Below are 187,266 nucleotides of genomic sequence, written 5' to 3' on the forward strand. Positions count from 1 at the left end.
CCTTGTTCAGTTTCAATAACTTCGTATGTATTTTCTCGTGACATTCATGTTCTCCTATTTTGAACTTTATAAATTATTTTATTACAAAGCAATGGCTATGCCAAAATCAAAAAAAACAAATAAGATGCTGTTTTTATTATATTAAACTTAAAAAGCACTAAATCTAGCCGCTATAATTTAAACATTTTACTATATAAATTTATAGTTTTTATATATATTTATAAAATGAAATCTAATGTTGTTGTGGGTTTAATTGGACCAACTTTAGACCAAGGTAAAACAGAAAATCGTTGGGACAAATGGCGTCCTACCATTTCTATTGGTCAACATGAAGATTTTCTTGTGCACGAAATACACCTGCTTTATCAAACAAACTACACCGCTCTTAAAGATACCCTTGTCAGTGACCTAAAGCTCATTAGCCCTGAAACTAAAATTATCACCCACCCGATTACTTTTAATGACCCATGGGACTTCCAAGAGGCTTATGCTAGCCTGCATGACTTCTGTTCAAGCTTTACATTTAAACCTGAAACCAACAATTACTATTTGCATATTACTACCGGCACCCATGTCACCCAAATTTGCATGTTTCTACTTACAGAAAGCCATCATTTTCCAGGCAAGCTTTTACAGACTTCTCCACCCAAACAAAAAAAAAGTGGCTCTAACCCTGGCCACTACCACATCATTGACCTAGATCTATCTAAATACGATTCTATTCTTTCTAGACATCTTTTAGAACACGCCAACAGCATTTCTTTTCTTAAAGGCGGCATAGAAACGCAAAATAAAAAGTTTAATACTTTGATTGAACAAATTGAAACCGTTGCTATTCGCTCAAAAGATCCCATATTATTGATGGGTCCAACTGGCTCAGGAAAATCTGAACTGGCTAAGAGAATTTTTCAACTTAAACAAAAAAAGCATCAGCTTTCAGGAAATTTTATTGAGGTCAACTGTGCGACATTGAAAGGCGATTCATCCATGTCTACTTTATTTGGGCATATCAAAGGAGCCTATACTGGTGCAATTCAATCTCGCTCAGGACTCCTACAGTCCGCTGACAAAGGAATTTTATTTTTAGATGAAATTGGTGAGTTAGGATTAGATGAACAAGCCATGTTGCTCAGAGCAATAGAAGATCACACTTTTCTTCCGGTAGGTTCTGATAAAGAATATAAAAGTGACTTTCAACTCATTGCGGGAACAAATAAAGATTTGTTAACGGCAGTACACAATGGCTATTTCCGTGAAGATTTATTGGCTAGAATAAACCTATGGACTTTCTGCCTACCTAGCTTATCACAAAGGCCGGAAGATATAGAACCTAACATTGTTCATGAAATTGATAAATTCTCAAAACGTCATGGTTACAAAATTCAATTTACCCGCGAAGCAAAAGAGAAGTTTTTAAGCTTTTCCACTTCGGAAAAAGCCACATGGAACAACAACTTTCGTGACTTAAATGCTGCTATTACGCGCATGGGAACGCTGGCCAATAACGGAAGAATTCATATTGAAACCGTCAATCAAGAAATCTCACGTCTCACGCAAAGCTGGGGTACAGACCCTACAAAAAACCAGACCTTAAGCTCAGTTCTTTCACAACAATATATAAATCAAATGGACAATTTTGATAAAACACAGCTTAGCCATGTTATTTCTATTTGCAGGCAATCTCAGTCTATATCAGAAGCTGGAAGAAAATTGTTCAATGTATCTAGAACAAAAAAAGCGTCCATCAACGATGCTGATCGACTTAAAAAATATTTAGCAAAATTCAATCTCTCTTGGAAAGACCTTAAGGCTTAATCCATCCACCACCAACAATTTCTTCGCCTTTGTAAAACACTGCCGCTTGTCCAGGTGTAATTGACTCCTGCATTTCATCAAACTCAACTGTCATCATGGACATTGTCTCATCATAGCCTTTAACAATTGCTGTTGCAGGTTCAAAACGACTTCTTATTTTAATCTTGATTTTATCTTCAGCTTGTAAACTTTTGTGAATCCAACTTAAATCGCCAACATGAACATTCTTTTGGAGAAGCATTGATTTTGGCCCCACCAATACATCACCGTTGTTTGAGATTTCAATCACGTATAAGGGTTCAAAGCTTTGCACTCCAAGGCCTTTTCTTTGACCAATGGTAAACTGATGAATACCTGTATGAAAACCTAAAACTTCTCCTTGAGCATTGATAATTTTACCAGGAACTCTTTGTTCATCAGTTATGTTTTTTTCAACAAAGTCTACATAAGACGACTGAACAAAGCATATCTCTTGACTGTCTTTTTTTTCAAAAATATCCAAACCATTTTCTTTAGCTAAGCGTCTGGCCTCTGGCTTGGTCATTTCTCCAAGAGGAAACATGACATGCGCAAGCTCTTCTTGACTTAAACCAAACAAAAAATAGGATTGGTCTTTATTTTTATCAACTCCAGCAAACAGTTGATAATAACCATCATCATGCTGTTTAATTCGAGCATAGTGCCCAGTAGCCAAAAACTCTCCGCCCAGTTCTTTGGTCTTATCCAATAATGCCGCAAATTTTATATCATTGTTACAACGTACACATGGGTTTGGCGTTTGCCCTTGTGCATAGGTTGACACAAAGTTATCAATGACCTCTTTTTTAAAGTCGTCTTGCATATTAAAAACATAATAGGGGATATTCAACTGAACAGCGACTTTTCTGGCATCATACAGATCTTCTGGTGTACAGCAACCATACTTAGCTTCAACATCATAAGACCACAGTTTCATAGAAATACCTATCACTTCATAGCCTTGTTGTTTAAGCAATAAAGCGGCTACAGAGCTATCCACCCCTCCACTCATGGCCACCACCACACGTTTTTTATCCAATTTAGACATGTACCCCCCTCTATCGCGTTTTGCTACGGGAATCAACTGCTCAATTTAGAATTTATTGGTGACTACACCGAATAAAGCTTTTCTCAATGGCTTAAAATCTCCATTGTTTCATCAAGCATTGGATCGTTGACTTTTATTTTAGGATATAACTTTGAGATATCATCATCAGGATCAATTCTTTTTAAGGCATACAAAGTATTTCTTACGGTTCTGACATCTTCTCTACTCTGACTTAACTCAGCCAATGCTGACTTAGCTTTCACATCTTTACAAGAGCCAAGCACATAGGCCAACTCTTCATAGGCTGTCTCTTGTTTCCACGAAGAAACGTCACATAAATGTTTTTCTATTGCTACATACTTGTTGGTTTTCAACAACTTACTTAACAAAATTGCAAAATGCCTTTCCCCACTGAGTATTTTATCACTCAGTTTTTTTGCTATGTGATGACTGTCGCCTTTCACCAATTCATTGGCTGACAAAACTTGGATATCAATACTCTCATCTGAATCTAAAATTTTTAACATAAAACCTTCAACTTTGGGATTCATCACTTTTCCCAAAACCCGAATCAATTCTTTTTTGATTGGAAGATCAACTTCATCAAACTTTTGTATTAACTTATCATTGTACTCTTCATCATATATAAAATCACAGAGACTTTCAGCTGACTTCTGTTGAACAAGAGGATCATAGTCGTCCAAGCCTTCAACAAGGTATTCAGTTTCTTTATAAACCTTCATCTTTTCTTGTAATTTAAGATTGGTTTTCTTTTCTTTTGGTTTTAACAGCTTAAGCATATCTAAACATGGGTCTTGCATTGGAAGCTGCGCACCAAATTTAAACGTATTTTTTACAATTGTTTTGTTTCTGTCATTGTGTCTAGATAACAGGTCTCCCCAGTCTTTAATTGCAGAAGTATTATTGTAAAAAAAAGGACTTAATTGATTATTGTAAGTATAGTGAAAAAACTCATTGTAATGGGTTAACCACTTTGAAACATCGTTTACAGCATCATCTTTTGTTTCATTCAATGCACCACTGAGTTTATTCATATCTTGAAAATGAAATGCCTCTAGAGAATCATACAAAATTTTATAGTCATCTAGATCAAAAAATGTCCATTGCTCCGTTAAACTTACCTGACCATTAAGCTGTAAAATTGCTTTAAAAAGCTTTTCTGAGCGAATAAAATTATCTGCCGTTGCCAAAGAAGCAAAGTATTTGATAACTTGATAATCAAACTCCATATAACCAAGAGAAAAAGGAGAGCTTTCCACGCCTTTTAAAAACCTATTGGCAATCAGTTGATAAACTGTACTCTCTTCTGCATTCTGAAAAACCAACTCTTCAATCTCTTTTAGCAACTGCATCTGGCCTGTATGATATCGCATAGACCTATAGTCTATGCGTTTTCTATACACATCTTCCAAAATCAAACTGTATAAGTCCGCTACTTTTAAACTTGACCAGAAATCATTGGTTAGATTGCGATTGTATGCTAATCCGATTAACTCAACTGCCATTTATATCTCATAGTATATCAAGCCCGTGATCAGACAAGGCATTTTTTATTTTTTCATGTATTTTCTTATACTTTAAACCAAAAGCATCAAAAATAATGATTCTTTCACTACTTGTACTGGCAAACTGGAAAAAAATATCAAAGCGCTCAAGATGACTTAATTGTTCGAACTTATTGGCCCATTCAATAAACGCAACATATTCAGGGTTTTCGCAATAGTCCCAAAAACCAATATTATGTAAACTATCATAATGTTCCAAGCGATATAAATCTGCATGAAACAATGCTGGACCGTTTTTTATATCTTCAAAAAGGTTAAAATAGGTAAATGTTGGACTTTGGATTAAGCTGGCATCTATTCCTAAGGATTGCCCAATAGCCTTAACCAAAGCAGTTTTTCCTACGCCCAAATCTCCGTTTAAAAAGAACACCTGGCCACCTGCTATTTCTTGCGCCAGATGGTTGGCAAATACAGCTGTATCGTGCAGTGTTTTAAGTCTGATTTTATACATCTTAAATTTTATAAGTTTTTCTTATGACTCACCCAAACAAAACCATCCTCATCAATACTAACATCAAAGGTATAAATAAATGCATCTGGAATAACAGGTGAATCCCCCGTTCTTAAATCAAAAGACCAGTTATGCGCAGGACAACTAACACAAAAATCTTTAACGACTCCCTTATCTAAAGGTTCACCTTGGTGAGGACAATCGTTTTCAAGGGCATAAAATTTGTTTTCATACAAACAAACCAAAATATTTTTTTCATTGATTCTGAACTTTTTGGGCTTAGCTTCAGAAAAATCGTCTTTGTGTCCTACTTTTGAAAAGTTATCCATAGATCAAACAACTTAACAGTGTTTTTTATACACATGCAAAACTTTTATAAAAATGCATAAAAATTAACAGACGCATAGCAGTTTGCTATATCTTAACTTATGCGACAATTCATTTTATTCTTTTCCCTTCTTTTCAGTTTAGGATTTTTTATGAACAATCAACAGATACAAGCAAAAACAAAATTGAATATAAAAGATTTAAAGGTTAATTATGAAAAATTTGAGCTAGACAATGGTCTTACTTTACTTGTCCATGAAGATAAAAGCACGCCTTTGGTTGCTGTTAATGTCTGGTACCATGTAGGTTCCAAAAATGAAGTTATTGGTAAAACTGGTTTTGCACATCTATTTGAGCATCTCATGTTTAATGGCAGTGAAAACTTTGACCATGATTATTTTAAAGCAACCGAGCAAGTTGGCGCCACTGAACTCAACGGCACCACTAATACTGATAGAACCAATTATTTTCAAAACGTCCCCAAATCTGCCTTAGATTATATTCTGTGGCTAGAGTCCGACCGTATGGGTCATTTATTGGGAGCTATAGATCAAGCAAAATTAGATGAACAACGTGGTGTTGTACAAAATGAAAAACGTCAAGGTGAAAATCAACCTTACGGAATGGTATATGAACACATTGCAAAAGCTTGCTATCCTAGTCAACACCCCTATTCATGGCGAACAATTGGCTCTATGGAAGATCTTAATGCGGCAAGCTTAGAAGATGTGAGAACTTGGTTTAATACTTATTATGGAGCAGCCAATGTAGTCATTGCTTTAGCTGGAAACATTACTGGTAAAGAAGCGCATGAAAAAATAAAACATTATTTTGGATGGATTCCCTCTGGACCAAGACTTAATAAAATGAAATCTTGGATTGCTCCAATGCAAAATGACAAAGTTGAAATCATTAAAGATCAAGTACCACAAGCACGCCTTTATAAAGTCTGGAATGTCCCTGGGATTGCCCAAGATGGTCTTGAAGAGCTGGATATGCTCAGTGATGTTTTAAGTGTCGGTAAAAACTCTTTGCTGTATGAAAGTCTAGTTGAAAAACAAAAACTTGTTTCTGATGTATACGCAACTGTTTGGCCGCGTGAGCTGGGTGGACATTTTCTTATTGTTGCAACAGCTATAGAGTCTGAGTCATTGCCAAAAATAGAACAAGAGATTGATAAAATTTTAAATGATGTCTTGAATAAAGGTATTAAAAAAGATGTTTTAGAAGCTTACAAAACCAAACGTTTTGCGCAAACAGCTGAACGTTTAGAAAAAATTGGTGGCTGGGGCGGCAAGTCCGATATTTTAGCCTATTACCAAACCTATTACAACACACCCGACGGATTCACACAGAGCCTACAACGTTTTTTTGATTTAAATAGCACTAAAATCAAAAACGTTGGAAACAAGTGGCTGAACCAAGGTTCATATACTTTAAAAGTTTTACCAGAAAAAACCTATTCAAATACAAAAGAGACCGTTGATAGAAAAAACTTGCCCGTTCCACAAAGTTTTCCAGATCTTGAAACACCAAAGCATACTTCTTTTACCTTGAAAAACGGTATTACGGTGACCTATATTTCAAATAAAACAGCACCCTTATTCAGTGTAAAAATTAGATCAGAACAAGGTGCACTTTTTGATCAGAAACTAGGAACCAGCCAGTTATTTGAAGACTTATTAAAAGAGGCACATAATAAATACAATGCCTCACAGCTAAGCTCAAAACTTGACCAACTTGGAACCAGTATCCATGTGGGTAGCGACTTACATCAAGCCAACGTAAGTTATTCAGGTTTAAATGTTAGCTTTGCAGAAACAACTAAAATTGTGCACGAGCTTATTCAAAAGCCAAAATACAATTTAAAAAGTTTTGATAAAGCAAAAAATATTTTAATACAAAACATTAAGCAAAGCTTAAATACCCCCGGCGCAATGGCTTCAAGAACGTTAATGAAGATCGTTTTCAAAGACACCCCTTATGCCCAACCATGGTCTGGAACTGGAACATTAACAACTGTTGATACCATCACCCTTAAAGACATTGAAAAAAAGCATGAAGCAATTTTTAAATCTCCATTACATATCACTGTCAGCTCTTCATTATCTAAAAAAACACTTGAAGACACATTGAATAAGTACTTTGGGAAGATGTCTATTACAAATAAATCACCACAGCTATCCACAGATGGTATAGAAAAAAATCTGCCCAAAAATACGTTGTATTTTATTCATAAAGACAACTCTCAACAAGCCACCATCCAAGCCGCTGCTTTGATCTCTTCTTTTAATCCTGAAATTTCTCCACAATTAAATATTGTCAACAGTATTTTAGGTGGGTCCTTTACATCTAGAATCAATATGAACCTTAGAGAAGACAAACATTGGTCATATGGTGCAAGATCAAAAGTCAGCTATACTGTTGGAAAAAGACCTTTAAAAATCTCAACCAGTGTACAAGTAGATAAAACGGTTGAGTCTATTTTGGAGATTTATCGTGAACTTAAAAACATTACTAGCGTAAAACCTATTAACAATAATGAATTTAAAGCAAAACAAAAAGATGAAGTGTTATCTTTGTTAGCACTGTTTCAAAACAACGATTCAAATGTTGAAATATTTGATGATCTCAACTTTAAAAATTTAGAATATTCTTTTTTTGAAAAATATAGTGCCGCTTTAAAGGATCTTAATATCAAAACAACTCAGACTTTAGCAAAAGAACTGATTAACCCAGACGAGTTTGTTTGGGTTGTTGTTGGAGACAAGTCAATCTTTGATGCTACAAAGAAAAAGTTGCCCTTCAAAGAGGTCATCTACCTTGATAGTGTGGAATAAATAATCAAAACTGAAGTAGTTTTAAATACTGTTGTGTAGACTGCTCTAAACCAACATATATTGCATCAGCAATTAGCGCATGACCAATCTGCATAGACTTAACGGGTAGAGTCCTAAATACTCCAAGATTTTTTTGATTAAGACCATGACCTAAATGGCAACTTAAACCTTTTGAGTGAGCATAATCTACTGCGCCCGCAATTTTTTCAAACTCAGCTTTTTTATTTATTTCATTCACAGCGTCAGCGTAAAAACCAGTATGAATTTCTATCTCTGAAATACCATAATTGATGCATGCATCAATAGATGTTGCGCTAGCATCAATAAATAAAGAAACTTTACAGCCTAATTCTTTAAGTGTTTCAATCCATTTTAATGCATTATAATCCAATTGTTTAATATCTAAACCATGTTCAGTTGTTAATTCTTCACGTTTTTCAGGAACAATCGTAACTGTATGTGGTTTTATATCCTGGGCAATTTTGAACATTTCTTCACGGGCGGCCATTTCAAAATTGAGGGGTATTGATAGAGTCTCGCTTAAATCATAAACATCTTGGTCTTGGATATGCCTTCTATCTTCACGCAAATGACAGGTAATATTATTTGCCCCAGCTTTTTCAATTATTTTAGCCGCCTCCACTGGGCTGGGATAAACTGTACCTCGGGCCTGTCTAAGCGTAGCAACATGGTCAACGTTTACTCCTAAATCTATTTTTTTATCCATGGGAAACTCCCCCCTTCTTTGACGAGCTTTGCATAAAATATTTTAGTTCTTTCCACATAAAAAAATTTAAAAACATAGTTTCAATCAAATTCATTAAGCTATACTTGCAAAGAGCATGAGTTTTTACTGCAATAATAAAATATTACTTATATATTGCACCTACCCAATTTAGATTCAGCATAAGGACTCCCTTATTTAATAGCCTAAATATTTTTTAATTAAACCCACTTAAATCAACTTAACTCACTTTTGGCGCATGAAACAAGCTTTTTGATTTGTTCTTTAAGTACAGTCTCAGAATGTGCTTCAACCATGATTCTTAATTTGTTTTCTGTTCCAGAATAACGAACTAAAACCCTTCCCTGATCATTTAAACTTTGTTCTGCCAATGCAATTGTTTTATTAAGTTCTATACAGGATTCAAGAGGTTTTTTTTGTTGCACTTCAATATTGATCATTTCTTGAGGAAATTTTTTAAATGCTTGCGTAAGTTCTGAAAGTTTTTTCCCAGTTTGACAAAGCACTGCCGCTATATGTAGGGCATTCATAATTCCATCCCCTGTATTGCAATTGGGTAAGTAAATAATATGGCCTGAGGTTTCACCTCCTAGACACCAGTTATTTTCACGCATTTTTTCAACCACATACCTGTCACCAACGTTGGCTCTTAAAAACTGGATATCATGTTGATAACAAAACTTCTCTAATGCCATATTACTCATTAAAGTACCAACAAGACCTTTTGGTTTTTTATTGTTTGCAATCATGCTATTAATCAGAACATAAAGTAAATCATCGCCATCTAAAATCACACCCTTTTCATCACACATGATTAAACGGTCTGCATCTCCATCAAGACAAATGCCAAAATCGGCTTCATGTTCTATAACTGTTTTTTGCATATTTTGCGGATGAACTGCGCCACAATTTTTATTGATATTGGTCCCATTGGGCTTATTTTCAATTACAATACATTGAGCTCCTAACTCTTCAAAGGTGGTTGGTGCAATTTTATATGCCGCTCCATTGGCACAATCAATAACAACTTTATATCCCAACAAATCAAACTCTTTGGGAAAATTGTATTTTAGGTGCGATATATAACGTCCACGGGCATCATCTAACCTATAGGCTCTACCCGAATTGTCTGCCTTAAGAAGTTGGTTAATTTTTGTACTATTTGCAACCATATCTTCAATAAAGGCTTCATCTTCATCACTCAACTTATACCCATCAGGTCCAAATATTTTTATGCCATTATCTTCATAGGAGTTATGAGAAGCTGAAATCATTACTCCAGCTTCAGCGCGCATGGTTTCAGTCAAGTAAGATATAGCAGGCGTTGGCATGGGTCCGACAAGCATTGCTTCTGCACCTGTTGACATCAAACCTGCTGCTATAGCTTGTTCAAACATATAGCTTGATAACCGAGTATCTTTACCAATCAATACTCGCCTTCGTTTTTTTTGTTCAAGCAATAAACCTAAAGCTTGTCCAACTTTAACGACATTATCTGCTGTCATTGGGAAAACATTTGCTCTACCTCTTATACCATCCGTACCAAAAAGTTTTGTCACATCAACTCCATCTGTAGCTTTCAACATAGATAATACTACTTTTATTTTTTAATTCTTTGCACACTAACTGATTCTGGAAAAACTGTATAGCGTACATTTTTAGGCAATCCACTAACAATAGGATTAATTTTAATTGCCGGCTGAAATAAATTTGGTAGCTCTTCAATTTCAACATTAATGTTTTTTTGATCGAGAGAAAGCATATCCCCTGCCATACCTTCTACATTTATTGTCACTGTTTTGGGATTGACACGATACAGCTCTGAATCATACTGAATAGCAACTTTCTTTAATGTTTTGCTTACTGTATTTTCTTTAATCGTTACGCGTAATAAAACCGTATTATGTTGTAATTTTACATTTAAAGAGCTGGTATCAATAGGAACTTCTTGTTCATAATAGGAGCGCATACTTTTTAAATCTATATCAGTTGTATACAGTTTCTTTAATGCCTCCATACTTCTTTGTGTACCTTTAACGGTCATCACTTCTGGATCAAGATCATATGAGGTCATTTCAAAGCCTTCAGGCAATTTACCAATAAACTTAGGTAAAACTGGCAGGGTATTGGTAATGGCTTTATCCAAATCTACACGAATAATTTGTGGCACAATACGATCTATTTTTATTCCGTAAGGCAACTTAAAGTCATCTTCTTGAATCCAAAAAGTATTCAAGCCAATATGACTTTTACTTAAATCAAGACTTAAAGTCCCTAAATACTCTTGATTCATGCTCTCTACACGACTCTTTGGCCCAATAACCTTTACCTTAATTTGTGCATCAACTTCTCTCTCAAGCATAAGATGATTAGGCAAATTAACCAACTCTAGCTCAACATCTAAACTGCGTTGTTGTTTCTGTTCACTTTTTACATATGACCATAAAAGCAAAGCAATCAAAACAGAAAGAATTTTTAAAGCAAACTCCGTATTTAAATTAGCTAAAACTTTTAATAATTTTCTTTTCATGACTTTGTCCTTGAAAGAATATTTTGTGCCAAAAGTTCTTTCAACTTAGTTGCTTCAATACCACTTAACAACTGGCCATCTTTTGCTATCGATATCCACCCCTTCTCTTCAGAGACAACAATAACCAAAGCATCTGTTTCCTCCGTAATACCAACAGCAGCTCTATGCCGCGTACCAAGGTTTTTATTAATCTTACTGGACATCAATAGCGGCAAAAAACATCCTGCTGCTAAAATTTGATCTTGCTTTATAACGATTGCTCCATCATGAATGGGAGATGATGGTAAAAAAATACTTGATATTAACTCTTTAGAAACCAATGCTTCAAGTTTAACTCCAACATCAATGTATTCCATAACATCCGCTTCTTTTTGTACTACAATTAACGCGCCTATTTTCCTATTTGCTAAGGATGTACAGGCTTTAACCAACTCCTCAATCACTCTGGATTCGTTTGCCGTATCTAAAAATGAAAACACAGGAGCCCTTCCAACACGTGTTAACATCCTTCTAATTTCTGCCTGAAATAAAATAATAAGGATAAAGACCAAACTACTAAGAAGATGAGACAAAATCCAATTAAGTGTCTGTAAGTTAAATACTGAAGATAGCCAAAAAACCAACAGCGCTAGGCTGAGGCCAATCAACATATAAATTGCTCTAGTTCCTTTGATAAAACGTAAAAAAGCAAATACAATCAAAGACACTGCAAGAATATCGATCAAATCAATGACAGAATGTATAGACAGGTATTCTGTAACTGAACGCAACAATTCTGTCATTCTACTTCTTTTATATTACTGATTGATTTTATAGGCACCTAAGCATCAGTTTATCAGATGAAAACCGGCCCCAGCAAATAAATTACCATTATTTCTGATGAAATTGTCAGATTTTACTGATTAAGACCAAAACAGTTTATATCAAATGTTTTTACCCAATCTTTTAAAACTTTTTAGCTTTGCGGCAAGTCTCCACCAGTAATTAAAATGTCTAGATCTTCACCTGATAAAGTTTCTCTTTCCAGCAAAACCTTGGCAATCTTATCTAGAGTCCCTCTATTTTTCTGCAAAAGATCTTTTCCTCGTTTGTAGTTTCTATCGATTATTTTCTTAATTTCTGCATCAACCAGCTGAGCTGTTTTTTCACTATAATTGGATTGATGTGCAACTTCTTTTGCCAGAAAAATCTCTTGTTCATTATGCCCAAAAGCTATAGGCCCTAAACTTGAGCTCATCCCCCATTCACAAACCATTCTTCTGGCTAACTCTGTTGCTTTTTCAATATCATTGGATGCCCCATTACACTTGACTTTAAAAACAATCTCTTCTGCCAAGCGACCTCCCATTAAAATTGCTATACTCGATTCCGCTTGATTCTGATTTAAGGTGTATCGATCTTCAATTGGCATTTGGTGAGTTACACCTAAAGCCATTCCCCTTGGAATAATTGTAACTTTATGAACTGGATCTGTTTCTGGTAAAAGTTTAGCAAGCAAGGCATGGCCCGCTTCATGATATGAGGTGAGTTTTTTGTCCTGCTCATTCATGATGGTGGTTTTTCTCTCTTTGCCCAAAATCACTTTGTCTTTTGCTTCTTCAAAGCAATGCTTATTTACAGTCTTTAAACCAAGTCTAGCTGCCATAAGTGCTGCTTCATTAACCAAATTATGTATATCCGCACCTGTAAATCCTGATGTTGCTCTAGCTAGAACATTTAAATCTACATCGTCATTCAATGGCGTACCCTTTGTATGAACTCTAAGAATGCCTTCCCTTCCCCGCAAATCAGGTCTTGATACAACAACCTGACGATCAAAACGGCCCGGTCTTAACAATGCTGGATCAAGAACATCTGGGCGGTTAGTCGCTGCCATCATAATGATTCCATTATTATCTTCAAAACCATCCATTTCTACTAAGAGTTGATTTAGGGTTTGTTCACGCTCGTCATGTCCACCGCCTAAACCAGCACCTCTTTTTCTGCCAACAGCGTCAATTTCATCAACGAATACAATACATGGCGCTGACTTTTTTGCTTGCTCAAAAAGATCTCGTACTCGTGAAGCTCCTACTCCAACAAACATCTCAACAAAATCAGAGCCAGATATGGTTAAAAAAGGAACATGAGCTTCACCTGCCACTGCTTTAGCCAGGAGTGTTTTGCCAGTTCCCGGTGCTCCAACCAACATGACCCCTTTAGGAATCTTTGCTCCCAGAGTTGTATATTTTTTGGGAAATTTAAGAAAATCTATTATTTCTTCAAGCTCTTCCTTTGCTTCTTCAACACCTGCTACATCAGCAAATGTGATTCTACTTTTTTTTGGGTCTGCTATTTTTATTTTTGACTTGCCAAAACTCATTGCTTTACCATTCCCCGCCTGTACTTGTCGGAAGAAAAACAAAAGCAAAATAAAACCCAGTATAAAAGGAATGCTCCACAATAATAAGTTGCGTAAAAAGTCCTGGCGATTCAAAGGTTGTAGTTTTATATCTTCTACTGCATTCTCTTCAAGAAATTGTATTAATTCATCTGCTTCACCAAACCAATGACTGATAAAAACTTTTTTCTCACGATCGGGGGCAATTGTTTCATTTTCTTTTTTTGAAAAAAACTCACCTTTCAGTTTTTCCGGGCCCACCTCAATACTTTTAACATGCCCTGCTCTTACACTTTTTCTAAACTCGCTATAAGTCAGCTCAATAGCTTGTTCACTTGAAGACTTTTCAAAAGATTGAAAAATCAAAAAGAACACCACTGCCAGCAGTAACCATAAAAAAATGCGATTTGATTTCAACTTATACCTCTCACTTTATATATTAAAGGAAGTTGCGCTTTACTACGCACTTTCACAAATAACACAAATAAAAAGAGTATAAAATATAAGCGTCCATTGCGATTAAACCTTTTATACTCTAGACATATGTTACATAATATAACAACAACAGATTACGCAAACTAATCATGTTGAGCAAGCATCATGCTTGATACTTATTTTTTTTTCACACACCCTATATACAGTTTTGTTTGTAAGACAATAACTGCCTTGGCCTTTACGAAACAAATGAAGCATTTTATTCAGCTGATCCCCATTCAATGATTTGTCTTTTTTATTAAAAACATAATTTAAAAAAAACTTAATTTGCAAATCAGAAAACTTTAACAATGGTTCCCTTAAAAACTCTTCTTCTTGCAATGCACTTAATGCAAGCATATGATTTAAATCCATGGCTAGGTACTGTGTCACATCTTTACAGTCTTGCATGAATTCTAAAACATTTGCCTTATATTTATTTCCATACTGTGCACTGAGCAAAGGCAATAAAACATTTCTAATATGGTTTCTTGTAAAATCCGTACTTAAATTACTTGTATCAACATTGAATAACAGTCCATTATCTTTAGCAACACTCAACAAAGTTTGTTTTGATAGATTTAAAAATGGCTTATAAAAACATTTACCCGAGAATTCAGACATACCAGACAAGCCTTGAAAATGAGTCCCTGAAAACAGTCTGATAAAAAAACTTTCAATTTGATCATCTAAATGGTGCCCACTTAAAATGCATTGACTTTGCTCTTCTTTTGCATATTCAAGCAAAGCTTTTTGGCGTAAGGACCTTAACTTTTCTTCTGACAATATTTGACTGGATACATTAAGTTGTTTTACACACAAATCAAGTTTGTAGTTTTGTAACAATACTTGAATAAGTTCTATATCTTTTTTTTCATCAACTTGTTTTCTTTGTTGATGGGCAATGTATATTGGCAAAGGAATCTCAAGTTGTTCTTGCTTTGCTATTTCAGCCAAAACAAAAAACAAAACCATTGAGTCTACCCCTCCTGACACAGCAACAATTTTTTTTTGTTTTAAAATTTTATGCCTATTTAAAAAAGCCTTCACATGCCGATAAACTTGCAAATGCTTTGTAGAACGTTGAACCTGATTATTTTTATTTTTAGTTAACATATGTTTTTAAATTTACAGGTATTAGCTCAACATTTATACTAAAGAATCAACTAAAGCTATGCAGAAAAATCACTCTTTAGATAAGTATTTAACATACCCCAACAAAGGCTAATTATTGTGTTGATTTTATTCAATAAAATTGAAAAACACTTTAGCTTTTGCTACTCTTAATAGTGAACCATGGTAAGAATTGGTCCATAAATTATATTTCTAAAAACATCAATCATGAGGGCATAATGAATATAAAAATAACGTTCACTGGTATTTTACTTGCAACGCTGTTGGTTGCACCTGGAAGCGCTGTTTCACAAACAAAAAACAAAGACACCAATACATCCATTGGCTCGTATAGAAAAGAAGGCATTGATGTCGTACAAAGACGTGTTTTTAGAAAAAAAGGCCGTGCAGAGGTTGGATTTGACTTGGGTATCAATGCGGATAACCAGTTTTTATTTTATGAGTTTGTTCAAATCAGACCAACCTTTCATATTAAAGAAGGCTTAGCCATTGAAGCTTCTTATTCGCGCGTATTCCATCAAGAACGCGCAATCATCAATGATTTACAAAACGTGCCTTGCCCCCCCAACTTGATAGTGACTGACTTAATGATGAACCCTGTTTCAACCTGTGGTGTAGACCTTGACCCCGCTCCAGACCCAGCAAAAAACATTTATTTTGCGAACTTAATTTTTTCTCCAATTTACGGTAAGTTTGCGATTTTCTCAAAAAAAATCTATCACTTTGACTGGTATTTTGTTGCTGGGGCTGGGATGTTTGACAATGAGCGTTCACAACGTTTTGGAATCAATGTTGGTACAGGTTTAAAAATTTTCCTTAATCAATCTACTGCATTAAAACTAGACTTTAGAAACTTTACTGTTCGTGAAGGTGCTCCCTTCAACCAAATTGCAAATAATAGAGTGTATTCTATAGGTTTATCTTTCTTTTTACCATCAACCCCAAAGGACTAATAAATAATGCTTTTGAAAAAAAATAAACTTTATTTTTCACTGATAGGCCTTTCTTTATTAAGCAGTAGCCTTATTTTATCTGCATGTGCTAGCTCTAAGCAAGGTATTGCAGAAATAGGACAGGACAACAAAAAAACTGACTTGGTTGAAAGAAGAATTGACCGTGAGTTAGAAAAAAGAGCCCGTTTGGTTAGAAACAACCCTTTGTATACACGATTGGTTGAGACGCTTAATGAAGGTCGGGTTGAGTATAAAAAGCAAAACTATGAAAAGTCATTTTCAGTGTTTAGCAGCATACTCAACAACTCACGCTTTAAGTCTTTCCCAGAATATGGCTACTCAAAGTATTATATTGCTCAAAGTTTGAGTAACATGGGTGCTTATTACGCTTCATTACTGTATTATGTTGATATTGTTGAAAATGACAAGCTTCGTGTTTACACCCATGAGTCTCTCAGACAATCTATAGCCATAGCACAACATCTTAAAGATGATGAGCTCATCCTATATTTAGCCTCAACGATTAGTGATAAAAAGGTGCCTAAATCTTTAAAAGAAGAGTTTCGTTATTTTGTGGCAAAAGACCTCTACCTGAAAAAAAACTACCGCAGAGCTATTAAACTTTTGTACTCAATATCAAAAAACAATCGCTTGTATCTGGCTTCACGTTATTTGCTGGGTACAATTGCTATAAAAAACAATAGTTATGCAAAAGCTATAGACTTCTATAAAGACATCTCAAATGAGAGAAAAAACAAACTTTACTACGAAGAGACCCGTCTTAAACAACTCGCCAATCTTGCCTTGGGCCGCATATATTATGAGCAACGCAATTATCCTTTGGCTATTGTTTATTATAAAAAAGTTCAAAAAGACAACAACTATTACCCACAAGGTTTGTACGAATCAAGTTGGGCACTATTTAAGATGCGTCAGTTCAATGCCTCTTTATCTGTTTTACATTCTGTTAACTCACCGTTTTATGAGCAAGTTTACTTTTTAAAATCATATCTTTTAAAAGGCGCTATATTCCTTGAACTTTGCTTATATGATGATGCCTTAACCGCTTTGAGTGGCGTAGAAGATGAGTTTAAAGGGATTGCCCGCCAAATTGATAATTTTGCCAAAAGCAATAGATCTCCAAAACTTTATTACAATGCTCTAAGTGGCAAAGAAAGACAAAAATCTGGAAAGATGATTTATCGCTATAGAGATTTATTTAACTTAGCCAGTGCTAACCGCGACTTCTGGGGAATTCATCAGTACATTGAGTCTCTGCAAAAAGAGCGTGAGTTGCTGGGTAAACTGGATCAAAATAATGCAAAAGTGATTACCAACCTTATCACACAGAAGGAACGTGAGCTAACCCAAAGAGCAAGTTGGCTAGCAGGACAAAAACTAAAGCAAACTCGACAATTAATTGAAGACTTTTTTACTTTAAAAGATTTCTTAAGATACGAAATTGTCAGTACTGAAAGAAAAATTTTGCAAACCAGATCATTGAGACTAGCCCCTCCAGTTGACTTGAATGCTAACCTTATTAAACCTAAATTTACCGACAGTCTAAGAGAATCTATGGTTTGGTGGGAATATACGGGTGAATATTGGGCTGACGAAGTGGGCTATTATCTGTATAATCTTAAATCTATATGTAAGGACACAACCTCAGACAAGAAGTAGCTTTGCTACTTATGGAGACCATACTTGAATTTAACAGATTTAAAAAAAATACTTGTTCTTTGTTTAGTTCTTAATTTAATAAGTCCAATTCAACTAGCTTATGCAGTTGAAAAAAAGCCTGAACAAAGAACTGGACAAATATCCAACCCTATTTTTAAAGCCTTTAATATCCCTGACTATAAGGTTGATGCTGCTTTGGCAGAAAAAATTCGTGAAGAGTTGCGCTTGCTAAATCGTCTTGCTAAGCGTAAACAACCCGCCAACCAAACTGCCGAAGTCTATTTTAGAATGGCTGACCTATACTGGCTTTACGAACGTTCTGAGTATTTTAAAAAAATGGATGATTTTGAACGTAAGTATGATCTTTTTCTAAAAAAGAAGATTGCCAAAGAACCGGTTGAACCAAAGTTTTCTGGTGCTCGATCATTTAATCTTTATAAGAGAATTGTAAAAATTGCTCCTAACTATGACCGCTTGGATGAAGTTTTGTTTTTAGCAGGCTTTCATGCCAGTGAGATCAACTCAAAAGATGCCGTAAAATACTTAAACCTGCTCATCAAACGTTTTCCTAAAAGTAAATATTCAACCGGTGCATACATGACACTTGGTGATTATTATTTTAATAATAGAGATTTCAACAAAGCAATCAATGCTTACAGTGTTGTTTTAAAATCAGAAAACCAATTTAATACCAGCGCACTTTATAAGATATCTTGGTGTTACTATAACAAAAGTAACATCAATGGTGCGCTTAAAGTCATGCAGAAAGTTGTCAAAATCTCAAAAGATAAACAAAATGAGATTAACTTACGTCGTGAAGCCTTAAAAGATCTTATTTTATTTTACTCTGACCTTGGTCTAATAGAACCCGCTAGAAAGTACTTTGTATCCATTGGTGAACCAGAGTATGCACGTTTGGTCATTGAGAAGTTAGCCAATATCTACTTTGAAAAATCAGAATACAACAAAGCGGTAAATGCCTTACAAAAACTCATCTCGTTGGATCCTTACCACCCAGATGCTCCAAGGCATCATTCTAAAATTATTGAGTCTTATGAAAAAAGTGAGCAGTTACAGCGTGCCATGCGTGAAATGCAAATCTTCATGCCCCGCTATTTACCCGGCTCTGCTTGGGATAGACAAAATAAAGGCAGAAGCGATGCTTTAGAATATGCTTACAACCGATCTGAAGTGTATGCACGGTTTTTGGCAAAGCATCACCATGAAATGGCTCAGAAAAGCGAAACATCGAATAAAGTTAAAGCCCAAAATTATACGGAACTTGCTCTTAAGTTTTATGACAATTACGTTAAGTGGTTTGAAAATCATAAAAATGGCTATGAAATGCGCTTTTTATACGCCAATCTCTTATTTAAGAACAAAGTCTATGAAAAATCTGCAGAACAGTATGCAGCAATGCTTAAAGCTCAGAAAGAAGGGACAAAGAATCAATTGGCTCTCATTGGTTTAATTGACTCATTAAGCCGATTAGAAGAAGCCTATTATGCTGGTGTTGAAAAAACAATCAAAAACAAGAAAAGTGATACCTATGTAAAAACACCCCTTTCAAATTATGCAAAACGGCTTATCGCGGCAGACACTGCTTACCAAAAACGTTACCCAAAAGATGAACGTGCTTCAAAAGTATACTTTCAGATTGCACAACTGTATTATAATTACAATCAGTTCGATACTTCTCAAAAAATATTTTTTGATGTGATTAGACGTTACCCGGACTCCCCCGCTGCCAATGCATCTAGACATTTGATCTTGGATATTTACAACATCCAAAAGGATTGGGATAATCTTGAAAAATATGCGTCTGAATATCTTGCTGTAAAAAGTTTTGCAACACCAGAAAACAAAAAGCTTATGCTTGAACTGATTCAAGGCTCTATTTTCCAAAAAGCAAAAGGCTTAGAAGAAAAAAGCAAGTTTATTGAGGCAGCGAGAAAATATGAAAGCTTGGCCGATAAATATCCTGAATCAAAATTTGCAGACAAAGCCTTATACAATGCTGCAATTGATTACCTAAACGGCAACGATTCAAATTCAGCATTAAAAACATCTAGACGCTTTTTAAAAGACTATTCAAAATCTCCTTTGGTTCCAAAGATGATTCTTGCTTTAGCAACACACTTTGACAATAAACTAGATTACTTAAATGCCTCCGAACAGTTTGAAATTCTAGCAACTCGGTTTCCACAATCTGAACTTGCTTCAGCAGCTTTATACAATGCTGCCCTCTATAGAGAGCATTTAAAACAATACGATCAATCTCTTAAAAACTATAATCTTTATATCAGTCGATACCCAAAATCTGATGATGTTCATGATGCTTATTTTGCAACAGGTTTGATTTATGAAAAAATCAAAGATTGGAAAAAAGCAAGTGCTGTTTTTTATAACTTCCCAAATCGTTACCCAAAACAAAAAGAAAAATTTGCTGAAGCTTCTTATAGAAGAGGTTTTGCACAAAAAAACATTGGAAACATCAACGCAAGAAACGCTTCATACAATGAAGCTATTAAAAATGCTAAGCGCTATAAATCAGGTATTTCTTATGCTGCAAAAGCTCAATTTGAATTAGTTCAAGAAAAATTTGATGAGTTTAATAGAATTGAATTTAGAATGCCTCAACGTGCTCTAGCGGCTTCAATTGAAAGAAAGGCCAAGTTATTAAAAGAGCTTAAAGATGATTACTTTTCAATCATTGACTTGGGTGATGCTGAAGTTGGTGTAAAGTCTTTGTACCATGTTGGTCTTATCTATCAGAACTTCAGTCTAGCACTGTTTAATGCTCCCGTCCCAAATGGTTTAAGTATGGAACAAGAGCAAATGTATCAAGAAGAATTGCAAAACAGAGCCTTGCCAATTGAGCAAAAAGCAATTGAAGCTTATGAAAAAGCAATAAGTAAGGCCTTTGAACTGAATGTTTATAACGACTGGACTGTTAAGGCTTATGACAACTTAACCCAATATAAACCTGACAAATACCCGCAGCGCCAAGGTGAATCCTATATTCAATGGTTTATCAACGAACCCCTCATTGAATTCAACGCTAAAGCTGGTTTATTAAAGCCTGAAACAAAAAGTATTGTTACTGACAGATCACCATTTTTAGTGCCCGACCAAGCTCGTGCGTCTTCAGCTGAAGCTTTGGCTAGCCAAATCAGAAAAAATGAAGCCGCAATCAATGCCAATCCCAGAGCTGTTAGTGCTTATACACGTTTAGCTGACATTTATCGTTTGCTTGACCTACATTATAAAGCGAAACAAGCTTATGAAAATGCCTCTCTCATCCGCCCTTCTGACCAAGGAATATTGCTAAATTTGGCCTACTCTTCTTTTGAAAGCAATGATAAAAATTCTTTACGTTTGTTTGCTGAAGTTGCACGTCAAAATAAGAACAATTGGACCATTGCCAATAACTTGATTACTGCTCAAAGAAAACTTGGCAACAAAAACCAGGCTCTAAACAATATTCAAGGAATCATGTCAAAAAACAAAACCAATGTTTATGCCATCAATAATCTTGGTTTGTTGTATTATGAAACTGGCAAAAGTGAGTTGGCTGAGTTGACTTTCCAAAAAGCCAAAAAATACAACCCTAAAAATGCCGAAACCTTCAATAACTTGGGCATGGTATACTTAAAAATGGGCTTTTATAATAGTGCTATAAAAGAGTTTAACTCTGCAATTAATCTAGACAAAAACTTAATAGAGCCTGTGATCAACTTAGGTAATATCTATTTAGATCATGCAAACTTTGACGATGCTATTAAAATGTATAAAAAAGCACTCAGTATTGAACCTTTAAATCAGAGCGCCAAGCTTAACCTAGGCGTTGCTTTGATTGCAAAAAATCAAATTGAGGAAGCCAATCAACATTTTATGGATATTAATCAAGTTAACCCTAACTTTGCAGAAAATGCTTTTAATTTAGGTCTGATTAACCATTTAAAGCTTCAAAACAAAGAAGAAGCCATAAAAAACTATAAGCGTTTTATTAATTTAAAAGGAAAAACTATCCCTAAAACACATCCAGTGTATAATATGCTTAGACAGGCGCAATCTATGAAACAACCTAAACCGAATGATTTAGGAGGAGAAAAAAAGTAATGCAAAAAATGTTAAACCCATTATTTTACGCAATTATCATTATTCTTGGTTGTTCTATGGTCCAAAATGCTTTTGCACAAAGCACAGGAGCTAATAAAAAGCCTAAAGTGACCGTTTACAACTTTGATGAAGTTGATATTTTAGGAAATGTAAAAAAGCCTGATGGTGTAACTGTAAAAGAAAGGCCTGAAACATATTTTAAACGTTTGTTAAATCTTGATGAATCATTTATACCCAATATTATTAGATCCGTTGAGGACTTTTAATGAAACCATTAAAACCCAGAAGTAAAAATCAAAGCATTGTTTTTGATGATGAAACCTTAAAAATTAGTTTTAAGGTCGATAAAAATAACTCTAGCCCTATTATTAACTCTGATAAGCTTCGCTTACGTGTTACTGTATTAGCCTTTAATCAAATTATCAATGATACGTTGCTGCAAAAAAATGAACTCCACTATTTTGGTTCTCATAAAAATGCGAGCATTAAGTTACCTTCAGATTATATTAATAAAAAGCTCGATATCTTAAAGCTCAATACAGATGGAACCATAACCTTAAAAATCACTCCTGATGCAAGTGGTTACTTAGAGTATGGCGATCAACTGACCGCAGTTGAAGAACAAGTTGGGATTGAAAAAAAGAATTACAAAGAAGCAACTTTGCCCATCGGCAGCAAAGGGTTTTTGGTATATGACACGATTATAATCTATTTTGAATCTGTCTCACAAGATGAAACTGTTGTTCCTTTTTCATGGAAACAACAACTTAAAGATCCTTATTTCATTAAATGGTTTGCAGTGTCTGCGGCTATCCACTTGCTCATATTTATTTTAGCTTATGTCATGCCAAAACCTGACTTAGAGGATAAAACTGAAAAAATTAGAAAACAATACAAAAAGATTGTTGTTCAGAGTCAAGAAATGAAAAAGTACCAACCTGCTATTGTTCGATCTAAACAGCTTAGAGGTAACGTTGGTAAAGAAGGCAGTGGCGCAAAAGCTGGTGGTCAAGAAGGCCGCAGGGGCCGTGGTGTAAAGGGAAGAAAAGGCCCTAAGACCAATCGTGTTGACGTTAATAAAACTGGGGTTCTCAGCTTCTTTAGTAAGAATGACAACTCTGTTTTAAATGATTTGATTGGCTCTGGTTCTAACATCACTGAATCTATTGATAGATTAGGTAGTAAGGATGCGCGCCAAGGATTGCCTGGAGAAACAACAGTTAGAGAAGGCAAAGGCTTAAGAGGCTCAGCATCTGGTGGTGGAAACAATACTGCAACGATTGGCCAAGGCTTAGGTACCAAAGGTAAAGGTGGCGGCAATAAAAATATGGGCGGTCTTTCTGATTTTGGAACTGGAGACAAGAATGTTTCAGTTTCTGCAAGTATTGATGATGAAGAAGTTTACATTCAAGGTAATATTCCAAAAGAAGTTATTGCAAGAATTATTAGAAACCATTTAGGTCAAATTAGATCTTGTTATGAAAGACAAGTGATTAGACAGCCTGATCTGCGCGGTAAGATTGTTGTAAGATTTGTTATTGGTCTTCAAGGACGTGTGACCAGTACGAGTATTGCTGAAACAGGCATGAACAATGCCGCTGTTGAAGGCTGTATTCAAAGGGTTGTACGTAGAATGCCATTTCCTAAGCCCGGTGGAGGTGTTGTAGAGGTGGTTTATCCATTTACTTTTAACTTAGCAACCTAAGAAAGAAGCAATTATGAGAAGAGTTACAGTTATAAGTCTAATAGTTATGTTCATTGCAACATCACAGTTACCTGCTGAAAACTTATTTGGTGAATTCAGAAGATTACCTGATGAAATAGAAAAAGGCTTTTATATTGGTGCTGATGTTGGAATATCAATTCTTAATGGTGCTGTTGATGGTACAGCTCCTGCAGAAACAACCACCAACCCTGGAACAACGCTTTCATTTAATATGGGTTACGACATTACAAAAAATATTAGCATTGAAAGTCTATTTGGCTTTGCCATTCACGAAGCCTCCCCCCAAGATCCACAATTAGAAGGTGGGGTTAATTTTTTCTCTGGCAACTTACTTTTAAAACTACAAAAACCAATTGGACGTTGGAATCCTTTTGTAGCTGCAGGTGGAGGGGTTGTATTTACTGGGCCTGAGTTTGTTGACGGTGAAAAATACAAAATGAGTATAGCCGGTGCTGCAGGCATAGAGTATTACACTTTATTAAGACACTACTCTTTATACTTTAAGATTAACTACTTTCAGTTTGATTTACCCGTAAACATGATATCCCCTGCTTTTGGTATCAAGTATACATTTTAAAAAGCCAAAAACGATTTAAAACCTTATTATTGTATGCTACTTGATATTATATGCTGTAACATTTATCGTTATTAACAGTTGCTTAAATATCTACACCAAACGTGATGCCGTCTACATAAACGTGACACACTTAAAGAAACAAATACGCACTTAAAAGAAAAGCTAAAACATCAAGAATCAAAGCTTTTCTTTTGAACCCCTGCAAATTTAAACTTATAGCTTGCAGTAAATCCTTCCCACGGTGGCTTTGAATCGGCAATGATATCTTCGGTCCCTTTTTTTAAACATTGATCTAGTTGGCTGGTTTTAAAATGATCAGAGTCTATTCTTTCTCTATTAACCCGTCCAGCATCATTTAAGCTAATTTCTAATGAAATAACGCCAGGTCGCTCAGGGTTTTTTGCATAGTTAACAAAACAATTTTGGACAAATCCTAATTGGTTTTTTATTGAACGTTGATAATTTAGAGCCTCTTTTGCACTATCAACTGAAACTTCTTTGTTTTTGTTTTTGCTAAAAGAAAAAAGAGAACCTTTATGTTTTGGAGGCTCAACATCCACAGACAATGTTGCTTTACTGATAGCCTTAGCAATATTTTTTCTTCTTTGACTTGTATTTTCTGACAAGTTACTCAAACCAGAAAAATCGATTTCCTCATCCACAATGTTTCCTAAAACATCTGCCACTTTAAAGTTGGTGTTTTTTGATGATTTTTGACTTTTATTTGATTTAGCAACAGTGTTTCCTTTAGGTTTTGTTTTGACTTTTTGTTTATTGCTGTTTGTTTGATTTGAATTTTTAACATCAACAGTTGCAGTACTTTCTTCTTGACTATCTGTATCATTGGCTTCCTGCATAACCAGTTGTGACTTTGATGCATTTTTTTGTAAGAATATAAACATGCCATAGGCTAAAACAGCAGAAACACTCACCATAGCCAAGGCCATCAGAAAAATCTTAGTTTTTGATGTTCTTTGTAAAGGTACAACTCGGTCAGGAAAAACCGACATATCGGCTTCTCTGGTGGCATTGGTTCCTCTACTTGACTCTAAGCCAGTTATAATTGTTGGAATATCCAAATCATTATGATCCAAATATTCAATGGATAAGGATACGCCTGAACCATCTTGGCCCAGTGAGGGTTTCTTATTTGGATTTTTTGGCTCTCTTTTTCTTTTACCTGCTGCATCTTTTTGAGTTACGTCAAGGGCAGTTAAAGAGTCTGGGTTGTCTTTATCTGCATCAAAATGTGGTTGGTTGAAGATAAATTCAAAGGGTCCACATATAACTCTATCTTTATGGGTGAGCTTGATTTTTGAGATTCTCTCACGATTAACATAAGTACCATTTCTACTTTTTAAATCCTGTATATAAACAATACCACTATCCAAAACCTCAATAACAAAGTGATGCCTTGATACAAATGTACTTTTAATGACAATTTGATTGGAAGGATCTCTACCTACAAGCGTAGAGCCTTTTTTTAATTGAAAAGTCTCAATAAACTTTCCTTGATTGTAAAGTCGTAAGAATACAGCTTTGCGATCAGCTACAACCGGTGAGATTTTACTTATCTTTGCCAAAAACAGCCCCCAACAAGTCCTAACTTTCTATTTTTACAAAAACAGCGCATATCTTATTAATATTATAACGTAAAATAAAGATTAGCAAAAAGCATTTGGTCTTTTAAACCATTATTTTTAAGCCTTAAACAATCCTGAGCTACACAGGCCGTTTCAAGGTTTATTACCTTGTAGATCTAGTTTTAGAGTTTTTTAAAAAGCATTTTCTCGACAATATACCTATTATTCAATAAAGCAGAACCAATGAACTCAAAGCAAACCTCACCCACTAGCCATGATTATTTTCTTAATCAGCTTCAATCCAATGATATTTTTGCTAAAACACAAAAAAAAGACGCTTCTATCTGGTCAAATGATAAAAAAGTTCAACAATCCATTAAAAACCGTTTGGGATGGACTCAATCTAATCAGTTTATTTCCCAATTCAAAGAAAAAATTAATGATTTTTATGAAAAAATTCAACATTCTGGCTATCGAGACTTTGTTTGGATTGGAATGGGAGGATCAAGTTTATTTGCTAAAACTTTGGCCCATGTTTTTCAGGCTAAACATTTTTATATTATAGACAGTACGGATACTGAACATATTAATGCTTGTTTATCTAAGCTAGACCTTTCTAAAACTTTATTTTTTATCGCTTCTAAGTCTGGAACCACTCTAGAAACACTTTCGGTTTTTCATTACCTTCAACAACTCAATATACCTGACCATCATTTTGTTAGTGTATCCGATGAAAATACAACTTTAAGTCAGCACTTTACTTTAGATGATCACAACTACTACGATCAATTTATCAACCCTAGTGATATTGGTGGACGATTTTCATCCACATCTTACTTTGGCCTTTTGCCCCTTGCATTGATAGATTTTAATGCTTTTCATGACAATGTAAATTGTTTCTTGGAAAGCTCTAACAGTCAAGACTTACAAAAAGGGATTGAGTCTTTTGCTGCAAAAGTTTTTTATTTGTATAAAAACCATGGCTCAAACAAACTTATTTTACATTTTCCAGATCAGCTCTCATATTTTACCCATTGGGTAGAACAATTGGTTGCTGAAAGTACAGGGAAAAATAACCGCGGCTTTATACCTCTTCCATCAGAATATATTGATAATGACCGAGAAGATTATATTCATATTTACAATGCCCAAAGCCAAAACATAACTAAAATTTTTGCTCAAACGCTAAGCTTTCCTATAAATGCTGATAAAAACAATCTTCTACTACAAAGTTATGCTTGGATGCATATTACTGCAATTTTAGGCTACTTTCTGCAACTCAACCCTTTTGATGAACCCAATGTTGCGCTAGCAAAGTCATTTGCACAAGATTATCTTAAACAAGAAAACCTAACACCAGCAGATGTTTTAACTACACTTGATGATAGTTTTTTTGAGCATCTTAACAAACAAAGTAAAAAAAATAATTTTATAGCTGTTTTATTTTTTGGTCATGATGATACAGAACACTTAAAAAAACTATGCAAGCATCTCTCTAAAACTTATCAACAACCCTGTATTCCATACTATGGTCCACAATACCTACACTCCGTTGGTCAATATTTTAAAGGTGGCCATCATGATGTTAGTTTTATTATTGCTTACTGTGAAAACGATGATTTATCTGAAGAACAAAAGCACCTTGAAAAAATAAAGCTCGCGCAATGCTTAGGAGATTATCATGCTTTACAACAACTTAAAAAACCCGTAATTTTTGTTAAACAGGATGAACTATTTAAACTATCATAAACTCTCTTAGTCATGACAGATGAACGTTTAGATAAAATCAAACAGCTTGCAACGCAACGTCAAACTGACCTGGCTGTCTTATTAGAAAATGTGCACGATCCACATAATATTGGTGCGGTTCTTAGAACCTGCGATGCTGCAGGTATTTTTAATGTGTATATTTTAAACACCGATTATCGTTTACCAAAAACCATTGAAGCCTTTAATGAAAAAGCTTCCTCAGGAGCTAGAAAGTGGGTTAAAATTCACTTTTATACTGATTTGAAACAATGTTTTGATGCAATTAAACAGAATTATACAAAACTCTATGCATCTAACCTAAACAATGAATCTTTAGAAGTCTACAATATTGATTTTTCTTCTGAGCCCAGTATTCTTATGTTTGGCAATGAACATGAAGGATTAACCGCCAAAGCCCTAAAACAAAGTACGCATCATTTTCACATACCCCAAGTTGGGATGGTACAAAGCCTAAATATCTCTGTTGCCTGTGCAATCAGTGTTTATGAAGCTGTACGACAAAAAAAAATAAAAGGTCATTATTCAAATAATACGCAAGAGCATATTGATGCAATTGAATCTTACTACCTAAAACAGCATTATAGAAAAAAATAACGTTTTATAAACCTAAACCTTTAAGTTTATCTTTGACCGCGTCTTTTGCCTTCTTTTTAACTTCTTCTTTTTTCTTTTCAACTCGTTTTTCAACTTTTTGTTCTATTTTCTTCTCTGCTTTCTCTGTAACGGACTTTTTAAGATCTCCTTGAGCCAGGCCAATTTTAAGATCGCTCAATGAACCACTAATCTTTATCGGTAGATCCAAACTAGTACTATTTGGGCTCAGCTTAGCTATAGCTGGAGCAATTTTTTCAACATCATTTTTAGGAAGTTTAAGGTTAAAATCATAGTTTACTTTACCACTGAGTGATTGTGTCCCGTTACCTGAAACATCTACGCCTTGACTATTAAAATTCAACTTATTGACTTCAAACATACCTTTATTAAATTTAATGTATTGACTCCAAGATTTAAAATCAATGCTTTTTAAAGAATCTTTCTTGATAAAACTGGCCAATTTTTTCTGAATCGTAGACTGCTTAAGATAACCCTCTACAATTTTAACTGGCCCCTCAAATGAAATAGAATCAATTTCAGGCATAAGTGTTTTAGCGTTTATTGTCCCAGATGAATTGATTTGACTAAATAGTTGTCCACCAACTTTTGTAAGTTTATCTATTTTTATTGGGAAAAAGGTTTTTGCATAATCTAAAAACTCATCAATTTTAACCTGGTCAACATTAACATTGGCTTGGTAAGGAAACTTATCTTTACCAGACACATCAAGTTTAAAGTTGGTTTTTAATAAACCTGAAAAAGCATTTGCGCTGAGGTTTTTTAAGTCTATTGTCCCATTTTGTGTGACCAGTTCTGCATTAACATTTTTAAGATCTAAATCACTGTAGCGTAAAACATTACACATTAAACGACTTGTACCATTAACTTTTTTTATTGGGCTAAAATCAATTGCTTCCGTACTTTCTTCTTCATCATCAGGTAAAAGTTTATCTAAATCCAGTGACTTTGCGTTGACTGTAATATCATAGCCTAAAGAGCCATCAGCTAAAGCATAATTTAATGCATCACGCACATTACCTTTGATTGATAGTTCATCATTATTAAGCTGCATGTTATCAACATCAATTTTTATTAAATTTTTTTCTAACTCCAACTTGGCTTGCACGTTTTTAATTTTATAGTTTTGCATGTCAGGCGAAGTAGATGCATAAGCCACATCAATCAATTGATGCCTACCTGACATCAACGGTGAGTTAATACTTTGGCTTATATTAAATTGCCCGTTGGCTTTTCCAGACAAGGTATGCTCAGGTGGGTACATCTCAATTTGCTTTAACTCATCAAAGTCTAGGTTGTATTGACCAGAAACATTGACTGGGCTTTTATCAATACCATTAAGATAATTGCTAATTTTTGCTTTCATATCAATCATGCTCTTATCTGTTTTAGCTTTTAATGCATGGAGCGTAATAGACTGTTTATCCACATCAAGATCAAGAACAATATCCTTAATCTCTTTACCATAGCGAGCAACACCCTCTGTTAGCTTAAGCTTAGCCATAAAATCTGCTTTGCTGTAATCATCCCCACCAACATAAGAAGCTTCAAACATCAGTTTTCCGTCACTTGATTGCATGGATTGATCACTGAACATTTTTGAGGGTAAGAAAGCTAATATTTGCTTGAGCTGTTCACTTTTTGCATTCAGTTTTATATTATAGTGTGGTTCATTTAGCATATTCAATGTTCCACTCATATCAGCTTTGATAGATTTACTTTCTAAGGCCAACTGTTTTATTGTAGCACTCTGTTTTTTGCTATCGTAAACTATGTCTATATCTAACATTGGCTCTAAACTACGGCCAAAGTAACCATAAGCGGTTTGATAAAGAAGCTCTTTAAACTGAGCTTGACCAGATATTTCAAAAACATTCAGGCCTTGTGTTTTTATTGCATAGATTTGGCGATCTAGTTGTGTTTTAAACAGCGACGAGCCTTCTTCTTGCAATTCTACTTTCATGTTACTTATCTGTACTTTACTAAGTTCAAAATCAATTGCATTATCCTCTATGCTTGGATCTTGTTCTTGACTTTGTTCTGGGCCCTCATAGTTAAAGGCTAAATCATACTTAATCTGTGGTGTGTCCAATATAATTTTTGAAAAAACCACTCTTTTAGAAAATAGGGGTAAAAGTTTTATTTTAAACTTTGCATGATCCAAACTCAAAAAAAGTTTTTCTTTATCCTCAGCTTGTAAAGAGACATTATCAAGTGATACCCCAAACAAAGCTGGACTTATATTTCCTATAGAAAGTTGTAAATGCGTTGCTTCATATACTTGTTGCTCTATTTTAGTGATTAAGCCTTTTTTTGGCATAAACCATAATACCGCATACAGCAGTAAAAAAAAGACCCCTACACCCAAGAAAATTTTTAAACCTATATTTTTTTTCATACCCTGCCTTTAAAAATTAATTTATGCTCGCAAAATTAACTATTAAAAATAATCTGGCTCATTACCAGGCTTCCATTTAATGTTGCAACCTATACTTGGTTTTTGCTCTAAGTTTAATGCTTCACCTGCAATAACAAAATCCAATGCTTGTCTAAGATCTTGGCCAGTAACTTTGACACCATTACCCGGCCGACTATCATCCAACTGACCTCGGTACTGAAGCTTGTGTTGTGCATCAAAAATATAAAAATCCGGTGTACACGCAGCATGTAAAGCTTTTGCAAAACTCTGTTTTTCATCTAACAAAAAAGGAAAAGACCAATTCATTGTTTGATGCAATTTTTTCATATGCTCTGGACCGTCTTGTGGGTAATTTTCAAGGTCATTAGAGTTAATGGCTAAAATTTTTATTGTTTTATCTTGATAGTCATTTTCTAAACGAGAAAACTCATCCCAAACATGCTTTACATAGGGACAATGATTACAAATGAACATAATCAATACATTTTTATCTTTTATATCATCATTGCTTATCCGTTGACCAGAAACCACATCCAATAAATCAAACTTTGGAAGACTTTGTCCCAACCCTATCATTTGTGATGCCCTTAATGCCATAACTAACCTTCTTTCTAAACAAGAAACCTATTTAAAATGTTTCTTATCACATTTAGCTTTTTTAAACTTTGCAAAACTACTCTATTATGAGGGGAAATTTACCCATAAAACACCCTCTCTTCACCTAACTTAAGTACAAAAATAACTGCTAAAGTGTAAGTTATTTTGTACTCTTATTTATAATACGGTAATCAATAGCTATGAGTTTATACAAAGAATGGAATAGAAGACAGTTTTTACAATTTATGGGCAAAAACTCTGCTTTGCTTTCAGGCATAAGTATCCTGTCTTCATCCTGCATGAAATCCTCTGGTGCTGTAACTGATATTTCAATAAAAAGCCTAGCACCTGATTTAAATGATCAAGTCAGTCTTATCAAGGACCTTAACTACTCTGTCTTGGTTTCTTGGAACGACCCTATTGCAAAAGATAAAACCTTTGGTTTTAATTGCGATTACATCAATTATGTTTCACTAAGCAAAGATAATAAAAGTTTATTTTTTATGGTTAACAATGAGTACCCTAATGACAAATATGTCAGCGGCTACTTTGAGGGTAAAAAGACCAAAGCTCAAGCGGACCTAGAGCAACAAAGTGTTGGCTGCTCCTTATTTAAAGCGGATGAAGTCTCCCCTGGAAAATGGCAAGTAGACCAAAACTATAAATACAATCGTCGCATAGATGGACAAACAAAAATCCCCTTTGCCGGTGGAAAAACCATTCATAAAAAAAACTATGCCATTGGAACCTTAGGCAACTGTGCCGGTGGAAAAACTCCTTGGAACAGCTTTTTAACCTGTGAAGAAAACTACCAAGATTATTATGGTGAACGTGATTCAAAAACTGGAAAAATCAACAAAGACAACCCTTATTATGCTACACAGTGGGAAACCATATATGGCTACCCCCCTGAGCACTATGGCTGGGTGGTTGAAATCAATCCTTTAAGCTCTGACCCTGGTAAAAAATTGACCAGTTTGGGTCGTTTTGCGCATGAAAGTGCCACGGTCACTCAAGCCAAAGATGGCCGCTGCATAGTTTATATGGGCGATGATAAAGAAAATGAATTTATCTATAAGTTTATTGCTGATAAAACCAACAGTCTTGAAACCGGTACTTTGTATGTAGCTGACACAAAAAACAATCAATGGCTTCCTTTGACCTTAAACAATAGCAAGCTAAAACAAACCTACAAAAATCAATTGGATATTTTAATTCATACCCGAGAGGCTGCCAGAATGATTGGTGCTACTCCGCAAGATAGACCAGAAGATGTTGAGTTAGATCAAGATGGTAATGTTTATATTGCATTGACAAAAAATGGCCAAACCAACAACCCACACGGTTCAATTCTTAAAATTACTGAGAACAATAATGACCCGCTCTCCTTAAGCTTTAAACATGAAACTTTTATTGCTGGTGGAGAAAAAACAGGTTTTGCTTGCCCAGACAATATTGAGTTTGATCCGAAAGGCAACCTTTGGTTTACAACCGATATTTCTGGTCACAACGTAGGTAAAGGTGCTTATAAAGCCTTTGGTAATAACGGTTTATTTGTAGTTTTAAAAGAAGGTCCGCAAGCAGGCCTGCCCATTCAAGTGGCTTCAGCTCCTATTGATGCTGAATTTACCGGCCCAAAATTTAGTCCAGATGGAAAAACATTGTTTCTTTCTGTGCAACATCCTGGAGAAATGACCCAAGATTTAAGCAAGCCTACCAGCCATTGGCCAGAAGGTGGAGAGGCACATCCAAAACCAAGTGTTATTTGTATCAGTGGGCCATTTTTAAATAAGATCAGTGCCGTTTAATTAACCATTGGCCAAAGCATAGATTTCTAAAACTGCAGATGGAGGTAAATCTTCCTCTAAGGCCAAAGAAGTCTTTAAATCTTCAGCACACTGCTTTAAAGCTTGAATGGTTCTATTTTCTAAATTTAAACCCTCTGAATTTTCATCTAAGAGTGGACCATTTTGTGCTGCGGCAATGGCAAGGTCAATTTGCTCTTTATCCAACTCATGTCTTTTCTTAATTAATTCAACTGAACATTGATCAGAACCAAGAAACCGCATCAACGCTTGGTCTACATTACCATCGGTGATGGATTCAATGGATACTTTAAAATCTTCACTCACCGCTAAAGTTTTTGCCTCTACGCTACTAGCAAATGCTAAAACTGAGCAAAGAACCATTGCAACCATACTTAATTTAATGTTTTGTTTATTGTCGTTGTTTAAAACTTCCTTAATTTTTCTCATGGCCATACTAACTGCATGGGACATGCCAAAAATAACTGCAAATTTAGTCAATATTTTCAAATACTTACATAAAAACCGCAGTGAGCAAAAAAACACCAGCGGACCTCTTAGACACAGACATTAATCTCTTATAAAATGGCAGGTATAGCCTCCTGGATTTTTTTGCAAATAATCTTGATGATAATCCTCAGCAGAATAAAAAGGTTTTTGCTCTATCACTTGAGTTACAATGGGCTTGGACCAAAAACCAGACTGCTCAACTTTAGCAATCACTTCTTGGGCAATCTTTTGTTGGTCTTCATTTTGATAAAAAATTGCTGACCTATACTGACTGCCTATATCATTCCCTTGTTGATTCACTGTGGTTGGATCATGCATTTTAAAGAAAAATTCTAATAGTTCTGCAAAGCCAATTTTGCTGGGATCAAACTCAATTTTAATGGCTTCTGCATGTCCGGTTTCACCGGTCTTAACTTGTTCATACTTAGGGTTGACCAAAGTGCCGCCGGTATATCCTACTTCAGTACTTAGAACGCCATCGAGTTGTCTGATCAGCTCTTCTACCCCCCAAAAACATCCACCTGCTAAAATTGCTGTCTCACTTTTTACTTCTTGCACTGTATCTTCTCCTGAAAATAGAGATTTAAACTCGCCATAACCTTCTTTTTCTAAGTCCTTTATAGGTATAAAACGCAACGCCGCTGAGTTAATACAATAGCGCATGCCTGTTGGTTCTGGGCCATCCAGAAAAACATGCCCTAAATGAGAGTCTGCATATTTAGACCTCACTTCTATTCTTGGCATCATCAGCTTATGATCTTCTTTTTCTACAATATGCTCAGGCTTTAATGCCTGGGTAAAACTAGGCCAGCCACATCCAGCATCATATTTATCCAAGGATGAAAACAAAGGTTCGCCGGAAACAATATCTACATATATGCCGTGTTCTTTATGATCCCAATATTGATTGGTAAAGGGCCTTTCCGTGGCGTCATTTTGGGTTACGTCATAACTCTCTTGATCTAAAATTTCTTTTAAAACATCTTGATTGGGCTTGCTGTATTGCTTTTCACTCATAAAGCCTTCATAGCACTTTCAAATAGAGGACTCAACGGAATCCTTTTTTTATATTGCATGCGGCAATGTTTTGGGTAATCGGTAAAATCATGCTATTTTTAAGATATGACCTTGTTTGAAAAGATTATTGCCAAAGAACTTCCTGCAACCATTCTCTATGAAGATGAGCAATGCATTTGCATCAAAGATATTTCTCCGCAGGCAAAAGTGCATGCCCTGCTCATTCCAAAGCAAGTCATTCCTTCGCTCAATGACTTAACCCAAGATCATCAAAATTTAATTGCGCACCTGATGCTCCAAATCCCTAAAATAGCCTCTGATTTAGGTCTGTCTGAGGCAGGTTATCGAGTGGTCAATAATATTGGTCAGTATGGTAGACAAAGCGTTCAGCATTTACACTTTCATATTCTTGGAGGTGAACAACTCTCAGGAAACTTTGCCTAGGAGATTTGCAGTATGTATAAAGCCAGTTTTCCCCTTAACCGCATGCGCAGACTAAGACATTCTGCCTGGATCCGTGACTTGGTAGCTGAAACATCTTTATCAGCACAAGACTTTATATGGCCCTGCTTTGTTGTGGATGGCACCCATAAGCAAGAAGCCATCAACAGCATGCCCGGTGTTTTTAGGTACAGCATTGATCTCTTGGTTAAAAAAGCCAAAGAAGCGCAGGACTTGGGTATTCCTTGCATTGCTTTATTTCCCAATACAGATCCCAGTTTAAAAACCGATGATGGTATAGAAGCCACCAATCCTGATAATTTAATTTGCAGAGCAGTTGCTGCTGTTAAGGTTACCTGTCCTAACTTGGGTATTATGTGTGATGTGGCCTTAGACCCTTATACAACACATGGTCACGACGGTATCTTAGATGCTCAAGGCAATATTGATAATGATGAAACGGTTGAAATTTTAGCCCAACAAGCGCTGGTGCAAGCACAAGCGGGCTGTGATATTTTAGGTCCTTCGGATATGATGGACGGCAGAATCAAAGCTATTCGCAATGCTTTGGAACATGCTCAATTTCATAACACTTTAATCATGTCTTATGCTGCAAAATATGCTTCTGCTTTTTATGGTCCTTTTAGAGATGCGGTTGGCTCAAAATCCAACTTAAAAACCGATAAACGGACCTACCAACAAAATCCAGCCAATGCCTTAGAAGCTCTGGATGAAGTGGAGCAAGACTTAAAAGAAGGCGCTGATATGGTCATGGTCAAACCAGGCCTTCCTTATTTGGATATTATTCACCGCGTGCAATCCACCTTTAAAGTCCCCACTTTTGCCTATCATGTCAGTGGCGAGTACAGCATGCTTAAAGCCGCGGCTGAAAAAGGTTATTTGGATGACAATGCCTGTATGCTAGAAAGCCTTATTGCCTTAAAAAGAGCGGGTTGCAGCGGCATTCTCACTTATGCAGCTCTAGACATTGCAAAACAACTATAAGTCTATTGTGTTTTGCTTGTAGACATATTGATTAAGAGTTATGGGTTTTACACGCTTCCTCATCCATGAGACTTAGCTGTAAACACACCGCCTCCATGGCAGATATCCACATTTGCACATGTTCTATTTTTTCTTCTTGTCGTAAGCTTTCATGCACCCAAGCATAATCTTGCTCTGGGCAGTCTTGATAGTTGCTACCAATAATATAGTTTTTAGCCATAAGGTAAATGGTGTTTTGTTTTTGTGTATAACTGGAAGATGATGAAAGCTTCTGGGCACTGAGCTCTTGACCAAAATAATCTTTGTAGCGCTCATTGATCCAATACATATTGCCTACAAAACCTAAGACAGCAAGAGAGCTCACTGCTACAACTCCAAACCGGATATAGCGAGCATTATGAGCTTTGATGCTAGATCTCAAATGACCCACCTCATCTGAAATAGCTGCGGATCTTAAATTTGCCTCATCTAAGTTCGCTTTTGCATCTTTCAGTAATTGTTGGAGTCTTTGCGAGTCAGCTTTAATTTTTTGAACTTCAACAGCAAGCTCAGCTTGATTACTAGAAAACAAGTCATTTTCAAGTTGTGTTATTTTTCCAATAACTTCATCTAACTGTACCGTTGATACCTCACGTCCAGCTCTGTTCAAAATATCAATCTGTGTTTCTAGCGCTCTTCTTTGGCGTAATAAATCCCACCAGTTGTGCAAACTTCCCTCATCAATATTTGCCAATTGACGGGTTAACTCATCCAATTGTCTGTGTGGCGGAACCGTTACTCCCTCTGAATTAAAAACCCCATTTAACACAATGCCGGATCTGGCTTGTGTTCTTGCCACCCGCATTTCATTGATTGTACTGGCGGCATTGCTTCTTTGTTGTGCAATTTGCAGATTTAAACGCTGTTGATCACGTAAAAGCGTATTGATTTTACGATTTAATGCCTTCAAAAGCCGTTGATGTTGAACAGCAATGAAGCCACCCACTGTCACAGCACCTGCACCAAAAATTTTCCAACGTGAATTGGCACTGTCTTCAGCATCTTTTATAGCTTGATCCAGTTGTGGACTAACTTTTTCTTTAACATAGTCTAACAACTCAATTTTTTTAAGATTGAGCTGTTCTTGGTCTTGCCCATAAGCAATATTTACAGAAAAAAGTACTAAGCCAACAATCCCTACAATTTGTTTAAATAACATAGTGCGCCATTATTTATCGTTTTAATGGGTATGCTGTCAAGTCATATTACACATAGTAAAATGTATGTTACATTGACTGCGGTTTACTTTCTTTATGTTAATTAGATTCAAGAAGTAATACCTTTAGTAGTTATTAATCTGTAACAAAAACACTTTAATGCGATGCATAAATATGCTATAAACCTCGTACAATGAGATGGACTTTATATATAATTTTATTCTTTTGTTTATTGGGCAATGCCTCTGCACAAAACCCTGATCTTGAATCACTTCCTCCAGAAGTCATTCAAGAGTTTCAGTTTTCTCAACCGGGCATGTACTCTGGCCAAAATCAACAAGAAGAGTACTATATTCATCGGGAACCGCATCGCGATTATCCTGAATATCAACTTTACCTGTTATGCCCATATAAAAAAGTTAAAGGCTCTGAAAACGAATATCTTTTATTTAATAATATGGATATCTACAATCATAGAACACGAACATTCTTTGATCATAATGGTAATATGCGAACCATTGATGCTAAAGGTATTAACTGTATTCATATTATTGGCAATGGCTGGATACTAATTGACCCCAGTGCCTATCCTGTTTTTTCTCAAGATCAAGCACATGGCGCTTTAAGTCTTACAAGCCAAGTTGCCATCAGTATGATTCCTGCCACTTATGTAGGAAGATTAGTCTTTACTGGCGCTCAATATGGTTTTCAAGTTGCTGGTGGTGTTACCTTGGGATCAAATGCTATAACGGTTGGTGCTACTGTGCTTACAGCAGGAACAACTGAATATTTAAGTTTTTTATTGATTGAACAAATCAATGACCTTATGAATCAAGCTTCAGATAGTTTAGACCGGCCATGGTACCAAAGACTGTCTTATCGTTATTTGACCGCTGATGCCGATATCACAGAAGCACCCTATGTTGTGGGTGATGGCATAGAAAAAACTGAGTTTTCAAGCAATGAAAAAGTAACCTTGGGTGATAAGGTCCGGGTTATTGATGTTGCATCAAAATTATATTGTTACTTTAATTCTAAAGATTGCTTGATTGGTCAAAAAAAATACTTGCACAGCACACCCATGAATCAGGAACTATGTAACGGTGAGGCAAACACTTGTGACTTACCTTTTATCAAACTTTGGTTTGATGTTGAGCAATATAACGATGACATGCCCTCTATGGACCCTGAACTACAAAGAAAAATTTCTACTTGCGTGGGTTTAGGGCCATGTATTGGCTATTAAATGTTTTTATACTCCCTTTTCCACGTCTTAAAAATTTAGTCTGGTTTTATCTATCTTGCCTGTGGTACAAGTATGAAAAGGGGGAATGATGAGTTTTACTATCTTTTTACGTATATTATCAGTTGTTATTGTTTTTACAGGAAGCCTCTGTTTCTCGCAAAATAAAGGTACAGTTGGCCCTCCTAAAATCAACGCATTTGATCAATGGGAAGATTATAATCTTGTTTTGCAATTGCCTGAAGAAATCTATGTTTTTGATAATACCACCAACGTTTTTCCATTTGAAGGTGATCCCAACGCATCCGTAACCGTCCCGCAAGGCTTTTTTAGTGTTTTTAATTTAGACCATTTACCTGATAACATTTTATACATTGGCTCACGAGGTGCTTATCCATGCTTAGAAATCACATTGATCAGCGAGTCAAAGACAACTGTTTTAATTTCTCATGTTGACACCCTAAGAGACCCACAAAAAACAGTTGAATTGTTTCTGTCTTATTTTAAAGAAGATCCCATAGCGAGCATAATAATTAACACTCACAGTGGCCGGGGCAAGATACTCCCAAGCTATATTAAGCGACTAAAAAGATACAGCCCAACAAAAATAAGGTTACTCTCTTCGACTTCACTTTACCTAGACCGAGATTTAAACCTATATTTAAGTTTTTTGGTCCCTGCAAAAGGTCATGATATTCCTAGTGAAATTACTTTTATAGAAATACCAAAAAAATAAATTCAGTGTTTTGAGAATAAATAATCTCAACAATTGAGTAACTTATTTTTTATGATTTTTTGTTAACTTTTCTATCATAACAATACAAGCAACAGCTAAAACTGAACAAAACAAAGCAAAAACTCCATGAAAGACTTGATATTTCACAGCTTGCTCTTTACTAATGGGATCAATTCTATAAATAACATCATCCCAATTCTATGCTATAACTTGGAGCTGTAAAAAACATAAAAACAGCTCCAGACAGAAAGAACAATGCTCCGGTAATAAAAATGAATTGATTAAGTTTTTTATTTTTTAACATTTAATACTACTGGGTGCTTACAAAATAATTGGTGCTTCTCTATTTTTATCAAACATGTGAACCGTATCCACCAGTCTAAAAATACGACTTTGATAAGACATCACCAAAGAATGGGTTCTGGCTCCACCACCAAAATAGCGGATACCTGTTAACAAATCACCTGTGGTTACACCGGTACAGGCAAAAACAATATTTTCTCCCGGTGCCAAGTCATGGGTATAAAAAACTTTATCTAAATTGTCATGCCCCATTTTTAATGCTCGCTGCTTTTCTTCATCATTTCTAAAACAAAACTTGGCCTGAATTTCTCCACCCAAACATTTAAGCGCTGCCGCAGCCAACACACCTTCTGGCGCACCTCCTATACCCATGACCGCATGAATATTGGTTCCACGTATGGCACAACTGATGGCTGCCGATAAATCACCATCACCTATCAATTTAATTCTTGCACCGGCTGCACGAACTTGGTTAATAAGCTCTTTGTGTCTAGGCCTATCCAAAATCACCACCGTTAAATCATTGATCTCACGTTTAAGGGCTTTAGCAATTCTACTTAAGTTTTCCTTGGGTTCTAAGTTAATATCCACCTTACCCGCTGAAGTGGGGCCCACGCACAATTTATTCAAATAAGTGTCTGGCGCATGCATCAAACCACCTTTTTCTGACGCCGCCAACACAGTTATAGCGTTGGATTGGCCTGTAGCCACTAAGTTGGTGCCTTCAAGAGGGTCAACAGCAATATCTATTTCTGGCCAATGTAAGCTTTGATTACCTTCTTTGAATCGACCTACTTTTTCACCAATATACAGCATGGGCGCTTTATCACGTTCACCTTCACCAATCACGATAGTGCCACACATATCAATATCATCCATGGTCTTACGCATGGCTTGCGTAGCCAACTGATCGGCCTCATTTCTATCGCCTTTTCCCATCAAACGGGCGCAGGCAATGGCCGCATCTTCTGTGATTCTTATACATTCTGGTGAGAGTGTTTTTTCCATAGTACTCCTTCATTATCCCCAACTTCTCTTGCAGACCAGCTCCATCTTGAGAAACTGTTTTTTCAATTGCTATATTGAAATTTGACATTTATGGCAAAAATCGGCCATAAAAGCTGTGCTTTTTATTATTTTATGAGAAAATTGCATAAAACCGGACGTGTTACGCAATATTTAAGTACACGCACTAAAACAAAGGAATAGATTTTATGGCTAAAAAACTTGTGATTGTTGAGTCTCCTACCAAGGCGAAAACCATTAAAAAATTTCTTCCTAAAGGTTTTAGTGTTGAAGCCAGTTTTGGTCATGTACGCGATCTTCCACAAACCGCGGCAGATGTTCCTGCCAAATATAAAAAAGAACCCTGGTCCAGACTAGGCATTAATATTGAAAATGACTTTGAACCTTTATATGTAACACAAAGAGGTAAAGGCAAGATCATTACCCAATTAAAAAAACTGCTTAAAGAAGCCGATGAACTCTATCTGGCAACCGATGAAGATAGAGAAGGAGAAAGTATTTCATGGCATTTATTACAATTGCTTAAACCCAAAGTCCCTGTTAAACGCATGGTCTTTCATGAAATCACCAAGTCAGCCATTACCCAAGCCTTAGAAGAGTGTAGAGATGTTGATCAACGCTTGGTTTCATCCCAAGAAACCCGTCGTATTTTGGATAGGTTGGTTGGTTTTACTTTATCACCCCTAATCTGGAAAAAAATAGCTTATGGCTTATCTGCTGGGCGTGTGCAATCTGCGGGTTTACGCTTATTGGTAGAGCGTGAACGTGAACGCATGAAGTTTGTTAAAGCTGAATACTGGGATTTAAAAGCTACTTTAAATAAAGATAACATAGATTTTGATGCTCGCTTTATTAGCCATGATGGTAAAAGACTTGCAACAGGCAAAGATTTTGATCCAGAAACAGGAAAGCTCTTTAAAAAAGATGACTTTGTAGTGTTCAATGAAGAGCAAGTCACTAAAATTAAAAATCAACTAGAAAAAGCCACTTGGACAGTGCAAAGTGTTGAGTTTAAAGACTTTACCTCCAATCCCGCAAAACCCTTTATCACCTCAACATTGCAACAAGAATCCAATCGTAAGTTGGGCATGTCCGCCAGACAAACCATGCGCACCGCCCAAGCCCTTTATGAGCAAGGACTTATTACTTATATGCGTACAGATTCACCTACACTTTCTAAGCAAGCCATTGAAGGCGCACGCAAAAGTGTAGAAAGTTTGTATGGTAAAGAATATCTTTCCGCTACAGTAAGACAGTTCAGTGGTAAAAAAGGTGCGCAAGAGGCACACGAAGCCATCCGCCCAGCGGGCAATGAATTTGTTCACCCCAAAGATACCGGTGTATCTGGACAAGAATTGGCATTGTATGACTTAATTTGGAAACGGACCCTTGCCTGCCAAATGGCTGAAGCCAAAAAACGTTCCATGATTGTTAAGTTTGCAGCTGAAGATTCTGTGTTTCAAGCCAGTGGCATGACCATTGTCTTCCCCGGTTTCTTACGCGCTTATGTTGAAGGCAAAGATGATCCTGATGCGGCTCTGGATGACAAAGAAAACTTGCTGCCTGACTTAAAAGAGAATGATACGGTTAAGCTGTCTGAGCTTTTAGTCGATGGTCATGAAACCAAACCTGTGGCAAGGTTTACTGAAGCTTCTTTGGTCCAGCGTTTAGAAAAAGAAGATATTGGCAGACCCTCTACCTATGCTTCCATTATCAGTACCATTTTAGATCGTAATTACGCTCGCAAACAAGGCAACGCTTTAGTCCCTAGTTTTACTGGCTTTGTGGTTATGCAACTCTTAGAAAAACATTTTTCAGAATTGGTTGATTATGGTTTCACTTCAAAGATGGAAGAAACCTTAGATGATATTGCCATTGGTAAGCAAGAATCTTTACCCTATTTAAAATCATTTTATTTGGGCAAAGATGGTCTACAAAAACAAGTTGAACGCAAAGAAGAAGAAATCAATGCCGATGAATCCCGGCAAGTTTATTTGCATGATAAATTTGACACAGAAATCCGCGTGGGTCGCTTTGGTCCCTACTTGATTAAAAAAGGCGATAAGGCTGCTGGCAAAGAAGATGTTCATGCCTCTATTCCTGAAGACATCGCGCCGGCTGACTTAAGTAAAGAAATGGTAGCGGATATCATTGAAGCTTCAGAGCGTGGACCTGAATCCGTTGGTAAGCACCCTGAAACGGGTGAAGATATCTATGTTATGATTGGTCGCTACGGCCCTTATGTTCAATTGGGTGAAATGACAGATGACAACCCCAAACCCAAACGTGCCAGCGTTACCCGTGAATACGATTATAGAAATTTAAGTCTAGAAGATGCGGTTAAGCTTTTGGTTTTACCTTATGAGGTGGGCAAACACCCAGACACAGGTTTACCAATCATTGCCAATAAAGGTCGTTTTGGTCCTTACCTGACGCATAATGAAGAAACGCGTTCCGTTAAAAAAGATGATGACATTTATACTTTAAGCTTAGAGCGTGCCGTTGAAATCTTAGCCGAAGAACGTGTTGGGCGTAGAGGTTCAAAAACCATTAAAGATCTTGGCAAGCACCCAGAAACCAATAAAAAAGTGGTGGTGATGGAAGGTAAATACGGTCCATACATCAAACATGGTAGCAAAAACTTCAAGCTCCCTGAAGATCAAAAAGCTGAAGATGTGACCATGGAAATTGCCGTAAAAATTTTGGAATAGTCCACCGCAGCGGCCTCCCTAGCTCAGTAGGTAGAGCAACTCATTCGTAATGAGTAGGTCGCCAGTTCGATTCTGGCGGGAGGCTCCAATCTAAAGACTTAATATTTTATGCTTAGCTCACGTTACCAAAAGGTAGCCGGTACTATAGTCATTTAATTATAAGTGGTAACAAAGCAGAAAAAAGATTTCTACCAGCTCAAACAGTGGGCAGCTTTGCTGTCCAAAACACCTAAAAGGTGCAACGCTTTCTAAGTCGTTTCACTCCTAAGAAAAGGTATGTCGCTGTACGAAATTCCTTTTTCCTGCTTTGCTTGTTACTGTATGAAATTAAATCACTATATTGATTACTTTTATGGATAGTTTAGTTTAAAAAAGGACTATTTTCACATTCTAATAATTTTTTATATTTAACCAAAAGCTCACTATCAGTAGAAACGAGGTATTCTCTAATCATGACGGTTTCAATTAAATATTGTAACCTTTCCCAAACTACTATTTCACGCTCTTTTTGTTCAATTAAATTCATAGCATTGTTATAGGCTAGGCTAGATGTTTTAATATCTTCAAGAAATTCTTCATCATTTCTTATTCGCTCTGCCAATGCTTCCATATCGTTATTATATTGATTTTGCTGCTCTCTTACTTGATCATTATTAGGCAAAAATCTCATAAAAACATATGGATATTGTTCAAAAACAACCCTTTGCGCATTTACAATTGAAGTATTTAAATTATCTGCCAAAGGTTGTAATTTATCTTCTAACTGCTGATATTCTGCTTCTAATGTCTTTACTGATTGATCTATAAAAAGATAAGGAGTATTTCTCAATTGTCTATTTTCTATATTGAGCCTTTCAACCAAACCATAAAAAGTTTGTTTTTCAATAAAACTCATTTTTTCTAAAAGTATTTCTAAAGAAGTATTTTTTATTTCTGGAGAAATTGTTGCTTTCTTTGATAATAGTTTGTAATCATGCATAAGTTGACTTGATGTTGTAATTGGAATATCAATTGATTGACTGTTAATCGTTACATATGCATGCGCTTCAGGTGTGGAGACCATACCATTACTGTCGAAGTCAGCTTTTTTACTTATAAATGCTTCATGAAAGTAACGCGAATAACCTCTATTTTGTGTTAAGTCGCTGGTACAACCAGCAGCAACCCGAGAAGGTAATTGTGAAAAAAATCCACACCGGTTATGCTCACTTAATTCATACTCCCATATGTCGCCTTTTACATAATTAATTTGCGAAAAACCACCAGAGTAACACTGCACCATCAAAAGTTGAATCTGATGATTTTTTTCAAAGCCATCTAATTTTTCAGTAAATTCTTGAACCGTTATATCAGCCCCTTCCCATAAACTGAGCATATTGGCATCAAAGTTAAGTCGAGATTTTTGATCATCAGAAAATTCAGTTAAATCCTCTTCATCGTATATTGAGCCTTCAACCCCATGCCCAGCATAGTATATTTTGAGGGGACGTTTTGTTTCAGATAAACGTATATTATCTAAGCTTTGATATAAAAATTCAGATGTAGCCGGATAATTAACACTCGGTATTTTATTATGTCGCATTTTACATTCATATAAAGTAATTTGATGCTCTTCAAAACCTAATACATAAGATAAAATAAGATCGAGATCTCTATACTTTTCACTAACATCACATATATTGGTATTATTACCAGAACCATAAAATACAGTTTTTGGTTTAGCACCAATCGCTGCAACCATTTTAATAACATCTTTTTCGATACTCACTTCAGAGTGCAGAGGATGATAACCTCCACCCATTACAATATATTCTTGAGCATAATTTATATTAAATAAAAAAAGAACTAAACAACATAAAACTTTCACCCCCATATGACGCATAACACTATTTTTAGTCAAAAATTTCTTTCCTGTCCACTAAAATAAATAAAAATAGCTATCTAATATTTTGCAAAATTACCTAATATACCCAATCTAAATTGGGTATTATTTTTAATAAACAATGAATAAGCGTGCCCATAATAGCTATTGGTGGGAGGCTCCAGTATAAGGGTTAAGATTTTAGGACTAATTTATAAAAGCTAAAGATTAGCTTTTATATTTGTCTCCTACTATGGAGCTACATGAAAAATTTTTCATTTAAGGCTTCAGCATTCAATTTAATAAATGCATTCAAAAATTTCAACAACTTGATCATGACTTTGATCCAGTTTTTCTTTTTCTAGGATGGGTCTTTTTTTGCTTAATTTATCAAAAAAACTCAATTTTGGTTTGGGATAGTAATGAAAAACATAAAAGAAATATCCATCTGCAATCTCACTCTCTTCACAAGAAATTGAAATACAGTTTAAGGTGTCAATGTTTTCAAATTCAATTGATGGAGAATAATAAATTTTACTTTGATCTTTTGTAGATATGACTTTGTTTAATTCACCCTTCCAATCACAGGTATTAAAAGCTGCGCATACATCACTTGAGCTGACGATACCTTTATCCATAACCTCTTTAATCAGGGGGTCACATACCTTGTAGTTAAACCTAGCTATACCTACCTTATGATTTATAACCTCGAAAAAAATTAATTGGCAACAATATTCACCAAACGTCCTGGAACGTAAATCACTTTACGCACGGTTTTGTCTTGCAGGTTTTTAACGACTTTACCATCTGCTTGTGCTTGTTGTTTAATGAGCTCAGCATCCGTATCTTTTTCCACCATGATGCTGCTTTTCTTTTTACCATTGACTTGAATCACAATCTCAATGGCTTGTGATGCAATCAAGGCTTCATCATAACTAGGCCAGGTTTCTTGACTTAACTCCTTTGTATGGCCCAACATGCTCCATAACTCTTCACATATATGCGGGGCCATGGGGGCTAGCATTCGTAACATAGCATTCGCAACACTTTGTGGCACAACTTTCACTGCAGATAAACTGTTGTTTAACTGAATGATTTGGGCAATGGCCGCATTGTAGCGCATGTTTTCCATGTATTCGCTTACGGTCTTAATGCATTGATGCAATTGTGTTGTAAGTTCTTTGCTAGCTTCTTCTTGTACTACTTTCAACTCACCTGTCTCTTCATTGACCAAATTGCGCCATAATTTTTGCAAGAATCGATGCACCCCAACAATGGCTTCTGTGTCCCATACTTTTGATTGATCCAAAGGACCCAAGTACATTTCATACAATCTAAAGGTATCACAGCCATATTTTTCAATCATTTCATCTGGGCTGATGGAGTTCTTTAGTGACTTGCCCATTTTTCCTAAGTTGCGTTGAACCAACTTGCCTTCATATTGATAATGTCCTGGTTTCACTTCATTAACTTCATGCGCATTCACATAAATACCACGCTCATCTTGATAAGAGTAGGCTTGTATATAACCTTGATTAAAAAGTTTTCCAAACGGTTCTTTGGTTTTAACATGTCCCAAGTCATACAAAACTTTATGCCAAAAACGCGCATACAATAAGTGTAAAACAGCGTGCTCTACCCCACCCACATACAAATCAACGCCATTGTCACCCATCCAATAGTTTTGGGCTTCTTTACTTGCAAATTGTTCTGTGTTTTTTGGATCTAAAAAACGTAGATAGTACCAACAAGAGCCCGCCCATTGCGGCATCGTGTTCAATTCACGTTGGTAATGCACTCCATTTTTTTCAACTTCTTTCCAAGTTTTTTCTGCCCGTGACAATGAAGGTTGTGGTTCCTCATCTGCTGACAAACCACCGGTTGGCCTAAAATCCTCTAAAGGCGGTAAGACCACCGGCAAATCTTGTTTATCAACACCAACGCTTACACCATTGTTTTTGTGTAAGATGGGGAAGGGCTCACCCCAATAACGTTGTCTGCTGAACAACCAGTCTCTTAATTTGTATTGAACTTTTTTAAAACCCAGGTTTTTATTTTCTAAAAAAGTAATTATTTTTTCTTTGGCTGCACTTGAGTCTAAGCCGTTGATATCCAGTTGCTCTGATGCAGAGTTAAATGCTTTATTGTACTCAGAATAACACTCCGTCAATTGAGCACATTGCTCTTGATAGTCTTGAACACTGTTAAGATGATGTTTTTTTAACCATGCCTGATCTGGTTCAACCACAGGCTTGATATCAATGTTATATTGTTTAGCAAAAGCAAAATCTCTTTCATCATGCGCAGGTACTGCCATCACTGCACCCGTACCATAATCCATCAATACATAATTAGCAGTCCAAATGGGGATGTTTTTTCCGCTAATAGGATGCGTTGCATAGGCTCCGGTAAACATTCCTATTTTTTTATCATCTTCATCATAGCCAGTATTGGCTTGCAAGGTTTCACACTCTGCAATGAAACTACTGAGCTGGTCTTGTTTTTCATTGGAAACCAAATCTTTTAATAAAGGATGCTGAGCCGCCAAAACCATAAACGTACAGCCCATCAAGGTGTCTGGCCGCGTGGTAAATACATCTATGCTTTGATCTAAATCTTTTATGGAAAACTTAACTTGGGCACCGGTGCTTTTACCAATCCAATTTTTTTGCATTTCTTTAACCGCAAGTGGCCAATCAACTGCCTCTAAATCCTCAATCAGACGATCGGCATATTTTGTGATTCTTAAAGTCCACTGTTTCAGTGGACGTTTGTAAACCGGATAATTACCCCGCTCAGAACGTCCTTCATTGGTGACCTCTTCATTAGCTAAAACTGTACCCAAATCCGGACACCAGTTGACTGGCACTTCTGCTTGATATGCCAAACGGTATTTAGATAAAATGTTTTCTTGCTCAACTTCACTGAGACTCTCCCAATTGATTTGAAAATCTTGTTTTAAATTTTCAATCAAGAGTTTTATAGGCTTGGCTTTTTGTTCTTGTTCATCAAAGTAACTGTTAAACAGCTGTAAAAAAATCCATTGTGTCCATTTATAATACTCTGGATCTGTGGTTGAGATCTCTCTATCCCAATCATAGCTTAAAGCACAGTCCTTAAGCTGCCTGCGCATATTATCAATATTTTTTTGCGTGGTGACTTCTGGATGAGTACCGGTTTCAATGGCATATTGTTCCGCTGGCAAACCAAAGGCATCAAAGCCCATGGGATGTAAAACATTAAAACCTTGCATACGCTTGTAGCGCGCAACAATATCTGTTGCAATGTAGCCCAAAGGGTGACCAACATGCAAGCCTTTGCCAGAAGGGTACGGAAACATATCCAAGACATAATACTTGGGTTTATTGGCATCAAAGCCGGGATCACCAGGATTAAGGGCTTTAAAAGTCTTGTTTTCTTGCCAGTGCTGCTGCCATTTCTTTTCAATATCCGCAAAGGTGTACATTTTCATAAGTTCCGAGTATACCATTTTTATTAAGAGCTCAAGTTACGCAGCTTTAGACAGGTAAAAATGAAGTTTATAGACGTAATATTAAAAGGAAAAGAAGTTTTATACTGACTTTTCCCCGGGTGTGTGGGCCGTAATAAAGCGGCATAAGTTATACTAGTTTATCGCAAGGCAAAGCCTTACTCTTCACAAGTATAACTTTAAATTTAATGCAAACCGCGTTTTTAGATATTCTTGCGAGGTACGAGCTAGACTATCTTATGCAGGGCTCATTAAAGAAGGGGGGAGAGATCCCCCCTTGCATAACTACTGTGAGAGGAAACCCGATGAAAGCAGAAATAAAAAATATTTTAGATGATTTTGAGTTTATGAGTGACTGGGAAGACAAGTATACCTATATCATTGAACTCGCTAAAAAAATGCCTGCCATTGATGACCAATACAAGACCGATCAATACAAAGTTGAAGGTTGTATGAGCAATGTCTGGCTTGCTATTGATCAAGATAAAACCACATCAGATGCAATATACTTTCATGCAGACAGCGATGCCATTATTGTCAAAGGCTTGGTGGCTTTACTCATGGCCATATACAATGGCCAGTCTCCACAAGACATAGCTCAAACAGATATTGAAAGTATTTTTAAGAAACTGGGTTTAGAAAATCACCTGAGCCCCATACGACGCAATGGCTTTTACTCTATGGTTAAGACCATTGCCAATTATGCTCAACACCAACAGCCATAAATAATACTGCACATGGTGTTAAGAAAAACCTATAGCGTCAGACCAGTTTATTTTGAACTAAAAAATACTTGCATCATCTTTAGAGTCAAAAAACATAAAACCATTAAAAAAAAATTAAGAAATAAAAAAAGCCTCTTACATATTATTTTTTAAATGCATTATAATCTTCAATATTGGCGCAATCTGCTTGGACATCCAGCTCAAAGGTATCAGCAAATCTAGGAACAAGCTGCATTAAACGCTGCATGCCAAAAACGTGATTTTTACCTACAATAACAGAAAGTGTATCAGAAGGTTCAATAGTGTTTTCTTGTATGTATTCATAGATGTTATCAAGAAACATGTAGTTTTTGTTGATTAGGCTGTATTCAATATATTCTTTCATTAATTCTGGATGTATTTGGTTGATAAAGTTAATTTGGTTATTGGTTAAGTTTATTAAGTTATTTTTATAGTCGTTAATTTCTGATTCTTTGGCAATACCGTGTTCTGTTTTTGCTTCTGCAAGCCCTGGGTCATCAACAATAGCCATTACGGCTGCTTTTTTTTCTTGATAGAAATAGTCCAAATAACTGGTCATAGCATCATTGATTGGGTTCAAATTAGCTACAACTGTTAAATTATTATTTTTTAACGCGGTATCAACTGAATTATAAACTGAGATAACTTGCTGTAAATCATGAATCATATGCCTGTCGTTCAAAACAATCGCTGCATATTCTGGGATATAATTTTCATACTTTTCCATCACACCAAACATGCTTTTCATGCTCCTCAAAGCATTTCTTAGACTGACATAAACCTTTTCGTTGTGATGAGGAACAGCATTACCATTGGCATGATAAATCATATTGGCTTGATTTAAGTATGCTATAATCATATGCAAAAAGTAATGTCCGGGTGCATGAATTCTCGGAGACTCTAAGCCAAAAGGATTTAAACTCTGTCCTTCAAAAGCAAGCTGATTTTCTAAACCTAAATAAAAATTATCTTTTAAAACAGTGAATGTCTTTAATTTTTCAGTTTGAGTTGGACAATGACCTATACCGTGCAGTTCTGGATAAACTTTGACTACGATCTTTTGTGCCCAAAGACATGGTAATAATAATAACAAGACTGAACCAAATAAAATACGTTGCATGTTTCCCCCAAAACAAAAGTTAACCAACCAATATAAAATGTCACATAGCATAAAAGTATGAACAGATTCAAGCCTAAATTTAGGCTCTTTAATTGAATTGACCCTATTAAGAGTTAGTACAATAAGCAGGTTTTGATGTTTATCTGCAATTTTGGACCAGACAATAACAACAAAAAAAGGAGTTTTTAAAACTCCCTTTCTCATAACTTAATTAAGAGTATTTTAAATCTAATTCATTTTAGTGAAAAAGATATAATCATTGCTATGAACATAGTCCGCAAGACTACCATTATTAGAAATGATGGGTCTTTCTTCATATCGGCAAACTAAGCTTACATTTTCAGCTTCAAGATTTGCTCCACATTGAAGAATGGATTGTATTCCATTATTATTTCCTACGGCTGGTTCAATATATTTAAATACTGCTGCTCCATTTACAATGCTTAGCTTATCAAAATTTATTTTCATATAGCTTGACTTCAATCTATATCGTACATCTCTTTTCTGCTCATTTTTTATACAAACATTTGCATCATTCAATAATACTTTACTGATTGGATTAACAACATCTTGATAAATGCCAGGAACAACTTCACACTCAGCTTGAGGGTCAATTTCAAACGTGGTTTGTATACCATTTGAAAAGTTTTGCATGGCTACCATGTCATGAGTCACTACTGTATTGGCTTGCCATGTCCCAGTGAGCTCAGAAAAATTCGATTCAGTAATATTAGAATTGATTATCACATCATGAGCAATTTTTTGCAATTCAGGAATTGTACTATGCTTGGTAATTAAACCTTTGCATCCTACACATTCATAAATACTGTGACTGAAACTATTTTTCTGTCCAAAAGCAAACTCTGCATTTATCAATACCAATGCGATGATAACCAAAAAAGATTTTTTTTTCATTTTATTCTCCAAGATAGTAAAATTCTAAAACAAGCTTATTATGTTATAACGTATAGCATAATAGCGCGTTATCTTGTAAACTAAACTATCCCCAATAATCTATTATTTTTTACTTAATATATTTAATTAAATACAAAAAAGCCCTGTGTAAACACAAGGCTTTTTTACATTTATTCAATTTAAATGAATACTCTATGCAATCATCGGTGCAATGACCAAAGATACAATAGACATCAATTTAATCAAGATGTTCATGGATGGGCCACTGGTATCTTTAAATGGATCACCTACAGTATCACCGACAACAGTTGCTTTATGGGCTTCTGAGCCTTTGCTCTCGCCTTCTATTTCACCATTTTCAATGGCTTTTTTAGCATTATCCCAAGCTCCACCACCGTTAGACATAAACAAGGCCATCAACACGCCGGTTACAGTTGCACCGGCTAAAGTACCCCCTAAAGCTTCAGCCCCTAAACCAAAGCCAACAACCACAGGAGAAACCACGGCTACAAGACCAGGGACAATCATTTCTTTAAGTGCTGCACTTGTAGAAATTTCTACGCATCTTGCTGAGTCTGGTTTCACCCCTTCTTTACCTTCAAGCAATCCAGGGATTTCTCTAAACTGACGTCTGATTTCATCCACCATGTATCCAGCAGCTCTACCCACACTTGTCATGGTATAGGCACCCACAAAGAAAGGTAAAACTCCTCCTAGCAATAAGCCAATCACAACTTTAGCATCCGTGATAGCAATAACAATGGCACCTTCACCTCGCATGGCTCTTACATAATCAATGCCTTGGGTGTAGGCTGCAAACAAAGCTAAGGCTGTTAAAGCAGCTGAACCAATGGCAAAACCTTTACCTACGGCTGCTGTTGTATTTCCTAAAGCATCCAAACCATCTGTGATTTTTCTAACTTCTTTACCTAAGCCACTCATTTCTGAAATACCGCCGGCATTATCTGCAATTGGGCCATAAGCATCCACTGACATGGTTACACCCACAGTTGCAAGCATCCCCACTGCAGCTAGAGCAATTCCATATAGACCACCCAAGCTATTGGCAAAAAAGATGGCGATAGCAATTAAGATAATTGGCATCACACAGCTTTCAAGTCCCACTGCAAGACCAGCAATAATATTGGTTGCAGCTCCTGTTTTAGAAGCTTGCGCAATTCTACGTACCGGTGCAGCACTGGTATAATACTCAGTCACCAAACCAATACAAGTTCCAGCTATGGTTCCCACCAAAATTGCATAAAATAAGCCATTGCTGATAGGCAAACAGTTTACTATGAAGTAGCCTGCAATCAAAAATAAGCCTGCTGCAATAAAGGTTGAATAACGCAAGGCTTTGGCTGGATCAGAATTCTTTAATACTTTAATTGAAGCAATACCTACCAAAGAAGACCCTAAACCTGCTAATGCTAACATCAAAGGTAAACCCATCAGTGCGGATCTTAATACGCTTTCTTCAACACTGCTGCCATCTCCTAAGCTAACAAAAGCAGCACCAACAACCGTGGCTCCTAAAGCAATGGTGGCAATGATAGAACCCACATAAGACTCAAAAATATCTGCTCCCATACCAGCCACATCACCCACGTTGTCACCCACGTTATCCGCAATCACTCCAGGGTTTCTTGGATCATCTTCAGGTATGCCTGCTTCAACTTTACCCACAAGGTCAGCACCAACATCTGCGGCTTTGGTATAAATACCACCACCGACTCTTGCAAACAATGCAATAGAGCTGGCACCCATAGAGAAACCATTAATCACTTGTGCTGTTTCAGGACTTCCATACATCCAAAACAAAATACCCACACCCAATAAACCTAAAGATGCAACGGATAGTCCCATGACCGAACCACCTAAGAATGCAACACTTAAGGCAGCTGCTTGACCACTGTCTTTAGCCGCAGCCGTTGTTCTTACGTTGGATTTGGTTGCTGATTTCATACCAAAAAATCCAGCAAAAACTGAACACAGTGCGCCTGCAATAAATGATATGGCTGTGCTTGCGCCCAGCTTCCACGCCATTAATGCAGCAACAACAACGACAAAGCCTGATAAAATTTGATACTCACGTTTTAAAAAAGCCATGGCACCATCTTCAATGGCCAAAGCAATTTCTTTCATACGTTCAGTACCTGCTGATCTGCCTTTGATATTTAAATATATCAGGAAGGCCACAATTAATCCTGCAACACCTGCAATGGGGGTCGCCAATTTCAAAGTTTCCATGTTTTTTAAACTCCTAACCTAAAAAAAATGATGTTCGCAATTTTTGCTTCCATAACGGTGATACATAAAAAAATCAACTATCCATTGAAAATGATTACACAATTTTTGACCATTACTCAGACATTGTATAAAAACAAGACCATGAGAAAGTTTTTATATGTCTGTTTAAGCCTCTTTTTGTCTAGCCATGCTTTTGCACAGTCCCAGACTTCTCAACAGCAATTTAAAAATTTTTCTCACAGCAAAGCTCGTCTGATTACACAACATACAAGCATAGACCCTTTAGATTTACAATCATCAAACTTGGCTTTTCAAATAAAACTAGACCCTCACTGGCATACCTATTGGAAAAACCCCGGAGATTCCGGTGCACCTGTCATTTTAAATTTTAGCAGCAATGCTGAAAACATTCAGTTTGGGGATATTTTATGGCCCAACCCTATTAGAATTGACACTCCCCCACTCACTTCTTACGCCTATGAAAATGAGGTTTCACTCATTATCCCCATTACACTTTCAAAGCCTATTCCATCTGGGCAAACACTAAACATCAGTCTTAAGGCACAGTGGTTGGTCTGTAAAAAAGAGTGTGTTCCTGAGTTTGGACAATTTGAACTGAATATAAACAGCAATCAGGCCACAAAACTGAACTCTACCCCAGATATTGCGCAAGTTTTTAATGCATTTAATAAAACAAAGGCTCAAAACCTTGTTCAAAACTTTGAAATTAAAGATCAAGAGCAAAAAGCCACACTTACTTTTGATATGTCTGGCTTCACAAGCTCAGATAACCCTAATCACTATGACTTTTTTGTAGAACAACCATCAAGCGTATCTTTTGCTAAACCTAAATTCAAACTTGATTCGGATAAAATAAGCATTGAGTTTAAAAAAGTGCAAGCCAAAACTGTTGATCAAATCAAAGGCTTACTACTGGTTGAAGATTCAAAAACACCCAACGCTAGCATGTACTATTCTATTGATACAAGTATCTCTACTTCAGATCAAACAACAACATTCCCATCTATTAAGCGTAATTTAGCTCAACAAACAAAACAAAGTTTATGGCTCATGATACTTTTTGCTTTTATTGGAGGTGCCATCTTAAACCTTATGCCCTGTGTTTTTCCTATCATTTCTTTAAAGCTTATTTCTTTGGTTCATCATCAGCAAAGCTCAAAATATAACATTAGAAAAGACGCAGGACTATTTATTGCAGGATGCATACTATGCTTCCAAATCATTGCTTTAATTATCGTTAGCTTAAAACATATTGGTCTTTCTTTGGGGTGGGGCTTTCAACTGCAATCTCCTTGGTTTATTTTAATTTTATCGTTTGTGTTTTTAGTGCTGTCTCTTAGCTTTATAGACTTGATTCACTTTGAGCTACCCGGTTTATCAAAACTAGATCAGCAGTTAGGTAAGTTTAAAAACTTACAGTCTTTTTATACTGGTTTTTTAGCTGTACTGTTGGCTTCACCTTGCTCAGCTCCTTTTATGGGAGTGTCATTAGGATATGCTCTAACGCAAAGTGTTTTGTACATACTTGTTATTTTTCTTTTTTTAGGTTTAGGCTTTACCCTGCCCTATATATATATTTTTTTATGGCCAAAACATATCCCAACATTACCCAAAAGTGGCCCTTGGTTAACAACATTTAAACATATTTTATTTTTTCCAATGTTAGCCACTTTAATTTGGCTAACTTGGCTCTATGGTCAATTGCAATCTATTCATCATATGTTCTGGTTGTTATTTTCATTGTTGTTTTTTGCTAGCATCATTTTCATATACAAATTCAAGCATACCCTTGCCCGTGGATTTCTATACTTTGTTCTTGCTTTAAATATACTCATCGGTGGTTTTGCTTTTAATAAAAGTTTACCCAGCAAAAGAAATCTGACCACAAAGACTAAAAAAACCGATTCACTATGGTTAAACTTCAGTTCACAAACCTTACAAGATCATCTCAATCAAAATCATAATGTCTTTGTTGATTTCACAGCAGACTGGTGTGTCACCTGTAAAGTAAATGAAAGCATAACCTTTAACAACTCACAAGTTAAAGACTTCATCAAAACCAACAATATAGTAATGATCAAGGCTGACTGGACGCATTACGACCCCATGATAACTGACTTTTTAAAAAACTTTGATAGAGCAAGTGTTCCACTGTATATTTATTATCATCAAGGAAAAGATCCTATTATTTTGCCAGAGATTCTTACACCTAAAGTTTTTATGGACAGACTTGCAAAATAAGATATGACTGATAATAAATTTTTGTAATGTGTCCCTTGTTTATGGTTGGCTTTAGCTAACCATACATTCATTGCTATTTTTTGGAGGATAAAAAACATGTCTATAATTAAAACTACATTTTTTACCATTATAGCTCTTTGTTCATTGAGCTTTGCCGCCAACATTGGACAAGCTGCTCCTGCTTTTTCAGCTAAAGGGAGCGATGGAAAACAGTACAGCTTGGAAACTTTAAAAGGAAAATATGTTGTTTTAGAGTGGTTTAATCCATCTTGTCCTTACGTTAAAAAACATTACGAAAGCAAAAATTTGCCTGATATTCAAAGTGAAGCAAAAAGTAATAAAAAGTATCCTTTGGTTTGGCTAAGCGTAAGTTCTTCTTATCAAGAACATCCTGCCTATTTTAGTGCTGCTGAAGTAAAAAAGCTGCAATCAGATTTTAATTCCAATGCGGATGCATTTATCATTGATGAGACTGGAGAAATTGGAAAAGCCTATGGTGCCACTGCCACGCCTCATATTTTTATTATTGACCCCAATGGTAAACTTATTTACCAAGGCGGTGTAGATGGTGGAAAAAATGCAAATTCTTTAAAACATTCATCTATTGAGTCTGCTGAGCATAAGTACCTTAAAGATGTTTTATTCAATCATATCTTTGAGGGTAAAACCATAAACAGCAGCTTAAGTACTACCAGAGCCATTGGATGTTCTGTAAAATATAAACCTGAAATAAAAAGCTAATCTATTTGTTGCATAGGCCAATTCAATGCATCAATTTACTTTTTTTGCTCCTCTGGTTATTTATTTTTTAATTTTGTTTTCTGGCTTCTTTTTTTTAAAAAGAACAAAAAATATAAGCGATAAAAGTTATTTTCTTGCGGACAGAAGCATCGGTCTCTTGCCATCCGTCTTATCTGTAGTTGCCACTGAAACCTCTGTTGCAACCATTTTAATCTTTCCTGCAGTGGGCATGAGCTCTGGCTACCAATTGGCTTGGTTGGGCATTGGTTATATCATTGGGCGCTGGTTGGTGGCTTACTTTTATCTGCAAAAACTCTATGAACCCCATAAACTCTCAATTTATCAAACCATTTGTGGTGATAATGTCAGTGCAAAAAAAGTCCTCAGTGGTGCCTACTTGCTCGCAAAATTTGTATCCAGTGGTGTACGTTTTTTTATGGCTGGCTATGCCCTTAACCAACTCTTTGACATCCCTGTAAGCACTTGTCTTCTCATTATTACACTTATTGTTGGCCTTTATAGTTTATTAGGCGGTTTACAGGCTGTGGTTTTTACCGATCAAATTCAAGCCTATATCATTCTACTCATGGGGGTCTTTCTCTGTTTTCATTTTATCCAATCTTACTCAATTGAAAACTGGTTAGTAGGTAGCTCATGGATAAACACACAAGCAAATCATAGCAACGCTATGTATTTTATCTCTTTACTGATTGGTGGGATGATTATACCCATTGGCAGTCATGGGGCAGATCAAGATCTCAATCAAAGAGTCTTGGCCGTTAAAAGCTTGTCAGCTGCCAAAAAAGCCATGGTTTTATCTGGTGTAGGAGCAACTGTTGTCATTGTTCTCTATTTAACTGTAGGAATTTTGCTAAAACAAGCTCAAATCAACGGTTTAGATGCCAAATCACCCTTGGTCAGTTATATGATGACCATTAACAATCCCCTATTTCTTGGCTGTTTCGCTGTTTTGGTTTTTGCTGCCGCTATGTCAACTTTGGACTCAGCCATAAACTCTACAGGAGCAATATGGAAGTCTGTTTTTGCCAGCAATTTGTCAGGCAAATACTGGTCATTTTTGTCTTTGGTCTGTTTGTTTGCCTTTGCACTTTTGTTTATTCAAATCAATAAACACGCCAAAGACTTCTTAAGCTTGGCCATGGGGTCAATGAATTACATCAATGGCGGTCTCATAGGGGTACTGAGCTTATATGTCTTTTTAAAACGTCCTGTAAGTACCACAATGATTATTGCCGCCTTATTGGGTGGTTTTTTAAGTACCGTATTTGCTAATTTTTACATCAAGCCAGCTTTAGCCTGGTCTTGGACCATTGTTTTGTCTTCAAGCCTTGCCTTTGCACTTGGCTTTTTATTTGCAAAAAAAACTTAGTGCAAAACTTAAAACAATCCCAGCGACCCTCGCCAATGACACAGTATACGCCGGCGACAGTGCGGTTCTTATGTGCCCAATAAAAACCCTCAAATGACTAAAATAATATTGAAAAAATAAATAAATCCATTAGAAGGGACTCAGAATTATAACTTAATAAAAAAACAGTCTTTATACACTGTTTAATTGCTTTAAAAGTTATGTAAATAGAGAGCTTTATCCTCTCTAGCATGAGGTAGGTATACACAGTGAAAACAATTAAGATCTCAAAAGGTATTAAACTTCCCATCACCGGTGAAGTTGCATCAAATGAAATTTATGACCTTAGTACACATGCAAAAGATTTTGCTATTTTAGGTCCTGACTACAACGGCATGAAGCCTACTATTTTAACAAAAGTTGGCGAAACAGTTAAAGTTGGACAGGTTGTTTTTGAAGACAAAAAAAATCCTGGTGTAGTTTTTACCAGTCCCGTGGCCGGTACAATTAAATCAATCAATCGTGGTGAAAAGCGTACTTTTCAATCCATGGTCATTGAAAAAAACTCTGAGCAAAGTCATGTTGAGTTTGAAAACTATAAAAATAGTTTTTCTAATGGTGATTTTACAGCTCAAGAAATACAAAACTTAATGCAAGAGTCTGGTCTATGGACTGCTTTGAGAACTCGTCCTTATTCTAAAACTCCTCAAATTAATGCCAAACCTAAAGCTTTATTCATTACTGCTATAGACTCAAATCCTTTAGCCCCTTATCCCAATAAAATTATTGCTAAATATCAAAAAGATTTTGACCTTGGTTTAAAAGCAATCAGCTTATTAACACCAAAAGTTTTTCTTTGTGTAGCCAATCAACATGTTCAGTATAATAATCTACCTGACAACTGTGAAGCTTTTTGTTTTGAAGGACCTCATCCATCTGGGCTGGTTGGAACACATATTCACTATTTAGCGCCAGCAGACAAAGACCATGAAGTTTGGCATATAGGTTACCAAGACCTTATTGCTTTAGGAAAACTTCTTGCTACTGGACAATCATGGACACAAAGAGTGATCAGCATTGCCGGCTCAGAAGTTAAAGTTCCTAAGTTAGCATTGGTCACACTTGGGGCCAATATTCTACAAACCGTTGAAGGCAGTATAAAAGATATTTCAAAAACAAGTTTACGTTCTGGTTCAGTTTTTTCTGGTCGTAATCAAGATGAAATTTTTAATTACTTAGGAAGGTATCACTTACAAATCACTGCCTTAAAAGATGATACCCAGAGAGAACTACTAGGATGGCAAGGCCCTGGATTTGATAAGTTTTCAGTTAAAAACTTATTCTTATCAAAAATGATTCCTTTTATTAAATTTCCTTTCAGTAACTCTACGCATGGCAGCCCACGTGCAATTGTGCCTACAGGTGCTTTTGAGAGCGTATTCCCTCTCAATATTTTACCTGTTCCATTATTAAAAGCACTGTGCATGCATGATATTGAAAATGCAGAACAATTGGGTTGTATTGAACTCGATGAAGAAGATCTTGCCTTATGTACTTTTGTTTGTTCAGGTAAAAAAGACTACGGCCCCATGTTAAGAAACATTCTTACAGATTTAGAGAAAGGTTTATAATGAAACTTTTACGCAACAGTTTGGATAAAATTGGTACCCACTTTCATAAAGGTGGGAAATTAGAAAAACTTTACCCTTTGTATGAAGCGCTTGATACTTTCTTGTATACACCAGGAGAAACCACACATGGAAGTGTTCAAGTTAGAGATGCCATGGACCTTAAGCGAGTTATGGGAACCGTTGGCTTGGCTTTGATGCCTTGCATACTGTTTGCTTGTTACAATACTGGCTTGCAAGCCAATTTAGCCATGGAAGCCATGGGCTTAATGGCTAAAAATGACTGGCGTGGATCCATTTTATCTTGTTTTGGTTTAGGTTATGACCCAACAAACATTATTGATTGTTTTGTGCACGGTCTACTCTACTTTGGTCCTATATTTTTAGTCAGTAATATGGCTGGAGGTTTGTGTGAAGCCGTTTTTGCTATCATCAGAAAGCATGAAATCAACGAAGGCTTCTTGGTTACAGGTCTTTTGTATCCTTTAACTCTTCCAGCAACCATTCCTTTGTGGCAAGCTGCTGTTGGAATCATCTTTGCTGTTATTATAGGTAAGGAAGTTTTTGGCGGTACTGGCAAGAATTTTCTTAACCCAGCATTAACTGGTAGGGCATTTTTATATTTTGCCTATCCTGCGCAAATCAGTGGTGATGCGGTTTGGACAGCTGTTGATGGTTTCTCTGGTGCAACTGCTTTAGGTTTAGGAGCCATTGGTGGTTTTGATGCTATTCATGAAAGTGTAAGCTGGATGAATTCATTTTTAGGTCTTATCCAAGGTTCAATGGGAGAAACCTCTGTTGTAGCTGTCTTATTTGGCGCCGGTGTTTTAATCTTCACAGGTGTTGGGTCATGGCGCATCATGCTTTCTACAGTTATTGGTCTGTTGAGTTTTTCAGCTTTATTGTATGGTATTGGCAGTGAAAGCAACCCTATGTTTTCTGTGCCTCCACATTGGCATCTGGTAATTGGCGGCTTTGCATTTGCAACAGTGTTTATGGCAACCGATCCAGTATCAGCCCCTATGAATACGTCAGCCAAGTGGGCTTATGGTTTCCTTATTGGCTTTATGACCGTTCTTATAAGAGTGATTAACCCAGCTTTTCCTGAAGGGGTCATGTTGGCTATTTTATTTGCCAACGTTTTTGCGCCAGTGATGGATTATCTGGTTATTTCAAAAAATATAAAATTACGTCAAAAAAGAAAACAAGACTTATGGAGCGCCCTTGATTCAAGCTCAAAAAGGAGTGCAGCGTGAATAACGATTCAATCAAAAAAACATTAATTGTTTCACTAACTTTATGTATTGTTTGTTCTATCTTAGTATCGGGGTCTGCTGTTTTGTTAAGGGACAAGCAAGAGCGCAACAAAGCCTTAGATAAAAAGAAAAACATTTTGGTTACTGCTGGTTTGGTTGATAAAAATGCTGACCCAGAAACAATCAATTCAGTTTTTAGCAGCTCTATTGAACCCTTGATTTATAACTTTGAAGAACAAAACTTAAGTACAGAAGTACCAGAAGGTTATGATCAAAGAAAAGCCGCCAATGACCCTCAACGTTCAAGCAAAATTGAACAGGATTATGCAAATATAAAAACAAGAGCCAATCAAGGCTTGATTTATTTTGTCAAAAAAGACGGCACTATTAAGCAAGTGATTTTACCTATCCACGGCAAAGGACTTTGGTCTACCCTTTATGGCTTTATTTCACTGGATACAGACCTTAACACCGTCAAAGGTATCTCATTCTATGAACATAAAGAAACACCTGGCTTAGGTGGTGAAGTAGATAATCCGCAATGGCAGGCTAAATGGCAAGGTAAAGTGATTTACAATGAAAATGGTAAGCCTACAATTGAAGTTATTAAAGGTCAGGTAGAAAGTACCACCACCAATGCCAACTATAAAGTAGATGGCTTATCTGGAGCTACCATTACATCCAGAGGTGTAAGCAACATGCTTAAATATTGGTTTGGTGAAGAGGCTTATGGCCCTTTACTAAAAAGTTTAGATCTTAAAAAATTTAATGATCAATCATTAAGTCAAAACAACAGTTCAACCCCAGAGCAAGGAGCAACAGATGTCAACTAAGACAAATGTTAAAAAAATTATTTTAGACCCCTTATTCAACAACAACCCAATCGCATTGCAAATTTTGGGAATTTGTTCTGCTCTTGCGGTTACTACCAAATTGTCAACTACTATTACCATGTGTTTGGCTGTGACTTTTGTTGTTGCCTTTTCCAATGCCAGTGTCAGCTTAATTAGAAACCATATCCCAAGCAATATTCGTATTATTGTTCAGATGACTATTATTGCTTCTTTTGTAATTTTAGTAGACCAGGTTTTAAAAGCGTATGCATACGAAGTAAGCAAGCAAATGTCAGTTTTTGTTGGGTTGATTATCACCAACTGTATTGTGATGGGTAGAGCTGAAGCCTTTGCCATGAAAAATCCAGTTATCCCAAGTTTCTTAGACGGTATTGGTAACGGTTTAGGTTACAGCATTGTCTTACTCTTTGTTGGTTTTTTCAGAGAGCTCCTTGGTTCAGGTGCCATCTTAGGCTATAAAGTCTTACCAGTGGCTTCTGAAGGTGGTTGGTATCAAACCAATGGCTTAATGCTACTTTCACCCAGTGCATTTTTTATTATTGGTGTTTTCATTTGGGTTTTAAGAACCTTTAAAACCGAACAAGTTGAAAGGGATGAATAATCATGGAACATTATTTAAGTTTATTGTTTAAAGCCGTTTTTGTAGAAAACTTGGCACTTGCCTTTTTCTTGGGCATGTGTACTTTTTTGGCGGTTTCAAAAAAAGTGGATACGGCTTTTGGCTTAGGCATTGCGGTGGTTATTGTCCAGACCTTAACTGTTCCCATCAACAACCTATTGTACCAATTTGTTATTAAAGAAGGAGCTTTAGACCGTTTTGGTATTCAAGGTGTTGACCTAAGCTTTTTAGGTCTTATTACATACATTGGTGTTATTGCTGCTGTCGTTCAAGTTTTAGAAATGACTTTGGATAAGTTTTTTCCAGCTTTGTACAATGCTTTAGGTATTTTCTTACCTTTGATTACTGTAAACTGTGCTATTTTAGGGGGCTCTTTGTTCATGGTTGAAAGAGATTACAACTTTGCTGAAAGTGTAACTTATGGCTTAGGATCTGGAATTGGTTGGGGTTTGGCCATTGTAGCCTTAGCTGGAATTCGTGAGAAACTCAGATACAGCGATGTACCTGATGGACTTAAAGGATTAGGAATAACATTCATTACCGTTGGTCTGATGTCATTGGCATTTATGGCTTTTGGTGGAATTCAACTATAAAGATAAGAGGCAATAAACAATGTTAGAAATTATCTTAGGTGTACTTTTTTTTACTGTAATTGTGTTGGTTTTGGTTGCTGGTATTCTGGCAGCCAGAGCAAAGCTGGTGAGTGCAGGCAAAGTTAATATTGTTGTCAATGGTGACTCAGACAATCCTATTCAAGTAAATGCTGGAGGAAAACTGCTTAACGCTTTGGCTGATAAAAAACTTTTTGTTTCTTCGGCCTGCGGTGGGGGCGGAACTTGTGGTCAGTGTACCGTCAAAGTTATAGAAGGCGGTGGAGATATTTTACCTACTGAGCGTACACAGATTAATAGGGCTGAAGCTGCACAAGGCGTGAGACTCTCTTGTCAAGTTGCTGTTAAACAAGACATGAAAATTGAAGTCCCTGATGAAATTTTCTCAGTCAAAAAGTGGAAATGTAAAGTTAAATCCAATCATAATGTTGCTACATTTATTAAAGAATTGGTTTTAGAATTGCCTCCAGGAGAAGACGTTAAATTTAAGGCTGGTGGCTATATCCAAATAGATATTCCAAAACATGATATTAAATTTGATAGCTTCATTGTGGAAGATGAATACAAAGAAGACTGGGATAAATACAATCTTTGGCAATACCGTTCCAACCCTTCAGAAGAAGTTGTAAGAGCATATTCAATGGCCAATTACCCTGAAGAAAAAGGTATCATCATGCTTAACGTAAGGATAGCAACGCCTCCAAGACAAGCACCTGATGCACCTCCTGGCATTGCTTCTTCCTATATTTTTAACCTTAAACCTGGTGATGAGGTTACTATTTCTGGACCCTATGGTGAGTTTTTTGCCAAAGATACAAAAGCTGAAATGATTTTTATTGGTGGTGGTGCTGGCATGGCCCCTATGCGCTCCCATATCTTCGATCAATTTAGACGCATTCATACCGATAGAAAAGTAAGTTTTTGGTATGGAGCAAGAAGTAAACGTGAAATGTTTTACGTAGAAGACTTTGACAGCATAGCCAAAGAAAATGATAATTTTAAATGGCATGTTGCTTTATCTGAGCCTTTGCCTGAAGATAATTGGACAGGTTATACTGGCTTTATTCATAATGTGCTTTATAACGAGTACTTAAAGGATCATGAGGCTCCAGAAGACTGTGAATATTATATTTGCGGTCCGCCCATGATGAATGATGCTGTCTTTAAATTACTTGAAGACTTAGGTGTTGAACCAGAAAACATCTTATTTGACGATTTTGGTGGTTAATATAAAAAGGAGCGCCTTGTGCTCCTTTTTTTATAGAAACGCCCACATAAAAATTATGAGGTAAACATTATGAATCATAAACGCTTACTCAAATTATTTTTTTCATTCTTATTACTCCTTAATTGCTACTCATGTGAGAAAAAAATTTCGCATGCCAAAATTAATGGCAAAACCATGGGCACCACTTACAACATCACCATACCTCAACAAGAAAACATAAAACTTGATCTAAAACATATTCAAACATCTGTTGAAAAAAAATTGATAGCGCTCAATCAAAGTTTATCAACTTATATTGAAAGCTCAGAAATTTCTCAATTTAATCGCTTTAAAGCTGATACTTGGATGAACGTTAGTAAAGACATGTTTTTGGTTAGCCAAAAAGCGCAAGAAATTGCTATTTTAACCGATTACTATTTTGACCCTACCCTTGCTCCTCTTATAAATCTTTGGGGTTTTGGTTATACAGACAGTATTGGCGTTCCCAAACAAAGTGAAATTGATGCACTCCTACCTTTAATTGGTATGGATAAAATTGATATTGCCCAAAACATTGTTTATCAAATGAGAAAAAAATCAGATGATATTCAACTGGACTACTCTGCCATTGCCAAAGGTTATGCTGTTGATCAAATCAGCTTATTGTTACAAGATATGGGGTACAAAAATCACTATGTTGAAATAGGTGGTGAATTGATTGTTAAGGGTTTTAGAGATGCTAAACAACAAGCTTGGAAGATTGCAGTAGAGAATCCTCAAAATAATGAAGTAAGTAAAAGGGCTGTTTTTAAAACGTTAAATTTGTCAGATATGGCCATGGCGACATCTGGTGATTACCGTAATTTTTTTATGCATCAAGGTAAAAAATACAACCATACTTTGATTCCAAGTACAGGTTACCCAAGTCAGCATAAGACAAGGTCTGTAACTGTTCTACATAAAAACTGCATGGATGCAGACGCTTTTGCTACAGGTTTGTTGGCCATGGGATATCCTGAGGCTTTTAAACTAGCTAATAATTTGGGCTTGGCTGCTTTATTTATTGTAGAAAAAGAGTCTGGTAACCTAATGGCTTATACCAGCAATTATTTACTGGAATTAGAAAAGAAAAACGGATAATGATCTAAATTATGACTTACATTTTAGTCAGCATTGTTTTTTTTGGCATGTTTTTTATACTGATGTCATTAGGCTTGTTACAAGGAAAAGCCATCAAAGGCACCTGCGGCGGTCTCAATAAATTCAAAACAGATGATGGCAGAACCATCTGTGAAGCCTGTGCTCCAAAAGAAGTAGAAGAACTTAAACAAAAGATTCTTAGTTCATAGGTTTTGATTTACCTAAATACTTAAACTTTATTTTCTAAAAAAAGAAAGTCTGTATTTAAACTGTATATTGATGTTTGATAATCTTGTTCAGTTAACTTTTCTAACAACCAACACTCTTTTTTAAAATCATTATAAACTTTCCGAAATGGCCCATGCTCAATTTCATCATCTGATTTTATTTTATCCCAGTTTTCAGATTGACTCAAAATGTGCACATAGTCACACGCTTTACCAGCTTCATAAAATATCGCTGCCCAAGCATAACCTTTCTGCTTTGCTTCATAAATATAGTCTTGAGGATTATCTTTTAAATATTTTAAAAATTTTTCAAACTTGGCTTTACTTCCTTTTCTTAAAGGAATTTTGGCTAACCTAAACTGAGAATACATTTTTATATCTTTTTTTATAATGCTTACAGATTGGTTCAAATATAACGACTGTATTGATTCAACATTTATCTAAAAACTCTTCAGAGTTGTAATCAATATAATCTTGTGGAATTTGATCTTTAAAAACTTCAATGGCTTTTTCAACAAGTTCTAATGAAACTGTGTCTGAATATATACTTATGTCTTTTGACTTTTTAGAATCATCTCTGAATATTTCTAAAATCATTTGCTGACCATCCCAAAACTCAATACCAATTCCATCTCTCTCAGATACGTCACTTGCTACAATTATCTTGTATTCTTTATCTCTAATTTTCATATTATCATAATACCTTTAAAAAAGATTATTCATTTTCAATGGATTATTCTTATAGCCTATCAAAAACTTATTTCATTTTTTTATATAACTATTAATTTCTAGTGAGCTCTTGATACATCTTTGCCGTCATCAAGCTGGGACTTTCTGTAACAAAGTCAAAGGTAATAAGCACTTCATCTGATAGGATTTGCTTCAACACCTGCTGTTTTTTTTCTTCTAGGTCATATTCAACATTGCCATAATCTGTACCTTCACGCAAAACAAAGGCTTCAATTAAAGCCATCAAAGTATGCTTAGAAATTTTATCTTTAGGAATTAAAACCGGTTTGGGACTATCCTCATCCAGCTCAACATGAATATTATTGTTTTCCATTACTTATCAAATATCTATTGACCTTAACTTACTGCAGATTATTTTTATGAGAGGTGAAGGCCTTAAGGGCGCTAGCCCGATCAGCCGAGCCTTCATAAAAATAATCAAAACAGTTGGCACAATTCTTAAACTTAAAGATTGTATAGTTATTTAAAATCCAGAAGCTCTACCTCAAAAACCAAGGTTGCATTGGGTGGAATCACTCCGCCAGCACCATGTTCTCCATAAGCCATGGTTGACGGAATGGTCAACTTGCGTTTTTCGCCTTGTTTCATGCCCACAACACCTTTGTCCCAGCCTTCAATAACCTGTCCAGCGCCTAAAGCAAACTCAAACGGTTCACCCCGGTCTACGGATGAATCAAACTTGGTTCCATCAGTCAACCAACCCGTATAATGTACTTTAACCCTAGCACCAGATTCAACTTCTGAACCTGTACCCTCTTGTAATGTTTCTATATTAAGTTCACTCATACAAGCAATTTACGCAATAATCGTATAAAGCACAACAATTTGTGTGCAAAAATCAAGTTTATAGGTATACCATTAAGCTTCATGCTAGATGATGCTCAAAAAATTTTAAAGACCCGCTTTGGTTTTAGTCAATTTAGAAAAGGTCAGGAAGCCATCATAAGCTCAATTTTATCAGGACAAGATACATTAGCCGTTATGCCAACTGGCGGCGGTAAATCTATCTGCTATCAAGTTCCTGCCCTTTACCTAAAGGGTTTAACACTGGTTATTTCACCCTTAATTTCATTGATGCGGGATCAGGTTTCTTTTTTAAATGCAAAAGGTATTGCATCTGGTTTTTTTCATGCCAATCAAACGGCAGTGCAAAAACGTATGATTTTTCAAAACATTCAATACCAACTCAATCATCAAGGATCTTACTTACTTTACGTATCACCTGAACGTATCCAAAATGAATACTTTATGGACTGGCTCAGTACTCAACAACCCAAACTGTTTGCTGTGGATGAAGCGCACTGTGTTTCACAATGGGGACATGACTTTAGAGAGGACTATGCAAGACTCAATGATTTAAGAAAGTTACATTCAAATGTGCCCTTATTAGCCACAACAGCAACAGCTACCCCCATGGTCCTTAATGATATATCTGAGCAATTAGAACTTAGAGAACCACATAAACATATTTATGGCTTTTATCGTCCCAACTTATTTTATCAAGTTGAGTTTTGCAGCACTGAACAGCATAAATATGACTTTATCCAGCAAGCCTTAGAGCAAAATCCAGATGATCGGGTTATCATTTATGTTGGCACTCGAAAACAATGTGAAAGCTTGTACGATCACTTTTTCAGCCAATTTAATAAAATAGCGTATTACCATGCTGGACTTAGTTCAGATCAAAGAGATGATGTACAAAACCGTTATGAATCGGGGCAAATTAGAGTTTTAATTGCCACCAATGCTTTTGGCATGGGCGTGGACACACCCAATGTCAGAAAAATTATTCATTTTCAAATGCCGGGGAATATTGAGTCGTATTATCAAGAAATTGGCCGTGCTGGAAGAGACGGCAAAGAGTCTACGTGTTTATTGTTGTATTCAAAAAAAGATTATGGTTTGCAAACCTTCTTTATTAGACAAAGCAAAGCCAACCCAAAAATTATTCAAAACAAATGGAATGCTCTGGATGCTATGATCAATTATGCAGAAGGTGCTGAATGCCGCCACAGTGAAATTTTAACTTACTTTAAAGATACCCAAAGAGTTGAAAGCTGTGGTCATTGTGATAGCTGTTCTCCTGAGTCTATTCGCAAAGTTCAATTGCCACAAAAAACACCTAAAACAAGACTACGCAAAAACACCCTTGCATCAGAAGCCAAGGTAGTTAAAACCAAAAAGAAAAAAACAGCCCGCAAAAAAAAGAGTGTCCCAGTGGATACTAGACCTCTAGATAACCTAGAGCTTTTGCGTATGAAATATCTTAAACAATGGCGTTATGATTATGCCAAACAAAAAGATATTCCTGCATTTATGGTTTTTAGCAATAAAACTTTGCATGATTTGGCCATGAAAAACCCACAATCCAAAACAGATTTAAAGTATGTGCATGGTTTAGGTAGTTATAAAATTAGGCAGTTTGGTAAAGAGCTGGTTGAAGCTTTGGAAAACTCACCCTAAAAATTGTACTTGCACTGCCACCTGTATATCCGCTATAAGCATTGAATGTATCGGGGAAAGCATTTTATTTTTATTTTGTTATTTTCATGTGTTGCTTTTGCACAAGATTCAAGCTTTAGTACAACTGTCATTGATCTTTTGCACCAGCATCGTTACGTCTTAATTAAAGCCAATCAAACCTATGATTTTCATTTTGATTTTCATACGGGTAAAGACATAGAAACACCTTCAGAGTACAAAATCACCTTTTCAATGGGTTCAAAAACCTTTAAACATGAGCATGGTCATCATTTATCTATTTTTGTGAATGACTTTACATATTATGTTGATAAGTATGACACGGGTATTTTATTAGAGGATGGCGTTATCTACTTTTTAGATGAAAATGGTGAAAAAGAACGCTACATAGATGATAACCCAGAAGAATACAATTACTTGTATAAATACATGCCTATTTTCTCTGATATGGACTTTTATATCAACTGTCCAAACCATCTTAAAGCAGATATTTTAAACTTTATTGAAGGCTTAAATATTAGCTTTAACCAACAAACCATTTATGAAAGTAATCTAAGAAAGTACAGTGATTTTTTTATAGACCTTGGTGTTTTTTTAGACATACTAGAAGCTCAAGACTGTTATGGAGTCTACTCTAATACCTATATAAGCAATAATGGCAAAGATCATTGATCAATATCTTTGTTATATTCTACCAGCAGTGGTAAACAGTAAGAATGAAAACTTGGCAAGATATTCACTCCTATTGGTTTAAAGATTTATCTCTAGAAAAAAACTATCTTAAAGAGCGTGGACAACTCTGGTTTGGGAAAAATCCCAAGGTTGACCGTTATATGCGTAAACAGTTTTTACCTCTATTAAAAGATTTTTCTGCCGGTAGACATTTTACTGAGTGGAAATCCAACCCGCAAAGTTACGTATCTCTTATTGTATTACTGGATCAGTTTTCTAGAAATATCTTTAGAGGTAGTTCTCAAATGTATGCGTATGATCATGCTGCCCTTAACTTGACTTTAGAAGGATTAAAAAAGAGCGTTGATGAAGACTTACACCCTCTAGAAAGAGTGTTTTTTTATTTGCCTTTAGAACATAGTGAAAACTTAAATATCCAACGCTTGAGTGTAAAGATGTTCAAACAATTGATGGAAGAAGATAAAATTTTTACTGAGCACTACATTTACGCTGTTAAACACTATGATATTGTGGCCAAATTTGGGCACTTCCCTCATAGAAATGAAATTTTAAATCGCCCTAGCAGCCCTCAAGAAACTGAATTTCTCAAACAACCTGGAAGTTCTTTTTAAGAGTCGTCTCCGTATAGCTCTTGATCCAATTGCTTGGCATATTTAGCATATTCTTGTGAATTTTTATTAGGCTTATCTTGCTGTTTGTCTTGTTCAGAAACTATTTTTTCTTCAATAAACGGTGCTTGTGCTGCAGACTTTTGTCCCTCTGACAAAGTGGACGTTCTCCATGATAAAATAATTTTATACACCCCAAACATTAACAGTGGCATAAGAATAAAGGGAAGAATCCACAACAAAAGGTTAAAATCTTCTTTTTTGGGACTGCTTAAAATTTTTTCTCCATATTCTGCCTCAAAATAAGCCAAGACCTCAGCATCACTTTTTCCAGCCAAAATCAAAGTTCTAACTTGCTCTCTTACGCCAAAAGCCATACCAGAATTATCCTCAGCCACGGTTTTTGCCCAGCAACAAGGAGCCATCAATAGCTTATCAATAGCTTGCGCACGCTTTTCTTGCTCGGAATTTAACTCAGGAAGCTGGGCCTGCACACAGCTCAACAGAACCATGAAAATACCTATAGAAAGTTTTAAAACACGACCATTCACACTTTATGTATCTCGTATAATCAGCATTTGATCAAATTCTTAAGCAATGTGACTCATATTTACATTCAAAAGCCCAGTATCTATTTTTTCTTGCTGATTGGCTTGATGAACGATATTAAGTTTTTATGCGCAATTATCTTCAACTTATGCAACACATTATGGAAACAGGTGAAGACCGGACAGATAGAACGGGTGTAGGTACTCGCTCATTATTTGGCGCACAATTGCGCTTTGACTTACAAGAAGGGTTTCCTTTGGTGACCACCAAAAAATGTCACCTTAAGTCTATTATTCATGAACTGTTGTGGTTTTTGCAAGGCGATACCAATATTGCTTATTTAAAAGAAAACAAGGTCCGCATATGGGATGAATGGGCTGATGAAAACGGTGACCTTGGCCCAGTATATGGTAAACAGTGGCGCAGTTGGCAAACATCAAACAGTGAGAGTATTGATCAAATCCAAAATTTAATGCACAGCTTAAAAAACAATCCGCATTCTCGTCGGCATATTGTTTCTGCTTGGAATGTGGCTGATGTAGAAAAAATGGCCCTGCCTCCCTGTCACACCATGTTTCAATTTTATGTCTCTTTAAACAAAGATAAACCGCGTTTATCCTGCCAACTGTATCAACGCTCAGCTGATTACTTTTTGGGTGTACCCTTTAATATTGCCAGCTATGCTTTACTCACCATGATGATTGCCAATGTCTTAGATTATGACTACGGTGACTTTGTCCACAGCTTTGGTGATGTGCATCTGTATCAAAATCACTTTGAACAAGTGCAAACCCAATTAAGTCGAGAACCCTTTAGCAAACCAACAATGCATATTAAACGCAAACCCAAAGACATCTTTTCTTACCAATACGACGACTTTGAACTGGTCAACTATGAAGCACATCCTGCAATCAAAGCTGAGGTTGCGGTCTAAATGTTGATCTCAGCCATTGCTGCGTATAGCAAAAACAAAGTCATTGGTAAAAATAACGATATGCCCTGGCATATGCCACAAGAGTTTGCTCACTTTAAACGCACAACCCTGAATCATCATATTTTAATGGGCCGAAAATCTTTAGAAGCCTTGCCCGGTGTTTTACCCAAGCGAACTCATTTGGTCATTTCAAGGCAAGAACCAAGCATGACCCATCCCAATGTATTGTGGTTTAAAAGCATTGAAGCCGCTGTAACACATGCAAAAGATGCGGGTGAAACAGAGCTGTTTATTTGTGGTGGCGCGCAAATCTATGAACAATGCATGCGTATGTGTGATTACCTTTATTTATCTGAAATTGATCTCGATATTCCTGATGGTGATGCTTTTTTTCCTGACTTTGATCAAACACAATGGCAAGTCATTGAAGAAAACCTGCACCCAGCTCTGAGTGAAACAGAACCTGCCTGGGTGTTTAGAAAATTTGCCCGTTTATAAAACAAATTTATAGACTTAAATAAAAATTTGAATGAAGATTTAAAGCATGGGACATCATATCAGTGCGGCATTGCTAAAAGGTGAGTTTGATCAAAATAAAGCTCGTGAATTTGATCTTAACCCCATTCAATTGTCCAAGAGTATCACAATGTTTCCTTTAGAAGCCAACTATTGCGATTTTTGGTCTGAAAAACTGAATATTTTTGGCAGCCCTTCAGAACATACTTACCCTCTTTTAAACAGTAATGTTGTGCACCACATGATGAACACAATTGCCAGTACCCCTACTTTTGCAATCATTGAAACCGATTATTCTGGCGGTGTTGGTGATCAAGCAGCCGCAGTTTATCAAGGGAAAGAAATTCTAATGTCTCCACAAAGAAATAAAAAGAAGGTTATCAATCAAGCCATCAAAAAACTTGGGGTCAGAGTTCCATTCTTCCTGCGTCTTTTTTTTGTAGACGAGTTTCAATTCTTAAAATTAGATCAATACAGAATTTTTGATGAAATGTTTGATAAATACACAACATAAAAAAACTACCCGATCTGACAATTAGGGCAATAAAAACTACTCCGCCCAGATATTCTTAGATTTTCTATTTTACTCTGTTTACAGTTTGGACATAACTCACCAGTTTTTCCATAAACCAAAAACTGATGCTGAAAATAGCCTTGTTCTCCTCCGGCTTTCTTAAAGTCTTTGATAGTAGAGCCCCCTGCTTCAATAGCTTGTAATAAAACGTTTTGAATATGTTTAATCAACTTTTTAAGATTCAATTCACTGACATCTTTAGCCGGTGTTAAAGGATGGATTTCACTTTGAAACAGGGATTCACAGGCATAGATATTCCCTACCCCCACCACACAACGTTGATCCATGATCACAGATTTAATGGCTGCCGTTTTATTCTTGCAGTAGTTTTGTAAATAGTTATGATTGAATTGATCGGATAATGGCTCAGGACCTAGATGCTTTAAAAATTTGTGGTCCAGGATTATATCTTTAGGACAAAGATCAATAAAACCAAAGCGTCTGGGATCATTGTAAATCAAGGTTTGCTCATCAACAAAAGCAATAGCAAAGTGATCATGCTTTTTCATATCATCATTCAATTCTCGCCAAGAACCAGTCATCCCCAAATGACTGATCATGATATGTTGATCAAAGTGCCATAATATATACTTGGCTCTTCTGGAAAAACGCTGCAGCTTTTGGCCTGGCAACGTATCCTTAACTGTTTTTGAGATAGGAAAGCGCAGTTTATCCGTATAGATATGAATATGCTCAACACATGATTGTGGTTTTATTAATTGAGCAAGCCCTTGGCATACGGTTTCAACTTCTGGAAGTTCTGGCATATCAAGCATGCTTTATCTATATTTTTATAGTTAAACAAGGAATAGCTATGAAGAATCTTTACAAATTGCCATGAGCATGGTCTAAGGCAAAACACTGTGTTTATTGACGGCCGAAAAAAACTAAGTAAACAAGAAATACGAGACTTTCCATTTTTACAGTATCCCGGTACCATTCATATTATTCAAGACTATGAGCAGCAAATTGAAGTTTGCCAACACTTAAAAAAACAATCTGTTTTAGGCTTTGATACAGAAACACGACCTAATTTTAGAAAAGGACAAAATAACCCTGTTGCCTTACTTCAACTGGCTACTAAAACAGATGCTTTTTTATTTCAACTCAAACAACAAGCCCTAAGTCCATATTTGTCAGACATCTTAAGCTCAACACAAATTCTTAAGCTGGGTGTGGCTGTACGTGATGATATCATTGCTTTACAAAAACTTAGAGATTTTGAAGCTCAAGGATTTGTAGATTTGTCTGATTTAGCTGAAGAAAAAGGTCTGCAAAACTTTGGTCTTAATGCCTTAAGCGTCATCTTTACAGGTCATCGTTTAAGCAAAAACGCTAAACTTTCTAATTGGGCGGCAAAGACCTTAAAAGACAAACAAATACATTATGCTGCCTGCGATGCTTATGTTTCATTACTGATTCACGAAGGTTTATTAAAACTTTAATCAAGTTAATTTTTTTTATTAAAAACATCTTTTAGTAAACTGCTTAGACAATGGTCTTGCCATTGACCATTAATTTGAAGATAAGCTGGGGCTATTCCATGTACTTCAAAACCAAGTTTTTTTAACAATCTCTCACTTCTTTTATTGTTTGGAATAAAATTAGCTTCTATTCTTCTTATTTTTGTTTCATTAAAAATATAGGCCATAGCCGCTTGCAGGCTTTCATACATATACGCCTGGCCTTGATACTCCTCACCCAACTTATAACCAACCCGACAATTCAAAAAAGGTTCGTATTCAAAATTGTTAAAATGAATGAACCCCATCAAAGCCTGTGTCTTTTTATTTACAATTAATAATGGCAATGCTTTTTTCTCATCATAATCTAAAATATTTTTCTTTATCGCTTGCTGCCAATATGATTTTGTAAAAATACTTTGTGTTCTTTGTGGCTCCCATGGTTTAAGAAATTGTTCATTTTTTTGATAAAATGCAATTATGGGCTCTATATCTTCTTCAGCATATGTTCTTAATAAACATCGTTGGGTACTAATCATTTCAAAACCTTTTCATTGTAAATTCAATTTATTACTTGAATATAATGTTCTTAAAAATTTAATGATCTTTCTTTTTTTACTCTAAGTAAGACAAAAGGGACAATGTTTTACATACATAAAACCAAGCTTGCAAAAAAAAATACTCTGCGTAAATCCCTTATTATTAGGTTTTAAAAGCTATTCTTTTCCGTGGTCTGATCTATCTTATCAAATAAAGCCGCTAACATGGCTTTTCTTTCACTTTCTCCTTGTGGACGAAACGCGCTTTGATAGTTTTTAATTAAGGTCTCATCAACCTCGGCTAAAAACCGAGACGTTGCACAAGGTTTTAGCTTACCTTGCTTTTTTCTTTCTTTAGCACGTGTTAACACTAGATGTTCTTTTGCGCGGGTGATCCCAACATAAAACAAACGGCGTTCTTCACTGATATCTTGTCCCAAACGCTGATGTGGTAAAATTCCTTCTTCTACACCACAGATGATAACAACAGGAAACTCCAAGCCCTTGCATGCATGCAAGGTCATCAATTGAACGTTAGACCCTTCTTTTTCATCTTCTTCAACATCCCCCAAATCCATATTTTCTATAAACTTCAAAAAAGACTGTGCCTGATGACCACTCTTGTGAATATAGGCCCCTAAAACTCTACAAAATGTTAAAACCAAATCCCAGCGTTTTTGTGCCGTATGAATGTCTTTAAATGCCGCCAGAAGCATACGCTTGTACCCCATCTTTTCAAGGATTGAAACCAACTGGTCTTCACATTTTTTTTCATTGCTTAATAAAAGGGTTTTGTATGCTTGTAAACTTTGATGAAAATGCTCTATGGCTTGTTTCGATTTTTCATTGAGTTCATCAATATCGGCTAAACTGGCTTTAAAAAAACTGATCTTATGTTGTTTAGCATACTCAAAAATTGTTTGAATAGTTTTCTCGCCAATTCCTTTATTGGGTGTATGCATGGCTCTTCTTACACTGATTTCATCAGGTCTAAACATGCACTTTAAATAAGCTAAAATATCTTTGATTTCTTTGCGGCTGAAAAAGCCTGTTCCTCCCGTTAACACATAAGGAATTTGCTGCTTTCTTAAAGCTGTTTCTATCATCCCACCTTGGCTATTTGATCTATACAATAAAGCAATATCTTCATTTTTATAGCCTTTGCTTTTAAAATATTCTATTTGATGAACCATGCCTTCAGCTTCATCTATTTCATTAAGATAAAGAAAAACTTCTGGTTCATGCCCTTCATCATCATAGCCAGAGGCTAATAGTTGTTTGCCATGGCGTGTGCTGTTTTTTGCAATAATATGATTGGCCAAATCCAAAATACGCGCTTTAGAGCGATAATTTCTTTCTAAACGCACAACTTTACAATTTTTATATCTTTTTGGAAAATCTAAAATATGTTGAATTTGTGCACCTCGCCAACCATAGATAGACTGATCATCATCGCCAACCACAGTTAAATTTTGATGATGTTGTGCCAAAAGTTTGAGCATCTGCATTTGAATATCGTTGGTATCTTGAAACTCATCTACCATGATTTGTTTGAACTGAGTTTGATACTCATTAAGAATATCTGGCTTTTGTTTAAAAATTTCTATTGGACCAAGAATAAGCCCTTCAAAATCCACCACACCTAAAGACTTGAGCCGATCAAGGTATTTTGGATACAAAGCTTCCGCCATATCCTGATACTCTTGTAAATGACTAGGAAGCGTTTTCCCCGCTCTTAAAGTCTGGATACATGTAAGCAATGTATCCAGATCAAAATTACTTTTTTCACTATCTTTGCTTGTCTTAAGTAACTCTTTAACCACTGATTGCGCATCACTCTGATCAATGACACCAAAACGTTTGGGTAAGTCTAGAGCATCATGGTGTTTTTTAATGACATTTAAACCAAAAGAATGAAATGTTCCCGCATGGATTTGCTGCGCCTGTTTTTTATCTAGCTTTTGAGCAACCCTAAATTTCAGTTCTCTAGCCGCTTTATTGGTAAAGGTTAAGACAAGAATAGCATTGGCTGCAGCAATATTTTCTAAAATAAGGCGTTGTGTACGCTGAACCAAAACAGTGGTTTTTCCACTACCTGCTCCTGCTAAAATAAGAAGCGGCCCATAATTATGTTTTACAGCGGTTATTTGTTCTGGATTAAGTTTTTCAAAATAGCTCTGCATCAATAAGCCTGCCACCATACGTTGAAATCAAAAGTTTTCAAATATTTTTTACACTTAAACTTCTTATGAAAAAGCTTAACCTCTATTTTAGCCAACAAAAAAGGGCCCCTTTAAGGGGCCCTAAATAATTTACGACTTATTAATAATACTAATAACGTCTGTCGCCACCACGGCCTTTAAAACCACCGCCACTTTTTTTATTTTCTTGTTTTGCTTCATTCACTGTTATATTTCTACCGTCTAACTCTTTACCATTTAAAGTGTTAATAACATGAGTGAGATCTTCATTTTCACCAACTTCAACAAAAGCAAAACCTCTAGATCTGCCTGTTTCTCTATCAGTGATAACTTTTGCTGACACTACGCTGATTTCAAAAGATTCAATAAAAGATTGTAGTTCTGCCTCGTTGACATTATAGCTACAATTACCCACAAATATTTTTTTGTTCATTTGTTTTTCTACTTTCCTGTGGCTTTATACATAAGCCTTAATTAAAATTAACCTTAGCTTTGTTGGCTCGGATGAATGATCTATTAATGGATTGAATCAAATAAAAGAACGCTCAAGGTCGAGCTGGCAAATACTAAAAATCCTTTTATCCTGATAGCAAGCATTATGCAAGAATTATATTCACATAAAAAATCCTATAGAGGGCCTTATTAAACTGCTAAATAATCCCTTACCAGCTTATTTTGGAGCCATCCCAAGAAAAGAACAGGCCAGTTTCATTTGGACTTAGTCTGTTAATCAACTGTAGAATATTTTTACCGGCTTGTTCCGGTTGGTGAACGATATAGCTTTTAGCTGCATGCTTGATAAACGCCTTAGATAATTCGGTTTGAGTCGTTCCTGGGTGGATTGCTACAATCATACTGTTTTTATGCAGTCTTTTAAATTCAATTGACAGATTCTTAATGGCCATATTCAAGGCTGCTTTCGATATTCTATAAGCGTACCAGCCTCCTAAACGATTATCAGAGATGCTCCCTACTTTGGCTGAAATTGCAACAAATTTTGGGCTTTCACTCTTAAGTAACAATGATTTTAAGGTTTTTGCCAATAGCAAGGTTGGGATTGTATTGAGTGTAAAACAATGGCTTAATGATTCAGAACTTAACTCCTCAACCTTTCTTTCTGGAAAGGTCACTCCATCATCCAAAACCCCAATACAGTTAATACACAGATCTATTTTTTCTGTTTCAGATACAATACTATCCAATAAATAGCTGTAATTATTACTTTTTATTGCATCAAATACTAGGCATTTTAATTTTTCTGGATACTCTTGTGCCAGAGACAGTAAGTCTTGCGATTTATCCTCGGATCTATAGCTGGCATAAATCATATAATTGGCTTTGTCTTGAAGTAAATTTTTGACAAGCCCAAAACCAATACCTCGATTGGCCCCAATAATTAAAGCAACTTTTGTGTTTTTGTTCATAATGTAACTTTATTTAAAAACCTTTCTGCTTGGTTAAAAATGATCTCTTTTCTTTCATGTTTCATCTTATCTAAAAGTCTAGACATCATACTTAACCTAGGGTTTTGTGAAAAAAAATCTTTATGCTTAGCAATAAAACGCCAATACAAGCCATCGACAATATTACACCAATTACCCTTTTTATAGCCGCTCATTTTAAGCCAATAATTTGAAGAACATATATACGGTTTAGTGGCAAAGACCCCACCATCACTAAATAATGCCATTCCATAAACATTAGGTCCCATAACCCAGTCAGAACTATCAATAAACATTTCCATAAACCATTGATGAGCTTGTTTTGGTTCAATTTCGCATAAAACCATCATATTACCTAAAATCATTAAGCGCTCTATATGATGATTATAGCCTGTTCTTTGGGCTTTATGAATTGCATCGTCTAAAATTGGTATTCCAGTTGTGCCGTTATACCAATCTTTGCTTAATTTTCTATGATGCTGCCAGTAATTATGGTTTTCCTGATATTTTGAGAAGTTTTGATAAATGCCTCTGACAAACTCCCGCCAACCAATAATTTGACGAATGAAGCCCTCAATAGAATTTAAAGGCGTGGCATTTTTCATATGAAAGTCTAAAGTTTTCTCTATCAGTTCTTGCGGTGTGATTAAGCCTAGATTTAATCCTGGAGAAAGAATAGAGTGGAAAAGGTAGTCTCCTCGATCAGAAATAGCATCTTGATATTGACCAAAATCATCTAATTTTTTCTCCAAAAAGTATTGAATATATTGTTCATAGTGATTCTTATCTGTCCCGTATTCAAAGTTCCCATCTAATTGACCTGGATGATTTGAAAAATGTTGCTGGACTAAGTTGATAACCGCATCCACATGCTTGGATTTTTTAATCACAGGAAATGGCTGTGGAATTTTCACTTCTTTTCCTATTTTTTTTCTATTCTCTGTATCAAAGCTCCACTGCTCTCCTTGTGGGTTTTGTTGCTTATCCAGTAAAATATTTAAGTCTCTTCGTTGCTCTTGATAAAATGTTTTCATGAATGGCTTTTTATGTCGCAAAAGATAGCTACTAAACTTATCTCTTGAACAAGAGAACATGGGTGATGGAAGTTGTTGCCAATCTATGGACTTAAGTTGACATAGTTGAGTTATCCTTTTTTCAAAAAATTTATCTTCAATTTCAAAACTGATGATTTGTTTTAAATTTGGAAAGTGTTTCAATAGTCTTTCTTCATAACTTTGACCATCCTTTTGCAAATGGCAATAGGACACTTGATAACCCAATCTTTTAAGTCTATCGTAGTAGCCGCGCATAGCCGCAAGAAACAAAACCAACTTTTTTTTATGGTGTTTCACATAAGTACATAAACCATAGTCTTCTGCCATATAAAATTGATACTCTTTGTATGGTTCAATGTATTGCTCAGGAAACAACTGATTACCCAATATTACAAAAACTTTCTCCATTTGATTGTATTAACCTCACGTTGAAATTTCAAAAAAAGCAAAATTACTGTATATCCATGACATGAACATTATTAAAACAAAAGAAAAAGATTTAGGTGATGGTTTTATTGTTAGAAGAGCCTTGCCCTCCTCAAAAAAACAAATGGTGGGTCCTTTTATTTTTTGGGACCATATGGGACCAGCTGACTTAAAAACCGGAACAGAAATGTTGGTCCGTCAACACCCACATATAGGGATTTCTACACTAACTTATTTATTTTCAGGTTGTATTTTGCATCGAGATTCTTTAAACAATGAATGTTTAATTAAACCTGGTGAAGTCAATTGGATGACAGCTGGCAATGGCATTACTCACAGTGAACGGTCCCAAGAACCAGGGATTTTAGAAGGCATTCAACTCTGGGTTGCCTTACCTCAAGAGCATGAAGAAATGGATGCAAAATTTGAACATTATACTGCTGATGAGTTACCAAAATTTGAAGCTAATGGCATAAATCATACCTTGATTGCCGGTCATTATCAGTCATACACCTCTCCAGTACAAACATTTTCACCCTTGTTTTACATACAAGCTCATGCACAAAGCGGAGCACAGTCTAGCTATAGCTTTGATCCAGAATATGAATCTGCCATCTATGTTGCCAGTGGAAAGTTAAAGCTAAAAGAAGAAACATTATCAGGAGGTGAACTAGCGGTTTTTACTACCAAACAAAAGATTGAACTCAACGTGCATGCTAATACAAATTTCATGATCTTTGGTGGCAAGCCCTTTGCTGAAGGCCGACATATCTGGTGGAACTTTGTGGCCAGCGATCGGGAAAAAATTGAACGTGCAAAGCTGCGCTGGCAAAACGATCAGTTTACAAAAACATTTAATGAACCCAAAGATTTGCGCATTCCTCTACCTGCGCCAAAGTAAGTTTAAAAAATTATCGATTTCTTTTTCTTAAAGGTTTTTTGCTAAATTTTGCACTTTTTTGTCCACGTCTAAAGTTACCTTTTCTTTTAAAGGATCTTTGTGGTTTTTCTTTGGCAAAAGTAAGCGTTTGCATGTTTTTCAGTTCTTCAAACTCAGAAAACTTATATTGAAAACTTTGTTGAAACATCAACGCCACTAAATCTTCTGATTTGAAGTTAGAAAACAGTTGTTTAAACTTAGAAAAAAGTTTTTTATTGTCATCAATAAATGGACTGTTTTGTGAATTTTTTAAGTACTCTTCTATATTTTGTAATGTTTTTTTAAAGTATTCTTGTTTTAAAAGTTCAGTATTAGGAATATCTTTAAGTTCAATTTTATTTTTTGTAATCTTTTCTATACGATTAAACTGCTTGGTATCTCTAAAGTCAACAATGGTATAAGCAACTCCAGTTTGTCCAGCTCGTCCTGTTCTTCCAATTCTATGCGTATAAATCTCAGCATCTTGAGGCAAACCATAATTAAATACATGACTAATGTTGTTGATATCTATACCTCTTGCTGCAACATCTGTACAAACCAACAAGCCTTGCTTTTTTCTTTTAAAACTTTGCATTGATCGTTGGCGCTCTTCTTGACTTTGGTCACCGTTTAGAACATCTACTTTATAACCAAAAGTTTTTAATTTTTCACCTACATCTCGAGTTTCAATTTTTTTATTACAAAAAACAATGCCGTAGACTTCATCCAATTGAATTAAAATACGTAAAAGAGCATCTAAAAAATATTTACTTTCACAAATAAATGCTTGTTGCTTGATGTTATAATAATCCTCTAGTTTTTTCTCTACATTAATTCTGTCATAAGCTTTGAATGTTTTATCAATCAGCTTTAAAATCCCTTTGGGCATGGTTGCCGAAAACATAACCAACTGTCGTTGTTCATTAAATTGTTGTAAAATTTCTACTATATCATCAAAGAAACCCATGTTTAACATTTCGTCGGCTTCATCTAAAACACAGTGGCTGGCATGATCTAAAACCAAAACTCCACGATTGATCAAATCTTTGATTCTCCCTGGGGTACCCACCACAATACTGGGTTTTTCTTTTTTTAAACTGTGTATTTGCTGTTTATAAGGAGATCCTCCGTATACACAACAAGTTTTAATATTTAAATGTTTGGCAAATTTTACGGTTTCTTTTTCTACTTGCTGTGCTAATTCTCTGGTGGGAGCTAAAACCAAAGCCTGTACGTGCTGACTTTTTAAATTAATTTTATTTAAAATTGGAAGCATGAACGCAGCTGTTTTACCAGTGCCTGTTTGAGCTTGACCAATAAAGTCTTTTTCACTCTCTTGTAAAAGCATGGGAATGGCTTTTTCCTGAATTTCTGTTGGGTTTACAAAACCTAAATCCTCAATAGCTTGAACTATTTTTTTTCCTAAACCTAAATCGCTAAACGTTACATTTTTCACTATTAATTATTACCTTTAAATCATACTATATTTGCTATAAAGTAATTACCATACTTTATGCTTTAGCCTAGCTAGGCCAAAATACAAAAATTGAGTTGTTTGCTTAGAATCTTTTCCTACTTTTGGACCCAATAAAGTGCTATTTTATTGCTTTAATTCACCTAAATGGAGCCGTTTACACAACATGACCCAGTCTTATTGTTTTACTCCAAGTAATTTTCAATCAACAAAACATTGTCTTAATAGCATGTATTCTATGTATTAAGCAAGCTCCGTTTTAACCTTGTTTACACCTGTAAAACAAAGTCAACTGAGGACTTTACCTGCCCATTAACTTGAATCTCTATTTTATGTTGACCTGCATAATGCTTTCTAGTTGTAACCGGTTTAAAAGCATGTTTCTTGCTCAGAACCATGCACTCACCTTTAGCCAATTGAGTTTGTTTAAGTTTGAATACTTTAGGAGAACCTTGCCCATTTTTTTTCATATAATGCAAAATATAATCAACCATGATTGGCTGATCGGTCTTACTTTGGTTAATAAGTTCAAAACTTATGGTTAGACTATCTCCTTCATGAATTTTTTTCTTAGATATACTTAATTTTTTAAGGGCAATATCTGCCTTTGGATTAAAACCTAATATTTTTAAGGCTTGTGGGTGACCTTGCTTCACTAAATTTCTCAATGCGCTTTTTATTAACGCTTGCATATTTGTTTTATTGGATTGCCATTTCTCAACGGTATCCAAAAGAAGTTGAGAATCTAAGGCTGCAATATCATTTAGATGATTGGCAACACTCTTTCTAACATAGGGAGATGTATCATTTTTAAGTTGCCAAAGAAGTTTGATGTTTTTTTTAAGATTTTTATTGATGTGAGAAATTTTCATTCCCCAGGGAAGATTGGGCCGCAGACCTTCACTCACCCACCGTCTAACATGTTCATTAGGATCCTTAACCCAATTTTCAAACAAACCATAAACTGTATCTGGATAACGTTCTAAAAATGGTCTCACCCCAAACTCTGAGGTAAACTGTTGTGTTATAAGGTACAATGCTTTCATTGAGTTTATAGGGTCATCAATTCCATAAACCTCAATAAAGTATGTGTAAGGCCATAATAAGAAGCCGTGAATACCAGATGTATTTTTATCTGATTTTACGCTTTTAAGTAAACTGTTAAGTTTTTGCTTATAAGTTCCGGGCAAATTATCTTGCAAAGCATCTGCTATTTGCACAACCCTTTGTTTCATTTCCAGTTGATCTAAATTCAGCAAAGCCTCATCAAGGAACTTTTTTTTATTGAATTTAGCATCTGAAGCATAAATAGCCTCTGAAACAAACCCAATACTTTTTGGATTGTATAGTGTTTTAAAAGGATCCATAATGACAATAAAAGTATATACCCATATTTTCATTCTATTGCCAAGACTTGTTCCATTAAATAATCAGTGATAAAAATAGTTCTATGACCCAAGATGAGTATTACCTAAATATTGCTCAAGCTGTTAAAGCCAAAGCCAATTGCATAGGAAGCAGAGTAGGCGCGGTTTTGGTTTTAGACAATAGAATTATATCAACTGGCTACAATGGAACCGCTGAAGGAACTGTTAATTGCTTGGATGGTGGCTGTGTTCGCTGTAAAAATAGAGATTCCCAATACCCTTCTGGAACAGCTTATGATATTTGCATTTGTGTCCACGCTGAACAAAATGCCATTTTAAGTGCGGCTCGTTTTGGTATTAAAACTGAAAACAGCACCATGTACACCACCATGCAGCCCTGCTTTAATTGTAGTAAAGCCATGCTTCAAGCAAAAGTTACTAAAGTGATCTATGTTGAACCTTGGTCCATACAGAATAAATGGAAAAAAGAAAACCTTGACCTATACCAACAATACATGCAGTTGTTAAATTGTTTTGAGCATGGAGTGCACCAACTTAACTTTTCTAAGCCAGAATCATGATGCATGAAGCTTATGATTTTTTAATTGTTGGGCAAGGCTTGGCAGGAACTATACTAAGCCATACCCTCATAGAAAGAGGGTATTCTGTTAAAATAATTGATAACCAATTTAAAGGCTCTTCTTCTATTGTTGCTGCAGGAATCATTAATCCATTTACTGGTCCAAGATTAAACTTAACTCAGAATTTTTTTGAAAAATTTACCAAAGCAAAAAGCTTTTACCTTGATATAGAGAAAAAACTCGATGTTTCTTTATTTCATTCTATTAGGCAAAAACGTTTTTTATCTACTCCAACTCAATACAAGTATTATTTAAAAAGAGCTCAAGCATTTCCTAAGAGTTTTGAGTTCATTTCAAAAGAAAAAATTCATATTCATGACACCGCTTGCATTAATGTAAAAAGGTTTTTAAAAATGAGCAGGGATCATTTTAATAAGCAATCTATATTGGACAACGAACACTTTAACTATAGCCAACTTCAATTTCATAAAAACAAACTGTCGTATAAAGATAGTTCCTTTAAGTGTCTTATTTTTTGTGAAGGTTATCAAAACATTCATAACCCATTTTTTAAACATGACCTTTTTCAACTTTCTAAAGGAAGCATCATGAACATTGAAGTATTGGGTCTAAAAAAATCACTGTATAATTGGGGACACTGGTTATCACCTGATTTTAATACTTCTTTTCGTTTCTTTTTAGGCTCAAGTTATCACTGGGACATCAATCATGAACCTAAAAGCAGTGAAGAGTATGAAGCATTTATTTCTAAGCTCCCTTTATCTTTAAAAAACAAAACATTTGTTATCAAAGAACATCATACAGGCATTAGGCCAACAACATTAAACAGGCAAACTCTTATTCAAGCTTCTACTCAAGACTCTAGACTTTGGATATTTAATGGCTTTGGCAGTAAAGGTTGCTTAGAGATCCCGCATCATGCAGAAAAATTTGCCAATTCATTTGATAAAAAATAAGCATACTTAAAATGTCTCTCACACAAATATGTCATCAACTGGTACTAAGTCATCAAAGAAAGTTTTTAAACAGTATTGATGCAACCTGTGGAAATGGGCATGATACAAAATTTTTACTGGAAAACACTCAAGCACAAGGTAGAGTCTTTGCCTTTGATGTACAAGAACAGGCCCTTTTAGAAACTCAAAAAAAATGTACCCCAATTTTAGGCAATAAACAGCTGATTTGTTTTCACACATCACATGCGCAGATGTCTAGCTCAATACCAAAAAGTATTCATCAACACATAGATCTTATCATGTTTAATCTGGGTTACTTACCTGGTGGCCAGAATAAACACCTTTGCACTCAAAAGGAAAGCACTTTATCAGCTTTAGAACAATGTCTTTTTTTACTCAAACCTGGTGGTTTAATTTCCATCTTAGCCTACCCAGGACATTCACAGGGAAAAGTTGAAAAAGAAAGTATAGAGAAATGGCTGCATACTCAGCAGATATATACATTTACAGAACACCATCATATTAAAAAAAATACTGCTCCCGTTTTATGGTTATTAAAATTAAATAAATAGTTTATATGTCAAAGGTTTTTCAGACTATTTTGCGTCCTTATGCACAATATACTGGATTCTTTGCCCACAATTATTATCGCTGCATAACAACTCATAAAAGTTTAATAATGAGCCGTCTACTTGATATATTTCCTCTTTATGCTCACTAAGATCTATATGCCCTGATCGCTGAGAGTAATGTGCACTTGCAATTTGAGCATTAATGCTTCCGTAACTGTACTTTGACTGTGGCATTTTCTGTTTTCTATCTAAAGTCATCATTGGAAGTTTTTTTTCGTCCTCTTTACTAGGCTCTACCCAATTGGTTTCAGTGTAGGCATAAACACCCTTAATAAAACTAAATTTTTGAGTAAGCTTTAACTCATCCAATATTATACGACTTGCTTTATGATGCGCATGCGTATGTTGATCTAAACTCATAGTAATAACATAACTTGGTTTATATTTTTCAAATAGAGTGAGTATTTTTTTTTGTATCTGTTGTTTGTTCCAAATTTTTTTGTTTAAAAAAACCTGTCCGTCTCGTATCGGTAACCCACTTTTATCACGCAAAGGCTCATCTTTTTGATTGAATAAAAAATAATTTTGAAACCCATAGTTAGTAGCTGCTTTACTCAATTCATGTTCTCTTATTTTCTTTAATTTTAAACTATCAATATTTTGCCCTTGCCATTCCCCTTTCTTATCAAGAACTTGAAGCTTTCCACCTTCGCCTGAAGTAAGATATAAAGCATAGACAGGAATATTTAAACGCTTTAATTCAAGTAAAAATCCCCCCAACATGGTTTCATCATCAGGATGTGCAAGCACTAAAAAAACTTTTTCTTTATGCTGAACATCACTTTTTATAGATTCAACTTGATGAGCACAGTTAGAAACAAACTGAACAAAAAGCAATACAATTATTAACTTTAGCTTCCTTTGATTATTTAAGAACGGTAATCTTTTTAAGAAATTTTCTTTAGAAAAATACATCTACTAAACCTTTTTAATTCTTATAAATAGGCAGACAACGTTACAATCTATTTTCATCAATGCCCCCTATTTTGAATAATAAATTTTAATTTTTTCCCAAGCTACCCACAGCTCATAATATGCACAGCAGGATTTTGTCAACCATGAATTTATAGGGCAGCGTAAAGATCTATTTGATTTGAATTTGGATCTAACAAACTAGCGTAACGCTGTCCCCAAAAAGCATCCCAAGGCTTTTTAATAGCTACTCCACCACATTCAATCAAATCTGAAAAAATCTGATCAACTTTTTCAGGTTCTTTTAGTTCAAAACACAAGCTTACATTTTGGTTATGTTGCCTTTGCCAAGACGGATAAAGTTGCTTTATTAAATGTTCTGAATCTAACATTACTTTAAAAGCTTTATTATTGTAGGTTTCAAAATGATCTGGGCCACCTATTTGTTTAAAGCTCAAACCCAAATATTCATAAAACTTTATTGTTTGCTCAATGTCTTTACAAACTATTCCAATTGCTGTGATCATTTCACCTTCTAACATACAATCAAGCTATTCTTAAGTATAATCCTAGCACACTTAATTCTTTTTTGGATTTATTGGTTGGTTGCCTTGTAAAATAACATCTCCCAGAATTCTTCTCTATCCTTGGAAGAGTCTCTTGAAACTCTTTCAAACAATGCATGCTTATCTTGAGCATTGGGTGACAACTCCAAACCCCATAAACTTTGTGTAGCGCGTGGCGACATGGCATAACGAACATCCTGTATTGTATAAGGATTTTTATCTGACCAAGACAAATAATCATTGGTAAACCATCGAAAACGCTCAATATCTCTGTCTTGCGTGCTTCCTTTTACCAACCAAGGCAAGTCTTGATATTTTTCAAATTTTTTAATTTTATCACCCTGAAAAATTTGTTGTGTAACCCCAACTCTTACGGCATCCACATAATAGTACCCCTCGTATTCATAAACTGTTCGCCACAATAATAGGTTAGCAAAAGACGGGCTAACCATTATTTTTTCTGCATGATGTTGCCGATCCGCTATTTTACTCTGTAAAAAGTAGCGAGCTCTTTGTGCTTGCAACAAACCAAAGCCAAGATAAACAATAATATAAGCACAGGCCCACTGGGCATATTGTTTTTTCTTTTTTATCAATGTCATTACCATTAATATCAATAGCGGTAAGGTAAACAAAGGATCAATAATTGAAACATTATTCCATGCAACCCTCTGATATGAAAACGGCCAAAACAGTAATGTCCCATAGGTGGTACAAGCATCCAACAAACCATGTGTGGCCCAGCCCACAGTACAAAAAATATAAACTTGTAAAAAACTCAGTTTATTTTTTATAAATATTTTGGCAATCAAGGCACACAATAATCCTCCTATTGGAATAAAAGCCAAAGAATGGGTAAACTGACGATGGTATTCCAAACCTAAAAGTGGATCCTGCGCTGACCTAATTAAAATATCTAAGTCAGGTGCCATCCCCGATAAAAACCCTAGTACGGTTGCCATTTTTATATCTACTTTTTGTTTTGCGGTGCTCTGACTAAAACTTGCCCCTACTACACCCTGAGAAATTGGATCCATGCTGGTGGCATATCAATTTTCATAAAAAAACACTCTCAATTCATTGTAAAATGATATTATTTTTCTTAAAAGCACCTTTACAAGCCATGCATCTATTGTTAGATGTTACAATCATGCATACCAATACACGTTTTTTACTGATGGGTTTTTTAATGTTTTCAAGCCACTTAATTGCCAAATCTAAACCAGACCACCTCAAAACTTTATTGATTGAAACATCTATGGGTAATATTGAAGTAAGTCTTAGTCATAAATCTAAACAAACATCCGAAGCATTTATAAAACTGGTGGAATCTGGGGCATTTAATTTAGATGGCAACTCATTTTATAGGGTTGTCACACCTCAAAATGATACTTACATTGCTTCAGACCAATTAAGAGAAAAAGGCATTGGTGTTATCCAAGGAGGTATTGAATTTGTTGACTCCCAGCTAAAAAGTAAAATATCTGCTCCACAAATAATCAATGACTTTGAAACAACCAAAGAGTCCGGGCTATTGCATAAACCAGGAGCATTTGCCTTGGGTCGATCTTTTCAGGATAGCAGTGCTTCATTAAGCGAGTTTTTTATTGATGTCGAAGGGGACTTAGAAGAACTCAATGCAAACACTGTGCGTTACAAAAATTACGCGCCAAAAGATACTTTAGGTCTACCGGTTATTGGCCATGTTACAAAAGGTATGAAGCTTGTTAAAAAAATTTATGGACTGAATAAAAAGCTTACAGATAAAAATCAAATGCTTAAATGCTTACCAAGTAAAGATAAGCCCTGTGTTGATAAAGACTACAGCGTAAAAATTATTAAAATGTCAATCAAACCTTAATACTTAAACCAAAGAGAGAGAGGACCATCTATGTCTAATGCATTCTATCAAAGCCCTTATCCAATCAATGAACCTGTTCTTGATTATGCTCCTGGGTCTCAAGAAAAAGAAGATTTTTTAGCAACCTTAACCAAGATGAAATCACAGCAAGAAAAAATTTGCATGACTATCAATGGGGAAAAAGTTTCTACATCTAACACCATTGATATGGTTTCACCTTACAATTTAAAGCAAACACTAGGACAGTACTGTAAAGGCAACAAACAACATGTAGAACAAGCTATTGCCGCAGCATTAAGCGCAAAAGAATCTTGGGAATCCATGCCTTGGCAAGACAGAGCGGCCATTTTTTTAAAAGCTGCTGATCTTATCAGTGGCCCTTATAGACATCAAATGAATGCTGCAACCATGCTTTGCCAATCAAAAAACATTTATCAAGCAGAAATTGATGCTGTTGCAGAACTCGCTGACTTCTTACGTTTCAATGTTCACTATATGACTCAAATTTATCAAGATCAACCGCAAAGCAGTGACACTGTCTGGAATCAAATGGAGTATAGACCCTTGGAAGGTTTTGTATTTGCACTTACCCCTTTTAATTTTACAGCCATTGCTGGCAACTTACCCAGCTGTCCAGCCATGTTAGGCAATACGGTAGTTTGGAAACCTGCAGAAAGCCAAATTTACTCTGCAGCTCTCACCATGAAAATCTTTGAAGAAGCGGGTTTACCCAAAGGCGTTATTAATTTAATCTTTGTTGATGGTAAAGATGCAGGAGAGATTATTTTTAATCATACTGACTTTGCTGGCCTTCATTTTACCGGTAGCACTCAAGTCTTCCAAAACTTATGGAAAACCATTGGTAATAACATTCAAACCTATAAAAGCTACCCAAGAATTGTTGGCGAAACCGGCGGAAAAGATTTTGTCATGGTTCATCCCAGTGCTAACCCAGCTCAAGTAACAACAGCCTTATCAAGAGGTGCTTTTGAATTTCAAGGCCAAAAATGTTCTGCAGCGTCACGCGCCTATATACCCGAATCCATGTGGCCTACCGTTAAACAACATTTACTTGCGGATGTTGCATCCATGAAAATGGGATCTCCAGAAGACTTTTCAAACTTCATCAATGCTGTCATAGATGAAAAAGCTTTTGATAAAATAGCTGGCTATATTGATACCATTAAAAAATCTGATGCCGCACAAATCATTGCTGGTGGTGAATACAGTAAGGAAGAAGGTTATTTCATCCAACCTACGGTTGTTGTTGCTCATGACCCACATTTCTTAAGCATGGAAGAAGAAATTTTTGGCCCTGTGCTAACCATCTATGTGTATAAAGATGCTGACTACGATCAAACTTTGCAACTTGTGGATCAAACGTCTCCCTATGCCTTAACAGGAAGTATCTTTGCTAAAGATAGAAGTATAATAGAAAAAAGTAGCAAAGCCCTTAAGTATGCTGCTGGAAATTTTTATATCAATGATAAACCAACGGGTGCTGTGGTTGGGCAACAACCTTTTGGCGGGGCAAGAGGTTCAGGAACCAATGATAAAGCGGGTTCAATTTTAAACCTTTATCGCTGGTTATCGCCCAGAACCATCAAAGAAAGTTTTACTGCTCCTAGCAATTACCGTTATCCATTTTTAGGATAAAAAAACAGACAAAATGAAGGACCTCTAATATAGTGGTCTTTCATTTAATATTATATTATGTCTATACACACTTTTTTTCCAACCTATGTTTACCAGTCTGCTTTGCAAGAAAAGTCCAGTTCTGGCTTGAATAAGTCCTTACTAGAAGAATGTTATCAGATTAAAGACTATGACATTGAAGGGCAAGAATGGTCAAAAAATGCCTATATTGGTGGCTACACCTCTTACTCAAGCATGGACAACTTGCATCAGTTTTCTTCTACATTTCATAACTTAGAAAGTTTAATCAGACCACATGTACAAAAATACTTAAAAAAACTGCATTATGATCTATCTATCAAGCAGTTAGAAATGACGGATTGCTGGATTAATATCATGCCTGCAGGTGTCACCCACAGCCAACATATCCACCCTCTGTCATTAGTTAGTGGGAGCTATTATGTTCAAACACCAAAAAACTCAGCAGCCATCAAGTTTGAAGATCCACGTTTATCAAGAATGATGGCTTGCCCACCAAAAAAGAAAACCTGCCCTAAAAAAGATTTAAATCATATCTCAATAAGCCCAAAAGCAGGAGATCTTATCTTGTTTGAGAGCTGGCTTGGTCATGAAGTACCGGCATCGCATAACACCAAAGACAGGGTAAGCATAAGTTTTAATTATGCTTGGTCGTCATAAACAGTTCACTATATATCTTTATTTCTTACCGTGAGTACTGGACATGGACAGTCTCGTAAGACTTGTTCAGTAACACTACCCAAAAACATTCTTTGTATACCTTTTCTTGCATGCGATGGCATAATCACAAGATCAATATCATTATTTTTTACAAAACTTACAATCTCTTCCGAAATACTCAAGCCTTTACGGACATGGGTAGATATGGTGCTATCGCCTTTCTCATAAAAAAACTCTTTTTTAATCACTTCCATATCTTGTTTGGCCGCTTCAGCTATTTCATCCGATAGATTGGCAGGAATCCCTAGATGTCTACCAGAATACAAATAGGTATCAGAGATGTCCACCACATTCAGCAAATAAAAATTTGACTCTGAAAATTCATGGGTATGCAACAGCTCTTTTAAAAAAAGTTTTGATGTATCGTTAAACTCTATGGGTAATAAAATATTTTTAAAATTCATACAGCCTCCTTTTGCCTGATGGGTAAACCATAGCAAAAAAATAAACTTATACCATGAGATAGATCATGGTTTTGTATATACCCCACTGTTAGAATACTCTGCTTTATAAGCTTATATTTATCAACTCACTAAATAATTATATATTTAATACTCATAAATTAGATTTACAGTAACTCAAGTTGTCGTTTTTTTAAATTTTAAATAAATTGTGTCTACAAAATGATTTAAAAACAGTTAGATAGCTTAATCTTAAAGTTGGCTTGCTTATTGCTTTTATGATAGTCCATGGAAGATTATTTTGGGGGAATAATAATGAATAAGTTCAAACTACTCAGAAGCAAACTGTCTAAGTTTGTTTTTATCATTGTATTAACAGGTTCTGTATTTAATTTTGCAATGGCAAAATCTTATGAAGTCACACATGGTTTACAAGAAGATCTGGGTTCATACCAAATAGAAGATTTGGTTATCGTAGAGGTATCAGAGGGCAAACTTGAAAATGGTTACAATCTTAAAGTTAAAATTCTTCAATCTGAGGCTTCAAGAGATACGATTGCAGCAGCTGCAGTTTTGTCAATGTACGAAAAAACTCAAGAAATGCATGAAAGCCAATTAGAAACCCTAAGCATTTATGAAAATAATCAAACTTATATACTAACTGGCGACCCTGACCCATGGGATCTTTTTTGGAAAGGGTTTAGAGAGCAATGCATTAAAAAATATGGAGAAGAGTTTGCACGCACAATGATTGATAACCTAGTAGCTTTTGGTATTGGCGCTGGTGCAACAGCACTATCAAGTGGCCCCATAGCTATTATTCTTGGCGCAGGAATGATCATTTATCTTGGTAACAGAATCTCTAAGATTGCATATGAAATGTACCAAGACAATTGGGAAAAAGCTGGAGCATTAACTTTTAATTTAGCCAACGAATTGGTTTTTGGTTTAGGTGGCTCCAAATGGGTACAAAGATTAATTAAAAAAAGAAGCACCAGTTTTTTTGGAAAACTTTTTAGAGGAATGCGTCAAGCAGCTGAAGAAGGATTACCCATCCGCCCCCCAAACAATAATTCTGGTAACAACTCTAATAATGGATCAAACCCACAACCAACCAATAGCACCTCACCAAGCCTTGGTGTTCCTCGTGGTACTCCACCAAGCCCAAGTCAACCAGGTGTAACAATAAGGCCTCCGGTTAAAAAGCCTCAACCTGTAGAAAGTGGACCGACAAATCAAGGAAGAGTTCAAACAGCTGAAAATGCTCTAACAGAAGTGGCAGAAGCTCCCATCGTTAGACCCGAACCCTTACCGCCAGTTGAAAAAATTGATGCTTCAACTTTACCCAATCAAGTCAACTCAATTTCATCTAATTCTATAAGCTCAAAACCCATTTTATCTAATGAAGATAAAAGTGCTATAAGCGTAACTACTCTCAGAGCTCCACGCAATGGTTCAAATCAAACAAAACTGTTAGATTTAGAGAACAATGAAATTTTTTATGGTGAAGCCGTTCCTATCTATGACGTGACTGCCAGAAACAATGAAATTTCTGCATACTTACTCTGGAACTACTTTAATCGAAAAGCAATAGCTAAATCTCAAGCCAGAAACGGTTTAAATTTTAAAGTTCTGCCAATATGGGAAACCGATATTTATTTTTATCAACAAAAACTTCCTATGAAAACTCAAGACAATGATCAATCATCTCTCACTCAAGATATATTAGTCTTTGATTGGCTGGTTGGTAACCCTAATAGAGTAGATGGTGAAAATATAGGAATTTCCAAACATTTAAAATATGATGGTCAACGTATTGCCTCAAAGCATGATAGAAGTTTCATTGTGGGGACCAGTCAAGATTGGACCAATTTGATTGGTCAACGCTATGGAGTCTCTTTTTCTTCACCATCTGCAGTATACAATTCTGTTTTAGATAGTGATTTATTATTGCTAATCAAAGAAACTCCCTGGGAAAAAATTCAAAGTCTAGTTTCACCCTATTTAAATAAATCTCAACTCAATGCACTTCAGTCTCGTTACAACTCTATTCAATTTAATGGAAGAGCGCGTTCAAGTCAGTTAGATTTATCCGCAAGCAAGAACACTCCACAAGCACCATTGGGTCCACCAAAAATTACTCAAGATGAAAAAGAAACCTTAGAAAGACACATTCTGGATAGTCAAGAATACGATGACTCAAAGCTTTTACAAAAATTGCTCAGTGGCGAACTTTTAACAATTAAAGAGCGGAGACGTTTATCTAAAATAATATCCGATTTAGTCTATGAATGCCGAACAAATACAGATTTTCAAAACCAAAATAAAGACTTTTGTGCTTATATAAAGCAACTTAGTGAGCAGTTTAGTGATTATACTCTATCCCTACCAGAGATAACAGATGAAGACTTAAGAAATGAATTTGGTGGCTGGCTGATTTCTGACGAGGCGGAATATCAAAAAATTCAAATCTTATTAAACTGGTCTATACCTGGAACCTATTTGATTTGGGGGCATGGAACACCTTATAGAAAAAACACCTTGATTCGGATCAATGGTGAGTGGGTAGATTTTAAAACTGGAAAAGACCTCTACGAATACTTAATTAATCCGGCTAATAATACCGGATATGTTCCTGGTACACCAATCCACTTTGTTGTTTGCCATGGTGGGGTACAAAATACAGGCACACAACCTGTTTTTGCCACTCAATTGGCACAAGCCGCCAATGTTCCGGTCAAACCTTACAGTGGTTTTGTCTACTCAAGTGGAATACGCGGTCAGTTCATTGAACTTGCTCCAGGTGAAACTCCTCCTCCTGGAGTTCCAATCAGAACTTATAATAAGTCAAGTGGAAAACCTATTAATGGCTGGATTAAAGAAATTAGTAGAACATGGGGAGAAATGCCATGGATAGAACCATAAAGAGTATAATAAGCTATTATTGGTAAAGTATTTAAAAAAATGAAAGACTACCCTCTAATAAGCCTAATAATCATTAAACATATTAAAATTATCTTTATTTGTTTTATGAATGTTTAAATTTCCAGATATAACAGATTTATGGCCCTAAAAATTTGATAGGAATTTGTTTTTCAATCTCATCAACGTGTATTTTAACGCTCACTTCAAAGTCTTCCTTGTACATATCTTTATTTAAAATCAAAAACAGGGGTATACGCTTATCTTCATTCTTTTTAAGGGTAATTGATTTAAAGGGCATGATACTTTCAAGTTGTTTTTGCTCTGACTCAACACTAATAGTGTAACGTTGTTCTTGTGCAGATTTATTGATTAAGTGGATTTCAAAAGCATTTCTAATTTGACCTGCATCAAACGTGTAGGGTCTACCACTTAACCTCAATAAGTTTGCCTCAAAATTTTGTCGATTTCTTAAGAAAACAGAAAACACTAAAAAACCAATAAGCAAGAGGACCATATACACATAGATTCTTGGTCGCAGCAGCTTTGTTTTTTCACCATTAAAACCATTGTAGGAATCATAACGAATAAGTCCTTTGAGTTGATTGGTTTTTTCCATGATTTCATCACAAGCATCAATACAATTTGCGCAGCCTATGCACTCCATTTGCATACCTTGGCGTATATCTATTCCCGTAGGGCAAACAACAACGCATCGAGCACAATCTATACATGCGCCTCTATTTTCATCTTTTAGTTTTCCTCTGGGTTCTCCTCTTTTTTCATCGTAACCAATCACAAACGTATCATCATCGGTTAATGCTGATTGTAAACGACCATAAGGACAAATAATTAAACAAAGCTGCTCTCTGAACCAAGCAAAGTTACCATAAAAAATGAAGCTTAAAATTAATCCCCACAAAAACACAGTGGGATGGGTTGAGGGTCCGTGCTGCCATAGCTCTATATAATAACTGTGCGGAACAAAGTAAGATATAAAACCAAAAGCAAATAACAAAGAAACCAAAGCATACAAAAAATATTTAAGCCCTTTCTTCATTATTTTTTCTTTATTCCAAGCTGACTTTTCCAAAATAAGTTGCTGATTTTTTGGACCTTCTATCCAACGTTCAATTTTCCTATAAACGCCTTCTAAAATAACGGTTTGTGGACATAGGTATCCGCACCAGACTCGTCCAAACAAAGCCGTAATAAAAAACAAAGAAAAGGCTAAACCAGTAACGATAAAAAAGATCAGATACACGTCTTGAGCATTAAAAACAAAACCTGCAATATTGAAAACCCGTTGATCCACTTGCAAAAGCAAAAAGCGTTCTCCACCAAATTTAAGCAATGGAATAACAAAGAAAATAACAATGATGAGTGGAAACGTTACATTTTTAAATCGGGTGAAAAAACCTTTAACATCCGCCAACCTTATTTTAGGTCTACTTCCATCTTTTTGAATAGATGATTTATGTGTATATTCTGGCGATTGCATCGCGCACCTTACCTTATATTAAATATTTTTGCTTGCACCTTGTAGTACTAGCCTTTAATAATATCCCCTTGTGGCTCTTTAGCATTATCAGGCTCACTGCCTTCTAAACTAATAATATAAGCTGTAAGCTCATGAATGGTACTTTCTGACAAAACACCTTTCCATGCGGTCATCCCTTTTTCAAGAACACCTTGGTTAATGGTGTGTATAATTTTACTGGGTTCATAACCATGGATCCAAGCTTTATCAGTTAAGTTAGGGCCAATTCCGCCCTCTCCATTTGCACCATGACATACTTGACAGTTGGTTACATAAGCTTCTTTTGCACGAGCTATAACAGCTGAGTCATTGACCATTGCAATAATATCCTCATTACTGACATCCTTTTTAAGGCTATCCATTTTCTGCTCATGTTTTTCCAAAGCTTGGGCGTACTCGGTTTCTTGAGGATCTTTTTCAGTGAACACATAGTATTTGGTCCAATAAACAAAAGAAAAAATAATGGTTAAATAAAATGTTACCAACCACCAATTAGGGAGATTGTTATCATACTCTTCAATCCCATCATAACTGTGACCTTCTATTTTTTTATCTTGTTCATCACTCATTGTTTTAACTCCTCATAAAAAAGGACGGTTGACTCATTGGTCAATTTCTCTTTATTTTTTTTATTGAAAACATAGGCTAAAACACCCAAAAAAACTGCTCCAGTGAACAGTTGCGCAACAAGAGCTAAGTTCAACCAGGCATTTTCTGTTAATATTTCTTTTAACATCCTTTATTGCTCCTTAATGTTTTTTCGGTCAACACCCAGTTTTTGTAAGTATGCAATCAACGCCACAAGCTCAGTATCGGCAGATGTATCAACCTTATCTTGTGCAAGAAGGTCATCAACGATAGACTGGGCTTGTTCAGTTGCTAACTGTTCTGCATTATTGATCATGTCTTGACTGTAATCAACGCCAAGCTTTTTCAAAGTACGCATTTTATAGCTTAGACTGCTATAATCTGCTTTTGAGTGTTCAAGAAACTCATAACTTGGCATATTAGAGCCTGGTGAAGTAGATCTAGGGTTAATCATATGTTTGTAATGCCACAAGTTTGGATATTTTTTCCCAACCCTAGCCAAATCTGGACCAGTTCTCTTTGATCCCCAAAGATGAGGAAAGTCATTGGCAAATTCCCAGGCTTCTGACTTATGACCATAGCGCATACTTTCAGACAGTAAGCTACGGACCATTTGCGTGTGACAGTTATTACAGCCTTCTCGTATATAGATATCTCTACCTACCAGTTCTAGGGGTTGGTATACTGAGGCATTATGTTTCATAGGTACAGCCTTATCCACCATAACTGCAGGAATAATTTGTGCCATTCCGCCAATTAAAACCGCAATCAAGGTAAAAACCGTAAACAATAAGGCTTTACCCTCTAAAGCTCTGTGCCAACTGACTTTTTCTTTTTTAGCACTTAAAAACGTAAAGATGGCAGCCACGGTAAAAACCATAGCCAAGCCTATCCATACAAAATAGTGTAATAAGCTTTTGGTTAGCAATCCAAACATTAAAACCAAGCCCAAAATGACCACCATAGAAATTGGACTGAATACTATTTTTTTCCAGGATAAATCTTCTTCAGCTTTTTCTTCTTCAATAACTTGAATTTTATAGTCAGTAGCTTGCCCTTGTCTGGCTGTCTTGAACAAGTTAATGATCATCATAATAAAGGTAACCAAATACAAGGTACCACCGATCAAGCGCATCATATACATCAAGTGACTTTTGGTAATAGCCTCAAGAAAGTTTGGGTACAACAATGTGCCTTCAGCATTAAGTGCACGCCACATCAAACCTTGTGTTAAGCCACTGGCCCACATTGCGGCCACATAAAGTAGAATACCAAATAAGCCAATCCAGAAATGAAAATTAGCCCAGGATTTAGACCAAAGTTTGGTGCCATACAAACGCGGGATTAACCAATACAACATTCCTGCTGCCATAAAGCCATTCCAGCCCAAAGCTCCACCATGCACGTGACCAATAATCCAGTCTGTACTGTGAACCAAACCATTGAATGATTTAATAGAAAGCATGGGGCCTTCAAAGGTTGCCATTCCATAAAAAGTGATGGCTGCCGCAAAGAATTTGACCACTGGATCTGTTCTGAGTTTATCCCATGCCCCACGCAAAGTTAACAAACCGTTGATCATTCCGCCCCAACTTGGTGCCCATAACATCACACTAAAAATCACACCCAAGCTTTGTGCCCAGCTAGGAAGTGCTGAATATAAAAGGTGATGTGGTCCCGCCCAAATATACATAAAAACCAAGGCCCAAAAGTGAACAATGGATAAGCGATACGAGTACACAGGACGTTCAACAGACTTAGGAACAAAATAGTACATGATGCCCAAAATAGGTGTGGTCAAGAAAAACGCTACTGCATTGTGTCCATACCACCACTGAACCAAAGCATCCTGTACGCCTGAAAAAACAGAGTATGACTTGGTCAAAGAAACCGGCAAACTCATATTGTTAACCAAATACAAAATAGCTACAGTAACAATAGATGCAATATAGAACCAGATTGCCACATAAATATGCTTTTCTCTACGCTTGGCCAAGGTCCAAAAAAAGTTGATGGCAAAAATAACCCAAACAATCACCACCAAAATATCAATGGGCCACTCTAACTCAGCATACTCTTTAGATTGGCTCAAGCCCAAAGGCAAAGTGACCGCTGCTAAAACAATAATCAGTTGCCAACCCCAAAAATGCAGCTTACTCAAAACATCACTGGCCATCCGCGTTTTTAAGAGCCTTTGCATTGAATAATAAATCCCCGCAAACATCATATTACCCACAAAGGCAAAGATAACAGCATTGGTATGCAAAGGTCGTAATCGACCAAAGCTCAGATACGGTCCAAAATTGGTTTGCCAAAAAGCGATTTGCAAAGCCACAATCACTCCAACCAACATCCCCACAGCACCCCAAATCATGGTGGCCCAAGAAAATTGTCTTACAATCGAATCATCAAAATGAATCTCTTTACTGTTCACGCTTTATCTCACTTTCTTCATCATCAAATGGTAACCACACAGAATCATCCATATGCTCGTACTCAGCATTTTTGACAGTGAATACAAAAAAGTAGGCTGCCAGTAAGATGATTGCTATGCCAATTGCGATGAGTAGTATCAATATATTCATAATAAAAAGATGATTTGTATCAGGTTTTTTTGATTTGTTTAGATGAAATCACCAATACTGCAATTGAAAAAGCGGGCATAATGATTGCAGCTTCTAAAGGCCCTATCCATCCTATGGTTGCTAACCATGCCACCAAGACGTTATACACCAAAGCTAAACTATAATTAAAGTAAACTAACTTTTTCCATATTTTTCCGCATTCAAAAAAATCTTTTAGCCACAGTAATGAAAAAGGTTTAAAGCTGAAGCTAGCACTGCTAGCAGCCACCAAGCTTTGCGACAAACTTGCGCCAGAAATATATGCCGCTTGCATGGCTTCAAGATCATTGAGACCATCGCCTAAATACAATGTCTTTTCTTGATTTAAAGTTTGTTTCACCCATGCAAGTTTTTCATGCGGTAAACATTCATATCTAACATTTTCTTCATTGATATGAAGTTTTTTTGCAATTTTTAAAACTGCTGCTTTTTTGTCTCCACTTAAGAGATACAATTTATTTGTTTTTTTTAAGTCTCGTAGCACGGATTCACTATCTTTAAGTAAGACTTCATTGAACCTAAAATCACAACATTTTTTTTGATTTTTCATAAATACAACGGATGGTTCAGTACTGGTTTTATCTTTTCCAAGGTAATAATTTTGCCCTTGAAAAGTAAAAAACAACCCTTCACCAATTTTCTCTGTCACTTTGATATCCAACAATGTTAATTCCTCTTCTAACATACTATTAAAGATCTGCTGACTAAACGGATGTTTACTTTGTGCAACTGCACTGAACAAAACTGTTTTTTCTTCATTGGATAATTGATGGTAAGATAAACTCTTACTGATTTCTTTATTTAAAAAAGTTAATGTGCCGGTTTTATCAAATACTATAGCCGTTATTTTTGCTATTGCACTTAATGTATTGCCGTTTTGTATATATACCCCTTTGTTAAAAAGTTTCTGTTGTAAAATAAATTGTACAATAGGCAAAGTTATTCCAATTGCGCAAGGGCATGTAATTACACTGATGGTTACAGCAGACAAAAAAGCCTGCTCAAAACTATTGTTAATTATGTTGTAGGAAAAGGATATTGCCAGCAGTACCAAAACAAAAACTGTATAGTACTTGGAAAAATCTAAAGAACTGATTTCTCCACCGTATTCAGATTGACCAATTGTAGATGATAAAGTTTTTAACCTAGAACTTTCAAAGTCTTCCAAACTTTCTAAATGCACCATTTGTATACCAATGTATCTTGCTCCAGCATAAACCACATCACCTTTTGATTGATGAACAGCCTCGCTTTCACCACTAATCCACTGGTAATCAAACTCTAAAAGATCAGGGTCAATAACTTTACTTTCTGTTGGAACAATATCACCCGATCTTAAAACCAGTTTATCTCCATTTTTAACATCAGAAAAATCAATGGTATCTAAAGTGTTGTTGGGTAATAACTTTAAAATTTTTAAGCCTTTAAAATTAACAGAATTTAATATGCTTGCTCTGCTTCTCTCTAACCAACGCTCTTGTAAAAACCGTCCCAACAACATCAATGCAATAAACACACTCATGCTATCAAAATATGTTTTCTCTTCATAACCCAAAAGAAATGCCGTCCAAGAGCCAAAAAAGGAAAGTACAATGCCCAAAGTGATTGGGATATCAAAATGAAAAACTTTACTTTTTATTGCACGAAAGGTTTTTTTAAAAAAATAACTCCCCCCAACAAAAAATGAAACCGTTGCAAAACCCATAATTAAAGCTTGCACAAAAGCATACAATATTCCATCTTCTTTATTTAGCCCAGTATAAATGGCAAAATTAAGTCCCATGATGTTTATTGCAAGCAGCGTACAAACACCCAAACGAATCAGTAATGTTTTATTATTATTGGTTGGTCTTTCTTCAAAAGCAATATTATAACCAAGCGATTGAATGGTTTTTAAGAAATCTTTTGTTTTTTCAAAGTCGGGAGCTTGATTGATAATATTTATACTTGAAGCAACTGTATTGATATTCACTTTTAAATCATATTTTTTTGCAACTTTCTTAATCAACCAAACGCATGCTGAACATTGAATGCCTTCTACATGAAAAATCAACCTTTGCTTATGCTTTTCATAAAATGTTCCAAAAGTATCTAAATTATTTTTACGTAAATCATCTTCTGACTGAGGTGAAAGATCACTATTTTTTAATTGGTAAAAGTTTTTTAACCCTAACTCATGGATTAATCCGTACACATGTTCGCAACCAGAACAACAAAAACGATAATCCTGATTTTTTTTTAACTTTACGTTCCTGGGAATACGCAAGCCACAATGCAAACATTGTTCAGTTTGCACTTCAAGCTCTTCATTGTGTTTTTTCAATACTTGTCCCATGCTAAACGTCTTCTAACCTTATTCCAATAAAACAAACCATGAGAAATATCATGTTTTTTTCATAAAACTTGCGTATAAACATCTGCATGGAACACGGAGCACACCATATAACTGAATTAACCACTTACTCTTCTTTTTTTGTATTGGGTTTCTTAACCAGTTTTCATTGCATTGGCATGTGCGGCCCCATAGCCATGCTGTTCATCTCTGACAATGACTCAGCTGTAAAAGAAAGTTTGAAGTATAATTTTTCGCGTTTGATTTCCTATATTGTTGTTGGAACCGCACTTTACTTTATTGGCACTCGTTTTTTAACGCCTCAGGTTAAAAAAATTAGTGCTCTTTTTCTGATCATTGTCATATTAAGCAATAGCCTTTTTAGGCTTTTTTCTGCCCCTTTATTTATTAAAAAACTGTTCATCCAGTTACAAAGCTCGGCCATAAAAGTGTTCCCTAAAAAGCACAAAAGTGTTGGTGTTGGTCTTTTTTCAGGTATTTTTCCCTGTGGCATGCTCTATGCTGCTTATATTGCTGCTTTAACCACACCCAACATTAAAACAGCCCTTATCAGCCTTATTATTTTTGCTCTTGGAACCATGCCCATGCTATTTGGAGTTAATGTTTTAGGGGTAAAACTTTTTAAATCATTGTCTAAAAAAAATCAGCAGTATGTTTACCATACTTTGGCTACCGTATCATTACTGTTCATTTTTATGATGAATTTTATGTATTCGCATAGCAGTAGCCATATGCATTAAACTTCTGCAATCTGTCTTATTTCTTCTATTTTTTTTAGATATATCTTTTTTGAAATCAGATCAATGTGGCCGAAATTCTTAAACTCTGAAAGTGTACGCATAACTGACTCAGGTGTTGTGGAAACCATGGCAGCCATATCTGAACGCGTTAGTTTGATATCTAAAAAAAGACCTTGTTCAGTCTCAGTGCCGTGTGTTGAACTTAATACAAATAATAGTTTTGCTATTCTCTGTTGTACATCTTTATTTTGAATATCGTTAAGTCTATTTTCAAAGTCATGTAGATCTTGTGTCATTTTTTGAATAACTTTCAAAGCAAGATCACTATCATTTTTAATTAAACCTATAATAAATTTTTTATCGACAAAACAAACTTCTGTATCTTGCATGGCAACGGCTGTAACGTTACTGCTTTGCTTTGAAATAATATCATACACCCCAATAGCTTCTCCTGGACTTATGATTTTATACAGGGTTTCTTTACCTTCTGCGCCATTTTTAACCAACTTTACTTGCCCAGAAACAAGACAAAAAACGCCGGGACAATCACTTTCTTCATAAAAAATGGTCTGTCCTTTTTTATAATGATGATTACTCTTATGTAAATCCAGTTGTTGAAGATGTTTTTCAGCTAAATCAGAAAAAATGCCGTTAATTCTAGATGGGCAGGTTAAACAACTTTCCTTATCATGAACATGGCATGCTTTATATGGCTTAATGGTTTCCATAATCTACAAACATGATCTATATCATGTTTGTAGACAAAGACACAAAAAAATTAAATAGAATTAAGTTATTGAAATTATTATTTTTTATTAACAATTAACCCAAGAACAAACCCTATACCAGCGGCAATACCCAATGCTTTTAGGGGTTCTTTTTGAGTACCTTTAATGATATCTTCACTTAAATCTTGAGTTTTTTGATTTACTTTTTTAGCTGTTTCTTCAAACTTTGGTTTTAATTCAGAAATAACATTTCCAAGCTCTTCGTATTCTTTTGAAAATAAGGTTTGTAAATCATCTTTTTGTTCTTGCGCAGCTTGTTTAAGTAAATCAAGTGCTTTTTTTATAGATGAAACATTTTTTGCCATAATTACACCTCTCTAATTGTTGTTGTTTTTATCTGTCTCTATGTAAGACAAAATTTCATTGATTCTAAGTAACTTTATCCAAAACCATTGTGAGCAAATGGCAAAATATGTCAGTATAACCGCTACCATGCTCACCAAAGCCAACCAAAATTGGATACTAGACGTATAAGCAGTTTCATTTGGAAAAATAACCAAAAAATATACCGTACTGTAAACAATGGCCAGGATCATCAGAAAAAATCCACTCAGTGCCCACATAAATATTTTACGAACTTGCATGCCCAACTCTATGTATTTTGCTGCACATTGAACCTGATAACGTTTGGTTTTATAACCAATCACTGGCTTAACAATATATTGAAAAATCATCATTAGCTTATATAAAGAATTTAGTCTCATTTATTTTAACTCCATAGTGTTTCATATTCTTTTTGTAAAAGCTTGCAACCTAACCAAAGACAGTATGTAAATTTGCACAATAAAAAAGTTTACGCTTTATCATTATACCTGATCAGATCAGTAGGAGTAACAACCCCTAAAAGCTTATTACTGCCTCTTTCAACAATAAATACACGCGGATCTCTTGATTGGTCTAGTTTCTCAATCACTGTTCTAGCAGTTTCATCATCAAAAGCAATACATGATTTAAGTTTCATCACTTCATCTACCTTTTTTTGACCATGTTTTTTTTGCAACATCTCTAAATCAAAATAAGAAATCACCCCAAGCAACAAACCATCTTTACCCAAAACTGGATAAACACTATGTTTACTCTGTCTAGCTTTTTGCCAAGCATTAATCACCAATGTTCCAGATTTAATATAATCGATCTGGGTCACCATAATTTTTGCAACCGATGTCATCTCAAAAGGATCAACCTTAAAGTCCATCGCAAAAGGTAGTTTTTTCTGTTGTAAATGTCGTGCATACAAAGAAAACTTACCCAATAAGACCATGGATACCTGATCTGCAACCACACAAGCAAACATTACTGGCAGGATAATGGAGTAGTTTCTTGTCATCTCAAATAAAATAACGATTGAAAAAAATGTCCCCCGTGATGCTGCAGCAAAAAAACTGCCCATCCCCACCAATGCATAAGCTCCATAAGGCATTGTACTGTGGGGAAACAAAGCATGTACAAAAACACCATAAATCCCACCAACCAATGCTCCCATAAATAAAGAAGGTGCAAACACACCCCCTGAGCCCCCGCTACCAAGGGTTAATCCTACCGATAAAATTTTTAATAAGAACAAGGGTAACAATAAATAAATCGCCAATTTTTGTTGAAGAATCGCATTCGCTGCTTCATAGCCGCCGCCATACAACTGCGGAAAAAAATAGGCCATCGCACCAACCAACACACCCCCAACCACAGCTCGCAACCAGGCATTTTTAACCAGCTGTTGAATTTTATTTTCAACCCAATCGATACCATTGACAAATATATATGCTCCTAGCCCTGTTATAATCCCTAGAAATAAATAAAAAATTATTTCCGAATTGGTTCTAAGAGAAAACTCTCGTACTGAAAATGCAGGCTGATCGCCAAGATAATAGCGAGAAATCAAGGTAGCAAAGACAGTAGAAACAACCAGTGGGATAAAAGATTTGGCTCGCCATTCGAGTAAAATTAACTCAATAGCAAAAATCACACCTGCGATGGGTGTATTAAAAGTAGCTGCTATTCCTGCTGACGCACCACAGGCAACCAAAATTTTTAAATTCTCTTGTTTTAAACCTAGACTTTGGCCTAAAAAAGAACCTATAGCAGCGCCAATCTGAACAATAGGGCCTTCTCTTCCTAATCCCCCACCTGCTCCAATCGTTAAACTTGAAGCTAAGGTTTTAACCAAAGCAACTGGCTTACGAATAACACCAGACTTGTGTTGAACTGCTGCAATAACTTCTGGGACGCCATGGCCTCTGGCTTCAGAAGCAAATTTTTCAATTAATGCATGCGATAAAACAAAACCAATCACCGGCAAAAAAATAAACCACACTTCTTTTGTCTGTTCTAAATGATCAATTAAATTAAAGCTGATTTCTTGTCTAAATAAAATATTTTGCACAAAGCCAATCATTGCCCTAAAAGCGATTGCTCCTAAAGCTGACACAACACCAACCAATAAAGCATATATATTTAAACGATAATTAAACTGTTGCCCTATTTTATCCATAAAAAATTTATACCTAGTCCTACTATTCTTTTATTTATTCCTCTAAAACCTTTTCAATCAAACTGGTTCAAACACTTTTTGCAAAAGATTTTTCATTGTTGCTACTTTTTTAAGATAATCTCTTTTTTGCTTTTCTATAACCTTAGGGGATAACTGATTTTTTTCATGAAGAACTTTTAATACCTCATCAATAATTTCCACTCCACTTGATTGGGTATAAAAAAGACTGGTTCTCCGCATCATATAATCTTCAAGGGTTTTACAATGTTCATGTTCAATTGAATAAATCAGTTCTTGAGGATAATAAGAAAATGATTTAATCCAAGGTTTAATATCAATCTGATCTTTAGTATTAAAATAAACTTGTAGTTGTTGCCAAGACTTACCATATCGTTTTAAAAAATCTTCTGCGTGTTCTTTATTTATTCTTAACTTATTTATAAGCTCAGCTTTATTAGTTTGAATAAAATTTTCTAAATCTTCTTTGGGTGAATTTGTTAGTGGTAGTGATTCTGAATCGCATTGTGTATCTTTATTTAAATATTGTAGAATTTCTGCTACAACTTTTTCACCAACTTCTCTAAACACCGTATATTTACCCCCCACAATATTCCACATACCCTCCAAGGTAGGTTCAATTTCATAGCCTCTGGACAATTCTTGACTGCTTTTAGAATTGCGCATCACCAATGGCCGAACACCAGCCATCAAAGCAACTGGCTTTAATTGACTCAAATAATCAGATTTAACATAATGCTGCAGAGCCTGTTTAATATAGTTAACATCATTTTCATTGGCATGAATATCTTCTAAGCTTTGTTGATACTCAGTATCTGTTGTACCCACTAATATTCTATTCTTTTTCCAAGGTAGAATAAAAAAAATCCTTTTTTCATTGGGCACTTCCAACAAAAAAGCTTCTTTTAAACAAATATCTGTTTCAAACAACACATGCACACCCTTGCCAAATTTTACATTATAGCGTGAAATGTGCTTTATTTTTTGATCAATATCATTTACCCATGGTCCAGCTGCATTAACAACTGTTTTTGCTGTTACTGTACTACTGACTCCATTTGATTCAATTTGAAGATAAAAGCAATCATCCTTTTTTTTTACATTCTTTACTTCAGTGTAATTTAAACAATTGAGTCCTTTTTTTTGTGCATCCAATAACCAGTCTAAGCCCAGTCTAAAATCATCGGTTCTCGCGTCATAATAAAAGGCTGCTTTATTAAAGTTCTCTTTAAGGAAGCTATATTTTTTTTGAATACTTTGCCCTTCTTCTACACCAAAAGAACCTATTATTTTCCTGCCTGCCAACATTTTATACATCCACAAACCTAGTCGATAGATAAAAAATGGCCTACTGTTACTGCTGTATCTGGGTATAAAAAACTTAAGTGGATAAACAGCATGCTTGGCACTTTTTAAAATTGTCTTTCTTTCAAAGAGAGCTTCATGAACCAGTTTCAGTTCCAGTGACTCTAAATACCTTAAACCACCGTGAATTAATTTTGAACTTTGACTGCTGGTGGCATTTAAAAAATCTTTCTTTTCACACAGTAAAACTTTTAAGCCTTGCAATACTGCCTCTCTTGCAACGCCAGCTCCTTGAATTCCACCACCAATAATCAATAAATCATAGTCTGTTTCTTGCATGCATAAAATACTTTAATGGCTTTATAGGGCTGGGTACAGTATTTTATCTCTTAAAATAGATTATACTTAGAATTGAGTTTGGATATTTTATTCATTGTAAGCAGAAGAATAATCTAAATATGCCTTAGATTATTTTTTGATGTTAAAAATCTTTGCTATACATTTAAAATGAGCAAAATCAAACGCTACTCTCCTCTGGCGGAAATTCAAAAAGACGCCCATATTCAATCGTTCTCTGATTATCAGAAACTTTACCAACAATCACTCAACAATATAGAAAGTTTCTGGCATGAGCAGGCAAAAAACATTTTCTGGTCTGAGCCTTACCAACAGGTTAAAGCAACCAACTTTAATGATGCTGCAATAGAATGGTTTGTCCAAGGTAAGCTTAATGCTTGTTACAATTGTGTTGACAGGCATGTTGAAGCCGGCTTAGGTCAAAAAACAGCTTTAATATGGGCTAAAGATGAAGCGGGGCAATATGAACATATTAGTTATCAAACCTTACTAGAAAAGGTTAGCCAATTGGCAAACACCCTTAAAGCTCATGGTGTTGAAAAAGGTGACCGTGTCTGTATTTACATGCCCATGGTACCCCACACAATTTTTTCAATGCTGGCTTGCGCCAGAATTGGTGCCATACATTCAGTGGTATTTGCCGGTTTTAGCAGTGAAGCCTTAAAAGACAGAATTATAGATTCTGGTAGCAAAGTCTTGTTAACCGCCAATGAAGGTTTACGAGGCGGGCGCAGTATTGCATTAAAAAACATTGTTGATAAAGCTTTAGAAGGACAAGATATTGTGCAAAGTGTGTTGGTATATCAACACACAACAACAAATGTAAATATGCAAGATGCAAGAGACTATGACTTAAAAGAACAAATGCAAAAACAAAGCACGGACTGTCCTGTTGAATGGGTAGACAGCGAAGATCCTTTGTTTATTTTATATACATCTGGTAGCACTGGTAAACCCAAAGGTCTGTTGCATACAACCGGTGGCTATATGGTATATACCTCAAATACCCATAAATGGGTTTTTGACCATCACCCAAATGATATTTATTTTTGTGCCGCAGATGTCGGTTGGATTACTGGACACTCCTATATTGTCTATGGTCCACTGGCCAATGCCGCAACAAGCGTTATTTTTGAATCCACTCCCGTTTATCCCAATGCAGGTCGTTACTGGCAAATTGTTCAAGACTTGAAGGTTAATATTTTTTATACCGCTCCTACTGCTTTACGAGCTATTGCAGCTGAAGGTAATGCATGGGTTACTGAACATGACCGATCAAGCTTGCGTATCTTGGGCAGCGTAGGAGAACCCATCAATCCAGAAATTTGGAAATGGTATTATGACATTGTCGGTGAAAAACGTTGTGCAATTGTTGATACTTGGTGGCAAACTGAAACCGGTGGTATTCTTATTTCACCCTTACCCGGAGCCACACCAACCAAACCTGGCTGTGCTACTTTACCTTTGTTTGGTATCAAGCCACAAATTCTAGACAATGAGGGCCAAATTATTGTGGGAGAAGGTGAAGGTGCTTTATGCATAGCAGATTCTTGGCCTGGCCAAGCTAGAACTATTTATAAAGACCACAAACGTTTTTATGAAACCTACTTTTCACAACACAAGGGCTATTATTTTACCGGAGATGGCGCAAAAAGAGATGCCGATGGCTATCTCTGGATAACAGGTAGAATGGATGATGTGATCAATGTTTCTGGGCATCGCCTTGGTACTGCTGAAATAGAAAGTGCTATTGTTGAGCACCATGATGTTGCTGAATCTGCTGTTATTGGCATACCCCATGACATCAAGGGTACAACCATATATGCTTATGTTGTCTTAAATCATGAGTTCAGTGAGAGTAATGCTGAACAATGGCCTGATCTTATCAAGAATCAAGTCAAAACCTTGATTGGTTCATTTGCAAGACCTGAACATGTACAAATTTGTAATGCACTACCAAAAACTAGAAGTGGTAAAGTGATGCGTAGAATTTTAAGAAAAATTGCACACAAAGATTTTGATAGTTTGGGAGACACTTCCACGCTAGCCAACCCAGAGTGCGTTGAAAGCTTAATTGAACAACGCAAGCAAATGACTTAACTCGTCATTTGATATACATCAGATAGTAAAGTAGTCCGGCCAATGACCCACCCAAGTGTGCGCCGTGGCCAATACCCAGCCCACCGCCTTTAGTTTGGGCAATTAAACCCCAAACATCAATACCAATAAAAAGCATGGAGCCAATCAAGGCCGGTACAGGTACAATTCCAAACAACAAAATTTTCTCTTTAGGAAACTTTAAAGCAAATAATAAAATGACCCCGGCAATAGCTCCAGAAGCTCCAACAGCAGGTAGCTCTGCTTGGTTCATTAAAAATTTGCTAACAACAGCATGCGCCAAGGAACCAATAATAGCTGCAAAAATATAAAAGCGCCAAAATGATGTTTTTCCAACAATATGTTCTAATACTGGCCCAAAACTATTTAATACAAACATATTAATCAACAAATGCCATAATTCAATATGAGAAAATGCAGAAGTGACTAATGTCCAAAACCTACTTTGACTTAAAGCAAGCCAACTCACGGTAAAGTTTTCAAACATAAACTCTCTGGGCAAGGTCCGCCAGAGTAAAAAAACTATAACATTTAGCGCAATACACAATGGAACAAAACTTTTTATCACAATCCTTACTATGTAACATAAATATAGATAAAAATTAACTTTATGAGCAGTATCAATTGCGCATACCGATTTTAATAAAACTATGATAAAGCAAGCCCGTGACCCATAATATAACAAATATTGATCACAACATTGAGCAAGCATTGTTAGCCTTTAAACAGAAAAAGCTTGTGGCCATCCCCACTGAAACTGTTTATGGCTTGGCGGCACCCATTAATAATGAAGCATTAATTCATAAAATTTTCAGCCTTAAGGAAAGACCCTTTTTTGATCCTTTGATTATTCATGTTGCCTCTATTGAACAAGCCAAAAGCTTAACAACTCAATGGACAGAAACGGCTCAAATGATTGCGCACACCTTTTGGCCAGGTCCTTTGACCATAATTCTGCCCAAAAAAGAACATGTGTCTGATATGATTACTGCCGGTTTACCTACGGTGGGAATCCGCTTTCCAAAACATCCACTAACGCAAAAGCTTATTAAATCATTGGGCGTTCCTTTGGCTGCTCCAAGTGCCAATAAATTCAAACAAACCAGCCCAACCCAAGTAGAACATGTAAAAAAAGCTTTTTTAGAACAAGATGTTTATATTTTAGATGGTGGCCCATGCACAGTAGGTATAGAGTCAACCATAGTTGATTTAAGTCAAACACCCATAAAGATCTTACGGCCAGGGATGCTAAACAAAAAGGACTTTGCGGCCATAGGTATTGATTGTACAGAAATAAAACATACAAGTTCTATTGAAGCACCAGGCATGATGGAAGATCACTACATGCCAAGCAAACCTTTATTTTTAACATCAACTTTTGATTTATCGATTGTAACGAATTTTTTAAACACTAAAAAAATTAAACGTTATGCTGAGTTAAAACTTCCTGATGACCCAATTATGGCAGCACGAAAGCTTTACAGTTTATTGCACCAAGATATTCACCAGGATTCATTTGTCTGCCATATAAAATCTTCTTGGCAAAAAGATCCTCAATGGTTTGGTATCTTAGACCGATTAAAAAAAGCTTCCTCAGCTATTATTGACTAACTGATCTTACCACAAAGAATTCAATATTTTTTTTCTCTCGGTCTGGGGATATTTTTCAATAGCATAGCGCAACATGGTTCTAGGCATAACCTTGTAATGCTTTTTTAAAAATGTGTCTTCTGTTGCTTTTGATTTATTACCAATTTCTCGTAACATCCACCCCACCACTTTATGAATCAAATCATGTTTGTCATTCAATAATATTTCTGCCAAATTTAAAGCATCTTCAAATTGTTTTCTTTGAATAAAGTAATAAGTGGACATCATACTGATTCTCTTGGTCCACAAATCTTTTGACTTTGACCACTTGTACAAAATAGATCTATCTTTTTCAAAAAGATAAGGACCAATAATTTTATGACAGCTGGTATCTACCAAATCCCAGTTATTGATGTTTTTAAAATTATTAATATACATTTTATAAACTTGATCTGGACTGTTTTTATATTGATGAATTAAAATAAATAAAGCCATCAATCTTTTTTCATGCCATTTTGAATCTAAAAGTTTTTGAACAGCACTCAAATCAATATTTTTATATTGTTTGGCAAGCTTTCTAAGAGCAGGAACACGAATACCTAAAAAACAATCACCTTCACCATACTCGCCTTTTGCCGTTTTAAAAAACCTCTGCGCATGTTCAGCGTAAGTTTTATTTTTTAAAGCATTAAGTTCTTTATCAATCGCTAACAAGCTCATTTATTACAACTTAGTTTGATCAATTGCGCCTAGAGCCGTAATACTGGAAAATCCTCCCCAATACATACGCTGCATATCAAAGGGAGCATTATCAAAATCAACATCTTTGAACCGGGGATCTTCCATGGCTTTTTTATTTACCGTATCTCTATCTTCTTTATTTTTGTAAACAGCAAAACCTGTTACCAAAACTTCATCCTCTTTTAAATCAACACTTCTATAATAAGAGGTGACTTCACCTAAATTAACATCGTCAGCCAAAGCTTCTGTGTAAAATAAAGCTCCATGATCTAGCCAAACTTCTGACGATAATTGAGATAGTACTTTGTATTCATCTAAACGATCTTTTTTAACAGGGATAACATAGGCATCAATATAAAACATATGGCTTAAACTCCTTCGCTCTTGGCTTTTTCAAAAACTTCTTGTCCAGTCATATTATAGGTTTCATTGGCAAAATCATAATAGTCGGGTTTATCATCAATAAAAACCTGATGATCAAATTTAAACTCTTGATTTTCAAACAATCCTGCAGGAATATAGTACTGTTGACTCTCTTTTAAACGATAAAATAAACCACTGCCACAAACTTTACAAAAACCTCTTTCTGCCCAATCTGAAGAATTATAAATTCCTACATGCTCTTGACCCGATATTTGAACATCTTGCCCACATTCTACGGCCAACATGGGGCCGCCAGCAACTTTTCTACACATACCACAATGGCAGGCACCAACTGCTGTCTTGGCCTGATTTGCTTGCATTTTTACGGATTGACATAAACAACTGGCAGTATTTTTTGGCATGGTTCTTTTCTCCTTTGTTTTGTTAGTACGTTACATTATGCTGTACTTCTTCGGCAAAGATTTTTTCAGTTATTTTCCAAAATTTATCTTGTTTTCTGGCTATGATAAACGCCGGCATTCTAAACTGTTTTTGTGCAGCAATAACATCTTGAATAGAATTGATATTGATTGGCATTTCTGGTCTTTTCATATGCGAGCGTAAAAAATTAATATGAAACTTCTGAATGCTGGTTCGGTTATTTAAATAATAATACTCAGACAAAGCGTTGGCATCAAAATCATAATATTTAATTTGTAAAAAATCATTGCCATTTTTATCTTTTCTTTCTTGCCATTCAACATGATCTGGAATCAGGACATGGGCTGTTTTAGACAACTTGGCTTGCTTTAGTTTTTCTTCTGCACTCACCAGTTCATGCTGGCAGCTGGTACATGTCCTTGCCGTCAGATCATTTTGTTCACCACATTTGTCACATAGCTTAAATCTAAATCTATAAGCACAGGGTTTGATGGTGTACGATTCATGATCAAACACACCTCCTTTGCATTTTCTACCATAGTGTTCAATCACATAACCTTCATCATCAACAATACCCCAAAAAGTATTTTCAAAAGAACATTGCGGACATTCAACTAAGACAGGTACAGAGTTGGATGTGGTTTTTCTATCACTGATTTGTGGACTGTAAATATCATAACTCATGCCTGTATAGTCCAAAACAAAACAATCTTTTTTATGGTTATCTAAACGCAAACCTCTACCCACAATCTGTTGATACAAACTAATAGACTCAGTGGGCCTTAAAATAGCAATGACATCTACATGCGGAGCATCAAAGCCTGTGGTCAAAACTGATACGTTTACCAGGTACTTAAATTCTTTTTGTTTAAAAGCTTCTATAATTTGATCACGCTCTAAATTTTCTGTTTCTCCAATAATTAAACGTGCTTCACCCGCTGGCAAATATTTAAGAATATCTTTGGCATGCTTAACCGTACTGCTAAAAATCATCACGCCTTGACGATCATATTTTTCAGTAATATCAACAATATTTTTTATGATGAGAGGTGTTAGACTGCGTTGCTGTTTTAACAATTCATCCACTTCTTTGCTTGTATAAAGTTTTCCGGGCTCTGCTAGTTCAGAAAAATCATAGCAAGTAACAGGAATATTTACTTTTACAGGAGGGGTTAAGTACCCATGCTTAATCATATACTGCAATGGAAGCTCAAAAATACAATACTGAAAAAATCTGGGCTCCGTTGTTTTCACCTCACCACTCTCTGCATAATTGTACAACCAACCCAAATCTGTTCTGTAGGGAGTGGCTGTTAAACCTAGAATACATAAATCATTGTTTTTAGATTTCAGTTTTTGAATGACTTTTCCATATTGGGTATCAGAATCAATGTTGACTCGGTGACACTCATCAATCACCAACAAAGTAAAAGCCTCAAAGAAATTGTCCGTTGCATTAGCAACAGACTGAATACTGCCAAAAATAACTTTGTCTTGGCTTTGTTTTTTATTTAAACCTGCAGAGTATACTCCAGCTTTAAGGCCATAGCTTTCAAATTTAGCATGATTCTGCTCAACCAGCTCTTTGACATGCGCCAAAACCAAGACCCTGCCTTTGGCAACACGTGCCAGCTCAGCAATCACCAAACTTTTACCTGCCCCAGTGGGCAAAACAATCAAGGCTGGATCGCGCTTTTTTTGAAAATACCTAATGGTACTCTCAACAGCTTGTTTCTGATACGAGCGCAAAGTATACATAACATTCACTCATAACAAAAAGTGTTTTCAGGCTCCAGATCTTTAATGATTAAAATTTTAAAAATTTTCTATAGACAAAGCATATAAAAAGATCTAGTAGAATTAAAGATTGGGGGAATCATGCGGCAAGTACTTGTTATATTTATTAGTTTAATTTTTTCATCTTACAACACGTTAAAAGCGTCCAACCCCACTTTATATGAACTTAAAGCGGCTTTGGAAAAATTTGAAATCAAGTACAACCCTAGCAACCCAAATGACTTTAAATTTAGGAAAAGTCATGTTAATCGTCTAGATTTTAAGTTGAGTTGGGCTCCTATTTCAGACACTAAGTTTATGGCACTTGAAAATTCATATCTTATTACAGGTAAATATAGAATCCACTTTGTTACAGATCTGAAGTATTTAAGTGAAAGCTTGTATAACCTTAATTATCAACAATATAAATCCTTGGTCAATAACTTACCAACAGACTATGGAATAATATTATTAACTCAGTTTTTTCTGAATGGTTGGCAATCCAATTTTCCAAATTTTTATGAGCAATGTGAGCAAAAAAGAACAGTACAATGCATTGAAACCATTAATAACTTAATTTCTATATCTACAATCTGGAAACAATATTTAAACCTTGATTCGATTTCAGCTTACAATGACAATTTTGAAGAAGTTTCTCAAACCATTGACCAATGGATAGGTACAGAGCGCTACAGTATTTTTCGCTATATTTTTCCATAATAGAGAATATATTGATGGTAACTTAATTTTCTGAAAATTTAAACTTATACCCCACACTACAGCTTAAAACCTTTCTCTTTAAAACTTACTTCATACAAAGCTTTTGCTTTTCATCCAGCTCTGCCCAGCGTTGATACATTGTTTCAACTTCATTCTCTAAAGCATTCAACTGTTTTGACAATTCAATTAATTTCTCAGGGTTACTGACAACGGCTTCACTGGTAATTTCGCGTTTAACTGCTTCGAGCTGCTCTTCTTTTTCCTGAATATGCGACTCAATATGCTCTAGTTCATAACTTTCTTTATAGCTCATTTTTAATACATTTGAGCTTTTCTTTTTTTGGGTTTGTTTTAATTGTTCAAGTTTAGCTTGCTCTTGCTTTTTACGTTCATTCTTCCAATCTTGCCATTGTAAATAAGATTCAAAGCGAATAAGCTCTCCCTCTTCATCATTTAATAAATCGTTTTTTTCTGTAAAGGCTATAATACTGTCACAGACCTGCTCCATGAATAACCTGTCATGTGTTACTAAAATAACTGCCCCGGTATAACTTTTTAAAGCATCTCTTAACACATCCAAGGTTTCTATATCTAAATCATTGGTTGGTTCATCTAAAACAATAATAGGTGATGGTTTGAGCATTAACTTGGCCAGCATCAAGCGTGCCTTTTCTCCTCCAGATAAAGCTTTAACAGGCATATTAAACTGTTCTTTTTTAAAATTAAACCTATTTAAATAGGCGTCAATAAACCAAGGTGTCCCGTTAACAAAAACATGCCCACCTTGGCTGTCTAAATTTTCTATTAAACTTTTTTCTAATTCTAAACCTGCTCTTGCTTGATCTATATAATTGGCAAATAAATTCTCTGCCCTTTCTATATGTCCTGCATCCACATTTTCTTCACCCAACAAACACCGTATCAGAGTGGTTTTACCCACGCCATTTTTGCCTAATAAAGCTATTCTTGAGCCTGCCATTAAATTCAAATCAAAATTTTTAAACAAAGTTTTATCAGCATAAGCTTTTGATATTTTTTTAGCCTCTATAAGTTTTTTAGGTAACTTTTCATTGACGGAAAACTCAATGCTAAGATCACGCTTTTTATTCAGTGCTCTTAAAGCCTCAACTTCAGTTTTTAACTTATAGACATTTTCTATCCGGGCTTTGGCTTTTGTTGTTCTTGCTTTGGCACCTTGTTGCAACCATTCTGTTTCTCGACGCAAAACATTAGCTTGACTTGACTCTAAAGATTCTTGTGTCTGCAATATATTTTCTTTGTGTTGTAAATAATGATCATATGACCCATCAATTTTTAACAAGCCATCTTTATATTTTGGATCTAAATCAAAAATTGTATGACATACATTTTGCAAAAATAAGCGATCATGACTGACACACAGTAAAGTTAAGTTTTTTTGCTGTTCAAGATAATCTTCCAACCACAATAAACTTTCAATATCAAGATGGTTGGTGGGTTCATCTAAGATTAATAAATCTGGTTGTTTCAATAACTCTCTAGCCAATGCTACTCTTTTTTGCTGTCCTCCTGATAGAGTTTTAAGTTCAGCATGCCTATTGAAACTTCCCGTATCAAGACCTAAGCGAGATATGAGCTCTTCTGCCATTGACCGTTGCCGTTTGTCAAAAGCATCCTCTAAAACAGCTAAAAGTTCCTCTTCAATTGTTTCGTGTTTAAATGTAGGGATTTGATCTAAATATCCAAATTTTAAATTTTGTGAATAAATGACTTGGCCAGAGTCAGCTTTCAACTGACCTGCAATAATATTCAATAAGGTCGACTTTCCAGCTCCATTGGGTCCTAATAAACCAATTCTATCTTGAGGTTGAATTGCAAAACTTAAGTCTTTAAAAAGCTTTTTTACGCCATGCGCTTGGCTTAACTGATTAACGCTTAAAAGTGGACTTGACATAATGTTGCTGTAACCTACTTTAAAATAAAAAATAGTCTAGCACAAAAATAATATTCATATTGTTTTAAACAAAGGTTAATCTTAAGCACCAGACATAACTTAATGAACCATATCAATAGTTTTCCAATAACCTCTTTTAAACCTTATGAATAGTATTGCATTAATAATTGTTACGTAAAATAGGACACTGATCCATGACAAAATAAGTGCATTAGAATGACTTTTTAACATATATGTAGGAAAAACCATAAACGGCCATGGAATAATTAAGGCCATTAAAGAAACAAACTTTGTATCTCCTGCCCCTTTCAGAGCAAAAGAAATATTAAGGTACATACTATCTAAAATAGTAAACGCTCCAACAATCATTAATAACGTAGGAACTGTATTGCTCACTTCTAACCATAATACTGGATTGGCTTCGTTTTTAAACCAAGACAAATAAAACTCAGGAAACACAATAAAGCTTAAAGCCACTGTTAAGATGTAAACAAATGATATTTGTACTCCCCCCCAAGTGTATTCTTGAGCTTGTTCTGGTTGTTTCTCTCCCATTTTTTGACCAACCAAAGTCAATACGGCTTGCGCAACCCCCATGGCAGGTAAAACTGCCAATAACATAATAGTAACGGAGATACTTGAACTGGATAAGGCTACATCACCGTTTTTTAAGTTACCCATCATGATTAAAAAGACAGTAAATGCTAAACCTTCTAAAGCCCATTGAAAACCACTAGGAATGCCATAACGAATAAATTTTTTCATCAGCTTTAAGTCAAGTTTGATGGATTGAAAAAGATTGTATCTTTTAACTTTTTTATGGGTTAATAATAAATAGATTCCATAAATCACTGCGCAATATGTTGCCAAGGCTGTGGCATAACCAGCACCGGCTATACCGTAAGCATCAAAACCTAAATTTCCTGAGATTAAGCAATAATCCAGGATAACATTAAATAATAAACCTATAAGGTTGATTCCAATCACTTGTCTGCTTAAGCCTAAACCTGTAAAAAAGCCACTAATGGCCGCAACCAAGGCTGTAGGCAAAGCAGAAAAACTCAATGCATTGTAATAAATGATCTCTAATTTTTGTATGTTATCTGAATGCCCCACAAATTCAAAAAATGGTTTTGAAAAAAAGTTCAAAGCAAAAAACAAAATTCCCCCAATAATACTGATATAAATACTTTGCCATAGACTACTTGCAATTTTATGCTCCTTTTTTGCTCCAAAAAACTGTGCAACAAAGGTAGTCACATAGGCCGCAGTTTGCTGTAATAAAGCCATAGGTACCCAAAAGACCCCCATGACTGCCATGGCAGCACCTAAGGCTTCTGTTGAAAAACCACCTAAAAAAATTCTATCAATGGTTAATTGTAAATTCCAAAAGCTATTGGCAATAATCAATGGCCAAGCAATTGCCCATATTTTTTTATACACTTCTTTTTTCATATTAAAGAATCCAGTTCTAATAAAAAATTAGCTTGTATAGCTATACTATTTAAGTAAAAAAATCTTGTTTTATTAAAAGTTTAAGCGCGACGCCGCTAATCTTGCCTTTTAATCTAAAGAACAGCCATCAGTAGTATATTTAATGATTAAGCGTTAAATCAAAATAATTGCATAATTTTCTTTTGTTACCAAGGTAAAGCTTCACCATTGGCATGCCAAAAAGTACCGGTATCAGCAAAGCTCTTTTCTTCAATCAGTTTTATTAACTGCTGGGCAGATTCAGTTGCACTTATATTTCCAGTATGTTGAGTCATATCTGTTTTAACATAACCGGGATGTAAAATTAGGACTGTTATTTCTTTGTCTTTCGCATCAATACTTAAATTTTTTGCAGCCATATTAACCGCAGCTTTTGACATCCTATATCCATAATTGTTACCAGAACTATTATCCGCAATTGAACCTACTCTGCTACTCAATATTGAAAATTTTGTTCCTTTGTTCATGAATGGTAAAAAACTTTTAAAACTCAAGATTGGTCCAATGGCATTTACGTGGAACTGTTTAAGTAAACCTGTTTCATCCAGTGTTTCTAGACGGTCTCCTTTAAGAATTCCTGACACATGAATCACTTGATCAAAGTGAATGTCTTTTATTGTATTCAATGCATGTTTAGCTGAAGTAAACTCTTGAACATCAAAACCAGTAATGATTTTTTTGGGCTTTACTTGCTCCAAGTCTGCTGATGAACGCCGACAAAAAGCATAGACATTATGTCCTGCTTGTACATACTGTTTAACCAACTCTAAACCAATGCCTCTATTAGACCCAATAATTGCAATGTTCATGTTATCTCCTAAGTCTTCAATTCATTATGATTAATAGACACTATCAGAAAAAGTAATAACATCAATGCTATAGTCTAAAAAAGTTCTAACTTGAGAATCAATTATTCTGAATATTCAAATACTCCAATATCAGGCGCATTGCCTAAAAAATCTAAGCCAACATCAATGCCAGCATCTACTCCCGGACTAATTGCTGAAAGAGCTTTATAGTCAGAATCAATTTGAGGATCACTTCTTATATTATCACTAAATAAAATACTTGGAGCTGGACCAACAAACGCCTGAATATCGTTTCCAGTATTAAAAAGAATATTATTCTTAAACTGAACAATAAAAAAACCTCTTTTTCATCATCCCTGTGTAAGATGAAAAAGAGGCTTTTTTAATTAAGTTTAATTAAAATGAGTAGTTTAATGCCAAGTTAACAAGGTTTAGACTAAGTACCTCTTGATCAAAAAAGTAATTTACATCAAAAGAGTACTTTAATCCCAGGCCCGTATCACCCAATGTGGTCATTAAACCTATCCCCCCTCTTACACCAATATTATTATCAGATGTATTCAATAAAATTGGAAGCCCTAAGTTAACAACAGGTTCAATGGCTCTATTGGAACTAGGATAAAAATTAAGTAACGGCGTTACGTAAAGTGGGTTTTCATCAAAACCTTTATCCTCAACTCCAAATATAGCTTCTATACCCAAGCTCCAGCTTGGATCTGGAAAAATCTCACCCCTTGCGCCAAATAAGGATGCAGTTGAACCTTCTGGTTCACTCAGTTGATAGGGCATCAAAAATACTGCTCCTACTTGAATATCTCTATCATTGTTTTCTACAATATAGGTTTCATTAGCATAGGCAAAAGATATAAAGCCTGTTACCAAAGCTATCATTATTTTTTTCATTGTTTGCTCCTTTTTGTTCTATTGTTGTTCATTGCTTTTAACAACTCTTTCATATCTATACATATCTCTTTTAGCTTTTTATTCACCTGACTAAAGTTAGCTCAATCAAAGCAATCAATTACAATAATTCTTTTTTAGTTTAAATGACTTCAATGTTCTTCAAAATCAAAAAATAATCCCCAACAGGTATAAATTTATAAAATCCAAGCTCCTTAAAATACACTGATTTACTTTTAGCTATATCAAAGGCGACTTGTGTTTTTACAAAAAAAAATCTTAACTTATTGCATTACCAGTTATAGATAACGACAATATAAACTCTTATGTTAAAATCAAACAAAAAAATTTATGTTTACTGTGGTCTATTCTTGTTTTATCGCAAACGACAAGTTCTTTAGTTTATAATATTCTAATTGAATTGCTTACCCCATAGCAATTCTAACAACACAATTTATTCTATTTGTATATGGGGTAGTTATTTGGCAAGTTCTGAAAATGCTTTTTGTGCATCTTTATTACCTATAATCGCAACCCAGTCTCCAACTTGAAAAATTTGATCTATTTCTGGATTTGGAATAGCAACGTTTTTTCTAACAATACTTACAATTGAAGCACCTGTTTTTGAACGCGTTTGTGAGCCACCAATTGTTTGCATTTTGAGCTGACTGGTTTCTTTAATTTGAAACCATTTCAGTGGGAATTGATGCTCAGCGGTTTTAAGTTGTTGTAAAGTTTCGTATTCTCCATTTTTAGTAAAGTAAGGTGAAAATAAATCTTTACGAAGATCTTCTGTATAGGCTTGAATCTCATTCACAGGCATTTCATCTAATAATAATGTTTCTCTAAGCATTTCAAAACTTGCTTCATATTCAGGCAAAACAACATTTTGTACACCCAAGTTTTGAAATGTTGTTAAAGAATATATATCTGAAGCTCTTGCCACAAAAGCTAGGTTTGGATTAATTTGTTTTGATTTTTTAATAATATTGGTGCTGATAACCAAATCAGGACTTGTTACAACCATACTATGCGCTTGACTTACTTTTGAAGAATTGAGCACAACGGTATGATTTGCATCACCATAAATAACGGGGACATTCTTTTTTTTAAGTTCTAAAAAACGATAATGATCATGCTCTATGATAATAAAAGATTTATCAATTTTTTGGAACACTTTTGCCAGGCTAGACCCTACTCTTCCACCACCTACAATCACTGTATGTTTCTTTAAATTAGACTCACTTATATTTGCCATGGATAGTTTTTCATTTTTTACAAAACGTTTTTTAAATGCATAGGCTTTAGGAACCAGTTTTGAAACAAAGGGTGTAATAACCATTGTTATGATTGCAGTATTCAATACCAGCCCATACAAGTCTTGAGAAATTGCGTTACTGGAGACTCCAAGTTGCGCAAGAACAAATGAAAACTCACCTACTTGAAATAACCCTGCTCCAACTGCCATGGGTACAATATTTTTATAACGAAAAATTTTAGCAATGCCTGAAAAAATCAATCCTTTTCCAAAACTAATCACAACAACCAAGAATAAGATTTCTAAATAATGATTGATTACAAAAACGGGGTCCAATAACATTCCAACAGAAGCAAAAAATAATAAACCAAATAAATCACGTAATGGAATAATGTCACTCAATGCTTGGTGACCAAAGTCAGACTCACTCAACACAATTCCAGCAACAAATGCACCAAAAGCAAATGATAGCCCTGCTAGGTGAGTAAGATAGCCAACCCCTAGTCCCAAAGCGGCAATGGCTAACAAAAACAATTCTTTTGACCCTAATTTTGCAATATATGACAAAATCATTGGAAAAACACGTGTCCCCACCACAACCATAGCTGCAATAAATCCAAGTGCTTTTAACAGAGACATCATTAATATTAATACACCCCCAGAAGGATCATTCAATTGTGGAAGAAGAATCATAAGTGGCACAATTGCTAAATCTTGAACAATAAGCATGCCTATCATTACTTTACTTGATAATGTTCCCAACCAGCCTTGATTCATTAAAGTTTTTAACACTACCATGGTACTAGATAGAGAAAGAAGTGATCCTAACCAAATACACTCTTTCCAATCAAGACCAAAATACGCTCCAATTCCATAACCCAATGCAATGGTTAATAACATTTGTATAGGAGTACCTCCTAACGCAACCCATTTCACCGGCTTTAAGTCTTTAAATGAAAACTCTAAACCTAAGGCAAACAATAAAAGTGCTACCCCAATTTCAGCCAACTTTTCAATTTCATGAACATCTGAAACCGTTACTCCGCCTGTATGCGGTCCCAAAAGAATACCTGCCCCAATATATCCAAGAATAATTGGCTGCCCTAAACGTTGCAGAACAATACCCAAAAAAAACGCCGTAATAATTAAGTATATGATGTCAGTAGCAATTCCCATTTGATTTCCTTATGTATATATCACTTAAATTATAAAAAAACGTAGTTATTGTATTTTTAATAAATCATTTATCCCAATATACCCAATCACTTTAAACGCTTGACTTAAATTTAAAAGTAAAAAATCAGTAAAGTTCTAGATAAAAACCATCTTAAACGTTATTTTGTGCTATTGAATATAAAATACCTTAGGAAAGAATTTTTTATGTCTAAGAATATACCACAAGATTTTTTTAATGAAGATATGGCGCAAGCTTATGATGAACGCAATAGTAAGTTAAGCCCAATAAAAGAAGCCTTACACTTTACTGTCCGTTTACTTTTACAAGACCTTCCTAAAGACTCAAAAATTTTATGTGTTGGTGCAGGAACTGGATCTGAAATCATTTGGTTTGCAAAGGTTTTTCCTCAATGGAATTTTGTTGCGCTTGAACCTTCAGAATCAATGTTAAAGGTTTGCAAAAAAAGAATAACCGAAGAAGGTCTTGCCAATCAATGTAAGTTTGTTCATGGATACATTGAAGATCTTCCAAAACAAGAAAAATTTTCTGCCATCTTAAGTCTCTTTGTTGGAGATTTTGTTGAAAATACACAACGGATACATTTTTTTCAAAATATGGCTTCACGCCTACAAAAAGACGGCTATCTTATTCATGCAGAAATCAGCTATGACCTAAATTCACCCCAATTTCCATTGATGCTTGAAAAATGGGAAGAAGTACAAAAACTGATGGGAGCAACCCCAGAAAGTTTAACAAAATTACCCCACCAGCTTAAAGAAGTGTTAACTGTTCTCCCCCCCTCTAAAACTGAAGAGCAAATCAAACAAGCTGGGTTAGATTGTCCAGTACAGTTTTTCCAAACCCTTATGATTTGTGGATGGTTTTGTAAAAAATAGATGTATGATTTTTGTTAATCAAGTTTACTATACAATTTTAACGTTACCATTAAGAAACATATAAATCATTTTGTAGGCCCATATCTGGATTAATTGCATACTGATCTAAGTTGCTTATCCCAGCTTTTGATAAAACATTTTCATCTAAAAACAAATTCCCAGTTGTTTTTTCTGGAGATTGGCAAAAAATCCAATGTGCGGCATCTGCTACAATATCTGTTTTACGGCTACGCTGAATCATTTGATCACCACCCAATAAATTTTGAACAGCTGCCGTTGCAACCAAGGTTTTAGGCCAAAGCCCATTCACTGCAATAGCGTCTTTTTTAAATTCTTCTGATAAACCTAAAGTAAGCATACTTTGACTGTATTTAGAAACTGTATAAATACTATGCTTAGCAAACCATTTAAGATCTAAGTCAATAGGTGGGCATATGTTCAAAATATGCGCATGTTCACTGTTTTTCAGGTAAGGTAAGGCAAATTTAATAAGATGAATTGGCGCATAGGCATTGATTTGGGTCATTAAATCAATTCGTTTGCTCTCAAGTTGATCCAAAGTTTGTAATTGAATGGCTCCAGCATTATTTACCACCATATCTAACTGACCAAAAGTCTTTAGCGTCTTTTCAACTGCAGATGCAAGTTGCTCCGTATCACGAACATCACAAGCTACCGCCAAGGCTTGTCCACCTTCTTTTTCAATGTCTGCAACTGTCTCATGGATTGTCCCAGGTACTTTTGGGTGGGGATTTTCAGTCTTTCCCAAGATAACAACCCGCATTCCAGCTTTAGCCATTCGCAAGGCAATGGCTTTACCAATTCCACGGCTGGCTCCACTAACAATTAAAACTTTATCTTTTAATAGTGTTGTATTCATAAATGAACTATAACAAAACTACTCAAGAATGCTTTAAATAAAAACTAAAATAATTTAAATTCATAGCTTTTGTATTTTATTAAAAGGGTTTTCTAATTATGAAAATTTCCCCTTAACTTTATCTCTATTTAAACCACGTATATATTAACAAAAAAGTGTTTAAGGAAATAAACTGGCAATACACCTGATTTATCAAGAAATAAAAAAACTCATCTCATTTTGCATACCAATAATTTAACATTTCATAGTTTAGTCACATTTATTTCTTTAATGCATTTATACTACACTTTTTTTCATTACTTGGGAATGATGCTGTAATCAGCGCTTTTATAAAATAAAAAATAACCTTTTACAGACTGTCGTATGCTCTTTTGAGCTTTACATTAAATTAAAAAACTTAGTCTTAATCTTTTTGGCAGTAGATCAAAGCAGTGTATGGCTGCATATTGTTAACAGGCGTATCATTGGCCCCATCAAATTGAAGAGAAGCTAGATCTACTGAGCCTTCTTTCATTCTAACTGTCAAAAGACCCATTGCATCTGGTGTATATATAGGAAACCCTGCCGTTCCAAACATTGAGTCAGGAGCCATCTCATCTAAAATCGCATCATTGGTTGTACCTAGTATTGCGCCTGAGCCTGTTACTGGAAGAACAGAACTTGGAAGATTTGTTTCGCTTAGCGTATTACTTTCTACACCATTTTGTTCTTGAAAATTATAATTGTTTAAACCTGCACCTTGGCCAGAACCTATAACAGCTCTTCCACGCATATCCAATGTACTATTATTGCCATCCATCAACACCCAACCATTTGGACATGTTGCCAGATTAAAAGGCATCACAGCCCCAGTGGGAACACCCACTCCATCCAAGTTAACAGAAACTTGTTGTTGTGCATAAGCTGTTTCAACCATAAAGCTCAGAATTGAATCAACACTAATATTTAGCGCATTGCCAAGTTGGTGAAAAACATTCAATGTCACTTGACTGGTGTTTTGATTTTCAATTTGAAATAAGTACCCATTTAAATCTACAGAATTAGCCAACACTCTTTCAATTGTGTCCATGTTAACACCTGTTATAATAATTTGATTATTTTCAATTCTTAGGCCAGAAATTGTGGGTTGCTGTTCATTAACTTCTGATCCATCAAAATCAATAAAGCTCCCACAACTTGCTAAAAGTAGACTTAGGCAAACTATATAAGTTCTTTTTAAAAGATAAAATCTTATTTTTTGCTTCATGTTATACTCCTATAGACTTAAACGGTGTTGCATGATTATGCATGTCTTTTTATTCTATCTTAATTTAACTTTAGTTGCAAAACCCCATTGTTAAAAACACTGTTCAAATACCACAACTAAATTAAACTAAAGTTTACGCAAATCTTATACAAACATGATTTTATCGTTGATAGGTTCTTAAAAATCAACACCTTATATCTATTTTTCATGGCATATAACTTGCTCTTTATATTAACATGCATTTTTATGGATCTAAGCATGTTGCCCAAATCTTATACATGTGTAGTTTGATCCTATTGGCTTTTTTTGCTGCTTGTGGCCAATCTTTTATCATTCAAAGTGAAAATAATCCTATGCCCCCCTTTAATGAGCCAGTTCCAGATCCAACTGAAAACCTAGCCATTGACCCTGATATCCCATTAGCGGAAGGTTACTTTTCTAACTTCCTGCCCATTCCTAGAGAGTATCCAAACAATGAAATAGGAGCTCTTTCTACTGTCAATGATTACCCAATTGGAGGAGGTAGCGGCTATACAATAGGCCCAAAAAAATCAGATGCAGATTTTATTATTTCAGGGGCTGATAGTTTAGCAAAACTAAGAAACACATTAAGCCAAGCTTCTCCCGGTCAAATTGTATGGCTTGAAAAAGATTTTTTAGTAACTGATGGACCTATTGTTATTCCAGACCATGTTATGTTAGCAGGAGATAGAGGACAAAATAGTTCCGGTCCAAAGATAACCTGTGATTATAATCCAGGGGGTAATGATGCTTGCATCCAACTTAAATCTGGAAGTGTAGTAACTGGTTTTAGGGTTTTTGGTACATCTAGCAATCCCAATCAAGAAAGAGAAACCTTATGTGGTGTTGGTCGTGGCAAAGGCTATATTAGCAATATGGAAATAAAAAATTTTCCCGATTCAAGCACCATTTTTTTACGTGGAGAACGCGGTTGGATAGCTTACTCTGACCTTGGTGATCAACATTATGATGCCATTTACAATGGTCCTGATGCTGAGCTAGGTTACTTTTTTAATCTTAAAATAAAGTGGTATTGGAATGCTGTTGCCGTAGGGCAAAACAATACGGGTGCCGGTCAAGGGTTTGTTCTTAAAAGAAGCTTACTGATAAGAGGCAATAGAGACTATGCAGGAGGTGCTGATTATGGCGCAGAAACCCATGAAACTTCAAACTACCATTTAAGCTTAGAACGTAAGGTCATTGTGAAGCATAATACCTTTCAAACCACACCTGATGTAGATATGACATGTATTTCTTTTTATGCAAGCGGCTGCGGTCCTTGGTATGATGTTAAAATTGGAACTGCCAATGTTTCTACCAAAGTTACCGTCACCCACAATTACTTTTCAAGAAATTTCAGCGAATTAGTTGATGGTGGAAACATACACAATGGTTGGAGCTTGGCATACTTTATAGAAGGCAATGGAGATGTCCAAGATACCCTTGAGTACAATTCTTATGCAGATCAACGCTAATAAACTTTAATGGCAGCGAAAACCTTGAATCGCTCCAAAATAAAATCCTTCTTTATAGTCAGCATTATTATTTAAGCCTGCAATTATACTATTGATGGTATCTATTAGACTACGATAGTCCTGAGCATCTTTATGTCCATTATTCAATGCTTTAAAACCAGCATTACACCCGTCAATTTGATCAGTACTAATAAAGCGTTGTTCTAATTGATCATTAACTGTTTGGGTTGAACAGTAGCCATAGGCAAGACAAGGGTTGTATTCTTCTAACTGTTCAGCCAATGCATAACCTTTAATAAACCATTGCTTTAAGCTTGTGTCACTTGAGCCTAATGCATACTCTAAGACCAATTGATCTATATTGCTTTTCTGTCCAGAGTTAGACTGATAATAGTCTTGATAGCCCATCAAAAATCCCTGTTCACATGCATCTTGGTTAAAGTTACTAGGCTGCGCATCTTTTAAATGGGCTTCATCACAAACATATGTTGCCAAATAGTTGATATTAAAAGCAAATGCACTTGATAAGCCCAGTAAACTCACTAACAAAACGTGTTTTATATATGACATAAATCTCCCCTTTAAGACGCGTTTAAACGATTAATACTGTTGAAATAACAAAAAAAATGCTCTGATGCAAAAAATACTTCAGATTATATTTTCATCAATAGGTTAACTCGCTTTGAGCTCATAAGCTTAAAAAACATTTAAAATCCTGAGTATATATAAAGTTATCTATTATTTTAATGCTTAAAATGATTCTTCTTTATACATAAACATCACAATTTTTTTGGATAAGGGCTGACCTTGAATATATTCCTCATGCATACACACCATCGTATGATGTACACTTAGACCACACATAATCGTCATGTTTTTTGGAACATCTAAATCCAATTGATTTAAAATCAGACCAAACACTGATCTAATTTTTACCAATAGCATTGAATGTGCAACCTGAAACCCGTTTCTGTGAGTAATATTGACTCTTCTTCTCGTTCTGGTTTGTAAGAATGTATCATCAAGTCTAATTTCAAGATTGCTTCTATCATCTGATGTTTCATATTTTTTTTCAAAAAGTTGGGATATATTTAAATCTGTTCGTATATGTTCTGCATCATAAAAACTTAGCTTTTCATTATCATAGACATACACTGCCATTAAACCCCAAATCCCCAAGTAGTTGGGATTAGTTTGAAAATAGTCCCAGTCAATTCTTTCTTCCTCAACTTCAGAAGACTCTTCTGCATTGGATAATGCAGTATACTTGGCTCTTAGTAGACTTTGTTCAGCAATTTCAAAATAATTATTCTGAGCATAAATAAAAGATAAAGATAAAATAAAAATATAAAATCCAAAGTATTGTTTCACCCTAAGCCTCATGCCTGAACAAATAGCAAAACATGTGCCATTATTAAAATGGTATTTTGATGGGCTCTAGCCAGTTATGATTGGTCATTGTCCACGTTAAAGAGATATCTTGGTCATATCAAGGATGTAGATGCCGCATTTTCTTTATTGATAAAAAAAACTCTACACCCAAATATTGCCTTTAAGCGTAGAGTTTTTATATTTTTATTTAAGCTTAAGCTCAATAAAACAAAGCCAATTAACGATGGATGTTCTGTTGATTAATCCAGCTGTTAAATTCATTTTCAGCTTCTTCTTTGCTTTTACCATACGTTTCTTGGATTTTACCTACAATTTGATCGTAATTTCCTTCCATTCGATCAATATCATCATGAGAAATTTCTCCCCATTTTTCTCTTACCATTCCTTTTATTTGTTTCCAGTTTCCTTTAATTATATCTTTGTTCATAATATTTCCTTTTTTATTTTGATTAATATTTTTATTACTTACTGCAGGTTAAACGGACGCTTTCAATATCATCCCATACCGGTATTTTTTTAAGCTTTGCAAGCTCCGCATTGGGTTTAATTGTATAATCCAAATCTTTGTAGTCTTCATCACCATAAAGATAGAGTGTTGCTTTTGAGCCAACCTTAACGCTGTCAGGATCACCACCAAGAGTATAAGGCTTAAGGTCAAAATCAACATCCCCCAAAGTATGTTTACCTGCTAAAGTTAAGTTTGCTCCTTTATAGTTGTCTTTATCGTAAAATGTTGCCCAACAATCTTCATCTGTTGCCAAAGCTTGATAAGTATAAACCGTAACAAAGTTTTTTTGCATGATTTTATCTTCAGCCTTTATTGCTCTTTTGGATTTATTCTTATGATTATCTGCAAAAGCATTATGGATGAACAACAGCGGCAGTACCGCAAGACCAATTGTCATCATTTTTTTCATATTAACCTCCTTATGATTAATTAAATTATTAATATGAACTTACTTATTTTTAACACCATTCAAAACTAACCTTCGTTAGGGCAACAATGCTTAGATAATTAAATAAAAAGTATTGAGAAGATAAATAGCTAAACCACTATTATTAAAAACATGAAACTTATATTAAATAAGTATTGCTAACATCGGCCACATCAATTATTTTTGATTTTATATTGATATTAATGTTACTGGATAATTATTAGTTTCATAAATAGAAATAACTTTTTAAATTACTGGGAAATATTATGAAAGTTACTTTAGTTTTTTTTATAATGGCATATACGAATTACACTGTATATGCTCAAAACCAAGACTGTTTTTACTTGTTGATTGCTTCAACAGAACGAGAAATACAAACTGAAAGTACGCAAGGCAGCCAAGATCTAGACTGTGGTTTTAGTCATCATATAAGACCAAGTATCACACACAATGACTATCATGAAACAAAGACAACCAACAACGATACTATTACTTGTTTAAACTATCTCAAACGGAGTACTTTATGGGTGTCAGAAACTCCAGAGTATTTAGATCCACAGGTTAATCAATCTAAAAAAAATTCACAACTCTATTATTCGGGAAAAGTATGCGGAGAACAAATTGAACATGATTTACATACACTTGCTAAGAATGTACAATCATACTCGTTAGATCAGTTTTTACAAACCAACTTTGTATTTTCTCAGAACCACCTTCCTCAAGCTATATACAAAGACAGCGAGCTTTCATGGACTATTCCTAATTTAAATATTCAATGCAATTGCACTATTAAAAGTGTAGGAACGTTGAAATGCAGTATTGAAAGCCTAGATAACTTTAAAGACTAAATTCTTTTTAAATTTTAGAGACAAGACAATCTTCTTAGCTCTCAATCTTTTTATTTGATATTCCAGATTTCATGTGTTGTTACTGGAAGGCTGTTTTCCCGACCCAACTCAAACGAGTGACCTCCTAAAAGATGGATTTGATTTGTATTATTATCTAACAAGCCTCGTAAAAATGCTTTAGACTCGCGCATGTAACGTCCAGTATGAACCCATCCTTTTGCAGGGTTAGCCAAATCAAGTTTGTAAATATGATTGACGTAAAGTGCATCTCGATGCATGCTTTTACCATAAGGAAATACACCTCCAAAAGCATACAATGTGTTGCCTACAACTGCAGCAGTGGGAGAAAATGAACCAAAAGGTAACGGGGGTAAGTTTTCAACTGCCATTGTTTCTGGATCAAATAGATCAACATTGGTCAAAAGTTTACCATCTGCAAAGCCACCAACAAGAATAATTTTATTATTCCAAACAGTAGAAGCAAAACCTCTGCGGTATGGCTTAGGCAATTCAAATATTTCTGTTTCTCCAGTTTCTAAGTCAAAAACTTCTCCATTACCAACGTAACTTCCTTGCATCCATGTCCCAGAAAGCCAACCATATAAAAGATAAACTTTTGATCCAATTTGTGAAGCCGCATACGATGAACGCTTTTCAGCCAAAGGTAAACTTGACCAAGTCTCTGAACTTATGTCATAAACATCTACTGTATCCAAAGAAAACTGATCATTTGCATTGGGAGTATCATCAGGAATTCTCCCTCCCATAGCAAAAAGTTTATTATTATAGAAAAAAAGTTCAAAACCTTGCGCAGCATTAGGGCGTTGTAAGTTTTTAACTGTAAGCCAAGTTCCATCTGCATTTAAAATTTCTGTGCTTGAAACAATGGCATTGGAACTATGATCATGTTGCTTCCCTTGATTTCCACCCATGACGACCCATCCATCTTGAATTTGGGCAAAACCAAAAGATGAGCGTGCTTGAACCATTTCTTTAGAGTTAAATGATTGTTGCATGTTTAAGTCACCACTAAAAGAAGGGACATAATGCACCCCCTCTCCAGCAAAGATTAAGCTGGGAGCATTATAAGCACCCTCAGAAGATAATTTTGCTTCAAAAAGACGAAACTCATGCGAACGCTGTTCTTCATCAGAACTAAATACAATTGATCCATCTGGCTTAAACGTTGGAGCATAGTCAAAACCAGGTTGTTGTGTTATTCTTTGCGGAGGCTCTGAAAGATTAAGCCGATCATACACGTAAATATCATCATTACTCACTGCATTCTCAGTCACTCTACACACAGCTGCAATATATCGATCATCTTTTGAAATTGCAGGTTCAAAGCAGTATCCTTCCTCTGGTGTAATGCTTAACTGCTCTTTTGTATGCCGATCATAAATAACCACACGCTTGTTTCTAGCTCTTTTTGATGACCCTTCACTTTCTGGTTTTCCATAACTTTCATGAAACACAACATAACGTCCATCTGAAGACAATTTTGGAAAATAGGATTTATACTGTGATGGAATAATTTCAATCTTGGCTTGATTATCTTGTCTGTCAATAACTACAATTCGGTTTTCTTTACTCTTGTTTCCATTTCTATCAATGGTTTCTGGCCCCACAGGTCCTGAATAAGTAATATAACGACCATTTCCGGAAAAAGATGCCATTAAGTTAAAACCAGCATTAGACCATTTTTTTTTAACACCTGTCACCAAATTTTTAACCACTATGACATAATGACCATCCGATCTTTTTTCACTATAAATCAACTCTTGACCATCTGAGGATATGCTTGGATAAATTCCCCCTTCTACCAATACTTTGGGTGACTGTTTAGCAGTTTTTTCATAGATATATGCAACAACACTTTCATCATCTTCATTCCCAGTATACTCTTGCCAAGCATACACCATGCGTTGTTGCGAAAAACAAGCTAAAGCCCAAAAGCTTACACTTAAAAAAGTAAAAATTGATAATCTGATTTGTTTCATGGTTTTCCTTTTATAATTTCAATATTGATAATCATTATCAATAATTTTATAAAAGTCAACTCATTTAAAACGATATTTTAATTAAAGAAAAAATCGCTTGTAGTAGTGACTGTTGTCAACGGTATTAAATATAAAATTTTCTTTGATAAGGCTTACTCTCTAAAAATTTTTTCTAATGTTTTGCCTTTGGCAAGCTCATCTATCAATTTATCCAAAAATCTGATTTCACGCATGAGAGAGTCCTCCATCTCTTCTATTCTAACACCACAAATCACACCTTTAATTAAAAGTCTTTTTGGATTAAGTTTTGGGGCATGTTTAATAAAGCTTTCAAAGTTAGTTTCATTGTTAAGATGTTCATTAAGTTCTTTTTTTGTATATCCCATAAGCCAAAACAAAATTTGATCCACCTCTTGTTTTGTACGTCCTTTTTTCTCTGCTTTAGCAACATAATACGGATAAACATTAGCAAATGGCATACTGTAAATTTTATGATTTTTCATAATAGTTCTCTTTTATAATTTTATTATAATCGTATCATTACAAGAAACATAACCATAAATTATTTATGATCTGAAAGTTTTAATAAAAATTGTACACTATAATTATGGAAAGATATATGGCCTTATTAAGAGGGACTAATGTCAGTGGACACAACAAGCTGCCCATGGCTTCTCTCAGCCAGGTTTTAGATTTTTTAAGCTGCGCTAACATATAAACTTATATTCAAAGTGGTAATGTTGTTTTTTTCATATCCTAAAAAAGCTTGAAACAATTGACAGAAAAAATTTAAAAAAAACTAATCATGATCATGGCTTTACACCAGATATTTTTTTATATAGCCGTGATAACTTTTTATAGTTCATCAAAGACGGTCTTTTTCAATATAAAAAATATATTTTATCTCTTAGCTCCTGACGGTATTAAACGCTCAAAGCTGGTACCACAAATTGAAAAAGCTATGGCCGCGCCAGTAACCGGTAGAAACTTTAATACCATTAAAAAATTAAAGTTTTTAATGGATGATTAACGATCTAAAACTCTACTTATATATTGTTTAATCTTTTCTAGAGGGATGTCTAAAGCTGCGTCTCCTACATACCATTCAAGCGTAGAAAACTCAGGAACAGGTGAGGGTTTGATATTTGAAAAACCCCAGATACCCATCTCTTTTGCTACTTCCAACACACGTTTTGATAAATCATTGCTATCACCCTTAATCATAAGATGAAACATATTCACCTGCGGTATTTTAGGGTTAATGGAAATCCCCTCCATTGTTGCTATAACTGCACAAATTTCTTTGGTTTTTTTATAAAAACTTTCAAAACTATGTATTCTTTTTTTTAAGTTATAGCGTGCTGATAAATATAAAGGTGCCGCCGTAATCAAATTACCGCCATGCCTTCTGTTCCAAACCCGCGCTTTTTTAATAAATATGCTGCTTCCGAGTAGTGCGGCACCTGCTATTGCTCCAATCCCCTTATAAAAACTAATATAGACACTATCAAATAAACTGGTTATTTCTTGATAAGTCTTTTGATAATAGGGAGCGCATTCCCAAACTCTTGCACCATCAAGATGAACTTTAATATTTTTAGAGCGAAGATATGAAATTTGTTTCTTTAAATCTTCCCATGAAGGTAATTGGCCTCCTATTTCTCTTTGCGGTAACTCAATAATTACTGCGGCCGGAATTTCTTTTAAATTTTTAAGATCTTCAATATTCATCAACTGATCTTTATGACCAATCAATTCTGCGCTAAGGCCATGCAGTTTTTTATAAGCATGCTGCTCATGCAACTCTAAATGACAGGTTGGATGGAACGCTATACGTGAATTTTTTTCTAAATCTGTCCATATACGCATGGCGATTAACTGTGCCATGGTACCGCTTTGCAGAAACACACAATCTTCAAAACCAAAAATGTTTTTTAATTCATGTTCAAAGGCTTGGAGAGCCTCTCCTTCACCGTAACGATCCGCCTCTTCGTTTGGCGAAGTATGTTCATACATTTCTTCAAAATACTGTTTAGGTTTAAGTGGATAATGGCCATGTAAAAAAAACTGACAGTTATTCTTAATTTTCAAAATCTCATTTTGATTCATGCTTTAAAGACTTACACAAAACAAGAGTAATAATATATAAAAAAGTGGCTCGCTCTACTTTTACTAGTTATAAACTTTTTTTCTAATAATTAAGCTGTAATTATTGGTACGGTTGGTCATAGCATTAATAAAAACTGGCTGGGCACTAATAAAGTTTTTAATCTTTTGTAATTCTGTTAATTTTATATCACCTTGTTCATATTTTCTATCAAGATAAGGTTCATTAAATAGATCATATTTGATTGAGATCCTTGACGGATAGTCAATCATCATTTGCTGATCTACTAGCACATCTCGTGGTAAAATATAGGCTTGATTTAAATATTGCTCAAATGTTTGAGGAACTTCTGACAATTCTGAAATTGATTTTAAATAAATTGGACTCCAGTTTTCACTGACAATGTAATCAAAATTAAACTCTTGCTTTAACTCAGCTATCACCTGTTGAAAAGCAGGGGTAAATTGCCAAATTTTTTTGTTTCTATTTTTAGGATCAATCACTTCTTCTATAATTAATGGCACATCATTAAAACGTATTGTACCCCCAGGTTTTACCAATCTAAGTGCATGTTTCAACATGCTTTTCTGTCCTTCTGATGAAAGGTATTTAAAAATATAATGACCAAAAATAAGCTGAAATCGATCTGTATCTTCAGAAAATTCTTCTAGCTTAGTCACATCCGCATAACGCAAAACATTTTTATGTCGATTACGAAACTTGAGAATACCGGCGCTGTCTTGTCCGCCTTCTGGGATATTTGCCTCACCATAAATCAAGTCTACACCAACAGCTTGTATAGGCTCAACATCAGCATTCAAATATTGCTTAAGTTCTTCATGCAACTGATTCATCCACAATACAATAGCATTACGGCCTTCAGCTAAGCTTAATATTTCTTCACCCCATAAACTTTGATAGTCAATTTGGTATTTTTTCAACAAATCTTTCTTTGGCCCCAATTTTTCTCCGTGATGATCTGATGAAAGCAAAAGTTTATTCCAACCCTGAACAAACCAATAGTGATTCATTCGTGGACTAAGCATATTTTGTAATTGAAGATTATGCAGTGCATGCGGTATTGGATATAAATATTCACCCGTTATTGGAACCTCACTGCCTTCATGATTGGATGCTACAACTACAGAAACTTCATTACCATCTGGTAACTGCATACGATGCAAGATAAGGTTATTCTCTTGCTGTGCACTCGCTTTTTGCAAGAAAACACACATTAATAAAACACTTAGACTTTTAACAATAGTTTTAAAAAATGGAATCGCCATAACAAATCGAGAGTTATAATAAATTGCTACCCATATCAAGATTTAAAAATATGCATACATAGGAGAAGACATAATTATGCAACTTTTTAGTTGCTTATTTATATTAATTTGTAGTATGAGTCATTTCGTACGTAAGCCTATTGAAAATAAGGAGAATCTATGAAAAATGAAATCAAACGGGAAATTATAATCAATGCAAGTCAGGAAAAAGTATATGATGCCATTAGCAACCCCAAAAAAATAACCCAATGGTTCCCAGAAACTTTAGAAGGTAAGTTTGAAGTAGGTGAACAACCCATTTTTGGTTTTGGTGAAGATGGCAAAAATCAAGTGTATATAGAAAGTGCTTCGCCTTATTCTCACTTTTCTTATCGCTGGGTTCCAGGCGCAAATCATTTTTTAGGTGATGTTACTAAGGTAGCAAACACACTGGTAACTTTTAGAATTGAAAGCTTAGGAGGTGACAGATGTAAGGTTATTTTAACTGAAACAGGCTTTAGTCAGTTGCCAAACAATGTAATAGAAAAATCTTTCAAACAAAATTCTGGAGGTTGGGACTTTATGTTAAATCGTTTGGAGCAATTCTTTGACGCAAAGTAATTTAAATGAGTCAAAAATTTATAAAGCCCTTGGAGATCCCGCACGCTTAAAGATGATCCATCGCTTATCCAATGGATCAGCAAAAACCATTGGAGAACTATCAAAAAATTTAAACATGACCCGACAAGGTGCAAGAAAACAACTGCAGGTTCTTGTCCAATCAAATCTTGTAAAGCTAAATAAGTCTGGGAGAGAAACTCATGTCGTTATAAATATAAAGACTTTAGAAAAAGCTAGAACGTTCATATATAATATAGAAAAACAATGGGATGCCCGGCTTAACGCATTAAAGAATTTTGTAGAAGCTGAATTTTAAATAAAGTTAAATGTAATATAGCAATCTCAACGGAGCCTCCTAATTTTATTGACAAATAAGCTATGATATAAAGTTTTGGCTTATCGCTTCAGTATAATAACAATATATTGCATACCCTCATGGTCAAAACTAGTTCTTGGAGGTTCTGGTTTCAAGCTTGCTGCATTAATGCTTTTCAATACGTACCTATAAAGTTGTTGATTGATTTTTACTTTTGACATTCCCCAGTCAGATGAATGTATATGAGGCAATAATGCTGCCAGCTTATCTTCCATACAACTAAAGTGTGCAAGATAAAGCGGCTCTGAAAACTCTATACACTGTTCAAATTGACTCATAAATAATCTTGCAAACTCTGTCTTGATAAATGTATTTACATCTCGTTTAATCAGCAATACTTCAAAATCACCCTGTTTTTGCAGCTCTGTGAATAATTGTAATCTAAAGTTTTTTAGGGCAAATAAACTCGCTGCCATGTTAAAACGAAGCTGTCCTCCAGTTTTTAATAAAGTTGTAGCTTGTGTAACAAAGTTGATTGCTGGCAAATAAGAGTCATAATAATCCACTAAATGGCCAAACAAGAAATGACTTGCTATAAAATCATAGTTTTTCTCTTTTAATCTTACGTCATCTATTAATAACAACTGTGTAGCATCGCCTTGAACTAAATAAGGTTCAAATTGTTTCTCGTGCCATTTAAATAACTGATTTTGAGCCTGAGCTATAAATATTTCCTCATTATCATCATATTCTACAGTGTCTTTAAAATATGAGAGGTCTATGGATAGAATATTATTTTCTTCTGGCTCAAATGTTCTTAATACAAATGGCATAAACTCACTGCTTGATTCACCAACAAATAAAAATCTTTCTTTTTTAAGGTTTTCAAGAACATCAGACATTGAAAAATCATCCAACATATTATTAAGCAAAATGTCATCATCTCCACTTTTCCAAATCTGCTCTACTTTTTCTATATTGGCTTTATTAACAGCAATTTTAATAGCTTCTTGATTAATCCAGGTCAGTTGAAACGGAGTGTTTTCATCATCTAAATTGGTAAATTTTAGCCAATTATCTAATGCCAAATTTGCTAATACATATGGCGTTGCATACTCTGTGGCCCCAGTAATTCTTATGGGAATATCATTGTATGTCATACCTAAAATAGGGAATGAGCCATTTATTTGATGGTAAAACAAATGCTCTTGCCTATAACTTTCAGCTTTAAATGTAACATTGGGTACATGCCCATGTGGAGACTCAAGCTTAAGAGTTTTTTGCGCATAAACAGTACATGAACAAAGAAAAATAAGTACTAAAACTAAACTTTGAATAAATTGCACTACATCCCCTTTCAATGAGAATTCCTTTCTTATTGAAAATATTTTTTTAACGCAAGCAAGAATTTTACTCAATTAAAGACTTTAAAAGATTACAATTGCTTAGAAAACAAAATCTTGGTAAATAACGCATAATATCAAAAATAAACTAAACTTTAATAAAACACAAAAAAGTATTCAGATGACAATGATGTATCATTAACTATCTCAACAAACCTGAAAGCATCTTTATAATGACAAAACATTTACTACAAATCATCCCTGGTTTTATACTGTTATTCAGTTCGGTTGTTTTGGCAAATCAGAAACTAAAAACTCAATGGACTGGTTCAACTCAATGTGAAGTTATTGTAAAAATCAATGCTGATGATGCTTTTGTTGTGGCCGACCTTGCAAAAAGTTTATTAAATCATGGGCTGAGCTATCATCCAAGCAGTAGTTTTTTAACAGAAACAGGGCAAATATTTATAGCAGACAAAAAGGTGTCTACAAAAAATATTCATTTCACTCATCCAAGCTGTATAGCTGAACTTCAAACCCATTGCTTAACTTGGCTTGAAGCCCTAGAATTAAATCTACTCCCTTTCTCTAGCCAAAATCTTATTACAGTTTCAAACCTTTCACTGGTATCATCTTTTACAAAGTTAGACCCAAAAGGTACTGGCTGCTGGCCAATTGATAACAAAGTAGAACCTGAATTTGAACCCGATACTCAACCTATAGGTGACCATGACCCTGACTTTGATGTTCGCAATAATTTTGTACAACCAGAACCTTTACCAGTCATCTTACCTATTCCCACTGGCCCTATGGGAATGCCGCAGACTGTTATTATTCAGCCCGGTTCTAAAGCCTATCCTTTTGCAGCTGAGCTCGCTAGAATTTTGGCTGATCAAGATATTGAACAATGGGTAAAAAACACTATTTTGGCAATCTTAGGTACAGGTACTGTTGCTGCCGTTTTATTAGCTGTTGGAGGTGTGACCAATGGCGGGCTTTCCACATCTCTCTCTTTTGCTCCTCTTATTGCAGCGGGTACAGTTATCATTTGGATTTGTCACATGGGAGGAATTGATGTTGATGAACAAGCCTTAAAACTTAAAAACAATTCAACCAGTTCAATTGACACTTATACAATAGAAAAAGATACTATTTTATACACAGTAAAATGGGATAATAACAAGCTAAGCCTAGAGTTCATAGACAAGCAAAATATAAAAATAATGGATGGTACGCAATGTGTAAAAGCAAGTCACCTCTCTCATCATGGTGACTGTTAATTCATAACTATTAAAATATTTAAAAAGATGTCATTTAAAAAACTCTATTAAATCAATACTCAATATTGATGCGCTGCATTTTTTATGTTATGTCACGGAATAATTATTAAAGGAAACTATGGTATGAAAAATTGGCACATCTTATTAACATTTATTTTAACTATTAAATCCTTATTTGCTACAAATATTCCGTTGCCCAACCCCAGTTTATTTTGGGAAGTTGACTCTAGGTTTCAAGGTGAACACTGTTATAGCAACACTTTTTTTGATGATCGTAGAGGCAATATAAAGACAAGTATTTTAAAATACGGAACTCCACAGCAGCCTCAATATACCTATTTTATTTATGAATTAATTGAAGAAGATGCCGTTTATTGTCCTGAAGATAAACCTCACTATGGACGCTGGAAGTCTTATGACTATCGTTATCCAAATGAATATAAAAGAATCGTCCCTATAACCCCTATTGTAACCAATGTATACCTTACAGAATACTCAAGCCCCTATGCTAGTCTTGAAAAGTCAACTCGATTTAACTTTGTATTTATTCCTCAAGGAGCTACAATCCATATTTATCAAACTGATAGCAAAACCTTGGTTAAACAATTGTATTTTGAACCACAGGTCATTGACTCTGAGGATGAAAATGCATTTGATAAGATAAGCCCCACTTCATTAGATTTCACAGAAGCATGGGAGAGCCTACCGGCTGGGAGATATATCATTGTTTTTCAAAGTGGAAATCAACGCTTTAGCCAACAAATGTTTAAAGTTATTCACTAAAAATACAGACACTTACTGACCACTTAAAACAAAACATTGACACTTTGCATAACTTTTTGCTAGTTATCTGTATTAATGCGGTGCATATTACATTTTAGGCTTGGAATTGTTGTGACTTTGTATACTCTTCTGTGTTTTGCACAACATCAAGAAGCTTTAATTGAAAGAAATATTTTTCAAGATTATAAATCCAATCGTGAATGGCGATCTGATGTTAATCAATTAAAAAAATTATTTTCTTTTTTAAAAGATGATCCTGAACGCAGATCCGAATTAAGTTTTGAAAAAGTTTTAGATACACAATGGCAATACATAGGAACTGTCCAAGAAGTCCCAGACAAACCATCTGGTTCTTTAGATCATCTAAAAATATATATTGAAACATCGCCAATATTTTCTCAGCACTTAACTTTTACCTCTCAACAGTCCAGGTCTTTAGATTTATACTTATACAATGATTGGTCACCTCATAAAATTAAAATAGAAAACATAAGTTTTAGTCCAATCCAATGGATAAATTATCGCGAAGAAGTTGATAATTTTTTATTTGGTTTACTGGGTAACAGTGATGGAATAGATGCAACTTACTCAACGATATCGGGTACATCATTTTTTGTTGATGACCAAGAATCATTCAAAGATCTTTTTGATCTAGAAAAAGAAGAAAACACTTTAAATTACAACTCTACATTTTTTGTCCATAGAGAAGATAATCAGTTCTACCGTATTCAACCAAAAGTTGGCGCATGCTTTCTTGCAATGGAAGATACTTACCTTGTATGCAATACTTTCATAAATATACCTCAAATTAATCGTTATAGCTCAAACCCCATACAAAGTAGACGCAACAGATATCAATACAACTCACTGAATCCATTAGATGGCTTCTACATATTTAAATACATGGTATATAAAAGAGTTTCTGAACCTAACGAAGCTCTTGTAGAAAACAATTAATTTCAAATGTGCTATAATTGTATTTTTATATGGATTCACCTATCTGCTCTATAGTAATGTCAAATCATGTCAGGAAAAGTTGAAACGGTTGATATTGTATTACCTTTGGTTATTTCTGAAGACCAAAATCAATGGAAGACAAGCATAGCAAAAAGACTTAAGGTATCAATAGATGATATCCATGAAATGCGTTTGATTAAGCATTCAATTGATGCTCGCCAAAAAAAAATTAAAATCTCGTTAAGAATTGAAGTTGGTATCAGACAAGCTTTACCTAAACAAGAAGATCTACCTCAATTTAAGCTTAAACCCCTGACTAAAAATAGCAGAACAATTTTAATTATTGGTTTTGGCCCTGCAGGCATGTTTGCTGCACTAGAGGCCATTGAATTAGGTTACAAACCCATTATTTTAGAACGTGGTAAAAATGTCTTTGATCGCAGAATTGATTTACCCAAGGCAACTCGTAAAGGCTATATTGAAGAAGATTCAAATTACAGTTTTGGTGAAGGTGGTGCTGGAACATTTTCTGATGGCAAACTTTATACACGTGCAACTAAAAGAGGCCCGGTTAAAAAAGTTTATGATATCTTAGTTGCTCATGGTGCTCCTCCAAGAATTTTAACCGATGCTCACCCACATGTTGGATCAAACTTATTACCTAAAGTGGTTATGCGTATCAGAGAAAGTATTATTAACGCAGGTGGAGAAATTTACTTTTCTCAAAAGGTGAATGATTTTATCATCCAAAATGAAAAGGTTATTGGAGCTCGAACACAGCAAGGCCAAGAATTTATCTGTGATGCTACAATTTTATGTACTGGCCATTCAGCTCGAGACATTTATGAACTCTTACAGCAAAAAAAAATCATCATCGAAAACAAACCTTTTGCAATTGGTGTTAGAATTGAGCACCCTCAGGCTTTGATTGATAGTATACAGTATCATTACCCACGCGGTGATGTCCGCCCGGAAATGCTACCAGCTGCTCGTTATACTTTAAGTAGCCAAGTTGAAGGACGTGGCGTACATTCATTTTGTATGTGTCCTGGAGGATTCATTGTACCTGCAGCAACACAAAATGATGAAGTAGTGGTTAATGGTATGAGTCTGTCAAAAAGAAACTCACCTTTTGCCAATAGCGGTATTGTTGTCAATGTAGAGGTTGAAGACACCTTAAATGCACAGCAAGAACATGGAGTTTTGGCTGGAGTGTTATTTCAAAAACAAATTGAACAGATAGCCAAAAAAGCTGGTGGAAATGGTCAAGTTGCTCCAGGACAAAGGCTAACAGATTTTTTATCAGGTAAACTTTCCACCAGCTTGCCAAAAACCAGTTATGTTCCTGGTGTACAAACTGCCCGTATTGATCAGCTACTACCTCAATGGATTGTAAAACCCATGAAAACCAGTTTTAAATATTTTGAAAAAAATATGCCGGGCTACATCACTGAAGAGGCGCTATTACTAGGTTTTGAAACCAGAACCAGTTCCCCTGTACGTATTCCCCGTCATAAAGAGACACTAGAACATCTTCAATTAAAAAATCTTTATCCTTGTGGTGAAGGAGCAGGCTATGCCGGAGGTATCGCCAGCGCGGCTATTGATGGAATGCGATGTGCTAAATCTGCCATTTTAAATCAACAAAATAAATAACTTTAAAAGTTATATAAACCAAAACCTTTACTATATTAGACTTAGCTTAAGCTGCCTATATTAACATTTATTTTAAAGGACTTGAAATAGGTGTAAAAAATACACCAAAAAAATAAATATTTTTTATACTATCTTTTTGCTCTAAAAATCATATAGAATCTACTCATGCAGGTGATTAAAAGAACAAAAAAAAATTTTGATGCCGCGCATATTTTTATTGCTATTGTTAAAAAAAATGTCATATTCAAAAAAAGCCAGTGGCTTATAGAAAGAGGTTTAATTAAGTGCAATTAAAAACTAATGCAACCAACCAAAGTAAAAAAAAGGCGGAGCCCCCGTCTGCAGGCCCCATTCCCCTCCAAACTTTTCCCTATTCAAGTTTTGCTTCCGCAAGTTTAGAGACAAAACTTAAGTCTGTTAATCATACAAAAAATACATTCCCTATTCATGCCCAGGCCAATCATTTTCGGAAGCAGTTTTTCCCTGACTGTACAATTCAAGAATGGAATGATTGGAAATGGCAGGTACGTAATAGAGTAAGAAAAATAGACCAACTCGAACACATAATAAATCTTACTGACGATGAAAGAGCCTCCATCATCAGACGAACCGGCAATTTACCCATTGCCATTACTCCGTATTATTTATCTTTATTTGATAGATATAATCCACAACAAGCCATTCGAATGACTCACCTTCCTGTAGAAGGTGAGTTCATCAAAAGTCCTGGAGAAGATCCAGACCCACTGGGTGAAGAGCATGATACTGCTGCACCTGGCTTGGTCCATCGTTATCCTGACCGTGTTTTATTTCTAACCACAGGATTTTGCTCTACTTATTGCCGATATTGCACCCGTTCACGTATGGTAGGTGAGACCAATGGTGTGTACAGTTTTTCTATTAGCAATTGGGAAAAAGCAGCACAGTATATTGAAGCCCATCCAGAAATTCGTGATTGTTTGCTTTCTGGTGGTGATCCTTTAAGTATTGACAATGATAAACTAGAATGGTTGCTAAAAAGATTGCGTTCTATTAAGCACCTAGAGTTTATCCGTATCGGCACAAAAATCCCCATTGTCATGCCTCAGCGAATAACCAAAGATTTGTGTAAAATGCTAAAAAAATACCACCCATTGTGGATGAGTATTCACATGACTCATCCAGATGAACTGACACCAGAAGCCGCGGAGGCATGTTCTCGTTTAGCAGATGCTGGTATCCCCCTGGGTAGTCAAACGGTGTTGCTTAAAAACATCAATGATGATGCTGATGTACTAAAAAAACTTTTTCATGGTGCATTAAAAATGCGTGTTAAACCTTATTACCTCTATCAATGCGACCCTGTTGCAGGTTCAGCACATTTTAGAACCCCAGTAGAAAAAGGTATAGAGATCATTGAAAAATTGCGTGGTCATACCACTGGTTATGCTGTACCACAATTTGTGATTGATGCACCTGGCGGCGGCGGAAAAATCCCACTTATGCCAGAATATATTGTTGGTCGTGACAAAGATGATCTTTTGTTGAGAAACTTTGAAGGTCATATTTATCGTTACCCCGATCCTGGTGGTACAACTGGACAAAATCAACAAAAACTCAAAGAACAATTATCTTGTTCAAGTTTAGGAAATAAAAATGCTTAAAGTAGGTTTTACTTTTGATTTAAAAGACGACTATTTAAAACAAGGTTTTTCACCAGAGCAAGCTGCAGAGTTTGACAGTTTAGAAACCATTCTTTTTCTTGAACAAGCACTCAAAGCCAACAATTACCAAGTTGAAAAAATTGGCGGTGTCAAAAAGTTGGTCAATGCCTTAGCTAAAGGAAAGCGGTGGGATATTGTTTTTAATATTTGTGAAGGTGTAAAAGGTTTTGGCCGTGAAAGTCAAGTACCAGCTTTACTTGAAGCATATAATATTCCATTTGTTTTTTCATCATCAGATGTGATGATGATCACCATGAATAAGTCAATTGCAAAGTTATTGGTAGAGCAACATGGTTTAAAAACACCAAAGTTTGCTGTTATCAATAATCCTAACGATATTCAAAATGTAAACTTACCCTTTCCACTTTTTGTTAAACCTTTAGGAGAAGGCACAGGAAAAGGAATTCATGACAAATCTTTAGTACACAACCAAGTTGATTTAGAAAATGCATGTATGTCTATTTTGAATGAATTTCATCACCCAGCCTTGGTTGAAACATATTTAAGTGGACGTGATTTTACAGTAGGTGTTTTAGGCTCGGGTAAAGAGGCCTATGCATTGGGCGTGATGGAAGTAAAACAAAAATCTGGGAAAAAGCTAATATCACAATGTTATTATAACAAAGAAAACTGTGAAAATGTTTTAGACTACAGTCTAGCTACAGATGACATAGCCAAAAATGTTGCTCAATTGGCTGTTCAATGTTGGCAAGTTCTAGGATGCCATGATGCTGGACGGGTTGATATTCGCTGTGACGATCAAGGAACGCCATACTTTCTTGAAGTTAACCCTATGGCGGGCTTGCACCCTACCCATTCAGATTTGCCTATTTTAGCACATTTAAGTGGTATGAATCATGTTGAATTGATCGGTAAGATCATGAAGTATGCTTTAGCACGCCATAATTTAGACGCAAAAGGGCTAAAAATTATTTCGCACCAACAACAGCTGGCATGAAAATTCTAATTCTTTTCAGCGAAGCGCATACCTCTAACAGGGAAGATCTGCTAGACACCATGCTGCAAGTTAAAGAAATAAAACAAAGTTTGCATGACCTAGGTTACACAATTGATACTTATGCTTTTTCAAGTAGTTTAGGTCAAACGGAAGAGACCTTAAAAAACATAAAACCTGATTGTGTTTTTAATTTGGTTGAAAGTATTGATGGTCGTGATGCCAACTTGCATTGCGCAACCAGTTTATTAGAATTTTTAAATTTACCTTATACAGGTTGCCCAAGTTATGTTCTTTCTCTTTTGAATAGTAAAGTAAGACATAAAAAATGGTTACAACAACTTAATTTGCCAACCCCAGATTTTTTAACGTTTACAGACTTAGTATGTAAAAAACCTATGTTAAAATTGAATCAAAATGATTTATACATGATTAAGTCTGATACTGAGCATGGTTCATTAGGCTTGAATAATGATTCAGTAGTTCAAGGGAAAAATCAAATTTTGCAAATGATAATGCATAAAAAAGAACAATACAAAGGTGATTGGTTCGCTGAAAAATTCATCGTCGGTCGTGAGTTTAATATTTCTATGCTAGAACAAGCTCATACAAGTTCATGTGATGTTCTTCCTATTGCAGAAATGCAATTTGTTGGTTTTCCAGATACCAAACATCATATTGTTGATTATGAAGCAAAGTGGCATGAAAACAGTTGGGTAAGTCAAGCTACACAAAGATCATTTGTATGCACTGAAAAAGATAAAAATCTTTTCACTGAGCTAAAAAAATTATCAAAACAATGTTGGGATAATTTTGCCCTTCGTGGTGCCGCTAGAGTGGATGTTAGAGTTGATGAAGATGGAAAACCTTGGATTTTAGAAATCAACCCTAACCCTTGTTTAACAAAAGATGCTGGTTTTATGGCTGCAGCTCAGCAAATGCGTTTAAATCATAAAGATGTTATAGAACGTTTGATCCAAAAGAGAATTGACTGATGTTTCGTATTCGTCAAATATTGGATGCTTCAGCTCCTGCTAATTCACATATTATCATACAAGTTCAAGATTTATTAAAACAGCAGTTTAGCGCAGTCAAAGATGAAGAAATTAATACTTTGTCTCAAAAATTAAACAACCCATTAAAATATCGCTTTCAAAGTCGCTTATTTGTAGCTGAAAAAAGCCATCGTCCTATTTTAGGTTTTGCATGGATGTTGTATGTTTCTGATTTAAATTTTTGTATTCTTGATTATATTGCATCTGGCAGCAGTAAATCTGGGCAAGGTATAGGAGAAGCTCTCTATGCTAGAGTACAAAAAGAATGTTTAGCTTTGGGTGCCAATGCTCTTTTGTATGAATGTTTGCCTGATGACCCCAAACTTTCTCCTGATCCAAAAATTCGCAAGCAAAATGAAAAACGTTTAGCTTTTTATGAACGCTTTGGAGCTTTTCCAATTATGGGAACCCGCTATGAAACACCTGTTAAAGAAGGTGATTCTGACCCTCCCTACTTACTTATTGATCGGCTTGGGCAAAAAATGCCCACTGATAAAATGTTTCAACGTTATGTACAAAGTTTTTTAGAACGTAAGTACGGTGATCTTTGTTCACCAGATTATATTAAAAAGGTTGTTTCATCTTTCAAAGCTGAAAATATTCACTTACGTAAAGCAAGATATTATAAAAAAGACCGTCCTGCCCTCAACGATTTAAAATTTGATAAAAAGTTATTTTTAATTGCTAATGAAAACCATAATATTCATGATGTGCCCGATCAAGGTTATGTTGAGAGCCCTGTTCGCATTCAAAGCATACTAAAGGAAATGGAAAAACTTTCATTTGTTGAAAAAGTTAACCCACAACATTTTTCAGATAAACACATTACTGCCGTTCACGATACAGATTATGTTTCTTTTTTAAAAAAAAGTTGTATGCGTATCTCTAAAGGTAAATCAGTATATCCCTATGTTTTTCCAATCCGCAATCAATCAAGAAAACCCATTGATACTGCATTATTGGCAGGTTACTATTGTATTGATACATTTACTCCTCTCAACAGCAGCGCATACCTTGCGGCAAGGAGCGCTGTAGATTGTGCGTTAAGTGCAGCGGATATAGTTCTCGATGGCCACAGCATAAGTTATGCTTTGGTTCGCCCTCCAGGCCATCATGCAGAAAAAAAATCTTTTGGTGGTTTTTGTTATTTTGCCAATACTGCCATTGCTGCCCATTATTTATCCAATTATGGAAAAGTAGCCATTTTAGATATTGATTACCATCATGGGAACAGTCAACAAAATATTTTTTATGAACGCAGTGATGTTCTAACCATTTCTTTGCATGGTGACCCAAAAATTGCATACCCTTACTTTACTGGCTTTAAAGATGAAACAGGTGCACTAGAAGGTAAAGGGTATAACATAAACATACCTTTGCCAGAAAAACTGCGTAGAGATGAGTACTTGCTACAACTTAAAAAAACACTGAAAATCATTGATAGTTTCAATCCAGCTTTTTTATTGATTGCTTTAGGCTTAGACACAGCTAAATCAGATCCAACTGGAACATGGTCTTTACTGGCTGAAGATTTTGAAAAATGTGGTGCTCTTATCGGTGCTAAAGGCTATCCTACCGCTGTTATTCAAGAAGGTGGATACCGTACACAAACACTAGGTATCAATGCCAAAAATTTTTTTAAAGGTTTTTATAAGGCGCATCAAATGGCAAAAATAAAACCTACACTGCAGAAACAAACAAAAAAATCATCTTCTAAGCAGCCTAAAGAGATTTTTCGAACACATGTACACTTAGGTGATATTGAAGCCATTAAGACAGTAACGGCTGCTACTCAGGTTTTTTCACAAGAAGAAATACTCACTGCCGGTGAACTTGTTTCTGAAAGCATACATCACGGTGATAAAAAATCAGGTTATTCTTTTATTATTTATGAACAAGACAATAAAGTCTTAGCCTATACCTGCTATGGCCAAATTGCTTTAACTCAAGCAAGCTACGATTTATATTGGATTGTTGTTCATCCCTGTGTTCAAGGTAAAGGGATAGCACAAAAGATTTTACAAAAGACTTGGGATGACGTGAAAGCAAGAGGCGGAACATCTTTGCATGCAGAAACATCTTCACTGCCAACTTACAAAGCTGCACGAAAGTTTTACAAGCGTTTTGGGTTTAAACAAATAGGAGAGTATCAGGATTTCTATAAACCGGGCGATGCAAAAGTAACTTTCATGATAAAGTGTACATAATCACCCAATAACCCCTGCTAAGCTCGCTTTTATTATAGTTATTATAAATTGACTCCTGTCACTTACTGCTAGTTTTTTGTTATTCATTGCTATAAACTATGTTTTTTTGTTAAAGTAAGTGCATGCATTTTTTTATTATATTTATAATATTGCTTTTTCCTTTTATATCTAGCGCCGGATCGGCAAATGCCAATCTTCACTGTATCAGTCCAAATAAAACCAATGAGCTTGAAATCCAAGGCAATATTCCTGGAGATTATGCAGAATTTAAACTAGAAATTACTCAAAAAAAAATAAAGCACATTTTTCTATCTGATTTGGAATCCAATAAAACTTCCAACAACATCTACCTATCAAAAATAACTATAGTCAATTCATTAAAAAACAAAGTCTGGACGCTTGATATTCTTACAAATGACGGGCATAAAAACTTACAGCTTTTTGCTTTACCAGAAACCGTAGACATTCAATGGTTAAAAAATGACGCTTACAAAGCAAAGTTTAAAGCAATGATTATCCGGCATTTTAGTGGAAAACGTCATAAACAAGAACCTTTAGACTGTACCTTAGAACAATATTATTAAAAAAATTTATAAATGTATCTTAAAAATGCCTTTAACGTTTAAGCTACCTTTAGCATTGAATTGTGCGATTATAAAACTTTAAACTTTTTGCATATCCAGCAATCAGATTATAAACTTTCTTCACTCATTTCCAATCTTAGCTAAATGTAAGTTATTAAAATACATTATTTTTCATGCAATTGTGTTTTTAAGCTCTGAAAAAATTTTTTGCTAAATAAATAGCTCAAATACATAAAAAATAAACCATGGATATAAAGTTAATAATTACACTTAAAAACTATCGAATTATACATGGATATAAATTCGTATTATTGGCTATTTTAATTTTTTTATTGCAGGATGCACCTCAGTTATTGTCAGCCATGATGAAAGTTTAGAACAAGAACATTTATTATGTACATAAAACAACAGTGACTTTGAAGCTGTTCCTGTTTTTTCATATACCAATAAAATGAAAACACTCTTAACCGGTTTTGCACTTAATGAAATCGAATTAGCTAAACTATATCAACATCCAGAAAATATTATTGATGAAGAAATCACCAATAATAATGCAAAAATTGTCCAATAAGCTTTAAGATAGATATTCTAAAAACATTAAAATATTTATTATTTTAACTCTAAAAATCATATGACCAAATAGAACTAAAACGCTGGTCTTGACCTCGAAAAATTTTTAAAAAAGCTTCTTGGATGTGACTTGTTATTTTCCCTGAAATCCCAGTTTCAATTTTTCTTCCATCAATAGTTCCAACAGATGCAATTTCTGTTGCAGTGCCCGTTAAAAAAACTTCTTCTGCGCACCAAAGTTGGTCTAAAGTAATATCTTCACAACGAATAGATATACCGCTTTGTTCAAGATAAGTAATTACAGCATCACGGGTAATTCCTGGCAATATAGAATTAGTCCTAGGCGTAAAAACAACATTATTCTTTACCATAAATATATTTTGACCCGATGCCTCTGCAACAAAGCCATTATGATCAAGTAAAAGCGCTTCATCAAAACCTTGACCGACTGCAAGCCCTTTACTGATAGTATTCATTGCATAGTATCCTGAAATTTTGGCTCGAGTAAAAAGAGAATTAGGTAAGGTTCTAATAATGGGTGATGTAATTAAAGAAACTGACTTTTTATCTCCCAAATACTTATCCCAAGTCCAATTTAAAATAACCAATCTAGTCGGTGGGTTCGTTCCTAGACTCAAACCTAGTGGACCACGATCTACAAAAACCGTGGGACGCAAGAAACTTTCAGTAAATTTGTTTGCTTTACATAAATCTATACAATAGTTCATTATCTCTTTTTTAGAATAAGGTGCCAAAAAACCTAAAATTTTACAACTCAGCAACAAACGGTCTATATGATCTTCTAATCTAAAAACGGTTCGTTCATGCCTATCTTTTTGATAAACTCGAATACCTTCAAATGCAGACGTACCATACAAAAATGAATGTGAATAAAAACTCAATTGGGCATCTTCACTAGGTATAACTTGACCATCTAAATGAATAAATTGTCCATATTTTTCAGGCATATTCTATCTCCAACAGTTTTAAAGCACGATCATGATCTTGCTTTAACATATTGGCATCATGATGAGCAAACCAAAATACTGCGGGTATGTTCATCTCAGACACAGTAGGATAAATAAGATCTCCTTGGTTTGGAATACAAACATGCATATCATAACTAGATAAGTGTTTTATTTTCTGCAAGTTTTTTATTCCTTTAAAAACACCTTTCTTTGTAGAATGCAAAAACAATATAGACATCATTTTTTTATACTTAATTGACTGAGGAATATTATTTTTTTCCCCAGAAAACACCTGCAAACATGCCTCTATAGGATTAAAATTGGAGTACTTAGATAACTGCTCAGGAATTTTTGCTCCACAAAATCTGGCTGCAACTTCTATGAGTTTGGGACCATCATTTGTAACTCTTAATTCTAAATGAACAGGTCCAACTTTAATACCAAGGACAGAACAGACTTGTTTAGCATATGATTCTACCTCTTTTGACCAACTAGAAGAGCATTGTAATATATTGTCTGTACAGATATTTTTTTGCTCAAGCATTTTAGACTTAGCTTCGCTCCAAATATCTGTAATATAAGTATCTAAACCATCTCCAAAAAGATTGACTGCATATTGATGCCCACCTATATATTCTTCAATAAGAGAGTGCTGTGTATATCTTCCCCAACAATCAGGAGTATTGACAATTACATCATGTGCTTTTTTTGCTTGATCCATATTTAGACAGGAAAAAACCAAATGAGATCCCCCTCCAGAAGGAGTTTTTAATATGACTGGAAAAGTGAATTCCTCTAAAACTTCAAATAACACTTCATTTTTATGACATAGCACAGAATTTCCAACTTCAAGCCCAGAGTTTCTTAGTAATTTTTTCATTTTATATTTATTACGGCAAGCCTCTGCCTTTTTTGGATCATTAGCCGGTAAGTTCATCATAGAAGCAATATAACTTGCAGATTCTACACCCACTTCTGAACCTGGTATAACAGCTTGAATTTGAAAATTCATTTTCTTCAGTTTGTTAACAATACTATCAGGATAAGTATCAACGAGCACTTCATCAAATAAAGTATGCCGTCTACCCTTTAATATATCATCCGCATACGGAATAAATATTTTCATTTCACCTTTGATACAAGCTTGAGGTAGTGTTATTACAGCAATAACCATTAAACCTTTTTCTTTGGCTATTTTGACTAACGTGTATCCAGTGGAAACAGGATCAACAATAACAATTGCTTTTTTTTTATATTTTTTCATTACTAAAAACTGTAAAAATTTTAACCTGTATATCTAAATTTCAATATTAAATAATTCTTATATAATTTGAGTATCAAGTCTATTTGCGACCTTTTTTCCACATATACACTACAATAAAATAGCTAACCACTTGATTTTCATGGTTCAAATTTGGTGCAAAAATTGCTATAAGACACAATATGTTATTTAATTTAGGGGAAAATCTCATACGTAATATTTGTGTTTTTTGTTTATTATTCTTTGTTCAAACTAGGGCCCAAGACCTTTTTCCAAGAAAAGATAAAGCCAGAGAAAACATAGGAAGGTTTTTTACAAATGTTGATGAACGAACGGTATGGGATATATATAGGGAAAACATTTATTATCAATCACTGGATGAAGTTGATTTTTCTAAGTTAAACATTAATGGACCAAACCCAATTCCTAGAGATTTAGCTCACAATCTTAAGTCTTACCCTCTTAGAGACTCTCAAAAACTAATCTCTCAGCTAAAACAGGGCTTAGAATCTTTAGGGTTAGATGAACAAGATGTCCCTAATATGTCTGCAAAGGAAGCTATAGAAAATAGTATTAAACTTTCTGACAGTCTCTTGGAAATGTATCCAAACAACTTTGACCCAGAAGATGAAGCTCAGTTAGCTCTCTTTTTAAGCAAAGGCCTAGATGAAATTGATTACTATACAAGAAGCATAGAAGAAAAAGTTGAAAACGGGAAAGGTGATTGTGATGATTTTACCAATTTAACGCTGGCCGCATTTCGTTGGTTCAAAAGTTTAAATCCGCAATTAAGTAATATATATGTGAGCGATCAAGAATGTGGTGGAACCATGGTTGGACATGCTTACAATGGTTTTATTTTTCTATTCCAAGATTCCATTGTAGTCTCTTTCCTTGATGCTTGGCTTTTAAATAAAGGCGAGTCGATGTATGGAGCGCGTGGGACAGGTGAGCACGTATCAGATGATGACTTTCAGTTTAAGCTTGATTTTTATACTTCTTTGAATAGTACGCATGGAAAGCACTATTTTCTTAAGCAAAAGCTAGCAAACACACAAAACCAAAACATTAGAAAAGAAGTGCTCATACAGCTCATTGAAATTGCAGGCTACCGTGAGCGATCAGAAGAACTTATCAATTTAATTAACCTATTCAATCAAGAAGAGATGAACAAACTTGAACATTTAAAAGAAAAAGAAATCAATGTGTATCATAAGTGGCGTTATTTAATTGATTTAGAACCAGTGATTTCAAAAAACTTGGCGGCTCAGTATATTGAAAACTTTCCTGAAAACAAATTTGAAATCGCATACATATATGAAATATATCCAGAATTAAAAAGTGATCAGTAATTGATGATGTTAGAAAGAACAATTAAATTATTAGTTAAACACAAGTCTATTACTTTTTTATAAGGTCTATGTTTTTTCTTTAACTGTGATATACGTTTAAGTAATTTATTTTTGGGGGATTATATGAAAATAAAATTATTTCTATTGGTTTTTATCTTTTACTTAGTTCGTGACTTATCACAAGCTCAAGAAAGAGGCCTTATGAGTTCAAGCCATACAGTTTACCAAGAAATGACAAAGTCTAACTTAATAAATAATGAGGAAAAACAAAAAATCATTTGCAACTATGCTTCTTTATATCAGGTTAATCCATTAGGAATTGTTGCTATTCTATGGAAACAGGCAGAGTTTCAAGATGAAGCTGAGTTGGTCATGTCTGACTTAGCAAAGTTACATGCACTAAATCAATCTAGCAATAATGAAATGATAGAACTTTATAAGCAAACCAAGCTAATAGACATTGAATATGAATCACATGGCCTAATGATACCAAGTAGAAACTCTTTTGATGGTATCATTTTTAATTCTATTGGTGCTTCTGAAATAAAAATATATATTGCCATGCGCATGGTAGAAACAAAATGGTTTCAAAATGCAGAAAAATACCTTAATGAAGCCAATGATCCTGACCCACTGTTAATTGTTAATGCTCTGAGAACTTTTGAAGGTAGTGTTGAGTTTATTGCTGCTGCGTTATACTGGATGAAAACTACCTATGCAAATTTAACAAAAATTAAAGATGTAACTCAAAATCTAGGTATGGTTTGGCAACTTCATAAAACAGGAAACTTTAATGCTATAGCAATGAGAAGAAGAACCCATGAGCTATCAGGAAACCCATTACCTATTAGAGTTTCTTCAAATGGACATATCCCAAAAGAAATTCTTAATGCTTTTGACTGTTCATTATTTGAAGAACAATAAATAACTTTCTATTGCTATTTTAATTTTTAATTTCAGTAAACGTATTTTTATTGGTTTCACTTGCATTAAAATCAATTTGTTCATCACTACCCATAGCTTGCAAACTTCCCCGGATTGTTTTTAAGCTATTATTGTTAAATTGTGTAATCATAATGATTCTGAACACTTGCTCAGCATAATCCTGATCAATAACATAGCCTTTATTGATGGGAAGACGATACGGACTGTCACTTTCTAAATAGTAGAAATACAAATTTCCGCTTGTGTCACCAGACTCAGGCATCCAAAATCTTTGTTCCCAACCATATTTTTCAGGCGTTTGCAACTGCTCTATAGTAGACATGCCTGCTAAGCCTTGAGCATAAGCCTTATAACAAATATGTTGTTTATCGTTATTTTCTAAGTGATCATTGCACGCATTTGAACTAGAATAAACCCCACATACTGGAAATAAAGAAGATTGTTTAAACTTACTCTGAGTTTCATCAATTTGATTAATCAAAAATTTTAACGGCAAATCTGAAGGGCATTTAAAGTCAAATAAGTTTGAATTTTCTATATCACTTTCTGAAATATACAACGCTAAACTGTCATTGGGGATACGTGCCCCAAAGCTTATTGTTAAATCCTGCGCAAAAACAGCAAATGAACAAACAAAACCAATAACCAATGATAATTTGAAACACTTCATAATGCTTTGCGTAATACTTGTAAAATAACGAATTGTCAAGGTATGTCATGGCCCATTTAAGTCTTTATCAACTGTATAAAAGTGTTTACTGTACTGACCATGAACGTAATAACTTTCATAATATGAAAAACAATTTTAAAGAAATAGCTTACAACGTAAACCTATGTTAGGCAACCTAAATTGTGTGGACAAAAATTAAATTACACCTGCCTTTCTTAATGTTTGGTACTTTGTTTACCTTTGGCTCTAGCTTTGGACAGACCTTTTTTATCTCACTTTTTATTCCATCTTTCACACAAAGCTTTGAAATCAGCGCTAGCACATTTGCAAATTATTATGGCTTGATTACCCTTGCCAGTGCCACTTTATTGCCAAAGCTAGGTCGTTATATAGATGAATGGGATCTTTTACATTATGCCACTGCTGTTGTTGTTGCTTTAGCATCAGGAATCATTTTACTGACTCAAAGTTACCATTATATACCATTTATTTTAGGTTTATTTTTAATACGTATGTCAGGTCAGGGGCTTATGAGTCATGTAGCTGTTACTGCCAGTTCACGATATTTTCAAAAAAACCGCGGTAAAGCCCTTTCTTTTGTCCTCAGTGGTCATCCAATTGGAGAGGCTCTGCTTCCCATAACCATGGTTTATTTAACCTTGCAGTTCGGTTGGAGACCCGCGTACTTAGCAGCCGCAGGATTTCTTTTGTTTATTTTATTACCCACTGCTTGGTCTTTGGTTAAATCTGCCCCTGATTTTAGAAAACTAAAGTCGGATATTCAAGAACCTATAAAACAAAACCAACCGCAAACAAATCCAAGCTCAAAGCAAACCATAACAAAAAGCTTTTTGCTTGCTATCTTACCATCCTATATTGCTGTTCCTATGTTTATTACCGCTTTATTATTCCATCAAAGCTTCATTGCTAAAAAGCTTGGTGTCAGCTTAAGCTTTTTTGCCAGCTGCCTAAGCCTATTTGCTATTTTTCAAATCATAGCAAACGTTTTAGTTGGAATGCTGATTGACAAATTTAGTGCAAAATCTATTTATACGGCCCATTTGCTTCCACTCATGTTAGCGCCTACCTGTCTTCTTCTGAGTAACAGTACCTTTTCCATTATAATGTACTTTATATTTTTGGGTATATCAGCTGGCTATGCCAGCAATGTAAAAATGGCTTTTGTTGCTGAGTTGGTTCCATTAAACCAATTGGGTAAACTTAAAAGCATGGCTGTTTCTGCCATGGTATTTTCAACCTCAATTGGTCCGGTTTTGTTTGCTCAAGTTTTCCGTATTTCAAAAAGTTACAATACCAACTATCTTGTTGTCATTTGTTATTGTTTAATCTCAGGTATTTTAGCACTGAGCCAAATCTCTAAAACCCAGGTATTTACTCCCAAGCTATAATAAGAACAATGAACCGTTATGCCTGTCCATATTTTAAATAATTGTTTATGTGTTTTCTCATCACTTTGTTAATCTGATTTTAAAGTTATTTTTTATCGATCCCAAGTTTTTGACAGTGTCACTCCAAGCAGTCTGGTTAAAGCCCTATTACGTGCAGGTCCCATTAAAGTTTGATCGGTATAAACTATACTCACTCCCCAATCATTGCTAAGTAAATACTGTAAACTCAATGAAGTGTTCCAAACCAATTGGTGCTCAGTTGTAGTGCCATTAATCTGAACTCCACTTTCATAGATGGGTGTTAGTTCTACACCTAATCGCATGCCTGAATCCCATAGTTTTGCACCGCCACCCATATTTGAGCTAAAACCAAATCCTGGATTAACAAACTCATTCTGCTCACCACTCTTAAACCTTCTAGCTAGAGAGTAATGCAACTCTGAACCAAGACTAGCATCAAAAAAACTCCAACTTTTTGCAAAAAGAAACCCAGTAGATAGCCTATAAAACCCCTGACTTAGCGCATCTGAAAATAAGGCATTGTTAGAATCATACACCGATTTTCCTAAAGGGACTGTAAGATTGGCAAAAACAAAGCCTTTGGGTTTCCACTTTGAATAACGGTAAAGTGGCATAAATTCCCAGCCCCCACCTAAAACTAAATCCCCTAGACCAAACTCAATTTCTTTGGAGCCTATAACTTGTCTGTATTGATAAATTAAGGGGAGTAGGAATCTGACTTGCCATCGATCGTGCACAATTCTTCCGCCTTCAATCACACTTGTGTTTCTAAGATCAATATCATCTGAATAACGTGGATAGTATCTTCCATCAGGAGATGCATCCATAACAACAGCAGAGTGCGAAAAATGAAACCTAAAAACAGACTTTTCATCCCCAGTTATAAGAGAAATGGAGGAACCATTGCCTCCACAACAAGGCGCAGCAAGTAGACGTGAAGATGTCCAAAGACAAGAGGTTAAAATCAGGTAAATGGTAAAAAATCTTTGGTAATTATCGAATTTCAATCTTTTCATAAACAACATCAAGCCAGTGATGATCGGCAGGTTTAAGTGAGGTACTCTCACAGGCATCTCTACTTTCCAACAAGCCAAGGTACAGGTCCCATTCACCCTTCATAGGGATAATAATATTTTTAAATTCAAAATTTCCGTCCGAAACCTCAGAAAATTCTGGAGCTTTTGCCAAACCATGACCCATAGAGCGCATATACAGAAACAGACATACTTCCCCTTCCGGGTTCACCAAGTCATCCGGCTCATCTTTAGGATGAACCTGAATCTTAGCAGTAATTTTTTGATACGGTTTTAAAAAAGGTGACCAGTCAAGGCTAAGACACATGTTCTCTTTAGCCAAGTAAAAAGAACAAGGTTCCTGGCGCATACTTGCTTGGCTATCTCTTACCGGGGTATCTTTCACTGTGGGTGGGCTTTGTTGATTAAAAATTGGCGATTGTTGACAAGCGCTGCATATTAGTAAAACAATAAACAATAACCCATACTGTACTTTTTGTCTCATCTGCTTATTTCACAACCCAAAGTACGGGTACGTTGAGTTTTAGGGTTTTGGCCGTTCTCAATCAATGTTAAAGTATCTCTAAGATAGTGTTTTTTTGCGGTATCTGGCATTAAACTGTCATCTACCCCACCTTCATAGACCAGACCACCGCTCTTATTCAACACAAAAACATGGGGTGTTTTTAAGGCTCCAAATTCATTGGCTAATTTAGCGTTTTCATCTCTAAACACTGGGAATGAAAGATTTAAATTTTTAAAATACAGCGCATCTTGCGTGTCATTTTCATCTTGATTGGAATGAACTCCTAAAAATTGAACTGAACTAAAATCTTGTGCCAATGTGTTCAGCACACTGATATGCCCATGAGAACATGGACATCGACTTGATAAAAACACAACCACAGTTGTTACATCATTTTTTATTTTTTTATCTGTCAAATTCGAATAATTTTGAAGCTTTGGCAAACTCGTTTGCAGTATATTCCTCAAATTATCTGCCCATAATAGGCTTACACCCATGCATATTGATAAAACGATTAACTTTAAACCAGCCTTAGACACGGCGCTTCATTATCATTTTTTTAAAACAATTGAAAGCTTAGCAAGCAGAAGTTATTGTGTATAACCAGAAGCCATGTATCCTACATTAAAAAGTATTTGATTATACGGCAATATTTGCTAATCAATATAAGATCCCCAAGCGTATACAATAAAAATAAAGGATATTTTATGACAAATAATTGGTTGAATAAGGTTTTACTTATACTTATTTTGAGTATTAAAGGTTTATCCTATGCACAAGTCTCAACTGAGCAAGAAGATAAAGTAAGTAATATTTTAATTTATGGTGATTTAAGCAAGGCTTTTGCTTATCAAGGTGATGACCCAAAACAAGAAAGGCTTTTTGCTATTATTTTTCCTCAAACCACACTAGAATTTAGACCAAGCATAGGCATACCTGATAACGAGTATATTATTGGTTTTTTAGCCATTGGCTCACAAAGGTATAATAAAGAATTCCTAGATGCTACATCAATGAGTGAAAAGGATAAACACTTTGTATCTATAATTGAGTATATTACGTGTAAACCAGCTAGAAGCAGAAACAAACAAGTAATTTCACTTTATAATTATTATAGTTCTAAACCAATAGAGTCAAAAAAGAGTGGCGGACATTACTGGAAAGATAAACTCATGTCGCGTTTAATACTTGATGAAAGCGAAGACAATATAAAACCTGGAACTTATGCTCCAGGAAAAAATCACTTTAGTATACTTATTCCATCACCTCCAAACAACACTATTCAAAAAGATGAAGGTACTTATAATATTTTATGGGGACACCATGTAAATTACTTGTTTTCAAAAAGCAGTCATTTGGAAGAAACCCTAATTGAAACAGCACAAAAACTTTGTTTTAGGTTGTTTAGAGCATAAGTTAAGGTTTAGTGATTATAATTTATTAAACTCTATCAACACACTTTGCAATCCATAATTCAAATAAGTTTTTTATTATAAAACATATAGAGGCAGTCTCCTGCCTCTATTGTTATGACTTTTATAAATAATCTAAACTAAACAAGGGTCCTTCTGTACCTTGCACTATTGGCATTGATCCGGATAAAGTTCCGCCATAGCCAAGTCTTGCTCCTGCAAGGACAATAAACCCTCTTGGATCTTTTGTATTAACTTCATCAGATACTTGATTAGCCCAAAGTGCTTGTCCACCCACATAATTTGAGTAACCAAAACGGCCACCATCATAATCTCCAATAAAGTTTTCATCACCCCAGTAAACCATTAAACTTAAACCCGCTGAAAGTTCAAATCCAAAACCAACTTGAGCTCCACCTAGAGAGTATAAATCTGCTTCCGGGCCAACACAGGCATAACCTTGTCCACCCATAACAGTAAGAAACGCCATTACATCACCACAGAAAAAAAACTTAACTTTTGTTGAGTCTTTCTGAGGTAAATTTGCTGCAATTTCCTTGTACTGTTTGGCAAATGTATTAATTTGTTCTTGTGAATAGTACTCTGTTAAATTAGATACTGTTTCTATTCCAAAAACTTTTTCCTGAATCTGTTCAACAGACATATTCTCAATGTTTTGACTCGATTTTGCTTGTACAGATGTAACTGCAAGCAACATCACTAAAGCAAATATGCTAGAATACTTAATTTTATTTTTCATCTCATTTCTCCTATTTTAAATTTTAATTGTATAGCTTTGGCATTTTTATTTATATTGCCAACACTTCATAGCTCGTATCTAGCGAATCAAAATGAACATAAGATGAATGAAAGTAAAATTTATCCTGACAGGATAAAAACGTTCCTAAACGATTATCAAAATTTAGAAAAATTAACTAAAAAGACTATTGATAACTTGGGTTAATTGATTATTTTGTATTCATCAAATAGGTCATCTAATATCTTTTCATCTTCGTAGCCTGAATTGATTGGACCTTTGTATTTTTTTAGTTTGGCTATGGACGCCACTCTACCTTGCCCATGATAAAGTACATCTGGATATATTTTTAAATCTTGATCATCATAACTTTTTATTGGTTCAATAATTTCCCAAGATTCTTTACGCAATTGTTCAACCAAATCTCCTATAAATAATGCCGCTAAATCATTTTCATGCAATAACAAAACGTGTTTAGGTGATCTTCCTAAAATCTCAACAGCCAAAGCATCATAAAAGCGAATACTTTTCATTAATATTTCCACATAAAATTTTTTCATATTCTCCATATTAATATCGCGCTTTTGTTTTAAAGCTTTTTGAAACAATGCCTCCATATACCAGTCATAATTATCAATTGTTACGTAGCCATCTTCATAGCCCATGCTTATAAGCCCTTCACGAATTTCCCTTACTTTATCAAGCGTATCCCCTCTTCTTAAGTAAGGAAATCTAAAATAAGGTGAAAGCAAATTATGTTTTTTTAAAAAAACATCTGCACGTTCAACCTCTTTAATAAATTCATCTACTGTTTGTTGATTGGCAGATAAATGTTGCCAAGTGTGGTTGCCAATCAAATGTCCAGATTTTTTATAATATTTTAAACGCTTTAGATTGTGTTTAACCACTGCATGCTTTGGGTTTGCATAAAATATAACTTGTGGCACATCTGCTTTTTTTAAAGATTTCACCAAAGCCCGTGATCTTTCTTTGCCCGTATAATAGTATCCATCTCCTCTAGGCGCATCATCAAAACTTAAAGATATTTGCTTTGCCCAAACTGGACTCAGAACGATTATGGTCACTAACCCAATATTAAGCGCTATGGTTTTCATGGTAATAAACTAGTCCTTTATCTATTGAATGTTATTTAATCTCTAACAGTGTTTTCTAGGTTATCTTCATCTAAAACTAAGCCTTGCCCATTGCTATTTTCTAAATTTTCAAAAAATGCATACTTAAAATCTTGATCAATATTAATACAATACTGTATGCGAGCATATTTAGACTGTTTTAACTCTATCACTTCTAAAATATCTTTCTTTTTCATTCCTAGTTTCAGTTGATTCAAACGGTATTGCTCCACTCCATAACAATCAAAAAGATGTGGATGAGATACATAACCCACAGCAAACAAGTCAAATGGATTAAATCCCTCTTCACCTACAAATTTCCATAATTGAAACCAAGGATTGATTTGTCTCCTCACTTCATACATTTTTTCATTAATGTTTCCTAAACGTTCCATATCGTATTGATCAAAAAACATTTGCCTTGCCAATTCAAAAGGTACAATTGTTATTTTTTTTAAAAGCTTTAGAACGAGATCACTAGAAAATATATCATGCGCAATATTTGCATCAGGAATATATTTTGGACCAATTTTAAACTTCCAGAATTTTTCACTTCTTCTTCCGCCAACTAAAATGAGGTTTTTGATTTTAGGTATCAAATCAGGTCTCTTGAGAATAACTGAAGCAATATTGGTTAAAGGCCCTAGTGCAATAATGATTAGGTCATCATTTTTCTCTAAGCTTTCAATCAATGCTATTTGTGCCTCAGTTTCTTTAAAGTATCTTGAACGTTTTGCTCCAGAATAAATAGGTATGTTTTTATTTTGCTCACTTACAACTTTAAGCGCTGACTTAAAAGCTCTGTGGTGTCCCGCATTACCATAAAGTGTTGCTATACCTTCTATTTTCATATTAGGCACATGAACTATATGAAGTAAAGCCAGAATATCATCCACATCATGAAAGTATTGTAAAAGCTTATTGTCATACATTGCAACATCTGTATCAATCCAAATTTTTTGAACTTGAGCACACGCGCATGAAAAAACTAAAAAAATGCCAACTAGATAAAATTTCATCAAAGCTTTCTATATTGTGACTAATCTTTAGCGCAATTTAACAAGGTTATGGCTTGCTGAATCAGTTGTTCTTTTTGTTTCAAGTCTAATTGAATTGGAAGTTGTGCGTAACCTAGTAAACGTCTTAAAATTTCAACTCCAGCATAATTTAATAAAGTAGACATATTTATTCTATTGCTGATTGTTTTAAATAAGCTTACATCTTGATCTGCAACAATTAAGTGGGCATACATTATGCCATAGTCAAACTCTTTTTCTCCCAAAAAACAAAACTCAGGATCTAAAACTTTTATACCAGAGCTGGTTTGTAACCAGCTACCTGGGTAAAAATCACCATGCAGCAAACTACCTGTATTAGAAGTTAAGTAACGCTGCCCTAAATCATTAATATTTTTTAAAAGTAATTTGTCTGTTATAACTTTAGATTTAACACTTTCTAAACCAGGCGTTATTTCATCTAAATCAAGACCATTATTATCTTGAAATGGAATAATAAACATATGAGCATGATTTAATTGACGCATTTTTTCATTTAAAAAAACAGTATTATCTTCTACTTCTAATTCATGTAAATGTTGTAAGATATAAAACAGCTGCTCAATTTCTTGATCTGTAATTTTTTTACCTTTATAAAGATCTGCATAATCTGTCCCTTTACCCAAGTCTTCCATAAGCAAAAGACATGAATCTTTATCATCGTGCAATACTTTTGGCATTTGTGCCGCTAAAAGCTCATTTTGTGCAACTTGATCATAAAATGCTTTTTCAACATAATTTCTTTGTATGGGAGCTTTTATTTCAGGAAATTTCTCAACCCAAGGTCGTGCTTGTTTTAATATATATGACTTTTTTGTGGTTTGAATACGCATGGTGCAATTCATATTGCCTTCACCCGCTTTTTCAACATCTGTAACTTGCTCTTCAGCTTTAAACCATTTCTTATTCTTTAAATAACTAAACAAATCAGCTTTATCATCTAGATCTAAAAAATAACCCTTTGGTAAATAATCAAAAAACACTCGTTTGTTTGGAGTTTTCATTTTAACAGGTTAATTTATTTTCTTGAAAAACACTATTTTCTAATACAAATTTAAAAAAGCTGTCTTTACAACAATCCATCACAAACAACCCCCTCAAAAACAATGTGGTATTTTTTATTTTTTTAAATGAATTTATTTATAAAAACTTAAAAGTAATGATTGTAATCTGTCAATTTCAGGAAAATCCTAAAATGTTGCAACTCATACTTCTATTGAAGAAGCATTTAGAAACTATTTTAAATTTAATGATAATCGTTATAATGATTATTTTGGGAAACTCATTCAAGCCCAAATTGAAAAAGATTTAGCTGGATATAATAGTTTAATATCTGAAATAAAAAGTGTCGAAGACCTACAAATTAGCTATATAGAACAAGTTAAAAATTTAAAAAATGCCAAAAACACCATTAAACTAGTAGCTGCTTTTAAAGAATAAGAAACTTAGTTCTATGCATAAGCGCCATGCTTATAAAAGTGCTAGATGTATTTTTAAATGCAATCCTTCAACATTCTGAGACACATCTAAAATTATACATCTAGACCTATACTTTCTAATTCAGTCTATTGTTCTCAAAATTACTATACTGTGAACTATTAGCTTCGTTTTGATTCAAAAGTCGATAAATTGCATTCCACTTCTTTCTGTCCTCTGGTGAAACTAAATTTAAAGCAGAACCTGTTGCTCCTGCTCTAGCTGTTCGTCCAATCCTATGAATATAGTCTTCTGCACATTGTGGAAGATCATAATTGATAACATGTTCAATATGAGGGATATCTAGTCCACGCGCAGCAATATCTGTAGCTACAAGGATACGGTATTTTTTATCTCTAAAAGCAGATATCACTCTATCACGCTTATTTTGATTTAAATTACCATGTATAGCGTCTGCACTAAACCCCATCTTTGATAGCTTTTCTGCCATTTTTTCTGTACCATATTTTGTTTTTACAAAAATTACAATTGAGCCTTGTCTTTTATCAAGTTGATCAAGCAATTTTAAGTATTTTTCAGATTGACTAATACGCAAAAGATCTTGCTTCACTTTTGTTGCAGGAGTTGAGGTATGATTAACTGCTATATACTCAGCGTTATTTTGGTATTTTCTTGCAATATTGATAATATTTTTTGGAAGCGTCGCGGAAAATAATAATGTTTGACGTTTACCTGTCATGTACTTCATTATATTATCTATTTGGCATGCAAAGCCCATATCAAGCATACGATCTGTTTCATCCAACACTAAGAAATCTGCATCATGCAGCATTAATACCCCACGACTTAGGTGATCATTAATTCTCCCAGGAGTTCCCACAATAATTCTAGGGCGACTTTGTATTTGACGTTCTTGTTTTGGTAAAGATTCTCCACCAATTAATAAAGCTGACTTTATATTTGAGTTATTACCCAACATCAGCTTTAGTTGACTCATAACTTGAGAAGCCAGCTCTCTTGTTGGAGTTATAACAAGTGCTTTCCCTCTAGAGCTAGATAATAATTTTGATACCAAAGGTATACCAAATGCTCCAGTTTTCCCGGTTCCTGTTTGAGCTGATCCTAAAATATCTTTTCCTTGTAAAGCCAATGGTATCGCTTTGCTTTGTATAGGTGTTGGTATAGTAAATTGTATATCTTTTAATGTTGATAAAAGAGCTTCTGATAAGCCCATTTCTTGAAATGTTTTCATTTTTTTCCTTTATAAAAAGTTAATTCATACAAACGCACATAAAGAGAACTGAATACGAACAGTTCAATCAAATCTTATTTAATGCTTTGGACCGACAGTTTTTAGAGAAGATCTTTTAGATAGCCTAGGGACCTAGGATATGTTGCTTTTGCAACGCTTACTTTTTATAAGAAATTTTATATACTTTTTTTTCACCTATCTTGAATAAGGTTAAAAAGCAAGCTTTTAAAATTTATAACCTAAGGACGCACAATATGCTTCACGATTTCAATTTAGAAAGCGTCTTACTTGTTACCCCAAAGTAACAGGGTGCTTTTTTACCAAGGTACTTTTTACCGGCTTAGATACCTAGTGACTTTTCAGTCTACTTTTGTTAAAACATATTATGCGGCAAGCCAAGCCTCATCATAAATACCCTATAAAATTGATCCTTTGGACTTCTTTTATTATCCAGTTGTATTTTTTCACTGTTCAAGGCCAGACTACAAACCAATCTTTTACTGGGTCTTACATCATTGTAATGAAAACAGACAGAAGCACTGTTAACAGTTTATCTGAAGACCTGAAAAGACTTAATTCAAGTTTATATTATGCTTTTGTTGATTGTACGGACAGCACAGGGCAAGTCAGCTGCTCTTTTTTAAGTCCCAAACTTCAAACAGTTGATCATGAGATTCAAACCATTGAAGATAAACTTCTTCTGCAAGGCAGTTGGGATACTAGCGGAACCATACAACTGTCAATGGATTTAAATGAATATCCCCTAGTCTATGCAGCAACACAACGATATTTTATGAGCAGAGACTTTGCGGGCATTGCTAAAAAATATTTACATATTGACAAAGAATGGGAATGGCTAAAAAAGCGACGTTTTATAGAAACCCAAGTACGTCTATCTTCCCAAGAAAGTATGGCTGCACTTGGTCCCAACGGTCTAACACCCGGTGAAAAAAGTACTTTAAATGCAAAGTTTGTCTTATATCCCCGCACATGGCCTAAAGAAGCCATCGTTCATGTCCCTTATTTTATTGGAACCTGGTCAATCACCATGGACCATAAAAGTTATGCCAGTGATAGCCCAAGTTATTCATCTCATATCAACCGAAACGGAAGTTTAGTCATGCTTCCATTTGATTTTAGAAAAACAGAAGAGACTTCAAACTAAAATTAACTTTCTATATAATGTAAAAAATATCAGACACTTTTTCAGATTTAAGATACAAGATCTGTATCAATCAAACTCACAAGATTAAAGTAACTGGTAACTGGCAAGATCTGTTTTCATATCAAAAGTTTCTACCCATTTAAAAACCATCTCTAAAAATAAAATAAACAGCACCTACCAAACATAAACTTGCCCACAATAAGTTCAGGCTTGGTTTGACTCCCATATAAAATATCGCAAACCCTACAAATACTATAAGAGTAATGACTTCTTGAATAATCTTGAGTTGTGGTAGTGTAAAATAACCAAAACCAATACGATTAGCGGGAACCTGAAAACAATATTCAAAAAAAGCAATCCCCCAGCTCACAAGAATGGTAACGATAAGAGGCATGGTATTCATGTTTTTTAAATGTCCATACCAAGCGTATGTCATAAAAAGGTTTGAAATGATCAGTAGTGCTATTGTAGAAATCGCCGTCATTTATTCATCTTTCTCATTGCGTATACTACTAAAAGTAACCGGTAAAAATACTCAGTCACTTTGCGGAGTTTTAGATATACTACTTGCTAAGCTAATAGTATGCCCAGAAAAAACTTATTCACACAGATATTTTTTCACCATATCTATGCTTTAGCAAACAATAAAAAATCTAGTCGTATAAAAGTACTGGTTTACTTTTAATCTACTGAGCTACTAAAATACTTTTTTAATATTTTGTTTAAAATGGCTTATTTTTAACGCGTTGTGTTTGATCATATTACTAGATGGCCTGGTAAAAAAAAATTATTACGCTTTCTTTAATTTGTTCGTTTAATTTGCATGCTCAAACTGAAGCTATTAAAATATATCTGTTGACCCTTTACACAAGTGTAATAAACTATTCTATATGATTTTTGGAAATGAAACTATCTCTACATATAGCCGGAGCAATATGATGATATGGTTTATTATGGCACTTCAGGCTGGACTACTAAATGTTGGCGGCTTTTTAGCAGCAAATACTTTTATTTCACATGTCACCGGTTTTGCTACAGCAGCAAGTGTCCAGATCGAGATGGGAAATACGTTTCGATTTTTAGGTTTAGTATTAATACCGGTTGCTTTTCTCTTTGGAGCAATGATTAGTGGAGTTTTGATTGATTTAAGAATTAAATTAAAAAAAAAGCCTAAATACTACTGGGTTTTTGGTTTGATGTTTTTTTTATCATTATTGGTCACTGTTGGGGGATTTAACGACTTTTTTGGAGAATTCGGTCATACTCCTGAAAGCATCAATGGATATAGCCTGGTTGTTCTGTTGTGTTTTATTTGTGGAATTCAAAATGGGGCAGTATCTTTGGTTTCTAAATCAGTAGTACGTACGACGCATTTGACGGGTATTACAACTGATCTTGGGATAGGACTTGTAAGAATAATCAATAGGAAGCGGATAAGTGATATTAATGATGAAGGCAAAGCCAACCTCATGCGCTCAGGGATTATTTTGTTTTTTGTAATTGGCTCACTCGCTGGGGTTCCTGTTTTCCAGCAATTTGAATTTAGAGGCTTTTTATTGCCTTGCTTGATATCTGGTTTTCTGTTTTTTATTATGTTCGTTTTTCAAGTTGTAATTCCGTTTTTTAAATCTTCAAAGATATTGATTTTAAAATAATAGCATGAGTTTAACCAGCTAGAAGTTTAGTGTAAAAGCTCCCGATTTTAATTTTGGGAACGATATCTAAAAACTTATTTTAAAAAAATTACTTTAAAAATTTGGGGACGCACTACGTTTTCCTAATGAAAATAACATTTCTTTGTTAAGAGTACATAGTGTGTCTCAAGATTCCAGACGTCTAGCGCGTTTATTATATAATTGCTTCAAAATATTGATCTAATTTTTTTGACCTTAAACATAAGCAATACCCCCCCAACAAAACTTAGGATTTCTAACCAATCTACCCAGTTCAAAGGAAGCAAGTGAAGTGATGGAAAAAACTTAGAACTTTGAATGATTAACATCGAAATCACAACTATTCCCAAAGACAAAATATTCGCAACTCTTGAGCGAAAACCGGTAAAAAATATGGTTATCCCTACGCTCCACATAGTCAGTATAGCCATTGCTTTAGCTCGAGCATGATCCAAACCCAAACCTTCGTTCAAGCCAAAGAAAAAACTTAACCCTAAAATAATAGTAACAACTAGACCAAAAAAGGAGATCCACAACACCTCGTTGACAGAAAAAAAAGTGTTTTGATGAACGTGTTTTTCTCGATTGCTATCTGTTTTAAATTGAAATGCAAAAAGTGCAGTTGGATGAATAATCAATTCTAGCCATACAATATGAATAGGAAGGTACAAAAGGGGATACCCCCCCAACGGAATCAATGCTGCTGTTAAAACGAGTGGGATATGGATTAAAAGCAGGTAAGTAAAACTTGTTTTCAAATTTAGATAGAGTTGTCTCCCCTCTCGAATTGCATTAATGATGGTACTAAAATTGTCATCCGTTAATATAATCGACGAAACCTCTCTGGCACTTTTTGTACCCCTTGCTCCCATCGCAATTCCAATATCGGCAGATTTGAGTGCAGGCACATCGTTAATTCCATCTCCCGTTACAGCCACCAACTCCCCAAGTCCCTTTAACGCTTTTACAATTCTCATTTTTTGCATCGGTGTGCAACGAGCAACTATATCTAGTTCTCTAAGAAAACGAGCATTGCTATAAATCCAATCTTCTTCAAATTTTTCTGGCTCTTCCCATGCAGAAATAATACGAGGTTCGCCAATCACCAGTTTTGAGTCCTTTGCGATAGCTATTGCCGTATCTGGATGATCTCCCGTAATCATTAAAATATGGATTCCACTTTTCCGACAATAATTCATCGCTTCAGCTACTCCAGGTCTGGGTGGATCCTCAAAAGCTAAGAGTCCACAAAACTCAAAATTAGATTCTGGCTCATCATTTTCGTCAATGGACGCAATCTGCTTTTGAGCACATCCCAGAACCTTATGTCCACTCTTTGCCCAATGAGTTATTTTTTGCTCCCACTCTTTTCGCTCTATTTCCGACATTTTTGAGATACTTAGTAGAACTTCTGGAGAACCCTTGCTATAAACTATATATTGACCATTTGCCCCTTTGACAAAAACGGTTTCACGTTTTCTGTCCTCAGTAAAAGGAACGGTTTTCACCTTTTCTTCACCAGTACTTTTTTCTTTTTTGTTAGCTCGGCGAATTGCAATATCAATTGGGTCAAAGTCAGAAGATGATGCAAAAGATGCCATTGTAACTAAATCATTTTCTGACAAATTAATTTTTGGATCAATATGCGTCAGGCTTAAATTTCCTAAAGTAATTGTACCTGTCTTATCGGTACATACTTGCGTAACCCGACCAATATTTTCAACACTCACTGCCCGTCTCACCAATACATTGTGCTTGGCAAGCCGGTAAACTCCTACACTCAAAAAAAAAGTGAACACGACGGGGAACTCTTCTGGAATTGCAGCTACAGCGAGCGTAGCTGCACTTAACAACGCATCAAGCCAGCTATACCCTTGATAAATGCGGATCGTTGCCAGCAAAATACAAAAAATAACTGCCGCATATGTAAGAATTTGTACGAGCTTGGAAATTGACTTTTGAAAAGGAGTTCGATCTGATGGCATATATGAAATTGACTGAACAATCTCACCATAGGATGTTTGCTTGCCGGTCCACAACACTCGAAACACACCCTGCCCTGTGAGTACTTTTGTACCTGCATACGCCAAATGTTCTGATGAAATCTTTTGAACTTTCATAGACGATAGAGAAAAAGGGTCAAAAAAAGCCGGGGTTTTTGGAATGGGAAAAGCTTCTCCAGTCAGAGCGGATTCGTCTACCTGAATATTCTGAGTATGTTCAAAGATACCATCTGCAGGTAAAAATAAACCTTCATGCACAACGACAATATCCCCAGGAACTAGATCAAGTGAATCAATCTCTACTTTCTTCGATTCTCGAATGACTTCAACTTTAGAGCTCAGTTGCTTCCTTAAGTCCGAAGTCGAAGCCTGAGTTCTCCAATGTAGAAACGCATCCATAAACACCAACGGAATAATGGCTACAAATAAGGTGATCGCATCGGATAAATTGTTTACCATTATAAACACCGTACCAACCCCCACAAGAAACCAAATCATCGGGTCTTTTACGGTTTCTGCGGCCAACTCTAGCCATTTGTTACCGGAAATTTTGACAATATCATTTGCACCAAAACGAGCTCTTTGCGCTAGAACTTCAGAAGAGGTTAAACCACCTTCATGTCGCTTTATATTTTGCAGTGATACAAAAGAGACATGCTTTAGATTCTGTAACTTACTTTGAGTTTCCGGTCTATTCATGATGTCCAAACGAATGATTAATGATAAAAATTATGTTTTAAACCAGTTTTAAATTTTTTAACAATTAAATCAACTTTTATTCAACTGACAAATAAAGTTCCGTATTCTCCTTGAGTTCGAACCTCTGTTCCAAAAGTATGTTCGTGTTGCCATCGAGTTAAATTATCTGTATGCGCTATATTCTACCCTTTGAACAAAAAAGTTAACGTACCCGATGACTTTCTCATTCTATCTATGTGGAATCGTTATCGACACCATCTAAAAAAAATATCAAAATAACAATTTTTACTTCAGGTTTTATCTACTCTACTCAATTATACATCGTATCTGAATTATACGCCTGGCACCTAACCTCCAAACCTAACCAAACAGAATTAATCGATCAATCGCAATCGGTAACCGACATTTGGTTCCGTCGCAATGAGCTCACCGTATTTATCATTATTCCACTTTAGTTTTTGCCGAAGTTGCCGAATATACACTCGAAGGTATTGCGTATGTTCCACCAAATTTGGACCCCATATATCTCTTAGTAAACAACGTTGTGTAACAACTTTTCCAGCGTTTAAACACAGAATGCGAAGCACATCAAATTCCGTAGAGGTAAGGTGTATTTCTTTTCCCTCCATTTTCACGATATGACCTTCCAAATCAACTTCAAGCGGTCCATTACAAAAAATTGGTCCTTCCATGTTTCCACGCGCATGTCGAAGCGCCACTCGAATTCGAGCTAAGAGTTCAGGTGTACTAAAAGGCTTTGTCACATAATCATCTGCACCCGCATCTAAGAGTGTAACTTTTTCAACATCTTGGTCTTTTACAGTCAATATCAACACCGGAACCTGGCTCCAGGCTCGAAGCTCTCGAAGCATGGTTAGTCCATCTACGTAAGGCATCTGAAGATCAAGAAGAATCAATTCAGGCCGAAATGCGATAGCTTCGCAAAGTCCTTCTTTACCATCTTTTGCCTCCTTCACTTCAAACCCATTGCTTTCAAGATGTTCTTTTAACAAATGACGAATGCTCGCTTCGTCGTCTACAATCAAGATTCGGACTCTGTTCATCAAGACACCTCTACCTGTTGTTCTAAGATCTCATGAGCGGGAAGAACCATTTGAACACTGATTCCTCCCTCAAGCCTATTATGAATATGAACATATCCTCCATTGGCATTTACAATTCCTTTGACGACGGACAAACCTAAACCTGTTCCACCTGGAATGGACCCCGGAATTCTGAAAAATTTATCAAAAATATGATCGATATGTTCTTCAGGTATTCCAGGCCCTTCATCGGACACACAGATTATCACTTTGTTTTCTTCTGAACGAGTAGATACTGTTATTTTTGTCCCTTTGGGTGAATACGTAATTGCATTCTGCAATATGTTTTCAAATGCATGCTCCATTAAACCATAATCAATATCGACCATCGGAATCGATTCATCTAATTGCAAGTGTAATTGGTGATGACTCAACGCTTTCTTCTCCCTCTTAATAGCACTGCGCACAAGATCATTGGGGTCTTGCGTGTCGATTCGGAGCGATAATTGCCCTGCACTTAAGCGAGACATATTCAAAAGGTTTTCAACAACACGCGTCAGTCGCCCTGATGCCTCTTCAAGATCATCCATTAACCTCTCTTGCTTTTCTTTTGTAGACGAGGTTTTTTTATTTCGCAATGCCTCAACTGATCCAACAAGTGTCGTAAGCGGAGTCTTCACTTCATGTGACACGGTATTAAGAATAGTTTGATAGAGCAATTCTGACTCTTCTAATTTTTGAGTTCGCCGCGCCTGTTCTTCAAAAGTTTCTCGCTCAATAGATACCGCAAGCTGCCGGGCCACAGCATGAAGAAAATTTTCTTCTTCTAATAAAAGAAATTTGGTAGATGCAGGCATAAACACAAGGACGCCAATCATTTCTTGGGGTCCTTTCATCGGTACATACAGGCTTTTGGACCCACTCAATGTACTTGTTGACCATCCTGCGGGTTGGTTATGGTCAAATGTCCATTGCGCCACAGCAAATTCTTTTGGATTCAATTGGATGTTTTTAGATACCTTATTGAATGGAGTAAGCTGTCCCTTACTATTTTTTATAAAGAAAGAACAAGTTCCATCAAGAAGTTCACCTATCGACTGTGATACCAAAGGAAGATAAAAAGCATGACTCGGTTCAGACGCAGCATCTCTTGCAATTCGATAGAGTGATGCCGTAACTTCCTCTCTTCGTCTTAACATTCGTTCTGTCTTGCGAATACGAGACATAAAAAACCCAGTCACCATGGCTGATACAAAAAGCAAAACACACATGAAAATATCTTCTGGTTCCCTAATATAAAGCGTTCCAAAAGGTGGAATAAAAAAGAAGTCCCATACAAGGGCTGAAAGGAAGGCTGAAAAAATGACCGGACCATGTGTATATTTAAGACCCGTACCTAACACCCCAAGTAAAAAGATAAATCCCGTTGCTTGATACCCAATCCAAGGTTTAACTAAAGCGGTCACAACACTTACCGCTATCACAATCCAAAATGAGGTCACATAGTCCCATGCTTGGGTTTCGGATTCTATAAAAGAACGAAATTTAAATTTTCGAGTCACTTGAATACGCTGTCGAATAATATGAATATCAATATCGCCCGATTCTTTGACCAAACGATCAAGAAGACTTGCCCCCCGAATAAAGCGCTCAAACCAATGTCGCACTGGACGCCCCATCACAATTTGAGTCACATTTCTCCTACGAGCAATTTCAATTAATGCTTTGGGTAAATCGGGATCGCGTAATGTAATAACTTCCGCACCCAATTCTCGGGCAAGAGCAATGTTCTTTTTTAATGTTTCTCGGTCTTCTTCATTTAAGCTTCTCCCCGTATCCACATACACTGCAATCCAAGAAGCTTCTTGACTAAAAGCAAGTCTCCTCGTGGCTCGAATCAAGGGTTCAGAATGCGGGCTAAAACTTACAGCCACCATCAAGCGCTCAGTTGTCCTCCATGCGGCAAACTGTGCAGTTGTAGTTCGAAGATTTAACAGATCGTAATCAACTTTTTCAGCCGTAAATCGAAGCGCCATTTCACGAAGCGCTGCAAGATTTTCAAGCCGGAAAAAGTGTTTAGACGCTTGCGCAATTTTATCGGCAAAATAAACTTTCCCCTCTTTCAATCGCTTCAGAAGCGTTTCTGGAGAAAGATCAACCAACTCGATTTGAGATGCTTTTTCTAAGAAGACATCTGGAACCGTTTCTCGAATGGTAATCCCAGTAATCGACTCCACAATCTCTTTACGACTTTCCAAATGTTGCACATTGAGCGTTGTATAAACATCTATGCCTGCATCTAATATATCGGTGATGTCTTGCCAACGCTTTTCATGCCGACTTCCAGAAACATTGGTATGGGCCAGCTCATCAATGAGCACAAGTTGAGGTTTACGAGAAAGAATAGCGTCTAAATCTAACTCTTCCATTTCAACGCCCCTATAACGAAGGCGTTTGAGTGGAAGGATGGGTAAACCAATTAAAAGAGCTTCTGTTTCTGGCCGGCCATGCGTATGAATAACTCCAATGACTACATCCGTACCGTCTTTTTGCTTTTCGTGCGCGGCTTTGAGCATGGCAAATGTTTTTCCAACACCCGCTGCCATGCCAAAAAATACGCGGAGTTTTCCCGTTTTTGAAAGGCGTTCTTCTCGCTGAACTGCCTTCAATAAATCATCCGGCCTTGGTCGCTCTATTGTCATGGAATCAATTTCCCAAAAAAAGCTGATCTAAAGCAAGGTTTAATTTAAAAACATTCACTCTCTCTTCTCCCAAAAATCCGAAATCCGGGGCTTCCACCTTACTTTGGACAAGGTTCCGCAACATCTCTTCTTTCTGCCGATCCAAATTTCGAGCCCTAACTATCCGTGGAATCTGGATTATAGCCCCCTGCAGGCTGATATGCGGGTCTAGACCACTTCCTGAAGCCGTTAAAAATTCAATGGGTGCGTTTGTTCCGAATGTTTCTTGTCTAGCCTTAATATTTGTTTTTAACATCGCACTGGTCGGACCTAAATTGGAGGCTCCAGATGAACTCGGATCATAATTAACACTGGATGGGCGAGACCAAAAGTACCGCTTCTCACGAAAAGATTGGCCAATTAAATAAGAACCCACGATTCGGTCATCTCGGTACACAAGGCTCCCATGAGTCTTTTCGTAAAAAGTTACATTTCCAATGCCTAAAAGAAGCAGTGGATATACTCCTCCAGTTAAAAAAGTACACCAAAAGAACAATCCAATACATTGCAAAAATAATCTCATCATTACCCCACCAATCCCAACAATGTGAGTAGGGAGTCTAAAGCTTTGATCCCGACAAACGGAACAACAAACCCTCCCACACCATAAAGCATCATATTTCGACGAAGAACCTTCGAGGAGCTTTCAGGACGATATCTAATTCCCTTGAGAGCAAGTGGAATCAGTAAAACGATCACAATCGCATTAAAGATGACTGCACTCAAGATCGCGCTCTGTGGAGAATGAAGACCCATTACGTTTAAAGAAGAAAGAGGTCCTGAATAACCAGGTTGAGCTGCATACAAGCTGCCTAACATGGCTGGAAGAATGGCAAAATATTTCGCAACGTCATTGGAGATACTAAATGTTGTCAACGCACCACGTGTCATCAACAATTGCTTTCCGGTTTTGACCACTTCAATCAATTTCGTTGGATTGCTATCAAGATCCACCATATTTCCAGCTTCACGAGCCGCCTGTGTCCCAGTGTTCATCGCAACCCCAACATCCGCCTGTGCTAACGCAGGAGCATCATTGGTGCCATCTCCCGTCATAGCAACTAGATGACCTTTGGCTTGATCATCGCGAATTCGCTGAAGTTTTATTTCCGGCGTGGCTTCTGCAATAAAATCATCGACACCAGCTTCAGCTGCAATCGATGCAGCCGTTAGAGGATTGTCTCCCGTAATCATCACCGTCATAATTCCCATTTTGCGAAGCTCGGCAAAACGTTCACGTATACCGCCTTTAACGATATCCTTTAAATAAACGATCCCTAGTGTTTTCTTGCCATCACATACAACAAGCGGTGTCCCCCCTTTTTTGCTGACTTGTTCAGCTTGCTTGACCAAGGTTTCAGGAACCTGGGCACCTTCTGCTTGAAGATAAGACACCATAGCATCAACTGCACCTTTGCGAATTTTGCGTGTTTCCTTAGAGTTTTTATCAACTAAGTCCACGCCACTCATCCGCGTTTGTGCAGAAAAAGGAACAAAGTGGGTTTCAAGCATCCTAATATTTTGAGCACGTAGAGAAAAACATTTTTTTGCCAAAACAACAATGGACCGCCCTTCAGGCGTTTCATCCGATAGGGAAGCCAATTGAGCCGCCTCGGCCAGTTCCTTTTCTTCTACTTGATCCGCAGGGATAAATTGGGTCGCCATACGATTACCCAAGGTAATCGTGCCGGTTTTATCCATCAGAAGCACATTAATATCACCGGCAGCTTCAACCGCACGACCACTTTTGGCTATAACGTTTTTCCGAATCAAACGATCCATCCCTGCAATACCAATGGCACTTAAAAGACCTCCAATTGTTGTGGGGATGAGACACACCAAAAGAGACACCAAATTTGGAACAGTGATGATATTGGAAATGTCTTGATGAGAGGCTTGGGCACTATAATCGGTCATCAATTTTAGAGTAACGACCGCAAGAATAAAAACCATCGTAATTCCCGATAAAAGCATGCTGAGCGCAACTTCATTTGGTGTTTTTTGACGTGATGCTGTCTCAATCAATTGAATCATTCGATCCAAAAAGGTGTTGCCGGCAGTAGCTGTAACACGCATAACAATGCGATCACTTAAAACTCTTGTTCCACCTGTGACTGCACTTCGATCCCCTCCACTTTCGCGAATCACTGGGGCAGATTCACCAGTGATAGCCGATTCGTCAATACTGGCAACCCCTTCAACAACTTCCCCATCTGAAGGAATGACATCTCCAGCTTCACATAAAACCAAGTCTCCGTTTTGAAGTTGGGTTGCTTGAACTTTTTCTTCCTTGTCATTGACAAGCCGTCGTGCCATCACTTCCTTTCGACTACGTCGAAGCGATGCCGCTTGTGCCTTTCCCCGACTTTCAGCAAGTGCTTCTGCAAAATTTGCAAATAACACCGTAAACCAAAGCCAAAGTGAAATTTGAACTGAAAATCCTGAAAAAGTGGAAAGCAAGGTAAACACTGTTACTATAATTGCACCTACATAGGTCACAAACATCACAGGGTTCCGAATCATTTTATGTGGAAGCAGTTTTTTCAAAGCTTCTACAATGGATTCTTGATAAATACTTTGACTTTTAACGTGTAAGTTCATGATTAAAAAGATCTCCCACTAAGCATTAATAAATGTTCCACAATAGGGCCAAGACACAAGGTAGGAAAAAAGGTTAGTGCCCCTAAGATGATAATAACACTCACCAATAAAACTGAAAACGTTCCATTTTCAGTTGAGAAAGTTCCAGCAGAAGATGGAATCACCTTTTTTTGGACTAAACTTCCCCCAATGATCAGTGCAGGAATAATAATGATAAAACGACCTACCAACATCGTAAGCCCCAAACAAATATTGAAAAATGTTGTGTTGGCATTAAGACCTGCAAACGCACTTCCATTGTTTCCAGCAGCAGAGGCAAAGGCATACAACAATTCCGAAAGACCATGAGGGCCTTGGTTACTTAAGCTCTGCAATGCATTTGGGAAGACGGCAGAAAAACCCGTACCAAGAAGAATCACCGCGCTTGGGCCGATGATAGCGAAAATCACCATTTGAATCTCTCGTTTTTCAATCTTTTTCCCTAAGTACTCCGGTGTACGTCCAACCATAAGTCCCGCCAAGAAAACGGTTAAAATCACAAAAAAAATCATTCCACACATGCCAACTCCTACACCACCAAAGATAATCTCTCCTAATAAGATCAAAAACATGCTCACTCCACCGGACAGAGGGGATAAGCTGTCATGCATGGCATTTACCGAGCCGTTTGAGGCTGCTGTGGTCGCAACAGACCAAAGTACACTGTTTTCAACACCGAAACGAACTTCTTTCCCTTCCATCGAAGCCTGAAGACCAAGCGTCGGATTATAGGACAATTCACCATATAAGGAGATCGCAAGAGCTGAAATAAAAATTCCCAACATCACAGTATAAATAATTCGCGCATGTTTTCTGGCTCCGCAAAGATGTCCATACATAAACACAAGCGCAGCCGGGATCAAGAGAATCCCAAGCAACTCAACAAAATTTGAAAACGGTGTTGGGTTTTCAAATGGATGTGCACTGTTAACACCAAAAAATCCTCCTCCATTTGTACCCAATTGTTTAATGGCAATTTGGGATGCTACCGGCCCCAAAGGAATCAATTGCCTCATACCTTCTAAGGAAATCGCCTCAACATAAGGAGTAAAGGTCTGAACAACTCCTTGGCTCATCAAAACCACGGCCCATACCAAAGAAAGAGGAAATAAAATATAAATGATCGACTTGACCAAGTCCGACCAAAAGTTACCAATAGTAGTCATGGATGAACGTGAAATACCTCGACTCAAGGCTACAAGAACAGCCATACCTGTTGCGGCACTCAGAAAGTTTTGCACAGTCAGCCCCACCATTTGAACAAAGTAACTTAGGCTAGCTTCCCCAGAATAAGCTTGCCAATTGGTATTTGTTACAAACGAAATCGCCGTATTGAAAGCCAACGGCCAAGACACATTTGGAAGACCTTGCGGATTGAGTGGCAAGTGACTTTGGGAAATTAGTAAAACAAACAACACGGCAAATCCCAAGGCATTGAAAACCACAACGGCCATACCGTATTGAAATGCCGTCATTTCTTTTGATGCATCAATCCCAGAAAGCTTGTAAGACAGTTTTTCCGCCCCCCCCAATAAAGGTGTAAGTATTGTTGCTTTGCCCTGATAAACCCTTGCAAAGTATTTCCCCAACAGAGGCGCTAGAAACGTAAGGAGTGCGATGTACACAACAATTTGAATTCCAAAAAAATAATTCATACTCACTACCTCAAAATTTCTCAGGGTGAAAAACGGCGTAGACCAAATACAAAATCAACAAGCCTGCAATGAGGCCAAGTAGTTTAAATTCCATTTTGTGAATCTATAAAAATCCATATAAAAATGGCATAAAAATTTATAATTTTATAGATCTCCTAATAATTTTCCGTTTTGAACATCACTTCCGGAAATATAAATCGCAAACCCCATACAAAATGAACGGTAAGTAAGCGATAAGTTGAATCCAAGCTAAATCAGACATGACAACCTCAATGCCTTGCTCTGCAAGCTCTAAGTTCACGATATGCCGTAATGAGATTGCGCACCTCCACAGCACAAAAATGGTGATCCGTTACTTTTTCAGTTTTTACCGAACCTTTTATGCATTGATCCAACAGTTTCTCTGCGTCTTTCTTCATCTGAATGTATTGTTCACACGGATCAATGTATATCCCAGTGGCGTTTACTGGGTATTTAATTGAAAACACACTCAAAACGGTCAACAATATGGTTGTATATCTTTGGACCATAAAAATAAGTTGTATCAAGCCGCATATAAAAAAGGCGTAAAATTCGCTCGTCCGCCACGCCGAATCATTATTGGGGCGTAATTTAACCGATACCTGAAAACCTTAAAGTTCTATTTGTGTGCTGATTTCCATCACTTGATTGGGGGAGGAATCTGAAAATAAACCATTGTTCGCTCTACATTGCGTGACATACGTGAAAAAAGTTTTCGGCACAGCAGAATTTTTTGCCGCAAGATTATTAACTTTTGCACTTTATATTGATAGCGCAGTTTTTCTCTTTGTTGTTTATATGTGATTAAGTAATTCTGAGGACAGAATACAAATTACAATGATATAAATGCAAAAATTTCGGTAGCTGTACCGCGGGAATTACTTGATTAGGAATAGATAGTCTATCCCGCAATTTTAATCGTTTTCATTAACAACGATCATTCCAGTTCCTTTAACTTCACCAAGAGCATCAATATACATTCCTCGTGCATAGATATGTAAGTTTTTAATATCAAAGTATGATTCTGATGGAGATAAGCCAACTCCGCCTCCTTCACACCATACTCCGTCATCGTCGTTATCACCATCTAAGTCAGCAATTGCGGTAATCATTAAAGTGTTTGGTAAAGATGCCCCGTATTGATCAACCAATGCTTGGTCTTGACGGGCACGCACTAAAAAGAAAGTAGGTGTAGGAAAAGTGGTATAGTATTCGGTTCCTCTGAATCGAGTTGGTCCGTTACCTCCGAGATTAAGCAGTTGAGGATGTCCATAAAATGCATCTAAAGTGCAAACTCTCGTGGATGGATTATAAGAAAAATAATTATTATCATGAAATATGACAAAAGGGCGTTTGATGCTGGGAGGGTAGTCTCTAATTGTATTTCCATCCAAACTTTTTGTACAGATGCTAACAAATCTTGGACTGGGTCTACACGGCACTTGGCCATGAGTTGAGTCATTGACAAATATTTGGTTTTTTGAAGCAAAGACATGTTCAGCATCATAGAAAAAACGAATTGCCAAAGCTCCTTCAGTAGCTCTAGATTTTTGTACGTACTCTAAGTATGCAGGAACAGTGACGGCTGCCAATAAACCGATAATAACCACAGCAATCATAATTTCAACAAGGGTTAATCCCAAACGTAAATATTTTGCTTTATTTATGTAATGGTGGAAAGACACAGCTTTATGGTACTATAAGTTTAATAATAATGTTAAATTTTTATTAAATTTATATTAAATTTAATTCTGGTAATTCTAGGGACATCTACCGCAATTCTTAAATTTATATAATTCAAATTTAGTCTGCTGCCCCCGGAATTAATTAAGTCCAATTTAGTTACCACAAGAAAAGTTTCTTAGAGTATCTACTAAAGTGTGATTTGCAGAATCTAATGCTTGTTCTCTTTTTTAAAATCTAGAGACAGATTTTTGTATTTTTAATAAAACTTACCACCCTAAACTAGGAATACATATAATGGTTTAAAAAATATTTAGGCAAATTATATTTTATAAACACTCGACTGATCGGGCTTACGCCCTCAAGCCCTTAGCTTTTCATAAAATATAACTTTCTCTTCGTGCACCATGATTTTATTAAATGACCATAGAGTGTCCCGCAATTTTCTTAACATAACAGGACACACTATGTTTTCTAATCTCAAAACATACTTTTTTATTAATAGTGCATAGAATAACTTGCTATTTCACAAAAATTAAATCCAGTTGGTTGTCTGGTAATTAATACCGTGTCATTTAATCACCAAAAGGGTTCAAAGGATTTATACCTTGTGCATCCAAGCTATTTTGATAATCAATAATAAACTGACCCGCTCCTTCACCTTCATTGAATTCAAAATAGATATCAATCACATCGTCATTAATTGGATCATCAATACCAATTTGGTTGTAGCCTAAAGAAATTATCACCTCTCTAATCTTTTCACAATCAGGGTCAGATCCTCTAAAAATACTTTCATCAAACTGTCCTGAATGTATTTGACGAATATGCGCGAGCACTTCTGTGATATGCCCACGACCGCCACACCATTCACTTTTTTCAATGGGCTGGTTAGCATCAAATTTTTGCACCCCTCCTCTGTTGGTTCTTAAAATATTGTTTGCAGGAACACCAGCTTCTATAAAACGTTTTGCTGCAAGAAATTGTGGATGATCATGTTCTCCTCCTACCTGTGCAAATGCATGTCGCTCATCCTGAGGTGTTTCTCCATAAACCAATTCAAGCAATTCAACGGTGTTGCCACCTCTAGTGAAATGATGAGAGCCAAAAACACCTGTGACCAGGCCTTGAAGGGACTGAGTGGGTTTTGATAAAATATAATTTAAGATGTACTGTTCTGTTGCAATGGGATGGTTAGCCGCATAATCATCTAAATGCGCTCCTACAGCATCTGCAAAGTTAACCAAGGTTCTCCCAAAAATTGTAATTGAGGTTGCCAAGCCTAAGGCATTGACTTTTTCATTATCTGCTAAATCATCCCATGAACTTAAAGCCTTTGGAAAACCACTGATGATTTCAATACTAGCATAGGGCCCAACTTTTAAAACTTGGCCAATTGGATATGGGTACAATCTATTACAGTTATCAATAACTGGTGAGCAATAATCAAAAAAGTTCTGAACCAAGTCATTAGCGCTTTGAGGGGGAATGTATTTAAAATAATCGCGTACGGGTTTAAAAATATCATGTTGGATCCAGTTTGGATCTTGCAATAAATGACCAAACTCTATACCTGACATTTTAGATGCAATTTCTTCATAAAAAATGTGGGCAAAGTCTCGCATACTCCAATCAAACCAAAGACCTAAATCATGTCCCAGCTCCACTTGTTCTTCAAGCGTCAACCATGCTTTGGTAGGAGTGTTGGATTCATCATTGTATGCTGCATCTACCCAAGATTTAGGTGCTCCAGTTCTTAGCACAACACCAAACGTATAAGTCATATTTGACTTAATGTATCTGATTAAATCGTTTTTTGAGCCCCATAACCAATTTAGTTTGCTACGATATTCTTTGTACCATTCAATGGTCAACCGTGTACTTTTTGCTTTTCCAGAATCATCTAAGACTGACTCAACATGTTTTCTGAGTTGGTTATTCTTATTATTTTCTTTCATATATTGAAAGGTTAATTCCGCTACTTTTTTAAAAATTCTATCTGCAAAAACAGTAGCTCCCTTAATGTGGTCTAAATCACCGTGTGTGATTAAAACATAAGGAATTGTGGATCCTTTCGGAATAAAATCCTCTATACTTTCAAGACTATCGTTAAACTTACCCGTATCAGTAACCACATACTCAAAACCTTGATTTACTCCCATAGGAATTTTTGCAACGGATGCGGCCCCCGCCCCTACGTCAAAAACCCTCATATGAAAAAAAGGCTTAGATGCTGCAAAAACCCATTGGCTGTTAAAAAGCAAAGAAAATCCAAGAATAATAGTGCTAAATCTAATATACTTCATATATCCCTTTCAAAACACAAACAAACTCATTCACTGTGTCAACAACTCTAAATAGCGCATAGCGTCTAATAAATCAAAAGAAATTTAGCGGGCTATCTCATAGAATTTAATCATTAAAAACAATTAGCACTTACGACACTTATAGAAATATTCATCCAAAAATAATTAGATGTTTTTCATATTTATCAGAGTTACTATAACTATCTAATAACTACAGTTAGAAAATATAGAAATACGCTTAAAAATCATGCTTTTAATTGATGAAATTTATCATAATCAATCATAATTCTTCCATCTGTCATGCGAGATAAAATATCTTCAAAATATCTGTCGTAAACAATATCATCTTTAACATAGGCATGTCTTGCAAAGACCGTATTAGAATAAGCTCCATCATGACCCGTTAGCGTTACAATTATACTTCTAAAATCTTTATGTTGAGGGTTATATTTGTTTAAAGGAGAACTTTCATTAATTTCATGAAAAATGCTCCAACTTAAACTAAAATATGATGATCGCGAACGTTTTAATGGCAAATCATAAAATCTTCGCATATGTTCACCCTCTTTTGTGACTTCATCTACTCCTAATGTTACATTCACTTTAGCTTCAACTAAGTCACTGCCTCTGGCGTTACCTACTCTAAATGACAAACATTGAACACCATCAAATTTAGAAATTATAACTTTATCACTAAAGAGTAACTTAGATGCTGGTTTGGAAATTTTACTAAAAAGTGCGCCTGTAATTAATGCAACACCAATCAAACCAAAAGCTGCTTCAACTGTAACCAACAAGTCAGCATAAAAACCTTGCGGTGATAAAACACCATAGCCAATCGTTGTCATTGTTTGTATGCTGAAGAAAAATGCTTCAAAAAATCCTATCGTTTCACCTGACTCTGGTAATGAAACAATCATGTATAAAAGTGCAAAGCCAACATTGCTTAAAATATACAGTATAAAAATACATAAAAAAACCACTGGCCAACTGGCATTGACAAATACGTAATATAAATCATTACGCAAGCTATTGGGAATACCTTTTCTTACTGGCCTAAGTTCTGTTTGCTTACGTATGTGTTTACTTGTGTGTTCTACTTCACTTAAATTTTTTGATTGATGTATTGCTTCTTTAGAAAGCTTATACGGAGAAAACGCAATATCAATAATAATTTGCAAGAGCATCAAGCCTAAACATAGCCATAAAAGACCCACATTTGGAATTTTCTGAGATATTAAACCTAACAGTAAAAACATAAATCCAGAAATAAACCTTAAGTAAACTCTAATATTATTATTAACTTCTGAGTTCTTACGTATTGTTACTGTATCAATAAGACCATTGGCTAAAAGAACTGTGGCTATTGAAAAGGTAAGTAAACTTGCATAAGCAAAGGGTAATGGACTAGAAAAGTCAGCCAGTATTGCTTTTTTAATTCCTAAACCCATACATACAATACCAAACTGAAGTGGGATATGCCCTAAGAGCCAGAAAGGCATAGAGAACCGTTGTTCGCGTATTTCTGAATCGGCAACATCATCAAAATAAATCCACCAAGCTGCACAGGTGAGTAAAAGTGCAAAACAGGCTTGAAACATCAAGTGAATTCCAGTTTGATGGTGAGACAACTCCCCTACTACTTTTACAAAAGATTCTCCCAAAACTATAATGGTCAATAAACCATAACGCTCACGTATATGCTCTAAATCAATAGGAAATTCAGAAGCAAGAGTTCTTGCCTTTCCAAGGAGTGGAGATATCAACACTGTAAGTAGCCCACACATTGAGAAGAACCAAAAAAGTAAACCTTGGAAAAAACTGCCTATTACCCAAAAACAAGCTGAACAAAAAAAGACTACTCCCCAAAAGCGAGTATATTGACGGCCAAAGTCAGTTTGCATGTAGCTCCTAACATGCATCGCTGCAATTAATAACTGAGAAAAGGCAAAAATTAACGCAAAGGGGGCTGGTTTTCCTTGAAAAACTTTTGGTAACAAAACGGTCATTGCCGCTACACAAAACATATGAATGAATACCAGTAAACGATGAGGAACATCATCCAACGTATAGCGATTTGAGTAAAAAGAGTAGCCTGTCCAAGAAATCCAAAACGCAATAAAAAGAAAACTTGTTAGCCCAAAACGCGTTATAGATATTTTTTCTAAAAGCATTGCTCCAAGCTGAATAAAACTAACAACATAAATTAAATCATAAAAAAGTTCTAACCAGCCGGCTTTTTTTTCTATAGGAGAGTGTCCCATGTGGAAAATTGGGGAGTGAATCATTTTATTTTGCATGCTCATAGTTAATCTCAAATTATAAATATTACTTAACAAGGTAAATACAATATTTTTTTAGTTTCATTAAAAAATTTTAAGCTTCATTGCTATACCAAATTAAAAAATAATTGTAAGAAATCTAGGGACACACTATGTTTTCTAATTAGAATAATACTTCTTTATTAGCAATACATAGTCTGTCCTCTAAGTTCATCGGAATACAAGTGGAAAGTTGGCTCTTCTTCCTTATGCGCATTTAGAAGTGATACTCTGCACCAGTAACTTCGTACTCACTGGCATTCTCATGAACAAACTGAGGCGTTCCGTACCACCAACCTCCCCTAAATTTGGTTGGAATTGTATAATTTCCAAACGTCTTTTCTTCTTCAACTGAGAAACCATAAGGGGTAAGACCCCAATCTTGCCTTCCTTCATTCCCAAACCTGAGCATTTTCACACAACGGACCGAACCATCTTCACTAAGCTCAAGAGTTAGAGAATTTTCTTCATCATCAATAATTTGTGTTATTTGGATTGTATTTTCATCTAACGTTTCAAATATAGTAGATGGATTTAATAGAAGTGCAGATGGACACCAAATTACCTCTGCCGCCAATCTGCCTCTAGAAGATCTTGTAATATTTGAATCGCTTCGATAAATAATGGGAACTCCTAACACACGTACACAAATTGAACCTTGATTGTTTTTTAGTTGATCTTGAACAACTGCCGGTAAACTCCAGATTTTAAATCTACCACTCCAGCAAAACCCCTTAGCTGGTTCTAAAACTTGATTGCAGTCCAGCACAATGTGAGGTTTATTAGGATTAAGCTTCATTCTCGCTTTTTGCTTTAACTTAACTGAACTGGCTAAAATCGCTGTAGATTTTATAGCATGTTGAAAATACCTCTGCACAGGTTCTTCATATTTATTCCATAGAACTTCTAAACCAGACATGTCCGTTTTTTCTCACACCTTTCTTATTGTTTCAATGTTTCTATGCACAAATAAAAACTCATCGCTTCCCCAAAAAAACATGGTTATGGTTACGGTGCCCGGCGTATTATTCAGACGCAATAAATCAATAAAAGTCGTCTTGCACCTAAATAAACCACAAATAAAAATTGATTGTTTTTAACTTGTAATTTTTTTTGACTTCTTTTTTTAAATGTCGTCTACTCATTCTTATATGAAACATACAGTATCTGATAAAGTTTACCTTTCTGTTTTCATCCTTGCTTTCGCTTTAATGACCCCCTTGGCCCATGCAAAAAAACAGACTGTTCCTGACAGTCCTGAAAAAGTAAAAGCTTTACAAGTTGGACAAAGTATTCCAAAAGTCACTTTAAAAGATATCACCGACAATGACGTTCAATTGAACAAGCTTGTTCAAGAAAAACCGACGGTTTTAATTTTTTACCGTGGCGGCTGGTGCCCCTATTGTAATGTGCATTTGTCAGAATTAGTCAGTATTGAAAAAGATATTTTAAAAAAGGGCTATCAAATTGTAGCCATTAGCATTGACACCCCAGAACAGCTTAAAAAAACTCTAAGCAAAAATTCAATCCAATATACACTTTTATCAGATAGTCAGGCTGTTGCTTCAAAAAAATTTGGCCTAGCGTTTAGAGTAGATGATGAAACTTATAAAAAATATATTGGCTATGGCATTAACTTAGAAGAGGCCAGCGGTGAAAAACATCATATCTTACCTGTGCCGGCTGTTTTTTTGGTCAATCAAAAAGGAAAAATAACTTACAGTCATATCAATCCGGATTATAAAATAAGATTAAGCACCAAAAAAATTCTAGATGTTATTCAACAGTGATATCTTTAATCTCTAACTGTGTTGCAATTGCACCAAAAAATTCATAAAACATCTCTTTAACGAATACACTAAATCCATACCTACACGTATAGTTAGAAATAAATCAAAATCAGGGGACACACTACGTTTTGCTAATTTGAGTAGCGATTCTTTTTATAATATAATTTTGATTCAGTCGGCCGTCCC

165 protein-coding genes and 1 tRNA gene (1 of these 166 cut by a window edge) are annotated in these 187,266 nt (G+C 35.5%); 71 read left to right on the forward strand and 95 right to left on the reverse strand.

The features are described from left to right. Positions 1–44, reverse strand: the beginning of a protein-coding gene (locus PKC21_02295; GenBank protein HMR24161.1) for an RtcB family protein. The gene continues 1,180 nt to the left of window position 1, outside the view; only the first 44 of its 1,224 coding nucleotides appear in the window; its start codon is at positions 42–44; the stop codon falls past the left edge of the window. A 181-nt stretch (positions 45–225) separates the two neighbouring features. On the opposite strand from PKC21_02295, the gene rtcR reads away from it, so the two are divergent. Continuing rightward, positions 226–1,815, forward strand: a complete 1,590-nt coding sequence (rtcR, locus tag PKC21_02300) for an RNA repair transcriptional activator RtcR (GenBank protein ID HMR24162.1) — start codon at positions 226–228, stop codon at positions 1,813–1,815. Here the strand turns inward: rtcR and mnmA are convergent. The 4 genes from mnmA to PKC21_02320 all read right to left on the reverse strand — a co-directional run bounded on the left by mnmA (position 1,805) and on the right by PKC21_02320 (position 5,247). After that, positions 1,805–2,881 (reverse strand): tRNA 2-thiouridine(34) synthase MnmA, encoded by a 1,077-nt coding sequence (gene mnmA / locus PKC21_02305; protein ID HMR24163.1) that lies wholly within the window; start codon positions 2,879–2,881, stop codon positions 1,805–1,807. The genes rtcR and mnmA overlap by 11 nt on opposite strands. An 83-nt stretch (positions 2,882–2,964) precedes the next feature. Beyond that, positions 2,965–4,407, reverse strand: coding sequence for a hypothetical protein (locus PKC21_02310; protein HMR24164.1), 1,443 nt, complete (start codon positions 4,405–4,407; stop codon positions 2,965–2,967). A 7-nt stretch (positions 4,408–4,414) separates the two neighbouring features. After that, positions 4,415–4,918: a tRNA (adenosine(37)-N6)-threonylcarbamoyltransferase complex ATPase subunit type 1 TsaE gene (gene tsaE / locus PKC21_02315; protein HMR24165.1), complete on the reverse strand. Its 504-nt coding sequence runs from the start codon at positions 4,916–4,918 to the stop codon at positions 4,415–4,417. Positions 4,919–4,926: 8 nt separating this feature from the next. After that, complete coding sequence (locus PKC21_02320) at positions 4,927–5,247, reverse strand: Rieske (2Fe-2S) protein (GenBank protein ID HMR24166.1); 321 nt, start codon at positions 5,245–5,247, stop codon at positions 4,927–4,929. Between the two features lie 150 nt (positions 5,248–5,397). Here PKC21_02320 and PKC21_02325 point away from each other — a divergent pair, with 150 nt between their 5' ends. Next, positions 5,398–8,085, forward strand: a complete 2,688-nt coding sequence (locus tag PKC21_02325) for a pitrilysin family protein (GenBank protein HMR24167.1) — start codon at positions 5,398–5,400, stop codon at positions 8,083–8,085. Positions 8,086–8,089: 4 nt separating this feature from the next. Here PKC21_02325 and PKC21_02330 read toward each other — a convergent pair whose 3' ends face one another. The 6 genes from PKC21_02330 to tilS all read right to left on the reverse strand — a co-directional run bounded on the left by PKC21_02330 (position 8,090) and on the right by tilS (position 15,330). Beyond that, positions 8,090–8,812 (reverse strand): pyridoxine 5'-phosphate synthase, encoded by a 723-nt coding sequence (locus tag PKC21_02330; protein HMR24168.1) that lies wholly within the window; start codon positions 8,810–8,812, stop codon positions 8,090–8,092. A gap of 233 nt (positions 8,813–9,045) precedes the next feature. Next, positions 9,046–10,416 (reverse strand): phosphoglucosamine mutase, encoded by a 1,371-nt coding sequence (glmM, locus tag PKC21_02335; GenBank protein HMR24169.1) that lies wholly within the window; start codon positions 10,414–10,416, stop codon positions 9,046–9,048. Between the two features lie 14 nt (positions 10,417–10,430). Then, positions 10,431–11,360: a CdaR family protein gene (locus PKC21_02340; GenBank protein HMR24170.1), complete on the reverse strand. Its 930-nt coding sequence runs from the start codon at positions 11,358–11,360 to the stop codon at positions 10,431–10,433. Next, on the reverse strand, positions 11,357–12,142 hold the full coding sequence (cdaA, locus tag PKC21_02345; protein ID HMR24171.1) for a diadenylate cyclase CdaA: 786 nt from the start codon (positions 12,140–12,142) through the stop codon (positions 11,357–11,359). The genes PKC21_02340 and cdaA overlap by 4 nt, the downstream gene beginning before the upstream one ends. Before the next feature lie 173 nt (positions 12,143–12,315). Beyond that, positions 12,316–14,157: an ATP-dependent zinc metalloprotease FtsH gene (ftsH, locus tag PKC21_02350; GenBank protein ID HMR24172.1), complete on the reverse strand. Its 1,842-nt coding sequence runs from the start codon at positions 14,155–14,157 to the stop codon at positions 12,316–12,318. A 165-nt stretch (positions 14,158–14,322) separates the two neighbouring features. Further along, positions 14,323–15,330, reverse strand: a complete 1,008-nt coding sequence (gene tilS, locus PKC21_02355; protein ID HMR24173.1) for a tRNA lysidine(34) synthetase TilS — start codon at positions 15,328–15,330, stop codon at positions 14,323–14,325. Between the two features lie 236 nt (positions 15,331–15,566). Here tilS and PKC21_02360 point away from each other — a divergent pair, with 236 nt between their 5' ends. Genes PKC21_02360 through cglE form a run of 6 tightly spaced genes read left to right on the forward strand, consistent with a single transcriptional unit; the run spans position 15,567 to position 24,406 of the window. Further along, a complete protein-coding gene (locus PKC21_02360; GenBank protein ID HMR24174.1) occupies positions 15,567–16,301 on the forward strand; it encodes an outer membrane beta-barrel domain-containing protein in 735 nt (244 codons plus the stop codon). A 6-nt stretch (positions 16,302–16,307) separates the two neighbouring features. Then, a complete protein-coding gene (locus tag PKC21_02365; protein HMR24175.1) occupies positions 16,308–17,981 on the forward strand; it encodes a hypothetical protein in 1,674 nt (557 codons plus the stop codon). 24 nt (positions 17,982–18,005) lie between these two features. After that, positions 18,006–22,103 (forward strand): tetratricopeptide repeat protein, encoded by a 4,098-nt coding sequence (locus PKC21_02370; GenBank protein ID HMR24176.1) that lies wholly within the window; start codon positions 18,006–18,008, stop codon positions 22,101–22,103. After that, positions 22,103–22,369, forward strand: a complete 267-nt coding sequence (locus PKC21_02375) for a hypothetical protein (GenBank protein ID HMR24177.1) — start codon at positions 22,103–22,105, stop codon at positions 22,367–22,369. The genes PKC21_02370 and PKC21_02375 overlap by 1 nt, the downstream gene beginning before the upstream one ends. Continuing rightward, the gene (locus tag PKC21_02380; protein HMR24178.1) at positions 22,369–23,808 is read left to right on the forward strand and encodes an AgmX/PglI C-terminal domain-containing protein; all 1,440 of its coding nucleotides are present in this window, start codon (positions 22,369–22,371) and stop codon (positions 23,806–23,808) included. Before PKC21_02375 ends, PKC21_02380 begins: the two co-directional genes overlap by 1 nt. Positions 23,809–23,821: 13 nt before the next feature. After that, entirely contained in the window at positions 23,822–24,406 is a 585-nt protein-coding gene (cglE, locus tag PKC21_02385) for an adventurous gliding motility protein CglE (GenBank protein HMR24179.1), read from the forward strand. Positions 24,407–24,576: 170 nt separating this feature from the next. Here cglE and PKC21_02390 read toward each other — a convergent pair whose 3' ends face one another. Next, complete coding sequence (locus PKC21_02390) at positions 24,577–25,989, reverse strand: FHA domain-containing protein (GenBank protein ID HMR24180.1); 1,413 nt, start codon at positions 25,987–25,989, stop codon at positions 24,577–24,579. Positions 25,990–26,232: 243 nt separating this feature from the next. Here PKC21_02390 and PKC21_02395 point away from each other — a divergent pair, with 243 nt between their 5' ends. After that, on the forward strand, positions 26,233–27,738 hold the full coding sequence (locus PKC21_02395) for a hypothetical protein (GenBank protein HMR24181.1): 1,506 nt from the start codon (positions 26,233–26,235) through the stop codon (positions 27,736–27,738). A gap of 12 nt (positions 27,739–27,750) precedes the next feature. Beyond that, positions 27,751–28,353, forward strand: a complete 603-nt coding sequence (locus PKC21_02400) for an RNA methyltransferase (protein ID HMR24182.1) — start codon at positions 27,751–27,753, stop codon at positions 28,351–28,353. 4 nt (positions 28,354–28,357) lie between these two features. Here PKC21_02400 and PKC21_02405 read toward each other — a convergent pair whose 3' ends face one another. Both PKC21_02405 and PKC21_02410 read right to left on the reverse strand, forming a co-directional pair. Continuing rightward, positions 28,358–30,769 (reverse strand): AsmA-like C-terminal region-containing protein, encoded by a 2,412-nt coding sequence (locus tag PKC21_02405; GenBank protein ID HMR24183.1) that lies wholly within the window; start codon positions 30,767–30,769, stop codon positions 28,358–28,360. A gap of 42 nt (positions 30,770–30,811) precedes the next feature. After that, the gene (locus PKC21_02410) at positions 30,812–31,387 is read right to left on the reverse strand and encodes a thioredoxin family protein (GenBank protein ID HMR24184.1); all 576 of its coding nucleotides are present in this window, start codon (positions 31,385–31,387) and stop codon (positions 30,812–30,814) included. A gap of 200 nt (positions 31,388–31,587) precedes the next feature. On the opposite strand from PKC21_02410, the gene PKC21_02415 reads away from it, so the two are divergent. Continuing rightward, entirely contained in the window at positions 31,588–33,195 is a 1,608-nt protein-coding gene (locus tag PKC21_02415) for a DUF839 domain-containing protein (protein HMR24185.1), read from the forward strand. Here the strand turns inward: PKC21_02415 and PKC21_02420 are convergent, their stop codons facing one another. Further along, positions 33,196–33,666 carry a hypothetical protein gene (locus tag PKC21_02420; GenBank protein HMR24186.1) on the reverse strand — a complete coding sequence of 157 codons (471 nt, stop codon included), beginning with the start codon at positions 33,664–33,666 and terminating at the stop codon, positions 33,196–33,198. It lies immediately after the preceding gene. Between the two features lie 96 nt (positions 33,667–33,762). Then, positions 33,763–34,719, reverse strand: coding sequence for a bifunctional methionine sulfoxide reductase B/A protein (locus PKC21_02425; GenBank protein ID HMR24187.1), 957 nt, complete (start codon positions 34,717–34,719; stop codon positions 33,763–33,765). Between the two features lie 105 nt (positions 34,720–34,824). On the opposite strand from PKC21_02425, the gene PKC21_02430 reads away from it, so the two are divergent. Both PKC21_02430 and hemB read left to right on the forward strand, forming a co-directional pair. Next, the gene (locus PKC21_02430) at positions 34,825–35,163 is read left to right on the forward strand and encodes a histidine triad nucleotide-binding protein (protein ID HMR24188.1); all 339 of its coding nucleotides are present in this window, start codon (positions 34,825–34,827) and stop codon (positions 35,161–35,163) included. Between the two features lie 12 nt (positions 35,164–35,175). Further along, entirely contained in the window at positions 35,176–36,165 is a 990-nt protein-coding gene (hemB, locus tag PKC21_02435) for a porphobilinogen synthase (GenBank protein HMR24189.1), read from the forward strand. A 31-nt stretch (positions 36,166–36,196) separates the two neighbouring features. On the opposite strand, the gene PKC21_02440 is transcribed toward hemB, so the two are convergent. After that, positions 36,197–37,363: a hypothetical protein gene (locus PKC21_02440; protein HMR24190.1), complete on the reverse strand. Its 1,167-nt coding sequence runs from the start codon at positions 37,361–37,363 to the stop codon at positions 36,197–36,199. Positions 37,364–37,554: 191 nt separating this feature from the next. Here PKC21_02440 and PKC21_02445 point away from each other — a divergent pair, with 191 nt between their 5' ends. Then, complete coding sequence (locus tag PKC21_02445) at positions 37,555–38,607, forward strand: hypothetical protein (GenBank protein ID HMR24191.1); 1,053 nt, start codon at positions 37,555–37,557, stop codon at positions 38,605–38,607. Between the two features lie 85 nt (positions 38,608–38,692). Then, positions 38,693–39,340: a hypothetical protein gene (locus PKC21_02450; protein HMR24192.1), complete on the forward strand. Its 648-nt coding sequence runs from the start codon at positions 38,693–38,695 to the stop codon at positions 39,338–39,340. A 321-nt stretch (positions 39,341–39,661) separates the two neighbouring features. On the opposite strand, the gene glpX is transcribed toward PKC21_02450, so the two are convergent. Next, complete coding sequence (gene glpX, locus PKC21_02455; GenBank protein HMR24193.1) at positions 39,662–40,651, reverse strand: class II fructose-bisphosphatase; 990 nt, start codon at positions 40,649–40,651, stop codon at positions 39,662–39,664. Positions 40,652–40,857: 206 nt separating this feature from the next. Between glpX and topA the strand changes: the two genes are divergently transcribed. Together topA and PKC21_02465 are read left to right on the forward strand one after the other, a co-directional pair. Further along, positions 40,858–43,380, forward strand: a complete 2,523-nt coding sequence (gene topA, locus PKC21_02460; protein HMR24194.1) for a type I DNA topoisomerase — start codon at positions 40,858–40,860, stop codon at positions 43,378–43,380. A gap of 12 nt (positions 43,381–43,392) precedes the next feature. After that, positions 43,393–43,468: transfer RNA gene (locus PKC21_02465), tRNA-Thr, on the forward strand. Between the two features lie 273 nt (positions 43,469–43,741). Here PKC21_02465 and PKC21_02470 read toward each other — a convergent pair. The 3 genes from PKC21_02470 to leuS form a co-directional block, all read right to left on the reverse strand. Further along, the gene (locus PKC21_02470) at positions 43,742–45,280 is read right to left on the reverse strand and encodes a hypothetical protein (protein HMR24195.1); all 1,539 of its coding nucleotides are present in this window, start codon (positions 45,278–45,280) and stop codon (positions 43,742–43,744) included. Positions 45,281–45,540: 260 nt separating this feature from the next. Next, positions 45,541–45,879, reverse strand: a complete 339-nt coding sequence (locus PKC21_02475; GenBank protein HMR24196.1) for a hypothetical protein — start codon at positions 45,877–45,879, stop codon at positions 45,541–45,543. An 80-nt stretch (positions 45,880–45,959) separates the two neighbouring features. Next, a complete protein-coding gene (gene leuS / locus PKC21_02480; protein HMR24197.1) occupies positions 45,960–48,713 on the reverse strand; it encodes a leucine--tRNA ligase in 2,754 nt (917 codons plus the stop codon). A gap of 323 nt (positions 48,714–49,036) precedes the next feature. Between leuS and PKC21_02485 the strand changes: the two genes are divergently transcribed. Continuing rightward, positions 49,037–49,456, forward strand: a complete 420-nt coding sequence (locus PKC21_02485; protein ID HMR24198.1) for a SufE family protein — start codon at positions 49,037–49,039, stop codon at positions 49,454–49,456. Between the two features lie 142 nt (positions 49,457–49,598). Here the strand turns inward: PKC21_02485 and PKC21_02490 are convergent, their stop codons facing one another. The 3 genes from PKC21_02490 to PKC21_02500 all read right to left on the reverse strand — a co-directional run bounded on the left by PKC21_02490 (position 49,599) and on the right by PKC21_02500 (position 53,762). Continuing rightward, positions 49,599–50,597 carry a hypothetical protein gene (locus tag PKC21_02490; protein ID HMR24199.1) on the reverse strand — a complete coding sequence of 333 codons (999 nt, stop codon included), beginning with the start codon at positions 50,595–50,597 and terminating at the stop codon, positions 49,599–49,601. Between the two features lie 228 nt (positions 50,598–50,825). After that, positions 50,826–51,512, reverse strand: coding sequence for a hypothetical protein (locus PKC21_02495; GenBank protein ID HMR24200.1), 687 nt, complete (start codon positions 51,510–51,512; stop codon positions 50,826–50,828). Between the two features lie 192 nt (positions 51,513–51,704). Further along, positions 51,705–53,762, reverse strand: coding sequence for a sodium-translocating pyrophosphatase (locus PKC21_02500; protein ID HMR24201.1), 2,058 nt, complete (start codon positions 53,760–53,762; stop codon positions 51,705–51,707). A 141-nt stretch (positions 53,763–53,903) separates the two neighbouring features. Here PKC21_02500 and PKC21_02505 point away from each other — a divergent pair, with 141 nt between their 5' ends. The 11 genes from PKC21_02505 to nqrM all read left to right on the forward strand — a co-directional run bounded on the left by PKC21_02505 (position 53,904) and on the right by nqrM (position 65,658). Then, the gene (locus PKC21_02505) at positions 53,904–56,024 is read left to right on the forward strand and encodes a protein-disulfide reductase DsbD family protein (GenBank protein HMR24202.1); all 2,121 of its coding nucleotides are present in this window, start codon (positions 53,904–53,906) and stop codon (positions 56,022–56,024) included. Positions 56,025–56,120: 96 nt separating this feature from the next. After that, positions 56,121–56,765, forward strand: coding sequence for a redoxin domain-containing protein (locus PKC21_02510; GenBank protein ID HMR24203.1), 645 nt, complete (start codon positions 56,121–56,123; stop codon positions 56,763–56,765). Between the two features lie 25 nt (positions 56,766–56,790). Further along, positions 56,791–58,155, forward strand: coding sequence for a hypothetical protein (locus PKC21_02515; protein ID HMR24204.1), 1,365 nt, complete (start codon positions 56,791–56,793; stop codon positions 58,153–58,155). Between the two features lie 248 nt (positions 58,156–58,403). Then, positions 58,404–59,765: a Na(+)-translocating NADH-quinone reductase subunit A gene (locus tag PKC21_02520; protein ID HMR24205.1), complete on the forward strand. Its 1,362-nt coding sequence runs from the start codon at positions 58,404–58,406 to the stop codon at positions 59,763–59,765. Further along, positions 59,765–61,018: an NADH:ubiquinone reductase (Na(+)-transporting) subunit B gene (locus tag PKC21_02525; protein HMR24206.1), complete on the forward strand. Its 1,254-nt coding sequence runs from the start codon at positions 59,765–59,767 to the stop codon at positions 61,016–61,018. Before PKC21_02520 ends, PKC21_02525 begins: the two co-directional genes overlap by 1 nt. Then, positions 61,015–61,851, forward strand: a complete 837-nt coding sequence (locus tag PKC21_02530) for a Na(+)-translocating NADH-quinone reductase subunit C (GenBank protein ID HMR24207.1) — start codon at positions 61,015–61,017, stop codon at positions 61,849–61,851. The genes PKC21_02525 and PKC21_02530 overlap by 4 nt, the downstream gene beginning before the upstream one ends. After that, positions 61,841–62,473: an NADH:ubiquinone reductase (Na(+)-transporting) subunit D gene (locus tag PKC21_02535; GenBank protein ID HMR24208.1), complete on the forward strand. Its 633-nt coding sequence runs from the start codon at positions 61,841–61,843 to the stop codon at positions 62,471–62,473. The genes PKC21_02530 and PKC21_02535 overlap by 11 nt, the downstream gene beginning before the upstream one ends. A 2-nt stretch (positions 62,474–62,475) precedes the next feature. Continuing rightward, a complete protein-coding gene (gene nqrE / locus PKC21_02540) occupies positions 62,476–63,084 on the forward strand; it encodes an NADH:ubiquinone reductase (Na(+)-transporting) subunit E (GenBank protein ID HMR24209.1) in 609 nt (202 codons plus the stop codon). A gap of 19 nt (positions 63,085–63,103) precedes the next feature. Then, positions 63,104–64,330 carry an NADH:ubiquinone reductase (Na(+)-transporting) subunit F gene (nqrF, locus tag PKC21_02545; protein ID HMR24210.1) on the forward strand — a complete coding sequence of 409 codons (1,227 nt, stop codon included), beginning with the start codon at positions 63,104–63,106 and terminating at the stop codon, positions 64,328–64,330. Positions 64,331–64,399: 69 nt separating this feature from the next. Further along, on the forward strand, positions 64,400–65,449 hold the full coding sequence (locus tag PKC21_02550) for an FAD:protein FMN transferase (protein HMR24211.1): 1,050 nt from the start codon (positions 64,400–64,402) through the stop codon (positions 65,447–65,449). Positions 65,450–65,460: 11 nt separating this feature from the next. Beyond that, complete coding sequence (gene nqrM, locus PKC21_02555) at positions 65,461–65,658, forward strand: (Na+)-NQR maturation NqrM (GenBank protein HMR24212.1); 198 nt, start codon at positions 65,461–65,463, stop codon at positions 65,656–65,658. 20 nt (positions 65,659–65,678) lie between these two features. Here nqrM and PKC21_02560 read toward each other — a convergent pair whose 3' ends face one another. The 4 genes from PKC21_02560 to PKC21_02575 all read right to left on the reverse strand — a co-directional run bounded on the left by PKC21_02560 (position 65,679) and on the right by PKC21_02575 (position 67,212). Continuing rightward, positions 65,679–66,047 carry a DUF6176 family protein gene (locus PKC21_02560; protein ID HMR24213.1) on the reverse strand — a complete coding sequence of 123 codons (369 nt, stop codon included), beginning with the start codon at positions 66,045–66,047 and terminating at the stop codon, positions 65,679–65,681. Positions 66,048–66,105: 58 nt separating this feature from the next. Continuing rightward, on the reverse strand, positions 66,106–66,366 hold the full coding sequence (locus PKC21_02565; protein ID HMR24214.1) for a hypothetical protein: 261 nt from the start codon (positions 66,364–66,366) through the stop codon (positions 66,106–66,108). Between the two features lie 91 nt (positions 66,367–66,457). Further along, complete coding sequence (locus tag PKC21_02570) at positions 66,458–66,739, reverse strand: YheU family protein (protein HMR24215.1); 282 nt, start codon at positions 66,737–66,739, stop codon at positions 66,458–66,460. A 146-nt stretch (positions 66,740–66,885) separates the two neighbouring features. Further along, complete coding sequence (locus tag PKC21_02575; protein ID HMR24216.1) at positions 66,886–67,212, reverse strand: FKBP-type peptidyl-prolyl cis-trans isomerase; 327 nt, start codon at positions 67,210–67,212, stop codon at positions 66,886–66,888. Positions 67,213–67,293: 81 nt separating this feature from the next. Between PKC21_02575 and PKC21_02580 the strand changes: the two genes are divergently transcribed. From PKC21_02580 to PKC21_02590, 3 genes are read left to right on the forward strand one after another with little or no spacing between them, the layout of a single operon-like run. Continuing rightward, positions 67,294–68,889, forward strand: coding sequence for an ATP-dependent DNA helicase RecQ (locus PKC21_02580; protein HMR24217.1), 1,596 nt, complete (start codon positions 67,294–67,296; stop codon positions 68,887–68,889). A gap of 45 nt (positions 68,890–68,934) precedes the next feature. Continuing rightward, complete coding sequence (locus tag PKC21_02585) at positions 68,935–69,579, forward strand: hypothetical protein (GenBank protein ID HMR24218.1); 645 nt, start codon at positions 68,935–68,937, stop codon at positions 69,577–69,579. Between the two features lie 44 nt (positions 69,580–69,623). Continuing rightward, positions 69,624–70,211, forward strand: a complete 588-nt coding sequence (locus PKC21_02590; GenBank protein HMR24219.1) for a DUF924 family protein — start codon at positions 69,624–69,626, stop codon at positions 70,209–70,211. Here PKC21_02590 and PKC21_02595 read toward each other — a convergent pair. After that, entirely contained in the window at positions 70,208–70,759 is a 552-nt protein-coding gene (locus PKC21_02595) for a cytochrome c-type biogenesis protein CcmH (GenBank protein HMR24220.1), read from the reverse strand. The genes PKC21_02590 and PKC21_02595 overlap by 4 nt on opposite strands. 125 nt (positions 70,760–70,884) lie before the next feature. Here PKC21_02595 and PKC21_02600 point away from each other — a divergent pair, with 125 nt between their 5' ends. Genes PKC21_02600 through PKC21_02610 form a run of 3 tightly spaced genes read left to right on the forward strand, consistent with a single transcriptional unit; the run spans position 70,885 to position 72,721 of the window. Then, positions 70,885–71,691, forward strand: coding sequence for a thymidylate synthase (locus PKC21_02600; GenBank protein HMR24221.1), 807 nt, complete (start codon positions 70,885–70,887; stop codon positions 71,689–71,691). Beyond that, entirely contained in the window at positions 71,692–72,189 is a 498-nt protein-coding gene (locus PKC21_02605; protein ID HMR24222.1) for a dihydrofolate reductase, read from the forward strand. Between the two features lie 46 nt (positions 72,190–72,235). Beyond that, complete coding sequence (locus tag PKC21_02610; GenBank protein HMR24223.1) at positions 72,236–72,721, forward strand: hypothetical protein; 486 nt, start codon at positions 72,236–72,238, stop codon at positions 72,719–72,721. A gap of 5 nt (positions 72,722–72,726) precedes the next feature. Here the strand turns inward: PKC21_02610 and mutM are convergent, their stop codons facing one another. After that, positions 72,727–73,548: a bifunctional DNA-formamidopyrimidine glycosylase/DNA-(apurinic or apyrimidinic site) lyase gene (gene mutM, locus PKC21_02615; GenBank protein ID HMR24224.1), complete on the reverse strand. Its 822-nt coding sequence runs from the start codon at positions 73,546–73,548 to the stop codon at positions 72,727–72,729. A gap of 96 nt (positions 73,549–73,644) precedes the next feature. Here mutM and PKC21_02620 point away from each other — a divergent pair, with 96 nt between their 5' ends. Next, the gene (locus tag PKC21_02620; GenBank protein ID HMR24225.1) at positions 73,645–74,226 is read left to right on the forward strand and encodes a 3'-5' exonuclease; all 582 of its coding nucleotides are present in this window, start codon (positions 73,645–73,647) and stop codon (positions 74,224–74,226) included. 5 nt (positions 74,227–74,231) lie between these two features. Here the strand turns inward: PKC21_02620 and PKC21_02625 are convergent, their stop codons facing one another. The 5 genes from PKC21_02625 to PKC21_02645 all read right to left on the reverse strand — a co-directional run bounded on the left by PKC21_02625 (position 74,232) and on the right by PKC21_02645 (position 79,889). Then, complete coding sequence (locus PKC21_02625; GenBank protein ID HMR24226.1) at positions 74,232–74,783, reverse strand: GNAT family N-acetyltransferase; 552 nt, start codon at positions 74,781–74,783, stop codon at positions 74,232–74,234. A gap of 170 nt (positions 74,784–74,953) precedes the next feature. Next, positions 74,954–76,966: an ATP-dependent helicase gene (locus PKC21_02630; protein HMR24227.1), complete on the reverse strand. Its 2,013-nt coding sequence runs from the start codon at positions 76,964–76,966 to the stop codon at positions 74,954–74,956. 148 nt (positions 76,967–77,114) lie between these two features. Continuing rightward, a complete protein-coding gene (locus PKC21_02635; protein ID HMR24228.1) occupies positions 77,115–77,417 on the reverse strand; it encodes an RNA-binding protein in 303 nt (100 codons plus the stop codon). A gap of 229 nt (positions 77,418–77,646) precedes the next feature. Next, complete coding sequence (locus PKC21_02640) at positions 77,647–78,408, reverse strand: SDR family NAD(P)-dependent oxidoreductase (GenBank protein HMR24229.1); 762 nt, start codon at positions 78,406–78,408, stop codon at positions 77,647–77,649. Further along, positions 78,405–79,889 (reverse strand): cryptochrome/photolyase family protein, encoded by a 1,485-nt coding sequence (locus PKC21_02645; GenBank protein HMR24230.1) that lies wholly within the window; start codon positions 79,887–79,889, stop codon positions 78,405–78,407. Before PKC21_02645 ends, PKC21_02640 begins: the two co-directional genes overlap by 4 nt. A 61-nt stretch (positions 79,890–79,950) precedes the next feature. Here PKC21_02645 and PKC21_02650 point away from each other — a divergent pair, with 61 nt between their 5' ends. After that, the gene (locus PKC21_02650; GenBank protein HMR24231.1) at positions 79,951–80,808 is read left to right on the forward strand and encodes a pirin family protein; all 858 of its coding nucleotides are present in this window, start codon (positions 79,951–79,953) and stop codon (positions 80,806–80,808) included. A 10-nt stretch (positions 80,809–80,818) separates the two neighbouring features. Here the strand turns inward: PKC21_02650 and PKC21_02655 are convergent, their stop codons facing one another. Both PKC21_02655 and PKC21_02660 read right to left on the reverse strand, forming a co-directional pair. Next, entirely contained in the window at positions 80,819–82,282 is a 1,464-nt protein-coding gene (locus tag PKC21_02655; GenBank protein HMR24232.1) for a DEAD/DEAH box helicase, read from the reverse strand. A gap of 287 nt (positions 82,283–82,569) precedes the next feature. Further along, positions 82,570–83,700: a DNA alkylation repair protein gene (locus PKC21_02660; protein ID HMR24233.1), complete on the reverse strand. Its 1,131-nt coding sequence runs from the start codon at positions 83,698–83,700 to the stop codon at positions 82,570–82,572. A 50-nt stretch (positions 83,701–83,750) separates the two neighbouring features. Here PKC21_02660 and PKC21_02665 point away from each other — a divergent pair, with 50 nt between their 5' ends. From PKC21_02665 to PKC21_02675, 3 genes are read left to right on the forward strand one after another with little or no spacing between them, the layout of a single operon-like run. Continuing rightward, positions 83,751–84,248: a dCMP deaminase family protein gene (locus tag PKC21_02665; GenBank protein HMR24234.1), complete on the forward strand. Its 498-nt coding sequence runs from the start codon at positions 83,751–83,753 to the stop codon at positions 84,246–84,248. After that, positions 84,245–85,225 (forward strand): FAD-dependent oxidoreductase, encoded by a 981-nt coding sequence (locus PKC21_02670; GenBank protein HMR24235.1) that lies wholly within the window; start codon positions 84,245–84,247, stop codon positions 85,223–85,225. The genes PKC21_02665 and PKC21_02670 overlap by 4 nt, the downstream gene beginning before the upstream one ends. An 11-nt stretch (positions 85,226–85,236) precedes the next feature. After that, positions 85,237–85,797, forward strand: coding sequence for a class I SAM-dependent methyltransferase (locus PKC21_02675; protein ID HMR24236.1), 561 nt, complete (start codon positions 85,237–85,239; stop codon positions 85,795–85,797). A 24-nt stretch (positions 85,798–85,821) separates the two neighbouring features. Here PKC21_02675 and PKC21_02680 read toward each other — a convergent pair whose 3' ends face one another. The 3 genes from PKC21_02680 to PKC21_02690 form a co-directional block, all read right to left on the reverse strand. Continuing rightward, positions 85,822–86,772, reverse strand: coding sequence for a PIG-L family deacetylase (locus tag PKC21_02680; GenBank protein ID HMR24237.1), 951 nt, complete (start codon positions 86,770–86,772; stop codon positions 85,822–85,824). Positions 86,773–86,921: 149 nt separating this feature from the next. Continuing rightward, complete coding sequence (locus PKC21_02685) at positions 86,922–87,311, reverse strand: glyoxalase (GenBank protein HMR24238.1); 390 nt, start codon at positions 87,309–87,311, stop codon at positions 86,922–86,924. Positions 87,312–87,364: 53 nt separating this feature from the next. Next, the gene (locus PKC21_02690; protein ID HMR24239.1) at positions 87,365–88,372 is read right to left on the reverse strand and encodes a metal-dependent hydrolase; all 1,008 of its coding nucleotides are present in this window, start codon (positions 88,370–88,372) and stop codon (positions 87,365–87,367) included. Between the two features lie 86 nt (positions 88,373–88,458). Here PKC21_02690 and PKC21_02695 point away from each other — a divergent pair, with 86 nt between their 5' ends. The 3 genes from PKC21_02695 to PKC21_02705 are packed head-to-tail and all read left to right on the forward strand — an operon-like array spanning position 88,459 to position 91,530. After that, positions 88,459–89,196 carry a peptidylprolyl isomerase gene (locus PKC21_02695; GenBank protein HMR24240.1) on the forward strand — a complete coding sequence of 246 codons (738 nt, stop codon included), beginning with the start codon at positions 88,459–88,461 and terminating at the stop codon, positions 89,194–89,196. A gap of 30 nt (positions 89,197–89,226) precedes the next feature. After that, positions 89,227–90,852: an L-glutamate gamma-semialdehyde dehydrogenase gene (gene pruA, locus PKC21_02700; protein ID HMR24241.1), complete on the forward strand. Its 1,626-nt coding sequence runs from the start codon at positions 89,227–89,229 to the stop codon at positions 90,850–90,852. A gap of 57 nt (positions 90,853–90,909) precedes the next feature. Continuing rightward, the gene (locus tag PKC21_02705) at positions 90,910–91,530 is read left to right on the forward strand and encodes a TIGR02466 family protein (protein ID HMR24242.1); all 621 of its coding nucleotides are present in this window, start codon (positions 90,910–90,912) and stop codon (positions 91,528–91,530) included. Positions 91,531–91,538: 8 nt separating this feature from the next. Here PKC21_02705 and PKC21_02710 read toward each other — a convergent pair whose 3' ends face one another. Continuing rightward, complete coding sequence (locus PKC21_02710) at positions 91,539–91,994, reverse strand: universal stress protein (GenBank protein HMR24243.1); 456 nt, start codon at positions 91,992–91,994, stop codon at positions 91,539–91,541. 312 nt (positions 91,995–92,306) lie between these two features. Between PKC21_02710 and PKC21_02715 the strand changes: the two genes are divergently transcribed. Further along, positions 92,307–94,916, forward strand: coding sequence for a hypothetical protein (locus tag PKC21_02715; GenBank protein ID HMR24244.1), 2,610 nt, complete (start codon positions 92,307–92,309; stop codon positions 94,914–94,916). Positions 94,917–95,052: 136 nt separating this feature from the next. Here the strand turns inward: PKC21_02715 and ccoG are convergent, their stop codons facing one another. The 5 genes from ccoG to PKC21_02740 all read right to left on the reverse strand — a co-directional run bounded on the left by ccoG (position 95,053) and on the right by PKC21_02740 (position 102,000). Beyond that, positions 95,053–96,414 carry a cytochrome c oxidase accessory protein CcoG gene (ccoG, locus tag PKC21_02720; GenBank protein ID HMR24245.1) on the reverse strand — a complete coding sequence of 454 codons (1,362 nt, stop codon included), beginning with the start codon at positions 96,412–96,414 and terminating at the stop codon, positions 95,053–95,055. Between the two features lie 47 nt (positions 96,415–96,461). Further along, positions 96,462–97,022, reverse strand: a complete 561-nt coding sequence (locus PKC21_02725) for a cbb3-type cytochrome c oxidase N-terminal domain-containing protein (protein HMR24246.1) — start codon at positions 97,020–97,022, stop codon at positions 96,462–96,464. Continuing rightward, positions 97,019–97,189, reverse strand: a complete 171-nt coding sequence (locus PKC21_02730; protein ID HMR24247.1) for a hypothetical protein — start codon at positions 97,187–97,189, stop codon at positions 97,019–97,021. Before PKC21_02730 ends, PKC21_02725 begins: the two co-directional genes overlap by 4 nt. 3 nt (positions 97,190–97,192) lie before the next feature. Further along, positions 97,193–99,475, reverse strand: a complete 2,283-nt coding sequence (gene ccoN / locus PKC21_02735; protein ID HMR24248.1) for a cytochrome-c oxidase, cbb3-type subunit I — start codon at positions 99,473–99,475, stop codon at positions 97,193–97,195. Between the two features lie 170 nt (positions 99,476–99,645). Then, positions 99,646–102,000 carry a heavy metal translocating P-type ATPase metal-binding domain-containing protein gene (locus PKC21_02740; protein ID HMR24249.1) on the reverse strand — a complete coding sequence of 785 codons (2,355 nt, stop codon included), beginning with the start codon at positions 101,998–102,000 and terminating at the stop codon, positions 99,646–99,648. 86 nt (positions 102,001–102,086) lie between these two features. Here PKC21_02740 and PKC21_02745 point away from each other — a divergent pair, with 86 nt between their 5' ends. Further along, positions 102,087–102,758, forward strand: a complete 672-nt coding sequence (locus PKC21_02745) for a sulfite exporter TauE/SafE family protein (protein ID HMR24250.1) — start codon at positions 102,087–102,089, stop codon at positions 102,756–102,758. Here the strand turns inward: PKC21_02745 and PKC21_02750 are convergent. The 5 genes from PKC21_02750 to PKC21_02770 all read right to left on the reverse strand — a co-directional run bounded on the left by PKC21_02750 (position 102,755) and on the right by PKC21_02770 (position 107,696). Beyond that, entirely contained in the window at positions 102,755–103,486 is a 732-nt protein-coding gene (locus PKC21_02750; protein ID HMR24251.1) for a Crp/Fnr family transcriptional regulator, read from the reverse strand. The two genes, PKC21_02745 and PKC21_02750, sit on opposite strands and share 4 nt — an antisense overlap. A 77-nt stretch (positions 103,487–103,563) precedes the next feature. After that, positions 103,564–103,851 (reverse strand): hypothetical protein, encoded by a 288-nt coding sequence (locus tag PKC21_02755; protein HMR24252.1) that lies wholly within the window; start codon positions 103,849–103,851, stop codon positions 103,564–103,566. A 12-nt stretch (positions 103,852–103,863) separates the two neighbouring features. Further along, a complete protein-coding gene (locus PKC21_02760; protein HMR24253.1) occupies positions 103,864–104,223 on the reverse strand; it encodes a hypothetical protein in 360 nt (119 codons plus the stop codon). 116 nt (positions 104,224–104,339) lie between these two features. Further along, positions 104,340–106,034: a chloride channel protein gene (locus PKC21_02765; GenBank protein HMR24254.1), complete on the reverse strand. Its 1,695-nt coding sequence runs from the start codon at positions 106,032–106,034 to the stop codon at positions 104,340–104,342. Between the two features lie 57 nt (positions 106,035–106,091). Further along, positions 106,092–107,696 (reverse strand): glycerol-3-phosphate dehydrogenase/oxidase, encoded by a 1,605-nt coding sequence (locus tag PKC21_02770; protein ID HMR24255.1) that lies wholly within the window; start codon positions 107,694–107,696, stop codon positions 106,092–106,094. Positions 107,697–107,864: 168 nt separating this feature from the next. Between PKC21_02770 and acs the strand changes: the two genes are divergently transcribed. Next, entirely contained in the window at positions 107,865–109,814 is a 1,950-nt protein-coding gene (acs, locus tag PKC21_02775) for an acetate--CoA ligase (protein HMR24256.1), read from the forward strand. 4 nt (positions 109,815–109,818) lie between these two features. Here acs and PKC21_02780 read toward each other — a convergent pair whose 3' ends face one another. Then, positions 109,819–110,400, reverse strand: a complete 582-nt coding sequence (locus PKC21_02780; protein HMR24257.1) for a rhomboid family intramembrane serine protease — start codon at positions 110,398–110,400, stop codon at positions 109,819–109,821. A 98-nt stretch (positions 110,401–110,498) separates the two neighbouring features. On the opposite strand from PKC21_02780, the gene PKC21_02785 reads away from it, so the two are divergent. Continuing rightward, positions 110,499–111,443 carry an L-threonylcarbamoyladenylate synthase gene (locus PKC21_02785; protein ID HMR24258.1) on the forward strand — a complete coding sequence of 315 codons (945 nt, stop codon included), beginning with the start codon at positions 110,499–110,501 and terminating at the stop codon, positions 111,441–111,443. Between the two features lie 6 nt (positions 111,444–111,449). Here the strand turns inward: PKC21_02785 and PKC21_02790 are convergent, their stop codons facing one another. From PKC21_02790 to PKC21_02805, 4 genes are all read right to left on the reverse strand, one after another. After that, entirely contained in the window at positions 111,450–112,142 is a 693-nt protein-coding gene (locus PKC21_02790; protein ID HMR24259.1) for a DNA alkylation repair protein, read from the reverse strand. 3 nt (positions 112,143–112,145) lie between these two features. Further along, a complete protein-coding gene (locus tag PKC21_02795; GenBank protein HMR24260.1) occupies positions 112,146–112,526 on the reverse strand; it encodes a DUF1428 domain-containing protein in 381 nt (126 codons plus the stop codon). A gap of 5 nt (positions 112,527–112,531) precedes the next feature. Further along, positions 112,532–112,906 carry a GFA family protein gene (locus PKC21_02800; protein ID HMR24261.1) on the reverse strand — a complete coding sequence of 125 codons (375 nt, stop codon included), beginning with the start codon at positions 112,904–112,906 and terminating at the stop codon, positions 112,532–112,534. 64 nt (positions 112,907–112,970) lie between these two features. After that, a complete protein-coding gene (locus PKC21_02805) occupies positions 112,971–114,725 on the reverse strand; it encodes a DEAD/DEAH box helicase (protein HMR24262.1) in 1,755 nt (584 codons plus the stop codon). A gap of 120 nt (positions 114,726–114,845) precedes the next feature. Here PKC21_02805 and PKC21_02810 point away from each other — a divergent pair, with 120 nt between their 5' ends. Continuing rightward, entirely contained in the window at positions 114,846–115,463 is a 618-nt protein-coding gene (locus PKC21_02810; GenBank protein ID HMR24263.1) for a hypothetical protein, read from the forward strand. 85 nt (positions 115,464–115,548) lie between these two features. Here the strand turns inward: PKC21_02810 and PKC21_02815 are convergent, their stop codons facing one another. The 5 genes from PKC21_02815 to PKC21_02835 all read right to left on the reverse strand — a co-directional run bounded on the left by PKC21_02815 (position 115,549) and on the right by PKC21_02835 (position 123,033). Further along, on the reverse strand, positions 115,549–117,396 hold the full coding sequence (locus tag PKC21_02815) for an ABC-F family ATP-binding cassette domain-containing protein (protein HMR24264.1): 1,848 nt from the start codon (positions 117,394–117,396) through the stop codon (positions 115,549–115,551). A gap of 99 nt (positions 117,397–117,495) precedes the next feature. Then, positions 117,496–118,851, reverse strand: coding sequence for an MATE family efflux transporter (locus PKC21_02820; GenBank protein ID HMR24265.1), 1,356 nt, complete (start codon positions 118,849–118,851; stop codon positions 117,496–117,498). Between the two features lie 185 nt (positions 118,852–119,036). Further along, positions 119,037–119,699: an SDR family oxidoreductase gene (locus PKC21_02825; GenBank protein ID HMR24266.1), complete on the reverse strand. Its 663-nt coding sequence runs from the start codon at positions 119,697–119,699 to the stop codon at positions 119,037–119,039. Positions 119,700–120,095: 396 nt separating this feature from the next. Further along, complete coding sequence (locus PKC21_02830) at positions 120,096–120,602, reverse strand: hypothetical protein (protein ID HMR24267.1); 507 nt, start codon at positions 120,600–120,602, stop codon at positions 120,096–120,098. 475 nt (positions 120,603–121,077) lie between these two features. Beyond that, a complete protein-coding gene (locus tag PKC21_02835) occupies positions 121,078–123,033 on the reverse strand; it encodes a cation:proton antiporter (GenBank protein ID HMR24268.1) in 1,956 nt (651 codons plus the stop codon). A gap of 204 nt (positions 123,034–123,237) precedes the next feature. Between PKC21_02835 and PKC21_02840 the strand changes: the two genes are divergently transcribed. After that, complete coding sequence (locus PKC21_02840) at positions 123,238–123,930, forward strand: class I SAM-dependent methyltransferase (GenBank protein ID HMR24269.1); 693 nt, start codon at positions 123,238–123,240, stop codon at positions 123,928–123,930. Between the two features lie 49 nt (positions 123,931–123,979). Here PKC21_02840 and PKC21_02845 read toward each other — a convergent pair whose 3' ends face one another. Continuing rightward, positions 123,980–124,810, reverse strand: coding sequence for an SDR family oxidoreductase (locus PKC21_02845; GenBank protein HMR24270.1), 831 nt, complete (start codon positions 124,808–124,810; stop codon positions 123,980–123,982). Between the two features lie 403 nt (positions 124,811–125,213). Then, positions 125,214–126,056 carry a hypothetical protein gene (locus PKC21_02850; protein ID HMR24271.1) on the reverse strand — a complete coding sequence of 281 codons (843 nt, stop codon included), beginning with the start codon at positions 126,054–126,056 and terminating at the stop codon, positions 125,214–125,216. 278 nt (positions 126,057–126,334) lie between these two features. Between PKC21_02850 and PKC21_02855 the strand changes: the two genes are divergently transcribed. Next, on the forward strand, positions 126,335–127,552 hold the full coding sequence (locus PKC21_02855) for a hypothetical protein (GenBank protein ID HMR24272.1): 1,218 nt from the start codon (positions 126,335–126,337) through the stop codon (positions 127,550–127,552). A gap of 6 nt (positions 127,553–127,558) precedes the next feature. Here PKC21_02855 and PKC21_02860 read toward each other — a convergent pair whose 3' ends face one another. From PKC21_02860 to PKC21_02875, 4 genes are all read right to left on the reverse strand, one after another. After that, positions 127,559–128,122 (reverse strand): hypothetical protein, encoded by a 564-nt coding sequence (locus tag PKC21_02860; protein ID HMR24273.1) that lies wholly within the window; start codon positions 128,120–128,122, stop codon positions 127,559–127,561. 180 nt (positions 128,123–128,302) lie between these two features. Next, positions 128,303–128,923, reverse strand: coding sequence for a hypothetical protein (locus tag PKC21_02865; protein HMR24274.1), 621 nt, complete (start codon positions 128,921–128,923; stop codon positions 128,303–128,305). Positions 128,924–129,161: 238 nt separating this feature from the next. Then, positions 129,162–129,371, reverse strand: a complete 210-nt coding sequence (locus PKC21_02870; GenBank protein HMR24275.1) for a CsbD family protein — start codon at positions 129,369–129,371, stop codon at positions 129,162–129,164. A 34-nt stretch (positions 129,372–129,405) separates the two neighbouring features. Continuing rightward, positions 129,406–129,861 carry a beta/gamma crystallin domain-containing protein gene (locus PKC21_02875; protein ID HMR24276.1) on the reverse strand — a complete coding sequence of 152 codons (456 nt, stop codon included), beginning with the start codon at positions 129,859–129,861 and terminating at the stop codon, positions 129,406–129,408. A 284-nt stretch (positions 129,862–130,145) separates the two neighbouring features. On the opposite strand from PKC21_02875, the gene PKC21_02880 reads away from it, so the two are divergent. Further along, complete coding sequence (locus PKC21_02880; protein ID HMR24277.1) at positions 130,146–130,727, forward strand: hypothetical protein; 582 nt, start codon at positions 130,146–130,148, stop codon at positions 130,725–130,727. A 50-nt stretch (positions 130,728–130,777) separates the two neighbouring features. On the opposite strand, the gene PKC21_02885 is transcribed toward PKC21_02880, so the two are convergent. Next, positions 130,778–132,727, reverse strand: coding sequence for a hypothetical protein (locus PKC21_02885; protein HMR24278.1), 1,950 nt, complete (start codon positions 132,725–132,727; stop codon positions 130,778–130,780). A gap of 152 nt (positions 132,728–132,879) precedes the next feature. Then, complete coding sequence (locus PKC21_02890) at positions 132,880–133,230, reverse strand: DUF2200 domain-containing protein (GenBank protein HMR24279.1); 351 nt, start codon at positions 133,228–133,230, stop codon at positions 132,880–132,882. A gap of 116 nt (positions 133,231–133,346) precedes the next feature. Here PKC21_02890 and PKC21_02895 point away from each other — a divergent pair, with 116 nt between their 5' ends. Next, positions 133,347–133,445, forward strand: a complete 99-nt coding sequence (locus PKC21_02895; GenBank protein ID HMR24280.1) for a DUF1697 domain-containing protein — start codon at positions 133,347–133,349, stop codon at positions 133,443–133,445. Between the two features lie 87 nt (positions 133,446–133,532). After that, positions 133,533–133,757 (forward strand): hypothetical protein, encoded by a 225-nt coding sequence (locus tag PKC21_02900; GenBank protein HMR24281.1) that lies wholly within the window; start codon positions 133,533–133,535, stop codon positions 133,755–133,757. Here the strand turns inward: PKC21_02900 and PKC21_02905 are convergent. Both PKC21_02905 and PKC21_02910 read right to left on the reverse strand, forming a co-directional pair. Next, complete coding sequence (locus PKC21_02905) at positions 133,754–134,836, reverse strand: beta-eliminating lyase-related protein (protein HMR24282.1); 1,083 nt, start codon at positions 134,834–134,836, stop codon at positions 133,754–133,756. The genes PKC21_02900 and PKC21_02905 overlap by 4 nt on opposite strands. Before the next feature lie 63 nt (positions 134,837–134,899). After that, complete coding sequence (locus tag PKC21_02910; GenBank protein HMR24283.1) at positions 134,900–136,057, reverse strand: class I SAM-dependent methyltransferase; 1,158 nt, start codon at positions 136,055–136,057, stop codon at positions 134,900–134,902. 222 nt (positions 136,058–136,279) lie between these two features. On the opposite strand from PKC21_02910, the gene PKC21_02915 reads away from it, so the two are divergent. Both PKC21_02915 and PKC21_02920 read left to right on the forward strand, forming a co-directional pair. Further along, entirely contained in the window at positions 136,280–136,720 is a 441-nt protein-coding gene (locus PKC21_02915) for an SRPBCC family protein (protein ID HMR24284.1), read from the forward strand. Continuing rightward, positions 136,707–137,036 (forward strand): helix-turn-helix domain-containing protein, encoded by a 330-nt coding sequence (locus tag PKC21_02920; protein HMR24285.1) that lies wholly within the window; start codon positions 136,707–136,709, stop codon positions 137,034–137,036. The genes PKC21_02915 and PKC21_02920 overlap by 14 nt, the downstream gene beginning before the upstream one ends. 80 nt (positions 137,037–137,116) lie before the next feature. Here PKC21_02920 and PKC21_02925 read toward each other — a convergent pair whose 3' ends face one another. Beyond that, positions 137,117–138,382 carry a hypothetical protein gene (locus tag PKC21_02925; GenBank protein HMR24286.1) on the reverse strand — a complete coding sequence of 422 codons (1,266 nt, stop codon included), beginning with the start codon at positions 138,380–138,382 and terminating at the stop codon, positions 137,117–137,119. Between the two features lie 230 nt (positions 138,383–138,612). Here PKC21_02925 and PKC21_02930 point away from each other — a divergent pair, with 230 nt between their 5' ends. The 9 genes from PKC21_02930 (at position 138,613) to PKC21_02970 (ending at position 149,559) form a co-directional block, all read left to right on the forward strand. After that, the gene (locus PKC21_02930; protein ID HMR24287.1) at positions 138,613–139,659 is read left to right on the forward strand and encodes a hypothetical protein; all 1,047 of its coding nucleotides are present in this window, start codon (positions 138,613–138,615) and stop codon (positions 139,657–139,659) included. A gap of 123 nt (positions 139,660–139,782) precedes the next feature. Then, a complete protein-coding gene (locus PKC21_02935) occupies positions 139,783–140,442 on the forward strand; it encodes a hypothetical protein (GenBank protein ID HMR24288.1) in 660 nt (219 codons plus the stop codon). A gap of 111 nt (positions 140,443–140,553) precedes the next feature. Beyond that, positions 140,554–141,399 (forward strand): hypothetical protein, encoded by an 846-nt coding sequence (locus PKC21_02940; protein HMR24289.1) that lies wholly within the window; start codon positions 140,554–140,556, stop codon positions 141,397–141,399. A gap of 66 nt (positions 141,400–141,465) precedes the next feature. Continuing rightward, positions 141,466–143,055, forward strand: a complete 1,590-nt coding sequence (locus tag PKC21_02945) for an FAD-binding protein (GenBank protein ID HMR24290.1) — start codon at positions 141,466–141,468, stop codon at positions 143,053–143,055. A 284-nt stretch (positions 143,056–143,339) separates the two neighbouring features. Then, the gene (locus PKC21_02950) at positions 143,340–144,698 is read left to right on the forward strand and encodes a KamA family radical SAM protein (GenBank protein ID HMR24291.1); all 1,359 of its coding nucleotides are present in this window, start codon (positions 143,340–143,342) and stop codon (positions 144,696–144,698) included. Continuing rightward, complete coding sequence (locus PKC21_02955) at positions 144,691–145,716, forward strand: ATP-grasp domain-containing protein (GenBank protein HMR24292.1); 1,026 nt, start codon at positions 144,691–144,693, stop codon at positions 145,714–145,716. Before PKC21_02950 ends, PKC21_02955 begins: the two co-directional genes overlap by 8 nt. Beyond that, entirely contained in the window at positions 145,713–146,708 is a 996-nt protein-coding gene (locus PKC21_02960) for a D-alanine--D-alanine ligase (GenBank protein ID HMR24293.1), read from the forward strand. Before PKC21_02955 ends, PKC21_02960 begins: the two co-directional genes overlap by 4 nt. Then, the gene (locus PKC21_02965; GenBank protein HMR24294.1) at positions 146,708–148,975 is read left to right on the forward strand and encodes a GNAT family N-acetyltransferase; all 2,268 of its coding nucleotides are present in this window, start codon (positions 146,708–146,710) and stop codon (positions 148,973–148,975) included. The genes PKC21_02960 and PKC21_02965 overlap by 1 nt, the downstream gene beginning before the upstream one ends. Before the next feature lie 122 nt (positions 148,976–149,097). Then, a complete protein-coding gene (locus tag PKC21_02970) occupies positions 149,098–149,559 on the forward strand; it encodes a hypothetical protein (protein ID HMR24295.1) in 462 nt (153 codons plus the stop codon). 620 nt (positions 149,560–150,179) lie between these two features. Here the strand turns inward: PKC21_02970 and PKC21_02975 are convergent. Both PKC21_02975 and PKC21_02980 read right to left on the reverse strand, forming a co-directional pair. Beyond that, positions 150,180–151,097 carry a branched-chain amino acid transaminase gene (locus PKC21_02975; protein ID HMR24296.1) on the reverse strand — a complete coding sequence of 306 codons (918 nt, stop codon included), beginning with the start codon at positions 151,095–151,097 and terminating at the stop codon, positions 150,180–150,182. After that, positions 151,090–152,361: an ATP-grasp domain-containing protein gene (locus PKC21_02980; protein HMR24297.1), complete on the reverse strand. Its 1,272-nt coding sequence runs from the start codon at positions 152,359–152,361 to the stop codon at positions 151,090–151,092. The genes PKC21_02975 and PKC21_02980 overlap by 8 nt, the downstream gene beginning before the upstream one ends. A gap of 179 nt (positions 152,362–152,540) precedes the next feature. Here PKC21_02980 and PKC21_02985 point away from each other — a divergent pair, with 179 nt between their 5' ends. Then, the gene (locus tag PKC21_02985; protein HMR24298.1) at positions 152,541–153,710 is read left to right on the forward strand and encodes a hypothetical protein; all 1,170 of its coding nucleotides are present in this window, start codon (positions 152,541–152,543) and stop codon (positions 153,708–153,710) included. A 123-nt stretch (positions 153,711–153,833) separates the two neighbouring features. Then, positions 153,834–154,634 (forward strand): hypothetical protein, encoded by an 801-nt coding sequence (locus PKC21_02990; GenBank protein HMR24299.1) that lies wholly within the window; start codon positions 153,834–153,836, stop codon positions 154,632–154,634. A 19-nt stretch (positions 154,635–154,653) separates the two neighbouring features. Here PKC21_02990 and PKC21_02995 read toward each other — a convergent pair whose 3' ends face one another. Further along, positions 154,654–155,325: a hypothetical protein gene (locus PKC21_02995; GenBank protein ID HMR24300.1), complete on the reverse strand. Its 672-nt coding sequence runs from the start codon at positions 155,323–155,325 to the stop codon at positions 154,654–154,656. Positions 155,326–155,507: 182 nt separating this feature from the next. On the opposite strand from PKC21_02995, the gene PKC21_03000 reads away from it, so the two are divergent. Next, positions 155,508–156,734 (forward strand): MFS transporter, encoded by a 1,227-nt coding sequence (locus PKC21_03000; protein HMR24301.1) that lies wholly within the window; start codon positions 155,508–155,510, stop codon positions 156,732–156,734. Between the two features lie 92 nt (positions 156,735–156,826). Here the strand turns inward: PKC21_03000 and PKC21_03005 are convergent, their stop codons facing one another. From PKC21_03005 to PKC21_03015, 3 genes are read right to left on the reverse strand one after another with little or no spacing between them, the layout of a single operon-like run. Continuing rightward, positions 156,827–157,771 carry a hypothetical protein gene (locus PKC21_03005; protein HMR24302.1) on the reverse strand — a complete coding sequence of 315 codons (945 nt, stop codon included), beginning with the start codon at positions 157,769–157,771 and terminating at the stop codon, positions 156,827–156,829. Next, positions 157,749–158,273 (reverse strand): hypothetical protein, encoded by a 525-nt coding sequence (locus PKC21_03010; protein ID HMR24303.1) that lies wholly within the window; start codon positions 158,271–158,273, stop codon positions 157,749–157,751. The genes PKC21_03005 and PKC21_03010 overlap by 23 nt, the downstream gene beginning before the upstream one ends. Further along, a complete protein-coding gene (locus PKC21_03015) occupies positions 158,270–158,791 on the reverse strand; it encodes a thioredoxin-like domain-containing protein (GenBank protein ID HMR24304.1) in 522 nt (173 codons plus the stop codon). The genes PKC21_03010 and PKC21_03015 overlap by 4 nt, the downstream gene beginning before the upstream one ends. 210 nt (positions 158,792–159,001) lie before the next feature. Between PKC21_03015 and PKC21_03020 the strand changes: the two genes are divergently transcribed. Next, positions 159,002–159,709 (forward strand): hypothetical protein, encoded by a 708-nt coding sequence (locus tag PKC21_03020; protein HMR24305.1) that lies wholly within the window; start codon positions 159,002–159,004, stop codon positions 159,707–159,709. 121 nt (positions 159,710–159,830) lie between these two features. Here the strand turns inward: PKC21_03020 and PKC21_03025 are convergent, their stop codons facing one another. The 5 genes from PKC21_03025 to PKC21_03045 all read right to left on the reverse strand — a co-directional run bounded on the left by PKC21_03025 (position 159,831) and on the right by PKC21_03045 (position 165,340). Then, a complete protein-coding gene (locus tag PKC21_03025) occupies positions 159,831–160,466 on the reverse strand; it encodes a hypothetical protein (protein HMR24306.1) in 636 nt (211 codons plus the stop codon). Positions 160,467–160,666: 200 nt separating this feature from the next. Beyond that, on the reverse strand, positions 160,667–161,578 hold the full coding sequence (locus PKC21_03030; protein HMR24307.1) for a polysaccharide deacetylase family protein: 912 nt from the start codon (positions 161,576–161,578) through the stop codon (positions 160,667–160,669). Between the two features lie 35 nt (positions 161,579–161,613). Continuing rightward, positions 161,614–162,615: a nucleoside hydrolase gene (locus PKC21_03035; protein HMR24308.1), complete on the reverse strand. Its 1,002-nt coding sequence runs from the start codon at positions 162,613–162,615 to the stop codon at positions 161,614–161,616. Between the two features lie 20 nt (positions 162,616–162,635). After that, positions 162,636–163,655 (reverse strand): phosphotransferase, encoded by a 1,020-nt coding sequence (locus PKC21_03040; protein ID HMR24309.1) that lies wholly within the window; start codon positions 163,653–163,655, stop codon positions 162,636–162,638. A gap of 551 nt (positions 163,656–164,206) precedes the next feature. Next, positions 164,207–165,340 carry a DEAD/DEAH box helicase gene (locus PKC21_03045; protein HMR24310.1) on the reverse strand — a complete coding sequence of 378 codons (1,134 nt, stop codon included), beginning with the start codon at positions 165,338–165,340 and terminating at the stop codon, positions 164,207–164,209. A 520-nt stretch (positions 165,341–165,860) separates the two neighbouring features. Here PKC21_03045 and PKC21_03050 point away from each other — a divergent pair. Further along, a complete protein-coding gene (locus PKC21_03050; protein HMR24311.1) occupies positions 165,861–166,505 on the forward strand; it encodes a hypothetical protein in 645 nt (214 codons plus the stop codon). 139 nt (positions 166,506–166,644) lie between these two features. On the opposite strand, the gene PKC21_03055 is transcribed toward PKC21_03050, so the two are convergent. After that, positions 166,645–166,989: a DMT family protein gene (locus PKC21_03055; protein ID HMR24312.1), complete on the reverse strand. Its 345-nt coding sequence runs from the start codon at positions 166,987–166,989 to the stop codon at positions 166,645–166,647. A 406-nt stretch (positions 166,990–167,395) separates the two neighbouring features. Between PKC21_03055 and PKC21_03060 the strand changes: the two genes are divergently transcribed. Beyond that, positions 167,396–168,160 (forward strand): YoaK family protein, encoded by a 765-nt coding sequence (locus PKC21_03060; GenBank protein HMR24313.1) that lies wholly within the window; start codon positions 167,396–167,398, stop codon positions 168,158–168,160. 206 nt (positions 168,161–168,366) lie between these two features. Here PKC21_03060 and PKC21_03065 read toward each other — a convergent pair whose 3' ends face one another. The 11 genes from PKC21_03065 to PKC21_03115 all read right to left on the reverse strand — a co-directional run bounded on the left by PKC21_03065 (position 168,367) and on the right by PKC21_03115 (position 186,209). Next, complete coding sequence (locus PKC21_03065; GenBank protein HMR24314.1) at positions 168,367–170,880, reverse strand: cation-transporting P-type ATPase; 2,514 nt, start codon at positions 170,878–170,880, stop codon at positions 168,367–168,369. Positions 170,881–171,254: 374 nt separating this feature from the next. Then, complete coding sequence (locus PKC21_03070; protein HMR24315.1) at positions 171,255–171,944, reverse strand: response regulator transcription factor; 690 nt, start codon at positions 171,942–171,944, stop codon at positions 171,255–171,257. Continuing rightward, positions 171,944–174,625, reverse strand: coding sequence for a sensor histidine kinase KdpD (locus PKC21_03075; GenBank protein HMR24316.1), 2,682 nt, complete (start codon positions 174,623–174,625; stop codon positions 171,944–171,946). The genes PKC21_03070 and PKC21_03075 overlap by 1 nt, the downstream gene beginning before the upstream one ends. Before the next feature lie 4 nt (positions 174,626–174,629). Beyond that, entirely contained in the window at positions 174,630–175,190 is a 561-nt protein-coding gene (gene kdpC, locus PKC21_03080; GenBank protein HMR24317.1) for a potassium-transporting ATPase subunit KdpC, read from the reverse strand. After that, positions 175,190–177,265 (reverse strand): potassium-transporting ATPase subunit KdpB, encoded by a 2,076-nt coding sequence (kdpB, locus tag PKC21_03085; GenBank protein ID HMR24318.1) that lies wholly within the window; start codon positions 177,263–177,265, stop codon positions 175,190–175,192. Before kdpB ends, kdpC begins: the two co-directional genes overlap by 1 nt. Positions 177,266–177,267: 2 nt before the next feature. Further along, positions 177,268–178,959 carry a potassium-transporting ATPase subunit KdpA gene (gene kdpA / locus PKC21_03090; GenBank protein HMR24319.1) on the reverse strand — a complete coding sequence of 564 codons (1,692 nt, stop codon included), beginning with the start codon at positions 178,957–178,959 and terminating at the stop codon, positions 177,268–177,270. A 269-nt stretch (positions 178,960–179,228) separates the two neighbouring features. Further along, positions 179,229–179,507: a hypothetical protein gene (locus PKC21_03095; protein HMR24320.1), complete on the reverse strand. Its 279-nt coding sequence runs from the start codon at positions 179,505–179,507 to the stop codon at positions 179,229–179,231. Positions 179,508–179,894: 387 nt separating this feature from the next. Then, entirely contained in the window at positions 179,895–180,665 is a 771-nt protein-coding gene (locus PKC21_03100) for a prepilin-type N-terminal cleavage/methylation domain-containing protein (protein HMR24321.1), read from the reverse strand. A 573-nt stretch (positions 180,666–181,238) separates the two neighbouring features. Continuing rightward, positions 181,239–182,969: a hypothetical protein gene (locus PKC21_03105; protein ID HMR24322.1), complete on the reverse strand. Its 1,731-nt coding sequence runs from the start codon at positions 182,967–182,969 to the stop codon at positions 181,239–181,241. 245 nt (positions 182,970–183,214) lie between these two features. Next, positions 183,215–185,269: a low temperature requirement protein A gene (locus PKC21_03110; protein HMR24323.1), complete on the reverse strand. Its 2,055-nt coding sequence runs from the start codon at positions 185,267–185,269 to the stop codon at positions 183,215–183,217. Between the two features lie 238 nt (positions 185,270–185,507). Further along, entirely contained in the window at positions 185,508–186,209 is a 702-nt protein-coding gene (locus PKC21_03115) for a hypothetical protein (protein ID HMR24324.1), read from the reverse strand. 232 nt (positions 186,210–186,441) lie between these two features. Here PKC21_03115 and PKC21_03120 point away from each other — a divergent pair, with 232 nt between their 5' ends. Then, positions 186,442–187,080, forward strand: a complete 639-nt coding sequence (locus PKC21_03120; GenBank protein ID HMR24325.1) for a peroxiredoxin-like family protein — start codon at positions 186,442–186,444, stop codon at positions 187,078–187,080. The last annotated feature ends 186 nt before the right edge of the window (positions 187,081–187,266 follow it).

The sequence above is a fragment of the Oligoflexia bacterium genome, assembly GCA_035326705.1.
Lineage (GTDB): Bacteria > Bdellovibrionota_G > JALEGL01 > JALEGL01 > JALEGL01 > JALEGL01.

What these genes read in the sequence shown, in the direction of transcription:
- rtcR (HMR24162.1), top strand. Translation starts at nt 226, where the DNA reads ATGAAATCTAATGTTGTTGTGGGTTTAATTGGACCAACTTTAGACCAA.
- mnmA (HMR24163.1), bottom strand. Translation starts at nt 2,881, where the DNA reads ATGTCTAAATTGGATAAAAAACGTGTGGTGGTGGCCATGAGTGGAGGG.
- PKC21_02310 (HMR24164.1), bottom strand. Translation starts at nt 4,407, where the DNA reads ATGGCAGTTGAGTTAATCGGATTAGCATACAATCGCAATCTAACCAAT.
- tsaE (HMR24165.1), bottom strand. Translation starts at nt 4,918, where the DNA reads ATGTATAAAATCAGACTTAAAACACTGCACGATACAGCTGTATTTGCC.
- PKC21_02320 (HMR24166.1), bottom strand. Translation starts at nt 5,247, where the DNA reads ATGGATAACTTTTCAAAAGTAGGACACAAAGACGATTTTTCTGAAGCT.
- PKC21_02325 (HMR24167.1), top strand. Translation starts at nt 5,398, where the DNA reads ATGAACAATCAACAGATACAAGCAAAAACAAAATTGAATATAAAAGAT.
- PKC21_02330 (HMR24168.1), bottom strand. Translation starts at nt 8,812, where the DNA reads ATGGATAAAAAAATAGATTTAGGAGTAAACGTTGACCATGTTGCTACG.
- glmM (HMR24169.1), bottom strand. Translation starts at nt 10,416, where the DNA reads ATGTTGAAAGCTACAGATGGAGTTGATGTGACAAAACTTTTTGGTACG.
- PKC21_02340 (HMR24170.1), bottom strand. Translation starts at nt 11,360, where the DNA reads ATGAAAAGAAAATTATTAAAAGTTTTAGCTAATTTAAATACGGAGTTT.
- cdaA (HMR24171.1), bottom strand. Translation starts at nt 12,142, where the DNA reads ATGACAGAATTGTTGCGTTCAGTTACAGAATACCTGTCTATACATTCT.
- tilS (HMR24173.1), bottom strand. Translation starts at nt 15,330, where the DNA reads ATGTTAACTAAAAATAAAAATAATCAGGTTCAACGTTCTACAAAGCAT.
- PKC21_02360 (HMR24174.1), top strand. Translation starts at nt 15,567, where the DNA reads ATGAATATAAAAATAACGTTCACTGGTATTTTACTTGCAACGCTGTTG.
- PKC21_02365 (HMR24175.1), top strand. Translation starts at nt 16,308, where the DNA reads ATGCTTTTGAAAAAAAATAAACTTTATTTTTCACTGATAGGCCTTTCT.
- PKC21_02375 (HMR24177.1), top strand. Translation starts at nt 22,103, where the DNA reads ATGCAAAAAATGTTAAACCCATTATTTTACGCAATTATCATTATTCTT.
- PKC21_02380 (HMR24178.1), top strand. Translation starts at nt 22,369, where the DNA reads ATGAAACCATTAAAACCCAGAAGTAAAAATCAAAGCATTGTTTTTGAT.
- cglE (HMR24179.1), top strand. Translation starts at nt 23,822, where the DNA reads ATGAGAAGAGTTACAGTTATAAGTCTAATAGTTATGTTCATTGCAACA.
- PKC21_02395 (HMR24181.1), top strand. Translation starts at nt 26,233, where the DNA reads ATGAACTCAAAGCAAACCTCACCCACTAGCCATGATTATTTTCTTAAT.
- PKC21_02400 (HMR24182.1), top strand. Translation starts at nt 27,751, where the DNA reads ATGACAGATGAACGTTTAGATAAAATCAAACAGCTTGCAACGCAACGT.
- PKC21_02405 (HMR24183.1), bottom strand. Translation starts at nt 30,769, where the DNA reads ATGAAAAAAAATATAGGTTTAAAAATTTTCTTGGGTGTAGGGGTCTTT.
- PKC21_02410 (HMR24184.1), bottom strand. Translation starts at nt 31,387, where the DNA reads ATGGCATTAAGGGCATCACAAATGATAGGGTTGGGACAAAGTCTTCCA.
- PKC21_02415 (HMR24185.1), top strand. Translation starts at nt 31,588, where the DNA reads ATGAGTTTATACAAAGAATGGAATAGAAGACAGTTTTTACAATTTATG.
- PKC21_02420 (HMR24186.1), bottom strand. Translation starts at nt 33,666, where the DNA reads ATGTCCCATGCAGTTAGTATGGCCATGAGAAAAATTAAGGAAGTTTTA.
- PKC21_02425 (HMR24187.1), bottom strand. Translation starts at nt 34,719, where the DNA reads ATGAGTGAAAAGCAATACAGCAAGCCCAATCAAGATGTTTTAAAAGAA.
- PKC21_02430 (HMR24188.1), top strand. Translation starts at nt 34,825, where the DNA reads ATGACCTTGTTTGAAAAGATTATTGCCAAAGAACTTCCTGCAACCATT.
- hemB (HMR24189.1), top strand. Translation starts at nt 35,176, where the DNA reads ATGTATAAAGCCAGTTTTCCCCTTAACCGCATGCGCAGACTAAGACAT.
- PKC21_02440 (HMR24190.1), bottom strand. Translation starts at nt 37,363, where the DNA reads ATGTTATTTAAACAAATTGTAGGGATTGTTGGCTTAGTACTTTTTTCT.
- PKC21_02445 (HMR24191.1), top strand. Translation starts at nt 37,555, where the DNA reads ATGAGATGGACTTTATATATAATTTTATTCTTTTGTTTATTGGGCAAT.
- PKC21_02450 (HMR24192.1), top strand. Translation starts at nt 38,693, where the DNA reads ATGATGAGTTTTACTATCTTTTTACGTATATTATCAGTTGTTATTGTT.
- glpX (HMR24193.1), bottom strand. Translation starts at nt 40,651, where the DNA reads ATGGAAAAAACACTCTCACCAGAATGTATAAGAATCACAGAAGATGCG.
- topA (HMR24194.1), top strand. Translation starts at nt 40,858, where the DNA reads ATGGCTAAAAAACTTGTGATTGTTGAGTCTCCTACCAAGGCGAAAACC.
- PKC21_02475 (HMR24196.1), bottom strand. Translation starts at nt 45,879, where the DNA reads ATGGATAAAGGTATCGTCAGCTCAAGTGATGTATGCGCAGCTTTTAAT.
- leuS (HMR24197.1), bottom strand. Translation starts at nt 48,713, where the DNA reads ATGAAAATGTACACCTTTGCGGATATTGAAAAGAAATGGCAGCAGCAC.
- PKC21_02485 (HMR24198.1), top strand. Translation starts at nt 49,037, where the DNA reads ATGAAAGCAGAAATAAAAAATATTTTAGATGATTTTGAGTTTATGAGT.
- PKC21_02490 (HMR24199.1), bottom strand. Translation starts at nt 50,597, where the DNA reads ATGCAACGTATTTTATTTGGTTCAGTCTTGTTATTATTATTACCATGT.
- PKC21_02495 (HMR24200.1), bottom strand. Translation starts at nt 51,512, where the DNA reads ATGAAAAAAAAATCTTTTTTGGTTATCATCGCATTGGTATTGATAAAT.
- PKC21_02500 (HMR24201.1), bottom strand. Translation starts at nt 53,762, where the DNA reads ATGGAAACTTTGAAATTGGCGACCCCCATTGCAGGTGTTGCAGGATTA.
- PKC21_02505 (HMR24202.1), top strand. Translation starts at nt 53,904, where the DNA reads ATGAGAAAGTTTTTATATGTCTGTTTAAGCCTCTTTTTGTCTAGCCAT.
- PKC21_02510 (HMR24203.1), top strand. Translation starts at nt 56,121, where the DNA reads ATGTCTATAATTAAAACTACATTTTTTACCATTATAGCTCTTTGTTCA.
- PKC21_02515 (HMR24204.1), top strand. Translation starts at nt 56,791, where the DNA reads ATGCATCAATTTACTTTTTTTGCTCCTCTGGTTATTTATTTTTTAATT.
- PKC21_02525 (HMR24206.1), top strand. Translation starts at nt 59,765, where the DNA reads ATGAAACTTTTACGCAACAGTTTGGATAAAATTGGTACCCACTTTCAT.
- PKC21_02535 (HMR24208.1), top strand. Translation starts at nt 61,841, where the DNA reads ATGTCAACTAAGACAAATGTTAAAAAAATTATTTTAGACCCCTTATTC.
- nqrE (HMR24209.1), top strand. Translation starts at nt 62,476, where the DNA reads ATGGAACATTATTTAAGTTTATTGTTTAAAGCCGTTTTTGTAGAAAAC.
- nqrF (HMR24210.1), top strand. Translation starts at nt 63,104, where the DNA reads ATGTTAGAAATTATCTTAGGTGTACTTTTTTTTACTGTAATTGTGTTG.
- PKC21_02550 (HMR24211.1), top strand. Translation starts at nt 64,400, where the DNA reads ATGAATCATAAACGCTTACTCAAATTATTTTTTTCATTCTTATTACTC.
- nqrM (HMR24212.1), top strand. Translation starts at nt 65,461, where the DNA reads ATGACTTACATTTTAGTCAGCATTGTTTTTTTTGGCATGTTTTTTATA.
- PKC21_02560 (HMR24213.1), bottom strand. Translation starts at nt 66,047, where the DNA reads ATGTATTCTCAGTTTAGGTTAGCCAAAATTCCTTTAAGAAAAGGAAGT.
- PKC21_02565 (HMR24214.1), bottom strand. Translation starts at nt 66,366, where the DNA reads ATGAAAATTAGAGATAAAGAATACAAGATAATTGTAGCAAGTGACGTA.
- PKC21_02570 (HMR24215.1), bottom strand. Translation starts at nt 66,739, where the DNA reads ATGGAAAACAATAATATTCATGTTGAGCTGGATGAGGATAGTCCCAAA.
- PKC21_02575 (HMR24216.1), bottom strand. Translation starts at nt 67,212, where the DNA reads ATGAGTGAACTTAATATAGAAACATTACAAGAGGGTACAGGTTCAGAA.
- PKC21_02580 (HMR24217.1), top strand. Translation starts at nt 67,294, where the DNA reads ATGCTAGATGATGCTCAAAAAATTTTAAAGACCCGCTTTGGTTTTAGT.
- PKC21_02585 (HMR24218.1), top strand. Translation starts at nt 68,935, where the DNA reads ATGTATCGGGGAAAGCATTTTATTTTTATTTTGTTATTTTCATGTGTT.
- PKC21_02590 (HMR24219.1), top strand. Translation starts at nt 69,624, where the DNA reads ATGAAAACTTGGCAAGATATTCACTCCTATTGGTTTAAAGATTTATCT.
- PKC21_02600 (HMR24221.1), top strand. Translation starts at nt 70,885, where the DNA reads ATGCGCAATTATCTTCAACTTATGCAACACATTATGGAAACAGGTGAA.
- PKC21_02605 (HMR24222.1), top strand. Translation starts at nt 71,692, where the DNA reads ATGTTGATCTCAGCCATTGCTGCGTATAGCAAAAACAAAGTCATTGGT.
- PKC21_02610 (HMR24223.1), top strand. Translation starts at nt 72,236, where the DNA reads ATGGGACATCATATCAGTGCGGCATTGCTAAAAGGTGAGTTTGATCAA.
- mutM (HMR24224.1), bottom strand. Translation starts at nt 73,548, where the DNA reads ATGCCAGAACTTCCAGAAGTTGAAACCGTATGCCAAGGGCTTGCTCAA.
- PKC21_02625 (HMR24226.1), bottom strand. Translation starts at nt 74,783, where the DNA reads ATGATTAGTACCCAACGATGTTTATTAAGAACATATGCTGAAGAAGAT.
- PKC21_02630 (HMR24227.1), bottom strand. Translation starts at nt 76,966, where the DNA reads ATGCAGAGCTATTTTGAAAAACTTAATCCAGAACAAATAACCGCTGTA.
- PKC21_02635 (HMR24228.1), bottom strand. Translation starts at nt 77,417, where the DNA reads ATGAACAAAAAAATATTTGTGGGTAATTGTAGCTATAATGTCAACGAG.
- PKC21_02640 (HMR24229.1), bottom strand. Translation starts at nt 78,408, where the DNA reads ATGAACAAAAACACAAAAGTTGCTTTAATTATTGGGGCCAATCGAGGT.
- PKC21_02645 (HMR24230.1), bottom strand. Translation starts at nt 79,889, where the DNA reads ATGGAGAAAGTTTTTGTAATATTGGGTAATCAGTTGTTTCCTGAGCAA.
- PKC21_02650 (HMR24231.1), top strand. Translation starts at nt 79,951, where the DNA reads ATGAACATTATTAAAACAAAAGAAAAAGATTTAGGTGATGGTTTTATT.
- PKC21_02660 (HMR24233.1), bottom strand. Translation starts at nt 83,700, where the DNA reads ATGAAAATATGGGTATATACTTTTATTGTCATTATGGATCCTTTTAAA.
- PKC21_02665 (HMR24234.1), top strand. Translation starts at nt 83,751, where the DNA reads ATGACCCAAGATGAGTATTACCTAAATATTGCTCAAGCTGTTAAAGCC.
- PKC21_02670 (HMR24235.1), top strand. Translation starts at nt 84,245, where the DNA reads ATGATGCATGAAGCTTATGATTTTTTAATTGTTGGGCAAGGCTTGGCA.
- PKC21_02675 (HMR24236.1), top strand. Translation starts at nt 85,237, where the DNA reads ATGTCTCTCACACAAATATGTCATCAACTGGTACTAAGTCATCAAAGA.
- PKC21_02680 (HMR24237.1), bottom strand. Translation starts at nt 86,772, where the DNA reads ATGTATTTTTCTAAAGAAAATTTCTTAAAAAGATTACCGTTCTTAAAT.
- PKC21_02685 (HMR24238.1), bottom strand. Translation starts at nt 87,311, where the DNA reads ATGTTAGAAGGTGAAATGATCACAGCAATTGGAATAGTTTGTAAAGAC.
- PKC21_02690 (HMR24239.1), bottom strand. Translation starts at nt 88,372, where the DNA reads ATGGATCCAATTTCTCAGGGTGTAGTAGGGGCAAGTTTTAGTCAGAGC.
- PKC21_02695 (HMR24240.1), top strand. Translation starts at nt 88,459, where the DNA reads ATGCATCTATTGTTAGATGTTACAATCATGCATACCAATACACGTTTT.
- pruA (HMR24241.1), top strand. Translation starts at nt 89,227, where the DNA reads ATGTCTAATGCATTCTATCAAAGCCCTTATCCAATCAATGAACCTGTT.
- PKC21_02705 (HMR24242.1), top strand. Translation starts at nt 90,910, where the DNA reads ATGTCTATACACACTTTTTTTCCAACCTATGTTTACCAGTCTGCTTTG.
- PKC21_02710 (HMR24243.1), bottom strand. Translation starts at nt 91,994, where the DNA reads ATGAATTTTAAAAATATTTTATTACCCATAGAGTTTAACGATACATCA.
- PKC21_02715 (HMR24244.1), top strand. Translation starts at nt 92,307, where the DNA reads ATGAATAAGTTCAAACTACTCAGAAGCAAACTGTCTAAGTTTGTTTTT.
- ccoG (HMR24245.1), bottom strand. Translation starts at nt 96,414, where the DNA reads ATGCAATCGCCAGAATATACACATAAATCATCTATTCAAAAAGATGGA.
- PKC21_02725 (HMR24246.1), bottom strand. Translation starts at nt 97,022, where the DNA reads ATGAGTGATGAACAAGATAAAAAAATAGAAGGTCACAGTTATGATGGG.
- PKC21_02730 (HMR24247.1), bottom strand. Translation starts at nt 97,189, where the DNA reads ATGTTAAAAGAAATATTAACAGAAAATGCCTGGTTGAACTTAGCTCTT.
- PKC21_02740 (HMR24249.1), bottom strand. Translation starts at nt 102,000, where the DNA reads ATGGGACAAGTATTGAAAAAACACAATGAAGAGCTTGAAGTGCAAACT.
- PKC21_02745 (HMR24250.1), top strand. Translation starts at nt 102,087, where the DNA reads ATGGAACACGGAGCACACCATATAACTGAATTAACCACTTACTCTTCT.
- PKC21_02750 (HMR24251.1), bottom strand. Translation starts at nt 103,486, where the DNA reads ATGGAAACCATTAAGCCATATAAAGCATGCCATGTTCATGATAAGGAA.
- PKC21_02755 (HMR24252.1), bottom strand. Translation starts at nt 103,851, where the DNA reads ATGGCAAAAAATGTTTCATCTATAAAAAAAGCACTTGATTTACTTAAA.
- PKC21_02760 (HMR24253.1), bottom strand. Translation starts at nt 104,223, where the DNA reads ATGATGATTTTTCAATATATTGTTAAGCCAGTGATTGGTTATAAAACC.
- PKC21_02765 (HMR24254.1), bottom strand. Translation starts at nt 106,034, where the DNA reads ATGGATAAAATAGGGCAACAGTTTAATTATCGTTTAAATATATATGCT.
- PKC21_02770 (HMR24255.1), bottom strand. Translation starts at nt 107,696, where the DNA reads ATGCAAGAAACAGACTATGATTTATTGATTATTGGTGGTGGAATTCAA.
- acs (HMR24256.1), top strand. Translation starts at nt 107,865, where the DNA reads ATGAGCAAAATCAAACGCTACTCTCCTCTGGCGGAAATTCAAAAAGAC.
- PKC21_02790 (HMR24259.1), bottom strand. Translation starts at nt 112,142, where the DNA reads ATGAGCTTGTTAGCGATTGATAAAGAACTTAATGCTTTAAAAAATAAA.
- PKC21_02795 (HMR24260.1), bottom strand. Translation starts at nt 112,526, where the DNA reads ATGTTTTATATTGATGCCTATGTTATCCCTGTTAAAAAAGATCGTTTA.
- PKC21_02800 (HMR24261.1), bottom strand. Translation starts at nt 112,906, where the DNA reads ATGCAAGCAAATCAGGCCAAGACAGCAGTTGGTGCCTGCCATTGTGGT.
- PKC21_02805 (HMR24262.1), bottom strand. Translation starts at nt 114,725, where the DNA reads ATGTATACTTTGCGCTCGTATCAGAAACAAGCTGTTGAGAGTACCATT.
- PKC21_02810 (HMR24263.1), top strand. Translation starts at nt 114,846, where the DNA reads ATGCGGCAAGTACTTGTTATATTTATTAGTTTAATTTTTTCATCTTAC.
- PKC21_02815 (HMR24264.1), bottom strand. Translation starts at nt 117,396, where the DNA reads ATGTCAAGTCCACTTTTAAGCGTTAATCAGTTAAGCCAAGCGCATGGC.
- PKC21_02820 (HMR24265.1), bottom strand. Translation starts at nt 118,851, where the DNA reads ATGAAAAAAGAAGTGTATAAAAAAATATGGGCAATTGCTTGGCCATTG.
- PKC21_02825 (HMR24266.1), bottom strand. Translation starts at nt 119,699, where the DNA reads ATGAACATTGCAATTATTGGGTCTAATAGAGGCATTGGTTTAGAGTTG.
- PKC21_02830 (HMR24267.1), bottom strand. Translation starts at nt 120,602, where the DNA reads ATGAAAAAAATAATGATAGCTTTGGTAACAGGCTTTATATCTTTTGCC.
- PKC21_02835 (HMR24268.1), bottom strand. Translation starts at nt 123,033, where the DNA reads ATGGGAATTGCTACTGACATCATATACTTAATTATTACGGCGTTTTTT.
- PKC21_02840 (HMR24269.1), top strand. Translation starts at nt 123,238, where the DNA reads ATGTCTAAGAATATACCACAAGATTTTTTTAATGAAGATATGGCGCAA.
- PKC21_02845 (HMR24270.1), bottom strand. Translation starts at nt 124,810, where the DNA reads ATGAATACAACACTATTAAAAGATAAAGTTTTAATTGTTAGTGGAGCC.
- PKC21_02850 (HMR24271.1), bottom strand. Translation starts at nt 126,056, where the DNA reads ATGAAGCAAAAAATAAGATTTTATCTTTTAAAAAGAACTTATATAGTT.
- PKC21_02855 (HMR24272.1), top strand. Translation starts at nt 126,335, where the DNA reads ATGTGTAGTTTGATCCTATTGGCTTTTTTTGCTGCTTGTGGCCAATCT.
- PKC21_02860 (HMR24273.1), bottom strand. Translation starts at nt 128,122, where the DNA reads ATGTCATATATAAAACACGTTTTGTTAGTGAGTTTACTGGGCTTATCA.
- PKC21_02870 (HMR24275.1), bottom strand. Translation starts at nt 129,371, where the DNA reads ATGAACAAAGATATAATTAAAGGAAACTGGAAACAAATAAAAGGAATG.
- PKC21_02875 (HMR24276.1), bottom strand. Translation starts at nt 129,861, where the DNA reads ATGAAAAAAATGATGACAATTGGTCTTGCGGTACTGCCGCTGTTGTTC.
- PKC21_02880 (HMR24277.1), top strand. Translation starts at nt 130,146, where the DNA reads ATGAAAGTTACTTTAGTTTTTTTTATAATGGCATATACGAATTACACT.
- PKC21_02885 (HMR24278.1), bottom strand. Translation starts at nt 132,727, where the DNA reads ATGAAACAAATCAGATTATCAATTTTTACTTTTTTAAGTGTAAGCTTT.
- PKC21_02890 (HMR24279.1), bottom strand. Translation starts at nt 133,230, where the DNA reads ATGAAAAATCATAAAATTTACAGTATGCCATTTGCTAATGTTTATCCG.
- PKC21_02895 (HMR24280.1), top strand. Translation starts at nt 133,347, where the DNA reads ATGGCCTTATTAAGAGGGACTAATGTCAGTGGACACAACAAGCTGCCC.
- PKC21_02900 (HMR24281.1), top strand. Translation starts at nt 133,533, where the DNA reads ATGATCATGGCTTTACACCAGATATTTTTTTATATAGCCGTGATAACT.
- PKC21_02905 (HMR24282.1), bottom strand. Translation starts at nt 134,836, where the DNA reads ATGAATCAAAATGAGATTTTGAAAATTAAGAATAACTGTCAGTTTTTT.
- PKC21_02915 (HMR24284.1), top strand. Translation starts at nt 136,280, where the DNA reads ATGAAAAATGAAATCAAACGGGAAATTATAATCAATGCAAGTCAGGAA.
- PKC21_02930 (HMR24287.1), top strand. Translation starts at nt 138,613, where the DNA reads ATGACAAAACATTTACTACAAATCATCCCTGGTTTTATACTGTTATTC.
- PKC21_02935 (HMR24288.1), top strand. Translation starts at nt 139,783, where the DNA reads ATGAAAAATTGGCACATCTTATTAACATTTATTTTAACTATTAAATCC.
- PKC21_02945 (HMR24290.1), top strand. Translation starts at nt 141,466, where the DNA reads ATGTCAGGAAAAGTTGAAACGGTTGATATTGTATTACCTTTGGTTATT.
- PKC21_02955 (HMR24292.1), top strand. Translation starts at nt 144,691, where the DNA reads ATGCTTAAAGTAGGTTTTACTTTTGATTTAAAAGACGACTATTTAAAA.
- PKC21_02960 (HMR24293.1), top strand. Translation starts at nt 145,713, where the DNA reads ATGAAAATTCTAATTCTTTTCAGCGAAGCGCATACCTCTAACAGGGAA.
- PKC21_02965 (HMR24294.1), top strand. Translation starts at nt 146,708, where the DNA reads ATGTTTCGTATTCGTCAAATATTGGATGCTTCAGCTCCTGCTAATTCA.
- PKC21_02970 (HMR24295.1), top strand. Translation starts at nt 149,098, where the DNA reads ATGCATTTTTTTATTATATTTATAATATTGCTTTTTCCTTTTATATCT.
- PKC21_02975 (HMR24296.1), bottom strand. Translation starts at nt 151,097, where the DNA reads ATGCCTGAAAAATATGGACAATTTATTCATTTAGATGGTCAAGTTATA.
- PKC21_02980 (HMR24297.1), bottom strand. Translation starts at nt 152,361, where the DNA reads ATGAAAAAATATAAAAAAAAAGCAATTGTTATTGTTGATCCTGTTTCC.
- PKC21_02985 (HMR24298.1), top strand. Translation starts at nt 152,541, where the DNA reads ATGTTATTTAATTTAGGGGAAAATCTCATACGTAATATTTGTGTTTTT.
- PKC21_02990 (HMR24299.1), top strand. Translation starts at nt 153,834, where the DNA reads ATGAAAATAAAATTATTTCTATTGGTTTTTATCTTTTACTTAGTTCGT.
- PKC21_02995 (HMR24300.1), bottom strand. Translation starts at nt 155,325, where the DNA reads ATGAAGTGTTTCAAATTATCATTGGTTATTGGTTTTGTTTGTTCATTT.
- PKC21_03005 (HMR24302.1), bottom strand. Translation starts at nt 157,771, where the DNA reads ATGAAAAGATTGAAATTCGATAATTACCAAAGATTTTTTACCATTTAC.
- PKC21_03010 (HMR24303.1), bottom strand. Translation starts at nt 158,273, where the DNA reads ATGAGACAAAAAGTACAGTATGGGTTATTGTTTATTGTTTTACTAATA.
- PKC21_03015 (HMR24304.1), bottom strand. Translation starts at nt 158,791, where the DNA reads ATGGGTGTAAGCCTATTATGGGCAGATAATTTGAGGAATATACTGCAA.
- PKC21_03020 (HMR24305.1), top strand. Translation starts at nt 159,002, where the DNA reads ATGACAAATAATTGGTTGAATAAGGTTTTACTTATACTTATTTTGAGT.
- PKC21_03025 (HMR24306.1), bottom strand. Translation starts at nt 160,466, where the DNA reads ATGAAAAATAAAATTAAGTATTCTAGCATATTTGCTTTAGTGATGTTG.
- PKC21_03030 (HMR24307.1), bottom strand. Translation starts at nt 161,578, where the DNA reads ATGAAAACCATAGCGCTTAATATTGGGTTAGTGACCATAATCGTTCTG.
- PKC21_03035 (HMR24308.1), bottom strand. Translation starts at nt 162,615, where the DNA reads ATGAAATTTTATCTAGTTGGCATTTTTTTAGTTTTTTCATGCGCGTGT.
- PKC21_03040 (HMR24309.1), bottom strand. Translation starts at nt 163,655, where the DNA reads ATGAAAACTCCAAACAAACGAGTGTTTTTTGATTATTTACCAAAGGGT.
- PKC21_03045 (HMR24310.1), bottom strand. Translation starts at nt 165,340, where the DNA reads ATGAAAACATTTCAAGAAATGGGCTTATCAGAAGCTCTTTTATCAACA.
- PKC21_03050 (HMR24311.1), top strand. Translation starts at nt 165,861, where the DNA reads ATGAAAACAGACAGAAGCACTGTTAACAGTTTATCTGAAGACCTGAAA.
- PKC21_03055 (HMR24312.1), bottom strand. Translation starts at nt 166,989, where the DNA reads ATGACGGCGATTTCTACAATAGCACTACTGATCATTTCAAACCTTTTT.
- PKC21_03060 (HMR24313.1), top strand. Translation starts at nt 167,396, where the DNA reads ATGATTTTTGGAAATGAAACTATCTCTACATATAGCCGGAGCAATATG.
- PKC21_03065 (HMR24314.1), bottom strand. Translation starts at nt 170,880, where the DNA reads ATGAATAGACCGGAAACTCAAAGTAAGTTACAGAATCTAAAGCATGTC.
- PKC21_03070 (HMR24315.1), bottom strand. Translation starts at nt 171,944, where the DNA reads ATGAACAGAGTCCGAATCTTGATTGTAGACGACGAAGCGAGCATTCGT.
- PKC21_03075 (HMR24316.1), bottom strand. Translation starts at nt 174,625, where the DNA reads ATGACAATAGAGCGACCAAGGCCGGATGATTTATTGAAGGCAGTTCAG.
- kdpC (HMR24317.1), bottom strand. Translation starts at nt 175,190, where the DNA reads ATGATGAGATTATTTTTGCAATGTATTGGATTGTTCTTTTGGTGTACT.
- kdpB (HMR24318.1), bottom strand. Translation starts at nt 177,265, where the DNA reads ATGAACTTACACGTTAAAAGTCAAAGTATTTATCAAGAATCCATTGTA.
- kdpA (HMR24319.1), bottom strand. Translation starts at nt 178,959, where the DNA reads ATGAATTATTTTTTTGGAATTCAAATTGTTGTGTACATCGCACTCCTT.
- PKC21_03105 (HMR24322.1), bottom strand. Translation starts at nt 182,969, where the DNA reads ATGAAGTATATTAGATTTAGCACTATTATTCTTGGATTTTCTTTGCTT.
- PKC21_03110 (HMR24323.1), bottom strand. Translation starts at nt 185,269, where the DNA reads ATGCAAAATAAAATGATTCACTCCCCAATTTTCCACATGGGACACTCT.
- PKC21_03115 (HMR24324.1), bottom strand. Translation starts at nt 186,209, where the DNA reads ATGTCTGGTTTAGAAGTTCTATGGAATAAATATGAAGAACCTGTGCAG.
- PKC21_03120 (HMR24325.1), top strand. Translation starts at nt 186,442, where the DNA reads ATGAAACATACAGTATCTGATAAAGTTTACCTTTCTGTTTTCATCCTT.